At 57.5% G+C, this 228,521-nt stretch carries 213 protein-coding genes, 3 tRNA genes and 1 pseudogene (2 of these 217 running past the window's edge); 120 read left to right on the top strand and 97 right to left on the bottom strand.

Annotation, left to right across the window (positions count from 1 at the left end; all coding sequences use genetic code 11):
• A protein-coding gene (locus tag V6936_RS13465) for a 2Fe-2S iron-sulfur cluster-binding protein (protein WP_059318081.1) crosses the window boundary here: on the top strand, positions 1 to 342 show its 3' end. The gene continues 693 nt to the left of window position 1, outside the view; the window shows 342 of its 1,035 coding nt (coding positions 694–1,035); the start codon falls outside the window, past its left edge; it ends in the stop codon at positions 340 to 342.
• Here the strand turns inward: V6936_RS13465 and V6936_RS13460 are convergent.
• A complete protein-coding gene (locus tag V6936_RS13460) occupies positions 339 to 530 on the bottom strand; it encodes a hypothetical protein (RefSeq protein WP_131071081.1) in 192 nt (63 codons plus the stop codon). The genes V6936_RS13465 and V6936_RS13460 overlap by 4 nt on opposite strands.
• Positions 531 to 730: 200 nt before the next feature.
• Between V6936_RS13460 and V6936_RS13455 the strand changes: the two genes are divergently transcribed.
• From V6936_RS13455 to V6936_RS13415, 9 genes are all read left to right on the top strand, one after another.
• Positions 731 to 1,039: a 2Fe-2S iron-sulfur cluster-binding protein gene (locus V6936_RS13455; RefSeq protein WP_003805261.1), complete on the top strand. Its 309-nt coding sequence runs from the start codon at positions 731 to 733 to the stop codon at positions 1,037 to 1,039.
• Entirely contained in the window at positions 1,039 to 1,383 is a 345-nt protein-coding gene (locus tag V6936_RS13450; protein WP_059318082.1) for a hypothetical protein, read from the top strand. Before V6936_RS13455 ends, V6936_RS13450 begins: the two co-directional genes overlap by 1 nt.
• 11 nt (positions 1,384 to 1,394) lie before the next feature.
• Positions 1,395 to 1,673 carry a 2Fe-2S iron-sulfur cluster-binding protein gene (locus tag V6936_RS13445; protein WP_003805258.1) on the top strand — a complete coding sequence of 93 codons (279 nt, stop codon included), beginning with the start codon at positions 1,395 to 1,397 and terminating at the stop codon, positions 1,671 to 1,673.
• A 12-nt stretch (positions 1,674 to 1,685) separates the two neighbouring features.
• Positions 1,686 to 2,630 (top strand): ornithine cyclodeaminase family protein, encoded by a 945-nt coding sequence (locus V6936_RS13440; protein WP_336580005.1) that lies wholly within the window; start codon positions 1,686 to 1,688, stop codon positions 2,628 to 2,630.
• 42 nt (positions 2,631 to 2,672) lie between these two features.
• Positions 2,673 to 3,023, top strand: coding sequence for a DUF2294 domain-containing protein (locus tag V6936_RS13435; RefSeq protein ID WP_131071079.1), 351 nt, complete (start codon positions 2,673 to 2,675; stop codon positions 3,021 to 3,023).
• Positions 3,024 to 3,272: 249 nt separating this feature from the next.
• Positions 3,273 to 4,295, top strand: coding sequence for a Nif3-like dinuclear metal center hexameric protein (locus V6936_RS13430; RefSeq protein WP_059318325.1), 1,023 nt, complete (start codon positions 3,273 to 3,275; stop codon positions 4,293 to 4,295).
• Between the two features lie 26 nt (positions 4,296 to 4,321).
• Complete coding sequence (locus tag V6936_RS13425; protein ID WP_336580004.1) at positions 4,322 to 5,014, top strand: hypothetical protein; 693 nt, start codon at positions 4,322 to 4,324, stop codon at positions 5,012 to 5,014.
• A 5-nt stretch (positions 5,015 to 5,019) separates the two neighbouring features.
• Positions 5,020 to 5,427, top strand: a complete 408-nt coding sequence (locus V6936_RS13420; RefSeq protein ID WP_336580003.1) for a hypothetical protein — start codon at positions 5,020 to 5,022, stop codon at positions 5,425 to 5,427.
• 349 nt (positions 5,428 to 5,776) lie between these two features.
• On the top strand, positions 5,777 to 6,877 hold the full coding sequence (locus V6936_RS13415; protein WP_336580002.1) for an MBL fold metallo-hydrolase: 1,101 nt from the start codon (positions 5,777 to 5,779) through the stop codon (positions 6,875 to 6,877).
• On the opposite strand, the gene V6936_RS13410 is transcribed toward V6936_RS13415, so the two are convergent.
• Complete coding sequence (locus V6936_RS13410; protein WP_336580001.1) at positions 6,874 to 7,623, bottom strand: tyrosine-protein phosphatase; 750 nt, start codon at positions 7,621 to 7,623, stop codon at positions 6,874 to 6,876. The two genes, V6936_RS13415 and V6936_RS13410, sit on opposite strands and share 4 nt — an antisense overlap.
• Positions 7,624 to 8,085: 462 nt before the next feature.
• Here V6936_RS13410 and V6936_RS13405 point away from each other — a divergent pair, with 462 nt between their 5' ends.
• A complete protein-coding gene (locus V6936_RS13405) occupies positions 8,086 to 9,279 on the top strand; it encodes an amino acid aminotransferase (protein WP_003805245.1) in 1,194 nt (397 codons plus the stop codon).
• Between the two features lie 238 nt (positions 9,280 to 9,517).
• Here V6936_RS13405 and V6936_RS13400 read toward each other — a convergent pair whose 3' ends face one another.
• Positions 9,518 to 10,468, bottom strand: a complete 951-nt coding sequence (locus V6936_RS13400) for a LysR substrate-binding domain-containing protein (RefSeq protein WP_336580000.1) — start codon at positions 10,466 to 10,468, stop codon at positions 9,518 to 9,520.
• Positions 10,469 to 10,652: 184 nt separating this feature from the next.
• Here V6936_RS13400 and V6936_RS13395 point away from each other — a divergent pair, with 184 nt between their 5' ends.
• Complete coding sequence (locus V6936_RS13395) at positions 10,653 to 11,696, top strand: aromatic ring-hydroxylating dioxygenase subunit alpha (RefSeq protein ID WP_131071076.1); 1,044 nt, start codon at positions 10,653 to 10,655, stop codon at positions 11,694 to 11,696.
• A gap of 5 nt (positions 11,697 to 11,701) precedes the next feature.
• Positions 11,702 to 12,919: an FAD-binding oxidoreductase gene (locus V6936_RS13390; RefSeq protein WP_336579999.1), complete on the top strand. Its 1,218-nt coding sequence runs from the start codon at positions 11,702 to 11,704 to the stop codon at positions 12,917 to 12,919.
• Between the two features lie 260 nt (positions 12,920 to 13,179).
• Here V6936_RS13390 and gcvA read toward each other — a convergent pair whose 3' ends face one another.
• Positions 13,180 to 14,064, bottom strand: coding sequence for a transcriptional regulator GcvA (gene gcvA, locus V6936_RS13385; RefSeq protein WP_131071074.1), 885 nt, complete (start codon positions 14,062 to 14,064; stop codon positions 13,180 to 13,182).
• 145 nt (positions 14,065 to 14,209) lie between these two features.
• On the opposite strand from gcvA, the gene V6936_RS13380 reads away from it, so the two are divergent.
• Genes V6936_RS13380 through V6936_RS13370 form a run of 3 tightly spaced genes read left to right on the top strand, consistent with a single transcriptional unit; the run spans position 14,210 to position 16,385 of the window.
• Positions 14,210 to 14,833, top strand: coding sequence for a glutathione S-transferase family protein (locus V6936_RS13380; protein ID WP_336579998.1), 624 nt, complete (start codon positions 14,210 to 14,212; stop codon positions 14,831 to 14,833).
• Between the two features lie 12 nt (positions 14,834 to 14,845).
• Positions 14,846 to 15,877, top strand: coding sequence for an LLM class oxidoreductase (locus tag V6936_RS13375; RefSeq protein ID WP_336579997.1), 1,032 nt, complete (start codon positions 14,846 to 14,848; stop codon positions 15,875 to 15,877).
• Positions 15,878 to 15,896: 19 nt separating this feature from the next.
• Positions 15,897 to 16,385 carry a GNAT family N-acetyltransferase gene (locus tag V6936_RS13370; RefSeq protein ID WP_336579996.1) on the top strand — a complete coding sequence of 163 codons (489 nt, stop codon included), beginning with the start codon at positions 15,897 to 15,899 and terminating at the stop codon, positions 16,383 to 16,385.
• A 173-nt stretch (positions 16,386 to 16,558) separates the two neighbouring features.
• On the opposite strand, the gene cml is transcribed toward V6936_RS13370, so the two are convergent.
• Positions 16,559 to 17,758 (bottom strand): CmlA/FloR family chloramphenicol efflux MFS transporter, encoded by a 1,200-nt coding sequence (gene cml / locus V6936_RS13365; protein WP_003805225.1) that lies wholly within the window; start codon positions 17,756 to 17,758, stop codon positions 16,559 to 16,561.
• Positions 17,759 to 18,168: 410 nt separating this feature from the next.
• Here cml and V6936_RS13360 point away from each other — a divergent pair, with 410 nt between their 5' ends.
• A complete protein-coding gene (locus tag V6936_RS13360; protein ID WP_003805223.1) occupies positions 18,169 to 18,303 on the top strand; it encodes a DUF2938 family protein in 135 nt (44 codons plus the stop codon).
• Between the two features lie 256 nt (positions 18,304 to 18,559).
• Here V6936_RS13360 and V6936_RS13355 read toward each other — a convergent pair whose 3' ends face one another.
• Entirely contained in the window at positions 18,560 to 19,114 is a 555-nt protein-coding gene (locus tag V6936_RS13355; RefSeq protein WP_336579995.1) for a GNAT family N-acetyltransferase, read from the bottom strand.
• A 132-nt stretch (positions 19,115 to 19,246) separates the two neighbouring features.
• On the opposite strand from V6936_RS13355, the gene V6936_RS13350 reads away from it, so the two are divergent.
• Entirely contained in the window at positions 19,247 to 20,101 is an 855-nt protein-coding gene (locus V6936_RS13350; RefSeq protein WP_003805212.1) for an AraC family transcriptional regulator, read from the top strand.
• A 178-nt stretch (positions 20,102 to 20,279) separates the two neighbouring features.
• Here the strand turns inward: V6936_RS13350 and hutC are convergent, their stop codons facing one another.
• Positions 20,280 to 21,011, bottom strand: coding sequence for a histidine utilization repressor (hutC, locus tag V6936_RS13345; protein ID WP_003805211.1), 732 nt, complete (start codon positions 21,009 to 21,011; stop codon positions 20,280 to 20,282).
• Between the two features lie 280 nt (positions 21,012 to 21,291).
• On the opposite strand from hutC, the gene hutU reads away from it, so the two are divergent.
• Together hutU and hutH are read left to right on the top strand one after the other, a co-directional pair.
• Entirely contained in the window at positions 21,292 to 23,022 is a 1,731-nt protein-coding gene (hutU, locus tag V6936_RS13340) for a urocanate hydratase (RefSeq protein WP_336579994.1), read from the top strand.
• A gap of 18 nt (positions 23,023 to 23,040) precedes the next feature.
• The gene (gene hutH, locus V6936_RS13335) at positions 23,041 to 24,576 is read left to right on the top strand and encodes a histidine ammonia-lyase (protein ID WP_336579993.1); all 1,536 of its coding nucleotides are present in this window, start codon (positions 23,041 to 23,043) and stop codon (positions 24,574 to 24,576) included.
• A 207-nt stretch (positions 24,577 to 24,783) separates the two neighbouring features.
• On the opposite strand, the gene V6936_RS13330 is transcribed toward hutH, so the two are convergent.
• The 3 genes from V6936_RS13330 to V6936_RS13320 are packed head-to-tail and all read right to left on the bottom strand — an operon-like array spanning position 24,784 to position 28,040.
• On the bottom strand, positions 24,784 to 26,205 hold the full coding sequence (locus V6936_RS13330) for a formimidoylglutamate deiminase (protein ID WP_336579992.1): 1,422 nt from the start codon (positions 26,203 to 26,205) through the stop codon (positions 24,784 to 24,786).
• Positions 26,202 to 27,431, bottom strand: a complete 1,230-nt coding sequence (hutI, locus tag V6936_RS13325; RefSeq protein WP_003805202.1) for an imidazolonepropionase — start codon at positions 27,429 to 27,431, stop codon at positions 26,202 to 26,204. Before hutI ends, V6936_RS13330 begins: the two co-directional genes overlap by 4 nt.
• Positions 27,432 to 27,434: 3 nt before the next feature.
• Positions 27,435 to 28,040, bottom strand: coding sequence for a HutD/Ves family protein (locus tag V6936_RS13320; RefSeq protein WP_336579991.1), 606 nt, complete (start codon positions 28,038 to 28,040; stop codon positions 27,435 to 27,437).
• Between the two features lie 294 nt (positions 28,041 to 28,334).
• Here V6936_RS13320 and V6936_RS13315 point away from each other — a divergent pair, with 294 nt between their 5' ends.
• The 11 genes from V6936_RS13315 (at position 28,335) to rpoH (ending at position 40,583) form a co-directional block, all read left to right on the top strand.
• Positions 28,335 to 29,531: an aminotransferase-like domain-containing protein gene (locus V6936_RS13315; protein WP_003805199.1), complete on the top strand. Its 1,197-nt coding sequence runs from the start codon at positions 28,335 to 28,337 to the stop codon at positions 29,529 to 29,531.
• Between the two features lie 210 nt (positions 29,532 to 29,741).
• The gene (gene ubiA / locus V6936_RS13310) at positions 29,742 to 30,686 is read left to right on the top strand and encodes a 4-hydroxybenzoate octaprenyltransferase (RefSeq protein ID WP_336579990.1); all 945 of its coding nucleotides are present in this window, start codon (positions 29,742 to 29,744) and stop codon (positions 30,684 to 30,686) included.
• Between the two features lie 43 nt (positions 30,687 to 30,729).
• The gene (locus V6936_RS13305; protein WP_003805195.1) at positions 30,730 to 31,989 is read left to right on the top strand and encodes a putative Na+/H+ antiporter; all 1,260 of its coding nucleotides are present in this window, start codon (positions 30,730 to 30,732) and stop codon (positions 31,987 to 31,989) included.
• A 207-nt stretch (positions 31,990 to 32,196) separates the two neighbouring features.
• Positions 32,197 to 32,460 (top strand): FmdB family zinc ribbon protein, encoded by a 264-nt coding sequence (locus tag V6936_RS13300; RefSeq protein ID WP_003805193.1) that lies wholly within the window; start codon positions 32,197 to 32,199, stop codon positions 32,458 to 32,460.
• A gap of 11 nt (positions 32,461 to 32,471) precedes the next feature.
• Entirely contained in the window at positions 32,472 to 33,131 is a 660-nt protein-coding gene (locus tag V6936_RS13295) for a DUF502 domain-containing protein (RefSeq protein WP_003805190.1), read from the top strand.
• Positions 33,132 to 33,173: 42 nt separating this feature from the next.
• Positions 33,174 to 34,961, top strand: coding sequence for an aspartate--tRNA ligase (gene aspS / locus V6936_RS13290; protein ID WP_003805188.1), 1,788 nt, complete (start codon positions 33,174 to 33,176; stop codon positions 34,959 to 34,961).
• A gap of 18 nt (positions 34,962 to 34,979) precedes the next feature.
• Complete coding sequence (locus tag V6936_RS13285; RefSeq protein ID WP_003805186.1) at positions 34,980 to 35,831, top strand: endonuclease/exonuclease/phosphatase family protein; 852 nt, start codon at positions 34,980 to 34,982, stop codon at positions 35,829 to 35,831.
• A gap of 47 nt (positions 35,832 to 35,878) precedes the next feature.
• Entirely contained in the window at positions 35,879 to 37,120 is a 1,242-nt protein-coding gene (gene clsB / locus V6936_RS13280; protein WP_003805185.1) for a cardiolipin synthase ClsB, read from the top strand.
• Between the two features lie 154 nt (positions 37,121 to 37,274).
• Positions 37,275 to 38,381, top strand: a complete 1,107-nt coding sequence (locus V6936_RS13275) for an S-(hydroxymethyl)glutathione dehydrogenase/class III alcohol dehydrogenase (protein ID WP_003805184.1) — start codon at positions 37,275 to 37,277, stop codon at positions 38,379 to 38,381.
• Between the two features lie 125 nt (positions 38,382 to 38,506).
• On the top strand, positions 38,507 to 39,400 hold the full coding sequence (gene fghA, locus V6936_RS13270; protein ID WP_003805182.1) for an S-formylglutathione hydrolase: 894 nt from the start codon (positions 38,507 to 38,509) through the stop codon (positions 39,398 to 39,400).
• A gap of 286 nt (positions 39,401 to 39,686) precedes the next feature.
• Complete coding sequence (gene rpoH, locus V6936_RS13265; RefSeq protein ID WP_003805180.1) at positions 39,687 to 40,583, top strand: RNA polymerase sigma factor RpoH; 897 nt, start codon at positions 39,687 to 39,689, stop codon at positions 40,581 to 40,583.
• A gap of 257 nt (positions 40,584 to 40,840) precedes the next feature.
• Here rpoH and V6936_RS13260 read toward each other — a convergent pair whose 3' ends face one another.
• Together V6936_RS13260 and V6936_RS13255 are read right to left on the bottom strand one after the other, a co-directional pair.
• Positions 40,841 to 42,892: a TonB-dependent copper receptor gene (locus V6936_RS13260; protein ID WP_336579989.1), complete on the bottom strand. Its 2,052-nt coding sequence runs from the start codon at positions 42,890 to 42,892 to the stop codon at positions 40,841 to 40,843.
• 98 nt (positions 42,893 to 42,990) lie between these two features.
• The gene (locus V6936_RS13255; protein WP_003805177.1) at positions 42,991 to 43,428 is read right to left on the bottom strand and encodes a DUF2946 family protein; all 438 of its coding nucleotides are present in this window, start codon (positions 43,426 to 43,428) and stop codon (positions 42,991 to 42,993) included.
• A 271-nt stretch (positions 43,429 to 43,699) separates the two neighbouring features.
• On the opposite strand from V6936_RS13255, the gene V6936_RS13250 reads away from it, so the two are divergent.
• The gene (locus V6936_RS13250; RefSeq protein ID WP_059318099.1) at positions 43,700 to 46,309 is read left to right on the top strand and encodes a cation:proton antiporter; all 2,610 of its coding nucleotides are present in this window, start codon (positions 43,700 to 43,702) and stop codon (positions 46,307 to 46,309) included.
• 45 nt (positions 46,310 to 46,354) lie between these two features.
• On the opposite strand, the gene cyoE is transcribed toward V6936_RS13250, so the two are convergent.
• Genes cyoE through V6936_RS13230 form a run of 4 tightly spaced genes read right to left on the bottom strand, consistent with a single transcriptional unit; the run spans position 46,355 to position 49,678 of the window.
• Positions 46,355 to 47,248 carry a heme o synthase gene (gene cyoE / locus V6936_RS13245; RefSeq protein WP_059318100.1) on the bottom strand — a complete coding sequence of 298 codons (894 nt, stop codon included), beginning with the start codon at positions 47,246 to 47,248 and terminating at the stop codon, positions 46,355 to 46,357.
• Positions 47,187 to 48,260 carry a COX15/CtaA family protein gene (locus V6936_RS13240; protein ID WP_336579987.1) on the bottom strand — a complete coding sequence of 358 codons (1,074 nt, stop codon included), beginning with the start codon at positions 48,258 to 48,260 and terminating at the stop codon, positions 47,187 to 47,189. Before V6936_RS13240 ends, cyoE begins: the two co-directional genes overlap by 62 nt.
• A gap of 4 nt (positions 48,261 to 48,264) precedes the next feature.
• The gene (locus tag V6936_RS13235) at positions 48,265 to 48,894 is read right to left on the bottom strand and encodes an SCO family protein (RefSeq protein WP_336579986.1); all 630 of its coding nucleotides are present in this window, start codon (positions 48,892 to 48,894) and stop codon (positions 48,265 to 48,267) included.
• A 1-nt stretch (position 48,895) separates the two neighbouring features.
• On the bottom strand, positions 48,896 to 49,678 hold the full coding sequence (locus V6936_RS13230) for an SURF1 family protein (protein ID WP_336579985.1): 783 nt from the start codon (positions 49,676 to 49,678) through the stop codon (positions 48,896 to 48,898).
• A 28-nt stretch (positions 49,679 to 49,706) separates the two neighbouring features.
• Between V6936_RS13230 and V6936_RS13225 the strand changes: the two genes are divergently transcribed.
• Positions 49,707 to 49,913, top strand: coding sequence for a twin transmembrane helix small protein (locus tag V6936_RS13225; RefSeq protein WP_003805161.1), 207 nt, complete (start codon positions 49,707 to 49,709; stop codon positions 49,911 to 49,913).
• 44 nt (positions 49,914 to 49,957) lie between these two features.
• On the opposite strand, the gene V6936_RS13220 is transcribed toward V6936_RS13225, so the two are convergent.
• The 5 genes from V6936_RS13220 to coxB form a co-directional block, all read right to left on the bottom strand.
• On the bottom strand, positions 49,958 to 50,833 hold the full coding sequence (locus V6936_RS13220; RefSeq protein WP_003805159.1) for a cytochrome c oxidase subunit 3: 876 nt from the start codon (positions 50,831 to 50,833) through the stop codon (positions 49,958 to 49,960).
• Between the two features lie 51 nt (positions 50,834 to 50,884).
• Positions 50,885 to 51,109: a DUF2970 domain-containing protein gene (locus V6936_RS13215; protein WP_003805158.1), complete on the bottom strand. Its 225-nt coding sequence runs from the start codon at positions 51,107 to 51,109 to the stop codon at positions 50,885 to 50,887.
• 1 nt (position 51,110) lies between these two features.
• On the bottom strand, positions 51,111 to 51,224 hold the full coding sequence (locus V6936_RS13210; protein ID WP_219235321.1) for a cytochrome oxidase small assembly protein: 114 nt from the start codon (positions 51,222 to 51,224) through the stop codon (positions 51,111 to 51,113).
• 16 nt (positions 51,225 to 51,240) lie between these two features.
• Complete coding sequence (gene ctaD, locus V6936_RS13205; protein ID WP_003805154.1) at positions 51,241 to 52,848, bottom strand: cytochrome c oxidase subunit I; 1,608 nt, start codon at positions 52,846 to 52,848, stop codon at positions 51,241 to 51,243.
• A 75-nt stretch (positions 52,849 to 52,923) separates the two neighbouring features.
• On the bottom strand, positions 52,924 to 54,084 hold the full coding sequence (gene coxB / locus V6936_RS13200; RefSeq protein ID WP_301606100.1) for a cytochrome c oxidase subunit II: 1,161 nt from the start codon (positions 54,082 to 54,084) through the stop codon (positions 52,924 to 52,926).
• A gap of 275 nt (positions 54,085 to 54,359) precedes the next feature.
• On the opposite strand from coxB, the gene V6936_RS13195 reads away from it, so the two are divergent.
• The 4 genes from V6936_RS13195 to V6936_RS13180 all read left to right on the top strand — a co-directional run bounded on the left by V6936_RS13195 (position 54,360) and on the right by V6936_RS13180 (position 58,740).
• Complete coding sequence (locus V6936_RS13195) at positions 54,360 to 55,187, top strand: NUDIX hydrolase (protein WP_336579983.1); 828 nt, start codon at positions 54,360 to 54,362, stop codon at positions 55,185 to 55,187.
• 44 nt (positions 55,188 to 55,231) lie between these two features.
• Entirely contained in the window at positions 55,232 to 56,113 is an 882-nt protein-coding gene (locus V6936_RS13190) for a PhaM family polyhydroxyalkanoate granule multifunctional regulatory protein (RefSeq protein WP_336579982.1), read from the top strand.
• Between the two features lie 26 nt (positions 56,114 to 56,139).
• Positions 56,140 to 57,510 carry a bifunctional UDP-N-acetylglucosamine diphosphorylase/glucosamine-1-phosphate N-acetyltransferase GlmU gene (gene glmU, locus V6936_RS13185; protein ID WP_003805147.1) on the top strand — a complete coding sequence of 457 codons (1,371 nt, stop codon included), beginning with the start codon at positions 56,140 to 56,142 and terminating at the stop codon, positions 57,508 to 57,510.
• A 108-nt stretch (positions 57,511 to 57,618) separates the two neighbouring features.
• Positions 57,619 to 58,740 (top strand): glycosyltransferase family 4 protein, encoded by a 1,122-nt coding sequence (locus V6936_RS13180; protein WP_003805146.1) that lies wholly within the window; start codon positions 57,619 to 57,621, stop codon positions 58,738 to 58,740.
• Positions 58,741 to 58,906: 166 nt separating this feature from the next.
• Here V6936_RS13180 and V6936_RS13175 read toward each other — a convergent pair whose 3' ends face one another.
• Positions 58,907 to 59,383, bottom strand: coding sequence for an Lrp/AsnC family transcriptional regulator (locus V6936_RS13175; RefSeq protein WP_219235316.1), 477 nt, complete (start codon positions 59,381 to 59,383; stop codon positions 58,907 to 58,909).
• 201 nt (positions 59,384 to 59,584) lie between these two features.
• Between V6936_RS13175 and glmS the strand changes: the two genes are divergently transcribed.
• From glmS to V6936_RS13145, 6 genes are all read left to right on the top strand, one after another.
• A complete protein-coding gene (gene glmS, locus V6936_RS13170; RefSeq protein ID WP_131071052.1) occupies positions 59,585 to 61,411 on the top strand; it encodes a glutamine--fructose-6-phosphate transaminase (isomerizing) in 1,827 nt (608 codons plus the stop codon).
• A 526-nt stretch (positions 61,412 to 61,937) separates the two neighbouring features.
• Entirely contained in the window at positions 61,938 to 62,258 is a 321-nt protein-coding gene (locus V6936_RS13165; protein WP_039944128.1) for a DUF6616 family protein, read from the top strand.
• Positions 62,259 to 62,508: 250 nt separating this feature from the next.
• The gene (locus V6936_RS13160) at positions 62,509 to 64,461 is read left to right on the top strand and encodes a sigma-54-dependent Fis family transcriptional regulator (RefSeq protein WP_131071051.1); all 1,953 of its coding nucleotides are present in this window, start codon (positions 62,509 to 62,511) and stop codon (positions 64,459 to 64,461) included.
• Between the two features lie 158 nt (positions 64,462 to 64,619).
• The gene (locus tag V6936_RS13155) at positions 64,620 to 66,437 is read left to right on the top strand and encodes an NAD(P)/FAD-dependent oxidoreductase (protein WP_131071050.1); all 1,818 of its coding nucleotides are present in this window, start codon (positions 64,620 to 64,622) and stop codon (positions 66,435 to 66,437) included.
• A 470-nt stretch (positions 66,438 to 66,907) separates the two neighbouring features.
• Positions 66,908 to 67,252, top strand: a complete 345-nt coding sequence (locus V6936_RS13150) for a BON domain-containing protein (protein WP_003805637.1) — start codon at positions 66,908 to 66,910, stop codon at positions 67,250 to 67,252.
• A gap of 54 nt (positions 67,253 to 67,306) precedes the next feature.
• Complete coding sequence (locus V6936_RS13145; protein ID WP_003805639.1) at positions 67,307 to 67,504, top strand: CsbD family protein; 198 nt, start codon at positions 67,307 to 67,309, stop codon at positions 67,502 to 67,504.
• A 120-nt stretch (positions 67,505 to 67,624) separates the two neighbouring features.
• On the opposite strand, the gene V6936_RS13140 is transcribed toward V6936_RS13145, so the two are convergent.
• Positions 67,625 to 68,530, bottom strand: a complete 906-nt coding sequence (locus tag V6936_RS13140) for a LysR family transcriptional regulator (protein ID WP_003805641.1) — start codon at positions 68,528 to 68,530, stop codon at positions 67,625 to 67,627.
• 108 nt (positions 68,531 to 68,638) lie between these two features.
• Here V6936_RS13140 and V6936_RS13135 point away from each other — a divergent pair, with 108 nt between their 5' ends.
• From V6936_RS13135 to fabG, 3 genes are all read left to right on the top strand, one after another.
• Complete coding sequence (locus V6936_RS13135) at positions 68,639 to 69,517, top strand: pirin family protein (protein WP_059318116.1); 879 nt, start codon at positions 68,639 to 68,641, stop codon at positions 69,515 to 69,517.
• Positions 69,518 to 69,673: 156 nt separating this feature from the next.
• The gene (gene ycaC / locus V6936_RS13130; RefSeq protein WP_003805645.1) at positions 69,674 to 70,300 is read left to right on the top strand and encodes an isochorismate family cysteine hydrolase YcaC; all 627 of its coding nucleotides are present in this window, start codon (positions 69,674 to 69,676) and stop codon (positions 70,298 to 70,300) included.
• Positions 70,301 to 70,534: 234 nt separating this feature from the next.
• The gene (gene fabG, locus V6936_RS13125; protein WP_336579980.1) at positions 70,535 to 71,275 is read left to right on the top strand and encodes a 3-oxoacyl-ACP reductase FabG; all 741 of its coding nucleotides are present in this window, start codon (positions 70,535 to 70,537) and stop codon (positions 71,273 to 71,275) included.
• 186 nt (positions 71,276 to 71,461) lie between these two features.
• On the opposite strand, the gene proP is transcribed toward fabG, so the two are convergent.
• Positions 71,462 to 72,994, bottom strand: a complete 1,533-nt coding sequence (gene proP, locus V6936_RS13120; protein WP_003805648.1) for a glycine betaine/L-proline transporter ProP — start codon at positions 72,992 to 72,994, stop codon at positions 71,462 to 71,464.
• 250 nt (positions 72,995 to 73,244) lie between these two features.
• Entirely contained in the window at positions 73,245 to 74,189 is a 945-nt protein-coding gene (locus tag V6936_RS13115; RefSeq protein WP_059318119.1) for a LysR family transcriptional regulator, read from the bottom strand.
• 106 nt (positions 74,190 to 74,295) lie between these two features.
• Here V6936_RS13115 and V6936_RS13110 point away from each other — a divergent pair, with 106 nt between their 5' ends.
• The 6 genes from V6936_RS13110 (at position 74,296) to V6936_RS13085 (ending at position 80,792) form a co-directional block, all read left to right on the top strand.
• The gene (locus tag V6936_RS13110; protein WP_003805650.1) at positions 74,296 to 75,780 is read left to right on the top strand and encodes an N-acyl-D-amino-acid deacylase family protein; all 1,485 of its coding nucleotides are present in this window, start codon (positions 74,296 to 74,298) and stop codon (positions 75,778 to 75,780) included.
• 125 nt (positions 75,781 to 75,905) lie between these two features.
• Positions 75,906 to 77,318 (top strand): hypothetical protein, encoded by a 1,413-nt coding sequence (locus tag V6936_RS13105; RefSeq protein WP_003805653.1) that lies wholly within the window; start codon positions 75,906 to 75,908, stop codon positions 77,316 to 77,318.
• Positions 77,319 to 77,337: 19 nt separating this feature from the next.
• Positions 77,338 to 78,183 (top strand): serine hydrolase, encoded by an 846-nt coding sequence (locus V6936_RS13100; protein ID WP_003805654.1) that lies wholly within the window; start codon positions 77,338 to 77,340, stop codon positions 78,181 to 78,183.
• A gap of 22 nt (positions 78,184 to 78,205) precedes the next feature.
• Positions 78,206 to 79,030, top strand: coding sequence for a carbon-nitrogen hydrolase family protein (locus V6936_RS13095; protein ID WP_003805656.1), 825 nt, complete (start codon positions 78,206 to 78,208; stop codon positions 79,028 to 79,030).
• Positions 79,031 to 79,059: 29 nt separating this feature from the next.
• Positions 79,060 to 79,863: an N-formylglutamate deformylase gene (gene hutG / locus V6936_RS13090; RefSeq protein ID WP_059318122.1), complete on the top strand. Its 804-nt coding sequence runs from the start codon at positions 79,060 to 79,062 to the stop codon at positions 79,861 to 79,863.
• Positions 79,864 to 79,943: 80 nt separating this feature from the next.
• Positions 79,944 to 80,792, top strand: coding sequence for a putative RNA methyltransferase (locus tag V6936_RS13085; RefSeq protein ID WP_336579979.1), 849 nt, complete (start codon positions 79,944 to 79,946; stop codon positions 80,790 to 80,792).
• Here the strand turns inward: V6936_RS13085 and V6936_RS13080 are convergent.
• Positions 80,789 to 82,375, bottom strand: a complete 1,587-nt coding sequence (locus V6936_RS13080; protein WP_235587666.1) for a sensor domain-containing diguanylate cyclase — start codon at positions 82,373 to 82,375, stop codon at positions 80,789 to 80,791. The two genes, V6936_RS13085 and V6936_RS13080, sit on opposite strands and share 4 nt — an antisense overlap.
• Before the next feature lie 262 nt (positions 82,376 to 82,637).
• On the opposite strand from V6936_RS13080, the gene acnA reads away from it, so the two are divergent.
• Together acnA and V6936_RS13070 are read left to right on the top strand one after the other, a co-directional pair.
• Complete coding sequence (gene acnA / locus V6936_RS13075) at positions 82,638 to 85,391, top strand: aconitate hydratase AcnA (protein WP_131071047.1); 2,754 nt, start codon at positions 82,638 to 82,640, stop codon at positions 85,389 to 85,391.
• 126 nt (positions 85,392 to 85,517) lie between these two features.
• The gene (locus V6936_RS13070) at positions 85,518 to 86,933 is read left to right on the top strand and encodes an MFS transporter (protein ID WP_003805667.1); all 1,416 of its coding nucleotides are present in this window, start codon (positions 85,518 to 85,520) and stop codon (positions 86,931 to 86,933) included.
• Here V6936_RS13070 and V6936_RS13065 read toward each other — a convergent pair.
• Positions 86,930 to 87,784, bottom strand: coding sequence for an aldo/keto reductase (locus V6936_RS13065; protein WP_336579978.1), 855 nt, complete (start codon positions 87,782 to 87,784; stop codon positions 86,930 to 86,932). The two genes, V6936_RS13070 and V6936_RS13065, sit on opposite strands and share 4 nt — an antisense overlap.
• Before the next feature lie 315 nt (positions 87,785 to 88,099).
• On the opposite strand from V6936_RS13065, the gene panB reads away from it, so the two are divergent.
• On the top strand, positions 88,100 to 88,921 hold the full coding sequence (gene panB / locus V6936_RS13060; RefSeq protein WP_003805671.1) for a 3-methyl-2-oxobutanoate hydroxymethyltransferase: 822 nt from the start codon (positions 88,100 to 88,102) through the stop codon (positions 88,919 to 88,921).
• Positions 88,922 to 88,985: 64 nt separating this feature from the next.
• Complete coding sequence (locus V6936_RS13055; RefSeq protein WP_003805673.1) at positions 88,986 to 89,951, top strand: LysR family transcriptional regulator; 966 nt, start codon at positions 88,986 to 88,988, stop codon at positions 89,949 to 89,951.
• 204 nt (positions 89,952 to 90,155) lie between these two features.
• Here V6936_RS13055 and V6936_RS13050 read toward each other — a convergent pair whose 3' ends face one another.
• On the bottom strand, positions 90,156 to 91,064 hold the full coding sequence (locus V6936_RS13050) for an alpha/beta hydrolase (protein WP_336579977.1): 909 nt from the start codon (positions 91,062 to 91,064) through the stop codon (positions 90,156 to 90,158).
• Positions 91,061 to 91,933: a tryptophan 2,3-dioxygenase gene (gene kynA / locus V6936_RS13045; protein WP_003805677.1), complete on the bottom strand. Its 873-nt coding sequence runs from the start codon at positions 91,931 to 91,933 to the stop codon at positions 91,061 to 91,063. The genes V6936_RS13050 and kynA overlap by 4 nt, the downstream gene beginning before the upstream one ends.
• 313 nt (positions 91,934 to 92,246) lie before the next feature.
• On the opposite strand from kynA, the gene V6936_RS13040 reads away from it, so the two are divergent.
• Both V6936_RS13040 and V6936_RS13035 read left to right on the top strand, forming a co-directional pair.
• Positions 92,247 to 92,735, top strand: a complete 489-nt coding sequence (locus V6936_RS13040; protein WP_003805681.1) for an Lrp/AsnC family transcriptional regulator — start codon at positions 92,247 to 92,249, stop codon at positions 92,733 to 92,735.
• Between the two features lie 181 nt (positions 92,736 to 92,916).
• Positions 92,917 to 94,050 (top strand): alpha-hydroxy acid oxidase, encoded by a 1,134-nt coding sequence (locus tag V6936_RS13035; protein WP_003805383.1) that lies wholly within the window; start codon positions 92,917 to 92,919, stop codon positions 94,048 to 94,050.
• Positions 94,051 to 94,075: 25 nt separating this feature from the next.
• Here V6936_RS13035 and V6936_RS13030 read toward each other — a convergent pair whose 3' ends face one another.
• Entirely contained in the window at positions 94,076 to 95,194 is a 1,119-nt protein-coding gene (locus V6936_RS13030; RefSeq protein ID WP_003805384.1) for an LPS O-antigen chain length determinant protein WzzB, read from the bottom strand.
• Positions 95,195 to 95,761: 567 nt separating this feature from the next.
• A tRNA-Thr gene (locus tag V6936_RS13025) sits at positions 95,762 to 95,837 on the bottom strand.
• A gap of 247 nt (positions 95,838 to 96,084) precedes the next feature.
• Between V6936_RS13025 and cysP the strand changes: the two are divergent.
• The 3 genes and pseudogenes from cysP to cysW all read left to right on the top strand — a co-directional run bounded on the left by cysP (position 96,085) and on the right by cysW (position 98,828).
• Positions 96,085 to 97,089, top strand: a pseudogene (gene cysP, locus V6936_RS13020) (thiosulfate ABC transporter substrate-binding protein CysP).
• Positions 97,090 to 97,092: 3 nt separating this feature from the next.
• A complete protein-coding gene (cysT, locus tag V6936_RS13015) occupies positions 97,093 to 97,983 on the top strand; it encodes a sulfate ABC transporter permease subunit CysT (protein ID WP_336579976.1) in 891 nt (296 codons plus the stop codon).
• Complete coding sequence (cysW, locus tag V6936_RS13010; RefSeq protein ID WP_003805389.1) at positions 97,980 to 98,828, top strand: sulfate ABC transporter permease subunit CysW; 849 nt, start codon at positions 97,980 to 97,982, stop codon at positions 98,826 to 98,828. The genes cysT and cysW overlap by 4 nt, the downstream gene beginning before the upstream one ends.
• Before the next feature lie 95 nt (positions 98,829 to 98,923).
• Here the strand turns inward: cysW and V6936_RS13005 are convergent, their stop codons facing one another.
• From V6936_RS13005 to petA, 5 genes are all read right to left on the bottom strand, one after another.
• Positions 98,924 to 99,352 (bottom strand): ClpXP protease specificity-enhancing factor, encoded by a 429-nt coding sequence (locus tag V6936_RS13005; protein WP_003805390.1) that lies wholly within the window; start codon positions 99,350 to 99,352, stop codon positions 98,924 to 98,926.
• Between the two features lie 6 nt (positions 99,353 to 99,358).
• Complete coding sequence (locus tag V6936_RS13000; protein WP_003805391.1) at positions 99,359 to 99,967, bottom strand: glutathione S-transferase N-terminal domain-containing protein; 609 nt, start codon at positions 99,965 to 99,967, stop codon at positions 99,359 to 99,361.
• A 126-nt stretch (positions 99,968 to 100,093) separates the two neighbouring features.
• Positions 100,094 to 100,948 (bottom strand): cytochrome c1, encoded by an 855-nt coding sequence (locus tag V6936_RS12995; RefSeq protein ID WP_131071043.1) that lies wholly within the window; start codon positions 100,946 to 100,948, stop codon positions 100,094 to 100,096.
• A gap of 19 nt (positions 100,949 to 100,967) precedes the next feature.
• Entirely contained in the window at positions 100,968 to 102,356 is a 1,389-nt protein-coding gene (locus V6936_RS12990; RefSeq protein WP_003805393.1) for a cytochrome b, read from the bottom strand.
• A gap of 50 nt (positions 102,357 to 102,406) precedes the next feature.
• Complete coding sequence (gene petA, locus V6936_RS12985) at positions 102,407 to 103,051, bottom strand: ubiquinol-cytochrome c reductase iron-sulfur subunit (RefSeq protein ID WP_003805394.1); 645 nt, start codon at positions 103,049 to 103,051, stop codon at positions 102,407 to 102,409.
• 126 nt (positions 103,052 to 103,177) lie between these two features.
• Here petA and mscL point away from each other — a divergent pair, with 126 nt between their 5' ends.
• Positions 103,178 to 103,633: a large conductance mechanosensitive channel protein MscL gene (mscL, locus tag V6936_RS12980; RefSeq protein ID WP_003805396.1), complete on the top strand. Its 456-nt coding sequence runs from the start codon at positions 103,178 to 103,180 to the stop codon at positions 103,631 to 103,633.
• A 182-nt stretch (positions 103,634 to 103,815) separates the two neighbouring features.
• Here the strand turns inward: mscL and V6936_RS12975 are convergent, their stop codons facing one another.
• Positions 103,816 to 104,592 carry a Nif3-like dinuclear metal center hexameric protein gene (locus V6936_RS12975; RefSeq protein ID WP_059318131.1) on the bottom strand — a complete coding sequence of 259 codons (777 nt, stop codon included), beginning with the start codon at positions 104,590 to 104,592 and terminating at the stop codon, positions 103,816 to 103,818.
• Between the two features lie 25 nt (positions 104,593 to 104,617).
• Between V6936_RS12975 and V6936_RS12970 the strand changes: the two genes are divergently transcribed.
• A complete protein-coding gene (locus V6936_RS12970) occupies positions 104,618 to 105,784 on the top strand; it encodes a S1C family serine protease (RefSeq protein WP_301606061.1) in 1,167 nt (388 codons plus the stop codon).
• Positions 105,785 to 106,057: 273 nt separating this feature from the next.
• Here V6936_RS12970 and tatC read toward each other — a convergent pair whose 3' ends face one another.
• From tatC to V6936_RS12855, 23 genes are all read right to left on the bottom strand, one after another.
• Positions 106,058 to 106,825, bottom strand: coding sequence for a twin-arginine translocase subunit TatC (gene tatC, locus V6936_RS12965; RefSeq protein ID WP_003805399.1), 768 nt, complete (start codon positions 106,823 to 106,825; stop codon positions 106,058 to 106,060).
• A complete protein-coding gene (gene tatB / locus V6936_RS12960) occupies positions 106,822 to 107,313 on the bottom strand; it encodes a Sec-independent protein translocase protein TatB (RefSeq protein ID WP_336579975.1) in 492 nt (163 codons plus the stop codon). The genes tatC and tatB overlap by 4 nt, the downstream gene beginning before the upstream one ends.
• Positions 107,314 to 107,335: 22 nt before the next feature.
• Entirely contained in the window at positions 107,336 to 107,569 is a 234-nt protein-coding gene (gene tatA / locus V6936_RS12955) for a Sec-independent protein translocase subunit TatA (RefSeq protein WP_003805401.1), read from the bottom strand.
• A gap of 12 nt (positions 107,570 to 107,581) precedes the next feature.
• Entirely contained in the window at positions 107,582 to 107,950 is a 369-nt protein-coding gene (locus tag V6936_RS12950; protein ID WP_003805403.1) for a histidine triad nucleotide-binding protein, read from the bottom strand.
• A gap of 83 nt (positions 107,951 to 108,033) precedes the next feature.
• The gene (locus V6936_RS12945; RefSeq protein WP_003805405.1) at positions 108,034 to 108,387 is read right to left on the bottom strand and encodes a phosphoribosyl-ATP diphosphatase; all 354 of its coding nucleotides are present in this window, start codon (positions 108,385 to 108,387) and stop codon (positions 108,034 to 108,036) included.
• Positions 108,384 to 108,788, bottom strand: coding sequence for a phosphoribosyl-AMP cyclohydrolase (hisI, locus tag V6936_RS12940; protein ID WP_003805407.1), 405 nt, complete (start codon positions 108,786 to 108,788; stop codon positions 108,384 to 108,386). Before hisI ends, V6936_RS12945 begins: the two co-directional genes overlap by 4 nt.
• The gene (gene hisF, locus V6936_RS12935; protein WP_003805408.1) at positions 108,788 to 109,579 is read right to left on the bottom strand and encodes an imidazole glycerol phosphate synthase subunit HisF; all 792 of its coding nucleotides are present in this window, start codon (positions 109,577 to 109,579) and stop codon (positions 108,788 to 108,790) included. The genes hisI and hisF overlap by 1 nt, the downstream gene beginning before the upstream one ends.
• Positions 109,576 to 110,316, bottom strand: coding sequence for a 1-(5-phosphoribosyl)-5-[(5-phosphoribosylamino)methylideneamino]imidazole-4-carboxamide isomerase (gene hisA, locus V6936_RS12930; RefSeq protein WP_003805410.1), 741 nt, complete (start codon positions 110,314 to 110,316; stop codon positions 109,576 to 109,578). Before hisA ends, hisF begins: the two co-directional genes overlap by 4 nt.
• 77 nt (positions 110,317 to 110,393) lie before the next feature.
• Positions 110,394 to 111,041: an imidazole glycerol phosphate synthase subunit HisH gene (gene hisH / locus V6936_RS12925; protein ID WP_003805413.1), complete on the bottom strand. Its 648-nt coding sequence runs from the start codon at positions 111,039 to 111,041 to the stop codon at positions 110,394 to 110,396.
• Between the two features lie 20 nt (positions 111,042 to 111,061).
• Complete coding sequence (gene hisB, locus V6936_RS12920; RefSeq protein ID WP_003805414.1) at positions 111,062 to 111,649, bottom strand: imidazoleglycerol-phosphate dehydratase HisB; 588 nt, start codon at positions 111,647 to 111,649, stop codon at positions 111,062 to 111,064.
• Positions 111,650 to 111,674: 25 nt separating this feature from the next.
• A complete protein-coding gene (gene hisD, locus V6936_RS12915) occupies positions 111,675 to 112,979 on the bottom strand; it encodes a histidinol dehydrogenase (protein ID WP_003805416.1) in 1,305 nt (434 codons plus the stop codon).
• A 129-nt stretch (positions 112,980 to 113,108) separates the two neighbouring features.
• Positions 113,109 to 113,783, bottom strand: coding sequence for an ATP phosphoribosyltransferase (gene hisG, locus V6936_RS12910; RefSeq protein WP_003805418.1), 675 nt, complete (start codon positions 113,781 to 113,783; stop codon positions 113,109 to 113,111).
• A complete protein-coding gene (murA, locus tag V6936_RS12905; protein ID WP_131071038.1) occupies positions 113,783 to 115,042 on the bottom strand; it encodes a UDP-N-acetylglucosamine 1-carboxyvinyltransferase in 1,260 nt (419 codons plus the stop codon). Before murA ends, hisG begins: the two co-directional genes overlap by 1 nt.
• A complete protein-coding gene (locus tag V6936_RS12900) occupies positions 115,035 to 115,283 on the bottom strand; it encodes a BolA family protein (RefSeq protein WP_336579973.1) in 249 nt (82 codons plus the stop codon). Before V6936_RS12900 ends, murA begins: the two co-directional genes overlap by 8 nt.
• Before the next feature lie 4 nt (positions 115,284 to 115,287).
• Positions 115,288 to 116,046, bottom strand: a complete 759-nt coding sequence (locus V6936_RS12895; RefSeq protein ID WP_051010478.1) for an ABC transporter permease — start codon at positions 116,044 to 116,046, stop codon at positions 115,288 to 115,290.
• 95 nt (positions 116,047 to 116,141) lie between these two features.
• On the bottom strand, positions 116,142 to 116,933 hold the full coding sequence (locus tag V6936_RS12890; RefSeq protein ID WP_003805427.1) for an ABC transporter ATP-binding protein: 792 nt from the start codon (positions 116,931 to 116,933) through the stop codon (positions 116,142 to 116,144).
• A gap of 186 nt (positions 116,934 to 117,119) precedes the next feature.
• Positions 117,120 to 117,791 (bottom strand): MlaC/ttg2D family ABC transporter substrate-binding protein, encoded by a 672-nt coding sequence (locus tag V6936_RS12885; RefSeq protein ID WP_131071037.1) that lies wholly within the window; start codon positions 117,789 to 117,791, stop codon positions 117,120 to 117,122.
• Between the two features lie 38 nt (positions 117,792 to 117,829).
• A complete protein-coding gene (locus V6936_RS12880) occupies positions 117,830 to 118,609 on the bottom strand; it encodes an MlaA family lipoprotein (protein WP_003805431.1) in 780 nt (259 codons plus the stop codon).
• A gap of 38 nt (positions 118,610 to 118,647) precedes the next feature.
• A complete protein-coding gene (mlaD, locus tag V6936_RS12875) occupies positions 118,648 to 119,124 on the bottom strand; it encodes an outer membrane lipid asymmetry maintenance protein MlaD (RefSeq protein ID WP_003805432.1) in 477 nt (158 codons plus the stop codon).
• A 21-nt stretch (positions 119,125 to 119,145) separates the two neighbouring features.
• Entirely contained in the window at positions 119,146 to 119,931 is a 786-nt protein-coding gene (mlaE, locus tag V6936_RS12870) for a lipid asymmetry maintenance ABC transporter permease subunit MlaE (RefSeq protein WP_003805434.1), read from the bottom strand.
• Entirely contained in the window at positions 119,928 to 120,752 is an 825-nt protein-coding gene (locus V6936_RS12865) for an ABC transporter ATP-binding protein (RefSeq protein ID WP_003805436.1), read from the bottom strand. Before V6936_RS12865 ends, mlaE begins: the two co-directional genes overlap by 4 nt.
• A gap of 188 nt (positions 120,753 to 120,940) precedes the next feature.
• Positions 120,941 to 121,471, bottom strand: coding sequence for a chromate transporter (locus V6936_RS12860; RefSeq protein WP_003805438.1), 531 nt, complete (start codon positions 121,469 to 121,471; stop codon positions 120,941 to 120,943).
• Positions 121,468 to 122,043, bottom strand: a complete 576-nt coding sequence (locus V6936_RS12855) for a chromate transporter (RefSeq protein ID WP_003805440.1) — start codon at positions 122,041 to 122,043, stop codon at positions 121,468 to 121,470. Before V6936_RS12855 ends, V6936_RS12860 begins: the two co-directional genes overlap by 4 nt.
• Positions 122,044 to 122,684: 641 nt before the next feature.
• On the opposite strand from V6936_RS12855, the gene V6936_RS12850 reads away from it, so the two are divergent.
• The 17 genes from V6936_RS12850 (at position 122,685) to tssG (ending at position 142,814) form a co-directional block, all read left to right on the top strand.
• A complete protein-coding gene (locus V6936_RS12850; protein ID WP_442892609.1) occupies positions 122,685 to 125,117 on the top strand; it encodes a 3-hydroxyacyl-CoA dehydrogenase/enoyl-CoA hydratase family protein in 2,433 nt (810 codons plus the stop codon).
• Positions 125,118 to 125,130: 13 nt separating this feature from the next.
• The gene (locus tag V6936_RS12845; RefSeq protein ID WP_165477532.1) at positions 125,131 to 126,330 is read left to right on the top strand and encodes an acetyl-CoA C-acyltransferase; all 1,200 of its coding nucleotides are present in this window, start codon (positions 125,131 to 125,133) and stop codon (positions 126,328 to 126,330) included.
• A 222-nt stretch (positions 126,331 to 126,552) separates the two neighbouring features.
• A complete protein-coding gene (locus tag V6936_RS12840) occupies positions 126,553 to 127,149 on the top strand; it encodes a DUF3540 domain-containing protein (RefSeq protein WP_131071033.1) in 597 nt (198 codons plus the stop codon).
• A gap of 2 nt (positions 127,150 to 127,151) precedes the next feature.
• Positions 127,152 to 129,503, top strand: coding sequence for a type VI secretion system Vgr family protein (locus V6936_RS12835; protein WP_336579972.1), 2,352 nt, complete (start codon positions 127,152 to 127,154; stop codon positions 129,501 to 129,503).
• Between the two features lie 21 nt (positions 129,504 to 129,524).
• Positions 129,525 to 130,010 (top strand): hypothetical protein, encoded by a 486-nt coding sequence (locus V6936_RS12830; protein ID WP_003805449.1) that lies wholly within the window; start codon positions 129,525 to 129,527, stop codon positions 130,008 to 130,010.
• 33 nt (positions 130,011 to 130,043) lie between these two features.
• Positions 130,044 to 130,532: a hypothetical protein gene (locus V6936_RS12825; RefSeq protein WP_235587667.1), complete on the top strand. Its 489-nt coding sequence runs from the start codon at positions 130,044 to 130,046 to the stop codon at positions 130,530 to 130,532.
• A gap of 62 nt (positions 130,533 to 130,594) precedes the next feature.
• On the top strand, positions 130,595 to 133,114 hold the full coding sequence (locus tag V6936_RS12820) for a DUF2169 family type VI secretion system accessory protein (RefSeq protein WP_336579971.1): 2,520 nt from the start codon (positions 130,595 to 130,597) through the stop codon (positions 133,112 to 133,114).
• Positions 133,114 to 134,175, top strand: coding sequence for a pentapeptide repeat-containing protein (locus tag V6936_RS12815; protein WP_336579970.1), 1,062 nt, complete (start codon positions 133,114 to 133,116; stop codon positions 134,173 to 134,175). The genes V6936_RS12820 and V6936_RS12815 overlap by 1 nt, the downstream gene beginning before the upstream one ends.
• Before the next feature lie 9 nt (positions 134,176 to 134,184).
• On the top strand, positions 134,185 to 134,994 hold the full coding sequence (locus V6936_RS12810) for a DUF4150 domain-containing protein (protein ID WP_165477531.1): 810 nt from the start codon (positions 134,185 to 134,187) through the stop codon (positions 134,992 to 134,994).
• On the top strand, positions 134,991 to 135,443 hold the full coding sequence (locus tag V6936_RS12805; RefSeq protein WP_131071031.1) for a DUF7832 domain-containing protein: 453 nt from the start codon (positions 134,991 to 134,993) through the stop codon (positions 135,441 to 135,443). The genes V6936_RS12810 and V6936_RS12805 overlap by 4 nt, the downstream gene beginning before the upstream one ends.
• Before the next feature lie 184 nt (positions 135,444 to 135,627).
• Positions 135,628 to 136,695 carry a type VI secretion system protein TssA gene (locus V6936_RS12800; protein ID WP_336579969.1) on the top strand — a complete coding sequence of 356 codons (1,068 nt, stop codon included), beginning with the start codon at positions 135,628 to 135,630 and terminating at the stop codon, positions 136,693 to 136,695.
• A gap of 27 nt (positions 136,696 to 136,722) precedes the next feature.
• Positions 136,723 to 137,280 carry a type VI secretion system contractile sheath small subunit gene (gene tssB, locus V6936_RS12795; protein ID WP_201024855.1) on the top strand — a complete coding sequence of 186 codons (558 nt, stop codon included), beginning with the start codon at positions 136,723 to 136,725 and terminating at the stop codon, positions 137,278 to 137,280.
• A gap of 13 nt (positions 137,281 to 137,293) precedes the next feature.
• Entirely contained in the window at positions 137,294 to 138,787 is a 1,494-nt protein-coding gene (gene tssC, locus V6936_RS12790; protein WP_003805465.1) for a type VI secretion system contractile sheath large subunit, read from the top strand.
• Positions 138,788 to 138,836: 49 nt separating this feature from the next.
• A complete protein-coding gene (locus V6936_RS12785; protein ID WP_336579968.1) occupies positions 138,837 to 139,319 on the top strand; it encodes an Hcp family type VI secretion system effector in 483 nt (160 codons plus the stop codon).
• A gap of 29 nt (positions 139,320 to 139,348) precedes the next feature.
• The gene (gene tssE, locus V6936_RS12780) at positions 139,349 to 139,891 is read left to right on the top strand and encodes a type VI secretion system baseplate subunit TssE (RefSeq protein ID WP_131071030.1); all 543 of its coding nucleotides are present in this window, start codon (positions 139,349 to 139,351) and stop codon (positions 139,889 to 139,891) included.
• The gene (gene tssF / locus V6936_RS12775) at positions 139,888 to 141,774 is read left to right on the top strand and encodes a type VI secretion system baseplate subunit TssF (protein ID WP_336579967.1); all 1,887 of its coding nucleotides are present in this window, start codon (positions 139,888 to 139,890) and stop codon (positions 141,772 to 141,774) included. The genes tssE and tssF overlap by 4 nt, the downstream gene beginning before the upstream one ends.
• Positions 141,771 to 142,814: a type VI secretion system baseplate subunit TssG gene (gene tssG / locus V6936_RS12770; protein ID WP_003805472.1), complete on the top strand. Its 1,044-nt coding sequence runs from the start codon at positions 141,771 to 141,773 to the stop codon at positions 142,812 to 142,814. The genes tssF and tssG overlap by 4 nt, the downstream gene beginning before the upstream one ends.
• A 3-nt stretch (positions 142,815 to 142,817) precedes the next feature.
• Here the strand turns inward: tssG and V6936_RS12765 are convergent, their stop codons facing one another.
• Together V6936_RS12765 and V6936_RS12760 are read right to left on the bottom strand one after the other, a co-directional pair.
• Positions 142,818 to 143,408, bottom strand: coding sequence for a hypothetical protein (locus tag V6936_RS12765; RefSeq protein WP_003805475.1), 591 nt, complete (start codon positions 143,406 to 143,408; stop codon positions 142,818 to 142,820).
• Positions 143,405 to 143,794 carry a TssQ family T6SS-associated lipoprotein gene (locus V6936_RS12760; protein WP_003805477.1) on the bottom strand — a complete coding sequence of 130 codons (390 nt, stop codon included), beginning with the start codon at positions 143,792 to 143,794 and terminating at the stop codon, positions 143,405 to 143,407. Before V6936_RS12760 ends, V6936_RS12765 begins: the two co-directional genes overlap by 4 nt.
• Positions 143,795 to 143,980: 186 nt before the next feature.
• On the opposite strand from V6936_RS12760, the gene tssJ reads away from it, so the two are divergent.
• From tssJ to V6936_RS12730, 6 genes are read left to right on the top strand one after another with little or no spacing between them, the layout of a single operon-like run.
• Positions 143,981 to 144,484 (top strand): type VI secretion system lipoprotein TssJ, encoded by a 504-nt coding sequence (tssJ, locus tag V6936_RS12755; protein WP_336579966.1) that lies wholly within the window; start codon positions 143,981 to 143,983, stop codon positions 144,482 to 144,484.
• Between the two features lie 23 nt (positions 144,485 to 144,507).
• Positions 144,508 to 145,830 (top strand): type VI secretion system baseplate subunit TssK, encoded by a 1,323-nt coding sequence (gene tssK / locus V6936_RS12750; protein ID WP_219235291.1) that lies wholly within the window; start codon positions 144,508 to 144,510, stop codon positions 145,828 to 145,830.
• A 14-nt stretch (positions 145,831 to 145,844) separates the two neighbouring features.
• Entirely contained in the window at positions 145,845 to 147,101 is a 1,257-nt protein-coding gene (locus V6936_RS12745; RefSeq protein WP_336579965.1) for a DotU family type VI secretion system protein, read from the top strand.
• On the top strand, positions 147,098 to 150,697 hold the full coding sequence (tssM, locus tag V6936_RS12740; RefSeq protein ID WP_336579964.1) for a type VI secretion system membrane subunit TssM: 3,600 nt from the start codon (positions 147,098 to 147,100) through the stop codon (positions 150,695 to 150,697). The genes V6936_RS12745 and tssM overlap by 4 nt, the downstream gene beginning before the upstream one ends.
• Position 150,698: 1 nt before the next feature.
• Complete coding sequence (tagF, locus tag V6936_RS12735; protein WP_219235285.1) at positions 150,699 to 151,442, top strand: type VI secretion system-associated protein TagF; 744 nt, start codon at positions 150,699 to 150,701, stop codon at positions 151,440 to 151,442.
• A gap of 8 nt (positions 151,443 to 151,450) precedes the next feature.
• The gene (locus V6936_RS12730) at positions 151,451 to 152,887 is read left to right on the top strand and encodes a PEGA domain-containing protein (protein ID WP_336579963.1); all 1,437 of its coding nucleotides are present in this window, start codon (positions 151,451 to 151,453) and stop codon (positions 152,885 to 152,887) included.
• A 32-nt stretch (positions 152,888 to 152,919) separates the two neighbouring features.
• On the opposite strand, the gene V6936_RS12725 is transcribed toward V6936_RS12730, so the two are convergent.
• Positions 152,920 to 153,825, bottom strand: coding sequence for a DMT family transporter (locus tag V6936_RS12725; RefSeq protein ID WP_081050055.1), 906 nt, complete (start codon positions 153,823 to 153,825; stop codon positions 152,920 to 152,922).
• Between the two features lie 92 nt (positions 153,826 to 153,917).
• Positions 153,918 to 155,309 (bottom strand): aminotransferase-like domain-containing protein, encoded by a 1,392-nt coding sequence (locus tag V6936_RS12720; protein WP_003805491.1) that lies wholly within the window; start codon positions 155,307 to 155,309, stop codon positions 153,918 to 153,920.
• A 128-nt stretch (positions 155,310 to 155,437) separates the two neighbouring features.
• On the opposite strand from V6936_RS12720, the gene V6936_RS12715 reads away from it, so the two are divergent.
• On the top strand, positions 155,438 to 156,301 hold the full coding sequence (locus V6936_RS12715; RefSeq protein WP_301606046.1) for a DMT family transporter: 864 nt from the start codon (positions 155,438 to 155,440) through the stop codon (positions 156,299 to 156,301).
• 137 nt (positions 156,302 to 156,438) lie between these two features.
• On the opposite strand, the gene V6936_RS12710 is transcribed toward V6936_RS12715, so the two are convergent.
• The 13 genes from V6936_RS12710 to V6936_RS12650 all read right to left on the bottom strand — a co-directional run bounded on the left by V6936_RS12710 (position 156,439) and on the right by V6936_RS12650 (position 175,431).
• Positions 156,439 to 157,929, bottom strand: coding sequence for a nucleobase:cation symporter-2 family protein (locus V6936_RS12710; protein WP_003805495.1), 1,491 nt, complete (start codon positions 157,927 to 157,929; stop codon positions 156,439 to 156,441).
• A gap of 1,364 nt (positions 157,930 to 159,293) precedes the next feature.
• Positions 159,294 to 160,865 (bottom strand): glucose-6-phosphate isomerase, encoded by a 1,572-nt coding sequence (gene pgi, locus V6936_RS12705; RefSeq protein WP_240209483.1) that lies wholly within the window; start codon positions 160,863 to 160,865, stop codon positions 159,294 to 159,296.
• An 89-nt stretch (positions 160,866 to 160,954) separates the two neighbouring features.
• Positions 160,955 to 161,965, bottom strand: coding sequence for an FAD:protein FMN transferase (locus tag V6936_RS12700; RefSeq protein WP_240209482.1), 1,011 nt, complete (start codon positions 161,963 to 161,965; stop codon positions 160,955 to 160,957).
• Positions 161,966 to 161,997: 32 nt separating this feature from the next.
• The gene (locus V6936_RS12695) at positions 161,998 to 162,513 is read right to left on the bottom strand and encodes a nitrous oxide reductase accessory protein NosL (RefSeq protein WP_131071019.1); all 516 of its coding nucleotides are present in this window, start codon (positions 162,511 to 162,513) and stop codon (positions 161,998 to 162,000) included.
• On the bottom strand, positions 162,510 to 163,340 hold the full coding sequence (locus V6936_RS12690) for an ABC transporter permease (RefSeq protein WP_240209481.1): 831 nt from the start codon (positions 163,338 to 163,340) through the stop codon (positions 162,510 to 162,512). Before V6936_RS12690 ends, V6936_RS12695 begins: the two co-directional genes overlap by 4 nt.
• 3 nt (positions 163,341 to 163,343) lie before the next feature.
• A complete protein-coding gene (locus V6936_RS12685) occupies positions 163,344 to 164,255 on the bottom strand; it encodes an ABC transporter ATP-binding protein (protein WP_240209480.1) in 912 nt (303 codons plus the stop codon).
• Complete coding sequence (locus V6936_RS12680) at positions 164,239 to 165,579, bottom strand: nitrous oxide reductase family maturation protein NosD (protein ID WP_240209479.1); 1,341 nt, start codon at positions 165,577 to 165,579, stop codon at positions 164,239 to 164,241. The genes V6936_RS12685 and V6936_RS12680 overlap by 17 nt, the downstream gene beginning before the upstream one ends.
• A gap of 7 nt (positions 165,580 to 165,586) precedes the next feature.
• Positions 165,587 to 167,491, bottom strand: coding sequence for a TAT-dependent nitrous-oxide reductase (nosZ, locus tag V6936_RS12675; protein WP_045929507.1), 1,905 nt, complete (start codon positions 167,489 to 167,491; stop codon positions 165,587 to 165,589).
• Between the two features lie 62 nt (positions 167,492 to 167,553).
• The gene (locus tag V6936_RS12670) at positions 167,554 to 169,815 is read right to left on the bottom strand and encodes a 4Fe-4S binding protein (RefSeq protein WP_336579962.1); all 2,262 of its coding nucleotides are present in this window, start codon (positions 169,813 to 169,815) and stop codon (positions 167,554 to 167,556) included.
• Positions 169,816 to 169,986: 171 nt separating this feature from the next.
• On the bottom strand, positions 169,987 to 171,081 hold the full coding sequence (mnmH, locus tag V6936_RS12665; RefSeq protein WP_336579961.1) for a tRNA 2-selenouridine(34) synthase MnmH: 1,095 nt from the start codon (positions 171,079 to 171,081) through the stop codon (positions 169,987 to 169,989).
• Positions 171,081 to 172,115, bottom strand: coding sequence for a selenide, water dikinase SelD (gene selD / locus V6936_RS12660; RefSeq protein ID WP_301606043.1), 1,035 nt, complete (start codon positions 172,113 to 172,115; stop codon positions 171,081 to 171,083). Before selD ends, mnmH begins: the two co-directional genes overlap by 1 nt.
• Before the next feature lie 70 nt (positions 172,116 to 172,185).
• Positions 172,186 to 173,274, bottom strand: a complete 1,089-nt coding sequence (locus V6936_RS12655) for a hypothetical protein (protein WP_301606042.1) — start codon at positions 173,272 to 173,274, stop codon at positions 172,186 to 172,188.
• Positions 173,275 to 173,448: 174 nt separating this feature from the next.
• Positions 173,449 to 175,431 (bottom strand): ligand-gated channel protein, encoded by a 1,983-nt coding sequence (locus tag V6936_RS12650; protein ID WP_301606041.1) that lies wholly within the window; start codon positions 175,429 to 175,431, stop codon positions 173,449 to 173,451.
• 529 nt (positions 175,432 to 175,960) lie between these two features.
• Between V6936_RS12650 and V6936_RS12645 the strand changes: the two genes are divergently transcribed.
• Positions 175,961 to 176,743 carry an aldolase gene (locus V6936_RS12645; protein WP_301606040.1) on the top strand — a complete coding sequence of 261 codons (783 nt, stop codon included), beginning with the start codon at positions 175,961 to 175,963 and terminating at the stop codon, positions 176,741 to 176,743.
• A gap of 64 nt (positions 176,744 to 176,807) precedes the next feature.
• Here V6936_RS12645 and V6936_RS12640 read toward each other — a convergent pair.
• The 9 genes from V6936_RS12640 to V6936_RS12600 form a co-directional block, all read right to left on the bottom strand.
• Positions 176,808 to 176,903 (bottom strand) — tRNA-Sec (locus V6936_RS12640).
• 87 nt (positions 176,904 to 176,990) lie between these two features.
• Positions 176,991 to 178,910 carry a selenocysteine-specific translation elongation factor gene (selB, locus tag V6936_RS12635; protein ID WP_301606039.1) on the bottom strand — a complete coding sequence of 640 codons (1,920 nt, stop codon included), beginning with the start codon at positions 178,908 to 178,910 and terminating at the stop codon, positions 176,991 to 176,993.
• Entirely contained in the window at positions 178,907 to 180,325 is a 1,419-nt protein-coding gene (selA, locus tag V6936_RS12630) for an L-seryl-tRNA(Sec) selenium transferase (RefSeq protein ID WP_131071863.1), read from the bottom strand. Before selA ends, selB begins: the two co-directional genes overlap by 4 nt.
• An 84-nt stretch (positions 180,326 to 180,409) precedes the next feature.
• On the bottom strand, positions 180,410 to 181,336 hold the full coding sequence (gene fdhE / locus V6936_RS12625; protein WP_059318177.1) for a formate dehydrogenase accessory protein FdhE: 927 nt from the start codon (positions 181,334 to 181,336) through the stop codon (positions 180,410 to 180,412).
• A 77-nt stretch (positions 181,337 to 181,413) separates the two neighbouring features.
• Entirely contained in the window at positions 181,414 to 182,067 is a 654-nt protein-coding gene (locus V6936_RS12620; RefSeq protein ID WP_003805069.1) for a formate dehydrogenase subunit gamma, read from the bottom strand.
• A complete protein-coding gene (fdxH, locus tag V6936_RS12615) occupies positions 182,060 to 182,977 on the bottom strand; it encodes a formate dehydrogenase subunit beta (RefSeq protein WP_003805067.1) in 918 nt (305 codons plus the stop codon). The genes V6936_RS12620 and fdxH overlap by 8 nt, the downstream gene beginning before the upstream one ends.
• A gap of 3 nt (positions 182,978 to 182,980) precedes the next feature.
• Positions 182,981 to 186,055 carry a formate dehydrogenase-N subunit alpha gene (gene fdnG, locus V6936_RS12610; RefSeq protein WP_153008905.1) on the bottom strand — a complete coding sequence of 1,025 codons (3,075 nt, stop codon included), beginning with the start codon at positions 186,053 to 186,055 and terminating at the stop codon, positions 182,981 to 182,983.
• A gap of 469 nt (positions 186,056 to 186,524) precedes the next feature.
• Positions 186,525 to 187,475: a carbon-nitrogen hydrolase family protein gene (locus tag V6936_RS12605; RefSeq protein ID WP_003805062.1), complete on the bottom strand. Its 951-nt coding sequence runs from the start codon at positions 187,473 to 187,475 to the stop codon at positions 186,525 to 186,527.
• Positions 187,476 to 187,494: 19 nt separating this feature from the next.
• Positions 187,495 to 188,817 carry an MFS transporter gene (locus tag V6936_RS12600; RefSeq protein ID WP_336579960.1) on the bottom strand — a complete coding sequence of 441 codons (1,323 nt, stop codon included), beginning with the start codon at positions 188,815 to 188,817 and terminating at the stop codon, positions 187,495 to 187,497.
• 136 nt (positions 188,818 to 188,953) lie between these two features.
• Between V6936_RS12600 and V6936_RS12595 the strand changes: the two genes are divergently transcribed.
• The 7 genes from V6936_RS12595 (at position 188,954) to V6936_RS12565 (ending at position 196,322) form a co-directional block, all read left to right on the top strand.
• Positions 188,954 to 189,853: a LysR family transcriptional regulator gene (locus V6936_RS12595; protein WP_336579959.1), complete on the top strand. Its 900-nt coding sequence runs from the start codon at positions 188,954 to 188,956 to the stop codon at positions 189,851 to 189,853.
• A gap of 66 nt (positions 189,854 to 189,919) precedes the next feature.
• Positions 189,920 to 190,603, top strand: a complete 684-nt coding sequence (locus V6936_RS12590) for a response regulator (RefSeq protein ID WP_059318179.1) — start codon at positions 189,920 to 189,922, stop codon at positions 190,601 to 190,603.
• A gap of 24 nt (positions 190,604 to 190,627) precedes the next feature.
• Positions 190,628 to 192,034: a sensor histidine kinase gene (locus tag V6936_RS12585; RefSeq protein ID WP_240209473.1), complete on the top strand. Its 1,407-nt coding sequence runs from the start codon at positions 190,628 to 190,630 to the stop codon at positions 192,032 to 192,034.
• A gap of 124 nt (positions 192,035 to 192,158) precedes the next feature.
• Positions 192,159 to 193,151 carry a Bug family tripartite tricarboxylate transporter substrate binding protein gene (locus V6936_RS12580; RefSeq protein WP_003805049.1) on the top strand — a complete coding sequence of 331 codons (993 nt, stop codon included), beginning with the start codon at positions 192,159 to 192,161 and terminating at the stop codon, positions 193,149 to 193,151.
• An 86-nt stretch (positions 193,152 to 193,237) separates the two neighbouring features.
• Positions 193,238 to 193,681 (top strand): tripartite tricarboxylate transporter TctB family protein, encoded by a 444-nt coding sequence (locus tag V6936_RS12575; protein WP_059318181.1) that lies wholly within the window; start codon positions 193,238 to 193,240, stop codon positions 193,679 to 193,681.
• Positions 193,678 to 195,192, top strand: coding sequence for a tripartite tricarboxylate transporter permease (locus V6936_RS12570; protein ID WP_003805046.1), 1,515 nt, complete (start codon positions 193,678 to 193,680; stop codon positions 195,190 to 195,192). Before V6936_RS12575 ends, V6936_RS12570 begins: the two co-directional genes overlap by 4 nt.
• Before the next feature lie 89 nt (positions 195,193 to 195,281).
• A complete protein-coding gene (locus V6936_RS12565) occupies positions 195,282 to 196,322 on the top strand; it encodes an AbrB family transcriptional regulator (RefSeq protein WP_003805043.1) in 1,041 nt (346 codons plus the stop codon).
• Between the two features lie 267 nt (positions 196,323 to 196,589).
• Here V6936_RS12565 and V6936_RS12560 read toward each other — a convergent pair whose 3' ends face one another.
• The 3 genes from V6936_RS12560 to V6936_RS12550 form a co-directional block, all read right to left on the bottom strand.
• Positions 196,590 to 197,117, bottom strand: coding sequence for a pyridoxamine 5'-phosphate oxidase family protein (locus V6936_RS12560; RefSeq protein ID WP_003805041.1), 528 nt, complete (start codon positions 197,115 to 197,117; stop codon positions 196,590 to 196,592).
• A 36-nt stretch (positions 197,118 to 197,153) separates the two neighbouring features.
• Complete coding sequence (gene sodC / locus V6936_RS12555; protein WP_003805039.1) at positions 197,154 to 197,702, bottom strand: superoxide dismutase family protein; 549 nt, start codon at positions 197,700 to 197,702, stop codon at positions 197,154 to 197,156.
• A 139-nt stretch (positions 197,703 to 197,841) separates the two neighbouring features.
• Complete coding sequence (locus V6936_RS12550) at positions 197,842 to 198,597, bottom strand: class I SAM-dependent methyltransferase (RefSeq protein ID WP_131071011.1); 756 nt, start codon at positions 198,595 to 198,597, stop codon at positions 197,842 to 197,844.
• Between the two features lie 120 nt (positions 198,598 to 198,717).
• Between V6936_RS12550 and V6936_RS12545 the strand changes: the two genes are divergently transcribed.
• Positions 198,718 to 199,461, top strand: coding sequence for a methyltransferase domain-containing protein (locus V6936_RS12545; RefSeq protein ID WP_162129607.1), 744 nt, complete (start codon positions 198,718 to 198,720; stop codon positions 199,459 to 199,461).
• Positions 199,462 to 199,812: 351 nt separating this feature from the next.
• Here the strand turns inward: V6936_RS12545 and V6936_RS12540 are convergent.
• Positions 199,813 to 199,888 (bottom strand) — tRNA-Phe (locus V6936_RS12540).
• 296 nt (positions 199,889 to 200,184) lie between these two features.
• On the opposite strand from V6936_RS12540, the gene hemA reads away from it, so the two are divergent.
• The 5 genes from hemA (at position 200,185) to V6936_RS12515 (ending at position 204,432) form a co-directional block, all read left to right on the top strand.
• Positions 200,185 to 201,459 (top strand): glutamyl-tRNA reductase, encoded by a 1,275-nt coding sequence (gene hemA / locus V6936_RS12535; protein ID WP_003804979.1) that lies wholly within the window; start codon positions 200,185 to 200,187, stop codon positions 201,457 to 201,459.
• Positions 201,460 to 201,557: 98 nt separating this feature from the next.
• Positions 201,558 to 202,637: a peptide chain release factor 1 gene (gene prfA, locus V6936_RS12530; protein ID WP_003804980.1), complete on the top strand. Its 1,080-nt coding sequence runs from the start codon at positions 201,558 to 201,560 to the stop codon at positions 202,635 to 202,637.
• A 2-nt stretch (positions 202,638 to 202,639) separates the two neighbouring features.
• On the top strand, positions 202,640 to 203,506 hold the full coding sequence (gene prmC, locus V6936_RS12525) for a peptide chain release factor N(5)-glutamine methyltransferase (protein ID WP_003804982.1): 867 nt from the start codon (positions 202,640 to 202,642) through the stop codon (positions 203,504 to 203,506).
• Positions 203,507 to 203,527: 21 nt separating this feature from the next.
• Entirely contained in the window at positions 203,528 to 203,854 is a 327-nt protein-coding gene (gene grxD, locus V6936_RS12520; protein WP_003804985.1) for a Grx4 family monothiol glutaredoxin, read from the top strand.
• Positions 203,851 to 204,432 (top strand): UbiX family flavin prenyltransferase, encoded by a 582-nt coding sequence (locus V6936_RS12515; protein ID WP_003804987.1) that lies wholly within the window; start codon positions 203,851 to 203,853, stop codon positions 204,430 to 204,432. The genes grxD and V6936_RS12515 overlap by 4 nt, the downstream gene beginning before the upstream one ends.
• A gap of 287 nt (positions 204,433 to 204,719) precedes the next feature.
• Here V6936_RS12515 and ttcA read toward each other — a convergent pair whose 3' ends face one another.
• From ttcA to V6936_RS12500, 3 genes are read right to left on the bottom strand one after another with little or no spacing between them, the layout of a single operon-like run.
• On the bottom strand, positions 204,720 to 205,775 hold the full coding sequence (ttcA, locus tag V6936_RS12510) for a tRNA 2-thiocytidine(32) synthetase TtcA (RefSeq protein ID WP_003804989.1): 1,056 nt from the start codon (positions 205,773 to 205,775) through the stop codon (positions 204,720 to 204,722).
• Positions 205,776 to 205,835: 60 nt separating this feature from the next.
• On the bottom strand, positions 205,836 to 206,195 hold the full coding sequence (gene folB, locus V6936_RS12505) for a dihydroneopterin aldolase (RefSeq protein WP_003804991.1): 360 nt from the start codon (positions 206,193 to 206,195) through the stop codon (positions 205,836 to 205,838).
• A gap of 51 nt (positions 206,196 to 206,246) precedes the next feature.
• A complete protein-coding gene (locus tag V6936_RS12500; protein WP_003804993.1) occupies positions 206,247 to 208,022 on the bottom strand; it encodes a M61 family metallopeptidase in 1,776 nt (591 codons plus the stop codon).
• Between the two features lie 34 nt (positions 208,023 to 208,056).
• On the opposite strand from V6936_RS12500, the gene V6936_RS12495 reads away from it, so the two are divergent.
• The 10 genes from V6936_RS12495 (at position 208,057) to V6936_RS12450 (ending at position 216,547) form a co-directional block, all read left to right on the top strand.
• Positions 208,057 to 208,833 (top strand): enoyl-CoA hydratase, encoded by a 777-nt coding sequence (locus V6936_RS12495; RefSeq protein ID WP_003804995.1) that lies wholly within the window; start codon positions 208,057 to 208,059, stop codon positions 208,831 to 208,833.
• Positions 208,834 to 209,177: 344 nt separating this feature from the next.
• Positions 209,178 to 209,603, top strand: coding sequence for an ATP synthase subunit I (locus tag V6936_RS12490; protein WP_003804997.1), 426 nt, complete (start codon positions 209,178 to 209,180; stop codon positions 209,601 to 209,603).
• Between the two features lie 56 nt (positions 209,604 to 209,659).
• Positions 209,660 to 210,541: a F0F1 ATP synthase subunit A gene (gene atpB, locus V6936_RS12485; protein ID WP_003804999.1), complete on the top strand. Its 882-nt coding sequence runs from the start codon at positions 209,660 to 209,662 to the stop codon at positions 210,539 to 210,541.
• 104 nt (positions 210,542 to 210,645) lie between these two features.
• Positions 210,646 to 210,888, top strand: coding sequence for a F0F1 ATP synthase subunit C (atpE, locus tag V6936_RS12480; protein ID WP_003805001.1), 243 nt, complete (start codon positions 210,646 to 210,648; stop codon positions 210,886 to 210,888).
• A 153-nt stretch (positions 210,889 to 211,041) separates the two neighbouring features.
• Positions 211,042 to 211,512 (top strand): F0F1 ATP synthase subunit B, encoded by a 471-nt coding sequence (locus tag V6936_RS12475; protein ID WP_003805003.1) that lies wholly within the window; start codon positions 211,042 to 211,044, stop codon positions 211,510 to 211,512.
• Positions 211,513 to 211,526: 14 nt separating this feature from the next.
• The gene (locus tag V6936_RS12470) at positions 211,527 to 212,066 is read left to right on the top strand and encodes a F0F1 ATP synthase subunit delta (RefSeq protein WP_003805005.1); all 540 of its coding nucleotides are present in this window, start codon (positions 211,527 to 211,529) and stop codon (positions 212,064 to 212,066) included.
• Positions 212,067 to 212,101: 35 nt separating this feature from the next.
• On the top strand, positions 212,102 to 213,643 hold the full coding sequence (atpA, locus tag V6936_RS12465) for a F0F1 ATP synthase subunit alpha (protein ID WP_003805007.1): 1,542 nt from the start codon (positions 212,102 to 212,104) through the stop codon (positions 213,641 to 213,643).
• Positions 213,644 to 213,737: 94 nt separating this feature from the next.
• The gene (gene atpG, locus V6936_RS12460) at positions 213,738 to 214,646 is read left to right on the top strand and encodes a F0F1 ATP synthase subunit gamma (protein WP_003805009.1); all 909 of its coding nucleotides are present in this window, start codon (positions 213,738 to 213,740) and stop codon (positions 214,644 to 214,646) included.
• Positions 214,647 to 214,690: 44 nt separating this feature from the next.
• Positions 214,691 to 216,112 (top strand): F0F1 ATP synthase subunit beta, encoded by a 1,422-nt coding sequence (gene atpD / locus V6936_RS12455; RefSeq protein WP_003805012.1) that lies wholly within the window; start codon positions 214,691 to 214,693, stop codon positions 216,110 to 216,112.
• Between the two features lie 12 nt (positions 216,113 to 216,124).
• Complete coding sequence (locus V6936_RS12450; RefSeq protein WP_003805014.1) at positions 216,125 to 216,547, top strand: F0F1 ATP synthase subunit epsilon; 423 nt, start codon at positions 216,125 to 216,127, stop codon at positions 216,545 to 216,547.
• 224 nt (positions 216,548 to 216,771) lie between these two features.
• Here the strand turns inward: V6936_RS12450 and rfbD are convergent, their stop codons facing one another.
• From rfbD to rfbB, 4 genes are read right to left on the bottom strand one after another with little or no spacing between them, the layout of a single operon-like run.
• Positions 216,772 to 217,677, bottom strand: a complete 906-nt coding sequence (rfbD, locus tag V6936_RS12445; protein ID WP_336579956.1) for a dTDP-4-dehydrorhamnose reductase — start codon at positions 217,675 to 217,677, stop codon at positions 216,772 to 216,774.
• Entirely contained in the window at positions 217,674 to 218,213 is a 540-nt protein-coding gene (rfbC, locus tag V6936_RS12440) for a dTDP-4-dehydrorhamnose 3,5-epimerase (protein WP_219235219.1), read from the bottom strand. The genes rfbD and rfbC overlap by 4 nt, the downstream gene beginning before the upstream one ends.
• 1 nt (position 218,214) lies before the next feature.
• A complete protein-coding gene (gene rfbA / locus V6936_RS12435; protein WP_230406339.1) occupies positions 218,215 to 219,027 on the bottom strand; it encodes a glucose-1-phosphate thymidylyltransferase RfbA in 813 nt (270 codons plus the stop codon).
• Between the two features lie 50 nt (positions 219,028 to 219,077).
• Positions 219,078 to 220,142 carry a dTDP-glucose 4,6-dehydratase gene (gene rfbB, locus V6936_RS12430; RefSeq protein WP_219235217.1) on the bottom strand — a complete coding sequence of 355 codons (1,065 nt, stop codon included), beginning with the start codon at positions 220,140 to 220,142 and terminating at the stop codon, positions 219,078 to 219,080.
• Positions 220,143 to 220,913: 771 nt separating this feature from the next.
• Between rfbB and V6936_RS12425 the strand changes: the two genes are divergently transcribed.
• The 9 genes from V6936_RS12425 to V6936_RS12385 all read left to right on the top strand — a co-directional run.
• Complete coding sequence (locus V6936_RS12425) at positions 220,914 to 221,780, top strand: O-antigen ligase family protein (protein WP_336579955.1); 867 nt, start codon at positions 220,914 to 220,916, stop codon at positions 221,778 to 221,780.
• A 232-nt stretch (positions 221,781 to 222,012) separates the two neighbouring features.
• Positions 222,013 to 222,960 carry a Gfo/Idh/MocA family protein gene (locus V6936_RS12420; RefSeq protein WP_219235214.1) on the top strand — a complete coding sequence of 316 codons (948 nt, stop codon included), beginning with the start codon at positions 222,013 to 222,015 and terminating at the stop codon, positions 222,958 to 222,960.
• Positions 222,957 to 223,547 carry a UDP-2-acetamido-3-amino-2,3-dideoxy-D-glucuronate N-acetyltransferase gene (wbpD, locus tag V6936_RS12415; RefSeq protein ID WP_219235212.1) on the top strand — a complete coding sequence of 197 codons (591 nt, stop codon included), beginning with the start codon at positions 222,957 to 222,959 and terminating at the stop codon, positions 223,545 to 223,547. The genes V6936_RS12420 and wbpD overlap by 4 nt, the downstream gene beginning before the upstream one ends.
• Positions 223,544 to 224,638 carry a DegT/DnrJ/EryC1/StrS family aminotransferase gene (locus V6936_RS12410; protein ID WP_219235210.1) on the top strand — a complete coding sequence of 365 codons (1,095 nt, stop codon included), beginning with the start codon at positions 223,544 to 223,546 and terminating at the stop codon, positions 224,636 to 224,638. The genes wbpD and V6936_RS12410 overlap by 4 nt, the downstream gene beginning before the upstream one ends.
• Before the next feature lie 39 nt (positions 224,639 to 224,677).
• Positions 224,678 to 225,925, top strand: a complete 1,248-nt coding sequence (locus V6936_RS12405) for a lipopolysaccharide biosynthesis protein (protein WP_219235208.1) — start codon at positions 224,678 to 224,680, stop codon at positions 225,923 to 225,925.
• Positions 225,922 to 226,539: an imidazole glycerol phosphate synthase subunit HisH gene (gene hisH, locus V6936_RS12400; RefSeq protein ID WP_336579954.1), complete on the top strand. Its 618-nt coding sequence runs from the start codon at positions 225,922 to 225,924 to the stop codon at positions 226,537 to 226,539. The genes V6936_RS12405 and hisH (V6936_RS12400) overlap by 4 nt, the downstream gene beginning before the upstream one ends.
• The gene (locus tag V6936_RS12395; RefSeq protein WP_219235204.1) at positions 226,536 to 227,297 is read left to right on the top strand and encodes an AglZ/HisF2 family acetamidino modification protein; all 762 of its coding nucleotides are present in this window, start codon (positions 226,536 to 226,538) and stop codon (positions 227,295 to 227,297) included. The genes hisH (V6936_RS12400) and V6936_RS12395 overlap by 4 nt, the downstream gene beginning before the upstream one ends.
• Positions 227,294 to 228,418 carry an N-acetyl sugar amidotransferase gene (locus tag V6936_RS12390; protein WP_336579953.1) on the top strand — a complete coding sequence of 375 codons (1,125 nt, stop codon included), beginning with the start codon at positions 227,294 to 227,296 and terminating at the stop codon, positions 228,416 to 228,418. Before V6936_RS12395 ends, V6936_RS12390 begins: the two co-directional genes overlap by 4 nt.
• A 42-nt stretch (positions 228,419 to 228,460) precedes the next feature.
• Positions 228,461 to 228,521 carry the 5' end (the start) of a hypothetical protein gene (locus V6936_RS12385; RefSeq protein WP_301606031.1) on the top strand. It continues 1,043 nt past the right edge of the window, so 61 of the gene's 1,104 nt are visible here — the first part of the coding sequence; the start codon lies at positions 228,461 to 228,463; the stop codon falls past the right edge of the window.

Raw genomic sequence — 228,521 nt, 5'->3', positions numbered from 1 at the left:
TGCCCGCCCGTGAGCCTGTACTGGGGGATGAACCGACCCGAGGATTTGTATCTGGCCCAGGAAATCGAGTCTTGGGCGGACCGCTTGTGCGAGTTCCGTTTTGTCCCGGTGCTCTCCCATGCTGACGAGAGCTGGCAAGGCGCTCGGGGCTATGTGCAACAACAGGTATGCCGGGATGAACCCGACCTGTCAGAGCATGCCATCTACTTGTGCGGCTCGCCCGTGATGATTGAGCAGGCACGTGGCCTGTTCAAGGAACATGGTGCCAATGAGCAGTTCATGTATGCCGATGCCTTCAACTTTCAGTCCGATACCCGTGCGGCAGAGCCTTCTCTTGCCTAGGCGTTGTGCGGGAGCTGATCGTGGGCCGCTTTGGGGTCGCGCTTCTTTCGGCTACCAAACAGCTCAGTGAGCGAGGGCAGATTGATGAGTGGAATACGACGGCGCAGATGCTTGCGCTGAGCCAAATGAGGCAGCAACTGCTCGCCGACGGGACGCTGCAAATAGCGACGTTCGACGGGGGTTTTCATGACAGTCTCGTTTAAGGTTTTAATTGAATTAAGTATACCGCAATAGGGGTTTCTACTCAAATTGACAGAAATTTGTGTTTAAAACTAAGGAAATCTGTTGCGGAGAAAGCGCATTTTTTGACTTGGTATACCGTTCTTGGTTTTTCAGGCGGTCAGGGCTCGCAATCCGGTCGCATCATTGGCAGCAAGCAGGAGGTCTTATGCCAACCATTACTTTTCATAAAAACGGCCAGACTCATGTGGGCGAAGTGCAGGAGAACACGAATTTGGTGGTCAGGGCGGGCATCAAGCAATTCCCCTTTCCTCATTTGACCTACGGTTGCGGCATGGGCAAGTGCGCCAAATGCGCGTGTCGTGTGCTGGACGGGGCCGAGCATCTGCCTGCCGCCAACTGGAAAGAGAAAAAGCAATTGGGTGAACGCCTGGATCAGGGCTGGCGGCTGGCCTGCCAGTTGTGGATTACGCAGGACATTGTTCTGGAGCAGGCTGAAATGCAGGAGGTGCAGTGATGTATGTGGTACTGACCAGCAAGCCGGGGGAATATCGCACGGAGCCGGGTGTGGGTGTGGAGACGGTGGCAGCGTATGAATACCATTTTCAGGGACGTTTCAAAGCGGTGTTTGCCATCGCGCGCATTCAGGAAGGGTCGCGCGTGCGTATTGTGGAAGAGACGCCCAACGGCACGATCAATGACATTCCTACCCGGCAAATGGAAAAGTTTGCAACCGCCGAGCAGGCTTATGAAGAGCTGGCCGGGCTGACGCAGTTTGGCAGCATCCAGGCCGAGTTGCGTCAGTGTCAGGCCGTCGGTCACCAGGCTGGGGACCAGACCCCGGCACAGCAGCAATCCTGAGGTAGCAGAATATGGTTCAGATTACATTTGCATCGAACAATGACTTAGTGGTGTCCGCCGCAGAAAACAGCAACTTGCTGCGGGTCTCAATCCGGGAGCGGGGCGGTATACCGTTCAAGTGCGGAGGAGGCATTTGCGGGACTTGCAAATGCCGTATTACCGAAGGACTGGACAATACGGATGAGGTCAAGGCCAAAGAACACAAGCATTTGTCGGAGCAGGACCTGGCAGAGGGCTTTCGCATGGCGTGCCAGACCTTTGTTCGTGGCGATGTCACGGTGAGCTGGTAAGAGGAGTCGCCCATGCTGCATTTGACCGATCAGCAACTCCATGAACTGCTTGACGCTGCCGCCGTGCAGGGTGTGCTGGAGCAGGCCTTTCTGGAGTTTGGACAGGGGCGCGCGGCCCAGCAGCGTCGTGTGCGCACGCAGGTGGGGGAGACGCGTCTGTCCACCCTGGGGGCGGTCATACCAAGCCAACAGGTGGCAGGGGCCAAGATCTACACGACGGTGCGGGGCGCGTTCAACTTTGTCATCGTGTTGTTTGATGCTCTCAGTGGTCAGGCCTTGGCCACGCTGGAGGCCGGTGCGATTACGCAATGGCGCACAGCAGCCTGTTCGGTGTTGGCGGCGCGTCGGGGTGCCAATCCTCAAGCCCAAACCCTGGGCGTGCTGGGTCTGGGCGCTCAAGGGATCGCGCATGCCATGCAGTTTTGTCAGGCTTTTGACGTGCGTCGGCTTCTGGTCTGGAGCCCGAATGTGAACGAGGAGCGTTGTCGCAAGCTGGAGCTGGAATGCGGTGTACCGGTGCGTGCCATGCGTCCTGAGGAGATCGCCGTACAGGCGGACATTCTGGTGACGGCCAGCCGGAGTCGGGAGCCCCTGTTTGATGGACGCACACTCAAGCCCGGCTGCTTTGTGGCGGCGGTCGGCTCCAGTTTGCCGGTTGCGCGGGAGCTGGACGATGCCTGTCTGGAGCGGGCGGGCACGGTTGTGGTGGAGTGGGGGGAGCAGACACTGGCTGAGGCTGGAGACTTGATTCTGGCGGCACCGGACTGTGGTATCGACGGCAAGTTGTGCGAGCTCAGCGATTGGTTGCAATTAGACCCGGGTCAGGGCTACGACGCACAGGGTATTTGCGTGTATAAATCAGTGGGTGTGGCAATTGAGGATATTGCGGTCGCTGGCCTGGCGTATCGCCGTTATCAGCTTGGCAAGGCGGCGCAGGAGGTCGTTGCTGCACACTGAAAAACGACAATAATTCAAGCATGTTGGGGGTAGGCAATGGGAATGGCAGGCTTTTCTTCTATAGGCGAATTCAAGCAGGCGCTGACCCGGGATTACAACCGCATCAATAGCAGTATTTTTGCATCTGGTGTCGTGACACTGAAAATAGATGTAACGGAGGACAGGATCAGCATGTTGGCGGTGCACAAGCGTCAGCCCGCTTTGCAGACCCTGAGCCGGGAAAATGCGCATATTGCGGATCTGGCCGATCTGTATTTGATCAAGGCCTTCAAAAAGGAGATGAAGCAGGTTTTGGTGGAAGAGTACGGGTTGGATGTTGTGGCCATCTTCAAGGACTACGATGCCGTCGCGCAGTTGTCTTCCACCATGGTGTTGTTGCAAAAAGGAGTGTGAATGCAGTGGCGGTGGTGTGAGCGGCCGCCCTGAATTCCAAATCGATAAAAAGAAGCTGACTGGTAGACAGTCTTGTTGTCCTTCCTTCTGAAGCCGGATGTGCTGTGTGCATCGGGCTGCGGAGCCGGGTTCAGGCCGTGACAGGCCTGCTTCGGGGAAGTTGCCGACAGGAAGTGCTTGCATACCGCCGGCCTCCGGCCCTGGGAATTCCCAGGGCCGGAGGCCGGCTTTTTATTTGGAGACAAAATCATGGCCTATGTAGCCGATTTGCTAGATGCATTGAATGTAATCACAGGGGGACGCATGGTGTCCTGTATGGATGAGGTCAAGTGCGGCCATCATCCCTTCGTGATCTGGAAGTCCTCGGGGATTTACGGTAAGGAAGTCTTGGAGATACCCGGCTTGATTCATGGTGATCCCAACAAGGAAGTGCGCAAGGTGGCAGTGTGCATGACCATGTCCGAGCTAAGTATTGAGCTGGCTGGCGCTACGGGTGTGGATGCCATTGTCGCGCACCACCCGATTGCCGATGCGGCCAGTTGTGGGGGCGTGACCTTGAAGGATTATCTGGACCTGTACGGCGTGGCGGCGCTGGAATGCCACGAGGCGTTTCACGGCCTGCATCCGGGTATTGCGTATCTGCATGGTCACAAAGTCGTAAAAAGCGATATCGCCTACGGGGCCATTCATGGCAATGTCATGTTCGTGGGTGAACCCTTGGAGGAGGTCAGCACCTTGGGCGATATGCTCGATCGCCTGGACGGATTCATGGGTCTGGATCTGGAGGATCAACTATTGCAGGCGGAACGTCGCATCAAGGGCAACGAGAGCATTCTGGAGACCAGCACCCTGACCCGCGGCGCGATTCGTCTGGGGGAACGCAGCAGCCGGGTGGGTCGCATTTTGCATATTTTCCCCCATACCGGTTTCAGCCCCGAACATCTGCGCCAGGCGGTGGCCGAGAATCCGGGGGTGGATACGGTGCTGGCGTCGATCAGCCGGGTTTATGACGGTCATGCACTGATTGAGTGTGCTCGGGAGCTGGGCCTGAATTTCCTGGTGGGTAACAGTCATGTGCTGGAAATTCTGGAAAATGGGCTGCCGCTGGCTTATGCCTTGAGCGCCTTGCTCGAGGGTGTCGAGGTGGTGATGTTCCGTGACCGGGTCACCTCCACACCCGTGCATCAGGTAGGAGGCGCCCGCTTGCGCGACTACGCCCAGCACTTTTCGACCGCCCATCTGATGGGCAAGAACGTGTTGAGCTTCCAGTAGGTCCAGCTTCCTGAACGGAGAGAGACATGGATAACAAAACAATAGAAATCGACAAAGTAGTGCATGTAGCGCCTGCGGGACGTCGTCCTTTGGAGCGTATTGAGGCAGTCGGCCTGGGCTTGTTGATCCTGGCCATGCTGACGCTGTTTTTCTATCCCGCTACCTTGTCCGGTGCCTTTGATACCGTGCTCAACAAGGTCAAACCGGTCGTGGTGGATGTGTTCTTGACCGGACAGGTGGGGGTGGCGGTCATTATCAGCGTCATCATTGGACGCCTGCTGGAGCGCCTGGGTTTTACCGACGCCATGATGCGGGTCTTTATGCCCGCCATGCGCGCTATCGGGATCAATCCAGCGGTGATTATTCCCAGTGTGTACAACATTTTTGGCGACATCAACGCGGCTGGCCGTATCTCGGGACCTTTGTTGCGCCAGGCCGGGGCCACCAAGGACGAGCAGAAGATTGCAGTGGCCACGATGGTGCAGTCCCAACAGTCGTTCTCGACCTTCATGTTGGGCATGATGGCGCTGACCTTTGCGGGGGTCAATGTCTTTGCCGTGGTGCTGATTGCGATCTTCGGTCCTTTGCTGCTGTCCCCCCTGCTGTTGTCACGCCTGGTCTACCGCAATGTTCGTTCGGTGGATTTACTCGCGGCCCCCCGCTTTACGCCGAATATCGATTTTGCGCCCATGTTGTTCAAGGCGGCCCGGGAAGGGTAGAGCTCTTGCTGTTGATTCTGATCCCGGCAGTGGCTCTGGTGTTTTGCGTCATTGGCCTGCTTGAGCATATCGGCGTCTGGGCGCCGATCAGTGCGGTGCTTGAGCGTGGTTTGCTGGCCTTGAACATTCACCCTGAAACCGGTTTGCTGGCCATGCTGGTCAGCCCTACCCTGGCGATGGGCAAATTGCAGGCGATTGCCTCGACCCTGGACCCGTCGTTGGTGGTGGGCTCGTTTGTACTGGCGTCCTCCGGCTTGCCCTTGTCTGCGGTCTTTGGGCAGATCCCCGTGGTCTGGGCCGAATGCTCGGATCTGAATGAAAAGGAGGTCATGGTAGCGGCTGTTTTGGGCATCGTGATGCGCTTGCTGACTGCGGTGGTGCTGGCTGTGTTCCTGACGCCTTTGATTGTCTGAAATCCTGTTTGTTGTTCCCCCACTTTCGGAGCGCTGATGTTGGCGCTCTTTTTTTTATTTTTGCCGGTTTTGTCCGCGAGCCCACACTGCCATCGAACTGCCATAAAACTGTAACAGGGCTGAAAGAACTCTTGTTTAACCTGAGCCTGTCGTAGTCTTTTTAAGGCAGGGCACTTCGGTGACTCTGGTTCTTTAAGTTGATGCCTTTTTCTGTCCGGCAGCCTGTGCTGCGGCCTATTGCGCTAATCGATGCTTTGCCTGTGTGCCCGGTGCTTAGCCCTGCGACACAGCAGGATGCCGGGTGTGGCTTGGCGATGTGTGGATCACACGGCCTTGTGGGGGAAGGACCATGAACCAGACCCAGGTGACGGTGTTGAGCGGTTATGGAGGCAAGGCGCCCGCCGCTATCCTTGTACAGGCCTGTGGCCTGCGACTCCTGCTGGATGCAGGCGGCCCGCTGTATCCCGGGCAGGCGTGCGACTGGTATCACGGACTGGAGGTGGATGCCATCCTGGTCACCCATGATCACCAGGACCATATCGGCGCGCTGTCCCAGCTGCCCGAGCATATTCCTGTCTATGCCACCGCCTCCACCGCACGCAGTTTGCCTGCCGGGCGAACCTGGCGCGAGCTGCCCACGCGCGGCACGACCTATATCGGTGATATTGCTGTGCGTACCGGCTTGTCCGGCCACGCGCTGGGAGGTGTCTGGCTGCATCTGGATGTGGGGGGCGGGCTATTTTATAGCGGGGATTTTTCCTGCGAATCCCTGCTGTTTCCGTTTGACTTGCCACCACCTGCGCATCTGGCTTTACTGGACGCCTCTTACGGTTTGTACGACCAGTCGCATCATGTGGCCTGGAGCATTCTGGAATCCTTGTTACAGTCTCATCCCGCCTTGTTGCCGGTGCCGCCTTCGGGCCGGGCAATAGAGATTGCCCTGTGGCGTCAGCAGCAAGGATACGAGGACTGGAGCATGGATGCGTCCTGCTATGAAAACCTGACCCGCATGATCAGTCAGAGCAGTGACCTGTTATTGCCTGGGGTGCAACAGGCGTTGCGCGAGCTCATGCCGCGTGCTGCCGCCTTTGATCCGCATGCTCACCTGGTGCTGGCCGGCGAACCGGACGGGTGTCAGGGCAAAGCGGGCGAGCTGATCCGGGAGCATCGGCTGCACTCCCTGGACCCGGAGACAGCGCCCGGCAGCCGCTTGCTGATACACACTGGCTATGTCGCCCCGCACGCGCCGCGCGGCACTCACACCTTGTGCTGGAATGTGCATCCCCGTCTGTCCGATTTGCGCTGGCTGGTGGATATGGTGCAGCCGCGTTATTGCATGCCCTTGTTCACGCAAATGCATGATCTGCCAACCTGGCGCAATGTGCTGGGACCGGCCTTGAGTCTGGAAGGTCACTGGGAACTGCCCGCGACCTCCGTGAGGGTGGTTTAGGCGACGTAGCGTTCCAGCAGGGCCTCGCGTCGGGCGGGGCTGAGCTGCAAGGCATCCTGGAAAAACCGATCCAGGCTGCCGTGGGTAGCATCAATCGTCTTGAAGGCGGTTTCCAAAAACTCGGGCTGAACACCCCACAGAATATCCAGTACTTCGTCGCGGATACCCCGGTTATCAGGCAGATCGGGGCGGCGGAAGAACTGCTTGGTCAGCAGATAGTCATGCATGACATCATCTGGATGGACGCCAACGGCGCGGTGCAACAAGGCCACGGCAAAGCCAGTCCGGTCTTTCCCGGCCGTACAGTGCATCACCACGGGCGTATCGGCTTGCAGCAGTTGATCAAAGACCTGGGCAAAGGTGCGGGCATGGGTGGTTACGAACTCGGTGTAGGTCTTGTTCATCGTGGCGTGCGCAGCCTGCACATCCCCCTGGCCTTGAGCCAGCATGTCCAGAAAATCGGGTAAGACGGTGGGTTCGACTGTCAGGGCGTGACTGGTCAAAAAGCTGTACTGGTAAGGCGAACGTTTGCGCTCGTGCGCCCCGCGAAAATCCAGGGAGCGCGCAATGCCCAGCTCCTTGAGGATGTCCAGATCCTGCTGGCTTAAATCTGCCAGATGGTCCGAGCGGTAGACACGACCTTTACGAAAAGAGCCGGAGTCCGTGGCATAGCCGCCAATATCACGGAAATTGCTGGCCCCTTTTAAAGGGCAGGATACGGGACTGGGCAGCGACGATACGGGCACGGCGGACTCCTGTGTGGAAACGATGAAAGTCTCATGTTAACGGTCTTGAGCAGGATCTGCATATGACAATACGGTGACATAGGAACGGCAGGTCGGGCAAAACCCCGCCCAGCGCTGACGAGGCTTCCTGCATCGCGAAAAAGCCATGTATATTCTTTGCTGGCAAGGCCCGGGCAACGCGACCGCCATCATGCCTTCATGTCCCTTGAATCCGACTGACCCAAGGCGAGATAGGGAGGCGCGCGATGCGTTGCCTGCACCGACTAGACAAGAACAGGTGCGGTGCCTGGTCAGGGGGGACAAGTCTGATGAGGCATTCACGCATCGCTCGCATGCTCAGGTGCTGCCAAAAGATCCCCGATATAGTGGCTAAAGCAGGCCCAAGGTATAAGGTCAATGCATATTTGGACAGACCGTCGACCAACCGGACGGCCCAGAACCGTAATTTTTCAAGGAACAAGCATGTTTGAGCATTTGCAGGCCTATGGTGGCGATCCGATTTTCCGCTTGAATGAGGCATTTCACGCCGATCCGCGCGATCGCAAGGTTAACCTGACCATTGGTCTGTATTACGACGAGCAAGGCCGTCTGCCCCTGCTGGACGTGGCTCGCCGCGCTGAAGAGCAATGGGCCGCCAAGGGCCAGCCACGTGGCTATCTGCCTATTGAAGGCTTGGCTTCTTACCGCAGCGCTGTACAGAAGCTGGTGTTTGGTGCCGATAGCAAGGTGCTGCAGGAAGGACGTGTGGCGACCATTCAGACACTGGGTGGCTCCGGCGCCTTGAAAGTCGGGGGCGACTTTTTGCACGAAGCCTACCCCGAGAGTGAAATGTGGATCAGTGACCCGGCCTGGGATAACCACCACTCCATTTTCCGGGGATCGGGCATTCGTACCCATACCTATCGCTACTACGATCCAGCCACTCGCGGTCTGGACTTCACTGGGTTGATGGAGGACATTTCCGTGCTGCCCGAGTACAGCATTGTCTTGTTGCATCCTTGTTGTCATAACCCCACCGGGGCCGATCTGAGCGATGAGCAGTGGCTGCAACTGATTCCTGTGCTGCAGCAGCGCAAGCTGATTCCTTTCCTGGATATGGCCTATCAAGGGTTTGGTCGTAGTCTGGATGAAGACGCCTTTGCCGTACGTGCCATGGTGGATGCCGGGTTGAGCTTCCTGCTGGCAAACTCGTTTTCCAAGAACTTTTCCTATTACTCCGAGCGTTGCGGCGGGTTGTCGGTGGTGTGCCAGAGCGCCGATGAAGCAGATCGTGTTCTGGGGCAGTTGAAAGCGGTGGTACGTCGCATTTACTCCAATCCTCCCTCGCATGGTGGTCAGGCGATTGCCTCGGTCTTGTCGGATGAAACCTTGCTGGCGGAATGGTCGGCTGACGTGGAAACCATGCGTCAGCGTATCGCGGCCATGCGCAAGCGTGTACACGAGCGTTTGAAAGAACTGGCGCCCCAGTACGACAGCAGCTATTTCGTCAAACAACAAGGCATGTTCTGCTACACCGGGCTGAGCAAAGAGCAGATTCAGAAGCTGCGTGACGATTATGGCGTGTACGTGCTGGAATCGGGCCGCATCAGCGTGCCTGGCCTGAATCAGTCCAACGTTGATTATTTTGCGGAGTCGATGGCGGCAGTCGTGGCCTAAACCGTACCGTCGTTGCTGACGAAGCCAAGAACGTGTTGCCAGCCTTTGTGGGGCCGGCAACACGTTTTTTTTCGGTGAATTGGAGGAAAGGAAGTCTACCCAGACTGAGCGGCAACGCAGCCCGACCCGTCCATCCAGATCAGGCCGCTGGATCACCCCGCATCCTGGCCGGTAAGTCGCTTGCCTATATTGGGCCGGTTCAACCCAGCCCTCTTGAAACCGTCTGTCGGCGGCGGACTTAGGCTAACGCCCGGGACAGAATCTCCTGATTGATCTGCTCCTGTTGTCGAGCCCGGTTTAGTAAATAGCGGTGAAAGTCCTGACTATGGGGCGATTCAAAGGCGCCTGCCCGTCGAGTCAACACGTAGGGCCAGGGCAGGGGTAAGGAATGGGAGAAGGGCAGGATAAGCTGCCCGTGGCGGACTTCTTTTTCTATCATCGAGCATTGGGCTAAAACAAACCCTTGACCGGCGACAGCGCATTCCAAAGCCATATGCGAGAGCGAAAAAACGCGGAAGCGATCCAAGGGCAGCTCGCCGGGGTCGACGCTCAGCGATTCAAACCAGTCTCGCCAGGACGGTGGCGAGGTAAAGCGCGGCTGCCAGTCCGAGGACAGCAACGGATAGTTCAGCAGATCACGTGGATGCCGCAACGGAGCCTGCCCTTGCAGCAGAAGCGGGCTGCAGACGGGGACGACTCGATCGGTATACAGTTCGGTAAAGCTGCGGGGGCGGGCGGCTGCTTGCCCATAGGTAATCCGAAAATCAATCTGTTCTGCTTCCAGATCAGGCTCGGCATGGCTGCCTTTCAGATGCAGCGTCAGTTCTGGGTCATAGTGCTCTTGCCATCGAAATGCCAGCGGGGCCATCCAGGTTTTCAGCATGGATGGCAGGGCGCTGATGGATAACAGGCTGGTATTGCGCGACCGCTCCATTTCTTGCCGGCCGTCACGCAGGAGCTCAAAAGCCTGGGTGCAAATTTCGTGAAAGCGTACCCCGGCCGCCGTCAGCCGCAGGCGCTTGCCTTCCTTGTAGGTCAAGCTGCAGCCCAGCGACTGTTCCAGCAACCGTAATTGCTGGCTGATCGCACCGGGTGTAATTTTTAGACGTCGGGCGGCTTCTTGCAGGCTTTGGCTATGGCCCAGCGTTTCAAAGACTTGCAAGGCACGTAGGGGAGGCAAAGTATCCATGATCGGTAGGCCCCGTTCAGAACAGTCATTTAGGTTTAGAAATTCTAAACGAAATGGATAGTAGCCTGAATTTAATTGCGTTTATGATGATCCTGGGCCTTGGCTCGGCATTCTTCAAAGACACATAGAGCATGGGTGGATGCGTTTCGCCTTCATGCGTCGCATTCAGAGTTGGGAGTAAACCATGTTTGTACGTAATGCTTGGTATGTTGGCGCTTTAGCTGCGCAGCTTGGCCGCAGCTTGCTGCCCGTGCGTATGCTTAGCGAAAATCTGGTGCTGTACCGTCGAGAAGACGGCCAGCCGGTTGCTTTGGAAGATTCCTGTCCGCACCGTCGTCTGCCCTTGTCCAAAGGTCGCTTGATTGGTGATCAGGTGGAGTGTGGCTATCACGGCCTGACCTTTGATTGCAGCGGCTCCTGTACCAAGGCGCCCGGCGTGGCGCAAATTCCTAAAAGTGCGGTGGTACGTAGTTATCCTTGTGCGGAGCGTTATGGTCTGGTCTGGGTCTGGATGGGGGACCCTGCGCTGGCAGACCCGTCCAAATTGATTGATATCCCCGAGTGGGACAATCCCGAATGGGGCGTGAATCGTGGCGATGCCATGGAACTGGACTGCAATTACTTGTACGTCACCGACAATTTGCTGGACCCCTCGCACGTATCCTGGGTACACCAAAGCTCGTTTGGTAGCCCCGACATCATCGGCCTGCCCCTGACGGTGAAGGTTGAGGACAATGGCGTGACGGTCTCGCGCTGGTCAAAAAACGTGGAAGTTGCGCCGTTTTACAAGCAGTTTGTGAAATTTGAAGGCAATTGCGACCGCAAGCAGCAATACGAAGTACGCTTCCCGTCGCTGGCCGTTATCAAGGCCATCTTCCTGCCTGCCGGTGCCGCCACCGAGCAGCCCAGCGAGTACCACCCAGACGTTTTCCTGATGGACTCCTATAACTTCCTGACCCCCATCGACGAGGAACACACCCGCTACTTCTGGTTCCAGCTGCGCAACTTCAGCCCGGATGACGAGGCCATTTCCAAGATTTTCAACGAAGACGTGCGCCATGCGTTCCTGGAAGACAAAGTGGTTCTGGAAGAGGTGCATAAAGCCCTGAAAGAGCGTCCCGCTGCCTTGGACTTGCCGCTGGATTCCGGCCCCTTGCGCTTCCGTCGCAAGATTAGCCAGCTGATCCAGGCCGAGCAGACGGACGCCAGCGAGACCCCGGCGGCTTGAGCGTCATGAGCCCGACTGCCTCATCTGCGTCCACTGCATCCCCGGCCAGCCGCCGTTTTCGGGATTACCGTGTTCTGGAAAAACAGCGTGAAAGCGATGTGATTACCTCCTTTGTGCTGGCCCCGGTGGACGGTGTGATGCCGCCTTATCAGCCAGGCCAGTATCTGGTGTTTCGTCTGGAAATTGACGGACAAACCGTGCTGCGTAATTACAGTCTGTCGGGGGACCCCGACAGCACGGACCGCTTGCGTATTTCCGTCAAACACGAGAAGGCCCCGGTAGGGTTAAGCGTGGCCGATGGTCTGGCCTCCTCCTATCTGCATCAACAGGTGCAGCCAGGTGATGTGCTGAGCGCGGCAGGGCCACTTGGCGAGTTTGTGCTGGACGAGAGCAGCCAGCGGCCTGTGGTGCTGCTAAGTGGCGGCGTGGGCCAGACTCCCTTGCTGGCCATGCTGCATCGTTTGCTGAAACGCAGTCAGCGTAAGGTCTACGTGATTCACGCCTGCGATAACGGCTCGGTTCATGCCTTTGCGGATGAAATGCGTGAACTGGCCACACAGCGTGACGGCGTGCAACTTTACTTCTGCTATCGCAACCCGACTGAAGATGACGTACAAGCCGGTTTGCACCATGTGGCGGGACTGATTACCCGTGAGCAGTTGCAGCGTTGGCTACCGCTGGATGATTACGAGTTTTACCTGTGTGGGCCTGGTGCCTTCATGCAGAGCAATTACGGCGTTCTGCGTAGTCTGGGAGTGACGCGAGAGCGCATTCACTACGAGTTTTTTGGCCCGGCCACGGTGCTGGAAAACACCCTGGCTGGCGATACTGCCGCCAGCACGGTTCAGCCTGAGGGGCAAACGGCCGTGGTCTCCAGCGCCGCAGGGGTGAACGCAGAGCAGGCGTTGCTCCCCGCCATCACTGAAGCTGCTGCGCAAACCAGTGCGGAAACCGCCGTGGATGCGACGCAAACCGTGACGTTCCTGCCCGACGGTCGTCAGGCCCAATGGCATGAGGACTGTCCTTCCCTGCTGGATCTGGCTGAGGAAACGGGCTTGAGTCCGGACTTTAATTGCCGGGCGGGCCTGTGCAATACCTGTATGTGCACCCTGGTATCGGGCGAGGTCGATTATTTTGAAGAGCCTCTGGACCCTGTGCCAGAGGGCAAAGTCTTGCTGTGCTGTTCCCGTCCCCGTGGTCCGGTGGCCGTGGAATTGCCTTAAGAGTTTTTCAATTGCTTGTTGAGGTTGGCCCCGTCCTTTTGGGACGGGGTTTTTTCAAAAAAAATCATATGCTTCCTTGTTGGAAGTCAGGCGGATTTTCAATGTCTGGAGCCGGGGGACGTGGCCATGAGGGCTGTTGAAGTGGGGGTCCTACAGAGACTGGATTGGGAAGCGATGAGGTGCTGTCTGTATCTCCCTACCGCTGTGCGATAGCGGTCATTGTTACCACCACAGCAGCAGGAAGAAGCTTGGTTACCTTGCTATGAATGGGCTTGCTCGCTTATCCAATCACTAAAGGCACGGACCTCTGTTTTTTGCCTCGTATCGGGCAAGGTCACCAGGTAGTAGGCAAAGCGGGCTGGCCAGGGCTTGTCCAACACTTGCACCAAGCGGCCTGCGGCTATTTCATCTTGCGCATATTCTTGCGGTATCAAAGCCAGTCCCAGGCCCGCAATCGCGCCGCGTATCAGCAGGTAATCATCCTCAAAAGCTGTGCCTCTATCGGCGCGTGCATCGTCCTCCACCCCGTGGGCAGACAGCCAAAGCGCCCAGTCGGCCCGGTCGGCATCTTGTAGCAGTGGCCACTCCAGGCAATCTGCTGGCTCCTGAATGACTGGCTTGTCTTGCAGCAACGCAGGGCTGGCTACAGGCAGCAAGACAGGGGCCATCAAGGGCTCGGCCTGCAAGCCGGGGTATACGCCCAAGCCGTGGCGAATGGCGATATCCACTTTGTCGCGACGCAGGTCCACCAGCGTGGGGGACGCCTCCACACGGATTTCGATATCGGGATGGCGTTGCTTGAAATCGGCCAGCCGGGGAATCAGCCAGGAAGCGGCAAAGGAAGGCACGGTGCTGATCGTCAGTGTCTTCCTGTGCTTGGTGGCTTCCAGCGTATGCATGGCCTGTTCGATCTGGTCAAACGCCGTCAGCAGGGCAGGGTAGACCTGTTCACCTGCTTGACTCAGGCTCATTTTGTGGTGGCTGCGCACAAACAGTGTCACGCCCAAGCGGTCTTCCAGCAGCCGGATTTGCTGGCTGACTGCGCCCGAGGTTACGCCTAGTGCCTGGGCGGCCAGCTTGATGCTGCCGTAGCGTCCGACTTCGGTAAAGGCGCGCAGAGCTTGTAAAGGAAAGACAGGATTCATGATTTAGTTTATCTAAATCTATCAAGCAGATTTAATCGTTTTTCTTTGGCTATCTAAATGGGGAAAATGGGCTTCTGAATCGTTTTTAAAGTTTAGCTTATCTATATGCAAAAGAAGAGCGAACTTTCTGTTTGGGAGCCACGCCATGATTGATCTGTACACCGATAGTTCGCCTAACGGCTTTAAGGTGACCATCGCCCTGGAAGAGCTGGCACTTCCGTATCGCCTGCATCACGTGCGTATCGAAGCGAATGAGCATAAGCAGCCGGAGTTTCTGGCCCTGAATCCACATGGGCGTATCCCGGTGATGACGGATGATGAAACAGTTGTTGTTCTGTTCGAGTCCGCCGAGATCCTGCTGTATCTGGCGGGAAAAACCGGCCAATTGCTTTCAAAAGATCCTGTTCAGCGCTGGGAAACGATCAAATGGCTGCAATTTCATTCCTCCAGCGTGGGGCCGATTCTGGGCCAGCGCGTGCATTTCGAGCTGTTCGCGCAAGAGAAGATTCCGGCCGCCATCGAGCGCTACCGCCGTCTGGTGAATGATCTGTTCACCGTGCTGGATACACGCTTGGCAGACCATCCTTATCTGGCGGGACAGGACTATTCCATTGCCGATATTGCGCATTTTGGCTGGATGCATATTGCGCGGATTATCGACTTTGATTTCAGCCAGTACCCGCACATGAGTGCCTGGCATGATCGCGTGGCCCAACGCCCCGCAGTCCGTAAAGGCATCACCTTGCCTGAACCTGCTACTGGCGCCTGAGGAGAAAACAGCATGACGATTGAAACAAGCCTGACTCAAGGCGCATCTTTCCCTGCCTTTGCCAATCACCCTGGCTATAGCCGCATGTTTGCGCCGGGTCGTCTGACCATGGGGATCTTTCTGCCTCTGCGTTTTTATCAAGGCGATATGAGTGTGCTGGCCGGGCAGGCAGCGCTGCTAGAGGAGATAGACCGCAAGGATTTTGCAGCGGTGTGGGTACGTGACGTGCCCTTGTATGATCCCAGTTTCGGAGATGCGGGGCAGGTGTTCGACCCCTTTACTTACCTGGCTTTTCTGACTGCTCGCACCAAGCGGGTGGCCTTGGCTACGGGCAGCACGATTTTCTCCCTGCGTCACCCGATCGACCTGGCGAAATCCGCTTTCACCATTGATCAGTTGTCCGGTGGGCGCTTGGTGCTGGGTATTGCTTCCGGGGACAGACCCGTGGAGTTTCCCGCCTATGGCGTGGAGCGGGCCGAACGGGCAGAGCGTTTTGCGCAGGCTGTCAGCTATTTCCGTCAGCTAACGCAAGCGGGGCAACTGGATATCGACTCTCCGCTAGGTCGCTTCGATACCGCAGAGCTGTTACCCAAGCCTGTGCATGGCTCCATTCCCTTGATTGTCACCAGCTCCTCGGGGCAGTCGCCCGAATGGATCGCCGAACATGCCGATGGTTGGCTGACCTATCCGGAAGCCACACATACACCGCTAGGTCCGCAAAAGCTGGCTGCCAAAATTCGGGCTTGGCGCGCCCGGATTCCAGATGGCGGTTTCCGTCCGCACATGACCAATGAATGGCTGGATTTGGTGGATGACCCCGATTACCCACGCACACCGTTGCGCGGTGGTTTTACACTGCGTACCGGGCGCAAGGGGCTGATCACCTTGCTGGAAGAATGGCAGGCAGCCGGTGTGAATCATGCTGCTTTGGGTATTCAGTTTGCGCAGCGACCGGCGGCGGAAATTATCCAGGAGTTGGCTGAGTATGTGCTGCCACATTTTGCCTCTCACCAGGCGCAGCCTGCCCTTGCAACAGCATGGTAAGCGACAGGGGAACACAAGCATGACTAGCCGTGCAGAACAGCCGATAGCCGGTGGTATTCAGATCCGGGATTTGCAGCCGCAAGACCGGGTCGCTTGGGAGCTACTGTATCGGCAGTACGCCGAGTTTTACAAAGAGCCCATGAATGAAGAGATCCTGGCTCGTACCTGGTCCTGGCTGCTGGATGTGCAGCATCCTTTGCAGGGGAAGGTGGTAGCTACGGCGAATGGTGTGCTGCTGGGTTTGGCGCATTACCGTCCTTTCCCGGAGCCCTTGCTGGGCAAGGAGGCTGGTTTTCTGGATGACTTGTTTGTGTTGCCGGAACAGCGAGGCGGCGGGCTGGGCCGCCGTTTGATTGAGGCAGTCTCCCAGGCAGGTAAGGAGCAAGGCTGGCCGTTCCTGCGCTGGATTACGGCGCAGGACAATGCCCAGGCGCGAAGGCTATACGATGGTCTGGCTCAGGCAACCGCTTGGGTGACGTATGACTTGAGTTTGGGGACGGCTTGCTGACTTAATGCCCGTAATCCCAGTCCTTATGTGTTCTTGGAACTGGGATTACGGACATGGGGACGCTTGATTGCATTGTTGTCCGCCGTAGCTCGCTCCTGAGATTACTCATGAACAGTGGCGGCGGGTGATCCAAATGGAGGGAAGGCATACCGAAAACCTTCCCTTTTTTATCTTCAAACCTCGCGTTTGCTCTTTGCCTCCAGCAACATCAAAGCAAGCAACACCACACTGCTCATCCCTAGTCCAAACACCACCAGCGGCCACGCCGTATCCCCATCCAATAAGGTCACTGCCAACGTACCGATCACGCTAACGATCAGGCTTTCCACGCAAAAGTAGATCGCCACGGCGGAGCCGGCCACGTCGTTGAATTGAGCCAAGGCGCCATTGGCGGTGACGGATACGGTCATCACAATGCCGATGGCGGCCAGCCACATGGGCAGGATAAAGCTGGCAAAGGAAGGTTCCAGCAAGATCTGCCCGGTTGCCAGCAAGAGGGTGGCAAGAAGGATCACGCCCATGCCGCGCTTCAGGCTCCCGGCGGTTCCCCAGCGGGCCACAAAGGTTTTGGACAGGCGGGTGGTGGCAATCATCACCAGGGCAACACTGGCAAAGGCCAGGCTGAAGCTCATTTCTGAGTAACCCGCTTGTCCGATCAGGACGCGTGGGGCCGTGGAGAAGTAGACGAAAAATGTCCCCATCCCGGTGGAGAAACCCAGGGTATAGACCCAAAAGGCTGGGCTTTTGAAGACGGCCAGCGCGGACTGTTGTGAATGTAGTGGTTTGGCAGGCCGAGTTTCCTGCCAACGGAACAGCGCGTGGAGCCAGGCCAGCAGACCCATTCCGGCCAGGCTCAGGAAGATGGCCTGCCACCCGCCCGCACGGGCAATCAGAGCACCTGCAATAGGCCCCAAGGCGGGTACGAATGCCAGGATGGCGCTAAACAGGCCGTAGATCACCACCCCTTCGGCACGATCGGCGTAGACATCGCGTACGGTGGCAAACAAGGCCACCAGGGTGGCCGAGGCCCCCAGTGCTTGCAGCACTCTGAAACCTACAAAAGCCCAGGCGGTGCTGGATAAGGCGGCGGCGATTGAGGCCAGCACGAACAGCGCGGCTCCGGCCAGCAAAACTGGTCGTCGGCCTATGCGGTCCGACAGAGGGCCAAAGATCAGTTGCCCCGCACCCAATAGCAGCATGTACAGGCTAAGGGTCAGCTGGATGAGGGCTGGGGTCGTGCCCAGAAGCTCCGGCATGGCCGGTACGACGGGCAAGTAGATATCCATCCCCAGGGACGCGAGGATGTCAAAAGGCGCCATCAACAGCAAGGCGGCTGGCAGCGTATGAGCCCAGGAAGAGCGTGAGCAAGACATAACAAAATTACCACTCGAAAAAAGGAATCGGGCGGCGTCTGTTTGTTATCAATCAGCGGGATTGGAAGTACAGAGCGCCGCAACAAGACAAGAGCTTGTTGCGGCTTACTCAGTTGCTGACTTTGTGCTCGTCATTCAGACGGCTCCTCACAGAAATAGCTTGAAGATGTGTCGCGGGGGAAACGCTGCATGGCGGCATCTGCCCAGTTGAAAGGGATGTGGCGCGACAGTTGCTCATTATAGGGGGAGGCTTTTACGGTCTTGAAGCCTCAGCTTGTGATGGCTGGTGGTTTTTTGCCCGGCAAAGGTTTGGCCAGACGCGACACTGCCTCGCTGGGGCTGCCGGTCTTGTTCTTCCTGACCCGGATCGCAGCGGCTTTCAGCAAGCGCGGGAATGTCGGACATTGCGTATGGTTGGCGGCGGGGCATTGGCTGCGTCGCGTACCCCTACGCCTTGGACCCATCGTTTGCATAGTTTGCTGACACACGCGATTTTCGGTTTGGGCATGTACCTTGCGGCCTTGCTGACCCAGCAAGTGGCCTAAGGCGATGTAATTTGTTGGGACATCTGTCATGAGTAATCTGAAAACTACCGGCACCTTCCCGTCGGCCGTCTCTCTGCTTGCCCTGAGCCTGTTTGCCATGGGCAGTGTCGTGTTTCTGATGGGCGACATCCTGGGCTGAGTGCTTGCAGTCACGATTGGGTCTGACATTGAGCATCGAAGAAGTCCAGGAGCTGTTCTCGTGTGTAAGTCAGCCCCAGGATGCCGATTCCAGCTGACCGGAGGGTGGTGGCTGGGATTAGGCCTGTTGTTTGGGCAAGGCCAGCCATTCCTGGGCCGTAATGCGGCTGATGTGTTCAGTCCGGTAGTCTCGCAGGAACGGGTTGTATTTGTTTTCCTCGGTGCGGTGATGGCGAAACCCGCATTTGGCCTGCACACGGTGTGATTGGGTATTGTTGGCAAAGTAGCCGCACCACAGTGCGTTCAGTTTCAGCGTTTCAAACGCGTGTCGCATCACTTCGCGCACGGCCTCGGGGATCAAGCCCTGACCCCAGTAGGGGACGCCAATCCAATAGGCAATTTCACCTTCTTCTTCACTGAGCTTGAAGTTGCTGTTCTTGCCGATCAGTATGCCAATGCATCCAACAGCCCGGCCATTGTCTCTGTGTTCGACGGCATACACTTCGGGCATATTGAAAACTGTGCGGATAATTTCGGCACTTTCCTCAACGCTGGTATGAGCAGGCCAACCGGCAATCGGGCCGACTCGCTCGTCGTTGGCGTATAGATACAAATCCTCGGCGTCGCTGTTCTGCCAGGGGCGTAAAATGAGTCTTTCTGTTTGAAGTGTCATTTTCTTTACTCACAATGAAGCAGAAAACAGAATAGAAGCGGGCGGCGTGAGCGAACAGAGCAGGACCTTGGTAGTTTCGGTACTTTTAGCAAGTCTTGCAGGGTGCCGAGTGCTAAAGAGCAGGACAACATCATGCATCACACTCCACAATTACTCAGCACCCAAGACGGCTGGCTGACGGGCGAGACAACGCTGGCTGACAGCATGGGCATGCCGTTGTCTTTTGGTCATGCCTATATGACCTTGATGATCTGCCTGTCGGGCCACGCTCTGATCAGCCTGAACTTCAAGGATCAGCCTGTACGGCCTCATGATGTGCTGGTTTTGGCGGAGGACACGATTGCGCTGCTGAAAAAGCGTTCGCGCGGTTTCAAGGTGTTTTTCCTGTTGATGCCCAAGAGCCTGGCGTCAGAAGTGGCGTATCAATTGCCTAATGCCTTGTTTGTGTTCCTGCATGACCATCCACTGTGCGTGCCCCCGCAACAAGACCGGGCCTTGCTGGCGGCTTGGCTGGTGCAACTGCGCGAGATTGTGCGAACCCGCACGCTGTATCAGCACATCATGCTGCGCAATCAGTTGCAGAATTTCTTTCTGCGGATTGCCGATCAGATTCCGCCCGAGTATCAAGGCGGAAAGACGTTCAGCCGCAAGGAGCAAATCAGTTGGCGGTTCTGGGAGCGGGTTGGACAGCAGTGCAGGCAGCATCGTGAGGTCAAGTTTTACGCGGATGCGCTCAATATCACCCCGTTTTACCTGTCCCAGCTGACCAAAGAGTTTTTCAACGACAGCCCCAAGGCCTTGATCGACAGGCAAGTGGTGCTGGAAATCAAGGCGCTGCTTTCCTACAGCCAGTTGGCGATGGGGCAGATCGCCGATCAGCTCAACTTTGGGGACCCCTCGTATCTGTGTCGCTACTTCAAGCGCCACACCGGGCTGTCTTTGAGCCGTTATCGCCAGCATGCGCAAGGTGAACGCACGCCGGGCTGATCGAGAGTGTGAGCAGGCCCGCTCTGGCGTGGTTCGCAAGCGAACAGGCCAGTGGTGCGGGTCGTGTCAGGTCCGTGCGGCACGAACATGGCGGTGTTGTGTGGCCCGGAAGGCGAGGTGCCGCTGCGCTTGAGAGTTATGTTTGGGAAGCAAACTCGAAGCGGCGCCGGTTTGGGGCCTACATCCGTCCCGTGAATTTGTAGCGATCGCCAGGATGCCAGAGCCTAGCGTGAGTAGTGAACTGCTCACTGGAAAACGTGCGGCGGTCCATCACCAAACAGGGCTGCTGCTCTTTCATATGCAGGGCGTGTGCGATTCCGGTGGGTGGCACCAGCACTTCAATGCTGTAAAAGCCGGTTGGCAAGGGGGCGACCCGCACCAGATATTCGTTAGGCGTGATCTGACTCCAGTCCTGCTCCATATAGTCGGGTGCCATGCGCGCATCCACTAGACGATCTTCGTACTGGATAGGCAGGCCGTTCTCGGCATGCACAATAATGGAATGAAACAGCGCCGCGCCCGGAGCAATGCCGTACAGGCGTGCCTGTGCCGGGCTGGCCTGCAGCCGCTCCATGCTCAGCACTTGACAGCTATGTTGATGACCGCGCTCGCGTATGTCTTGTGCAATGCTGCGTATCTCGATCAGCGTGGACTGGAATTTGGGTTGGGCTACATACGTGCCCGAACCCTTGATGCGGATCAGCAGTCCATCGTTGGTCAGTTCGCGCAGGGCCCGGTTGACCGTCATGCGTGATACGCCAAACTGCTCACATAAGGCTAGCTCTGTGGGAATCAGATCGCCTTCCCGCCATTGTCCGGTCTGAATCTTTTCCACGACATAGTTCTTGATCTGTACATAGACGGGGAGAGCCGATTCGGAGGACGAGTTGCTCGTCAAAGGGGCAACCATGCTGATGCTTTCCTGTAGGGACGTGTTCACACTCAAGGGTTTGTGCAGGCAACCATCGGGGGTGCTGCACCGGCCATGATTCTAATACCCCGACAGTGTCCCTGGCCGTCTGTTTTCGCGGCGCTGCCAGGGCAGGCATATGTATAGACAACTATTGGAAATGACTATACATTGGCAAAAGCTTACAAGAAAACCGTTGTTTTGTCGGCGCTTGGGCCTGCCTTCCCTGGGTGGAAACAGTCTGCCAGATAGAACCAGCGCGTATCCAGAGACACCTCAGATGGAGGACAGCACCATGCCTGATCATCACACTTCGACGGCCAGCCAGGACCCCCGTTTCGATCCTGCGCGGGAGATTCATGCCCCCACGGGTACACAGCTCAGTTGCAAGAACTGGGTGGCAGAAGCCGCGTACCGCATGATTCAGAACAATCTGGACCCGGCCGTGGCCGAGAACCCCCAACATCTGGTGGTGTACGGTGGCATCGGGCGTGCGGCTCGAAACTGGGCGTGCTATGACCAGATTCTGGCCAGTCTGCGCCAACTCGAGGATGACCAGACCTTGCTGATTCAGTCCGGCAAGCCGGTGGGCGTGTTCCGTACCCACCGTGATGCGCCGCGCGTGCTGCTGGCCAACTCGAATCTGGTGCCCAAATGGGCCACGTGGGAGAAGTTTCACGAGCTGGATCAGGCCGGGTTGTTCATGTACGGACAGATGACGGCGGGCAGCTGGATCTACATCGGCAGCCAGGGCATTGTGCAAGGCACGTACGAGACTTTTGCTGAGGCAGGTCGTCAGCATTTTGGGGGTTCGCTGGCCGGGCGCTGGATTCTGACGGCTGGCCTGGGGGGGATGGGCGGCGCACAGCCTTTGGCTGCCAGCTTTGCCGGTGCGGTATCGCTGACGATTGAATGCAAGCAAAGCAGTATCGACTTCCGTTTGCAGACTCGTTATCTGGATAAGCAGGCGCGCGATCTGGACCATGCACTGGAGCTGATTGCCCAACACACGGTTGCTAAAGAAGCCGTGTCGATTGGCTTGCTGGGCAATGTCGCCGATGTGCTGCCCGAACTGGTGCGACGCGCTCAAGCCGGTGGTTTGAAGCCTGATCTGGTGACGGACCAGACCTCTGCCCACGATCTGCTCAATGGCTATTTGCCTTCAGGCTGGACGGTGGAGCAGTGGCAGGCCGCTCAGAAAGATCCGGCGCAACACGTCCGCATTCAGCAAGCTGCTGCCCAGTCTTGCGCCATCCATGTAAAAGCCATGCTGGATTTCCAGAAAATGGGCATTCCGGTTGTGGATTACGGCAATAACATTCGCCAAGTGGCGTTTGATGAGGGCGTGGCCAATGCCTTCGATTTCCCCGGTTTTGTGCCAGCCTATATTCGCCCCTTGTTTTGCGAGGGCAAAGGCCCGTTCCGTTGGGTGGCCTTGTCGGGCGACCCGGAAGATATCTATAAAACCGACCAGAAAATCAAAGAGCTGTTCCCCGACAATGAGCACGTGCATCGCTGGCTGGACATGGCACAGGAACGTATCGCTTTCCAGGGTCTGCCTGCTCGAATTTGTTGGCTGGGGCTGGGCGAGCGTCATCGTGCCGGTTTGGCCTTTAACGAAATGGTGCGCAAGGGCGAGCTGAAAGCGCCGATTGTGATTGGACGTGACCATCTGGACACCGGTTCGGTAGCCAGTCCGAACCGCGAAACCGAAAGCATGCGGGACGGCACGGATGCCGTGTCGGACTGGCCTTTGCTCAATGCGCTCTTGAACACAGCTGGGGGGGCCAGCTGGGTGTCGCTGCATCACGGCGGCGGCGTGGGCATGGGCTACAGCCAGCACGCGGGGATGGTGATCGTGGCCGATGGCAGCGAGCAGGCTGCGGCCCGTCTGGAGCGGGTCTTGATTAACGATTGCGCCAGTGGTGTGATGCGTCATGCGGATGCAGGTTACGAGCTGGCGATTCAAACGGCCAAGAATTTCGGGCTGACACTGCCCATGATCAAGTAAGAAAAACAGGACAGATAAATGAGCAAGAGTATCGAGCTTTCTCCAGGCGCACTGACTTTGGCGCAACTGCGCCAGATCTGGCAGAAACCGACTGTTCTGACTCTGCCGGCAGAGGCGGTGGGGGCGATGGACGCGTCCTCGGCCATTGTGGCCAAGATCATCCGTGCAGGTCATCCTGCCTATGGCATCAATACCGGCTTTGGCAAGCTGGCCCAGCAACGCATTCCCGACAACGATCTGGAACAGCTGCAAAAGAACCTGATTCTGTCGCATTCCGTAGGGGTGGGTGAGTCGGTTTCCGATGCGGTGGCACGGCTGATTATGGCCATGAAGATTGCCAGTCTGGCGCGTGGCTTTTCGGGCATACGCTCGCATGTGGTCACGACCTTGCTGGATATTCTGAATGCGGGCGTGGTGCCTTTCATTCCGTCCAAAGGTTCGGTGGGCGCATCGGGTGATTTGGCACCCTTGTCGCACATGACCTTGACGCTGATCGGGGAAGGGCAGGCCAAGTGGCAGGGCGAATGGATGCCTGCCCAGCAGGCTTTGGCCAAGGCTGGTATCACCCCGATTGTGCTGGCCGCCAAGGAGGGGCTAGCTCTGATCAATGGCACGCAAGTGTCTACGGCCCTGGCATTGCATGGCTTGTTCCGCACCCAGACCTTGTTCCGCAATGCGATTTTGGCCGGAGCCTTGAGTGTGGACGCCGCCAAAGGCAGTGATGCGCCTTTTGATGCGCGTATCCATGAGGTGCGTGGACAGCCAGGACAGATTTACGCGGCCCGCTTGTATAGGGAGCTGCTGGCTGGCAGCCAGATTCGCCAGTCGCATCGGGACAATGACAACAAGGTGCAGGACCCCTACAGCTTGCGTTGCCAGCCCCAGGTGATGGGCGCGATCCACGATCTCATCACGCAAAATGAGCGCAGCTTGCTGATCGAGGCCAATGCCGTCACGGACAACCCGCTGGTATTCCCCGGCAAGAACGGTGAGCCCGATCAGGTGATTTCCGGCGGCAACTTCCACGCCGAGCCGGTGGCCTTCGCCGCCGACGGCCTGGCCTTGGCGATTGCCGAAATGGGTGCCTTGGCAGAGCGTCGAGTCGCGTTGTTGATTGATGCCAGCATTTCCGGTTTGCCACCGTTTCTGGTGCCTTCTGCCGGTTTGAATTCGGGCTTCATGATTGCCCATGTGACCGCGGCGGCGCTGGCTTCGGAAAACAAGTCCTTGGCACATCCTGCCAGCGTGGATAGCCTGCCTACGTCGGCTAACCAGGAAGACCACGTCAGCATGGCGACCTTTGCAGCGCGCAGACTGGAGGATATGGCACAAAATACCGCTGCAATTGTGGCGATTGAATTGCTGTGTGCGGCGCAGGGCATTGATTTTCATGCTCCTTTGCTGACTTCCGAGCGCTTGAGAAAGGTGCAGGACGCGATTCGTCAGGCCGTGCCTTTTTACGATCAGGATCGTTATCTGGCTCCCGATATCGAGGCCCTGAAAGCCCTGGTGCTGGACGAGAGTCTGGCTGACACGGCGGCCGACCTGTTTTAGGGTCCAGGGCGTACTCCCGAGCCTTGTTGTCTCCATGCCAGTGGCCCTGGCCCGGATGGGCGGAGCCAGGTTTTTTGCATAATGACGTGGCAGACAACCCAGTGAAAAACGACTGCGCCAGGCTTTGTTGACCGCGATGGCGAGCCAAGGACTGTCGGGCCGAGCGCGGACTAGGGCCTGCCGGGTAAGGCTTTCAGGCTCGTTTTTTCAGGCGCGGTCCAACAGCTGGCTCAGTGTGTCTTGATAGGCGGCAAACGCCGTTTCCTCCTGGGGGTGCTGGCCGTCGATCACACAGGCTTTGCCACTGACGAATACGTCGCGAATCGGATTGGTGTGGGCGCGCTCTGAAAAGACCAGGGCGGAGAGCCAATGTGATTGATCCAGTCCCGCCAAACTGGGGTGAGCCAGATCAATCACCATCAGGTCGGCCTGATGCTCGGGGGCAAGCTGCCCCGTGGCCCGCCCTGACGCCTGCGCCCCACCGCGGACGCAGGTCCCAAATAAATAGTCTGCGACATAGGGCTGTCGAGGCGAAGCCAGCACGTTGCGTTGCTGACGGCTTAAACGTTGGCCATATTCGAGCAGACGCAGTTCGGCGCGCCAGTCCACGCAGATGTGGCTGTCTGATCCGATGCCCAAGTGGCCATGGTCGGCCAGAAAAGCAGCGGCCGGAAACAGGCCGTCCCCCAGATTGGCTTCGGTTGTCGGGCATAGGCCCGCCACTGCGCCACTGCGGGCAATTTGCTGACGCTCCGGCTCGCCAATGTGAGTGGCATGAACCAGGCACCAGCGCTCGTCCACATTGAAGTTATCGTACAGGTAGGCGACCGGACTGCAACCCTTGAGCTCCTGGCACGCCAGCACTTCGGCCATCTGCTCGGCAATATGGATGTGAATCGGATGGCGGGAGGGCAGGCTATGCAGGCCGTCGATCAGCGTGCTGATGGAACCCACATCGGTGGCACGCAGGGAATGGGGCGCCACGCCATAGCGCCGGTCCACGTTCAAAGGGTGGCTGCTGTGCAAGGATTCCAGCAGGTACAGCAGTTGCGTGGGGCTGTTCAGGAAGCGCTCTTGGTCCGGTCGCGGTGCTTTGCGGCTGAAGTCGCTGTACTGATACAACACCGGCAGCAGGGTGATCGCCAGTCCGCTGGCGCTGGCCGCCTCCAGAATCCCTTGGGCCAGCAGACCCGATGGGCTGTATCGGCCTCCCTCACGCGGGTGATGCAGGTAGTGAAACTCGCAGACGCTGGTATAGCCGGCCTTGAGCATTTGTATGTAAAGCCAGTGGGCAATCGCATACAGGTGTTCAGGCTCCAGACGGGCGGCGAAACGGTACATCAGGTCGCGCCAGCTCCAAAAGCTGTCCTGGTCTTGTCCCCGAAATTCCGTCAAGCCTGCCATGGCACTTTGAAAAGCGTGCGAATGCAGATTGGGCATCCCTGGCAGCACGGCGCCCTGTGCCCGATACACCTTATCGCTCGCGTCCTTGGCGGGCGGGCAGGTTCCAGGCAGAACCTGCGTCAGCGTGCCGTGCATGTCCCAGCGCATCAGCACATCGGCTTGCCAGTGGCCGTCCAAATAGGCCCAGGGCGCCCACAGGGCTTCATGCTGTTGGACAGGGTTCATGATGACTCCTTGCGCAGATCGCGGCTGATGGCGCCTTGGTACACCACCAGGGCGCAGCGGGGCAGGCCCAGCCAGTAGACCAGTTCCGACAGTGACTCGATATCCCAGGCGACAAAATCGGCGCGGGACCCAATGCTCAGTTCGCCGGTGATGTCCGGGGCTCCCAGGGCCTGGGCGGCATGATGGGTGACGGCGGCCAGGGCCTCAGGCACCGTTAGCCTGAATAAGGTGCTGCCCATGTTCAGCATCAACAGAAGGGAGGTGCAGGGAGAGGTGCCGGGGTTGCTGTCGGTGGACAAGGCCATGGGTACGCCGTGCTTGCGCAGCAGCTCGATCGGGGGCAACTGGGTTTCACGCAGGAAATAATAGGCGCCGGGCAGCAGTACGGCAACCGTTCCGGCTTCTTTCATGGCGATCACCCCTGCTTCATCCAGATACTCCAGATGATCGGTGGACAGGGCGCGGTAGCGTGTCGCCATTGCCGTGCCCCCTAGATTGGAGAGCTGCTCGGCATGCATTTTTACAGGTAGTTTTAGGGCTTGGGCCGCTTTCAGCACGCGCTCGGACTGTCTCAGATCAAAGGCGATGCGTTCACAAAATACATCCACAGCGTCAATCAACCCCTCTTGTGCCAGGGTGGGCATCATCTGGCTGCAGACCTGATCCACATAGGCGTCGGTTTGACCTGCGAACTCCGGGGGCAGGGCATGAGCACCTAAAAAGGTAGTGCGCACTGTGACCGGGCGCAACTCTCCTAAACGCCGGGCCACGCGCAGCATTTTTCGCTCGCTGTCCAGATCCAGGCCGTAGCCCGACTTGATTTCGATTGCGGTCACGCCTTCGTCCAACAAAGCATCCAGACGACGCAGGGACTGGGCCAGCAGTTGCTCCTCGCTCATGCAACGGGTGGCCTGAACCGTTGAAACAATACCGCCTCCCTGGCGGGCTATTTCCTCATAGGAGGCTCCGGCCAGCCGCAAAGCGAATTCCTGGGCTCGGGTGCCACCGTAAACCAGGTGAGTGTGACAGTCGATCAGGCCGGGGGTGACCCAGCGATTGTCCAGCTTGTGTACGTGTTTGGCCTGTTGCCATTGGGGGGGGAGTGCATGCCGGGGCCCCATCCAGACGATGCGGCCCGCTTGTTCGACCAGGCAGGCATCCTCAATGACGTGTTCGGGGTCGGCGCGGGGAGCCAGACGTAAATCAGTCCAGAGTGTGTAGTTCATCAGTCATTCCGTAGGGGCGATATACGCGTAGACCAGCGGGGCCGCGGCATGATCGGCGGTCAGTTGCAAGGAGACGGAGACAGAGGTGGAGCCGATCAGGGCCTGTTCTGCGGTCAGAGCCCAGCTTGCGGTTCCAGCCTGACATGTATAGCCGCCGCGTGGTGCGTACAGAAAGTGCGTGCCTGCCTCCAGCTGCACAGGAGTGTCGCGTCCCGCCCATGCCTGCAGACGGCCCTGGGCCCGGCCCCGGCGCACCATCAGATTCAAATCCTGGGTAGGGCCCTGCGCCAAGAAGCAGCTCACCTTGTCCTCACCCGCAAAGACATAGGGTTGGAAGGGATGCAGTGCATGGCGCTGTTCGTTGTGAATCAACTGCATGTGCTCGCCTTCGATGAGCAGGATATGGCGCTCTATACCGGGAAAACGGGAAAAATCACCGGAGGTCTGCACATGGGCCAGGCTAAGGCGCCAGTCAAAGCTTTCATATCCTGCTTGGGGGGGATGGCACAGGATCTCGCGTGTGGTGCCGCCCCCATTTTTCCAGTTTTGCACGGGCAGCTTGCTGATGGTTAGCAGGCCAAACAAAGTGCTTGGGTGGGGCTGGCTCATGGTGGCAGGGCTCCATGCGGATTTTAAATTGTATATACAATAACGAAGTATAGACAAAGCACGACGTTTGTCTGGGCCGAGAGCTTGTTTTTTCAGGGTAAATCCGGAGCGGATGCGCGTTGGCTACTTGCGCTGCAAGCCGCTTGGTGGCAAGGTATACGCTAATAAACCCGCGTCATAATTCATTCAAAGGTGCAGGATGCCTGGTTTTCCGGCATCCTGCGTTCATTGTTGCAAGCTATAAAGTTTGCATATGAAGTATTTAATCGTTCTTCTTCAGGACTTTTCCGAATCATGGATACCCTCTCGCAGCCTTTTACCTTTTCCCAACGTGCCCAGAAACTGAGTGGCTCCGCAATTCGTGAAATTCTCAAGGTCACGGCGCGACCCGAGATTATTTCCTTTGCGGGCGGTCTGCCCACTCCAGTCGGCTTTCCTGTCGAGGAAATGCAAAGCGCGTTCAACAAGGTATTGAGCGAGCAGGGGCGGACTGCGCTGCAATACACCACGACTGAAGGATATCTGCCGCTGCGCCAATGGTTGGCCGAGCAGATGAGCGCCGAAGGCGCGCCCGTTCAGGCCGATGAGATTTTGCTGGTGAACGGTTCCCAGCAGGCGCTGGACATGCTGGGCAAGCTGTTCATTGACGAGGGTAGCAAGGTATTGGTGGAGTCCCCGACCTATCTGGGCGCTTTGCAAGCCTTGTCGGTCTACGATCCTTCTTTCGTCGCCATTCCGACTGACGGTCAGGGCATGATTCCCGAATATGTCTCGGCACCGGAGGCCATGGGCGCTCGTCTGTTGTACGCCTTGCCCAATTTCCAGAATCCGACCGGCTTGCGTCTGCCGTTGGAACGCCGCCAGGATCTGGTGGAGCGCTGCGCTGCGGCCCATATTCCTATTATCGAGGACGATCCCTACGGCGAGTTGCGTTATGCCGGCGAGCGCCTGCCCAGCCTGCTGTCCCTGGGGCGCAAGGCAGGCGCGACAGTGGTGCGTTTGGGCACGTTCTCCAAAGTGCTGGCTCCCGGCCTGCGCCTGGGTTACATCGTGGCCCCTGCCAAAATCATCGACAAACTGGTGCAGATCAAGCAGGCCACGGATTTGCACACGTCCACACTGACACAGATGGCGGTTTACGAAGCCGTACATAACGGTTTCCTGGAACAGCACCTGCCCAAAGTGCGCGATATTTACCAGAAACAGTGCGCCATCATGCTGGACGCCATGGACAAGAACTTCCCGGACACGGCCCAATGGACCCGTCCTGAGGGTGGCATGTTCATTTGGGTGACCTTGCCCGAGCACGTGGATGCCACGGCCCTGTTGCAAAAAGCCATTGAAAATCTGGTGGCCTTTGTGCCTGGTGAGCCGTTCTACGCGGGCAATGGCGTCAAGCGCAACACATTGCGCCTGAGCTTTGCGACCGTACCCGAGGAAAAAATTCGCGAAGGCATTGCCATCTTGGGTAAACTCATCAAAGAAGCCTGATCGCTATCTGACGGGCATGGGGCGCAGCCAGACGGGTTTGCGCCTTTTCAAGCGCTGGCTCAGCCAGCGTTGTGGTTTTCAGCGCCGCTTATTGCACTTTCTTGGCTCCCAGAGCGTGAACGGGTTTCTGGAATCCACCGCATACCCTCTGTCGGAGGGTATGCTTGTTTTCGGTCTATGGCCCAGGGCCTGGATTTGGGTTTTACCTCTATGACATCTCCATCCGCTTCGAAAGCCCCCCCGCGTCCAGATCTGTCTGATATGCGCCCCAACAATGATTGGGTAGCCCGCTATCTGCCTGCCTCCTGGGGGCCGTATGCCCGGCTGTGCCGCTTGGATAGGCCAGTAGGCACCTGGTTGACTCTGCTGCCCGCGCTTGCCGCTCTGGTGCAGGCCGCGGACGGACTGCCCACCTTGTGGCGTCTGGTGATCTTTTCCCTGGGCGCTTTGCTGATGCGCGGTATTGGCTGCTGCTTTAACGATATGGCGGATCGCAATTTCGACCATCAGGTCGAGCGTACCCGTTTTCGTCCCTTGACCAGTGGCCAGATCACCATGCGTCAGGCCGTGCTCTTCGTGCTGGTGCAAATGGCCGTGTGTGCCTTGCTGCTGTTGGCGATCAATGAATACAGCCGGTGGCTGGCGCTGGCCTTGTTCCCGATTGTGATGATTTATCCCCTGTGCAAGCGTTTTACCTATTGGCCGCAAGTGGTCCTGGGCATCTGCTTTAACTGGGGCATGTTGATGGCCTGGTCGGACACCCAGAACATGGTGCCTTTTGGTGCCATCCTGATGTGGGTGGGCGCGATTTTGTGGCAGGTTGGCTACGACTCCATCTATGCCTATATCGACATGGCGGACGATACCAAGCTGGGTCTGCACTCCACGGCGCTGCGTTTTCGCGAGGCAGGCAAGACCTGGATCAGCGGTTTTTACATTGCCGCCATGTTGTGCTGGCTGATCGGCGGTTATCTGCTGAACGAGCGTATTCTGTATTACGCGGTCATGGCGCTGATTGCGCTGCATCTGCTGTGGCAAATGCGGCATTTTGACGTGCGCTATCCCGAACGAGGCCTGCGCCTTTTCCGTGCCAACATCTGGGTTGGTGTCTTGCTGGTGGTGGCTGCTTTGGCCGGCACTCTCCGTTTGGCTTGATACGTATTCAAGCAATTTACGTAAAGTTTTAAAGGTTTGAAAAATGGCCTCTCCTCTTGAGTATGTTGCAACGGCGCTGTTTGCCATTGCCATCGTCCACACCTTTTCGGTTCCGGTGTTTGCACGCTTGGCCAATAAAGGCGGCAGCCATGCAGGGCTGTGGCACATGTTGTCCGAGGTTGAGGCGGTGTTTGGCGTGTGGGCCTGTGTGCTGGTGGCCTATATGGCTGTTTTTGTGGATTTACAGTCGGCGATTGAGTATCTGGAAGGGCGCAACTTTACCGAACCCATGTTCGTGTTTGCGATCATGGTGGTCGCGGCCAGCCGTCCCATTTTAGAGCTGGTGAACAAGACGGTGTCCGTCCTGGCCCGTGCGCTTCCCATGTCTGACAAGATTTCCACGTATTTCATTACGATTTCCGTGGTGCCTCTGGCCGGTTCGCTGATTACCGAGCCGGCCGCCATGACCCTGGCGGCGCTCCTGCTGCATAAAGCCTATTTCCGTCATCAAGGCCATGCCGGCTTCAAGTATTTGACCGTGGGTGTTCTGTTTGTGAACGTCTCCATCGGCGGTGTCCTGACGGCCTATGCGGCCCCGCCCGTCCTGATGGTGGCCAGTACCTTTGGCTGGGATACAGCCTATATGTCCACCCACTTCGGGTGGCGTGCGGTCGTCGCGGTGCTGATCAATGCCACGTTGGTCACGCTGGTGTGCCGCAAGGCCTTGCTGGAAATGGGCCAGGGCATGCCCCAGGAAGCCAAGACGCAGCGTTCCGTGCCTGTGACCGTCATGGCCATTCATGTGGCTTTTCTGGTTGCGATTGTCTTGGGCGCGCATCATCCAATTGTGTTCATGGCCTTGTTGATGCTGTTCATCGGCTATGCCCACTCGTACAAACACTACCAAAGCCCCTTGCTGGTGCGTGAAGGCTTGATGGTCGGCTTTTTCCTGGCGGGACTGGTGGTGCTGGGCGGACTACAAAAATGGTGGCTTCAGGATCTGCTGGGTGGTCTGTCGCCCACGGTGCTGTTCTGGGGGGCTACCGCCTTGACGGCTGTCACCGACAACGCGGCCTTGACTTACCTGGGCTCCCTGGTTGAGGGGACCTCGGAAATCTGGCGTTACATGTTGGTCGCGGGTGCGGTCACAGGGGGCGGTTTGACAGTGATCGCCAATGCGCCCAATCCAGCCGGTTTTTCCATTTTGAAAGGCAGTTTCCCGGACGGCGCCATCTCGCCGTTGCGCTTGTTGCTCAGTGCGGCCGCGCCCACCCTGGTTGCTGCCTGCCTGTTTCTGATCTGAACCTGGTGCCCACCTTGCGCGGTGACTCTGGCGGGGTGCAAGTTCAGTGCGATTGAACGCCAAAAGGGCTAAAATCAAGCCAGAAGCGCTCCCGTGACGTGTTTGCGGGGGCCCGTTGAGCGGGGCGCCGGCTTGAAATGGGCAGGTGCCGCCCCCATTTACTGGTATCTCGAAATTTGTTTCGGCTTTTTTTAGTTAGGATGAGTCGTGCCAATCTATGCGTATAAATGCAGCTCGTGCCAATACGAAAAAGATGTGCTGCAAAAAATGTCGGACCCCGTTTTAGAGGTTTGTCCAGAATGCAATCAGCCCACCTTTACCAAACAGGTAACGGCGGCCGGGTTCCAGCTCAAGGGTACGGGCTGGTATGTAACGGACTTCCGTAACCAGGGTGGCAGCAAGCCTGCGGACAGCGGCTCGGCATCCACGCCAGCTGCTTCGTCGGCGCCTGCGCCTTCAACGTCCAGTTAACACTATTTCTTATGCGCCCCTTCAAGCGTTATTTCGTCACTGGTCTGCTCATTTGGGTGCCCCTGGTCATTACAGTCTGGGTGCTGACCTTGCTGATCGAGACGCTGGAGAGCGTTGTGCCGGAGTTCCTGTCTTCGCAGGCCTTGTTTGGCCTGCGGATTCCCGGCTTTAGAATTTTGCTGGTGCTGGCGGTCTTGTTCGGCACGGGTTTGCTGGCGGCCAATTACCTGGGCCGTGCGATGGTGGATCGTTGGGAATTGCTACTTGGGCGTATTCCTTTGGTTCGTTCCATTTATAATTCGGTCAAGCAAGTCAGCGATACGGTGTTGGCACCCGACGGTCAGGCTTTTCGCGAGGCTGTCCTGGTGCAGTATCCCAGGGCCGGCTCCTGGACCATTGCCTTTTTAACCGGTACACCGGGCGGACAAGTGGCGCAGATACTGGGAGACGACTTTGTCAGTGTCTACGTGCCCACGACGCCCAACCCGACCTCCGGTTTTTTCCTGATGATGCCTCGGGCGGACGTTCACAAGCTCGACATGACGGTGGATGCAGCGCTTAAATACATCGTATCCATGGGCGTGGTCAGCCCTGTCGAGCCCATAGCCCTACCCCCAGTTTCTGACCAGCCTGCGGGCCCTGAAGGGACGCCCCCTTTGGCTGGAACCTGAATTTTCCAATTTGCAGTTTTTACTATTTCGGAGTCATCCTAGATGCGTACGTGTTATACCGGCGAGGTTTCCAAAGAATACCTGGGCCAGACGGTCAATTTGTTTGGCTGGGTACATCGTCGCCGCGACCACGGGGGTGTGATTTTCATTGATCTGCGCGACCGTGAGGGTCTGGCGCAGGTTGTGGTCAATCCTGACAACGTGCAGGCCTTTGAAGTGGCTGAGCGCATCCGTAATGAGTACTGCCTGCGCATTACCGGTCGTGTTCAGGCTCGTCCCGAAGGCACGGTCAATTCGGATCTGCGCTCGGGCGAAATCGAGATCGTCTGTGACGAAATCGAGATCCTGAACGCTTCGGTCACACCCGCTTTCCAGCTTGATGATGACAATCTGTCCGAAACCACCCGTTTGACGCACCGTGTCCTGGATTTGCGTCGTCCGCAAATGCAGAACAACCTGATGCTGCGCTACAAAGTGTCCATGCAGGCCCGTCGCTACCTGGACGACCTGGGGTTCATCGATATTGAAACGCCCATGTTGACCAAGAGCACCCCCGAAGGCGCTCGCGACTATCTGGTGCCTTCGCGTGTGAACGCCGGCGAATTTTTTGCGCTGCCCCAGTCGCCCCAGCTGTTCAAGCAGATGCTGATGGTGTCGGGCTTTGACCGCTACTACCAGATCACCAAGTGCTTTCGCGATGAGGACTTGCGTGCGGACCGCCAGCCCGAATTTACCCAGATCGACTGCGAAACCTCTTTCCTGAACGAAGAGCAGATTCGCGAGATTTTCGAGGGCATGGTCACACATATTTTCCGCACGGTGCAAAATGTGGAGCTGCCCAAGTTCCCCACCATGAGCTGGACTGAAGCCATGCAGCGCTACGGCTCGGACAAGCCTGATCTGCGCGTCAAGCTGGAGTTCGTGGATGTGGCTGACCTGATGCGTGAAGTGGATTTCAAGGTCTTTTCCGCACCGGCCAACGACCCAAGCTGCCGTGTGGTTGCCTTGCGCATTCCTGGCGGTGGCGCCATGCCCCGCAGCGAAATCGACGCCTACACCAAGTTTGTCGGTATTTACGGCGCCAAGGGCCTGGCCTACATCAAGGTCAACGATGTGACCTCGATTCCTGAGGGCCTGCAGTCGCCCATCGTCAAGAACATCAATGTAGAGGTTCTGAAGCAGTTGATGGAGCGCACAGGTGCTCAGAATGGTGACCTGATCTTCTTTGGTGCCGACAAGGCCAAGATCGTCAACGACGCGATCGGCGCGCTGCGTATCAAGATCGGTCACAGCGAGTTCGGCAAGGAAAACGGCCTATTCGAAGAAGGCTGGAAACCTCTGTGGGTGGTGGACTTCCCCATGTTCGAGTACGACGAGGGCGAGAACCGCTACTTCGCCGCTCACCACCCGTTCACCAGCCCCAAAGATGGTCACGAAGATCTGTTGGAAACCGATCCCGGCAAGGCCTTTGCCAAGGCCTACGACATGGTGCTGAACGGTTGGGAAGTGGGTGGCGGCTCGGTCCGTATCCACCGCGCCGATGTTCAAAGCAAAGTATTCAATGCCTTGAAGATTGGCCCTGAAGAGGCTCAGCTCAAATTTGGCTTCCTGCTTGATGCCTTGCAATACGGTGCGCCTCCACACGGCGGTCTGGCCATGGGACTGGACCGACTGGTTACCCTGATGGCGGGCGCGGATTCGATTCGTGACGTGATCGCGTTCCCCAAGACGCAGCGTGCTCAGTGTTTGCTGACTCAGGCCCCCTCGGCGGTGGATGAGCAGCAACTGCGCGAGTTGCATATCCGTCTGCGGGCCGTGGACAACAAATAAGTCAAATCGGGGGACGGCGTGTCAGTGATTCGGGTAGTCAGCTACAACATTCACAAAGGACGCTCGGCTTCTGGCAAACGAGAGTCCTTGGCGGATTTGCGCCTGGGACTGTACGGACTGTCTCCCGACTTGCTGTTTTTGCAGGAAGTGCAGGGGCGCAACCAGCTGCAAAGCAGTCTGGACGCCCAGCATGAGTCTTTGGCTGCGGCCTTGCGCATGAATACGGCCTATGGCTGCAATGTGGTTCGTCCGTATACGGACCACGGCAATGCCTTGCTATCGCGTTTTCCTATCCTGCAGTATGAAAACCAGGATATTTCGGATCACCGCATGGAGCAGCGTGGTCTACTCCATGCGGTCATTGATATTGATGGCCGCCCGGTGCACTGCATTGTGGTCCACCTGGGACTGTTTAACAGTGGCCGGGTTCGTCAGGTGCAGGCGCTGCTCGATCGCATCAAGCGCATTGTCCCGGCCGATGAGCCGTTGCTGATTGCGGGCGACTTCAATGACTGGAATAACCGGCTGGCCCCGATTTTTGTGCAGCAATTGAACCTGTACGAAGTGTTTTCTTTCTCGCCTCGCGGACAGGTTGATAACCGTTTCCGCTTGCGCCAGCCCATCAAGTGGCTGCGTACCCGGCGTAAAAGCGGGTTGGTGGTGCCTGAGCAGGGCATACAACTGGGTGTGAACGGCGCAGCGCGCATGACGCCTCCTCCCCGCACGTTCCCAGCGGCATTCCCCTGGCTACGACTGGATCGGGTTTATCAGCGTGGTTTCGCGGTCCGTAATGCCCGTGTGCTGGTGGGGGACCCCTGGAAGCAGTTGTCTGATCATGCCCCTATCCTGACTGAGCTGGAGCTGCCCTGAAGGAGCTTTGCCGTTCAGTGGTTTCTTAACGCATAGGCCTTGCAAACATGCCGAGTCTGAAGCGCGATCCACTTTGGCACGATGGTAATCAGATCACCTTGCTGCAAAATGGGCAGGAGTTTTTTCCGGCTATTTGTCAGGCGATCGATCAGGCCACCAAGCGCCTGCATCTGGAAACCTATATCTTCAACCTGGATGATAGCGGTCACAGTGTTCTGGACGCCTTGCGTCGGGCCTGTGAGCGAGGGGTACGCGTGCGTGTGGTGATCGACGGCTTTGGCAGTGATGTCTATGCCTTGCAGATCGCTGAGCAGTTAAAGGCCATGCGAGCGCGTTATCGAATTTACCGACCCAAGCCCAAAGGATGGCGGGAGCCGCGTCTATCCCTACGACGTTTGCGCCGGTTGCACCGCAAGATGCTGGTGGTTGATGAGCGCATTGGTTTTGTGGGCGGCATCAATATCCTGGATGATTTTGATGAGGTGCCGCTAATCGATGGGAAGGGCAGGCCACGTTTTGATTTTGCCGTGCGCTGCGAGGGGCCGATCGTCGATGATATGGTGCGCGCCCAACAGGCCTTGTGGCTGCGCATGGCCTGGCGCAGACGCAAGGACTGGGACAGTTTTACGCAACGCTTCACCACTTGGCGCGAGTGGCGCAAACGGCGTCAGGCTCGCAAGAAAGCGCAGCAGGCCGGAGAGGTGTTCGAGGGGGTCCGGGCCACCTTGTTGCTGCGGGATAATGTGCGCTATCGTCAGCAGATTGAGCAGGCTTACTTGCACCTGCTGGGCAAGGCGCAGCAACAGGTGATTTTGGCCAATGCTTACTTTTTCCCGGGCCGCAGCCTGCGGCGACGCATTGAGCAGACGGCACAGCGGGGCGTGCGGGTGCGTTTGTTGCTGCAAGGTCATGCCGAGTATTTTCTGCAATATCGGGCCTGTAGATTTATGTACGGACAGTTGCTGGACCACGGCATTGAGCTGTACGAGTACAAGGCCAGTTACTTGCACGCCAAAGTGGCGGTCATTGATGATTACTCCATGGTGGGCTCATCCAATCTGGACCCGTTCAGCCTGTTGCTGGCGCGTGAGGCCAATGTCCTGATTCAGGATGCGCCGTTCACCCGGGATTTGCAGGCCAAGCTGGAATACGAAATCGAGCACAATGCCACGCGGGTTCATCAGGAACACTATCAGCGTCTGGGTTGGCTGAGCAGGCTGGTCGATTATCTGGCATATGGTATGTTGCGTCTGGGTGTGCTCTTGACGGGCAAATCGTCCTTGTACTGAGGTCGGTGCGGCTTTGCTCAGGCGGGGCTTTACCCATACAAGGAGTCGGCCGACAGGCCGCGCCTTATAAAATATTTCTTATACTTTAATAGTTTGGTCCCGAAGGACCGAGTTGACCGTAACCATAATTACTTTTACCCGGAGGGTGGACCACATGAAAACACGTGCAGCTGTTGCCTGGAAAGCGGGCGCGCCGCTAACGATTGAAGAGGTCGATCTGGCAGGCCCCAAAGCAGGCGAAGTGTTGGTCGAGATCAAGGCGACAGGCATTTGCCATACTGATTACTACACCCTGTCGGGCGCTGACCCGGAAGGTTTGTTTCCCGCCATTTTGGGCCATGAAGGTGCAGGCGTGGTGTTGGATGTCGGCGCGGGTGTCACCAGCCTGCGCCCTGGCGATCATGTAATCCCCCTGTACACGCCCGAATGTCGTCAGTGCAAATCCTGCCTGTCGCGCAAGACCAATCTGTGTACAGCCATTCGCTCTACCCAGGGCAAGGGTTTGATGCCCGATGGCACCTCGCGTTTCTCCATCGGCGGCAAACCGGTTCACCATTACATGGGCACATCGACCTTCGCCAACCATATCGTGGTGCCTGAAATTGCGCTGGCCAAGATCCGTAGTGATGCTCCGTTCGACAAGGTGTGCTACATCGGCTGTGGCGTGACCACCGGCCTGGGCGCTGTCCTGTTTACTGCCAAGGTGGAAGCGGGCGCCAACGTGGTGGTGTTTGGTTTGGGCGGGATTGGCCTGAACGTGATCCAGGGCGCCAAGATGGTGGGTGCGGACAAGATCATTGGTGTGGATATCAATCCCGAGCGCGAAGCCATGGCCCGCCAGTTCGGCATGACGGATTTTGTGAACCCCAATGACGTTGAAAACGTGGTGGACCACATTATTCAGCTGACTGATGGCGGTGCGGATTATTCGTTTGAATGTATCGGCAACACCAAGGTCATGCGCCAAGCCCTGGAATGCTGTCACCGCGGTTGGGGCCAGTCCATCATTATCGGCGTAGCCGAGGCCGGCGCTGAAATCGCTACCCGTCCGTTCCAACTGGTGACGGGCCGTGAATGGAAAGGCTCTGCATTTGGCGGCGCTCGTGGTCGTACCGATGTCCCCAAGATTGTGGACTGGTACATGGATGGCAAGATCAATATCGACGACCTGATCACCCACACCTTGCCGCTGGAGCGTATCAATGAAGGCTTTGACCTGATGAACGCAGGCAAGTCCATTCGTTCGGTGGTGATGTACTGATTGCGATCGTCATGAGGGGGCAGGCGTGCGCCCGCACCCTTTATCCCGGTCCAGGAGCGGTGGGAGGTCTTCGGGTGCTTTCACTGATCCTGGGCCGGATTTGCTATTGAGAACACGAGGGGGCTATGACTCAGACACTGGAACTGCTTAACGAACATCGCTGTTTTAATGGTTGGCAGCGCTACTACCAACACGCGTCGCAGACGATCGGTTTGCCCATGCGTTTTTCTGTGTACCTGCCGCCTCAGTTGCAGGCCCATGCCCAAAAGGGTGCGACCAATCTGGCCGAGGCCGTCGGCCAAGGCCGTGTGCCTGTCCTGTTTTTCCTGGCTGGGCTGACCTGCACAGAAGAAACCTTCATGATCAAGGCCGGTGCCCAGCGCTATGCTGCCGAGCACGGCATCATGCTCGTTGCTCCCGACACCAGCCCGCGTGGCGCTGGCGTGGAAGGAGAGAACGATGGCTGGGACCTGGGAACCGGGGCCGGTTTCTATCTGGATGCCACAGAACCTGGCTGGAGCACGCATTACCGCATGGAAAGCTATGTGAGCCAGGAGCTCTTTGATCTGGTCACGACCCTCTTGCCCGGCGATGCCAGTCGTGTGGGTATTTTTGGCCACTCCATGGGGGGCCATGGTGCCTTGACCTTGGCCCTGCGCCATCCCGGTAAATATCGCTCTGTATCGGCTTTCGCTCCTATTGCGGCCCCCAGCCGTTGTCCGTGGGGCGAAAAAGCCTTCGGTGCCTATCTCGGTCAGGACCGTCAGGCCTGGGAGCAGCACGACGCCAGTGCCTTGATGAGCAAGCGCAGCACCCCTTATCCGGCTGGTATTTTGGTGGACCAGGGCTTGAGCGATGGCTTTCTGGCCGAGCAACTGTATCCGGACGTCTTTGAGCAGGCCTGTGAACAGGCCAAGCAGCCTTTGACCTTGCGTCGCCACGAAGGCTATGACCACGGCTACTACTTCATTTCGACCTTCATTCAGGACCACCTGGACTTTCACGCCGAGCGCCTGTGATTGGCGGATAAACCAGGTCGCACTTTGTTGTTTTCATGTGGGCGTAAAGGCGTTACTCTCAGGCTGCCACGGTTTTCAGCTTGTTTGTGGCGTTCTGCCCACCGATTTATTGCAGTTTGACGCTAAAGAGTGAACTTTTTCTTGCTGCGACGCTCTTATTCCTGTATCTGAAATTTTTAGCACTCCAGAGCATCGAGTGCTAAACTCAATCATTGATGAAATGCGTTTTCCGCGGTTTGAGAGCCTTGCTCAGTGTTCTCGCCGGCTGACTTTTTAAGGATTTTCCATGACACAACAAGCGAACGCTTTGGCCCTGGCGTCTGGTAATGAACTGGTCGCCGCCGTGTCTAATCCAGGCGCACTGGGGACGATCGAAGCGTATATCTCTGCCGTTAACCGCCTGCCCATGCTCAGCGCCGAGCGCGAAACCGAGCTGGGTCAGCGCCTGCGCGACCAGGATGATCTGGATGCCGCGCGTGAATTGATTTTGTCGCACCTGCGTCTGGTGGTCTCCATTGCCCGTCAATATCTGGGTTATGGATTGCCCCATGCCGACCTGATCCAGGAGGGCAATGTGGGCCTGATGAAAGCCGTCAAGCGCTTTGATCCCGATCGCGGGGTGCGTTTGGTGTCGTTTGCCGTGCATTGGATCAAGGCCGAGATTCATGAATACGTCGTGCGCAACTGGCGCATGGTGAAAGTGGCCACGACCAAAGCCCAACGCAAACTGTTTTTCAACCTGCGTCGTATGCGTCCGGACGGACAAACCTTGGATACCGCGCAGGTCGATGCGATTGCGCGTGAGTTGGACGTGCGCCCACAGGACGTCAGCGAGATGGAAGTGCGCCTGTCGGGTCACGATATGGCTCTGGAGGCCCCGACCAACGACGATGATGACAATTTCGCGCCTATTTCCTATCTGTCCGATGAAGGACACGAGGAGCCGAGCCGCGTGCTGGAGCGCCGCGCTCAGGACATGTTGGAAGGCAGTGGCCTGGAAGAGGCGATCGACACGTTGGACGAGCGTTCGCAGCGGATTGTGCGCGCACGCTGGTTGCAGGATGATGGCGGTGCCACTTTGCACGATCTGGCTGCTGAGTTTGGCGTGTCGGCCGAGCGTATCCGTCAGATTGAAGTGGCCGCGTTCAAAAAGCTGCGCGTGGCGCTGTCTGCTGCCGTGTAAGCCGTTTTAAAGAGTTACAACTTTTCAGGGAAAAGGGCTGAACTTACGCTGATCTTCGCGGACTAAACAATACATTTGCTGATTTTTGCCACCTACGCATATCGGCATTTGCACGTCCGCTTCGGCTTCTCCTCTTCCCCTCCCTTTTGAAGCGGATGTTTACGGGACACCGACCAGGTGTCCCTTTTTTTGTCCTGATGCTGCTGCCGTTTGCCCAGCCGGGTCGGTCAGACCCGGATAGGGCTTATACGGAAGGCTCAGAAGGACAGGGCTGCGCGTAGCCAGAGGGTGCGGCCAGGGTCATTAAAGCGCGTGGCGGCGCCAAAGCCAAAACCGCTGTTACCGGCCAGATTCAAGTGTTCACCATAGGTTTTGTTGAACAGATTGTCGACACCGGCTGTCAGGGACAGATTACGGTTGATTTTGTAGCCTCCGTACAGCGACACCGTGCTAAATCCTCCGGTAGGCCCGAAGTCATAACCAACCACATTTCCCTGATCTTGAGCGTAGCGCGTCTGCTTGGCCACAATGCGCCAGATACCGCCTGCAGACCAAGGGCCGTGTACATAGTCCGCCGTTAAACGCAGATCCAGAGGGGGCATTTGTGGCAGAGCCCGACTGTCTGTGCGGTTGCTGCCCCAGGCATAGGCCAGGCTGCTGCCCAGCGTCCAACTGGGGGAGACTTTCCAGTCGGCACCCAATTCGCCACCCATAATACGAGCATTGACGTTGCGAGCCTGCGTTTTTCTGCCCATCATGCCGCCAGGCAGGTAGTCGAACAGGATGTAGTCCTGAATCTGGCCGAGGTAAGCTGAGGCCCAGGCCGAGACCGTGTCATCCTTGTACTGTGCGCCAATATCCAGTTGCGTGGTTTTTTCTGGTTGAATGCCCAGGAAGGCGCTGGGACTTCCCTGTGGGCCGCTGGCTGGAGAAATGAGCTCCCAGTAGTCTGGCATGCGCTGTACATGGCCGATACCGGCGTACAGGCTCAAGGGCAGGCTTGGCAGATCATGCTCAATACGTATAAAGGCGCTGGGCAGGGTTTCTTTGCGACGTTCGTTGGCACCGGGGTTGGGCTTGCTCATCATGCCGCTGCCCAGACTGGGACGCAGGTCCCGGGCGCTGGCCCAGTCCAGACGTGCGCCACCAATCAGACGACTGTTATCGTTCAGATCCCAACGCGCCTCGGTAAAGAGGCCGATATTGTCGAACTCCGCATCTTTTATCCAATCCTGATCACGGTAATCCTGCATACCCATACCGCTGCGCTTGCGATGGCGGCTGCGCATCACATCGGTACCGGTCGTCAGGGTCAAATCGTCGCGTAACGCCCAATCCACACTGATGCGTCCGCCCCAGGTCAGGCGATCCACATTGGAGGCCATGGGCATGGACATGCCAGCGCTGGGTTTGAAGGGGCGCAGCTCATAGTTGTCCATAACGTGATCGGCGTAGTTGTAGTAGAGCTGGGCCTCCACCTGGCGCACAGCCCCTTCCTGCATCTCTTTCTTGAAGCGTAGCCCCAGGTTTTCGCGCTTGAACTTCGTGCCGTCCATGCCACGTCCTGCGTAGCGGGCATACCCGTCGCCCGTACCGGCGCTAAGCTCCAGTAAAGTGTCGCTATCGGGTGTCAGCCCAATGGCGACATCGGTATTCCATTTTTTCCAGCGTGAGGGGACGCGCTCGCCGTCCCCATCCTTGTAGTCCTGCGCGCGGTCCTGGTTGGCGGTCAGGCGGGCATAGTAAGAGGCATTGCCGGCCGCGAAATCCACGTTTCCGGCGTGGCGTCCTGCCGACCCGCCTAGCAGGCTGGCTTCCAGCGTGGCATCGTTCTCGGTGAAACCGGGTGCTGTGCGCTCGAAACGTATCGTTCCGGCAGAAGCGCCCGGCCCCCAGCGTACGCTTTGTGGGCCTTTGATGATGGTCAGCTCATCAAAGGACTGGGGCGAAATGTAGGAGGTAGGCGCATCCATCCGGGACGGGCAGGCACCGGGCATGGCGCTGCCGTTGGTCAGTATGTTCAGACGCGAACCAAACATGCCGCGCAGTACTGGATCACCATTGCTGCCGCCATTGCGGATGGCGGCAAAACCCGGAATTGTTTTCAGGTAGTCGGTGCCGTCGCTGGCCGGCAAGGGCAGGCGGGGCAGCTTGGGGTTGGTACTAAATTGCAGGGGCGACTCGGGGGCCACACCTGTCACCACAATGGGGCTCAGTTGATCAATAACGGTGGCTTGGGCCAGGGCCATAGAGGGCAGGCAGGCCAGAACACCGGCGCGGATCAGGCCGGGGCTTACTAGGTTCTTCATGACTAAATTCCAAAGCGCAGCCATCGTCCAGCGGCATACCCGCTTGGTCGAGAGCTGCAGGGCAGAGAAAGCGTAGCGGCAGCGCCGAACGCGAGGAATCAGGCAGGAAGAAGGAAGGGAGGAGCGCGTGGCCCCACGGGTGGGCCGCGAATAAAGGTTTGGGCCAGGGCCGGGTGGAGTGCCGGAAGCAACAAGGGCCGGAAATGGCCCAGGCTCAAGGGCGTCACGAGCGCGACAGGCGCGGGTGTCAGAGCCGCTTGCAGCATGACGCAGAATGGGCAGGTGGCGCTGGTGGTGGCCTGATCGGAGTGCGCTGTGGCGTCCTCGCCTAACAGGGCGGCCCAGTGTTGCGCCATTTCAGGTGGCAGGCTCTGTCCGGAAGGCAGACAAAAGGCCAGGGCATAGCCTTGATCGCCCTGTTTAGGCATATAGCCGGTTGGCACGACTCCGCGCAACACCACAGCCAGCAGCAACAGACACAGGCCCAGTCGATGGGGCCAGGCATGGGCGGCGAGGAAGGAGCGCGGAAAACTCATGATGCGAAAGTATAACCAGTTATGTCAGGGGCGAATTTGCGCTGGCGCAGGTTTTGAGTTGCCGCTTTACGGATGAGTGTGTGCCCCGGCACAGGCCAAAAAACGTAAATTTTGCGAGAAAAAGATAATTTGGCGGCTGTGGGCCGGGGAAAAAGCGCTATTCTGATTCCTGCGGAAAGCGGGGGGATTTTCCGTGCCGATCTGGCTTGCCCATGTCTGAATGCGTAGGCACATGCCAATCGGGTCAATGCCGATGACAAAGGATGTCGCGATGCACATTGGGCAGTTTGTTTTTGGACTGGCAGGCCTGTTGGGATTGGTCGCCTTTATGCCGCCTTTGGCTGGACGCCTGCGACTACCGTATTCCGTACTACTGGCCTTGATCGGCTTTGCGCTGGGCATCCTGCTGCATTTGCATGCCTGGGCGCCCAAGATGGTGTCGGACTTTCTCAATACCCTGCAGGCCTTCGACATCTCGTCCGAGACTTTTCTATACGCCTTTTTGCCCATCTTGTTGTTCGAGACATCGCTGGCCATGAACTTGCGCCGCTTGCTCGATGATATCGGTGCCATTTTGATGATGGCAATTGTGGCCGTGGTGGTCTGTACCTTTGCCGTGGGTTACGCCTTGAACGCGGCGTCGTCTTATGGACTGGTAGTCTGTTTGATGTTGGGCGCGATTGTGGCCACGACAGACCCTGTCGCCGTGGTGGGCATCTTCCGTGAAGTGGGCGCACCCAAACGGTTGTCCACGCTGGTCGAAGGGGAGGCCCTGTTTAACGACGCCGCTTCCATTGCTCTGTATTCCGTGCTGCTGGCGGTGCTGACCGGAGGTGGTGAGTTAAGTGGTAGTACGGTGCTGGGCAGCTTCCTGTTCAGTTTTCTGGGTGGGGGGATCTCGGGCTTCTTAATGGGACGGCTGGCCAGTGGTCTGTTTGTGCTCTTGCGGGGTTGGCCCGCTGCTGAAGTAACCCTGACCATTGCCTTGGCTTACCTGGCCTTTTTTGTATCCGAACACTATCTGGGTGTGTCGGGAGTGGTCGCTACCGTCATTTCCGGTTTGGTGGTGGGTTCCACGGGTCGCACCCGCATGTCGCCCGCGACTTTCGAACTGTTAAGCAGCTCCTGGACCCAGATGGGGTTTCTGGCCAATTCCCTGATCTTTCTGTTCGCCGCCATGTTGATTCCGCGCCTGATGGCAGAAATCACCTGGATGCAGATTGGTCTGGTTGTATTGCTGTTTGGGGTGACGCTTCTGGCACGTGCTGCGATGGTGTTTGGCGTGCTGCCTCTGTTGGGCCGTACTCGCTTTGGCACTCGGGTCAGTCGACCTTACCGGGTGGTGATTTTATGGGGCGGGCTGCGCGGAGCAGTCTCCCTGGCGCTGGCCTTGGCGGTTACGGAACAACACGCCATTCCGCATGATGTGCGCCAGTTCATCGGTGTGGCCACCACGGGCTTTGTGCTGCTGACCCTGTTTGTGAACGGGATCAGCTTGCGGCCCTTGATTCGTCGTTTGGGTTTGAATCAGTTGACACCGCTGGAGCGCCATTTGCGCGATCAGGCGGTGAGTCTGGCGCTGGAAGAGCTGCGCGACAAGACCGAGGAACTGGGTCGGCAAGAGCAGATCAAGCCACAAGTGATCGAGCGCCTTTGTACGGTTTTTGAGGCCAGTCAGGCCGGTGTGGCGTCGGGCCAGATTCAAAGCCTGACCGAGGCACAGAAAATCAAAATGGGCATGGCGATTTTATCGGCCCGCGAGGTGGAGCTGTTTTACGAGCTGCTGAAATCGCAGATCGTGGATTGGAAAACAGCCGAGGCCCTATTGAGCCGGGCCGAACGCATGAACGATACAGTGAGGCTGGCCGGTTTGGCCGGTTTTGAGGCGGCGATTGCAACAGACCTGCGCTATTCGCGTGGTTTTCGTACCGCTTTGCGTCTGCATTATCTGTTTGGTTTGCAAGGCTGGCTGGTACGCGAACTGGATAAACGCTTCTCCAATCTGATCGCCAAACGCTCGGTTGCGCAGCGTCTGATTCGTTTTGCCGAGACTGAATTGGCGCCCTTATTGGGGAAACAGGCGACCGGTACGATTGTGCAGGCCCATAAGTTACGTTTGTCTCAGCTGGAAGAGGCCCTGCACTCCCTGACCCTGCAATACCCGGTGTTTGCGCAATGGTTGCAGGAATCCTATCTGGCGCGTGTGGCAGCCTCGCAAGAGCGGGCGCACTATCGCACCATGCTGTCGCATTCCCTGATTACCAGCGAGATGTATGCGGATCTGGTCAAACAGATTACGCAACGCTGGCGCTATCTGGATGAGCGTCCCACTCTGGACATGACCATGAGCGCCATGGAGCTGATTGCGCAGGTGCCCATGTTCGACGGCATCTCCGAGCAAGCCAAAAAAGAGCTGGCTCGACGCTTGCGTCCACGTCTGGCGCTGCCAGATCAAAAGATCCATTTGCGCTATGGCGGCATGCGTGCCATGTTCTTTGTGGCGTCCGGGGCGCTGGAGTTGACCTTGCCTGATGGCAGCCTGGTGGAACTGGGGACAGGGCAGACGATTGGTGAGGTCAATGTTGTGGAGCACAGCGACCACGTTGGTGAAGTGCGCTCCCTGGGCTATAGCCGCCTGCTGATGCTGACCGAGCGTGATTTCGATACCTTGCGTGGCAAAGATCCCATCTTCAGTGAAAAGATCGAGGCCGTGGTGCGACAGCGCCAACGCGCGTATCAGGTCTGGCAGGAATTCGAGTCCGGCCAGCGTCAGCACGAAGAATTGCCACCCTTGTTTGGTTTGGCGCATGCCTTGAGCGAGGCAGAAAACTTTGTGGGCCCGCCCTTGCCACCTGATTGGGAACGGACAGTAGAAGCCTAGTCGAAAAAAAACGGGTCTGCTGTGACCCGTTTTTTTGGCGGACGGTTAAATAAGCCGCACCCAATGATCTATCAGCAAGGCCCCAAACAGAACCGCCAGATAAATAATGGAGAAGCGGAACAGCTTGCGGGACAGTTCATCGCTGTAGTTGCGGTGCAGTTGATGGGCATATTGAATGAAACGTGCGCCCAGCACGATGGCAGCCACCAGATACAGCACGCCGCTCATGCGGATGACGAAGGGCAGCAGGCTGGAGGCCATCAGGATGTAGCTGTAGAGCAGCACATGCAGCGTCGTAAAAGTCTTGCCGTGGGTGACGGGCAGCATGGGCAGCCCCGAACGCTGGTAGTCGTGCTGGCGATACAAGGCCAATGCCCAGAAGTGGGGGGGCGTCCAGATGAAGATAATCAGCACCAGCAGCCAGGCTTCTGCCGGTACGGCGTTGGCAATCGCTGCCCACCCCAGAGCGGGGGGCATGGCACCGGACAAACCGCCGATCACGATGTTTTGTGGGGTCAGGGGTTTGAGGATCACGGTATAAATCACCGCGTAACCGATGAAGGTGGCCAAGGTCAGCCACATGGTCAGCGGATTCACCCAGTAATACAGCACCAGCATGCCTATGCCACCCAGCAAACCGGACATGGCTAGGACTTGAGGTGGGGTAATGGTGCCGCGGGCAGTACCGCGACGGGCAGTGCGCAGCATGCGGGCATCAATCTGGCTTTCGATCAGGCAGTTGATGGCAAAGGCGGCGGCAGCCAACATCCATATGCCCAGTGTGCCGGCTACGACTGTGCCGGGATCGGGCAGGCCGGGAGCAGCCAGAAACATGCCGATAACGGCACAGAAAACAGCCAACTGGGTGACGCGCGGTTTAGTCAGTACCAGATATTGGCGCAGGAGCGAGGCGGGAGCCAGGGTGGCGGTGTTTGTCATACTGTATTCCTTGGGGGACAGTCGACTTGCGGGAAAGCCGTACCAACAGGGTGACGCAGCATAAAACGAGACCGGCAGCTCCCCCATTATGCAGGACGGCAATCAAAAGAGGCCATTGAAAAAAGATCGTGGTTAACCCCGTGACGAGCTGGGCCAGCAAGAGCAACAGCACCCCGGTGGCGGGGCGACGCAAGACAGGATCGGCGCGCAATTTCCAGGCGACCGATCCCAGAACCAGAAAGACAAGAAAGGCCATATTGCGATGAACCCAGTGAATGGCAGTCAGTGCGGCCTGGGAAATCATTTCACCGGATGGCAGCTCGCCCAGCGCACGAAACAGTGAAAATCCGCCGTGCAGGTCCATGTCGGGAATCCATTGGCCGTGGCATTGCGGAAAGTCCATGCAGGCCAGTGCCGCGTAATTGGTGCTGACCCAGCCGCCCAGCCCAATCTGAATGGTCAGAAGGAGAAAGGCACCGATCAGCCAGGGTCGCCAACGACGGGTGGACGACAAGACAGGTGGGCCAGGATTCTCGCGGGCAGCCAGCCAGGTCATCAAGGCCAGTACGCTCATGCCGCCCAGCAAATGGGTGGTGACGATAAGGGGCATTAGCTTGTGGGTAACCGTCCAGGCGCCAAATGCTCCTTGCACGCACACCGCCAGCAAGGTGAACAGAGCCAGCCGGGCGGAGTGCCCCAGGGCGTGACGATGTCGCCAAGCCATCCAGACGATGGCAATAATCAGCATGCCCAAGGCCGCGCCCACATAACGGTGAATCATCTCGATCCACGCCTTGCCCCAGCTGACTGGGCCATAGGGCATGGCTTGATAAGCTTGTTCGATATGTGCACCTGCGCCCAGCGGCGTGAGCTTGCCATAGCAGCCAGGCCAGTCCGGGCAGCCCAGGCCGGAATCGGTCAGGCGCACAAAGGCGCCGAACATGATCAGGTCCAGGGTCAGGAACCAGGTCAGGTAGACCAGCTTGCGGTAGCGATGGCGGATATCGGTCATGCGTTTATCCGATGCGTGAATTGTTCAGCAGTTTGCGTATATCGGTACGAACCTTGAGTGGGTCGGCATCACCGGGAAAGGCCATCATCAGGTTGCCATTGGGGTCGATGATCCACATGCCGTTTTTGACGGCTTGCTCGGGGGCCTGGCCTGGGGCGCCAGGTGCCAGAAACGGGGCCAGTTGCTGTGGGTCGGCCCGCAGCATGTGGGTGCCTTTATAAGCCTCCAGAATTTGCTCGGAGGGTTGGCCGGAGTCGGTCACAAACCAGACGCGGGCCAGGCGATCCACGTTCTTGCCCTGGCTGGCGTGGGAGTTGCGCAGGATGAACAGCTTGCGCACGCAACTTTCGGGACAGGCGCTTTCATCGGCACTGACCAGCACCCAGCGGCCGCGCAGCGATTGCAGATCAAAGGCCTGACCATCCAGCGTCTGCAGCGGCAATAAGGCTTGCGCAGGCACGCTGCGTTGTGGCTCGATCAACTGACCATAGGCATTGCTTTCAGCGGGTCGCAGTCCCAAGGCCGGAATGTAATAGGCGGCCAGTGCAAACAGCACGGGTGCCAGGCTGACCGCCAGCAGCAGGTACAGCGGAATCAGGGAACGCGGGCGGGCAGGGGCTTGAGTCGTGTCCACGTCAGGTCTTCCTTGTAGAGGCGAAATGGGGCCTGGAGCGTCGCAGCCATTTCCACGCTACACCGATCCAGGCACACAGGGCAATCAGGGCAAAGCCGAACCATTGCAGGGCGTAGCCGCGGTTTTTCTCAAAATCGATATTGGGGTCGGGCCACTGGGTTTGCAGCGAGGAGGCGGGCGCGGTCTGGGCCAGTACACGCGGCAGCAACGGCACGTCAATGCGGCTGCGCAACTGCTCCAGGCTCAGGTTTTGCACGACAGGTGGTGTGCGCGACGAGGTGGGCAACTGCTCGGGCAGGGGGCTGTTGCCCAATTCGAACAGACGCGGCACTCGTTCCAGCAGTTCGCCGACAATGGTTTGGGAGCCAGTGGGGGCAGGTGGGACCTCGGGGGCTTGACCAGGTTCGCGCGGCAGCCATCCGCGTAGCACCAGCAGACTGGAGCCCGTCAGATCGCCTTCATCCAGTACAAAAGGAGTCGCCACCCAGTAGCCCGGCTTACCTTTGAAATTGCGATTATCCAGGAGTACAGTTAACTCACTGCGCCAGGAGCCGTGCACGGCGACCGACTGCCACAAAGCGCCTTTGTCCAGGCTGGCTTTGGAATCGATGTGCAAAGGGGGTTGCTGGCGGCCTTGAGCGATTTGTTGTGCCAGGTTTTGACGCTCCTGTGCGCGGCTCAATTGCCAGCGTCCCAGGTTCATGAACAGCAGCATCAGCAAACCCAGACAGAGCAGGGCAAGCAGGGGTCGAGTCGAAGAAGAACGAGAATTGTTGCTGGACATCCATTCAACCTGAAGCGGGGGAGACGTAATGCGTGTGCTAGTCCTGATCGTGTTTCTGGGGATTATTGTTTCGTTGGGGTCTGCCTTGGTGTACCTGATGCGGGACCGGGGCAATTCCAGTCGTATGGCTTATGCCCTGACCTGGCGTGTGGGTTTGTCCGTGGCCCTGTTCCTGTTTGTCTTGCTGGCCCATTATCTGGGCTGGATTGAAAGCACTGGCGTACCCTTGGCTTGAAAGAACAAACCAGGCCCGTACAGACAGGCCTGGTGCATGCATTGCTAGAACCAGTACACGTACAGATACAGACCCAGCCAGACCACGTCCACAAAGTGCCAGTACCAGGCGGCACCCTCAAAGCCAAAATGATGCTCGGCAGTAAAGTGACCGCGTATCAACCGTATCAGCATCACCGTTAGCATGGTGGCGCCGATAATCACGTGAAACCCGTGAAAGCCCGTCAACATGTAGAACAAGGCCCCGTAGGCGCCGGAGGTGAACTTCAGGTTCAGCTCAGCGTAGGCGTGCAGGTATTCGTATGCCTGGCAGGCCACAAACGCAACCCCTAGGGTAACGGTCATGAACAACCAGAAAATCGCGCTGCTGCGCTTGCTGGCACGCAAGGCATGATGAGCAATGGTCAGCGTTACGCCCGAGGTCAGCAGCAGGGTCGTGTTGATGGTGGGCAGCCACAGTGGGCCTACGGTCTGAAAGGGGGCAATGGTGCCTGCCGGGCCCTGGTTGGGCCAGGTGCCCGTGAAGTCGGGCCAGAGCAGGGCGCGGTGGTCCAGGTCACTTAACAGGGGGGTGGCAATTTCACGGGTATACCAAAGAGCCCCGAAAAAAGCCGCAAAAAACATGACTTCTGAAAAGATGAACCAAGACATGCTCCAGCGGTAGGAGACATCGACACGGGCACTGTTCAGGCCAGTTTCAGATTCGCGTATGGCATCACTGAACCAGAAATACAGGACCAGCAAGAAGCTGAGAATCCCGACCAGAAACACCCAGAAGCCACCTGGCCAGTCATTGATCCAGGTCGCCGCCCCCAGTAGTGTCAGGCACAGAGAAAGACTGGCGCGTACCGGATGTCCCGACAAGCCGGGGACGTAGTAATACGGCGCCTTGGACGGGTGAGCCGTAGTCTCGACATGCATAGTGTTCTCCTTCGGGTCAGGTGCCCGGGGGGCGCCGTCTTCGGCCAGGGTTCAGCTGGCCTGACCAATGAACCAGCGGGCCACCATAATCAGGCCCACAACGAAAACAACCGTGGCGATCAAGGCGGCAATAATCAGATAGACCGGATTGATCTTGGCAATGTCCTGTTCATGGTCGCGACCACGACGGACTCCAAAAAAACCCCAGGCAATGGCTTTCAAGGTCTGGAAAAAGCTGAGTTTGCGCCGTGTGAGGTCCCGAAAATCGTCATCCATATCACTGTCCTAAAAATTGACTGCCTTTCAGAAAGGTCCAGGCCATGATGGCAATGACGAACGCAGCCAGGAGCAGTCCCAGACGGCGGTTGCGACGGCGTTGTTCGGGAGTCATAGGGCGTTCCTCCGGCTCATTTGACGACAGGGGGGATTTCAAACGTGTGATGCGGTGCGGGCGAGGGAACGGTCCACTCCAGCCCCTCCGCGCCTTCCCAGGGCTTGGCACTGGCCGCTTCGCCTTTGCCGCGAGCTGCCTGAATCACGATGTAGATCAGCAGCAGTTGCGACAGCCCAAACCAGAAGGCGCCAATGGTGGCAATCTGGTGAAAGTCCGTGAATTGGCCAGCGTAGTCCACATAACGACGCGGCATGCCCGCCAGACCCAGAAAATGCATGGGAAAGAAGGTCACGTTGAACGAGATCATGGTGGACCAGAAATGAATCTTGCCCAGGCGTTCGTTGTACATGCGGCCCGTCCACTTGGGCAGCCAGTAGTAGGCGCCGCCAAACAAGGCAAACAGCGATCCGGCAACCAGCACATAGTGAAAATGTGCCACTACGTAATAGGTGTCGTGGACCGCAATATCAATCGGCGCCACGGCCAGGATCAGGCCTGTAAAACCGCCAATCGTGAACACGAAGATAAAGCCGATGGCAAACAGCATGGGCGTTTCAAAGGACAGCGAGCCACGCCACATGGTAGCCACCCAGTTAAAGATCTTCACTCCGGTAGGGATGGAGATCAACATAGTGGCGTACATGAAATACAGTTGCCCGGTCACGGGCATTCCGGTGGTGAACATGTGGTGAGCCCACACCAGGAACGACAAGATGGCGATGGCGGCCGTGGCATACACCATGGAGGCATAGCCGAACAAGGGTTTGCGCGAGAAGGCTGGAACAATGGCCGACACAATCCCGAAGGCCGGCAAGATCATGATGTAGACCTCGGGGTGGCCAAAGAACCAGAAGATGTGCTGGTAAAGAACCGGGTCGCCGCCGCCGGCCGCGTTAAAGAAATGGGTGCCAAAGTGGCGATCGGTCAGCAGCATGGTCACGGCTGCGGCCAGTACGGGCATGACGGCAATCAGCAGATAAGCGGTAATTAGCCAGGTCCAGCAAAACAGCGGCATTTTCATCAGGGTCATGCCGGGGGCGCGCATGTTCAGGACCGTCACCACAATATTGATGGCCCCCATGATGGACGATGCCCCCAGAATGTGGACTGCAAAAATGGTGAAGTCCATGCCTGGACCCATTTGCAAGGACAGGGGGGCATACATGGTCCAGCCGCCGGCCGGGGCGCCGCCAGGTACAAAGAATGAAGCAGTGAACAGGATCGCGCCGACTGGCAAAAGCCAGAAGCTGAAGTTGTTCATGCGGGCAAAGGCCATATCCGAAGCACCAATTTGCAGCGGAATCATCCAGTTGGCAAAGCCCACAAAGGCCGGCATGATCGCGCCGAAAATCATGATCAGGCCGTGCATGGTGGTGAACTGATTGAACAGCTCGGGCCGGAAAAACTGGAGACCGGGCTGAAATAGTTCGGTCCGCAGCAGCAGAGCCAGCACGCCGCCTTCGAGCAACATCACAAACGAGAAGATCAGGTACATGGTCCCGATGTCTTTGTGGTTGGTGGCGAATAACCAGCGACGCCAGCCGCTAGGGGTGGCATGGGCATGATGGTGATCCTCATGTCCGCTCGGGTTCGCTACATGGTCGACGGTGACGCTACTCATGCTTGACTCCTTGCTGCACTCCCCCTGGCCGTAGTCAGGGATAGATTGATGGTGTGATGGGCGACGGGCGCTAAATCAGCGCTGTGCCTTGACGTCGGCGGGCGTGACGACAGGGTCCGGTCCTTTGTCTGCGTTGCCCCAGGCGTTGCGTGTGTAGGTGATGACCGCGGCAATCTGCACATCATTGAGCTGATCGCGAAAGGCAGCCATGGCCGTGCCGGGATGGCCATTGAGCACGGTGTCTATCTGACCTTTCATGGGAGCGAGCACAAACTTCGTGTTGCCCTCCAACGCCGGGAAGGTGCCGGGTACGCCTTTGCCATTGGCCTGGTGACACGCGACGCAGTTTTGCGCAAAGACTTGTTGACCACGTTCGATCAGCTCGTCTTTGCTCCAGTCCTTGTTGGGGTCATCGGCCTGGGCGGTGAGCAGGTCGGTCTGCTCTTTGGCCCACCGGTTGTAATCATCCTGCTCCATCACTTGCACGACGATGGGCATATAGGCGTGGTCCTTGCCGCACAGCTCGGCACATTGGCCACGGTAAATACCCACCTTGTCTGCACGGAACCAGGTATCACGCAAAAAGCCGGGAATGGCGTCTTGCTTGACACCGAATTCGGGCACCATCCACGAGTGAATGACGTCTTCTGCGGTCAGCATGACACGCACTTTCTTGTTCACAGGAACGACCAGGGGCTTGTCTACTTCCATCAAATAGTTGGGCCCGATGGGCTCGCGTCCTTCGATCTGGGCACGGGGGGTGGACAGGTTGGACAGGTATTTGACGCCGCTGGCTGGGCCGTCCAGATATTCGTAGCCCCATTTCCACTGATAGCCGGTGACCTTGACGGTCAGATCCGCACTGCTGGTGTCTTTCATGGCCACCACGGTTTTGGTGGCGGGCAGGGCCATGCCGATCACAATCAAAAAGGGAATGACTGTCCAGGCAACCTCGACACCCAGATGCTCGTGAAAGCGTGCCGCAATGGCGCCCTTGGACTTGCGGTGCCGGATGATGGAGTAGAACATCACGCCGAACACGCCAATGAAGATGATGGTACAGATAATCAGCATCATCCAGTGCAGCCAGGCGATGTCCTGGGCTATGGGGGTGACCCCATTGGGCAAATTGAGCTGATTGACACGGGGTCCACCTTCCATATTGGTGGTCTGAGCCAGGCTAGGACCTGCCATCGAACAGGCGGTCAGAGCAAATAAACTTCTCCACATCTTCATTGTTGTCCCTCTTTTGGTGTTGCCATGCCAAACCGGGGTTCGGCTGCGTCAACGCTCCGAAAAATCCAACGCTGGAAGAAACTGCGGTGTTGCAGTGGCGGGCTTGTAGCAGCTAAGTGCTGGCCCGCTCGAAGTTTTTAGTCGCTTATCTGTTCACGGAAATTATATAGAACTTGCTTTAGCCTTCAAGGGCAGGGTATGTCCCTAGAAGACAAGGTTGGACTAAACGCTACAAAAGCCGTAATGGGTCAAGGCTTGAATTACAATCGCCGACTATGACTTTGTTCCAAAACCGATCGCTTACTCAGGCCCTGCGACAGCGCATGCTCAGCCTGACCAGTCAGCTGCAACAACTGCCCCCGCCGGGCAGCCGCCCAGTCACGGTTGACGGGCGTGTTGCCGGCTGGATCACGCCCAAGGCCGCCCATTGCATCGAGCCCCTGCCGGGGGTGACGATTGAAGAGGATGTCTTGCGTCTGAGCGATTGCCCGAGCCAGGACCTGAGCCTGGCTCAGGTCCTGGATCAGGTTGCCTTGCGTTTGCAGGAAGGCGGCTGCATCCGGGCCTGGCGTGATGAGCTGCTGGATGTGGTCGGTGAAGGGCAATGCCTGTCCCGTATTGAGCGTGGTGCGGTGCGGCCCTTGGGGTTTCTCACGCAGGCAGTGCATTTGAATGGCTGGTCCACGGATGGCCGTATCTGGGCCGCGCGCCGTTCCCCAACCAAATCCACAGACCCGAACATGTGGGATACGCTGGTGGGCGGACTGGCGGTCAGTGGAGAGTCGCTGCAGTCATCCCTGATTCGTGAAAGCTACGAAGAGGCTGGTTTGCCAGAGTCGGTGCTGGCCCATAGCAGCCCTTTGCGTGTGTCCTTGCGCATGCACCGTCGGCTGCCTGAAGGCTATCAGGTGGAAAATGCCCTGGTCAGTGACTGCGTGCTGGCTGACGAGGTACGGCCCTGCAATATGGACGGCGAGGTTAGTGAATTTCGCTTATTGACGCTGGATGAAGCCTGGCAAATGATAGAAGCAGACATGTTCACCCTGGAAGCGCAAGTGGTGCTGATTGACAGCATCAAGCAGCATCTGGAACAGCTGGCCTGAGCCTGGGATACGCCGGGCAGCCATCAACCCCATGGGAGCTAAGCATGAACCCGAATCCTTTTGGTATACCTGATTTCAATGCCCTGGGCGGCAGCAACAACCCCTTGCTACGTAGCATGGACATGATGGCCCAAGCCTGGAAAAACATGGCAGGCGGTGGGGCAGGTGACGTGAGCTCTGGCATGATGCCGAGTCTGTCCCCCGATGATCTGGACCGCCGCATTCGTGACTTGCGTGCCGTGGAAAGCTGGTTGCAGTTAAACCTGTCCATGTTGAGCACCACCATTCAGGGCCTGGAGATTCAGCGCTCCACCCTGGCGGCCATCAAGACCATGGCCCAGCAAGGGACGCAGGCGGCTGGCGGGAAAAATCCCTTTGAGGCCTTCATGGCTTTTAATCCTCTGGCTGCGGGAGCGGCGGGAGTAGCGAGCAGTGTGGCAGAGGCCAAGGCGCAGGCCTGCCCACCTGAGACTGGTTCGCACACGGCGGCGCAGCCTGCATCCATGCCGTCACCGTCCTCGCCGCCCCAGTCTGAAGCGGCTGCCAGCCAGAACAGCCCCGGCGAGAAACAGCCTGGCGCTCAGCAGGACGCCGACGCAGGTGCAGGCAATCCCGCTGCCCAAGCCTGGTGGAACATGTTGCAACAGCAGTTTGATGCCATGGCCACGGCTACCGCTGCCTCGATGCAGCAGGTGGAAAACTATCGTCAGCAGGCAAGCAAGGCTAAAGCGGCTGGTTCGTCAAAGCCCGCTAAACCGGCGGCTGCCAATGCCCATACTTCTGCCAAAACCAGTGCTCCGGCCGCGGCCAGGACCGTAAAACCGTCCGCGAAAGCAGCCACTAAAAGCGCGGCCAAGGTGGCCACCAAAACGGCGGCTAAAAGAACCGCCACGCGCAGCACTACACGCAGTACCAAAAAGAACTGATCGACCAACCTAGTAGGTAAATTTTTATGCTTAATATCGTGATTCTGGCAGCAGGCATGGGCAAGCGTATGCAGTCTGACCTGCCCAAAGTACTGCATCCTATCGCCGGCAAATCCATGCTGGCCCACGTGCTCGACAGCGCACGTGAACTGGAGCCGGAAAAAGTTGTGGTCGTGGTAGGTCATGGCGCCGAGCGCGTTCAGCAAACCTTCGCCCAGGCCGAGCTGGCCTTTGCCCTGCAGCAACCCCAGCACGGTACGGGCCATGCGGTGCAACAGGCTGTGCCGGAGCTGGTCGGTGGCGATAAGGACGATGATGCCACTCTGGTGCTATACGGCGACGTCCCTCTGGTTCAGGCCGACACCTTGCGCCGCTTGCTGCAGGCACGTGGCCAAGGCGTGGCCGTGTTGACTGAAACACTGGCCGATTCCACCGGCTACGGTCGCATCATTCGGGGTGCGGACGGTTCCGTGCAGCGTATTGTGGAACACAAGGATGCCAATGAAGCTGAACGTGCCGTAAAAGAAGTGAATACCGGTATTCTGGTTGCTCCTACGGCCCGTCTGAAAGACTGGTTGACCCGTATTACGAATGATAACGCTCAGGGCGAGTATTACCTGACCGACATCATCGCCTTGGCGGTGGCCGATGGCGTGTCGGTGCAGGCGGCCCAGCCGGCGGCTGGGTGGGAAACCCTGGGGGTGAACAGCCGTATTCAACAAGCCGAACTGGAACGCTTGTGGCAAGCCGAGCAGGCTCGTCGCTTGCTGGAAAAAGGCGTGACACTGGCTGACCCGGCTCGCTTCGATGTGCGCGGCACCCTGGAATGCGGTCGTGATGTGTTCATTGATGTGGGTTGCGTGTTTGAAGGCAAGGTTGTGCTGCAGGATGGCGTGCGCGTGGGCCCGCACAGCGTGCTGCGTGACGTGACTATCGGCGCCGGTACCCAGATCGAGGCCTTCAGCCATCTGCAGCAAGCCCAGGTAGGCGAAGACGCCCGTATCGGCCCTTACGCCCGCCTGCGTCCTGGTGCTGTTCTGGCCAATCGCACCCACGTGGGCAACTTCGTGGAAATCAAGAACACCCAGCTGGGCGAGGGCTCCAAGGCCAATCATCTGGCCTATATCGGTGATGCCGATGTGGGCCAGCGCGTGAACATTGGTGCAGGCACCATCACCTGCAATTACGACGGCGTGAACAAATTCCGTACCGTGATTGGTGACGATGCCTTCATCGGTTCGGATACGCAGTTGGTGGCTCCGGTGACCGTAGGCCGAGGCGCAACAATTGGCGCGGGTACGACCCTGGTGCGCAATGCACCGGATGATCAGCTGACCTTGTCGCGTTCGGAACAGCGCAGCGTGTCCGGCTGGAAGCGCCCCGTTCGTAAGTCCTGATGGGTGTCAGCCCATCTTTGACCTCCCTGGCTTTGCCTGACAAGGGCAGGGAGGCAAGGCGTACGTCGGGCATACCCGACTCCAACGGATTGACCCTGGATCAATGCCATGCGCATTTTGCAGCTTAATTTCGAGCGCGGTTGGCGCGGTGGCGAACGGCAAACCTTGCTGAGCGTCCAGCAGATGCAGCAGGCAGGCCATCAGGTCAGCCTCTTGGCCCGGCGCGGTGAAGCACTGGCTGCTCGGGCCAAGGAACAGGGGTTGAGTGTGGTGGAATGCGCCTCTGTGGGTGCCGCGCTGCGCTATCTGCTGGTGCATGGACGTGGTTTTGACATCGTCCATTCCCAAACCGCGTCCTGCATGAGCTGGTTGGCCTTATTGCATTTCTGGCTGCCCAAGCGGCTTGTTTTTACACGGCGCACGGCTTTTCCCGTTGACCGCAAACGTATCGAACAACGTAGTGGTGGGCGACAGTCAAGCAGTCCCTTGAGCGTGAAAGAGCGCCGGACGCGCTGGAAATGGCGCAAGGCGGACCGGCTGGTTGCCATCAGCCAGGCAGCGGCGGCAGAGCCGCGACGTCTGGGTTTGTCTGTCGAGGTGATTCCCAGCGCCATTGAGTATGTGGCGTCGGATGAGGCCTATGTGAACCACTTGCGTCAGCGCTGGAACCCAAATGGACTGCGTGTTCTGGGGACGATGGCTGCATTGTCGGCCGAGAAGGACCCCTTGACTCTGATTCGGGCGGTTCACGCCCTGTCTCAGCGTCGCCAGGACTTTGTGTTTCTGCATTTTGGTGCGCCCGGCTCCGAGTCCGCGGCGGCACAGGATTTGATTGCGCAATTAGGTCTGGAGTCTTGCTATAAGCTGAGCGGTTTTGAAGCCCGCCCCGAACAGGCTTACCGTCTGATGGATGGCTTTGTCCTCAGTTCCCGGCATGAAGCGCTCGGGTCCAGTGTGCTGGATGCGTTCGTGTATGGCGTGCCGGTCACTGCCACGATGGCGGGCGGCTTGACGGAGTTGCTGGGTAATGGACGTGGGAAGTTATGTGCGGTCGGGGACGCACAGGCTATTGCTCAGGCTTTGGATGACACCTTGAGCAATCCGGCAGCAGCGCGTCAACAAGCCGCGCTGGCGCAACGCTGGGTGCAGCAGGAGCATGACCCTGCCGTTATGGTGCAGCGTTATTTGCGTTTGTATCAACAACTGGTACTGCAACGTGTGCAAACCTGAGCGCGGCTGATTCACGCGGTTTTTGCGCGTTCCACACGCTGCGCTTGTGCGGGTCCTGACGCGTGTTTTAATACCTGCCATCGCCATCGCCATCGCCATCGCCATCGCCCGCCGTTCGTATCTTATTCACGGCTGGTGGCGTTTCGGCTCTAAAACTTGGTCTGGCTCAGATTTTGGGTGCAGGCAACGGTACACGTGTTTCGAATTTGGCCTGATGAATGGAAAAAAAACTGCGGATATTACGTATGTTCGCCTGGCTGGTGAACAGGGCATGAGCCAGCTTGTGATAGGCCGTCATATCGCTGACTTGCAAAATCACAATGAAATCCACCCCGGTTGAGACGCGATAGCACTGCGTCACCGCCGCTTCGGGGGCCATCAGGCGCTCGAACTGCTGCAAATATTCTTCACCCTGACGGTCCAGCGTAATCTCCACAATCGCCGTCAAACTGGAGCCCAGTTGCTCCGCGTCCAGCAAGGCGACCTGCCTGCGAATCACCCCTTGTTCACTTAAACGACGCACTCGCCGCAAACAGGTTGGGGGAGAGGCATGCACGAGCAAAGCCAGTTCCTGATTGCTGATGGAAGCATCATTTTGCAGCTGCTCCAGAATGCGTAAATCCAGCTCGTCTAGTTCAATCATGACAATGTTTATCTAATCGTATTGAAATAAAATTCCATAAAATCAGAATTTTTATTTATTTATTTTGTTTTTATTATTAAGTGAAATTTTAATTCATTTCAAAAGAAAAATAGACATAAAATTTTTTGTGTTTCAGATCAGAATAAGCAGATTGCATTGATTAGTCGGCCGACCGAAAGGGGCCATGAACAGGAGTTGGCTATGTGTGGAATTGTTGGCGCTGTGGCGCAACGCGATATTGTTCCCGTGCTGCTGGAAGGTCTGAAACGTCTGGAGTACCGGGGCTACGATTCTTGTGGCGTTGCTGTTCATGCGCAGGGCCAGTTGTTGCGGGCGCGCAGTACTCAGCGCGTGGCCGAGCTGCAAGAACAGGTTAAGGCAGACCATCTGCAAGGCTTTACCGGCATTGCTCATACCCGTTGGGCAACCCATGGCGCGCCGGCTACTCATAATGCACACCCGCATTTTTCGGGCAAAGGTAAGGCCCGCATTGCGCTGGTGCATAACGGCATCATTGAAAACCACGACGAGCTGCGCGCCGAGCTGCAAGCCATAGGCTATGTGTTCGAGAGCCAGACCGACACCGAAGTGATCGCTCACCTGATTGACCACCTGTACAACGGTGATCTGTTCGAGGCTGTGCAGCAGGTTATTCGCCGTTTGACCGGCGCTTATGCGATTGCGGTGTTCTGTCAGGATGAACCGCACCGTGTGGTGGGCGCGCGCCACGGCTCGCCCCTGGTGGTGGGTGTGGATCAGAACGAGAACTTTCTGGCCTCGGATGCGCTGGCACTGGCCGGAACGACCGATCAGATCATTTATCTGGAAGACGGTGACGTGATTGATCTGCAAATCAGTAAAGTATGGATCATGGACAAGGAGGGGCGCTCTGTAGACCGTCCCGTCCACACCGTTCATTTGCACACCGCTGCGGCTGAATTGGGCCCCTATCGTCACTTTATGCAAAAGGAGATCTTTGAGCAGCCCCGCGCGGTGGGTGACACCTTGCAAGATATCGAAAGCGTCACCCCCGAGCTGTTCGGCGATCAGGCCTACAAGGTGTTCCAGGACATTGACAATGTGCTGATTCTGGCTTGTGGCACCAGCTACTATGCTGGTCTGACTGCTCGTTACTGGATCGAATCGCTGGCCAAAATCCCCGTCAACGTGGAAATTGCCAGCGAATACCGCTACCGCGACAGCGTTCCTAATCCCCGCACGCTGGTCGTGACTATTTCCCAGTCCGGCGAAACGGCTGACACGCTGGCTGCCTTGAAGCATGCCCGCAGTCTGGGCATGGAGCAGACCTTGACCATCTGCAACGTCGCCACCAGTGCCATGGTGCGCGAGTGCAAGCTGTCCTATATCACTCGTGCTGGTGTTGAAATTGGCGTGGCTTCCACCAAAGCCTTTACGACTCAGCTGACGGCCTTGTTTCTGTTGACCATCGCACTGGCGCAGGTCAAGGGCCACCTGAATCAGGAGCAGGAAGGCGACTACCTGAAAGCCTTGCGTCACTTGCCTACCGCTATCGCGGCCGTGCTGGCTCTGGAGCCGCAAATCATGGCCTGGGCGGACCGTTTTGCCAGCAAGGAAAACGCCTTGTTCCTGGGCCGTGGCATGCATTACCCCATCGCCATGGAAGGTGCGCTGAAGCTGAAAGAAATCAGCTACATCCACGCTGAAGGCTATCCGGCCGGTGAACTGAAACATGGCCCGCTGGCCCTGGTCACCGAAGCCATGCCCGTGGTCACTATCGCTCCACGCGATGAGTTGCTGGAAAAGCTGAAATCCAATATTGAAGAAGTCCATGCTCGTGGGGGTGAGCTGTATGTGTTTGCCGACGCCGATACCCGTATCGGCAGCAGTGAACGTGTGCATGTAATCCGTATGCCAGAGCACTACGGCAAACTGTCCCCTATCCTGCACACCGTGACCCTGCAATTGCTGGCCTATCACACGGCTTGCTCGCGCGGCACGGACGTGGATAAGCCACGGAATCTAGCCAAGAGTGTGACCGTCGAATAAACCTTGATTCAAGGTGCCAAAAATGAAGAGCCGCTGCGGCGGCTCTTTTGGTATTTCGTTTCGGATGGCCGTTTGTGGTCGGTTTTTATCGAGAAACATGCCTCATGAGTGAGAGTAGGCTTTACCGCTAAGCCGCTGTAAATAATGGATCTGGCTCTGCCCCCTGACAACAGGGTCTATATCCCAGCAGAACATACCTTGCACGTGTTCCGGAAGGATGTGAGTCACGGCAAAGTCAAAAAGATCAAACAGTGTCTGGGACGTATCTCGTTTACAAGGAATGCACGGGGGAAGCTGTAAGGTGTCGTACAGGCTGACAAGGTGAGACTCAAGGCCCGGATTTGGCGTAAAGCTGAATTCGGGCTTTTTCACAGCTTTGAATTGCTTGCGGGATTTATAATCAAACTACAAGATTAGTAATCTAACTAAATGGTTGGCGCTCAGAGTTACGAGCGTGAAAAGTCTTTGCCCCGGATGCGTGTGCAGGTGCTGATGCTGGGGTGGTAATGCATCCGCGTCGTGTTGTCTGCTCAGCTTAGCGAGCAGGTCTTGGAAAGCGATGTCTGGGCAGCAGCGCCAACACTTTCTGGCCGGGCTGCAAGAGGCAATGGCTGGTTTATCCAGCCAGGGTATTGAGGTTCTGACCCTGAGCGTTACGGAGCCTCATATCGATCAAGCCAGCAGCCATCACTTTATGGGTGTGTGGCGCTTCCCGGATCAGCGGGCTTGCCAGGCTCTGCTGGCGGGTATCCAAGCCAGCGGTTGGTATGAGTACTTCGATCACATAAACGCGGCGGGCGCGCAGGGTGAGTTTGCTCAACACCTGCTTGATCTGGCGAATGTTTGATGGAGTGGTAGGGCACGAGTTGCTTGTTTTTCCGGCTCTCGGTGCCGGCTATCTATGTGGTGTAGGCATGGAGCCTGGTTACGAGCCCATGCCACTGATGGCTTGATCGGGAAAGAAAGGAAGGCAATCACTTCATTTGCTGCACCGCATCTCAAGGAAAACCTCCATGTACGGCAGCTAAGCATGGCGGCACACTGGAAGAGAGGCCGCGCCCGCCCGGGGGTGGTCTGTTTTCGGGATGAGCGCAACTATGCAGTCTTCACATGTGGCACACGTCCAAGAGATCACGGCTGTTTGGCAGGGCAGCCTGTCCCGGCGCGATCAGGCTGTGGTCCATAGCTGGCGGCGGTGTATTGAGCATCACAGGCTGGACCCGGCACAGGCTTGCGAGGCCTATATCGTGCCCGATTCCCAGCTGCGTGAGCACCGTCAACAGTCCGAAGCCCTGATCAATATTGCGCGCTCCGGGCTGGAGCGTCTTTATCAACAGGTGTCCGGGCTCAATTACGTACTGCTGTTGTCCGATAACAAGGGCGTTACGGTGGATTTTCTGGGTTCGGAAGGCCAGCGCGATGCCTTGCGGCAGGCCGGCCTGTATATGGGCTCGGAATGGTCTGAAGAGCGTGCGGGAACGTGCGCGGTGGGCACTTGCCTGCACACGGGCGAGGCCCTGACCATTCATCAAAATGATCATTTCGATCATATGCATGCGCCTTTATCCTGCACGGCGGCGCCTATCTATCACTATGACGGCAAGCTGGCCGCAGTACTGGATTTGTCCTTGTTGCAGTCGCCGGAGGCCAAGGCCAGCCAGGGCTTGGCCCTGCACCTTGCCAATGCGGCGACCCGTCGTATTGAATTGGCTAATTTGATGGCCTGCCACCGTCAGGAATGGATTCTATGTTTGTCGCAGTCGCCGGAGTTTCTGGATATTGATCCGGAAGCGGCTATTGCGATTGATGGCTCTGGCCGTATCAAGGGCATGACGCATACGGGTGCCCGAATTCTGGCGCGGGCAGCGGGGGTGGACTGGCGTAATCCTGCGGATTTGCTGGGGCAGAGTTTGATGCGCTTTCTGCATCTGGAAGTGGATCAGTTACCGACCTTGATGCGCTATCGCCCCACGCAGGAGCGAGTCGTCATGGCCCGGGATGGGAGTGTGCTGTTTGCCCATGCCATTGAGCCCAGACGTGTATTGAACAATCGGTCTGTGGGGATGGATGGGGCAGCCGTGGATGCGGCCTTGCCACAGGGATTGCGAGGCTTGGCAGGCACGGATGCGGCCATGCAGTCCATGCTGCTGAAAGCCGCCCGTTTGGCAACGCGGGAAATGCCGGTACTGTTGCAGGGCGAGACGGGTTCGGGCAAAGAATATCTGGCCCGTGCGATTCACACGGCTAGTGGTCGTCGCGGGAGTTTTGTGGCCGTCAATTGTGCGGCCTTGCCCGAGAGTCTGATTGAAAGCGAATTGTTCGGCTATTTAGCTGGCACGTATACCGGCGGTGCTGCACGAGGTCGCACGGGTTTGATCGAGGCGGCTGATGGCGGCACTCTATTCCTGGACGAGATTGGCGACATGCCGCTGGCTTTGCAAAGTCGTTTGCTGCGAGTGCTGGCCGAGTCCGAGGTCATGCCCTTGGGCGCACGCACAAGCAAGCGCGTGGACCTGCGCGTGATTTCAGCCAGCCACCATGATTTAAGCGCCCTGGTAGAGCAAGGCCGCTTCCGTGCGGATTTGCTGTATCGCTTGAATGCGGCGGTGTTGACCCTGCCTGCCTTGCGTCATCGCAGTGATCTGGAGTGGCTGGTGCAGCAGATATTGCATCGGCGTAACAAGGGCGATGTACCCGGCTTGTCTCCCGAGGCCTGGCAAGCGTTGCAAGCGTATGAGTGGCCAGGTAATTTGCGCGAACTGGACAATGCGCTGGTGCTGGCACTGGCCTTGGCGGAAGGTTCCTGCATTGAGGTACAGGATTTACCAGAGGCGTTGCGCGAGCGGCGTCTGGCCACATCTACAAGTAGCCCGACGTCAGTTATCTGCGCCGGGGAACCCTCCTGGCGGCAGGTTTTGCAGGCCTGCGACGGTAATGTCAGTGCGGCAGCGCGGCAGCTTGGAATTAGCCGGTCCACCTTGCATCGTTATATCAAACGAGCAGGTCTGACTCAGCAAGACTCGGCCCCTGACACAGGCTGCGACACCTGATGCACCACCTGTGTCACCACTGGCACAGTTTCACCGCTTTAAAACAAGCGATACCCCTTTAAAACAAGCCGTTCCCGGTTTGGCACGGTGTTTGCTATGTACTCCATAGCTGGGCAGCAAAAGCCCGGCGCACCATTAAAACGATATGGAGACAAATCATGCAAACACAGCAGCAACTGCAGCCGTCTGCGCGACAGTTGGACACGGTTCTTGACCAGTTGACCCATGCGCTTGCCAGCAATGCACCGGACGATGCGGCAGCCCTGTTTGCCGAAGAATGCTTTTGGCGTGATCTGGTCATGTTCACCTGGAATATCCGAACCATGGAGGGGCGCGATCAGATCCGCGACATGCTGACGCAGCAGCAACAAGGTGTCGTGTCAGCCAGGTTCGAGCGCGACAGTGCCGAGCCGGTCAGTGACGATGGCCAAGGTCTGGTGGAGGGCTGGTTCCATGTGGAAACCGATGTGGCGCGTGGCTATGGCCATATTCGCGTCAAGGACGGCAAGATCTGGACCTTTCTGACCACCATGTCTGAATTGAAAGGCTATGAGGAGCCGTTAGGCGTGCGTCGTCCCATGGGGGCCGAGCACGGCATCCGGCGCGGCCGTCAGACCTGGCAGGAGCGTCGTCAACAGGAGCAGGCAACATTAGGTACGTCTGAACAGCCCTATGTATTGATCATTGGGGGCGGACAGGGCGGCATTGCCCTGGGCGCACGTTTGCGGCAGTTGAATGTGCCCACGCTCATCATTGATCAACATGCTCGACCCGGCGATAGCTGGCGCAAGCGTTACAAGTCTCTGTGCCTGCATGACCCCGTCTGGTACGACCACCTGCCTTATATGCCTTTCCCCGACAACTGGCCTGTCTTTGCGCCCAAGGACAAGATTGGCGACTGGCTGGAAATGTACGTCAAGGTGATGGAGCTGAATTACTGGAGCAGCACCGTGTGCAAGAAGGTGCGCTACGACGAGCCCAGCCAGACCTGGGAAGTGGAGATCGAGCGTGATGGCAAGCCCATGACGCTACGGCCACAGCAACTGGTCTTTGCCACGGGCATGTCCGGCAAGGCGAATGTGCCCAGTATCAAGGGACAGGAGGTGTTCAAGGGTGAGCAGCAGCACTCCTCGCAGCACCCTGGGCCGCAAGCGTATGCGGGCAAGAAAGTAGTCGTGATCGGGGCCAATAACTCGGCGCACGATATTTGCGCGGCGTTGTGGGAGGCGGGGGCGGACGTCACCATGGTGCAACGTTCGTCCACCCATATTGTGCGGTCCGACTCCTTGATGGAGATCGGCTTGGGAGATCTGTATTCTGAACGGGCGCTGGCTTCGGGAGTCACCACGCGCAAGGCAGACTTGCTCTTTGCGTCCCTGCCCTATCGCATCATGGCGGACTTCCAGATTCCTGTGTACGACAAGATCCGCGAGCGTGATGCAGAGTTCTACCAGAAGCTGGAGGCGGCAGGCTTCATGCTGGATTGGGGTGACGATGGTTCGGGCTTGTTCATGAAATACCTGCGACGTGCTTCGGGCTACTACATCGACGTAGGCGCTTGCGAGCTGATCATCGACGGCAGCATCAAGCTGAAATCCCGGACCGACATCAGCCATCTGACCGAGAACGCTGTGGTACTGACAGACGGCACGCAATTGCCTGCGGATCTGGTGGTGTACGCCACGGGCTACGGTTCCATGAACGGCTGGGTAGCGGATCTGGCCGGCCAGGAAATGGCGGGCCGGGTGGGTAAATGCTGGGGCCTGGGTTCGGAAACCACGAAAGATCCGGGGCCATGGGAGGGCGAGCAGCGCAATATGTGGAAGCCCACCCAGCAGCCAAATCTGTGGTTTCACGGTGGCAACCTGCACCAGTCGCGGCATTACTCACAATATCTGGCCTTGCAGTTGAAAGCGCGTCAAGCGGGTTTGCCGGTGCAGGTCTATGGGCTGCAGCAAGTACATCATTTACGGTAATTGACCGGCTCACGGTGTCGCGTTTGTTAGTGGCACTGCTAAATTTCTTACCTTATGTATCCGCCCTGTCTTGCCTCTCCATGGGCAGGACAGGGTCTGTGGTCGTCCCGGCCCTTGGGTAAATTATTGCTCGTGCGAACAGCCTTCTGGTCAACGTTGTCCCCTACGTGAAAACCAGTCTCGATGCCGGGTAGGGCGGTTTGGGGCCAACTGGTACAGGGTCAGAAAAACAGGGTCAGGGACATCTGCTTATTCAGGTCGAAGAAGCTGCCTTGAGCAATTTGAAGGGAAATTATTATAAGGAAATTGCTTGTAGCATTTCGTAGTTGTCGCCCTGGTCGGGAATGTTACGGTGGAACCATCCATTGCAAACAACGAAATTTTTGTTGATTGAATTGGACTCCTTTTAATAGCAGGGATAAGGGAATTTTTAATTCTAAAAATACTCTTTCTGATATTGGAGAAAATCTATGAAAAAATCCGCCATCCTATCCAGTTTTCTAATGGCCTCGGCTTTGAGTTTTGGCCTGCAAGGCGGCGCACTGGCTAATGAGCCTGCCGTTAATCAGGATCATTCCGCAACAGCGGGCGAAGCCGTCAGCGATACCTGGATTACCACCAAGATCAAGGCTGATCTGGCCAGTACCAAGGATTTGAAGAGCACGGATATCTCTGTTGAGACCAATAACGGGGTTGCAACATTGACCGGTACCGTGCCTAGCGAAATCGAGCTTAAAAAAGCGGTGGCAGCCACCGAAAGCGTGAAAGGTGTTGTGAAAGTCGACTCGTCGGGATTGAAAGTGAAGCCGGAATAATTATTCCCTGATCAATCTCTGTAATGAAATTCCTTTGTAAATAGGAGAACGACTATGAATGAAGATACGATCAAAGGAAAATGGAAGCAGCTGACTGGTAAAATCCAGGCGAAATGGGGCAAGCTGACCAATGACGATATGGATGTTGCCGAGGGCAATACCGAGTATCTGGTCGGTAAGATTCAGGAGCGCTACGGTATTGCACGTGAAGAGGCTGAAAAGCAGGTTCACGATTTTAATCGCGGCATCTGATCCCCGGCTTGATGGCCCGTTCAGAGAAAACGCCCTGCATATGCAGGGCGTTTTTGTTTTCTGAAACCGATCGTGCACTCCATGACCGTGTTTCTAAACCTGCCAGGCTCAGAATGGCGTTTAGTCCTCGTCCATGGCTTGGTAGCGTTCGACCAGATAGTCCAGCAGGGCCCGCACGGCGGGCATTTGACCACGGCGCGAGGAAAACACCGCATGAATGATCTCGCGGCGCGGCGCCCAGTCCGGGATCAGTTTGACTAAAGCGCCTTGTGCCAATTGATCGCAAACCACCAGTGTAGGCAGTTGGACGATTCCCACTCCAGCCAGGGCCGCGGCGCGCAGAGCGGTCATGTCCGTCGTGATCAGACGGGGTGTGTGGTGCAGTACGGCTTGCGCTCCATTGGGTCCGAACAAGGTCCAGGTATGGGTTTGCTGAGGCACACCCAGGCCCAGGCTGGGATAGTCGGCCAGATCCGCCGGCGAACCGGGCATGCCGTAACGGGCAATCAGCGCCGGGCTGGCTGTCAGACATTGGCTACGATCGGATAAAACACGCATCACCAGATCACTGTCCTGCAGGGGCGGGGGGCGGACGCGGATTGCGATATCCAGTGCTTCTCCGATGAGATCCACCTTCCGGTTGGTGGCCTCCAGCTGAACCGTCACATGCGGATAGCGGACCATGAAATCAGCCAACATCGTGCTGACATGCGCGTTCAGCAAGGTGATGGGGCAACTGAGACGTACCACGCCACGTGGCTCGGCATGCGTCATTTCAATGGCGGCTTGTGCCGCTTCAGCCTCTACCAGCATGGCCTTGCAGTGTTCGTAATAGGTCTGGCCGATTTCGGTCACCGTAAAGCGCCGGGTAGAACGTTGTATCAGCCGAACCCCCAGGCGCTCTTCCAAAGCGGCCAGTCGGCGGCTCAGGGTGGATTTGGGCAAGCCCAGTGCGCGACCGGCCGGGGCAAAGCCGCCGTGATCCACAATCTGAACATAAAAGTACAAGTCATTTAAATCGTGCATAGCGCTTTTATCGTTCCATAAATGGAACAGAGATGACCGTTTTAGGGGGCTACTGACTTCATCGTTCCGAGTTTATTCTGTCTCCTATGTTGAAACAAGGAGATGGACATGAAGAACATTCTTGGTATTTATAGTGCGCCCCGTCCCCATTGGGTGGGCGACGGCTTTCCCGTTCGCTCCCTGTTTTCGTACCACACGCACGCAAAACAGCTGAGTCCTTTTCTGTTGCTTGACTATGCCGGCCCGGCCGAGTTCGCGCCCAGCGAGCACAAGCGCGGTGTAGGTCAGCATCCGCACCGGGGGTTTGAAACGGTCACCATCGTCTACAAGGGGGAAGTGTCGCACCACGACTCCACCGGCCAGGGGGGCACGATCGGACCGGGCGATGTGCAGTGGATGACGGCGGGTTCGGGCATCTTGCACGAGGAGTACCACTCTGATGCCTTTGCCCGTTCGGGCGGCACCTTGGAGATGGTGCAGTTGTGGGTCAACCTGCCAGCCAAAGACAAAGGCACGCCTGCCGGTTATCAGGCTATTACTGACAAGCAGATCCCTGTCGTGCCTCTGCCCGATGCTGCCGGCAAGGTGCGCATTATTGCCGGTGAAAAAGACGGCGCTACAGGCCCTGCCAGAACCTTCACCCCCATGAATGTATGGGATTTGCGCCTGAATCAGGGGGGGATTGTCGAGCTGGAAAGTCCGCAAGGCTGGACGGCCGCCTTGGTGGTTCTGCACGGCACGGTGCTGGTCAATGGGCAAAGTGTGGTGCGTGAAGGGCAATTGGTAGTGCTGGATCGCGCCGGTAGCCAGTTCATGGTGGAAGCCAATAACGATGCGGTGGTCTTGCTGATCAGTGGTCAACCGATTGATGAGTCCATCGTGGGTCATGGGCCGTTTGTCATGAATAGCCAGCAGGAAATCTTGCAGGCGATGGACGATTTTAACAATGGCCGCTTTGGCTCCATGCCTTCTGGCGCGACTTCCTAAGGCTGGTCGGTGAGGGCGGCCCGGTCCGCTCTCACTGGCTGGGTTGAAACAGCTCAACGCTTTGTTTTTGCAGCGCGATTTCCCAGAAGCGCTTTAGCCGTGCCGGGTGCCGGATTGGCACCCACCCTTTCTTACTCATTCTTAAGGAGAACTGAGATGACTACGCCTTACAAACGTCTTGATAAAGACCAGGCCGCTGTATTACTGGTCGATCACCAAACCGGGCTGCTGTCTCTGGTTCGTGATATTGATCCGGACAAGTTCAAGAACAATGTGCTGGCTTTGGCTGATCTGGCCAAGTACTTCAAGCTGCCCACGATTTTGACTACCAGCTTTGAAGAAGGCCCTAATGGCCCCTTGGTTCCCGAACTGAAAGAAATTTTTCCCGATGCGCCTTACATCGCACGTCCTGGTCAGATCAACGCCTGGGATAACGACGAGTTCGTCAAGGCTATCGAGGCAAGCGGCAAGAAGCAGCTGATTATTGCGGGAGTCGTCACGGAAGTGTGCGTGGCATTTCCGGCCCTGTCGGCCCTGGAAGCCGGGTTTGATGTGTTTGTGGTAACCGACGCCTCGGGGACATTCAATGAAATTACCCGCCACGCAGCATGGGATCGCATGTCGGCGGCTGGCGCGCAGTTGATGACCTGGTTTGGGGTGGCCTGCGAGCTACACCGCGATTGGCGTAACGATGTGGAAGGTCTGGGTGCCTTGTTCTCTGCCCATATTCCTGACTATCGCAATCTGATCCACAGTCACAGCAAGTTTACTTCTGGCAAGTAAGCGTTTGTTTGCCCTTCTGCCCAGTTTGATGGGCAGCATTTTTTTCGTTTTGGTCGCCCGCGAGGAGCAGGCAGACATGGATAAAATTTGCTCATTTTGACTGGCGGAAGGCGGACGAACGGAGTAAAAAACCAGGTGCTGGTGTGAACGGGTAAATAGACCATTGTCTGTGGGGATGCTGTGAAAACCTGGGTTTGCATGACAGCGTGGAGCGATTTTTAAAAGGTAGCTGGAATGCGATTGAAAGATAAGGTGGCGCTTGTAACCGGATCGGCAGCCGGTATAGGTTTGGCAACGGCCAGAAAGTTTGCCCAGGAAGGCGCGGTAGTGGTCTTGTGTGACCGGGATGCCCAAGCCCTTGAGTCGGCCGCACAGTCCTTGCACGCCCCGGCCGTGACGGTCGTGGCCTATACCGTGGATGTCACCGACCGTGCTCAGATTGATGCAATGGTGGCGGATGTAAAGCATCGGTTCGGCCGTATCGATGTATTGGTGAACAATGCTGGGATCACCAAAGACGCCAAGCTGCTGCGCATGACGGAACAGCAGTTTGACGATGTCATTGATGTCAATTTGAAAGCGGTATTCAATTTCACTCAGGCAGTGGCCGCGGTGATGCTGGAGCAGGAAAGCGGCGCTATCCTCAATGCGTCCAGTGTGGTGGGGCTGTATGGCAATTATGGTCAGACCAATTACGCGGCCAGCAAGTTTGGTGTGATTGGGTTTACCAAGACCTGGGCCCGTGAACTGGGCCCCAAAGGGATTCGCGTCAATGCCGTTTGCCCTGGTTTCATCGAGACGGACATTTTGAAATCCATCCCTGAAAAAGTGCTGCAAGGCTTTCGCGATCATTGCTGGCTGCGCCGTATGGGCAAGCCGGAGGAAGTGGCCAATGTATACGCGTTCCTGGCTTCGGACGAGGCCAGCTTTATCAATGGCACGACCTTAGAAGTATCAGGTGGCCTGACGATTTGATGTTGCGTCTGCAGCGGCGCCTCAATCGGGGCCGCGCCAAGGCCTGGAGCGCAAGTTACAAGCCCGATCCCGCCTTGAAACGGGATCGGGTTTTTTGATGCAGGCTTTCAGCGGGGATGCCGCGGCGTGAGAACTGTTTGCCGATTTCCCGGCCCGCGCCAACGGGCTTGGCAGCAGGGACAGGATTTAATCCAACTCGGGGTGGCGGTCCACCAGACCTTGGCGTTTCTGTTTCAGGCTTTCCAACTCGGCCTCGGCCTTGGCAATGGCTTCTTCCACCTCCTGGACGCTTTGCTCGATGTGATCGTAGGCTTGTTGGAGCAGTTCTTTGGCTTCCTTGGGGTTGGAGGCGGTCGGCGTATCGCCGCGCAAGGGGCGGTTAGCCGTTTCAGGCAGGAACACGGCCGTAATCAAACCGATGACACTGGCAAACATCAGGTAATAGGCAGGGATCAGAAGGTTATTGCTTTGCTCCACCAGCCACGCAGCGATGGTTGGCGTCAGGCCCGCCACAATAATCGCAATATTGAAAGAGGCGGCCAGGGCACTGTAGCGTAGTCGGGTCGGGAACAGGGCGGGCAGGGTAGAGGCCATGACCCCGGTCAGGCAGTTCAGTAAAACGGCCAGAATCAGCAGTCCCAGAAAGATCTGCACATTGCTGTCGCTGCCAATAAAGTGGAAGGCGGGAATGGCAAAGATCAGCAGTCCCAGACTGCCGGCCAGCAAGAAGGGCTTGCGCCCGATCTTGTCGCTGACAAAGCCCACCACCGGTTGCACAAACAGCATCCCGATCATCACCACCACAATAATGAAGACACCGTGTTCTTCGGCATAGCCCAGACTGCTGGACAGATAGGTCGGCATGTAGGTCAGCAACATGTAGTAGGTAATGTTGGTGACCAGCACCATGCCAATACAGATCAGCAGGGCTTTACGGTATTTGGAGAAGATCTCGCCAAAGGAAATCGTCGGGCGCTCTTGCAGGGCGGCACGGTCCTCTTTTTCCATCTTTTCCAGTTGCTCGGTAAAGGCTGGCGTCTCTTCGGCCGCATGGCGCAGATACAGGCCCAAAATGCCCAGTGGGCCGGCTATCAGGAAGGGAATGCGCCAGCCCCAGTCCTGAAAACTGGCTTCGCTCAGGGATGTTTGCAGCAACACCACCAGACCAGCGCCCAGCACAAAGCCTGCAATGGAGCCAAAGTCCAGCCAGCTTCCCAGAAACCCGCGTTGCCGGTCAGGTGCATATTCGGCCACAAAGACCGCGGCGCCGGTGTATTCGCCGCCCACGGAAAAACCCTGGGCCAGTTTGCACAGCAACAGCAAGATGGGGGCCCAGATACCAATCGCGAGGTAGGAGGGAATCAGGCCTATCAGGAAGGTGCTGATCGCCATGATGATGATGGTCAGGGACAGCACCTTCTGACGACCGAACTTGTCCCCCATCAGCCCGAAGAATACGCCGCCCAATGGTCGCACCAAAAAAGGCACGGAAAAGGTGCCCAGTGCCGCAATGGTTTGCACGGCGGGCGAGGCGTCGGGGAAAAAGACTTTACCCAAGGTGGCGGCCACAAAGCCGTAGACACCAAAATCAAACCATTCCATGGCGTTGCCCAGCGCAGCGGCAGTCACGGCTTTTTTGAGCTTGGTGTTGTCTACGACGGTGATGTCGTCAAGATGAAGCGGCTTGGCGTTGCTGGAGGTCGCGGAAGACTGCGTCATGGTGCTTCTCCTGGTGAGCAGGACGATGACGCGCTGGGTCGCCTTGTGGGCCATCAACACCCGGAAAGCAGCACGGGCATGATGGCAGGGTGATCAGGCGAGCCTGAACGGTGCTACGTCCGGCTTTGCTGTTCGTCTATTCATGGAAAGGGTCGAGCAGACTGGGCCAGGTCGCGTCATCCTGCGCACGCGACTAGCGGTCCTTATTGTTACCGAGGCCGGGCGCCCCTCCCATGATATTTGCATATGCTTACAGAGCGCGGCATCCAGGCGGTAATGCTGCTTTTTTCACATAGGCCCGCAGCTCATCCACCAAGGCGGCCGCTGCAGGTGTCAAATCATGTTCCTGATGGAACATCAGGCATAAGGTGCGAACCAGTGTGGGGGCTTGCAGCAGCGAAAAACTCAGGCCGGGCATGAGAACCCGTTGAGCGGCCAGGGCCGGCAGCAGGGCAATGGCCAGACCACTCTGTACCAACGCCGCTTGTGAGGTGGTGCTGGACGCTTCATAAAAAGGGGCTGAGGCTTCAATGGGTAAATCCGGTCGCGATTGCAGCACTGCCATGATGCCTGTTTCGTCCACCACACCGACCAGTTTGCGCTCCTCCAGCGCCGACCAACTGACCGTGTTGTTGGCATCGGGTTTGATCTGCGTGTCGTCGCTGCGATAGAGCACGCCGAATTGATCTTCCAGCAGGGGTTGACTGTCCAGCCCTTGGACATCTGCCCAGGGACTGGTCAGACCAAAGTCGATTTCTCCTGCCACGATCTGGCGCTGAATGCGGCCTGAGTTGTCATCACGCAGATACAGCCGTACCGCAGGGTGCTGCTGCGAGAAATGAGCGGCAGCCGGTGCAATCAGATCCGTGATGGCCGAAGGGGCGGCCGCCACACTGACCCGCCCGCTTTTCAATTCTCCGTAACGCATGACATCACTGATGGCCCCATCAAAGTCCGCCAGCAATCGCGTGATGCGCGGCAGGAACTCCAGGCCAATAGGCGTCAGGGATACGCGCCGACTGGTGCGATTGAACAGAGTGGTATTCAAGGCAACTTCCAACTGCTGAATCAGGCCCGTGACCGAGGACTGGGTTTGAAAAAGTCGCCGGGCGGCGTGGGTGAAGCTGGCCTCCTGGGCGACGGCGACAAAGGCATTCAGGTGCTTGAGCGTGATGTGCTTGGGAAGTCTGTCCATTTCATTTTCTGATTAATCAATTAACTTAAACAATTTTTCATATTAATAATACCTTTGGATAATGCGGTCAACTCCCCTTTTTGTGGGAGGGTAAGTGGAGACGTAAATGCAGACAGACGACCGCAGCTTGGACGTCAAGATCAGCAATGGCTGGATTATTGATGGCTTGGCCACCCCGCGCTGGCGCGGTGATGTGGGTATTCGGTCGGGGCGTATTGTGGCCCTGGGCGATTTGAGCGCCTGGCATGCCGATCAAGTGGTGGATGCCAGCGGCCATGTGGTGGCCCCCGGATTTATCGACACCCACGGTCATGATGACTTGATGTTCATCGAGCGGCCCGCTCTGGACTGGAAAACCAGTCAGGGCATTACGACGGTGGTGGTTGGCAATTGTGGCGTCAGCGCCTTTCCGGCTCCCTTGCCCGGCAATTCGGCGGCTGCCTTGGCCTTGCTGGGCGACTCGCCCTTGTTTAAGGACATGGCGCAGTATGCACAGGCGGTGCGCCAGTTAACGCCCATGATCAATGTGGCAGCCTTGGTCGGCCATGCGAATTTGCGCATGGCTGTCATGCAGGACCCGCTCGCTCAGCCTGACGCCGATGAGCAGCAGGCCATGCAAGCCCTGTTGGCCCAGGCTCTGCAGGATGGGGCGGTGGGCTTTAGTACTGGCTTGGCCTATGAGCCTGGCTGCATGGCCGAACCGGCCGAACTGGAAGGCCTGGCCCGTGTTGCCGCTTCCCAGGGCTCCTTGCATACCAGTCATATTCGCAATGAAGGCGATACGGTGCAGGAGTCGGTAGAGGAAGTGCTGGCGATAGGCCGCCAGACGCAGTGCGCCACCCTGGTGTCGCATCACAAGTGCATGATGCCGGCCAACTGGGGCCGCAGCAGTGAGACCTTGGCCAATATTGATCGAGCGCGCGCCGATGGCGTACAGGCCACCCTCGATATCTACCCCTATTCGGGCAGCTCCACGATCCTGATTCCTGAGCGCGCCCACACCATAGACCAGATTCGTATTACCTGGTCCGAGCCTCACCCGGAATGCAATGGCCTGTATCTGGCCGAGATTGCCGAACAGTGGGGCTGCGACCGTGAAACTGCCGCACGGCGTTTGCTGCCGGCCGGCGCGATTTATTTTGCGATGGACGAGAAAGAAGTCCAGCGTATTTTCAGCCACCCATGTTGCATGGTGGGCTCGGACGGATTGCCTGCGGATGCGCATCCCCACCCTCGGTTGTGGGGCAGTTTTACGCGCATTTTAGGGCGGTACGTACGCGAAGATGGCCTGATGTCCCTGGAGCAGGCGGTCGCCAAAATGACGGCCCTGCCTGCTTCGGTTTTCGGGCTGGAAAACCGCGGCGTGTTGCAAGTCGGCGCCTGGGCGGATCTGGTGGTGTTTAATCCCGAAACGGTGCAAGATTGCGCCACCTGGGAGCAGCCCACCTTACCGTCTCAAGGTGTGCAGACTGTGTTTGTCAATGGTGTACAGGTTCATCCTGTCGCTCCGGAGCAGCGGCCCGGACAGGTGCTTAAACGCGCCTTTGCCGCTCAGGCACAAAGCCTGGATGCGCCGATTATTTCGGTTTAAGCGGCGCATCGGACAAGAAACCAGTTGCCCGGATCTGGGGCCGTCAACCAGGGCAGGGTGATTGCATCACATGCAAAGGCCGGACTTATGAAAAGCCGGCCAGGAAGGATCGTTAAGGAGACGACATGAGTGTCATTCAGCAAGCAATGCCAACGGGCAAGCGCAATGCAGCCATGGTGGTGTTTTTAATTGGCATGGCGATTGCCTTGTACACCCATTTTTACATGCCGGGTGAAAGCTCCCTGTGGGGCTTGACGCCGGTAGTGGTGTTCGCGCTTATCGCCCTGCTGGGTGTGGACATTGTGTTGGCCACGATTGGAGCCATTGTTTTGGGCGCCATCATGACCAGCACGACGCCGATTGCGATGGGTAAACTGCTGGCCGAGTCCCTGGGCTCGTTCATTGCGGTGGTGGGTTTGATTATTGTGCTGGGCGCCGGGGTTGGCGAGGTCGCCGCCCGTACGGGTGCCGCTGAGCAATTGGTGCGAGCCATTGTGAAGCGTATCGGCTTGTCCAATCCGGTGCGTGTGCGTTTGGGCATCATGGTGGCGTCCACCCTGATCTGTGGCGCTCTGGGCACGTTGGCGGGCGGTAACGCCATTATCGCTGCGGTGGTGATCCCGATTGCCGCGGCCGTGCGTCTGTCTCCCCCCGCCGTGGCTGCCTTGTTCCAAAGCGCCGGCTCCGCAGGTCTGGTGCTGGGCCCATTCACTCCTAATGTGGTGACGGTAACGGGTCTGACCGGTTTGAGCTACACCGACTATTTGCTGGTGGCCGGCCTGCCGATGGCGGCGGCAACCTTGCTGACGGGCTGGTTCATGTCCGGCCGCATCCAGAAAATCACCAAAGACCAGTTCCAGTACGAAGAAGCCTCGCAAGGCCAGGCGGCTTTTGATGTGAATGCCAAGGCGTCGCCTAAAGCAGTACGTGCAGCCTGGGCTTTCTGCATCACGATTGTGGGTCTGGCGGCGGTGGGTATTGCCTCCAAGGCCGGCTTTGCATACGCCATTATTGTGATGGTGTCCCTGGGAGCGGCAACCGGTCTGGCCGGCGGCATGAACCCACGCGAGATTTTGCAGGCCATGTATGCCGGGGCGGGCAAGCTGATCTGGATTTTCTTCTTGTTCTGGCTGTTCAATCCCGTGCTGGTGCTGGTGGATCAGCTCAATGCCTATCACGCCTTGCTCGATTCGGTACAACCGTATCTGGTCGGCATCAGTGGCGCGGTACTGTGCATGTTGATTGTGGCCTTTAACGTGGTGGGCCATATTCCGGGAGCCGCCGTCGCACAGATGACCTTTACCGCCAAGATTTTTGGCCCCCTCCTGGCAGCAGCTGGCGTGGGTCCTGCCGCAACGGCCGCCGTCATTCTGGGTAGCTCGCAAATTGACTGGTTCGGTCCCTTTCCTTCTTCGGATATGTTCGGCCAGATGGGGCTGGCGCGTTCCACTCAGCTTAAATACATGTTGTATAACGGCTGGGCGGTGATGATCGTCAACTTGTTGATGTTCGCCGGTCTATTCCTGATTTTGGTCTGAGTGCGGAAGGAGAGTGTGTATGTTTGCCTTGGGAAGCGAGTTGTTGGATGCGCCACGGGTTCGTGAGCGTCTGCAAGAAAGACTGGAGCCTGTGCTGGCCCAGGAAGCCGCCCGCATTTCGATGGCGGTCTACGCGACCGACGGTACCTCCTTGTTTGAGTGGCATGCGCAGCGCGTCATGCCCTCGGCCAGCTTGATCAAGACGCCCATGCTGCTGTGTCTGCTGGAACAGGTTGCCCAGGGCAGATTGTCGCTGGATACGGTCTATCCCTTGCCCGAGGGAGACCGTACGCCAGGCACCGGTATTTTGAGCCAGTTGCCTGGCGTGACCAGCCTGAGCTTGCGTGAGCTGGCCCTGCTGATGATCATTTTGAGCGACAACGTCGCCACCAATGCGCTGATCGACTTGCTGGGCATGGCTAACATCAACGCCTGGTGCGCGCAGGCTGGCCTGCAGCAGACCCAGTTGCAGCGTCACATGATGGACATGAAGGCGCGGGAGGCTGGTAAAGACAACTGGACTACCGCCCAGGATGCCTGCTCGACCTTGCTCTACCTGCTTGGCTCGCCTGCCTTGCCGGAAAGCCTGCGTCAGCAGGGTCTGGACATGCTGGCTGACCAGCGTGAACGAGGACATTTTGCGGCAATTTTGCCTTCCATCGCTCAACTGGCTCACAAGACCGGCTCTTTGCCCGGCTTGCGCCACGATGCCGGAATCTTGACCATGGGTGAGCGCAGTGTGGTGCTGGCGGTGATGGCCGATGGCTTTACGGACGGGCGCACCAGCACGTCTCTTTACGGGGGGCAGGGGGCGGGGGTGTTGTCCCGTCTGGCCTTGGAAACTGCTCGCGCCTTGCAGTACTGAGCCGGGCTGAAAGGATAAAAGTATGTCTACGACACGTGTGGCCCTGGTTCAGCTAGATAGTGGCCGCGACCGCCAGACCAATCTGGATCAGCTGGAACATTGGGTGCTGGCCGCCGCCAGGGACGGGGCAAAACTCATTGTGACCCCCGAGTACAGCGATGTACGCGGCGATACGCCATGGCTGCAGCAAAACGCCACGCCTATCCCAGGCTTGGTAACCGAGCATATGGCCAGCCTGGCGCGGCGCACCGGTGCCTGGATTCATCTGGGTTCCATGCATGAGCGCCGTCCGGACGATCCTCGCCTGGGCAATACCAGTGTGACTTTCTCGCCCGATGGACAGATCGTGGCTCAGTATCGCAAAGTGCATTTATACGATGCGGTGGTCAACGGCCTGGAATACCGCGAGTCCGACGATTTTTGTCCTGGTGAGGAGGTTCAGAATGTGCAGGTCGGGGAACTGAACCTGGGTCTGAGCATTTGCTATGACATGCGCTTTGCCGAGCTCTTTCGTACCTTGCGAGCCCGGGGCGCGAATGTCCTGGTGGTGCCGGCTGCCTTTAATGTGCATACCGGCCGCGACCATTGGGAAGTGCTGTTGCGTGCCCGTGCCATTGAGAACCAATGCTATGTGCTGGCCGCCGCCCAAATTGGGGGGCCTGGTCCTGCCCTGCCCTGTCTGGGTCGCAGTATGATTATTGACCCTTGGGGGACGGTACTGGCCTGCATGCCGGATCATCCTGGCTATATCTGTGCCGATCTGGACCCCGCTCGTGTGCAGCGCATGCGCGAATCACTGCCGGCCTGGCAGCACCGCCGGGGTGATCTGTATCCTATTCCCTCTTGATTGTGTGCTGAAACCGACCGGAGCCCGTCATGACTGTTCCTGCTGCTTTTGAGTTTTACCCGGGCACTGTCCCCTTGCTGATCTCCATGCCGCATTCGGGCACCTACGTGCCCTCGGATTTGCTGACGCGTTTCACGGAATCGGCTCGTCAGGTGCCTGATACGGACTGGCATATTCCCCGCCTTTATGAATGCGCGCGCACATTGGGGGCTTCGGTTCTGGCAGCGACCTATTCACGCTTTGTCGTGGACCAGAACCGCCCGCCGGACAATAGCAGCCTGTATCCGGGTCAAAGTGTCACCGGCCTATGTCCAGTGGACATGTTTGACGATGCGCCCATTTATCAGCCCGGCCAGGAGCCGGACGAGCGAGAGGTTGCCCAGCGGCGCGAAACCATCTGGTTGCCTTATCACCAGAAACTGGAAGAAGAGCTCACCCGCCTGCTGGCGCTGCATGGTCGTGTGGTCCTATGGGATGCGCACTCGATTCGTTCGGTAGTGCCGCGTTTTTTTGAAGGCCGCCTGCCCGATCTGAATTTTGGCACCGCCAATGGTCAGAGCTGTGATCCTGCCTTGAGCGAACGTCTGATGAAAACGGCCTTGGCCAACCAGGACTACAGCAGCGTGTTGAATGGCCGTTTCAAAGGTGGCTACATTACTCGCCATTACGGACGTCCTGAACAGAACATCCATGCGGTCCAACTGGAAATGGCGCAGTGCTGTTATATGCAAGAGCAATGGCCTTTTGCCTACAACGAAGAGGCGGCCGGTCGGATCCAGCCCCTGATCGAGGCTTTGCTGCGCGACGCGCTGGCCTTTGCCACGCAAGCGTAAACGCCTTGTCGGCCCCGGCACAGACTGTCCGGGGCGCTACACTATCGCCTTGGCCACGGTGGCCGTAGAGCGATTCATCCATGTCCGACTTTTCCCCCACCCTGTTCGAGAAGCTGTGCTGTCCCTTGGATGGCTTGCCGCTCACATTTGAATCACCCAGCTGGCGTTGCGCCTCGGGTCATTGCTTTGACACCGCCAGTCAGGGCTATATCAATCTCCTGCCGGTACAGAACAAGCGTTCTCGCGATCCGGGCGATAGCAAGGAAATGGTAGCGGCACGCCGTCGCTATCTGGAATCGGGGGTGTATGAACCTATTGCCGCCGGTGTGTGGCGTGCCTTGATGGATGGTCTGGAAGGGGAGGCTCCTTATGCCTGTCTGGATGCGGGCTGTGGTGAAGGCTATTACCCGCGTTACTTGCGTCAGCAGGATCAAGATGGGCAGTTGGCCCTGATTGGTCTGGATATTTCCAAATGGGCCGTTATGGCGGCGGCACGCAGCTCCTCGGACATCCGTTGGCTGGTGGGCAGCAATGCGCAACTGCCAGTGCCCGATGGTGCCTTGGATGCGGTCTTATGCCTGTTTGGGTTTGCCGTGCCCGAGGAATTTTGGCGGGCTTTAAAGCCAGGTGGCATCTGGGTTCAGGTTGAGGCCGGGCCGGAGCATCTGCTGGAGCTGCGTCGCATTATTTATCCGACGCTGAAAGCCGATAAGGAAGAGAATCTGGTGCCCCCGACCGGCTTTAGCCTGGAAACCACCGAACGCGTCCGTGCCCAGATCCGGCTCGACTCACAGGAACAGATTGCAGATCTGCTTTTGATGACACCCCACCTGTTTCGAGCCAGTGCCCAGGGGCGGGAACAAGCGCGTCAATTGACGAGCCTGCCTGTTCAGCTGGATGTGCGTATCAAGGTGCTGCGCCGTCTTTAAGCGCTCTGCTTGTCTGTTTCGTCTACGCCAGGATCGCACAGCTCGACGCGGTTGCGACCATTGCGCTTGGCTTTATACAGGGCTTCGTCCGCCAGTTTCAGGACGGTACTGTGGTCGCGGGCGTGAATCGGCCAGTGGGCCAGCCCGATTGAAATGGTGATGGGCGAGCCCGCAGGACTGCTAGTCTCGCTGATCAGAATGCGCAAGCGCTCGGCCAGTTGCAACGCCTGATCGATATCCTGGTCGGGCAGGAAAATACAGAACTCCTCACCGCCGACCCGGCAGATCAGATCCGTGTCGCGGGTGCAGGCCCGCATGGTGTCGGCCAGAAAGCTCAATACCAGATCGCCGACATCGTGGCCGTAGGTATCGTTGACCCGTTTGAAGTGGTCAATATCCACGGTCAGTACGGAAAAGGGGGTGTCCATTTCCTTCCATTGCTGCAGCACCGTCGTCATGCCGCGCCGGTTGTTCAGACCGGTCAGGGGGTCGGTATTGCGTTCCACATTCATGACGCCCATCTTGCGGTTGACACGTTTCAAACCCAGCAGCATGGCCAGCTTGATCTGGCGGGACTCAAAGTACCAGGCGTGAACCTGGGCAATACGGGAGCTGGCATTGGCCGAATCCAGGTGTGGAGCCTGCCGGGCCAGCTGACGCAGGGGTTTGGCGATCAGCATGGCCAGCATCCAGATCAGAATCTGTACGGCCAGAAAAAAGGGAATGGAGTTGCGCACTACTTTTCCCAGCAAGACGGTCAACTCGTCCAGAACGACTTTTGTGGGGCTTTGTACCACCACCCCCCATTTCACATCGCTGCTGGGGGCGAAACCGGCCAGCATGTCCACGCCCTTGATGTTGCGCAAGGACAAGGCGTCACTTTCGCCCTGGCTGACGGCATCAATGGCCGGATTGCCGTGTATGACTTCGCCAATACGCGCGACATCCCGGTGGAAAATCAGGCGTTTGTGTTGATCAACCACATAGATGTAGGAGCCATCACGGTAAAAATGTTCACCTAGCAGGGTATTGAGGCTATTGGGCTCGTGCAGATAAATAGAGCCGCCCACCAGACCTTTGTAGTTGCCCTGTGCGTCAAAAAGAGGGTGGGACAGAAAAATCAGCAAGCGCCCCGTTGCGGACAGATAGGGCGGGCTAACGACGGGTTTACGCGTTTTCAAGGCCAGTTGAGTGCCTTCGCCGCGCAAGGTTGTGCCCAACAAGCTGAGCTTTTCAGGAGCATTGGCCAGGACCCGTCCCTCGGCATCGAGAATCAGCACCGAGTTAAAACTGTTGTTTTGTTCTTTCAGCCGTTGTACTTCGTCGATCAGTAATTGTTCGTCGATATACCTGGATCGCTCGAGCACGCCAGCGCTATAGCTCAGTTGCTGCAACAGGTTGGCGATAAATGCATCTGTACTGCTGGCCAGTTTCAGCGCGTAGGCGCGGTTTTTTTCCAGAGCTTGCTCGATCAGCAAGGAACGTTCCGCTGAGTAGGCCCCATACAAGGTGTAGCCCATGGTCAGCAGACTGCTGGCAGTAGCCAGCAAGAGAATCAGCCGGCGCAGATCAACAAAAAACATGAGGAAGGGCGAGTGCTCGAAATAAAGGGAGGAAAGGGGGCACAATACAGGCGGGAGGCACCTAAATGATTATACGTAAAGAATGTTTCCGGGTTTGTGTAGGTGTGTCGGAAGGCCACAGGGGGGACGTCACGCGGGGCAGGGGGTGGCGCCAGCGTGTAAGATGTGAAATGGTCTAGACCCATAGACAATTACCCGATGTGTTTTGCTGGCTGGGTGAATTGGGTGGTATCGGCCGGCACTTTTCCATGGAGATCCCGATATGAAAAGCGTAGATAGTTTTAAAGCTTTGCACCAGTTGGATGTCGGCGGGCAGTCCTACGACTACTATCGGTTGGATGCGGTTCGTGGAGATGGTCTGGATGTTGCCAGTCTGCCTTATGGCTTGAAGATCCTGCTGGAAAACTTGCTGCGCACCGAAGATGGTGGGGATGTGACGGCCGATGACATTCGCGCCCTGGCGGCCTGGGACCCGGCTGCCGAGCCTGACCGCGAAATTGCTTTTACCCCCGCTCGCGTCGTGTTGCAGGATTTTACGGGCGTGCCTGCCGTGGTGGATTTGGCTGCCATGCGCGAAGCGATGCAGGCGCTGGGCGGCGACCCGCAAAAAATCAATCCTCTGGCGCCAGTAGAGCTGGTGATTGACCATTCGGTGATCGTGGACGATTTTGGCAAGCCCAGCTCGTTTGAACGCAACGTGCAGATTGAGTACGAACGCAATATGGAGCGTTATCAGTTTCTGCGCTGGGGCCAAAGCGCGTTTAACAATTTCAAGGTCGTTCCCCCCGGTACGGGGATTGTGCATCAGGTCAACCTGGAGCATCTGGCCCGTGTGGTCTTTACACGCGACGAGCAAGGCCGTCAGCTGGCCTATCCCGATACCTGTGTCGGTACGGACTCGCACACGCCCATGGTGAACGGTTTGGGCGTGGTGGCCTGGGGGGTAGGCGGGATTGAGGCTGAAGCGGCCATGTTGGGTCAGCCTATTTCCATGCTGATCCCGCGTGTCGTGGGCTTTAAGCTGACCGGTCAAATGCCCGAAGGCACAACGGCCACGGATCTGGTGCTGACCATCACCGACATGCTGCGCCAGCACGGCGTAGTCGGCAAGTTTGTCGAGTTCTATGGCCCAGGCGTCAGTGCCGTGCCTTTGGCCAATCGTGCCACCATCGGCAATATGAGCCCCGAATACGGCTCCACCATCTCCATGTTCCCGATTGACGAGGAAACACTGCGTTATATGGAGCTGACCGGACGTAGCAAAGAGCAGATCGAGCTGGTGCGTGCCTATGCGCAGGCTCAGGGGCTGTGGCACGACCCCGAGCACGAGCCACGTTATTCCGAACGTCTGGAGCTGGACCTGTCCACGGTGGTGCCCTCGATCGCCGGACCTAAGCGTCCCCAGGACCGTATCGCACTGTCGTCCTCCAAACCGGCCTTCCGTACTGCGGTGCGTGATTTGCTGGGCGATGATGTCGCCACCTACGACGAGGCCGTCGAAGAGAGCTTTCCTGCATCGGACGTGCCCTCGCATAAACCGCCAGCACCCCGGAAAGCGGCGGTGGAGTTCACGCTGGCCGATGGCAGCCCATGCACGCTGGATCATGGCTCGGTCGTTATTGCTGCGATTACTTCATGTACCAACACCTCTAACCCCAGCGTCATGATGGCGGCGGGGCTGCTGGCCAAGAAGGCCGTGGAAAAGGGCCTGAGCCGCAAGCCTTGGGTGAAAACCAGTCTGGCTCCGGGGTCGCGCGTGGTCACGGATTACTACCAGCGTGCAGGTCTGACCCCTTATCTGGACAAGCTGGGCTTTGATCTGGTTGGCTACGGTTGCACCACATGTATCGGTAACTCCGGTCCCTTGATTCCGGAAGTCAGCCAGGCCATTAATCAGAACGATCTGGCGGTGGTGTCCACGCTGTCCGGCAATCGTAACTTCGAAGGGCGCATTCACCCCGAAGTGAAAATGAACTACCTGATGTCGCCCCCGCTGGTGGTGGCTTATGCCCTGGCCGGCACCATGGATATCGACCTGTACCACGAACCGTTGGGGCAGGGCAGCGATGGTCAGGACGTCTATCTGAAAGACATCTGGCCTTCCGCGGCGGAAGTACAGGAGGTGATTGGCAAAGCCATTGCCTCCGAGATGTACCGTGACGGCTACGCGGATGTATTTGCCGGTGATGAGCGCTGGCGCTCCCTGCCTACGCCCAAAGGGGATCGTTTCGAGTGGCAGGACGATTCCACCTACGTGCGAAAACCGCCTTATTTCATTGACCTGAAGCGTGAGCCCAGCCCTGTGGCGGACATACGGGGGGCCCGCGTACTGGCCAAGCTGGGCGATTCGGTGACGACAGACCATATCAGCCCTGCCGGTTCCATTGCCCGCACGTCGCCGGCTGCCACTTACCTGATGGACCACGGTGTCAAACCCCAGGATTTCAACTCCTATGGCTCTCGTCGCGGCAACCATGAGGTCATGATTCGCGGCACGTTTGCCAATGTGCGTTTGCGTAATCAACTGGCACCTGGCACAGAAGGCGGTTATACGCGCGACTTTACGCAGGACGGCGCGCCGGTAGCCACGATTTACGATGCCTCGCGTCATTACCTCAATGCCGGTGTTCCGCTGGTGATTCTGGCGGGCAAGGAATACGGCTCGGGTTCTTCTCGTGACTGGGCGGCCAAGGGCACCGTGCTTTTGGGCGTGCGTGCGGTGATTGCCGAATCCTACGAGCGCATTCACCGCAGTAACCTGTTGGGGATGGGGGTGATGCCCTTGCAGTTCCTGGCTGGTCAAAATGCTGCCACGCTGGGTCTGACCGGGGATGAGGTGTTTGATATTGAAGGCATCACGGCGCTGAACCAGGACCGCATTCCGGAAAAAGTCACTGTGCGGGCCGGTGATATCGAGTTCGAGGCGCTGGTTCGAATCGATACGCCCAGCGAAGCGCATTACTACCGTCATGGGGGTATCATGCAATACGTTTTGCGAGGCTTGCTAAAGGCATAAGCGCTGCGGCAGGCCAGAGCGTGTTGTGATACGCCAGCAGGTGCGCCAGTGACTTGAGGGGACTGGCGCACTGGTGGATGAGAGGGCCGGCATGTCTGCCGGCTTTTTTGCTTGGATAAAGAAAAAATGACACATACCCAGGAAGCTTCTTGGTCTGAGTTACTGTCGGGCCGCAATGGCTTGCGCTCCTTGGCCCTGGCCGGAGGGGTGGCTGTTCATGCCATTAACGTATACGTGGCCACCACCATTCTTCCTTCGGTCGTGGAGGATATTGGCGGGCTGGAGTACTACGCCTGGAATACCACGTTGTTTGTGGTGGCCTCGATTCTGGGCTCGGCCCTGTCACCGCAGGTTCTGGAGAAGTGGGGCCTGCGACACAGCTTTCTGATGTCGCTGTTGTTTTTTGCCATTGGCACGACCTTGTGCGCGGCAGCGCCCTCCATGCTGTTTTTGCTGTTTGCCCGCACGATTCAGGGTTTAGGGGGCGGCTTGCTGCTGGGTCTGAGCTATTCCTCCATCCGGCTGGTGTTTGAGGAGCGGCTCTGGCCGCGTGTCATGGCCCTGGTCTCCAGCATGTGGGGGGTGGCTACCCTGTCGGGCCCGGCCATTGGCGGCGTTTTTGCCCAGATGGGACAGTGGCGTCTGGCCTTCTGGAGTGTCTTGCCCTGTGCGGCCTTGCTGGCGGTGCTGGTCTGGACACAGCTGCGCGATGCGCGGGCTCCAGAATCACGACAATCAGGCTCGACCCTGGGCAAGGTATTGTTGTTGACGGCTTCGGTGCTGGTAATGTCGGCGGGCAGCTTGTCCACCTCCTGGGTGATCAATCTGGCCGGTGTGGCGGGCGGTGCTGCCTTGGTTTACGGGATGGCACGCTCAGACCGTCAATCTACCAGTCGTCTGTTTCCCCAAGGCACCTATTCGATTCGTACTGCTTTGGGCAGTCTCTATGCCGGTATTGGTCTGGTCAGCGTGGCCGTAGCGACCGAAATCTTCATTCCGTATTTCCTGCAGATCATTCACCACATGAGTCCCCTGAAGGCGGGCTATCTGACCGCCTTGATGTCAGGGGGATGGACCTTGGGGTCGATTGCCAGCTCCAGCCGTGGGCTGGAAACCGGCGACAGACTGATTATTGTCGGGCCGGTGCTCTCGGGCCTGTCCCTGGCTGCTTTGGGAGTCCTCATCCCATGGGTGGGCTTGAGTGAGGGGACAGACTATTCCTGGGCCCTGTATCTGGCTTTGCTGGGCGTGGGGGTAGGGATTGGGCTGGCCTGGCCGCACTTGTTGACGCGGGTTTTTCATTCGGCCCCCAAGGGGCAGGAGAATATCGCCTCGGCCGCCATTACCACCTTGCAGTTGTACACGATGGCATTGGGGGCGGCCTTGGCAGGGATAATTACCACGGCAACCGGGTTTGTGGACCCTGGCGGCATGCAGGGCGCGCGTCAGTCGGCACAGGCCTTGCTGTGGTTGTTTGCCCTGGCGCCCCTTTTAGCTGCCTTTCTGTCCGGACCGGCGCGCCGTGTGCGTCCTGGCGCTTAGTCCTGGACGGTGCTTTTGGGCAGGCGAAACAGTTCCGGGTCTGGGCCAAGACGGCCATCGGGCCGGTCCAGACTGGCGATATCGGCCATATCCTGTTCGCTTAGCTCGAAGCTGAAGATGTCCATATTGGCGCGCTGACGCTCGGGGGAGTTGGACTTGGTAATCACCATATTGCCCAGTTGAATCTGCCAGCGCAGCATGACTTGAGCCACGGAACGGCCATGCTGCTTGGCAATCTTGTTCAGCACCGGGTTGTCCCACAGCGTGCCCAGCCCCAGGGGGCTCCAGGCTTGAGTCTGAATGGCATGATCTTCATGATAGTGGCGCGATTCAGCCTGCTGGAAACCGGGGTGCAGTTCGATCTGGTTCAATACGGGCAGAACGCCGGTCTTGTCCAGCAGGGTTTGCAGGTGCTGCGGCAGAAAATTGCATACCCCAATCGATTTCACACGGCCCTCGTTGCGCAGATTGATCAGCGTCTCCCAGGTCTGGATGTACTGGCGGTTTTTGGGCACGGGCCAGTGAATCAGGTACAGATCTACATAATCGAGCTGCAGCTTGTCCATGCTTTCCTCAAAGCCTGCACGGGTATTGTCGTGGCCATGCATGTCATTCCACAGCTTGGTGGTCACAAACAGCTCTTCGCGGGGCACCTTGGACTGGCGAATCCCTTGGCCGACTTCGGCTTCGTTGCCGTAAATGGCGGCAGTATCGATCAGGCGGTAGCCCGCTTCGATGCCACTGCACACCACATCGGCCGTTTGCTCGGCAGGTACCTGCCAGACGCCCAGGCCCAGTTGCGGGGCGCGGTTATCATCATGGAAGATGATTGTTGGGGGGGTAGTCGACATGGGTCTCTCCTCGGTTGAGTGCACGGCAAAACAGCCTGGATACGACTGATGAAACCACCGCGCATTGGGAACAATCGGGTTCTAGAGTACAAGCGCTGACTCTGTAAAAGTCCTTAAAAGGACCGGAATCCGCATGGGGTGGACACGCGAGGCTTGTACGCAGGCAGGAAATTAGCTTATTGTTTTTTGTCCTGCGGCGATTATAGAGGCGTCGACTGGTTTTTTTCTTAAGATGTTGCAATCTGCATCATTCACAATCCTATATAAGCAATCCTATATAAGCGTTTGCGCTATGGGATTCCAGCTGGAGTAAGTATGAGCGTACATACCACGCAGGTTCGCGTTAGCGTTCCCACTTTGATCGCCTGCAAGGGCAAACAAAAAATTGCTGCCTTGACTGCGTACATCGCGCCCGTTGCACGGATGCTGGACGAGCACCTGGACATGATTCTGGTGGGTGACTCGACCGCCATGGTGGGCTATGCGATGCCTGACACCTTAAGCATTACGGTCGATATGATGGCTGCCCATGCAGCGGCAGTGGTGCGCGCGACGCAGCATGCTTGCATTGTCGTGGATATGCCGTTTGGCAGCTATCAGGAATCACCCCAGCAGGCTTTTGCCAATGCCTCGCGCATGCTGGCGGCCAGCGGTGCGCAGGCGGTCAAGCTCGAAGGTGGGCATGTCATGGCGGAAACCACCCGTTTCTTGGTGGAGCGGGGTGTTCCGGTGCTGGCGCACGTCGGCCTGATGCCTCAGTACGTCAATACCATGGGCGGCTATAAGGCGCAGGGGATGACCGATGCCGCTGCACAGCGTGTTCTGGAAGATGCGGTCGCCCACGCCCAGGCCGGAGCCTGGGGAGTCGTGCTGGAAGGTGTGGCGGAAAGTTTGGGTCGCCGCATTACGGAAAGTATTGCGATTCCCACCATCGGCATTGGCGCCTCGCCCGCCTGCGATGGACAAGTCCTGGTGACTGAGGACATTCTGGGCCTGACCAATGGCAAGATTCCCAAGTTCGCCAAACCGTATGCGGATGTGGGGGCCTTGATCTCGCAAGCGGCCGCCCAATACGCGGCCGAAGTGCGGGATGGGACTTTCCCTACGCTCGATCAATGTTTCGGTGTTAAACGCTAGTCCGGCCAACTATTCCGCACTAGAATATTCCATGTTGATAAATGCGGCATTCACATAGAACGACATGGAAATTCGCCAATTAGAAGCTTTTGCAGCTGTGATGTCCGCAGGCAGTGTGACTGCTGCCGGTCGACTGTTGGATCGCTCACAGCCTGTAGTCAGCCGTCAGATCCAGGAGCTGGAGCAGGAGTTGGGCTTCCGGCTCTTTACCCGTACCCGCCCGCAGGTCACCCTGACGGAACAGGGACGGGAGTTTTATCTGGAAGCCCGGCCTGTGCTGATGAACCTGGAAGTGCTGCAAAGCCGTGCGCTGGAAATCGCCCGCGGGGGACTGCGGCCCCTGCGTATCGTGGCCACTCATGCCATGGCGATGGGTTTGTTGCCTCAGGTCTTGGGCATCATGGAGCAGCACGATCCGGCCTTCAAGCAAAAGCTGATGATTGATACCGTCAAGCCGGAGGAAGTTGTTCAAGCCATCGACGAAGGGCGGGCCGATCTGGCCGTGACCAGCCTGCCTTTGGATATTGATGGCTGTACCCTGCATTGGTCAGGGCAAAGCCCCTGTTTGCTGGGCATGGCGGTGAACCATGCATTGGCCAGTCAAGACCTGGTCCGGCTCAGCGATATTCAGGGCACTCCCCTGATTTCCGTTCAGAATCGTCATCGCTTACGCCATACCCTGGCGACCGCTTTGTTGCGTGCCAGTCCGGAGGCTCCCGAAGATATTCGTCATATTGAGGTGGCGTCCTCGCTGGAAGGACTGGTGCTGGCCAGCCAAGGGGTGGGAGTGTCCCTGATTGATCCGTTCACTGCACATGGCCTGCCTCTGCCCAACGTCGTGCTGCGCCCGATTGATATTCACGTGCCCTACATGGTTGGTGTGGTGTCTTTGCGGTCGCGGGAGTTGCGCCCCGATGCACAGCGCCTGGTTGAAGCCATGCGGCAATATGTGCTGCAGTTCATCCCGCGTTTTGTGCTGGGGGACGATACGGGCCTGCCAAGCACGCAGGACCCCTTTGATTCGCTGTAATCAGCTGCGTAGCGCGGGCAGGCAGATCCGCCTGCTGCGCGTCCGGCTGCCATGGCATTAGCAAGCCATCGCGTACAACAACGCTTTCAGCTTCATGCCCAGACCGACCTTAGCCTTCACCCAACGCTGGCGTTGTAGTGAAGGGCATGCGGCGAAACTGGCGATGTAGCGCGTCGGCGGCGGCCGTGTCTGCCCCGTGTTCCCTCATGTGCTTGCGGTAGAGGTGACTGGCAGCGATGCAACAAGCGCGTGTGTTGCTGCGCCCAAGCGGGTGTCGGGACGAGCCTGGTCAAAAATGACATCGAAGTGATTGCGTCCTGGCATTTCGATGGGCGGCAGATATTGGGCGCCCTGTGCTTTCAGCAAGTCAGCAAACGCTTGGCTCTGGCGCTTAAACTCCGAGGTTTCGATTTCTCCCCAGCCGATGAGGGTGGGCGGAAAACCTGTCAGATCAAGCAACTGGGGGCTGACCGCCCGTGCGCTTGCCGCGTCCAGGGACAGTGCATCATTGATGCTGGTGCCTATCAAGGGTTGAAGGTCGTAAATGCCAGACACCAACACGGCCGCTGCCGGCGTTCCCAAAGGCAAATCAGCATCATCCTCCCACCCACGCAGACAGCACATGGCTGCCAGATGCGCGCCGGCAGAACTGCCGGAAACGACCATGCGTTGCGGGTCAAAGCCCAGTTTGTTGCCATGTTGATGCAGCCAGCGCAGTGCCTTGCGGCATTCCAGCACCATGTCATGGACGCAGGCTTGTGGTGCCAAGGTGTAATCAAGGGCGGCAAAGGCGATGCCAGCTGCCGTGCAGTCTGGGGCCGAGAACAAGGAGGATGCTTTGGAAAGCTCCTGCCAGTAGCCGCCATGTATAAATAGCAGCAGGGGCGGGAGCGATTCCGAGTGCGTGCCCGCAGGCAGAAAGAGGTCGAGCTTATGCGCAGCAGCGTCGCCATAAGCGAGCTCGACATGGTGGGCACTGCCGACCAGAGCGGCTTTGCTCAGTGTGGCGTACTGCTCAATGTACGGCGCATAGTTGCCACCGATACAAGAGCTGGGCGAGTATTCACGCTCGCGCTCTTGCGGCGAAAAAACGGGGTTGGGTATCTGTGTCACAGCGCAGTCCGCACAGTCCAGATTTCGGGGAACAACACGACATCCAGCATTTTGCGCAGGTAGCTGACCCCTCCCGTCCCACCTGTGCCGCGCTTGAAGCCGATAACGCGTTCAACCGTGGTGACATGACGGAAACGCCAAAGCCGGAAGGCGTCTTCAATGTCGGTCAGTTTCTCACCGAGCTGGTACAGATCCCAATGCGCATGAGGGTCACGGTAAACCTGTAACCAGGCGGCTTCCACTTCCGCATTGGCCAGGTAGGGCTGTGTCCAGTCGCGGTCTAGGTAGTTGGCGGGGATAGCAAAGCCCTGACGGGCCAATAGTCGCAATGACTCGTCATAAAGCGAGGGGGCGCGATAGGCAGCATCGACCTGGCGGAGCAGATCCGGCCGGTGTGCATGCGGTTTGAGCATGGCGGCGTTCTTGTTGCCCAGGGCAAACTCAATGCAGCGATACTGCGCGCTTTGAAAGCCGCTGGAGCTGGCCAGATAGGGCCGCATGGCGGTGTACTCCGGCGGGGTCATGGTCGAGAGCACGGTCCAGGCGCTAACCAACTGCTCCATGATGCGCGAGACACGTGCCAGCATCTTGAAGCTGTCGGCATAGCGGTCGGCAGCGACCGCTGCGGTAGCGGCGTTCAGTTCGTGCAGCATCAGTTTCATCCAGAGCTCGCTGGTCTGATGCTGAATGATGAACAGCATTTCATCGTGGGCGGGCGAGAGCGGGTGCTGGGCGCCGAGGACCTCATCCAGATGCAGGTAGTCGCCGTAGCTCATGGACTGGCTGAAATCCAACTGCGCTTTTTCTTCCGCAACAATGCGTTCTGTCTCGCCGACTCCCTTGTCAGCCGATGCGTTGGAGGCATTCATGTGTTCTGTTCCCGGTATGTTAATAATGACCCGAGCGACAGTGTGATCAAGTCGCCTGAGTCGGTAGAAAACCAAAGTCGCGTTGCGCGCCAGGGGGAGTGGGCCCCGCATCATGCCCGAAGGTCTCCATCAGCGGCAGGATGCGCTTACCCGAACAAGCGGGCTTAGGGGCAGAGACGCAAAGTGTCTGTGGTTTCATTATTTCATCCCACTTAGATTTATGCGTTGATCTTATTTATTTAAGAGGGTTGCGCCAAGCGGTTTTTTATACAAGCATAATTTTTTCAGTAAAAATTAAAAAACAGGTTTTTTTATGCATATAGAACTGGATGAGGTGGACTACCTTTTGTTGGCCGAGCTGCAGGCAAACGCCAGGCTTACCACGAGCGAGCTGGCGCAAAAGGTGGGGATATCCCAATCGCCTTGCTGGCGTCGGATTCGGCGCATGGAAGAGGCGGGACTTATTGCCGGCTATCAGGCGCGGCTGGACCGTCGTGGCCTGGGTTACGGGGTGGTGGCGTTTGTCAGTATCAGTGTCGACTTTCAGAACGAAGCGCGTTCGGTGCAGTTTGTGGAGGCGGTACGCGACATACCGGAGGTGGTGATGTGCCATGGCATTGCCGGACCGGCTGACTTTTTGCTCATGGTGGTGGCCAAAGACCTGGATAGCTACTCGGAGCTGCTGCAGCGCAAGCTGCATCGCCTGCCTGGGGTTCGGCAGGCGCAGACCAGCTTTTCCCTGCAGGAATTCAAAGGACTTAACGAGCTGCCGATTCCGTTATTGACGCGCCCCTCGGTCTGAGGCCCGCCCCCCCCCCCCCCCCCTTATCGAGACAAGCCTGTCTGCCCATTTTGCCTGTTCTGCCTGCTTGGGCGATGCGCCTCTGGCCGGATGCCGCATTTTCAGGCATATACTTGACGCTTAAATAATTAACTTGAATCGGGCGTGAAAGCTCGACCTTACGTGGGAGGCAGCCTGCATCATGCGGCTCAATGTTCAGGATTTCCAGCTAGCGGCCCGGCGCCGTCTGCCCGGTTTTGTGTATGACTATGTTGCCGGCGGGGCAGAGGATGAGCTGTGTCTGGCTCGTAATCAAGCGGATTTGCAGACGATGACCTTATCGCCGCGCAGTTTGCGGGACACATCGGCCATCTCGACCAGCATAGAGGTTTTTGGACGGCGGTGGTCGGCTCCTTTTGGGGTGGCGCCGGTGGGCCTGATTGATGTGGTGCGTCCTGGCGGGGACGTGCTGGCAGCGCGCGCCGCTGGCAAGGCAGGCTTGCCCTACATTTTGTCTACGGCCTCCAACAGCGCCCTGGAACACGTGCGAGAGGCTTGTGACGGGCCGTGCTGGATGCAGTTATATGTCATGCAAGACAGGGGGATGGCCAATTCCATTTTGGATCGTGCTCGTCAAGCTGGTTTTGAGGCGCTGGTGTTGACGGTAGACGTGCCGGTCGGTGGGTACCGGGAAAAAGATATACGTCATGGCTTTAAGCTACCTTTTCGCCCGGGGCCCCGCTTACTGCTGGATATGGCTTTGCAGCCACGTTGGTTGTGGCGGCAGGCATTAGCCGGACAGCCCCAGTTCGTCAATCTGATGCCGACGGAAGGGGCCAGCTCCGCCCAGGCGCAGGCAGCCCTGTTGGCTAGAAGCATGGACCGCAGCCTGGTGTGGAGCGACGTAGCGTGGCTGCGCTCCAAATGGGATGGCCCTGTACTGGTCAAAGGCGTGCTACATCCAGAAGACGCGCGTCAGGCGCTGCGTCATGGTGTGGATGGCTTGATTGTCTCCAATCACGGTGGCCGCCAATTGGACTGTGCGCCATCCACAATCAGTGTGCTCCCGCAGATCATGGCGATCGTCAACTCGCAGATCCCGGTGTTCATCGACAGTGGTTTCCGGCGGGGTTCGGATGTTGCCAAAGCGCTTGCCTGCGGCGCGACGGGCGCTTTTTTTGGCCGAGCCATTGCCTACGGCTTGGCCCAAAATGGTGAGCAAGGGGTTGCGACCGTGCTCAGCCTGCTGACTCAGGAGCTGGAGCGAACCATGACATTGCTGGGAGCGGGGTGTCCCGCGGATCTGGCCGAGTGTCTGGTCCCGACGGCAGAGTAAGGCAGGATAGGGCGGCATACAGGAATCACTGCCGATTCACCTCGAGAAGTTTGTTTTCCTGGCGAAAGTTGGTCACCACAGTCAGGTCTTGTTTGCGGAAGATCTCCTGCCCAAGCAGCCAGAGAATACCGAGCATGCCCCCTGATAAGCCCCCCAGAACGACAATTAACGCACGCATAGGCTTGTCACGCTTTAACGGAAGGGTGGGAGCACGTTGAGTGAAATATAAAAGGCTGTTGATTTTATAGTGTCGCAGCGGTTCTAGTTGCTCGAGCTCACGCTTGATCTCAAAGTAATTAGGCGGGTAAATAATAGGTGATCTGGCCCAGGTCTCCAGCTCCGCACTCAGGTACTTTTCACCGAGCATGAATAGACGTTTGCTATCGCTAAGCTCAATGACCGTGGCCCCTTCCGTCTGTCTGGCAACGATATAGTCCTTGATGCCGGCAAGTTTGGCTGTATGCAGGGCGGCCTCCAGATTTTCAATGCTGTGCTGGCGGTCCGTCATCAGCTTGAATTCAATGTTGTGAAGATCCGTTTGTCGAGACAGTATCTGGGCATTGAGCTGGTCGTTGAATTCTTTATCGACTTGTTCAAATGCCAGTGCGTTTACCCAGTCCAGATAGCCGTTCAGCACTTCCTGGGCCTGCTCTGCGCTGGTCGCACTAAAGGAGAACCTGTAATAGGGCGCAATGACATCATGCTCAGGGGCCTTGATCTTGAGCTGATCTACCAGTTCCAGCAGTAAGAGTCGGTCGGCTCTCTGGTCGCCTGTCAGCTGTTGTTTGTAGTAATCGGTCTCACTCAGGTAGGCCCATTGGTTTCTGGAAATGGCAGCTTGTGTGACAAATGCACTAAATAGCAAGGAGCTCAGTGCGTGCGTGTCAATGGTCTGGTTGCCTGTCACTCGCGCCATGGCGCGACGTTGGTCCAGGTAAGCGCTGATTTGTTCTACGCGTGGTGCGCTGACGTACGCCACGGATGTCCATTGTTCTTTGGCAACAAGGGCATAAATGGTGGCTAGTACGACACCGGCGAAGAAGAAACGCAGAAATAGGGCGCGCTTTTCCCAAAACCTTCGAAGAAGCTGTACCAGATCTAGCTGGCCGTTATGTTGAGTGCTGCGTGCGTGGAGTTCTGACATTAGAAAGCAATCCTGGACTGTTTAACATTAGAAGCATTCACTGCTTTAAATTTATATAAAGGCGAACCTAATGAGGACCTATGGATGAACTTGCTATCAATAGCAGTAGGTTTTATTAGGGGTACAAACAGATGAAAAGAATGTTATTCCTATAGAGCGTGCTGCATGCTGCCTGAAATAGCCGGTCCCCTTTTCCTAAGCAAAAATAGCGGGGCTGGGTGTGGGTCAAGCCTGGCATTTTTTTGCTTGTGAGTTTTGATGGGGATTCTTAAGTGGCTGATAGTAAAGGTTTAAAACGTAGCGGTTTGAATGTCGAGACAGCAGAACAAGTAGGGCTTAAGAGCAGCAAGATGAGCTCTGTGTACTGAATCGAGAAAAGCATTGCTGGGATGAGGACGTAAGAAACTTTCACTAAGATTCCCAGAGGTTATTTTGAGATCTGTGAATTAATCAATAAGGACGCTATTTTTGCGTGATTGAATAATAACTCACCGTGCAAAAAAGTTGCATAAAAAAAGGGCCACCATTTCTGGTGACCCTTTTTATGCGGTAAACCGCTGATATTCGTGGTGCCGGCTAAAGGAGTTGAACCCTCGACCTTCGCATTACAAGTGCGCTGCTCTACCAACTGAGCTAAGCCGGCGAATTGATGATTATAGCCGTATTTTTTCCAAAGAAGCAATCACCAGGCACAGATTGCTAGGAGCCGAAGTGTGAAAACGGGGTGCATAGATAGGTTCTGGTTATAAGGGCATGATGAAAATGTCGTTTTAAATGCCTTTTTCCCTACTCATAATTTGATCTATCCAAGCTGTGCTTATATAGATAGCACGCGATTGAACATGAATGCCGCGCCTGGAAGGTTGCGTCAGGGAACTGTGGGGAACACCATGAAATTGAAGTCTGTTGTTGGCTCTGCCTTGTTGTTGGCCTCGTTGTTGGGAGGTACAGCCAGTGCCCAGGTTACGTTGTTGAACGCCTCGTTTGACGTGGCGCGCGAAACCTTTGCGGCGATCAACCCCAAGTTTGTCGAGCACTGGAAAGCGACTACAGGCCAAGACATCAAGATTGACCAGTCCTTTGCCGGTACTTCCCGTCAGGCCCAGGATATTATCCAGGGTAAGAAAGTGGACACGGTTACGTTCAATCAAGTCACTGACATCGAGTTTTTGGCCGAGCGCGGCGCAGTAGCCAAGGATTGGGCCCAGCAGTTCCCCAACAACAGCTCCCCTTACTACAGCACCATCGCCTTTTTGGTGCGCAAGGGCAATCCCAAGAACATTCAGTCTTGGGATGATCTGGTGCGCGATGATGTGAAACTGGTATTCCCTAACCCCAAGACCTCGGGCAATGCACGCTATACCTATCTGGCTTCCTGGCTGTATGCCAACGAGGCGTTCGGTGGCGATGAGGCCAAGATCAAGCAGTTCGTGGCCAAGGTGTTGGGCAATGTAGAGAGTTTTCCCACTGGCGGTCGGGGTGCGACTGTGGCTTTCGCCCAGAACGGCTAGGGCGATGTGCTGCTGACTTTTGAGTCCGAAGTGCTCAACATTGCTGGCAGCGAAGAGTTCAAGGGCAGCGAGCTGGAAGTGGTGGTGCCTCCTGTCAGTGTTCTGGCCGAGTTTCCCGTGGCGGTGGTTGATCGAGTAGTGGATCAGAAAGGCACGCGCAAGGAAGCGACCGAGTACCTGAAGTTTCAGTACACCCCCGAAATTCAGCGCTTGCTGGCCGGCTTTAACTATCGGGTGACGGACCCGGCGGTTGCCAAGGAATTCGAATCCAAATATGCGCCCGTCAAGCTGATCAATCCCACCGACGTTCTGGGCCCCTGGACTGAGATTCAAAGCCGTCACTTTGCCGCTAACGGGGTATTGGATCAGTTGCTGGCGAAATAATTCATGAGCCGTACTCTTGTGGGCGAAGCGCAGGCTTCCGGGGTGAAGACTGCGCTAAAGCCCCTCTTTTTTTTGCAGCGCCCCGTTATGCCGGGTTTTGGGCTGAGCTTTGGCTTTAGCGTCCTGTACCTGTCCATTATCGTGCTTTTGCCTTTGTCGGCCCTGTTCATGTACGTCAGCGACATGAGCCTGGCCGATTATTGGCGCGCAATCACTGACAAGCGCGTTGTCAGCAGTTACCAGGTCACGGTCAGTGCCGCCTTTTATTCCACCGTGATCGCCAGTGTGGTGGGCTTTATCATCGCCTGGATCATTACGCGCTTTGAGTTTCCAGGGCGTCGGCTGATCGACGCCTTGGTGGATTTGCCCTTTGCGCTGCCGACGTCTGTGGCTGGCTTGACCCTGGCAACCCTGTTTGTGCCGGGCGGCTGGTTTGGCCAGTTCCTGCCGGAGGGCTGGAAGGTCGCTTATCAATACCCCGGTATTGTTCTGGCCATGACTTTTACCAGTTTGCCCTTTGTGGTGCGCATTGTGCAGCCTGTCATTGAGGAACTGGGTGCGGAGTACGAGGAAGTCGCCCATACACTGGGTGCGAGCGGGTGGCAGACCTTTAGCAAAGTCGTGTTTCCGCCTTTGATTCCTGCCTTGGTGACGGGAGCCTCGCAAGCTTTTATCCGTAGCCTGGGAGAGTTTGGCGCCGTCATTATGATTGCGGGTAATATTCCTTTCAAAACCGAAGTTTCATCTTTGATGATTTTTGTGCGCTTGCAAGAGTTCAATTACCCGGCGGCAGCGGCGATTGCCTCGGTGATCTTGATCGCTTCCCTGCTGCTGCTGTTTAGCCTGCAGCTGGTGCAGAATCGCCTGTTAGGCTGGCAGCGGAGGGCGTCATGAGAAAACCACCTAAGAGCCTGGCAGACCGCTTGATCCTGACGGTGGGCATCGGGCTGGTGCTCGGCCTGCTTGTTGTTCCCTTGGTGCTGATTTTCTCCAAAGCGCTGGGTGATGGCTTGCCCGCTTTGTGGAGCAATCTGCAAGAGGACTATATGCTCCACGCCATCGGGCTGACCTTGTTCGTGGCGGTGCTGACGGTACCGCTGAACATGGTGTTTGGCATCTTGCTGGCCTGGTGTCTGACGCACTACCAGTTTCGTGGCCGTCGCTTGTTAAGTACCCTGGTGGACCTGCCTTATGCGGTTTCCCCGGTGGTAGCAGGTTTGTGTTACCTCGTGGTCTATGGGGTAGAGTCGTCGCTGGGGCAGTGGTTAAGCGCACGGGATATTCAGTTGATGTTTGCCTGGCCCGGGATCTTGATGGTGACCATCTTCGTGACGACCCCGTATGTCGCCCGTATTCTGATCCCTGTCATGCAGGCTCAAGGTTCGGATGCACAGGCGGCCGCCTTAAGTCTGGGGGCCAATGGTTGGCAAATCTTCTGGCACGTCACCTTGCCGGATATCAAATGGGCGCTGCTGTACGGCGTCGTGCTGACCAATGCGCGAGCTATTGGCGAATTTGGTGCGGTATCTGTTGTGTCGGGCACCATCATGAACCAGACCTTGACCCTTTCCTTGCTGGTCGATCAGCTCAACAATGATAACAAGGCGGCTGCGGCCTTTACCGCGGCTGCACTGCTGGCGGTATTCGCTATTGTGTCAGTGATGCTCAAGAGCCTTCTGGAGTGGCGTGTGGCCGCTGGACGCCGTCGTAATCAGGCTGAGGCGGTGCAGCAAGGCTAAGGGGCGAGCGTGGCGGTCGTAGCGTCTAACCGGACGTAGTGCCAAAAATATAGAGCCCCATGCGGGGCTCTATGTTTTTCTGCGTCGACCTCGCCTTACTTGACGATCTTGAGGTGCGAAACCTTGTCAGCGTCTTTTTTGGCAGTGGGTGCTTCTGTTGTCGTTTCAGGAGCGACAGCAGTTGGTGCGTCGCCTTGTGGGTAGGGCTCGGACTCCATGACTTCAAAACCCATGCCGGCACCGGTTTCACGTGCGTAAATGGCTGAGACGGCGGCTACAGGCACGAATATGTCTTCCGTCACGCCGCCAAAGCGTGCCTGAAATTCAATGTACTCGTTGCCCAGAATCAGGCCGTTGGTGGCCAGATGGCCAATATTCAGGGTGATTTGACCATCCTGAATATGGCCTCGCGGGACGACGGTATTAGCATCCACCGTCACCACGATATGAGGAGTGTACCCGTGGTCTGAACACCATTCGTGCAGCGCGCGCAACAGGTAAGGCTTGGTCGAGGTTTCTTGCATAATCGATTAGCGACGCATGACTTTTTCGGAGGGAGTCAGTGCTTCAATGTAGGCCGGACGCGAGAACACGCGTTCGGCATACTTTTGCACCGGAGCAGCGCTCTTGGGCAGTTCAATGCCGTAGTGGTCCAGACGCCAGAGCAAAGGAGCGATCGCCACGTCCAGCATGGAGAACTCTTCACCCAGCATGTACTTGTTCTTGAGCAAGATGGGCGCCAGTTGGGACAGGTGATTGCGGATTTGCTGACGGGCCTGTTCCTGGGCCTTGGCATCGGCATTGCGACGATCCTCCAGAGCCGCCACATGCACAAACAGTTCCTTTTCAAAGTTGTACAGGAACAAGCGTGTGCGGGCACGCATGGTGGGATCTGCGGGCATCAGCTGTGGATGGGGGAAGCGCTCATCAATGTATTCATTGATGATGTTCGATTCGTACAAGATCAGGTCACGTTCTACCAGGATTGGCACCTGTCCGTAGGGGTTCATGACGGCGATATCTTCAGGCTTGTTGTACAAGTCGATGTCGCGGATCTCGAAATCCATGCCTTTTTCAAACAACACGAAACGGCAGCGCTGTGAGAATGGGCAAGTTGTTCCAGAGTAGAGCACCATCATGGTAGGAGATTCCAGTCGTAGAAATAAAAACAAGAGCCTCACGGCTCAGGATTCAAAACCCTGCAAGGGGTTTTAACAATAAAGAGCCGGGCAGACTAGTCAAGCCTGCCCGTCTAGCATAGCGTTTTACTTGATGTCTTTCCAGAAAACGCTGTTCAGTCGCCATGCAACGGCAAAGAACAAGAGCAGGAACAGCATCACGCCCACGCCGATCTTTTTGCGCTCCAGTTGCACAGGTTCGGCCATCCAGTCCATAAAGTTGGCCAGGTCAGCCACATCGCTGTCGTATTTGGCAGCGGCCTTGGCGTTAACGGGCTCAAGCTTGACGGTGTCAGTCGCGTGGCCCGTGTAGTCGGCCAACACTTCTTTCTTGACGTTGGAGAAGCCGGCAGGATCGTAGGTGGCGGTGGTCTTGACCCATTCCTTGCTGCCGTCATCCTTGGCTTCCTGAGCCACGGTAGTGCGGTTCATGGTTACCCCACCCTGGCGCTCCCACAGCGCGTGAGGCATCCCCACGCTTGGGAAAACCAGGTTGTCCCAGCCTGTTGGGCGCGAGACGTCACGGTAGAACGTGCGCAAGTAGGTGTAGATGTAGTCTGCGCCGCTGGGGCCCAGGTTGGTGGACTTGGCACGGGCAATCACGGACAGGTCTGGTGGGGCTGCGCCAAACCATTTCTTGCCCATTTCAGGGGTCATGGCGATCTTCATCAGATCACCCACCTTGTCCGAGGAGAACAGCAGGTTCTTTTTGATGTCCTCTTCAGTCAGGCCGATCTCTGTCAGCTTGTTGTAGCGCATGGAGTTGGCGCTATGACAGTTCAGACAGTAGTTCACAAACAGTTTTGCGCCATTTTGCAAGGCCGCCATGTCATTCATGCGGTCGGGCGCGCGCTCCAGGGCATAGCCACCTCCGGCGGCACCAGCCACCGTGCAGGTAAGGGACAAGGCCAGAGCGCCAAGCAGTTTTTTAATCATGGTCATTCCGTTTCGTGTTGGGGGCCTAGTGAGGGCGGAAAGTCACGCGATCAGGTTCGGGTTTGAACGTACCCATGCGGCTCCATACTGGCATCAGCAGGAAGAAAGCGAGGTAGATCACCGTACCGATCTGGCTCAGCAGGTTGAACAGGTCGTTCGGGGCCTGCGTGCCCAGGTAACCCAAGATCAGGAAGTTGATGATGAAAATCGCGTACAGCACTTTATGCCAGGTAGGACGGTAGCGAATCGACTTCACAGGCGATTTATCCAGCCAAGGCAGGAAGAACAGGATCACGACCGTACCGCCCATGGCCACCACGCCCCAGAACTTGGCGTCAATGACACGCAGCAAAACGGCAACAGCAATCAGGATGGCCGGTACGGCCAGGCGCCAGATACCGGGCAGCTTGCCCTTGACGAACAGCACCAGAGCGCCCAGCACGGAAGCACCGGCCAGAACCCAGGTAAAGTCGGCGGTCGTTGCGCGCAGCATGGAGTAGAAAGGCGTGAAATACCAGACCGGTGCAATGTGCGGAGGCGTCTTCAGTGCGTCGGCGGGGCTGAAGTTGTTGAACTCCAGGAAGTAGCCGCCCATTTCAGGGGCAAAGAACACGATCGCAGCGAACACGATCAGAAAGCCTGCCACGCCCAGAATGTCATGGACGGTGTAGTAGGGGTGGAAGGGAATGCCATCCAAAGGACGACCTTGAGCGTCTTTGGGGCCTTTCTTGATTTCCACGCCGTCGGGGTTGTTGGAGCCGACTTCGTGCAGGGCGATCAGGTGAGCGACCACCAGACCCAGCAGGACCAGAGGCACAGCAATCACGTGCAGAGCAAAGAAGCGGTTCAGGGTGGCGTCGGAGACCACGTAGTCGCCACGGATGAAAATAGCCAGGTCAGGACCAATGAATGGAATGGCCGAGAACAGGTTAACAATCACCTGGGCACCCCAGTAGGACATCTGGCCCCAGGGCAGCAGGTAGCCCATGAAGGCTTCAGCCATCAGACAGAGGAAAATGGCGACGCCAAAAATCCAGACCAGCTCACGTGGTTTGCGGTACGAGCCGTAGAACAGGCCGCGCAGCATGTGCAGGTACACCACCACGAAGAACATGGAAGCGCCGGTGGAGTGCATGTAGCGGATGATCCAGCCGCCCGGCACTTCACGCATGATGTATTCGACCGATTCAAACGCCAGCTTGGCATCGGGCTTGTAGTTCATGACCAGGAAAATACCGGTCACGATCTGAATAACCAGCACCAGCAGTGCCAGAGAGCCAAAGAAGTACCAGAAGTTGAAGTTCTTCGGCGCGTAGTATTCTGACATGTGCTCTTTGTACATGGATGTCAGGGGGAAGCGCCTGTCAATCCATCCCAAGAGTCCTGTCGTTTCGACGGTTTTCTCGCCAGCCATGAAACGGCTCCTTTATCTTTTTAAATAGTACGTATTGGGTTGCAGCCGCCTTAGGCCTTGTTGTTTTCGTCCACGCCGATGGTGACCATCATGCCGTCGGCCGAGAACTCATAAGGCGGGATCTCCAGATTGTCTGGAGCGGGCTTGTTGCTGTAGACGCGGCCGGCCAGGTCAAACGTGGAACCGTGGCAGGGGCACAGAAAACCACCTTCCCAACCACCAGGCAGACCCGGGCCAGCGCCGGCGGCCAGATGCGGAGTAGGGGAGCAGCCCAGGTGGGTGCAAATACCGATACAGATAAAGATTTCGGGGCGACGCGAACGGTATTCGTTCTTGGCGTACGCGGGGGTGTAACCGGGGCGATCCGAGTCAGGGTCGGCCAGCTGGCTGTCCAGCTTGGGCAAGGCGTCCAGCTGCTCTTGGGTACGGTGCAGAATCCAGACCGGTTTCCCGCGCCATTCCACGGTGCGCATCTCACCGGGGGCGATGCTGGAAATATCGACCTCTACGGGAGCGCCGGCCGCTTTTGCTTTCTCGGAAGGAGCAAAGGAGCTGACAAAGGGAACAGCTGTCGCCACACCAGCGACACCACCTAATGCACAGGCGGTGGCGACCCAGGTGCGGCGCGAAGGATCGGGCGGAAGGTTGAGATCAACCGCGCCTCTGGCATCGGGCTGTGTCGTATTCTGACTCATTCTAGTATCCTTATTCCTGCCCGACTCGGGCAATACCACAATTTACGGATTTGGGCCTGGGTATATTATTCAACCGCACATTATACGCTTTACCCAGCGCAGCATAACTTGATCAAAGGTGAACATATGAACAAGGCTCGAGGTTTTCTTAACGAATTCCGGGAGTTCGCCGTTAAGGGCAACATGATGGACCTGGCGGTCGGTGTCATTATCGGCGCTGCCTTCGGCAAGATTATCGACTCGCTGGTAAAAGACATCGTCATGCCCGTCATCAGTTTCATCCTTGGCGGCGAGGTGGATTTTACCAACCAGTTCACGGTCTTGCGTACACCAGAGGGCTATACCGGTCCTCAAACCCTGGAAGCTTTGAATGCGGCGGGGGCCGTTGTTTTGTCCTGGGGTAACTTCCTGACCATTTTCATCAACTTCATCTTGCTGGCCTTCGTGGTGTTTTGCATGGTCAAGATGGTTAACCGCATGCGTGCCACGGTGGCCAAGGCTGAGGCTGCTGAGGCCGTACCCGAGCCAACCCCTGAAGACGTGCTGTTGCTGCGCGAGATCAGGGATTCGCTGAAAAAATAAAAGCCCAAACTTATCAAAGCTTTAAGGTGCCTTTCGGCACCTTTTTGTTTATGTAAACCGACCGGCGGGGTCAAGTTCGCCCGCGCCGGTTGCCTGATTTTAGCCTTTCATGGGCTGGGCTTGTCTAGCCATGCGAGTCTTTAAAGCTTGTTCAAAGTCATATGTACCGGTTTTTGCTCCGGTCAGATCGGGTTGTCCAGGTCGATGAACTCTACGGCGATGCCAAACTGACGGGCAATTTCCTCTCCCAGGGCTTTAGCACCATACCGTTCGGTCGCATGATGCCCTGCGGCCATGAAGGCAATATCGTTTTCCTGAGCACTATGGAAGGTTTGTTCCGACGCCTCGCCGCTGATGTAAAGATCGGCTTGTGCTGCCACGGCGCTTTCAATAAAACCTTGCGCACCCCCAGTACACCAGGCCACGCGGCGTATTTTCCGTTGTAAATCACCAACAATCAGAGGTTTGCGTTGTAAATTATTGCAAACTGTCAGGCCGAATGTTTCCAATGAAACGGGGGTTGGCAATTCGCCCAGCCAGACCAGTCCATCTGGACCACAGGTTTGGGGCAGGCCGTTTGCGTCACGCAGGACCTCAATACCCAATTGCCGGGCTAATTGAGCGTTGTTGCCGAACTGGGGATGGGCGTCCAGGGGCAAGTGGTAGCCCAAGAGGTTAAGCTGATGCGACAGGACGCGTTCGATACGAGTTTTTCGAGTGCCCACAATGCACGGATTTTCGTTTTTCCAGAACCAGCCGTGGTGCACCAGAATAGCGTCCGCCTGGCGGGCAATAGCGGCGTCAATCAGCGCCAGCGAGGCTGTCACCCCCGTGACGAGTTTGCCAATATAGGGCTTGCCTTCGACCTGGAGTCCATTGGGACAGTAGTCCTTGAAGCGGGCGATATCCAAGGTGCTGTTGAGCCAGTCGGTCAGCTCGGCCGTTGAAACCTGAGTCATGGAATTCCTTATCTGAAAGAGTGCTATGCGTCGATTGTGGCTAGTGTTTGCTCAAGCGGTAACGATCTGTCTGGCGGGCTTTTTTATTGTGGTGACGCTGCGACCTCAATGGCTGGGAGCCCCACAGACACCGGCCCGTGATACGAGCAGGGCGGTGCTGCCTGCGCCGGCCCCCGTCGTTCAGGCGCCTGTTGCTCAGGAGGGCCGCGTGTCGTATGCCTTGGCGGTAACCCGTGCCGCGCCTGCTGTCGTTAATGTGTACACCAGCAAGCATTTGGAAGGCAATTCTCCCTTGTTGGAAGACCCTGATTTGCAGCGTCTGTTCCGTGAACTGCCTGATCTGATGGGACGACGTTCCACCATCAACCTGGGTTCGGGCGTGATCGTACACGAACAGGGCTATATCCTGACCAATTACCACGTGATCGAGGCGGCGGATGCGATAGAGGTGGCTTTGTCCGATGGCCGTCAGGCCAGGGCCCGCCTGATTGGTTCGGACCCGGAAAGTGACCTGGCCGTGCTTAAGGTCGATCTGCCCAAGCTGGCGGTGATTCGCGCCCGGTCTCAGGATCAGTTGCAGGTGGGAGATGTTGTACTGGCGATTGGCAATCCCTTTGGAGTGGGGCAAACCACTACGATGGGTATTGTGTCTGGACTGGGCCGCAATCGCCTGGGCATCAATATTTACGAGAACTTTATCCAGACAGACGCGGCGATCAATCCGGGTAATTCCGGTGGGGCCCTGGTGGATGCGGCAGGCCGCTTGGTGGGCATCAATACCGCCATTTATTCCGAAACGGGTGGGTCGCTGGGAATCGGCTTTGCCATTCCCGCATCGACAGCGCTGGCCATTATGGACGAGATTATTCGTAATGGCGAAGTGACGCGGGGTTGGCTGGGGCTGGAGCCGCAGGACATCACCCCCGATCTGGTCAAGAGCTTCAAGCTGAAAAATGATGCGGGAGTAATTATCGCTAGCGTGCAGCGTCATGGACCGGCTGCCGAGGCGCATTTGTTGGTGGGGGATATTGTGCTGCGCTTGAATGGTCAGCCTGTGGCTGATTCGATTGATCTGCTCAACCAGATCGGTCCGGTGCAGCCCGGGCAAATCGTGACCTTGAGTGTGCTGCGCGAGGGCAAGGAACTGGATGTCCCCGTCAAGGTTGGTATGCGGCCGCAAGTGCGCAAATAAGGAGGGAGGCTACGCTTCCCTTGCATGAGGGGCGCTTAGGCCAGAGGGGAGTCGCTCAGAGCGTCTGGGCGCTGCTTTCCTGGTGGGGCCTGGGTCGCCGCGGCTTTGCCATGATGCATACGGGCTGCCCATCGGCCTGACGCTCCGGTGTGGGTATGAGGTGGCTATAAAAAAATGGCTCTCTTGCCTTGCCCTGTCCGGGGCCGCACGGAGAGCCATATTTTTGGGTCGGGGTGATGCAGGGATGTCCTGTCCTGTGGGACGCCTAGGGGCTTACAGGTCCAGCTCCCGACTTTCACTGCTTTCTGTTTCCCGTTTCTTGATCAGGCTGGCGGCCAGGATGCCTAATTCGTAGAGCAGGCACAGTGGCGCTGCCAACAGAAGTTGACTGACCACATCGGGAGGCGTCACGATGGCGGCAATCACGAAGGCGCCCACGATGACGTAGCCACGGATTTCACGCAGCTTGGCCACCGTGACCACCCCGGTTTTTACCAGCAGGATAACGGCGATAGGCACTTCAAACGTAATGCCAAAGGCCAGGAACATCGTCATGACAAAGCCCAGGTAGGCTTCGATGTCAGGGGCGGGCGTGATCGATTGCGGGGCAAACGACGCGATGAAGTGAAAGACCGTGCGAAATACGACGAAATAGCAAAAGGCCATCCCGGCGATGAACAGCAGCGTGCTGGTCATGATCAGGGGCAGAGCCAATTTCTTCTCGTGGTTATAGAGGCCAGGGGCGATAAAAGCCCAGGCCTGGTACAGCACGATGGGCAAGGCCAGCACAAAAGCGGCCATCAAGGTGACCTTGACCGGCACCATAAAGGGGGTGATGACCCCGGTGGCGATCATGCGGGTCCCTTCTGGCAGGGAGCTCATCATGGGCTGGGCCAGCACATCATAAATGGCTGAGGCGCCCGGATAAGTGAACAACACAATAAATATCCCTACCACGGCGATGACTGCGCGCAACAAACGTGTGCGCAGCTCGACCAGGTGGGAGATAAACGTATCTTCTTGAGGCGTTTCGGTGCTCATGCCGTTGGTCCTTTAGAGGGTTGGGCGGGAGCATCCGTAGGACGGGGAGCGTCGTCACTGGCCGGCGTATGAGGCGCTGGCTGGGCGGCTGCATCCGGGGCCGGCGGCTTGATGGCCGGTTCTGCCAAAGGAGCGTCGGGCGTGGCAGGGGCGCTTTCGGACGTATCCGAAAAGGCCTTGCGTGCCGATTCCGACGCATTGTGCAGGGTATCGCGTGCTTCGGTCAGAGGCTGGCTGATGCTTTTGCCCGTGTCTTCGACCGAACTGCGTACCGAGCGGGCAGCTTCCTCCATCTGGTCTTTGAGTTTATTGACCTCATCCAGATTGATTTCGCGTTGGATATCGGTCTTGACCTCGTTGACGTAGCGCTGCGCGCGGCCAAGCAAATGGCCTACGGTGCGCGCTACTTTGGGCAGACGTTCGGGACCGATGACGATCAGGGCGACCACTCCAATCAGGAGCAGCTCGCTAAAGCTGACATCAAACATTCAGACTCACACAAGAAGGGGGTCAGGCGCGATCGGACTTTTCCTTGGCCTGAACGTCGATCGTTTGAGGATCTGCAGCACGCTGGCTGACGCTTTCGGGTGTTTTTTCTTCTTCACCCACGTCTTTCATGCCTTCTTTAAAACCCTTGACTGCGCCGCCCAGGTCCGAGCCAATGTTGCGCAGTTTTTTGGTGCCGAAAACCAGGGCGACGATGACCAGAACGATCAGCCAGTGCCAAATGCTAAAGCTACCCATAATGTATCTCCCTTAAGCAGCCATGGCTGCGCGTTGTTGCCATGGGCGCTCACCGCCCAAGATGTGCATGTGTAAATGGTTGATTTCCTGTCCGCCATCCAAACCGTTGTTGATGACAATACGGAAACCGCCTTCGGGGCCGGGGCGACAACCAGCCTGTGCGGCCAGGGAAGGTGCCAAAGCCATCATTTTACCCAACCATTCGCTATCCTGGTTCGAGACGTCCTGCATGGAGACGACGTGTTTTTTGGGAATGACCAGAATATGAACTGGAGCGGCGGGGTTGATGTCGTGAAATGCCAGAAAGTCTTCGTCCTCGTACACTTTTTTGGACGGAATCTGACCGGCAGCAATTTTACAAAACAGACAGTTCTCGCTCATAGCAACCTCGGTAGCGAAGCATTCGCCAGGCGAATGCTGAAAATCTAGGTATTCGGACAGTGTAGCGCGACTAGATGACAGGATTACACCTGATCCTTAGGTCGCGAAGCTTTTTCTTCCAGGCCCGATGTGCCCTCGCGGCGCAACAGCTCTGTGAGTACATCGCGAGGCTCCAGACCATAATAGGTCAGCGCCACCAGACTATGAAACCACAGATCTGCCGTTTCGTAGACAATACGCTCGCGCTCCTGATCCTTGGCGGCCATGACCAGCTCGGTTGCCTCTTCGCCAATCTTTTTCAAGAATGCATCCGGACCTTTGGCCAGCAATTTGGCGGCGTAGGATGAGGACGGGTCACCCCCTTGAGCAGGTAAACGGGATTTCAAGGTCCGGCCAAGGTGGTCGAGAATGGTCTCGACGGTAGGTTGTTCGCTCATCGGTAAATATGCTCCGGGTCTTTCAGTACAGGATCGACCGTTACCCATTGTGCCTGATCGCTCTGGCCTTGCAGCTGACGATAAAAGCAGCTTTCCCGCCCGGTATGGCAGGCAATCTGGCCAAGTTGTTCCACGCTGAGCAAAATAACGTCGCCATCGCAATCCAGGCGCAAGTCGCTGACATGTTGAACATGACCGGACTCCTCGCCCTTGCGCCACAGACGCTGGCGGGAGCGCGACCAATACACGGCACGACCCGTGCTGACGGTCTCTTGCAAGGACTCCTGGTTCATCCAGGCGACCATCAGGATTTTGCCCGTTGCCTGGTCTTGCGCAATGGCGGGGATCAAGCCGTGTTCATCAAAGCGAATTTCAGCCAGCCAAGCCGGTAAGTCAGCCATTAGCGTCGCACCTGAATACCCTGCGCAGCCATGAACGCTTTGGCTTCGGCAATAGTGTGTTGACCATAGTGGAAAATGCTGGCGGCCAGTACGGCGCTGGCGCCGCCCTTGATCACCCCATCGGCCAGATCCTGCAGTCCACCGACTCCGCCCGAGGCAATGACGGGCACAGAGACGGCATCGGCCACAGCACGAGTCAGCTCAAGGTCAAATCCGGACTTGGTGCCGTCGCGATCCATGCTGGTCAGCAGCAGTTCGCCGGCACCGTATTCGGCCATTTTCGCGGCCCATTCCACCACATCCAGTCCGGTCCCGCGACGTCCGCCGTGGGTAAAGACTTCCCAGCGGGGAGCCTCATTGCCGGTACTGACACGACGTGCATCGATGGCGACAACCATGCACTGCTTGCCATGATGGTCACTGGCTGCACGTACCAGATCAGGGTTGCTGATGGCAGCGCTGTTGATGGAAACCTTGTCTGCACCGGCATTGAGCAAGCGCTGGATATCAGCCACTTCGCGAACACCGCCACCGACCGTCAAAGGGATGAAGATCTGGCTGGCCACCTGTTCGATGATGGGCAAAATCAGATCGCGGTTATCCGAGGTGGCGGTAATGTCCAGGAAAGTCAGCTCGTCGGCACCCTGATCGTTGTATTTGCGGGCGATCTCGACCGGATCACCTGCATCGACCAGATCCACAAAGTTGATCCCCTTGACCACCCGACCGGCGGTGACATCCAGACAGGGGATAATGCGGCAGGCTAATTCGTTGGCAGCAACCTGGCTCATGCCGGGTACTCGTCAGCAAATGTCTGTGCCTCGGCAAAATCCAGGGTGCCTTCGTAGATGCTGCGTCCCAAAATGACGCCTTCAATCCCTTCGTGCTCGACCGCGCACAGCTCTTCGATGTCTTTCAGATTGGTGACACCACCCGAAGCGATGACGGGAATCTTGACATGCTGGGACAGCTTGACAGTGGCTTCGATGTTCACGCCGCTCAGCATGCCATCACGGCCAATATCGGTATAAATAATGGATTCGCAGCCGTAGTCTTCAAATTTCTTGGCCAGGTCCAGTACGTCGTGGCGGGTCAGCTTGCTCCAGCCGTCGGTGGCGATTTTGCCATCACGGGCGTCCAGACCAACAATGATGCTGCCGGGAAAGGCGCTGCAGGCATCCTGCAGGAAACCGGGGCTTTTGACCGCGGCGGTGCCGATAATGACGTAGCTCATGCCGGCGTCCAGGTAGCGCTCGATGGTGTCCAGGTCGCGGATGCCGCCACCGATCTGCACGGGAATCTCACCGTCGACGGCTGCAATAATGGACTTGATGGCCTCGCTGTTCTTGGGTTTTCCGGCAAAGGCGCCGTTCAGATCCACCAGATGCAGGCGTCGGGCCCCTTGCTCTAGCCACTGTGTTGCTATTTTGGCCGGATCATCCGAGAAAATAGTGGCATCGTCCAGGTCACCCTGGCGAAGGCGCACACAACGCCCGTCTTTAAGGTCGATGGCGGGAATCAAAAGCATGGTCTTTAGCCGTAAAAAACGTAAGAAATACTGGGTCGGAAAAAGTCAGAAAAACGCCAGGAAGCTTTCTTGAAAAATCATGGCTTCCAGTGGGCGAAATTCCGGAACAGTTGCAGGCCGTTGTCTGCGCTTTTCTCAGGATGGCATTGCAACGCAAAAATATTAGCGTTTGCGATCGCCGAGGTAAAGCATTGGCCGTAGTGCGTCGAACCACAAGTTTGATCTATATGCAGCGGATCGACAAAGTAGCTGTGTACAAAGTAAAAGAACGCACCATCCTCAATGCCCGCCCATAAGGGATGATCCCGAGTCTGGTGGACTCGGTTCCAGCCAATATGAGGCACTTTTAATGCGGAGCCGCCGGTGTGCTCGCTGCTTTTGTAATTCGGACCTTCAAAGCGGCGTACCTGTCCGGGAATCAGGCCCAGGCAGGGAACATTGCCTTCCTGGCTGGAATCGAACAGCATCTGTTCGCCTACGCAGATACCCAGCAAGGGTTTGGTGCGGGCGGCGGTCAGCAAGGCATCACGCAAGCCGGACTGGTCCAGATGGGCCATGCAGTCGGGCATGGCGCCCTGACCGGGTAATACTACCCGGTCCGCATCCAGAATGGCTTGAGGGGTTTGAGCAAGAACAACGCGCGCCTCGGGCGAGGCGGCATGCAGTGCCCGGGCAACTGAGAAGATGTTGCCCGAACCGTAATCGACAATAGCGATAGTGGTCACGATGTGTGTCCGAAGGACGTTTACAGAACCCCTTTGGTCGAAGGCACCACGCCTTCGCTACGTGGGTCCAGCTCCAGAGCCATGCGCAATGCTCGGCCAAAGGCTTTGAACACGGTTTCGCACTGATGGTGTGCGTTTTCACCGCGCAGGTTATCGATGTGCAAGGATACCAGGGCGTGATTGACAAAGCCCTGGAAAAACTCGCGTGCCAAGTCTACATCGAACTGGCCGATTCGTGCGCGGGTGAAGGGCACAAAATAAAACAGGCCGGGACGACCGGAGAAGTCCACCACCACGCGCGAGAGCGCTTCGTCCAGCGGAACATAGGAATGTCCGTAGCGGCGCAGACCGGCCTTGCTGCCCACAGCTTTGGCAAAGGCCTGGCCCAGCGCAATGCCGATATCCTCGACGGTATGATGGTCGTCGATGTGAGTATCGCCTTCACAATGCACGTCCAGATCGATCAGGCCGTGTCGGGCGATCTGGTCCAGCATGTGGTCCAGAAAAGGCACGCCACTGTTGAGCGAGTGACGGCCGGTGCCGTCCAGGTTTACAGCCACGCGGATGCGGGTTTCGTTGGTATTGCGGGTAATCTCGGCGGTACGCATGTCAGAGCCGGCGGCAAGGCCGGTATCAGGATTGGTTCAATCGGAATTGCGCGCTGGCAGCGTGGGCGTACAGCCCCTCGCCTTGTGCCAGCGTAGCGGCTATGGGTCCCAGTGTCTGGGCGCCTGATTCTGAAACCTGAATGATGCTGCTGCGTTTCTGGAAATCGTAGACGCCCAACGGTGACGAGAAACGCGCAGTGCGTGCCGTCGGCAGGACATGATTGGGCCCGGCACAGTAATCGCCCAGCGATTCGGAACTGTAGGGGCCCAGGAAAATGGCGCCAGCATGGCGGATTTTGCTCAACAGGTCCTGGGCATTCCGGGTAGAGACTTCCAGGTGTTCTGGCGCGATATGGTTGCTGATCTTACAGGCCTCGTCCAGATCGCGGACATGGATCAGGGCGCCGCGACCGGACAGGCTGCGGCGAATGATGTCCGCACGTGGCATGGTGGGCAACAGGCGTTCGATAGCTGCCTCAACCTGGTCCAGGAAGTCGGCATCGGGACACAGCAAGATGGCCTGAGCCAGCTCGTCGTGTTCAGCCTGGGAGAACAGGTCCATGGCTACCCAGTCTGCGGGCGCGCTGCCGTCGCTGATGATCAGGATCTCGGATGGGCCGGCAATCATGTCGATGCCCACGACCCCAAACACCCGGCGTTTGGCAGCGGCGACGTAGGCATTGCCGGGGCCGACAATCTTGTCGACCGCCGGGATGGTGTCTGTGCCGTAGGCCAGAGCGCCCACGGCTTGCGCGCCACCAATGGTGAACACGCGATCGACACCGCCCAGAGCGGCCGCAGCCAGCACGATGGGGTTGCGCACGCCATCGGGTGTAGGCGTGACCATGATCAACTCTGGAACGCCGGCCACTTTGGCGGGAATGGCGTTCATCAGGACTGAGGAGGGGTAAGCGGCCTTGCCACCGGGAACATACAGTCCCACGCGATCCAGGGGGGTGACTTGCTGACCCAGCACCGTGCCGTCAGGCTCTGTATAGGTCCAGGTTTCGCTGCGTTGGTGCTCGTGGTAGCGACGCACACGTTCGGCAGCCTGCTCCAGCGCCTTGCGCTGGTCGGCCGGCAAACTCTCCAAAGCGGCCAATAGTTCCGCCTTGGGGATTTCCAGCGCGCTGGCCTGTTCAACAGTCAGCCGGTCAAAGCGTTGCGTGTAGTCCAGCAAGGCCGTGTCTCCCTCATGCTGGATACGATGCAGGATCTGGGCACAGGCGTGCTCGATCGATTCGTCTTCGGACGCTTCGTAAGCCAGTAGGGTGCGCAGCTCAGCATCGAACTGGGCGGATTGGGAGGTTAGGCGATGGATCAGTGACATGTCGCAACAGGAAAAGGCTAAGGTTCAAAGGCCAGTGTATAACATTTCGCCCAGGCAAAAGGCGGTCTGCGCCTTTTGCACAAGCAGGATTGACAGACGTTTTGCCCCTTATGGGAAGAAGAGGTGGGTTTACTCGTCCAGGGAAGCACGCGAGAAGGCGTCGATCAGGGGTTGCAATTGCGCGCCACGGTTTTTCATGGCGGCCTGATTGACGATCAAACGCGAGGAAATGGGGGTGATGTCTTCCACTTCCACCAGCTTGTTAGCGCGCAGGGTGCCGCCGCTGGAGACCAGATCCACAATCGCATCGGCCAGGCCGACCAGCGGGGCCAGTTCCATGGAGCCATACAGCTTGATCAGGTCCACATACACGCCCTTGCTGGCGAAGTGTTCACGAGCCGCACGCGTGTATTTGGTGGCGATGCGCAGGCGCGAGCCCTGTTTGACGGCCGAGTGGTAGTCAAAGCCTTCGGCCACGGCCACACACAGACGGCATCGGGCGATGTTCAGATCCACCGGTTGGTACAGGCCGCCAGGGTGCTGTTCCATGTGCTCGTACAACACATCCTTGCCGGCAATCCCGATATGGGCGGCGCCGTATTGCACATAGGTGGGCACGTCGGTAGCACGCACAATAATCAGACGCAGGTCCGGATTGTTGGTGGGCAGGATGAGTTTGCGCGACGTCTCCGGGCTTTCCAGTACCTTGATGCCCGCCTCTTCCAGCAAAGGCAGGGTTTCGTCAAAAATCCGGCCTTTGGACAAGGCCAGCGTCAGAGGTTGATTTAAACCGGCGGGACTCATTAGGTTTCCTTGCTGCTGATTCGCTCGATATTGGCGCCGACGGCTTGAAGCTTGGCTTCCATACGGTCGTAGCCACGGTCCAGATGGTAGATGCGTTCGACGGTGGTGTCACCCCGGGCCGCCAGGCCCGCAATGACCAGGCTGGCTGACGCACGCAGATCGGTTGCCATGACGTTGGCGCCGGTCAGGAAGGGAGCGCCGGTAACGACGGCCATATGACCTTCGATATCGATCTGCGCGCCCAGACGGTTGAGCTCCTGCACATGCATGTAGCGATTTTCAAAGATGGTTTCCACGACCGAGGCGGTGCCCTCGGCAATGGTATTCAAGGCCATCAGTTGAGCCTGCATGTCAGTGGGAAAGCCGGGGTATTCGCTGGTGCGAAAGCTAACGGCTTTGGGACGACCCTCCATGCTGGCCTTGATCCAGTCCGGGCCGGTTTCAATATGCAGACCGGCTTCACGCAACTTATCGAGCGTGGCGCCCATGGCGTCGGCATCGGTATTGCGCAAGGTCAGTTCGCCACCGGTGGCGGCCACAGCGCACAGGAAAGTTCCTGCTTCGATACGATCTGGGCAGATGGTGTGCTTGGCACCGTGCAGGCGTTCGACCCCGTCAATCACGATGCGGTCGGTACCGTGGCCCTGGATCTTGGCGCCCATTTTGATCAGCAGTTCGGCCAGATCGATAATTTCGGGCTCGCGCGCTGCGTTCTCAAGAATGGTTTGGCCTTCAGCCAGAACGGCCGCCATCATCAGGTTTTCTGTGCCGGTGACCGTCACCATATCGGTACGCACCACTGCACCGCGCAAACGTTTGGCACGGGCATTCACAAAGCCGTGTTCGACATGGATTTCCGCACCCATGGCAGCCAGGCCTTTGATGTGCTGATCCACCGGGCGCTGGCCAATGGCGCAACCACCGGGCAGGCTGACGCGGGCCTCGCCAAAGCGGGCCAGCAGGGGACCCAGCACCAGAATGGAGGCGCGCATGGTTTTCACCAGTTCGTAGGGTGCTTCCAGTTTGGTGATGTTGGCTGCGTTCAGCTCCAAGGTGCCATTGCGTTCCTGCCTGACCCCTAACTGACCCAAAAGCTTCAGGGTAGTGTCAATGTCGCGCAGACGCGGGACATTGTCCAGATAGACCGTGTCGGCAGTCAGTAAACTGGCGCACAGAATAGGCAGGGCGGCGTTTTTGGCGCCAGAGACGGTGATCTCGCCATGCAGGCGCTGGCCACCTGTGATGCGTAATTTATCCATTCGGATTGGCCTTGTATTCGTCGGGGGTAAGCGTGCGCATGGACAAGGCGTGGATCTCGGCCTTCATCCGGTCGCCCAGCGCCTTGTAGACCAGTTGGTGACGGGCAATCAGGCGTTTGCCTTCAAAGGCGGGGCTGACGATCAGGGCTTCAAAGTGCGAACCATCGCCTTGTACTTGCAGGTATTCACAGGGCAGGTTGTCGGCAATGTATTGGTGAACTTGTTCGGGAGTCGGCAACATGAAATCAATTCCGTAATTTATAGCCTGAGGCAAGCAGGCGTAGCGAAATCAGACACAGCGCAACAAAGACGCTGGCGACAACGGTCAGGCTGAACCAGGGAGAAATATCCGAGGCGGCGAAAAAACCGTAGCGGAACCCGTCAATGGTATAGAGCAACGGATTCCAGTGTGAAACAGTTTGCCAGAAGGGCGGCAGGCTATGGATCGAATAGAACACGCCCGACAGAAAGGTGGCCGGCATGATCAGAAAGTTCTGAAACGCGGCCAGCTGGTCGAATTTTTCGGACCACAAACCAGCGATCAGACCCAAGGCGCCCATGATGCCGCAAGACATGATGGCAAAGACCAATACCCACATCGGCTTGGCAATGGGCAAGGAGACAAAGAACAGGGAAACCAGCCAGACACATAGCCCCACACAGATGCCACGTGCGATGGAGGCAAGCAGGTAGGCGGCAAAAATTTCGCGGTGCGAGAGCGGCGGCAGCAGAATAAAGACCAGATTGCCGGTGATGCGACTTTGAATCAAGGACGATGAGGGGTTGGCAAAGGCGTTTTGCAGCATGCTCATCATCATCAGGCCCGGGATCAGGAAAGCAGTGTAGGGCACGGAGTCATAGACGGTGACGCGGCCTTCCAGCACATGGGCGAAAATCAGCAGATACATCAGCGCCGTCAGTACCGGGGCGGCAATCGTCTGAAAGCCCACTTTCCAAAAGCGCATCAGCTCCTTGCGCAGCAGGGTGGGAAAGCCCGAACCCATCTTGGGTTGTGGAGGCAGACTCAGGGTACCGGTTTTGGGTCTGGGCGTATCACTGTGTTGGGGAACGCCCCAGTGTTTGGGAGAGTGGTTTGGGTTCACAGGGCGACTCCCATTTTTCCTTCGTTGTGCATGATGCGCACAAATGCATCCTCCAGATCATGGCCGCCGGCGCGCTCCATGATGGCTTGCGTGGTGTCTAGTGCCACGATTTTGCCACTTTTGAGCATGGCCAGCCGGCCACAGAGCGCCTGGGCTTCTTCCAGGTAGTGGGTGGTCAGCAAGATGGTGTGACCTTGCTGGTTCAGACGGATGATGAACTCCCACAAGGTGCGGCGCAGGTCCACGTCCACGCCGGCAGTGGGCTCGTCCAGAATGATGACCGGAGGGCGATGCACCAGCGCCTGGGCTACCAGCACGCGACGCTTCATGCCACCGGACAAGGCGCGCATATTGGTGTCGGCTTTGTCACTCAGGGCCAGATTGGCCAGAATCTCGTCAATCCAGTCGTCATTGTTTTTCAGGCCGAAGTAGCCTGATTGCAGCCGCAGGGTTTCCCGGACTGTGAAGAAAGGATCGTACACAATTTCCTGCGGCACCACGCCCAGTGACTGGCGTGCCTTCTGGTATTGGGTACGCACATCGTAACCACAGACGCTGACCTGACCGCTGGTGGGACGGGTCAGACCGGCCAGCATGGAAATCAAGGTAGTCTTGCCGGCCCCATTGGGTCCGAGCAAACCGAAAAATTCGCCATGTTCGATAGTCAGGCTGACCTGATCGACGGCCAGAAAACCGGCATCGGCACGGGGTTGTGAAAACAGGCTTTTGAGCCCCCGTCGTTGGGGGGCAAAGCGTTTGCTGACGTTATCAAGTTTGAAGGCGGACATGGCAAATTGAGTTGGCCTGACGCGGGTGGTGCGAAGCGGGACGTCGCCGTGGCGTCTTTGTTAACTAAACAGGCCTACGCGCTGGCGTAGACCTGTTGGGGGGTGGTCAGGCTCTTTATTATAGAGTACGACGCTGGTCTGCTTAACAATGCCCCAGCCCAGGCGCCGTGTTTGCCACGGCTGGGCTTAACTGTTCTGCTTGTTCAGCGCATCAATCAGACCGTCAATACCACCTTGCTCAATTTGCTGGGCGAACTGGTTGCGGTAGTTCTGGATCAGCCAGATGCCTTCCACGTTCAGGTCGTAAATCTTCCAGCCGTCGGCCGTTTTTTCCAGGCGGTAGTCCACACCCACAGGGCCGCCATTGGGCTGGGTCAGTGACGAGCGCACGACGACGTCGTCGGCACTGGCATCCCCGCGGAAGGGCAAAATAGTCAGCTGGGTGTTGTCATCCACGCGGGACAAGGCGCCGCTGTACGTGCGAACCAGGGTGCCCTTGAACGCGTCGACCAGTTTCTGACGCTGTTCGGGGCTGGCTTGACGCCAGTAGCGACCGGCGGAAAGACGGGTCGTTTTTTCCAGGTTCACGTAAGGCATGATGTTTTCATTCACAGCCGCCAGAATGGCAGTCCGGTCCCCTTTGCGGATGGACTCGCTTTGTTTGACGACCTTCAATGCTTGATTGCCGACCGTTTCAACAAATTTGTTGGGCTCGCCTTTGGGATCAGCTGCTTGTGCTTGTGCGCCTGGCGAGGACAAACACAGGGCCAGGGCCGCACAGACGGTCAGAATCCAGGAAAACAGGCGGGAGGGAGAGGACTGCAAAGCAGTCCCGCCCGGGGCGGGACGGGAAATCATAAAAAACTCCAGATGAATGGTCGGCGGGCAGGGCGTTTTTATTCGTCTGCGTCCGAGTAGTCAGGCAAATCCTGGCTGGTGTCACCGCCGGTGCGGCGGGCTTGCACCATCGCATGACGTCGCTGCAGGTAAGCGTCGCGTATGAAGCTGTAGCGGTCAAGGGCGATGTCGTTAACAAGTTTTTCTGTGTCCAGGAGCCCGGCGCGAGCATCCACAGCCCACAGGCCCATGATGCTGTTGCGTACGGGGACATCCTTGATGGCCATGATCGGGCCAGTGGACGAGAAACCTTCCAGGAAGCTGGTGCCGCGTGCCACACCGTCACGGACGGTGCTGGGCCCGAAGAAGGGCAGCATGACGTAGGGGCCGGATTTGACACCCCATACACCCAGCGTTACGCCAAAGTCGTTAGGGATGCGCTTGGAGCCGTTCATGGTGGCAACGTCGATACAGCCGCCCAGACCCATGGTGGAGTTAAACAGTACCCGACCCAGGGTATTGAAGAAGTCGACGTGCTCGCCTTGCAGGAAGCTGTTGACTGCTGACCAGGCATCACCCATGTTGTTGAAAATGTTACTGATACATGTGCGTACAGGTTGGGGCGTCAGTGCCGTATAGCCTTCCGCAATTGGTTTGATCAGCGCGCCGTCCACGTTTTCGTTAAAGGCGTAGATGCCGCGGTTCATGCTCTCCCAGGGGTCCTGGGGATTGGGGTTGGGCACACTGGCGCAACCGGCCACAAGTGCTGCGCTGGCACCGATCAGGCTCAAACGGACTGCACGGGGCAGGGAGTAGGAGCGGTGGGTGGTTGTATTCATGGTTGTGTCGTCTGTAATGAGCATGAGGCAGCGTTGTATCACTCCGATTTGGAGCCGCCGTCCTTGGAGGCTGTGTTGTAGAGGAACTTGCTGATCAGTTCTTCAAGCACAACCGCGCTTTGGGTATAGGTAATGGTGCTGCCGCTTTGCAGATCCTTGTCGTCACCGCCTGCGGTCAGGCCAATGTACTGCTCGCCCAGCAGGCCCGATGTCAGAATCGAGGCCGAGGTATCGACAGGGAACTTGTAATGTTCATCCATATCCAGGGTGACGACCGCCTTGAAGTCCTGATTGTCAAAACCGATCGAACTCACCCGGCCAACAACCACGCCGCTGGCCTTGATAGGCGCGCGGGGTTTCAAGCCCCCAAGATTATCGAACTTGGCCGAGACCTGGTAGGTCTTGGCAAAGGAAAAAGAATTGAGGTTACCCGCACGCAGGGCCAGGAATGCCAGTGCGACCAGCCCCAGCAAGACAAACAGGCCAACCCAGAAATCGGTTTTGTCGCGATTCATAACTGAGTAATTCCTAAATAGTTAACTGAACATAAGGGCGGTGAGCAGGAAGTCCGTGCCCAATACCGCCAACGCACCACTGACGACTGTGCGTGTGGTCGCGCGAGATACGCCTTCAGGTGTGGCCTTGGCATGCCAGCCCATATAGAGCGCAATCAAGGTGACGATCAGGCCAAAGACCAGGCTTTTGATCACCCCATTAAGAACGTCGTCAATTACATCGACGCCGTTTTGCATTTGTGACCAGAAAGCGCCCGCATCGATGCCGATCATTTGCACGCCGACAATATAGCCGCCCAGCACACCCACCATGGAAAAGACGGCCGCCAAGATGGGCATGGCAATGATGCCGCCCCAAAAGCGCGGTACCAGCAAGCGGCGCAAGGGGTCCACGGCCATCACTTCCATGGCGGCAATCTGTTCGCCAGCCTTCATCAGGCCAATTTCGGCGGTCAGGGAGGTGCCCGCCCGGCCAGCAAACAGCAGGGCGGTAACGACCGGTCCCAGCTCACGCACCAGGGACAAGGCCACCAGCAGGCCCAAGGCCTCTTCGGAGCCATAACGGTTCAGCGTGTAATAGCCTTGTAAACCCAGTACAAAACCCACAAACAGCCCGGAAACGGCAATGATCAGCAGCGAATAGTTGCCAATGAAGTGGATTTGCTGGGACACCAGGCGTGGGCGACGCCACAGCAGCGATGAACGCAGCAGCAAGGCAGCAAACAGGCGACTGAATGCGCCCAAGCCGTAAATGCTGTTGCGTATGGCAGCGCCAAGCGCGCTAATCGGGGCGGTAATGAAGTTCATGAGCGCGTCGTCCGATTCTGCAACCAGGCCTCAAAAGCCGGGGTGACAGGGTAATTGAAGGCGATGGGGCCATCGGGCTGACCACGCAAAAACTGTTGTACGTAGGGGTCTTGGGAAGCGCGCAGTTCAGCGGGCGTGCCCTGTGTCAGCAAACGCCCCTGGCCAACCATGTAGACCTGGTCGGCAATCGCAAAGGATTCGGCCACATCGTGCGTGATCAGTACCGAGGCACAGTTCAGGCGGTCGGTCAGGTTGCGAATCAGTTGTGCGGTAATGCCCATGGAAATGGGGTCCAGCCCGGCGAAAGGTTCGTCGTACAGAATCAGCTCGGGTTCCAGCACAATGGCGCGAGCCAGAGCAACCCGGCGAGCCATGCCTCCGGAGATTTCATTCACACCTAAATGAGCGGCGGCGCGCAGACCCACGGCGTCCAGCTTGGCCAGCACCCGTTCCTGTATGGCAGCTTCGGAGTCGTTGCTCAGTTCGCGAAGGGGGAACGCGACGTTTTCAAACACGTTCAGGTCGGTGAACAGGGCGCCTTGCTGAAACAGGACACCCATGCGCTGGCGCGTCTGGCGCAGGGCCTCGCCGTCCAGCTTGGCCAGATCCTGACCAAACACCGTAACAGTCCCCTTCTGGGCACGGATTTGCCCGGTGGCAGCCCGTAGAAGTGTTGTTTTTCCGGAACCTGACCCCCCCATCATGGCGACGACCTGGCCTTTCTGGACGGTCATGGACACATCCGCCAGGACGGTGAAAGCGCCATAGCCCAGCGAAGCGGAATCCAGATTTAGTACGGCTTGGTCAGTATTTACAGCCATGTCGTGGGTAAAAGGGGGTAAAAAGACCTGCTATTGTACCGCTTGCCGGTCTGGCGGCTCAATGTATTGCGCTTAATCAAGGTGGAAATACGGCGTTTATTGAAAGAGACAGGCGCTCTGGGATACCGTTATCGACTTTAGAACGAAGCGGGGACCAGAAAAAGACGTATTGACGGGGCCAGGTAGGTTCAGGTCACAGCGTGTGTCAACGCAAAAAGCAGACCACCAGCCGCCAATAGCCATAAGGGATTGATGCGGGTGAGCAGCAGGACGGCGGCGCAGGCCAACGCCGTCCCCCAAGCCCACACTCCGCCTTGGGCTGCTTTCAGAATCGTGCCGCTGGCCGCCAGGATCATGCCGGCGGCAATAGGCAGCAGGCCGATTTCGATGGCGCGGATCAGGCGGCTGCCTTCATAGCGCTTCCAGATGGTGGCCAGATAATAAATCAGCACCGCTGAAGGCAGAAAAATGGCGATCGATGCCACCAGGGCGCCGGCCCAGCCCGCTGCTTTCCAGCCCACCAGCGTGACCAGCAGGGATTTTGGGCCGGGTGTCAGGCGTGACAGGGCAAACAAATCCAGAAATTCCTGATCGCTGAGCCAGCCATGAATATCGACCGATTGCCGATGTATTTCGGGAATGATGCTTTGCCCACCGCCAATGGTCAGGAAGGACAGGGGGGCAAAGACACGGATAAGTTGCAAGAGGATGGGGATCATGGTTGTTTCGTCGCAGCGTCTTCCAATTGCAGCCAGGCGTACCCGACCGACAGGGGAGCACAGATCACAATGACGGCGATCAGGTTCCATTCCATGACAAATATGCCGATAAAGACCGCCATCATCAGGGCAATGGGTATGGCGCCGGTGGCCGCGCTGCGTGCCGAGCGCACCCCCATTTCAAGGGACAGGCCCAGGGCGGCAGCCGCAATGCCCGCCATGATCTGGGGAACCAGCACAGAGTCCGTCAACTGCTCCAGCCCGATCAGCATCAGAATGGCCACAAGCAGTGGGGGGAGAACCATGCCCAGCGAGGCGACCAAAGCGCCTGGGCCGGCCTGAAGGCGGTAGCCAATCCAGATAGATAAATTGACGACGTTTATGCCGGGCAGCGCTTGGGACAGAGCCAGACCGCTCAAAAAATCCGCCTGACTCATTAATCGTCGCTGCACGACAAATTCACGCATGAGCCAAGCACTTAAGCCCCCGCCGAAGCTGGTCAGGCCAATGCGAGCAAAGATCAGAAAGAGGGTGCCCAAGGATAAGGGGGGCGCGTCTTGAGGCCGGATCATAGGGTCATAAAGCGCGATAGGGTTCGCCAAGATGAAAGTGTGGTCGTTTCTGGCCTACAAAGTACGCCGTTTTTGTCTTCTTGTGGGCGCTACGCTGCCAGTCCTTCGTCGGCGTTGCTGCTTCTCAAGCCCGGATGCTGCGCAAAGTATCCGTTCAGGCGGGAGAAGGATGCGCCATTTTTTAGTCTCCGGGTCATTATTTGTTTGAAATATTTAAAATGAATAATTAATTAAATTAAATGAAAATTTAAATAGAAACCGGATTGAAAAAAATAAAAAAGAAATAATAAAAACCAGGCCGGGACAGGCGTGCTGCGCACCTGGGGCGAGTAATCCTATTCGGAATGAATGGCGTAAGAAAAGAGCATGATGCTGGTTCAATCTATTGAAATAAAAGAGATTGAAACAATCGTTTGAATTTTTACGGATGCAGGTAAGGCCACGGAAACATACGCTGACACGCCACGGTAGACCAGTTGATGAAGATGGATTTGATCTACGCCCCGCTTTGAATGAAAATAAAAAAGACTTTATGGTCTTAAAGCCGCTGGTACGTGTACGATTATCCGATCGCCTCACATCGTAGAGCCCCGTTTGGGATCTTGCGCGGCGTGGGGGTTCAGTTTCCTGGAGACAAACCTATGACATCTAGTTCAGCCAGTGCAGTGACGGGCAGTGCCCGAACCTTACGTCGGGTCGCCGTGTGCGGTGCCGGCGTTATGGGCGCGCAAATTGCCGCCCATTGCGTGAATGCAGGCATACCCGTCGTTTTGTTTGATCTGCCCGCGCGTGAAGGGCCAAAAAATGGCATTGTCACTCGTGCCATCGCCCATCTTCGAAAAATGAATCCCGCTCCCCTAGGTACGCCCGATCTGGCTGACCTGATTGAGCCGGCCAACTATGAAGACAATCTGGATCGTCTGGCCGATTGCGACTTGGTGATTGAGGCGATTGCCGAGCGCCTGGACTGGAAACAGGATCTGTACCGCAAGATCGGGCCAGCACTGAACCCTAACGCCATCATCGCCAGCAATACTTCGGGCCTGTCCATCACCTCGTTGGCAGAGGTGTTGCCGGAAGCGCTGCGCCCACGTTTTTGCGGCGTGCACTTTTTCAACCCTCCACGCTACATGAGCCTGGTGGAGCTGATCCCCACGAAATACACCCAGCCAGCCCTGCTGGATATTCTGGAAACCTTCCTGGTCTCGCAACTAGGCAAGGGCGTGGTTCGCGCCAAAGATACTCCCAACTTCATTGGCAATCGCATCGGTGTTTTCGGCATTCTGTCCGTGTTCGAGCAGGCACGCCGTTTCTCCCTGACGTATGAGCAGGTTGATGAATTGACGGGCACTCGCCTGGGACGCGCCAAATCGGGTACCTACCGGACGGCTGACGTGGTGGGTCTGGACACCCTGGCACACGTGATTCGTACCATGCAGGATCAACTGCCTGATGACAGCTTCAAAGCACACTTTGGCCTGCCGCCCGAAGTGCAGGGTCTGATTGACGCAGGCGCTTTGGGTCAAAAGACCGGCGCCGGTTTCTTCCGCAAGAAGGGGCGTGAAATCCAGCGGTTCGATGCACAGCAGCGCGATTACGTGACGGCTGACCAGAAAATCGATCCCGATGTCGCCGCCATTTTGGCCGTACGTGACCCGGCCGAACGGCTGCGTCAACTGCGCGAGTCCGACAAGCCTCAGGCTCAATTCGTGTGGGCGGTGTTGCGCGACACCTTCCATTACAGCGCCATTCACCTGCAAGACATTGCAGACAACGCCCGTCAGCTGGATCTGGCCCTGAAGTGGGGGTTTGGTCATAAGCAGGGGCCGTTCGAGATCTGGCAATCGGCGGGATGGCGTCAGGTTGCTGAGTGGATCACTCAGGATATTCAGGACGGCAAGACACTGAGTAATCAGCCGCTGCCCGATTGGGCGACACGCGGCCCGGTATGGGAAGCCCAGGGTGTCCACACTGCCGCCGGCTCCTGGAATCCATCGCAAAGTCGCTTTGAAGGTCGCAGCGAACTGCCGGTTTATCAGCGTCACATCGGCACCCCTTTGCTGGTCGGCGAAGTCGAGTCCCTGGAAACCACGACGGTGTTTGATGATGAGTCGGTACGCTGCTGGACGTTACCCGCGCCGCATCCCCAGGATGTGCTGATTGTGTCCTTCAAGACCAAGATGCACACGCTCAGCCCCGGCGTAGTCAATGGCGTGTTCAAGGCGGTTGAGCTGGCCGAAGCGTCGTATCAGGCGTTGGTCATTGCGCAGGATGGCGACCCGTTCTCCGCGGGTGCCGACCTGAAGGCCATTTTGCCGCTGTTCAAGAAAGAGGGGGTGGCGGCGGTCGAGCCGGTGGAACGCGCCATGCAGGACATGGTGCTGCGTATCCGTTACGCCCAAGTGCCAGTGGTGGCTGCGGTGGCCGGTCTGGCTCTGGGTGGCGGTTGCGAACTGGCTGTCCATTGTGCGCACCGGGTTGCCCATTTCGAGTCTTATATCGGTTTAGTGGAGGTCGGTGTGGGACTGGTGCCGGGTGCCGGTGGTCTGGCGTACTCGGCACGCCGCGCGGCCGAACTGCAGGCCATGGGGGCGCCCGACGCCCCACTGCTGGCGTATCTGAAGCGCTTTGCGCTGGCAATTGCCAGCGCCCAGGTGTCGCGTTCTGCGCTGGATGCCCGCCAGCTTGGTTTTCTGAAGGAGTCCGACACCATCGTGATGAACCGTCAGGAACTGGTGTATGTGGCCGTTCGTCAGGCTCAGGCTTTGGCCAGCGCCGGCTGGCGTGCGCCGCTGCCACGTCGCTTCCCGGTGGCCGGTCGCGATGGCATTGCCACACTGAAAGCTCAACTGGTGAATATGAAAGAAGGTGGTTTTATCTCGGAGTATGACTTCCATGTCGCCGAGAAGGTCGTAACCGTGATCTGCGGGGGCGATGTAGATCCAGGCTCGCTGGTGGATGAGGCATGGATGATGACGCAAGAGCGGCAGGCTTTCATGGCGCTGCTCAATTCCCCCAAGACCCAGGAGCGTATTGCTGGGATGTTGAGCACTGGCAAGCCCGTGCGTAACTAGAGCGGATCAAGGAGTGGACATGACTGTACAACAAGCTTATATCGTCGCTGCCAAGCGTACACCCATCGGAAAAGCGCCTCGTGGCGTGTTTTCGTCCTATCGCCCTGACGAGCTGCTGGCGCATGCCATTCGCGGCATGCTGGCTGATGTACCCAAGCTGGACCCGGCCGCCATTGAAGAAGTGGTGGCCGGCTGCGCCCTACCTGAAGGCCCACAGGGTTTTAACGTCGCGCGCATCTCCGCCTTGCTGGCAGGGTTGCCGCACACCGTGGCCGGCATGACCGTCAACCGTTTCTGCGCCTCGGGTCTGAGTGCCATCGCCATTGCGGCCGATCGTATCCGTACTGGTCAGGCAGACATTATCGTGGCCTCCGGCGTGGAATCCATGAGTCAGGTGCCGGTGATGGGCGTGAACACCAGTTTCAGTCCCGAGATCTTTACCTCGGACGAAAACTACGGGATTGCCTACGGTATGGGCCTGACGGCTGAAGAGGTCGCTCGTCAGTGGAAGGTGTCTCGCGAAGACCAGGACGCGTTTGCTCTGGCCTCGCACCAGAAAGCCGTCAAGGCCTGGGAGTCGGGCGAATTTACGGGTGAAGTCTTGCCGGTTACAGTGACCCGTCGCCAGCCTGACCTGAACACTCAGGAAATCTCCGTTAAAACCCAAGTGGTCGAACGGGACGAAGGCCCACGCCCGGATACCAGTCTGGAAGCCTTGGGTAAATTGCGCCCCGTGTTTGCGGCGCGTGGTTCGGTCACGGCCGGCAACAGCTCGCAGACCTCGGACGGGGCCGGTGCCTTGCTGCTTGTCTCCGAGCGTGCCTTGCGGGAGCACAATCTGACGCCCCTGGCACGCTTTGTGACCTTCTCGGTGCGTGGCGTACCGCCTGCCATTATGGGGATTGGGCCTAAAGAAGCCGTCCCGCATGCGCTGGCCCTGGCAGGCTTGAAGCAAGACCAGATGGACTGGATCGAGCTGAACGAAGCCTTTGCGGCTCAGTCGCTGGCAGTGATTCGGGATCTGGGTCTGGACCCTGAGCGGGTCAATCCGCTGGGTGGCGCCATTGCCATGGGCCACCCGCTGGGTGCGACCGGTGCCATGCGTGCTGCTACGGTGGTTCATGCCTTGCAGCGTCGTCAGTTGAAATACGGCATGCTCACCATGTGTATTGGTACCGGCATGGGTGCAGCCGGGATTTTCGAGCGGACATAATTTCCGATCTGCTGCTTTTATCGTTGCTGGACAAAGCCGCCTTCGGGCGGCTTTTTATTGGTCTATCCCCGGCAGGGAGGGGCAAGAGCGCGATACGTGTAAGCAAATTTGCTTAAAACCCGCTAAATGTCAAAAAAGTAAAGGTTTGTTGTTGTCATAGAGTAGACATAGGCCCGCGCCATAGTCCTTTTTATTGTGTTGAACAGCTCACACGGAGGATGTATGGGATTGCCCTCGCGCATGGTGTCCAGCCTGCATGTGCCCCCCCTGTTCTGGCAGGGGTGGGTCAAGGCCCGTCTGGAGTCGGGGCAGTTTGAAGTCGACTGCGGCGAGCGCTGCTGGATTGTGCCGCAGGCCGTCAGTTGCCTGGTGCAGCCGCAAGTGGGTGACAAGGTATGGGTAGGCGGGGCCGATGGCGAGCAGGCCTATGTGTTTGCCGTGCTGGAGCGCCCTCAGGGCGGGGCCTTGCATCTGGTGGCTGAGCAAGGGTTGCATGTGCAGGCTGCGCAGGGAGGGGTACATATTCAGTCCGAGGCCGATTTGACGTTGCAGGCCGGTGCGCATTTGCGCCAGTCGGGCCGAGAAGTGAGCCTGACGGCAGGCACGCTGCGGATCTTGTCGCGGGTCCAGGAAACGGTGTCCGATCGCTTGTCTCAAGTCTGTCATCACGTATTTCGTCTGACTGAAAAAGAAGAGCGTTGGCGTGGTGGCCGACTGGACGTACAAGCCCAGCATCAAATGCGTTTGCATGCCCGCCATACCTTGATGAGCGCACGTGAGCTGGTCAAAGTTGACGCTGACCAAATACACATGGGGTAGGCATGCTGACAGAACGTCTTGTGCAAGTGCATAGCCCCTTGGGCCCGGAGGTCTTGCTGTTTCTGGCCTTGCAAGGCCGAGAAGGGTTGTCTCAGCCCTTTGAGTTGCAGGTGGATGTGGTGTGCAACACACCCTTGCTGGATTTGCGCAGCTTGCTGGGTGAGTCCCTGAGTCTGGAGATCAGGACGCCGCTTGCTGTTCCGCGTTTCCTGGACGGGCGCATCAGCGCGTTTCGCCTGCTGGGCAAAACAGGCCGTAGCGACCGTTTCTACACCTACAGGGCTACCTTGCGTCCCTGGCTCTGGTTCTTGAGCCAGAACATGGACAGCCGGATTTTTCAGGAAAAAACAGTGCCTGAGGTCTTGCAGGACGTACTGGGCCGTTACCCCTTTGCCTGGGAGTCTCGGCTGACGCAGGATTATCCACGTCAGACTTATTGCGTTCAGTATCAGGAGAGCGATTTTCAGTTTGTCAGCCGCTTGATGGAGCGCGAAGGGATTTACTACTGGTTCGAACATCGTAACGGGGCTCATACGCTGGTGATGGCGGATGATGCCGGCCAGCATGCGGCTGCGCCCTGGTTGACTGAACTACCCTTTGTGTCCCCCGACCGGGTAGCGCATCCCGATGTCGAGCATATCCATGCCTGGCACCCGTATGAGCAAGTCACTCCGGGCCGTTACGCGACGGCCGATTACGACTATTGCAAGCCGGGGGCCAGCCTAGACGCCACGCGCAGCAACCCCGCTGAACACGCCTTGGGTGATCTGGAAGTGTACGAATGGGCGGGTGGCTACACCGAGCCTCACCACGGTGAGCATTACTCTCGCTTGCGGCTCGAAGCCTTGCAGGCGGTACGCAGTCAGGCGCAAGCCCAGACCAATGCGCGCGGGGTCGCGCCAGGGTATGTGTTGTCCGTGCGCAATCATCCGCGTCTGGAGGACAATCGCGATTACCTGGTGACCCAGGTTGATTACGATTTTCTCGATGTCAGCCATACCGGTGAGAGTGGCATGGCCAGCCACTACTTTATTGATTTTCGGGTGATGCCATCCAGCCAGCCTTACCGTCCTTTGCGGCTTACGCCGGTTCCACGCACCTACGGCCCTCAAACCGCCAAGGTGGTGGGCAAGAGCGGCGAGCAACTGTGGACCGATCAGTATGGTCGCATCAAGGTTCAGTTTTTGTGGGACCGCTATGGGCAGGCCAATGAAAACAGCTCCTGCTGGCTGCGCGTCTCCAGCCCGTGGGCAGGCGGCGGCTTTGGGGGCATTCAATTGCCCCGCGTGGGCGACGAAGTGATTGTGGACTTTCTGGGGGGCGACCCGGATCGGCCCATTGCGGTCGGACGCGTGTATAACGCCAGCAATATGCCACCCTGGAACCTGCCGGACAATGCGACGCAAAGCGGCTTTTTGAGCCGCTCCAAAGACGGTGACCCCAGCAACGCCAACGCCTTCATGTTTGAGGACAGGGCCGGTCAGGAGCGTATCTGGCTACATGCCGAGCGCAATCTGGACACGGAAGTTGAAGGGGACGAAACCCATACCGTCGATGGCAACCGGACTACCGTGATTACCGGCCACGATACCTTGAGCGTTATGGCGACCCGCACCACCACGGTGCAGGATCTGGAAACCGAGACCTTCAATAGCGGGGTTGTACGCACAGTCATCGGAGATCTGGTCGAAACCATAGAGGGCGAGCAGACGCGCACTCACACCGGTGATGTGACGCGCACGGTGACAGGCAATGTGACCGATACGCTGACCGGGGACCTGAGCAGAACGATTACCGGCGATGTCACCCATACCGTCACGGGCGGGGTCACGGACGCCATCACCGGCACCCGCAACTCCACTCAAACCGGCGACTACACCCGCACGATTACTGGCGCGGTGGACTACACCGTGACCGGCGATGTTAAAGAAACCGTTACGGGTAATGTGGACCTGACTACCACTGGCAATGTCACTGACACCCTGACCGGCAATCTGACCAAAAGCATTTCCGGGCCCGTGGACATTACCGCCTCAACAGGGGTGAACATCACCACGCCCAGCTGGAAGGTCAATGTCACGAGTCTGGAGCGCTTCTGGGTGCCTCACACCGAAAGGGTGACGGGGTTTCGCCTGAACGGGACAGGCGCTTCCCTGGATGCCTGGGGCATGCGGGCACAGGCGTATGGGCTGAACTATCAGTGGGCCTATTACAAGATCGATAAGGCGACCTTCAAGAACGATGAGGTCATGCTCGATATCAAGAAGAAAGGCTTGGCCTTGAAGAAGATAGGCATGGAAACGCACAAATCGATGATGAGTTTGCGTAAGGCCATCCTGCATTTGTTCATGTAATCAAGGAGGGGCAGATTCACGATGGCAACGGCGGTACGCACAGGCTTAATGCTCCTGTTCCTGACGGCGATGATTACCTACGTGGGCGTGATGACCCAGTGGGAAGGGCCGGGCTTTTATATCTCTATTTTCTTGTACCTGTTTTTCCTGATAGCGCTGGAGACGACGCGCCGCGATTTCATGCAGCATTACCGCGCCTGGCCGGAGCAGGCCAGATACAGAAAGCTGGTCCGGGGAAATGCAGTGCGGGTCCAGGCGGAGATTGTGGAGTGCACCCCATTGCGGGAAGGGCGCACACATGCTTATCCATTGGTACGCCTGGTTTTGGATGTGCAGGGAACACGCGTTGATCTGGATGTGCTGATGCAGCCTGAACTGGGGTACAGATTCAGGCCGGGTAATACGGTGGCGGTGCTCTGTGACGCGACTGATCCACGCCAATGCGCCATTGATCGTGAGCAGGTGGCTTTGCAGCTCAAACCTGTGCACAGCCCGTATGTGGATTAGTGTCAGGTTCCGGCTTTGGGAAAAAGGGCTGAGATGCTAGGGCTGCTTCTTTGGATGTTTCTGGCGCTGAGTCTGGCGGCGATGATGGTACGTATCGGCATGGCTTTGGAATGGAGTGGTTTTTTACCATATCTGGTCGCCATCGTGCTGGTGGTGCCGGTGGGCTTCTTGGTGGCTGGTGCTCGAGCGCTTGTGCGTTATTGGCGTGCCTGGCCCGAGCAACGCGTGTATCAGCGGCTGCGCTCCAGGAAGGCGCTGCGATGCCAGGCGCGCATCGTGGCTCAAGAGGAGTTGCTGCCGGGTGTATTCAAGCTGGTTTATCCCTTGTTGCGTCTTAGTCTGGACGTCGAGGGGCGCAGGACGTTTATAGAGGTGTTGATTCAACCCGAATTGCACAGCCGGTTTGAGCCAGGTCAGGTGGTGGCCGTGCTGGGCGACCTCCATGAACCGACACGTTGCGCGCTTGATCGTGAACAGGTCGTATTGCAATTGCGGCCTGTCTTCACTTCCTATGGTGATTGACCTTATGCGGCAGGATGAACAGAAACAATGATCGGACCAGCAAACATGGCTAAGGAGTTCATATGCGCCTAGTCAAGCCATTGCGCTTGGGTGTTTTGGCGCGTCCCTGGAGCTGGCGTGGTCAGCATGCGTTGGGTGTTTCAGTCCAGGCCTGGTGCTCGATGGATGCGCCGCATTTATTAAGCACTGATGCACGCATGTGGCAGGGGGTGTCGAGCCTGATCTTGGACGATGAGGTGGTGGATCTGGCTTTACCCAAGCCTTGCGCGGAGTTTCTGGTATCGGGACATGCCTGTGCTCCGCAGGGGCAAGAGGTCTCGCAACTGGTGGTTCAAGCCCGTGTCGGCCCCATTGAAAAGAGGCTGGCCGTGTTCGGGCGACGCCAATGGCGTCAAGGCAGGCCCGGCGAGGCAGCGCCTTTTACGCGTGTGCCCTTGGATGGTAGCCGTAGCTGGGGAGGGCCGCAGTATCCCGATAATCCGGCAGGCATGGGGATGGAGCTTGCCGCTCCTGGAGAGCCGCTGACGTTGCCTCAGGTCGAACCCTGGGAGGGGCGTTTGCATCGTTCTGGTCAGCAAGGCAGCCCGGCCGGTTTGGGGCCCGTCTCTCCGTTGCGACCACGACGTTTTCGTTTGGCCGGTCATTATGATCCCGCCTGGTTGCAACATGATCCGGGCATGATGCTCGACAGCCTGGACCCGCATTTTTTCAACACGGCGGAGCCAGATCAGTGGTGGCCCAGGCAGAGCCACTGGCCTGCAGACAGTACGTGGGAGCTACACCATCTGCATGCACAACGACCCCAGTGGTGCGGCACCTTGCCGCAGTGGCAAGCCATGTGCTGGTATCAGGATCGTCGGGTCCCCGGATTGCAAAAGCTGGATCTGCTGCACACCACAGTCTGGTTTTTTCCGGACCTGGGCCACATGTTGCTGCTGTATCAGGGAAGTGTGTCCGTGCAGGATGCGCAGGCTCAAGATGTAAGTGTGTTAATGCCCGCAGTGGAGCTGGCAGGACAAGCTCGCGGCCAGGATCATTATGAGCGCGTGCTGCACTTGCGCAGCGAAGGAGATCAGGCTGGCCTGTTTGCCTTGCGCGATCAAGACTTGCTGCCCCAGGCTTGCTGTGCCCCCCTGGGTGAGGTGCTAAGCAGCCCGGACGATCCCTTGTCATTGACGATGCGCACGCGTCTGGAGCGGTGGGCGCAGGAGGCGGCGCAAGCTCACCCCGCCTGGCAAGATGACTTTTTTTCGCTGACACAGGCAGGGCCTCCCAAGCCTATGGATATAGACCGGACAGACTGGGTGCAGGAAGTGCGTCAGTCCAATCGTCAGCTGTGGGATGCGCGTCAGAAACTGGCTGCGGGCATGGAGCAGGTGCAGGATATGCAGCGCCAATCCCCTTTTCAGGACAAGGCGGCTTATCGGGTTGCTGCCCGGGAAACCCAACACCTTTTAGATGAACTCGATAGGATGGGTAGTGATAACGCTGCGGTATCCGGGGTGCTGGCCAAGCCTGTCGAACAGGCCAGGCAGGCCATGCAAGCCTATGGCGATGCCATGCTGGTCTCCGAGCTGAGGCAACAGCGTTTGCGCAGGCGCGTGGAACTGATTTTGGCAGGAACGCGGAATCTTTCCGGTCTGGATTTGAGCGGCCTGCATTTGCAGGGTTTCGACTTTTCCGGTGTGCGCTGTGTGGGCACCTGCTTTAACGATGCCGTTCTGACAGAAGGCACATTTGCGGGGGCGGATTGCTCAGGGGCGAGTTTTGTGCGGGCTCGCCTGGAGCAGGTGCAGTTCACCCAGTCCCAGTTGGATGATGTGGATTTCAGCGCAGCGGTCTTGCAGTCGGTGCAGTTTCGTCACGTGCAGGCGATACGTTGGCAACCCCGCGAATCTAGTTGGCAGGATGTGTTGTTTCAGCAGTCCCATTTGCAGGAACAGGAATGGCTGGATGTGGATATGCTGCGCTGTACGTTCGAGTCCTCCCAGTTGCAGGAAGTGCAGTATTTGATGCGCTCGCGCTTGTCTGGGGTGAGGTATCAGGATTGCCAGCTGCAGCAATGCCTCTGGCTGGATTGTGATCTGCGTGGGCTGTCCTTGCGCGGCTCCACGCTGAAAGAGTCGTCCTGGCTGTTGGGTTTGCTCGATGGTGTGGCAGATTGCAGTGCGAGTACATGGCACCAAAGTGTGGTGTCCGGCCTGGATATGCCAGGGTCAAACTGGCAGGGGGCGCGTCTGGAAGAGAGCAATCTGCGAGGCGTGGATTTATCCCAGTCCTGCTTTGAACAAGCTCAGCTCCAGTGTTGCGATTTATCCCGTGCCAATCTGCACGGTTCGCAATGGAGTCAGGCCGTTTTGCGAGAGTGCATTTTGATTGATGCGGACTTCAGTCAAGCCGTGCTGAGCAAGGTTGATATGAGCAACAGTCTGGCCGGCGGAGCGAATGTGCGCGGAGCCTTGCTGGATACGGTGAATCTGTTTCGGGCTGATCTGCAAGGATGGCAAACCGACATGCGTACTCGTAGCCGGAATGTCTACCTGCGCACCGCACGTCGTGGACCGGCGGGAGGCCCGGTCTGATGGACGCTCATGTTTTGCGTTTGCGCATCCGCCAGGGTGAGCCATTGCAAGGTCTGGATTTAAGTGACTTGTATCTGCCGCCAGGTGATTACTCCGGGGCCGTGTTCCTGTCTTGCCGCTTGCCACGCGTGAAGGCATTAGGTGTCAATCTGGCGGGTAGCCATTTTCACCAGTGCGATCTGAGCGGGGCCGTCTTGGATGCCAGTACCCTGGACGGCTGCGTTTTTATGGACAGTGTACTCAAGGAGCTGTCTTGCAAACATGTACAGGCAAGTGAGGTGACCTGGCAGGACTGCGATTTGCAAGGTGCTCTTTGGCAAGGCGGTGCCTGGATCGAGACGCATTGGGCGCATTGTGTGCTGCGGTCAGGAAATTTCGATCAGGCTTTGTTGCAAGCCTGTACCTGGACAGGTTGCCGGGCTGGCGAGCTGTCCTTGCGGTCAACCCGGCTGGAAGAGGTGGCGGTGATGGAACTGGATTGGCGCGGCAGCCTGCTGGCAGGCAGTCGCTGGAGCCAGGTCACCGCGATTGACTGCAATTTCCAAGGCATGAACTTGTCCGGGCTGGATCTGGGTGGCAGTGTTTTGATGGGGTCCGACTTTACTCAGGCGGACCTAAGCCACGCCCGCCTTTGCAGCACCAATTTCAAGTCTGCCATCCTGAATCAGGCCGTGCTGAACCAGGTGCAGGCCGAGCAGGCGTTGTTTGTTCAGGCGCAAGCCCAAGGCTTGCAAATGCGGCAAGCCAATCTGACGCAAAGCCTGTGGGCTCAAGCCCATGCCCCCGAGGCGGATTTTCGCGGTTCGGTTTTACAGCAAGCCTACTTCGCGCAGGCGGTACTGGAGCAGGCCCGTTTCGAGCATAGCCAGCTGCGTTATGCGGATTTCTCGTATGCAGATTGCCGCCGGGCCCGTTGGGATGGCGCGCATTTTGAACGCACCCAGTTTCATCGTTGCCTGCTGGACAAGGCCGGACAGGAGCAGGTTGCAGGCTGCCTGCCCAATGATCCGGCTTTGCACGAATCCGAAAGCTGGACGGCGCGTTATATGAATCTTGAGTAAGGAGCCCGGATGTTTGCCAATTGCCAACGGGGCGGTATGGACATCGCCTTTCCCGACATCTGCAAGACGCCACCGGCTCTGTTGCCCATTCCTTACCCCAATTTTGCGACGGGGCTGATGGGCATCCCCAATGCCTGGAACATCTTGTTGCAGGGCGGCCCTGCCCATAATCTGCTCACGACGATACCCTTGAGTAATGGCGACAATCCGGGTGTAGCCTTGGGCTTGATCTCGCAAACCGTGATGTCGCGTTCGCGCTCCATTACCTGTGTGCCCAATGTGCTGTGGAAGGGAATTCCAGCCACCCGCCTGACCAGCCTGAGCATGCAAAATACCGTCAACACAGTGGGCATGCGGGTGGTGCCCAGCCAGTTCAAAGTGCTGTTGCTAGGTGGCGGTGGTGCCGGTGGCGGAGTCGGTAAAGGCGGCAAAGGCGTCTCGGGCAGCGGGCCGGAGGCGGCGCGCAAGGCGGCGGCACGGGAGGCCAAGCGGGCGCAGCTTAAACGCAACCGGCGTCGTGGCGCGCAGCGGGAACGCGAGGTTGAGGCCGAGCTGAAGCAGGAAGGCCATGAGGTGATGGGTACGCAGGTATCTGCAAAAACACCGCTGACCCGCCGTGTGATCGATATACTGATCAAGGACAAGAACACGGGCAAAATCCGGGCGGTCGAAGTCAAAAGTGGGGGAGCACGCCGGTCCGCAACCCAGAAGGCCAAGGACAAGGCGATGGAGAGCAGGGGAGCAGAATTGATTGGCAAGAATGCGCCCCGCCAGCCCCTTCCCAAGAACCTACGCATACCTACGGAGGTACGACATTGAAAACGCACACTGATCCCGTTAAATATGACGCTGTGGACTGGCATGTCGGAGGGGACTATCCTGCTGGTCTGGGCCCGCAGGGCGGGCGCACCCATATTGGCATGTACCTGGCCTGGCTGGTGGAAAAAGGTTTGCTGGCCGATACCTTTGTCGATCGCTATCCCAACGAGGTGCGCCAGTGCCGCGATCACATGCTCAAAGGCTCGCAATTGTTGCAAGACTGCTGCGACGACGTGCTGGTCAGCGAAGATATGTCCGAGTTGGGCAAGGCTTTCAGCGATTTTTATTACGACGAGCTGTATCTGGACGATTACGTGGATACGCTGGACGACGAGGTGCTGCCCTCTATCTACCATGTGCCCGACGACTGGGACAGTTACGAGACCCTGCGACCGGTTCTGGAGCAACGTTATCAGCATTGGCGACAGGAGCAGGGGCTGGATAGCTGATTTTGTCCGCTCTCTGTGTTGGTTTGAAAAGCGCTGCCTGCGGGCGGCGCTTTTGCGTTTATATGCTTCAAAAAGAGCGTAAATACATCTATTTTGCAAAATAAGTAAGGAAAAATTTTAGTCAAAAAGGTGTCACCTTCGCTTCCTAGACTGGCTGCGTAATCAGTTTTTCGAGACGACAGCTATGGTCGAAGGCATGCAGGAACCGTGGCAGCCAGCCTGGAGCGTGGCGCCTGACAAGGCTCTTTACGGGGAGAACCTGGAGTACGAGGCAGATTTTCTGGCCTTGATGCAGGCGCTGCACGTACAGGGTGAACAGCAGTTTGGCCAAACCATCATTCCGGCCCAGGTTCCCGATTGGACGCGCATCGTCCGTCTGGTGCAGGATTTGCTGGATCGCTCGGCCGATATCCGCTTGCTGGTGGTTCTGGCCCAGGCGCGTTTGCAGACCGGTGGACTGCCTGCCTTGGTGGACGTATGCCAATGGCTGTTAGGTGCGTTGCAAAAGGGCTGGGAGTACGTCCACCCACGCCTGTATGAGGATGGCGAGCTGGACCCGTTGCCCCGTGTCAATGCCCTGGCGGGTTTGTCGGCGATTGATGGGCTGGGGCGGTTGATGCGTGAAGCCCCTGTGGTCAGCCTGGGGCACCGTCAATTGAATTTGCGCGAAGTCGGATACGTACTGGATGGGGGGCAGAAAGACTCTGGCCTGCCTGGGCGAGACCGACTGGTAGAAGAATTGCGTCGTGCTTTTGCCGCCGGCCAGAGTCAGACCCAGGCCTTGCGTCGTCTACGCCAGTTCCGCCAGGAGCTGGAGGCCTTGGTGCGGCAGCATCTGGAGACGGAATGGGCGCTGCGGCTCGATGGGGCCTGGGATACCGTGGAAGCGGCCAGCGCGGTCCTGGATGCAGCGACCTCCCCGTCTGCGCCGCTGGCTCCTGAACCCATACAGGAAAGTGCGACGAGTACGGTGACATTGTCGTCTGGCCGTCCGTCAGTCCCCCCCATGGATTTGCTCAACTGGCAGAGCCTGCATGTTTCATCGCGCGAAGAAGTGGTGCTGCTGCTGGACAAGCTGGTGGCGTATTTCGAGCAGTACGAACCTAGTCATCCCGCCCCTTTGCTGTTGCGGCGCGCCCAGCAACTGGTGCCTATGGGCTTTCACGAGCTGATTCGTGATCTGGCTCCCGGTGCCTGGGAACAGATCCAGGTTTTCATGCCTCGATCCGATGCGGCCTCGGCGGCCTCTTAATTCCATCAATCAACTGGAGAAGACCTGATGTCTGTGAAATCCAATTCGGGTAGTGGACAGAAATTCCTTGGGCGCAATCGGGCTCCGCGTGTGCAAATTGAATATGACGTCGAACTGTACGGTGCCGAGCACCGTGTGCAACTGCCTTTTGTGATGGGCGTTCTGGCCGATCTGGCTGGACACAACACGGAGAGCCTGCCGGATCTGGGCGAGCGCAAGTTTATGGAAATTGACGTGGATAACTTCGATGACCGCATGAAGTCCATCGCGCCCAAGCTGAACATGCAGGTCCCCAATAGTTTGACGGGGGACGGAGTGCTGGGCGTGGAAGTCTCTTTTGATTCCATGGACAGTTTTTCTCCTGCCGAACTGGCCCGTCAGATCGAGCCTTTGGCACGCCTGCTCGAAGCCCGTACCCAACTGGCCAATTTGCTGACTTATATGGATGGCAAAAGCGGGGCGGAAGCGCTGCTGTCGCGTTTGCTTGAGCAGCCGGAGCTCTTGCGCGCCCTGGCTGGCCGCCCACCCCAGGCCCTGACAATGAACGAGTCTCAAGGCGATCAGGACAGCGATCCCCACGCATAAGGAGCCCTACCTCATGACTTCCCCCCAGACCTTGACCGCTACCCGTGACACGGCCCAGCTCGATGAGCTGTCCCGTCTGTTGCAGCAGGAATTTCGTCCCAAGACCGAGCAGGCCCAGCAAGCGGTTGAGTTTGCTGTGTCCACCTTGGCCGAGCAGGCCCTGGACCAGTCCGTGACCTTGAGTGAGGACGCCTATCAAACCATTCAAGCCGTGATTGCCCAGATCGACCAGAAGATGACCGAGCAGATCAATCACATCCTGCATCACCCCGAGTTTCAGCGCCTGGAAGGGGCATGGCGTGGCCTTCATTATCTGGTCAGCAATACGGAAACGGATGAGCTGCTGCGTATCCGCGTGCTTCCTGCGACCAAAAAAGAGCTGGCTCGCAATCTGAAGCGCTACAAAGGTGTGGCCTGGGATCAAAGCCCCTTGTTCAAAAAAGTCTATGAGCAGGAATACGGACAGTTTGGTGGTGAGCCTTTTGGTTGTCTGGTGGGGGATTATCACTTTGATCACAGCCCGCCCGATGTGGAAATGCTTGGCGAGCTGGCGCGCATTGGGGCTGCGGCGCATAGCCCCTTTATCGCCGGGGCTGCGCCGTCGGTCATGCAGATGGAGTCCTGGCAGGAGCTGGCCAATCCGCGGGATCTGACCAAGATTTTTTCCAATACCGAATACGCGGCCTGGCAAAGCTTGCGTGAGTCGGAGGATGCCCGTTATCTCGGCCTGGCCATGCCGCGTTTTCTGGCGCGGCTCCCCTATGGCGCACGCACCAACCCCGTCGATGAGTTCGATTTCGAGGAAGACACGGACGGCGCGAATCATGATCGGTATACCTGGGCCAACTCGGCCTATGCCATGGCGGTAAACATCAATCGCTCCTTCAAGCATTTTGGCTGGTGTACGGCGATCCGGGGTGTAGAGTCGGGAGGCGCTGTCGAGAATCTGCCCTGCCACACATTCCCGACGGACGATGGGGGCGTGGACATCAAGTGTCCCACCGAAATTGCGATCAGCGACCGTCGCGAGGCCGAGCTGGCCAAGAACGGCTTTATGCCGCTGGTCCATCGCAAGAACTCGGATTTTGCCGCCTTCATCGGTGCGCAGTCTTTGCAAAAACCTCAGGAATACTACGATGCCGATGCCACGGCCAACGCCCGTCTGGCAGCGCGTCTGCCTTATCTGTTTGCCTGCTGCCGGTTCGCGCATTACCTCAAATGCATCGTGCGTGACAAGATCGGCTCCTTTCGCGAACGTGATGATATGGAGCGTTGGCTGAACGGATGGATCATGAATTATGTAGATGGCGATCCCACCAACTCCTCGCAGGAAACCAAGGCGCGCAAGCCATTGGCGGCAGCTGAAGTGTCGGTGCAGGAGGTCCCCGATAACCCCGGTTACTACGCCGCCAAGTTCTTCTTGCGCCCGCATTACCAACTGGAAGGCCTGACGGTTTCGTTGCGACTGGTATCGCGCTTGCCGTCATTGAAAGGCGAGCAGAACTGATTTCCATCCTGGCCTTTGATGGCCTTATTCGACCTCCAAGGAGAAAAGCGTGTCTGTTGATATGTTCATGAAGATTGAAGGCGCCAATGGCGAGTCCAAAGATGCCAACCACAAAGACTGGACCGATATTCTGTCGTTCTCATGGGGCGCCTCCCAGCCCGGCAGCATGAGCTCGGGCGGGGGCGGCGGTCAGGGCAAAGCCAACTTCAATGATCTGCATGTGCTCGCCCGCATTGACAAGGCCGCCCCAGCGGTGATGAAGCATTGCGCCAGTGGCAAACATCTGGGCAAGGTGGAGCTGTCGGTGTGCAAGGCCGGTGGCGAGCAGGTGGAATACAGCAAAATTACGCTGGAAGAAGTCCTGGTGACTTCGGTTCAGCTCAATGCCGAGCGTGATGTGGAAACTGTGATGGTCAACTATTCCTTTCAGGCCGCGCGCGTCAAGCAGCAATATTGGGAGCAGTCCGAGCGCGGCAGCAAAGGGGCTGAAACCCTGGTGGCCTGGGATATCAAGCAGAATAAAGAGGCCTGATCGGGCCGGCTTCTAGAGGTAGGGCCGCCATGGACCGCTTTCGCCTACCGGGACGCCGCGGGGCCGCGCTGATGCGCGGTCAGGCAGATCGCTTGCAACCGTGTCTGCTGGACCGGTTGACCGACGAGCGGCCCGATCAGATTTGGGAGCCACCCCAGCCCATGAGCCAGTACCAGATGCGCCAGGCGGTGTTGCGCGATCTGGGTCATTTGCTCAATACCCCCAATCAGGGGGCGACTCCCTTGATGCAGGCCTTGGTCCATGTGCGTCGCTCCTGCCTGAATTATGGTTTGAGCCCGCTGGCCGGCAAGACCATGAGCGAGGTGGAGTGGCTGGATGTGGAACAGGCGCTGCGCACCGCGATTTTGCATTTCGAGCCCCGCATTTTGCCCGATACCTTGCAGGTGCATTGTCTGGATCACCGCTCCCAGCAGGATCTGCATAACGTGCTAAGTCTGCGTATTCAGGGCCATGTCTGGTGTGAACCGTATCCGCAGGAATTTCTACTGCGCACCAGCATTGATCTGGAAAGCGGGCAACTGGATCTTGAAGAGAGTGACGCATCGGGATGAATCCGGAGCTTTTGCATTACTACAATCGTGAACTGGCGTATCTGCGCGAGCTGGGCGCCGAGTTTGCGCAAGCCTACCCGAAGGTGGCTGCCCGTCTGGGTGTCCACGATACGGCGGTCGCTGATCCCTATGTCGAGCGCCTTCTGGAGGGGTTCAGCTTTCTGACGGCCCGCATCCAGCTGAAGATGGACGCGGAGTTTCCCCGCCTGAGCCAGCAATTGCTGGATGTGATCCAGCCTTCCTGGCTGATGCCCACTCCCAGCATGGGCTTGGTGCAGTTTTGTCCCAGCATGAGCGAAGGGGCGCTGGCCAAAGGTTTTACGGTGCCGCGTCACACCACCTTGCGCTCCCGTATTCCGGCTGGAGAGCAAACCGCCTGTGAGTTTTCCACCTGTCATACCGTCTCTTTGTGGCCCATGGCCTTGACGCATGTGCAACTGGGAGATGTCGCTGCTGATCTGCCGCTGGCGGCGCTGGGTAGTCGACAGGCGGCACAGGCTCGTTCGGCCTTGCGGTTGGACTTTTCGGTACAAGGCGGCCTGACACTGGAAGAATTGGCGGTAGAAGAGCTGAGCCTGCATCTGGCTGGCCCGGAGTCTGACAGCAGCGTGTTGCTCGATGCCTTGTTGCGTCAGGCCTTGGGGGTATTCGTGCAGATGGAGGACGAGGCGCCGCAGTTTCTAGCGATGTCCGATTGCCTGACACACGATGGCCTGGAAGATGATCAAGCCATCTTGCCCATGGTGTCCCAGGAGTTCTCCGGCCATCGCTTGTTGCGGGAGTACTTTGCCTTGCCGGGGCGATTTGCTTTCGTGCGGCTACGGGGTTTGCAAGCCGCAATTGCCAGAGCGCGGGCGCAGGCGCTGAAAAGCCGTCGCTGGAGTGTGCACATTGTGTTGAAACAGGCCTGGCCTGATCTGACCGCTCGAGTCGGGCCTGGCCATGTGCGTTTGTATTGCACGCCCGTCGTGAATTTGTTTCGTCGACGCAGTGAACGTATGGCCTTGCGTCCCCAGGCAAGCGATCATCACGTGGTCATGGACAGAACCCGTCCCATGGACTTTGAAGTTTGCCTGATGGAGCGGGTGCAAGGCCATGGCCGACGAGGAACAGACGATGTTGTGTTTCGCCCCTTGTATGCCAGTACGGCTCAGGATGGAGGGGCATATGGCCGCTATTACACGTTGCGCCGTGAACCGCGCCTCGTGTCCGATGCCCAGAAGCGTTGGGGGGGACGCAGCAGTTACGTAGGCAGTGAAGTCTATGTCTCGCTGGTCAATCAGCATGAGCAGTCCGAGTTTTTTGGCATGAATCAGATCAGTGTGACCGCCTGGTGCAGTAACCGTGATTTACCTTTGCTGCTGCCTCGTTCGCCTGAGTCGGATTTCAGTTTGCAGGTGTCGGCCCCTGTGGCCGGTATCCGCCTGTTGGGTGGACTGACCCGACCGCGAGCGGCCTCGACGGGAGGCCGCCAGGCCTGGGAGCTGATCGCGCAGATGAGCTTGGCCCAGTTGGGTGTGGCGCAGTCAGACCCGATACAGGCGGCGGATCGCTGGCGTGTCTTGCTGGCTCCGCATGTGGACAGCGCTGATGCGGGTGCTCTGCGCCAGCTGGCGTCCCTTATGGCGGTTCAGGCGCGGCCCGTGCAGCGGGCCATGCCTGGGCCAGGGCCGTTGGTGATGGCGCGTGGCGTGCATTTTGAGGTCACGCTGGATCAGAGTGGTTTTCCCGGTGGCCGTCCGTTTGTTCTGGCCGCTGTGCTCAGTCGTTACCTGGCCCGCCATGTCAGTCTGAACAGTTTTGTTTCTACCCAATTTCGTTCCGAAGCAGGAGTGGAACTGGGCGCCTGGGGGCCGCAAGCAGGTACGCGGGCGGTGCTGTGAACCGGGCCGAGCAAGAGCAGCTCAAGCCACAGGCTTCCTTGGAGGAGCTGGGTCGGATCATTCAGCAATGGCCTTTTGGGCATGATCTGTTTCGGGTCTTGCGGGCCGTTGATGCCTTGCAGGCAGCCCAGGGCCAGCCTCGCTTGGGAACCGCGCCTACGCCGCGTCAGGAAGAGGTGCGGGTAGGCCAGCCGCCGAGTCTGGCGTTTGCGGCTTCCAGCGTGCAAACCGCGCGCTGGGAAGATGAACAACTGCATCTGGATGTGCAAGGCTTTGGCTTGTGGGGGCCCAATGGCCCTTTGCCACTGCACATGACAGAGTACTTTTTCCAGCGGAGCCGCAACTTTGGTGACCATGCCGGTGTGGCCTTTCTGGACCAGTTTCATCACCGTCTGTTTTTGCTGTTTTTCAGAGCATGGGCACAAGCGCAGGCGGTCTGTGACCTGGAACATGATCAGGATGGTTTCACGCGTTGGCTGGCCAGTCTGGCTGGAGTAGGGAGTCAGGGCGAATCGGCTCCCATGAGCGATCATGCCGTGTATTTTCAGGCGCCTGCGCTGGCGTCCCAAACTCGCAGTGCGCCTGCCCTGCAAGCGCTTCTGGCCAGCTATTTTCAAGTGCCCGTCAGCATTCAGCAGAACGTGCCGGTTTGGGTCGCGCTGGATGATCAAACCCAGGTCTGTCTGGGCCGCAGCTGTTCGGGGCTGGGGAAAAATGCCGTGCTGGGGGCGCGTATTCTGGACGTGCAGCAAACCATACGCATACGGATTGGCCCCTTGAGTCGGCAGGATTATGGGCGCTTTTTGCCGGGCCGTCCGGCGTGGCGGCAATTGCGCTATTGCCTGGCTCTGTATCTGGGGCTGGAGTGGTCGGTTCAACTGCAACTGGTGCTGCATGCCAGTGAACAGCCTGATCTGGGCCTGGGGGCGGGAGTGGGGCTGGGCCAGGAAACCTGGCTGGGAAAACCCGGCACGCAGGACCGAGCGGATCTGTGCCTGTTTCTGGACAGCCGCCCCGATTGGCACGATCCGCGGCGCTAAGGCTTAGGCCTGACGCATTCCCTGCAAAAGATCGAACGCATTTTCCTTGTCCGACAAGGTGCTGACCCATTCCGGCGCGTGGCCCAATTCGGGCTGCCAGCTGACTGCCGGAATCGGGCTGTCGGTGCTGGTCGAGCGGCCCGGTTGGGCGGCGGCCTCAAAGGGATGCTTGTCCGAAGGGGCCGGCATGGGGCCGCCCACCGGGACCATGCCGGGAACATGCAGGTCTGCGAAAGGATCGGCCATGGGCGCCGCAGCCAAAGGCGTTTCAGGCTGCGTGCCAGGATGGGCACCCGACTCCACCCGGTAGTGCATGTCTCCTAAGGTCAGGCGATCCCCATTGTGCAAGGTCTGGACCTGCTCCAGTGCCAGCTCGATGCCATTGACGGCGACCTGACCGTCTGCGCTGGCTCGTTGAATCGTCAGCACATTTTGCTGACGTCGCAGGTAAGACAGGACGGGCGGTGTCTGATTGTTGTCGGGTAAGACCAGATCAGCCTGCGTCCAGGAGCCACACACCAGACCGGGTTCAGGCACTGGGCGGGGAGGGCCACCGGATTCGGCTTGTAAACGCCAGTCTAACGACGTGCTCATGGCTGGGCTCCCGCCACTTTTTCATAAACCGGCCCCCAGATGGGGTGACCGCGCTCGGCCTGGGCCAAGCTAAAACCAGGGTCCACCACCCGTGCCTGCTTGAAACGCTCTTCACACAAAAAGGTGTAGTCGCGCACACAAAAGCTGAAGGCCTGCAGTTTCAAGGCTTCGCTGTATTGATGGGACGCGGCAGCAGGCAAGGTGCTGGAGCGTCCTACTTGCCGGATCACGGCGGTGTAGTCGCCTTCGTGAAAGGCAGAGCGGATCTGCTCCAGCTCAGCTTCGGCAGCCGGGCTGAATACAGCCACCGGTTTGTTCGGGGTCTGGGCGCAGGCCGCCAGCAACAAGGCCAGAGCCGGTGAAATCAGGCGGGCAGGTAAATACATGGCAGAAAAAAGAAAAGTTGAACTTGCCACCAAGACTAGGAAAGGAAAAAGACAGCCAGATGACATGACGCGGATGCTTTTGTAAGAGTTGTTGCGCAAGGGTAAGCACCGAAACACCCCGTGTCCTTAACAAAGTTGTCGCATTCATGCTTTTAGATGGGGCGCATTGTCATTCAAGGAGACGTCGTGACCGGTTGCCGATTGCTTCGTTTGTGTTCGCTGCTGATGTTGGGCGTGTTGACCGCGTGCGCGTCCACCTCCAGTCGCATGGCCGTGCCTTATGAAATCGTTCTGACTGCGGACGATCAGCTCAACCCCGATACCACGGGTCGGCCTTCTCCGGTCCAGGTGCTGGTGTTCGAGCTGCGCTCGGGAAGTGCTTTTGAGTCGCGGGATTTCTTTGCCTTGCAGTCCGACCCGCAACAAGCCTTGCAAGCCGACCTGCTCAATGTCGCGCAGATCGTGCTGCGTCCCGGCCAGACCCATACCTTCAAAAGGCCGGGCGATCTGCAGGCCACCGCCGTCGGCGTGGTCGTGGGCTATCGCGAGTTGGATGCCAGTGTGTGGCGAGTGTTGCTGCCGCTGCCCGAGTCGCGCACCACCAATATTTACAAGTTCTGGCAATCGGCTCCCGATGCCGTCCAGGTCAGTCTGCAATTACGCAAAAACGCCATTCAAGTGCTTGATTGATAGGTGTGGAACGGATTAATTCAATGGATAAAGTGATTTGGACCGAAGGGCTTTTTTTACGGCCCCAGCATTTTCAGCAGATGGAGCGGTATCTGGAGCATTACGCCCAGGCTGGACGGCGTGCCACACAGCCCTTTTTTTGGGGCTTTGAAGCCTTGATTCTGGACGAGCAGGCCCTGAGCATGGGCAGTGTAGCGCTGCGTGAAGCGCGTGGCCTGCTGCCCGACGGGACGCCATTTGACAGCAGGCCGGGCGCCATGCAGATCGCGGCCTGGACCGCCCCTGAGCTTGTGCGTCCCGAGCGACTGATGTTGGTGTTGCCTCGGCCTCAGGCAGGTCGAGCAGAAGTTCAGTTTGACGTGAGCAGCGCACGTCGTTCGCGCTATGTGGTCAGCGAGCAGGACTTGTATGACAGCAGCGGCCTGTCCCCCGAGCCTTGTCTGTCTCAATTGGGGCGTTTGCAGCCTGTGCTCTTGCCGGAGTCCGAGGTCTATGAAGACAGCGTTGCCATGCCGGTGGCGCGCATTCTGGAACGCCGGTCTGATCGGTCCTTGGTGCTGGACCCTGATTTTATTGCTCCTGTCCTGTCCATTCAGGCGCACGCGCGGCTGAGCGTGTTGAGCGCTGATGTACAGGCCTTGTTGCAGGCCCGCGCCCAGGCGTTGGCCCAGCGTCTGGGGCCGGGAGGGCGGGGGCAGGGCGATGTGGCTGACTTCATGATGCTGGAGCTGGTCAACCGTTATCGGGCGGCCCTATGGGCCATGGAACAGCGCGCTCATGTACACCCCAGCGAGCTGTTTCAGATCTGGATGGAGCTGTATGGCGCTTTGGCCACCTACACCCAGGATGGGCGACAGCCGCTGGTCTGGCCTCCCTATCTGCATGACGATCTGGCCCAGTCCTTCTTGCCCCTGGTACTGGAGTTACGCCGGGCCTTGGCCGTAGTGCTGGAGCAGCAGGCCGTGTCGATTGCGCTGGAGGATAAAGGCCAGGGCGTGCGCCTGGCTCACATTGCCGATCGTTCGCTCTTGCAGCAGGCAGGTTTCATTCTGGCCGTACAGGCTGACTTGCCTGCTCAGACAGTACGCCAGCATTTTGCAGCGCAAGTGAAACTGGGGCCGGTGGAGCGCATTCGCGATCTGGTCCATCTGCAATTGCCCGGTATCGGTTTGCAGCCCTTGTCTGTTGCGCCGCGTGCTTTGCCCTATCACGCCGGGTTCACCTACTTCGAGCTGGAAAAAGGTGGCGAGTTATGGCGTCAGCTTGAGCACAACGGCGCCTTGGCCCTGCATCTGGCCGGAGATTTTCCTGGTCTGCAACTTGAGTTTTGGGCGATACGCCGCTGAACCGGAGCATGGCTATGAACGAGACAGTTTCCTGGGGCGCGGGCTCGGTGCCCGAACCGCGCCCATCGTGCGCGGACGCACCGCGCTTTATCGCTCAAGGCGCCAATCCCCTGTTGGAGGCCGCCAACCCCTTGTTGGTCATGGTGTCGGATATTCGTCGTAGCACCCACCATGCAGACCCGGCGGGCTTGCGTGCCAAGCTGGTGGCTGAAATCCGTCAGTTCGAGTTGCGCGCACAGGCGGTACCCGTAGCCAATGAGACCATTTTGGCGGCCCGTTATTGCTTGTGTACGACCTTGGACGAGGCAGCCGCCTTGACGCCTTGGGGGCAGGCGGGCGTCTGGTCCTCGCATACTTTGCTAGTCACTTTTCACAACGAGACCTGGGGGGGAGAGAAGTTCTTCCAGCTTCTGGACAAGCTGATGCAAAGCCCGGCTGCGCATTTGCACTTGCTGGAGCTGATGTATTTTTGCCTGGCCTTGGGGTTTCAAGGCCGCTACCGCGTCCATGAGCAGGGAGCGAGCCAACTGGAGACGGTGCGTCAGCGTCTTTACCTGAGCTTGCGTCAGTACGGTCCCACAGTGGCGGCAGCCCTGTCTCCACATTGGCGGGACAAACCGGCGCAAAAAGTGGGCAAACCCTTACCGGTGCCGATCTGGGTTGCGGTTTGCGTGGCGCTGCTGCTGTGCATGCTGATGTATCTGGGCGCAAACCTGTTGCTCAACCGGCAATCGGATCAGGTCTTTGAGGACATCGTGGCCCTGCGCTTGCCAGCCTTGCAGACACAAGGGCTGACCGAACCAGCCGGTGTGACGCCACCTGCGCCTTTGGCCTTGGCAGAGCTGCTGGCTCCTGAGATTGCCGAGGGGCTGCTGACCGTCAGGGACCAGGCCGACCGCAGTGTCATTGTCTTGCGCGGAGACGGTTTGTTTGACTCCGGAGCGGACCAGGTCCGCGCACCGCTGCTGCCTGTCATTGCACGCATTGCCGATGGCGTGGAGGCCGCGCCGGGGCTGGTGTTGGTAGAAGGTTATACCGATAACGTGCCCATACGCAGTGTGCGCTTTCCATCTAATTTTCATCTTTCGCAGGCGCGCGCCGACTCGGTAAAAGCCGTGCTGCAGGAGCGGTTGAGCCAGCCTGAACGCGTGCGTGCTCAAGGCCGGGCCGATGCCGCGCCCGTGGCCGACAATCGCAGCGCTCAGGGTCGTGCCCAGAATCGCCGGGTGGAAATCACCATCGTGCCCTTGAGCAAGGAGTCCGGGCAATGACACGTCTGTTGAATCTGGTCTTTAGCCGCGGCGTCTGGACCTTTGTGGGCGTCGTGATCCTGCTGGTGCTGATCTGGGTACTGGGGCCCTTGCTGGCGGTGGGTCAGACCCGGCCGCTGGAAACCGAGCTGTCACGCTGGATAGCAATGGCGGCAGTGTTGCTGTTCTGGCTGGTGCGTCTGCTTTGGCGCAGTTGGCGCGAAGGCCGCTTGAACGCGCAGTTGCTGGGACAGCTGAGCCGTCCCGCGCCAAAGGCGGCGGCCGCGGCTGTGAGCGTCACTTCCCATCCATTGCAAAGCCAGTTTGACGAAGCGATCGAATTGCTCAAGCGGATTCGTTTCGGCTCGCATGTGGGCGGGCGCCTGCGCTCCCTTTTGTCACGTCAGTACGTGTACCAGTTGCCCTGGTACGTCTTTATCGGGGCGCCAGGTGCCGGTAAAACAACGGCACTGGTCAATTCGGGACTGCAGTTTCCCTTGTCGGAACGCTATGGGAAAACCTCCTTGCGCGGGGTGGGCGGGACGCGTAACTGTGACTGGTGGTTTACCGACGAAGCGGTGTTGCTGGATACGGCAGGCCGCTACACCACCCATGAGAGTGATCCGGTGGGTGATGAGCAGGAGTGGCGGGGGTTTCTGGGTCTGCTCAAGCGCTACCGTCGCCGCCAACCGATCAATGGCACCTTGCTGACAATCAGTGTGCCGGACCTGTTGTCCAGTACCCCGGAGCAACGTCACGACCACGCACAGGTATTGCGCCAGCGTCTGGCTGAGCTGCGCGAGCGGCTCGGGATTCAGTTCCCTATTTATGTGCTGGTCACCAAGATGGATTTGCTCCAGGGTTTTCAGGAGTATTTCGATCATTGCAGCCGCCAGGAGCTGGAACAGGTCTGGGGCTTTACCCTGCCGTATGAGCGTGCGCGGGAGGCGGGGTTTTCCTTGTCTCACACCTATGGGCGCGAGTATGAGGCCTTGCATCAGCGCCTGGAGCGTGGCCTTGCCGCAGTAATGGCCGAGCAGCCTGATGAACGTGTACGCGCCGAGGCGTATCTGCTTCCGCAACAGTTTGCCCGCCTGGGGCCGGTGCTGGAAGAGTTTCTGGAACAGGTATTTAGCCAGTCCCGATTCGAGGCACCGCTTTTGCTGCGCGGCGTGTACTTCACCAGTGGGCGTCAAGGCGGGGTGCGCCTGGATCAGGTGCGTGATCCCCTGCGCGAATATCTGGAGGTGGATGTACAGGCGGATCACGCTCAGCCTGTGGCGAACCAGGGCCGCAGCTACTTTCTGACCCAGTTGCTCAAAGAACTGATTTTTCAGGAGGCCGGCGTGGCGGGCCGGGACGAGCGCTGGGAGCGCCGCGTGCGCCTGCGACATTTTCTGGTTTACGGTCTGGTGGCGGCCGGTGTGCTGCTGTTGGGGCTGGCCTGGGGCCGCAGCGTTCTCCTGAATCGCGCTTACGTGGAACAGGTAGAGACTCGTATCCCCCAGGCCCAGCAACAAGCGGATCAGACACAGGTGCTGGACACCACGCCGGCAGTAGGGTTGCTGCCTTTGCTTGATATGTTGTCGCTGTTGCCGCAAAGCGATCAGTTTTCTCTGGATGCACCGGGGCTGGAGCGGCGCATGGGTTTATATCAGGGCCAGAAGATGAAAGCCGCTGCGGATACGGTGTATCAGCGGGCCTTGGAAAAGCTGCTGGCTCCTTTGCTGGCACGTCGTATTGAAACTGTGCTGCGCAGCGAACAGGCCCAGGACCTGGAGTATGGTTACGAGGCCTTGCGCGCTTACCTGATGCTCTACGACACGCGACGCTATGACGCTGTCCATTTGCAGACCTGGTTGCTGGGCAGTTTGAAGCAGGACTTGCCAGCCGGTTTTACCCAGTCGCAGTACGACAGGCTGGAGAGCCACGTTCGCGCGGTAACCCAGGCCGGTCTGCTACTGAATCCCTTTCCTCGTAATGAGGCTTTGATCGCGCAAAGTCGGGAGCGGCTGGCGCGCATCAGCCTGGAGCAGCGCACGTACAGCCGCATGCGTCGCATGTTGGCGGCCACGCCCGGCTTGTTGCCGATGTCGGTCGCGGGGATGGCGGGGCCTTATGCCGCTTCCGTGTTCCAGCGTGCCAGCGGCAAGCCTTTAACCGAAGGGGTGGACGGCTTGTACACCTACGAAGGGTACTGGACGGTGGTCGAACCGCGCATTGACAGCGAGTTGCGACAGATGCGCGAGGATGATCGCTGGATTCTGGGCTTGGACACGGGCGCCGCCCAATCCGAGGCGGCGCGCCGGGCCGCCAGCCAGGAATTGCGCCGCCTGTATCTGCTCGATTATGTGCGTGTGTGGGATGACTATCTGGCGGATTTGCGTCTGCTGCAAGGCGGCAGTTTGCTGGAAAACATTCAGTTGGCCCGTACCTTGTCCATGGCCGACTCGCCCTTGAAACAGCTGGTGCAGCAAGTGGCATTGCAAACCCGTTTGTTGCGCGAGGATGCTCAGCAAGGAGCATCGCTGGGTGCGCAGGCCAAGGTGAGATTGGACGATACGCGCCAGGCCTTGGAACAGATGTTCGGTCCCGTCGGTCTGGAGGGGAGCCGTCGTAATGAGCCTCAGGCCAAACAGGTCGAGGCGATTGTGGATCAGCACTTTGAGCCTTATCACCGCCTGGCCTCCAGCACGGGGGGCGCGCCTGCACCCATTGATGGCACGTTGGAGCTGCTCGATGAGTTCTATGCCTTTCTGACCTCCTCGGATGCTGCTTTGCGCAGTGCAGGAACTCCGCCGCCGTCCAATGTGCTGACCAAGTTGCAGGCCGAGGCAGGGCGTTTGCCCGGACCTTTGCGTGATGCGCTGGATCAGTTCTCGGTAGGCGCCTCTGCCGAGATTGCCTCACGCACGCAAGCGAGTCTGGGGCAGTTGCTCGATGCCACCTTGGGCCAGTTTTGCCGTAGCGCGATCGCAGGGCGTTATCCCTTTGCGGGGCAATCCAGCCAGGATGTTGCTCCTAACGACTTTGCTCGTCTGTTCGCACCGGGTGGCTTGATGGATGCTTTCTTTCAAGAGCATTTGATGCATCAGGTGGATATGTCGGGCGGACGCTGGCGTTTCAAGCCGGGAATAGACGGGCAGGCGGCGGCCAGCTTCCGTTATCTGGATGCGTTTCAGCGTGCCGCCGTGATTCGTGACGTGTTTTTTCCAGCCGGAAGCACTCAGCCACGTATTGATCTGGCATTCACCCCGGTGCAACTGGATGCGGCACTGTCGCAAGTGCTTCTGGATGTGGATGGGCAGGTGTTGCGGTACGCGCATGGCCCCCAGGTAGCGATGGGAGTGCAGTGGCCTGGGCCGCGAGGAGGCCGTCAGGTCAGCCTGGAGGCCCAACCGCAGTCCGAGGGGGCGGGTATAAGGGCCACTGGCGCGTGGGCGCTGTTGCGCTTGCTGGACAAGGCGCAAGTCGTGCCAGGAGCACCAGCAGGTGCCCAGCGCCTGTCCTTTGCCCTGGGCGGACGTCAGTTTGTCGTGGATGTGGTGGCCAACAGTTCCAAAAATCCATGGCGTCTGGCGGAAATGCGAGGGTTTACTTGTCCGGGGAGCCAGTGAGATGCTCAACGATGAGTTGGACGCGAACCTTGCCGTGATGTGGTACGGCAAGATTCCAGCAATGGGCGATTTCGTGCGCAGACGCATGCCCGACTCGATTCTGCTGCCGTGGGAGCGCTGGTTCAGTAGTGGGGTCAGTCAGATTCGTCCATTCACTAAGCCGGCTGGTGTCAATCTAGCGGGCTCAGCCGTTCCGGTCTGGGGGTTTGTCAGGTCCTTGCCTCAGGGCGGGGTGCAGGCGGGCGCGGTCATGCCCAGTCAGGACCGGGTTGGACGGGAGTATCTGGTCTGTGCCCTGGTGGCCTTGGATCTGGAGCAATGTCAGCGCGTTCGTCTGCCGGTTCTTGCCAGTCTGGTTGAGCAACTGGGGCTGGTCTTGCAGCAAGGGGTGCGGTTTTGCTGGGCCGCGACGCAGGTAGACCAGACCTTGTGCCGTGCGCTGCCGGTTGCTGGCTTGTTGGCTGACAGTGCTGCCGCCCGGCTGGAACAACGCGAGGCAGGTCAGGACATTCTGGATGTGTTGTATGGCACGCGCGGGGGAGCTGTGCCGCAAGACCCATGGGCGGTGTTACAGCCTTGCCTGGAACCCGGCTCTCAACGCAGCTACTGGTGGTGTTTGGGGATGAACAACCCCAACTGGCGTAGCGTGACCCATCGTGGTGAGTTGAGCCTTGCCCTGTTTCGACGCTTGTTTACCTCAGTTACAGCGGCCGATCTTGATGGCCGTCTCTCTCAATCCTGGTGAGAACTTTCATGAAACGAACGACTTCTGCCCATGATGGACAGGGCCGTCCTTTGGGGCAGGTTCTGGATTCTTTGTCGCTGGACCAGCGGCTGCTTATTCTGGAGCATTTGGCCTTGCAACTGGCCCAATTGCATGAGCGGCAGGAATGGTATGGCGCGCTGGGTTTGGATACGGTGATATTGACCGACGAGGGCCTGGTTCAGTTACAAGCGCTGGCGCAGGTCCTGCACAAGCGTAACCTGACTCAGGCCCGTGCTTACGGCATGGCGTTTGATGAGCCTTGTGCGGCCCCTGAACAGTATGTGGACGACCCGACCCGGCCTGCCGGGCCGTGGACAGATGTCTACGGCTATGCCGCGTTGCGCTGGCACTTGACGACGGGCGCGCCCTTGACGGCCGCACCCTGGCGACAGCTAAGGGACCCGGTGGGGATGGATGAGGAGGCGGATGGCCCCACCCAGGCCATGTTGCAGGGCTTGGCATTGGACTGGGTACAGCGCCCGCAATCCATGCTGTCGTATCGACGACTGGAAAGGTTAGGACAGGTGTCTGCCTCTGTCTCTGAGCAGACAGCGCTGGCGCGGCCCGTGTTGCCCATACGAACCGAACGCCGCGCCTTTGGCTGGCGTTGGCTGGGCGGCTTGGCCTTGCTGCTGGTGGTAGGGCTGGCAGTAGGGTACTGGAGCACAGGCGGTGAGGAGTCAGGATCGCTTGTTGCCACCACAGAGAGCGGCCAGGCCTTGATGGCCGAAACCCTTTCCAGAGGGGCGGCTCCCAAAGGGCAGGAGGGCCAGGCGGATCTGCGGGGTTTGCCGACGGCAGAGGGGTCCGTACAGGCCGTTTCAGAGCCAGTCGCGGCGCTCCCGAACACCTCGAGCGAGGGTGAGCCGTCTTCCCCGCCAGGGTTATCCGCTGCCGTGTCCGGGCAGGGGCAGGAAGGCGGACCAGTCGCGCTTCAGGCGGTGCAACCCGTTACGACCGATGCCATTCCATCGTTGGCGCCCATGTCGGCTCAAGCCAGCGTGTCAGCCGGGCAGGCACGGGTTCAGGCTGTGGAGCCGGCTGCCGAGGCGGTACAGGTATCAGGCATGTCGGCTGGGTTGGATGCCCTGCCATCGCAGCCAGCCCAGCCAGAGCAAGCGTCCGAGGAGCCGAGCCGTGTACCGCGGGTTGAGCCGACCCCTGCGGATACTGCCAAGCCTGAAGCCGTTGCACCGACGCAAGCGGCGCCCACGGCCAAAGGTACCGTCGTGCTGGATGTGCGGCCGTGGGGCGAGATCTACGTCAATGGACGCAAGCAGGGAGTCAGTCCGCCGTTGAAGTCCTTGTCCTTGCCGGCCGGCACACACCGCATCCTGATTAAAAATGCCGGCCTGCCGCCGTTTAGCAGCACGGTACGGGTGCGATCAGGACAGACAGCCAGCGTCAAACACGCGTTCAACTAGCTGACGAGTGGGGTAAGGCGGTGGGGGCTGACTTAGACCGCCTTGCGTCTGCCAATCAGACCGGTGGCCAGCAATGTACCCAACAAGACCGTGCTCATGCCGATCAACATTTGCGCGGTCAGCGCTTCGTCCAACAGCAAGGCGCCCCAGAGCACTCCGAAAGGCGGCACCAGAAATGTGACTGTGATGGTTTTGGAGGGACCGACGTTGGCGAGCAGACGATAGAAAATCAGGTAGGCAACGGCGGTACATAACAGGGATAGGGACAGCGCCGCGCCCCAGGCGGGCAAGCCTGGCGTTTGAGCCGGCCACCAGTACATGGCGGCGGGCAGCAAAACCAGGGTGGCGCTGACCATGCTGCCAGCCGCGACCGCCTGGGGTTGGACTCCGCGCAGATAGCGCGCGGTGAAGTTGGCGGCAATGCCGTAAAACACAGTGGCCAGCAAAGACGCCAGGACAGCCCAGCCTTCGGCCCCTTTGTTAAAGCTGAGCTTGTCGTACACCAGAATCAGAATGCCTAAAAAGCCGACGCACAGGCCCAGAATGCGGCTGGGCGTCAGGCGTTCTTTGAGCCAGACCCGGGCAACCAGTGCGCCAAACAGGGGTGCCATGGCATTGAGGACCGCCAGCAGGCCCGATTCCAGCCGCAATGCCGCAAAGGCATACAGGGAAAAAGGCGCGGCGGCATTGAGGACCCCGAGCGCAAAAATGGGCTTCCAGTTCGCCAGGAACACTGGCAGGCGGCCCGTGACGGTGATATAGCTCATCAGGGCCAGGGCGCTGACACCGACGCGCACGGCGGTCAGCGGGAAAGGGCCAAAGTCGGGAACCGCCTGCAGGGTAAATAAAAATGAGCCGCCCCAGATGGCGGCCAGCAGGAATAAATCGCGTAAGTCTTTGGGGGACATGGGAATGGGATCGGTGGCGGCGGTCCGCATGGGCCGCCCAACAGAACAGATTGTAATCCCCCACCCCCGGCAGAGCATCATTGCCCGTTTCCGTGGCAAGAGAGCGAACACTGTTCAAGGGCTTAATCGGGTCGCGCTTGATCAAGCGCGTTCTTGAGCACCGTAAAAATACGCGTGTCGCTGCATTGGGCAACATTAAATCGCAAGAACTGAGCGGCATCCGCTGCTTGACTGAACACGGGGCCAGGAGCCAGGATCACGCCATGAGGCAGGCAGGCGCGAGCCAGACTCAGGGCGTCGTGGCCTTCGGGCAGACGGGCCCAGAGAAACATGCCTTCGCGCGGGCGTAGCCATGGACTGAGGCCGAGCTGCTCCAGGCGTGTCAGGGTCACGTCCATGGCCTTGGACAGCCGGTATCGAATGTGCTCAAGATGTTTACGATAGCCGCTGTCGCCCAGCGCACTGTTCAGAATATGCGAAGCCAGGCGGTTGCTGCTGAAACTGGTTGCCGTGCGCAAATCCACCAGACTTTCTATCCAGGGCGCCTGTGCGGCGATGTAGCCGCAACGCAGCGACGCCGACAGGGTTTTGGAAAAACTGCCTATTTGCACGACGCGGGACAAGCCATCCAGTGCCGCCAGACGGGTTGCCGGGCGCGTTTCCAGATCGCCGAAAATGTCGTCCTCGATAATGTAGAGGTCGGCACGCTGCGCCATGGCCAGAACACTGTGCGCTGTAGCGGCCGAAAGCCGTGCTCCGGTCGGGTTGTGGATCCCCGAATTACTGATGTAGAGGCGGGGCTTGTGCTGTTGAAGTGCCGCTTCAAAAGCGGTCAGATCCGGCCCCTGGTGGGTGTAGGGCACACTGACGACGTTGGCCCTGTGCGCCCGTAGCAAAGCGTGAAAATTGAAGTAGCAAGGGTCGTCCACCAGCACGGTATCGCCTGCTTCCAGAAGAAATCGGCAAATCAGGTCAATAGCCTGAGTGCCCGAATCGGTCAGCATGATTTGATGCGGCCCAACTTCAATATCAGATTGCACAAGACGGCGGGCCAGTCGTTGTCGCAGAGACTCCAGACCGAGGGGTGAGCCATAGTCCGTCAGGTCCTGGCTGGCACTGCGTGCTGCTTTGCGCAGCCCCCGCCGCACGCCTTGTTCATACATCCAGTCCGAGGGCAGCCAGCCACAGCCGGGCATGAGTGCATCGTCGTCGGCCTCCAGAGACTGACGAGAGATCCACAAAGGGTCTATATCCCTGTCCAGTGCAGGTTCCAGGGCCGTCAGGCTCAGGGGGGCCAAAGGGGCCGTCACATAAAAGCCGGAGCCGGGCCGGGCTTCGATCAGCCCTTCTGCCGCCAGCCGGCCGTACGCCTCCACAATCGTAGAGACCGAGACGCCGGATGAACGGGCGTGTGCCCGCACAGAAGGTAGGCGTGTGCCCGGCGGATAGGTCCGTGCGGCGATGCGTTCACGCACGGATTGCATGAGGTGGTCGATACGGGTCAAGGCAGGCATGAGGCAGGGTTAGGCACGGTGTATGGGGATAAAGGCCAATACAGTTTTTTAAAACTGTACTGGACTGTGCCTGGGTATCCTGGCATAGCTGTGTTGTACTGACAAGCTTCTTTGGGGGAGAAAAAGCGATGGATAGCAAGGCGGTCAGCTGGCTGAATGGTTTTATGGGGGTGGCGATTTTTGCTGGTTCTTTACCGGCTACACGGGTCGCTGTGCTGGGTATGGACCCATTTTTCCTGACGGGTGCGCGAGCCGTCGTGGCTGCGTTGCTGGCCAGCGTCTGGTTGCTGCTGGGGCGCGTGACACGGCCACAGCGATCGGATCTGTTGTCCCTGGCCGTGGTCGGTTTTGGTGTCGTGCTGGGATTCCCCTTGTTGACCGCGCTGGCCCTGCAGTACATCACTTCGGCGCATTCTATTGTGTATGTCGCCTTGTTGCCTTTGTGCACTGCGCTCTTTGGGGTGGTCTTGGCCGGTGAACGGCATAAACCCGTGTTCTGGTTATGCTCTGTTTTGGGCTGCCTGCTGGTGATGAGCTATGCCGCGCAGCAAGGGCTGGAAGCGGTCTGGCAAGGCGATCTGTATATGCTGGCAGCGGTGGTGGTCTGTGGCATGGGCTACGCCGAAGGTGGGCGTCTGTCGCGCCGCCTGGGAGGCTGGCAAGTAATTTGCTGGGCGTTGGTGCTGTCCTTGCCCTTGATGTTCCTCATGATGATCTGGTTCTGGCCCGCCAGCTTTGACACGGTCACCCTCTCGGCCTGGCTGGGGTTTGGCTACGTGTCGGTCTTCAGTATGTTTTTGGGCTTTGTGTTCTGGTATCGAGGACTGGCGCAGGGGGGCATCGCGGCAGTCGGACAGTTGCAGTTGCTGCAACCTTTTATGGGCTTGGCATTGGCTGCGGTCCTGCTGGGCGAGGCCGTCAATGCCAGCATGATCTGGGTCACGATGGGGGCCGCCTTGTGTGTGGCGGGTGCGCGGCGTTTTGCTTCCTGAGACAAGCGCTGTTCGCCGTATGGCCCGTTTGGCCTTGAGCGGTGGCCCCCAGACCCCAGGGCACCTGTGTCGATCAAACCGGCCTGTTTTTCATCATGACAACAAACAGGCCGGTTTTCAATCATGCCGGGCGTTAACTACGCTTCGGCGTGTTTGGCGGCTTCTACCGCTGCGTGGGTGTCTTCTTTGGCGCCATTAAAGAACAGGTTTAGTAAAACGGCGGCCATCGAGGTCAGCAAAATACCCGATTCGATCAGCGGATGGATGGCGTGGGGCATCCACTGCATGTAATTGGGCGCCACCAGCGGGATCATGCCCACGCCAATCGAGATGGCGACAATCATGGAGTTGTTGCGGTTGGTCTTGTAGTCCACGCCGGACAGAATACGGATGCCGGTGGCGGTGACCATACCGAACATCACAATGCCGGCACCGCCCAGAACCACGGTAGGCAAGGATTCCACCAGGGCGGCCATCTTGGGCAGCAGGCCCAGAATAATCAGAATCACGCCGCCTGCCACGCACACAAAGCGACTGCGCACACCCGTTACGGCGACCAGACCCACGTTCTGCGAGAAGCTGGAGTAGGGGAAGGTATTGAAGATACCGCCCAGCAAGGTGCCCAGACCATCGGTACGCAGACCACGCGCCAGATCCTTCTGATCCACCTTCTTGCCCGTCATGTCGCTCAGCGCCAGGAACATGCCGGTCGATTCAATCAGCACCACAATCATGACCAGGGTCATGGTCGCAATGTGCAAAATGTTGAACTTGGGCATGCCAAAGTGAAACGGCAGAACCAGATCAACCCAGGCCGCGTTGGCCACTTTTTCGTAAGTCATGATGCCCATGGCCGAGGCCACAACCGCGCCAATGACAATACCCAGCAAGACAGCCACGTTAGCCAGAAAGCCTTTTGCGAATTTGGCAATCAACAGAATCGATGTCAGTACGATGGCCGCAATGCCCAGACCTGTCAGGTTGGCGTAACGGGGGTTGGGAACGGTGGCTTTCAAGGCCAGTCCTTCCGGGGGCGGTGGCAGGGCGGAGCCGGGCATGGCGGCAGCGGATTGGGCGTGCTGTATCCAGGCCAGATGGTCGGGGTTGATGACGCTGGGCGCAGTCGGGCCGACAGGATTGCCGAAAATCCAGTTGATGCCCACACGCATCAGCGTAATGCCGATCATGGCAATAATCGTGCCAGTGACCACCGGCGGGAAAAAACGCAGCATCCGGCTCACGGCAGGGGCAATGATCATGGTGATGATCCCGGCCCCGATGACGGTGCCAAACAGCATTTGAGCGCCCTCATGACCGGGGTTGGACTGGGCCATGGACACCATGGGACCCACGGCAGCGAAGGTAACGCCCATCATGACAGGCAGCTTGATGCCAAAGTACTGCGTAAAACCCATCGATTGAATGATGGATACGATGCCGCAGACAAACAGGTCTGCGGCGATCAGGATAGATACTTCTTCAGACGACAGATTTAAAGCCCGGCCCACAATTAGTGGAACCGCGACGGCACCGGCGTACATTACCAAAACGTGCTGCAGGCCCAATGCAGCCAGCCTGCCATTCGGTAATCGTTCGTCGACGGGTGCGGTGGTCGCGTTCGTACCCATGAGATGTCTCCAGAGTGGATTAATTATTAGATGTAGCCATCTCAATGTAACGGCGTGCGACAGGCGCGCCATAAGACAATTCGTATAGCGCCTAGGCGAACCAGCCTATAGATGAGGGATAACCCCGAAAAAAAACGCCCTGATTCGGGCGTTTTTGTACAGGCTAAGGGAAAACACTGCTTTGGTCACATATTTTCAGGCGTAAGCCCGCAATCCTTGTTGCGCGGCCATGGTAAAGGTATTGCACCCGTCACGAGGCGGTCGAGTTTGTATCAAAAATGAGTACATTGGATACGACTGGTTGGTTTTATCTGGTCTGAGCCGTTGTTCTACAGTCACACCGAGGCCGAGTCTATAAGCCGCCTGACAGGCTTCGGCGCCGAGTAATTTGAGAAAATTATACACTCTGAAATTGACAAGCCTTGTTCCTGTTGCTAAGTTTTTTTAGCGGAATTCAAGTCCTCGTTTTCACTCGTACAGTGTTCTGGAGTATATGGCGTTCCCGTCATTGCTGTAAAATCAGTAGATTTTAAAAATCCTTCAAAGCGGTTGTGTTAACAACTAGTAAACCGGGAGCAGCCCGTTAAACCGTTTACGACTATCATTCCGGATACGTGGTCTATCTTCTTCAAGATCATATTTTTTGCTTCTGGGACCGCAACTATGTCCCTTTGCATAGGGTTGTACGTTTTCTCAGCTGACGCGAAAATCCAAACTGTCATGAGTAAGAATAATGAACGGTTTTTTTGATCTGCTTCAGTCTACAAAGCCGAACGTAGCCGGTTTATTTAGCATATGCTTCGATTGTGTGTTGGACTGACAAAGAGGCGTCAGCATTGGCTCATCGCTAGATAAATATGTCGCTTGACTGCACTCGATTCTGTGATTTCCATTGAGTGCAGATAGAGTGCTAAAAAAGTGCGTGTTCAGACATGGGGAAAATGCTGATAAGTTGTTGAAGCTAGCTTGTTGGGGATGCAGATTGCCTACCTTGAAGCCAGTTAGTTGCTGTCTAATGATCGTTACAATTGACGGGATAACACATCCCCCCGGTTGAGTTAATACCTGCAATAGTTGCATGGTCATCAAAGGCGATCCAGAGCCGGTTCCATAACTTACGATATCCCGTATAGTGAAAAATTAACGCCGCAGTGTGTATGGCACCAGTGCCGTCTGGAATGCCGTAATCATTAATTGGATGAGTTTGCAATGAGGATTCGGGGCTTAGTAAATATGGCCGACCCGCCATATGCAAATTCGCGAGTTGCTCACTTCAGGCTTGTGTTAGCTCGATGACCCTAGCATCCAGCTTTTTATACATAGTCTCAACAGGACCTAGGGCGCAGATAGGACAGTGAGCAAGGTTAACTCTTGAAAGTCTCTATCCAATGCCGGGTAGACGCATCATGGATGGCAGAGATCTCTTTTTCTCCAGACAGCTCCTGCAAAATCCCATTGGCCAATACTTTGCCGTATTCCACGCCCCACTGATCGAAGGGATTGATACCCCAGATCAGGGCCTGCACGAAAATCTTGTGTTCGTACAAGGCCAGCAAGGCGCCCAGTGAGAACGGGTTCAGACGTGGCAGCACGATCAGCGTGTTGGGGCGTCCGCCCGAGTGGACACGGTGGTGGGCAAGCTCGGCGGCCTGTTCGCCCAGGCCCTGCTGCTCGCATTCGGCCAGGGCCTGTTCGTAGGTTTTGCCGCGCATCAGCGCCTCGCGCTGGGCCAGACAATTGGCCAACAACAGATGATGGTGCTCGGCCTGATGGTGATCCGCCTGCTGGCACACAATAAAGTCAACGGGAGCGCCGTCGCTGCCCTGGTGCAGCCACTGGTAAAAGGTGTGCTGCGCGTCGGTTCCTGCCAGACCCCAGACGGCTGCGCCCGTGGCGACGCCTACGGGCTCTCCGCCGGTGGTGACGGATTTGCCCAGGGACTCCATATCCAATTGCTGGATGTAGGGGACCAGATTGCCAAGGCGAAAATCGTAGGGCGAAATATTCAGTGAGCCATAGCCCAGTACACTGCGATTGACCACCCCCGCCAGAGCCATTTGCACGGGCACGTTGGAGGCAATGGGGGCTTCCTGGAAATGTTGATCCATGGCAGCCGCGCCTGACAGCATCCCGGCCACCACATCACTGCTGACGGCCAGGGCAGTGGTCAGACTGACGGCAGACCAGAGTGAAAAGCGCCCACCGACCCAATCCCAGAACTGAAAGATTTGTTTTTGCGGCACGCCCCAGCGTGCGGCGGTGTCCGGACGGGCGGTAACGGCCACAATCTGTTCATAGGGGTTGGCGACGCCGGCAGCCTGCAGCCATTCCAGGGCGCGTTGCCCGTTTTTCAAGGTCTCTGTGGTGGTGAAGGATTTGGAAGCAATGACAATCAGGGTGTCATGCGGGTCCATGCCCGATAGGGCATGTTCTAGCGCATGGCCATCGATATTGGCCAGAAAGCGCACATTGCGCCAGCTGTGACGATAGCCAAAGGCAGCCAAGGACAGCCGCACGCCCCAGTCGCTGCCGCCAATGCCGATATGGATGATGTTGCGCCAGCGGCGCTCGGAGTCAGCGACACGCACGAATTCGTTCATGCGTTCACGTTCCTTGGCCACGTCTGCGATGGGGGCAGGGGCGCGTAGGGCGCTATGCCAGGCGGCGCGCTGCTCGGTATTGTTGACGATGCCACCGCTCAGCAATTGTGTGCGAGCCTGATCGAAATGGCGGGCGGCCAGTAGTGCGGCTCCGGCCGCCTGTAGTTCTGGCGAGTGCCGTTGCCCACTCAAGTCCACTTGCAGGCCCGCTGCCTTCAGGCAGTGCAGGTCCAGTGCGTAGCGATCGGATTGACGCGCCGCCTCACAAAACCCGGTCCATTCTGGCAGACCGGGCAAAGGGGCAGCAGAGGGAAGGCTTGGACAGTTCACGGACATGGGGATTAGGCCTGCGGTAGACGAAACCGCCATTGTACGAGGCTTTGTCGGGCTTGAGCGCCCCCTGGTAAGCGGGTTTGACGGGGTGTTTACGAATGGATCGGCATCAGATGTTTGCCATCATAGGGTAGGACCCATGCCTGCAAACCGGGGTCGCTGGCCAGAACCCGCGCAATCGCTGGGGGCGACATCCATGAGAACGCCGTGGACAAGGCATCGGCAATGGTGGCGTTGCCCGCCACGACCGAGACACTGCGATACAAGGGTCGAGCCTGTCCATTGGCCGGGTTGAACAGATGAGTGACAGAGCCATCACGGCTCAGTGCGGTTCCCGCGCCCGACGAAGTGCTGACGGCCTGATTGCGTACGTCCAGATTCAAGAGGCGGGTTGGCTCTGCCGGGTCCCCTGTCAGACCAACCCGCCAGGGACGATTGCCCGGAGCCAGGCCGACGCTGCGTATCTCTCCCATGTCGATCAGGGCGTGTTCCAGCCCTGCCTGTTTGAGCTGCTCGGTGATGCGGTCGGTAATATAGCCTTGGGCAATACCGTTCAGGGTTAAGGCCATGCCTGGCCGCTGCAGCCAGATGGAGTCCTCCTGAATAAGTATGGCCTGGTGGCCGACTTGTTGCAGTGTCTGACTGATCTGGGCTGCGTCTGGGACAGCCGCCTGATTGCCCTTGCCTTGGGCCGCTTGGCTATACAGTTCCCAGAGTACTTGCACCGTCGGGTCAAAAGCCCCGTCGGTCAGCGCGCTAAGTCGTTGTGATTCCTGTAGCAGACGCGTCAGATCACCGGGGGCTTGCTTCAGATAGCCGTCGCGGTTCAGGCGTCGCAAGGCGCTGTCTTCCTGATACAGGCTGAATATTCGCTCCAGTCGTCGCACTTCGGACAAGGCTTGATCGATCAAGGTCTGTGCAAAAACCGGGTCGGGGTGGTGGATATGCAGTTGTGCGTCCGCACCCAAAGCCACACCTTGCCAGGAGCTGAGCGGGGTAGGGACCGCTTGCATCGCTTTGACGGCCCAGGGCACGCAAGTCAGTGCGCTGGTCGCGGCCACGATACCGATAAAACGACGACGGGAAACTGGAGTAGAAGTCATGGCAAATACCTGGGATCAGGAAGATAAGCGTTTCAAGGCAGCGCGACCGCACCGAAGATGTAGTTCTCCGGCATGTCGGCAAAGCGAACCAATTGGCCGCCATGTTGTTGCTGGAAGTCCTTGGCGGCCTGCTCCTGGCTAAAGGGCAGGGCATCGATGGTGCCCATGCCGCCGGTATAGCGGCTGTAGATAAGATACCAGGCATCTTGTGCCGGTATCCAGGCTTGTTCGGGGAACTGACCGTCCTGATCGCGCTGGGCCATGTCTTGGACATAAGTAGCGGCGATGGCTTTGGATTCTTCAGGCAGCATGGTGTAGGCAAAGACCTCGCGTATGGTGGTGAACCAGAGCGGCGCTTCGCGTTCGCGCAGAAGAATTTGCCCTTTGGGGCCTTGGTGCTCGAACAGGTACATGCCGCAATAGTGGCCTACGGCGGTGTGGGGGATCTGGACGACGGGCGGCGGTGGGGCCTGTATAGGCTCAGGCTGGCCACAAGCGGCCAGTATCAGTCCCAGGCACAGCAACAGAAAAGTGCGCAGTTTTTTCATAATGCTTTTCTTTTGAATACCAGGCTTGCCAGACCAAAAGGCACAGCGATCCATAGCAGCAGAACGCCCATCAGCACGCTGGCGGGCAGACGAGCCTGTTCACTTAAACCGGCCATGCCGGCAAACATGGCGACATTCTCATAGCCGGTCAGATTTAGCAGGCGGTACACGTCGGTGGGGTTGAACAGCAGAATGATGTTCAGCCAGGACGCGGTGATCATGGCGCCTTGATCGGCAACCAGAATGCCTAGCAGAGCCATGTCATAAATCACCACGAAGAACAGCCAGATACCGATGGCCAGACCTGCTGCCGTTGCACGTTCTCTGACCAGGGTGCTGATGAAATAGCCCATGGACAGGAAACTGGCGCCGAGCAGAACGCTGGCCCCCATCATGGCCAGAAAGGGCGTCCAGACGCTGAAGTCCAGGCCTCCATGCGCCACTTGCAAGGTGATGCCTGCCAGGCCGTAGCCCACCACCGTGGACAGGCTCAGGATCAGGGCATGGCCCAGGAATTTACCGACCAGAACCTGCCAGCGATGGACGGGGTAGCTCAGCAGCAAGGACATGGTGCCGCGCTCGATCTCGCCCACAATGGCATCGTAGGACAGCAGCATGGCGATGAGCGGGATCAGGAAAATAGACAGACTGGACAGGCTGACCACCGTCACAGTCAACGGGTCGACCTTGACGCTGCCGGTGGGGGCGCTGCCCAGAAAGCCGAGCGACAAGGCCAGGGTGGCCAGCAAGAGGGTGACTGCCAGTACCCAGCGGTTGCGCAGCCCGTCGCGCACTTCCTTTTGGATGATGATCAGGACAGGGTTCATGGCTCAGTAATCCTCGCGCTTTAAAAAGTGCGCATAAAGCTCGTCCAAACCGGGGGACTCCAGCTCCAGATCCTTCAAGCCAGGCAGGGTGTGCGCCTCACGCAGGATCTGGATTTTTTCCGCTTCAGTGCAATGACGCTCCAGGCGGTTTGTGCCTATGGGTTTCCAGTGCGGTGGCACAGGGTCCGGTATGCGTTCCACGGTCAGGCGAATGCGTACCGGCAAGCCGGCATGCTGGCGCAGGTCGGACAAGGTGCCATCGGCAATCTTGCGTCCTTGTTGCATCACGATGATGCGGTCTGCCAGACGTTCCATCTCTGCCAGAGCGTGGGTGCTGAGCAGGATGGTGGCCCCGGCATCGCGCAGTTCTTGCACGATCTCGTAGAACAGCAGACGGGAGGCCGGGTCCAGTCCGGTTGTGGGTTCATCCAGCAAAAGCACACGGGGTTTGCCCAGCAGGGTTTGGGCCAGTGCCAGCCGTTGGCGCATGCCTTTGGAGTACGTGCCTACGCGTTTGTGAGCCGCTTGGGCAATGCCGACACGTGCCAGTAAAGCCTGGTTGTCACTGGTCGGCAGCCCTTTGAGGCGGGCGTAAAACGCCAGTGTTTCGGTGCCGGTCAAGGCAGGGTGCAAGGCGACGGTTTCAGGCAGGTAGCCGATATGGGCTCGCAGCCGGGCAGCCTGGGATGAACCCGCATCGTGGTCCAGCAAGGTGACCTTGCCTTCATCGGCACGGATCAGGCCCAGAATCAGTTTGATGACAGTACTTTTGCCTGCGCCATTGTGGCCAGCCAGCACCGTGCATTGGCCGGGGTAAAGCTCGAAGTTCACCGCGTTGGTAGCGCGCTGCTGGCCATACAGTTTGCTGACATTGGACAGCGAGACAGGGGCCGGGCGGTTATTGGATGGAGTCATGATGGGCCTTGTAGCGCTCCCAGACGGGATTGTCGGGCGCACGCATCAGCGGTGCGCTATCGATGATGCCGCCGGGCAAAATGGCAGGAAATTGGGTTTGCGCCCAGCGCACAATGGAAACGGCGGGGCTGTTCAAGAGCACGCGGGCCGAAGGGGCTCGCCACACCAGTTGTTCAATCAGGCCATTGGGGCGATAAGCGGTGTCACCGATGCCGTCACCGTTCAGGTCAAAGGCGCTGTGATCGCTCCAGTAATTGCCCCGGTCCTTGCTGGACCACTCCAGGTAGCGGGTGCCCACATACTTCACCTGATTCTGGTTCTGGATGAAGGCGTTTTCCGTGATCTCATTGCCTTCGGAACCGGCGGTGTAGTGCACCCCGATCTGGGTGTTCTGAATCAGGTTGCCGGAGATCTTGTTGAAGTTGGCGTTGTAGAGAAAAACGCCTTTCTCGGCCCCGTCCACGATATTGTCGGTAATGGTCGATTGCTGGGCGGCGTTGAGCATCAAGCCTTGATGTGTGCTGTTGATGCTGATGTTTTCACGTACCGTCAGGAACTGCGAAAACATCAGGGCATAAGCAATGTCATTGCCTATGGAGACATTGCTGCTGACCTCGCTGTTATTGGTGTACATGTAGTGCACCGCATAGCGTAGCTGGGTAAAGCGGTTGTGGCTGAACACATTGTCGCGGCTGGTATTGGAAAAAATCCCGTCGCGACCCCAGGAAATATCGTTGTACAAGATGCGTGAGCCGGGGGAGTTCCAGACGGTCACGCCATTGCCACGCTCATTCAGACGCAGCTCTTTATTGCCCACGATAGTGTTGTGCTGCACCAGCGCGTTGTGGGGCCCCCAGACATATACCCCCACCAGATTGTCGAGGATGTCGTTGTTTTCGATCAGGGCGTTATGGGCGGGCTTGTCCAGGAAGATGCCCGCATCCATATCCGGCAGGCTCAAGCCGGAATTGCGCACGGTGATCTGACGTATCTGCACATCTTCCGCCTGGACCCACACCGTGCGACCTTCACGTTCGCCCATCAACACGGCTTGCCGGTTGCTGGGGCCTTGAAGCGTCAAAGGTTTGTTCACGATGATATTGCCCTGATACGTGCCGGGAGCCAGCATCAGGATGTCGCCGGCTTGGGCGGCATCGATAACGGCTTGCAGCGCGGTATCGGCAGGCACCTCAATGGTGGCCGCTTGAGCAGCCAGACCACTGGCCGCAAGGGCCAGGATCGTAAGCGGCTTGAAGGCCAGCCTCAGCACCAGGGTTGGGCTGAGGCATCGTGCACGGGCGGGGAGCAGGCGGAAAGGCTTCATGTCACCGTCAGGCTTTGGGTTTCACATTCATCTGACCGGACATTTCCATGTGCAAGGCGTGGCAGAACCACTGGCAGTAGTACCAATGCACACCGGGGCGAGAGGCCGTGAAGGTGACCGAGCTGGTTTGCTGCGGTCCAATTTCCATGGCCACGCCATAGCCAGACAGGGTGAAGCCGTGGGTCAAGTCTTCGATCATTTCCATATTGGTGACTACGACGGTGACTTCATCGCCCTGATTGACCTCAAAGCTGGGCACGGAGAACACGGGTGCCACGGCAGTCATGTAGACCCGAACCTTGTTGCCATCCCGGATGACCTTGGAGGCACCTTCCAGGGTGACGCCATCTTTCTCGGCCATCTTCCGTGCGCTGTCCCACCATGGATCGTCGCGAGTCCAGACGCGCTTGGGTCGTACTTTTTCGGCGGCAACCAGCAGCATGTCGTGCGGTTCGGCAAAACTTGGGCCATCGTGGACCAGCTTCATCACATCGCCTGAAATGTCGATCAACTGATCGTTCTCGGGTTTGAGCGGGCCTACGTTCAGGAAGCGGTCTTTGGAGAACTTGTTCAGCGACACCAGCCATTTGCCATCGGCCTCTTTGGTCTCGCCCATGGTGGTGTGGTTGTGGCCGGGCTGGTAGTGCACGTCCAGTTTCTGGATGATGGGGTCTACGTCCTTGCCCTGATACGCCTCGATGGCCTTGGCAATGTTCCACTTCACGATCTGGCTGTCGATAAACAGCGTGGTGTAGGCATTACCGCGGCCGTCATAGGCCGTGTGCAGTGGGCCTAGGCCCAGTTGAGGTTCTGCCACTACGCAGTCGCGTGGTTTGATCTTGTCGGCAAACAAGTCATCCAGGCGGCGCACGTCGATCATGGTGACGGTGGGCGAGAGCTTGCCGTTAAAGACCACGTGGATGCCATCGGGGGAGGCATTGCAACCGTGGGGGGAGTTGGGTACGGGGATGTAGCGGGTGTAGCGCGAGCCTTTGCGGCCATCCAGCACTTTGACGCCCTGCATTTCTTTGAAGTCGCCTTTCTTGACGCCGTCTTCAATGGCTTTCAGGTTGAACACCACGGCCCAGTCCTGCTCGTTGGCGCTCATCTCGCCTACATCTATTCCCTTTTCGGAGTTGTAGCAGGTGGAGAACGCGTACTTGCCCTGGTAGTCGGCGTCGCAATTGTCCAGGTTGCCGTCCACGATCACCTGCCAGGCGATTTCCATGGTGTCGCCATCAATGGCGGTAAACACCGAGAAATAGTTTTCCTTGGGGTTGCCAAAGATTGTGCCGTTATTGGGCAGGGGGACGATGTGCTCGCCGTTGCAGAACACATAGCCGGTGCGTGGGTAGCGTTGCGGGCGCAGGCCGTGGATACCGTCGGCATTGGGAATCTCAATGATCTTGTCGCACTTCATGACATCGCAGCGCACGCGAGCCACGCGGTTATTGGCCTTGTCGTTGATGTAGATGAAGCGCCCGTCATAGGTCCCGTCGGTAAAGGACATATGGGGGTGGTGAGCATCGCCATTGGGCAAAATGCCGCCCAGGGAGTCTGCAAACGCCAGGGTTTCAGGCGTCAGATTGGCGCGCATGATCTGGCGGCTTTCGTTGGTAATCCCCCAGCCGGTGGCACTACAAATATTGAAGATCGGGATGCGCATCAGTTCGCGCATGGAGGGCAGACCCATGATGCGGATCTCGCCGGACTGACCACCGGAATTAAAGGCGTAGTACTGGTCCAGCTCGCCCGGCTCAATATGGGCGCTTTGCCCGTTCGGCGCCTTTTTGGTATCGGCCAAGGCATTGCCAATGTGGGTGGCGCTGACCACAGCAGCGCCGGATAAGGCGGCGGTGCCCAAAAAGGCGCGGCGGCTCAGACCCTGTTTATCCTGCTTGTTCTCGGACATGGTGTGATTTTCCTTGTGTGTGATGACGTGACCGACTTGGCGCTGGGGCGCGCCCAGGCGTCTCACGGCGTGGCGGGGGTGGAATCGGTACTGTCTACGCTGCGTGGACGCACGGTAGGGCGGGCAGCAGCATCGTCTTGCAGCGAGCTGGCAACGGCAACGGGGGCCGGTTTATCTCGCTTGCGCTTGGCGATCTTTTGAATCAGGTGCGGGCATTTTTTCTCGTGGTGATACAGCATCTGGCAATTCAGACACTGGATACATTCGTTGGGGTTGATGGGGCCTTCGGGCTCGATGGCTTGTACGGGACAGTCGGTCGCACAGCGCTGACAGGGGTTGCCACACATGGGGTAGCGACGCAGCCAGTCAAAAATGCGCAGGCGGGCGGGGATGGCCAGGGCAGCGCCCAGGGCACAGAGATAGCGGCAGTAAAAACGCTCGATGAACAGGCTGGCAATCAGCAGCAGTACGGCAAAGATCGTGAAGGGCCAGTCGCGGATGAATTTCAGGATGATGGCGGTCTTGAAGGGTTCGACTTCGGCCATCTTTTCGGCCACGGCCATGTCGTACAGGGCAAAGCCAAACAGCAGAATGAAGGTCACGTACTTGATGGCTACCAGCCGTTTATGGGCGCTGTAGGCCACCTTGATCTGGGGAATGCGCAGGAAGCAGGCCAGCTTGTTGGCCAGCTCTTGCAGTGCTCCGAAAGGACAGAGCCAGCCACAGAAGGCGCCCCGGTTCCAGAAAATCAGGGAAATGGCGGTAGCAATCCACAGAATGAAGACCAGTGGATCCATCAGGAAGTATTCCCAGCGGAAATCGGTGCGCAGGGCGTGGGAGAACGTCAGTACATTCACCACGGACAATTGGGCCGAGGCGTACCAGCCAATCCAGACCAGGGAGAACAGCAGAAAGCCAATACGAAAGCGTCGGTAGAACACCTCGTGTTTTGTCAGCGTGTCCTGGAAGAAGAAGACTCCGCCCAAGGTCAGCAAAGACACCAGCAGCACGGCAATTTGTACCTTCTTGCCAGCCCAGATTTGCTTGTACAAAGGCTCGCTGGCGGTTTCCAGGTCATCGTGCTCTGCGGCTTCGGGGGCCGCTGCAGCGGCTGCTGGAGGGGGCGCCGTCAAATAGGAGTCAGGAAGCTGGTAATTCAGGTTCAGCGTGACAAAGGCTTTGTCTTTGACGCTAAGCACACGCTGTACCAACAGTTGCAGTCGCCAGGGTAAAACAGGATCAAAGGTGGCGGTAGCAGGGATCTTGAACAGGGCGGCTTCTTTGAAATCCGGAGCACCTGCGGCTTTCACGCCGGGCAGACGTTGGTGATCCAGGTCGGTGAAGTGAAAGCTGTCCAGGTCCTGGATGATTTCGATGCGGTCAAAAATCCCGCCTCGCACATAGCCCGATCCCTTGAAGGAATACAGCCCATTGCCCACGACCAGCATGGCCTGCTGGCCGGGTTTCAGTTCTTGTTGCAGGTAGTTGTAATCGGCCTCGCCTAACAGGCTTTGTCCAATGCTGGGCACGCTGACCAGGGCGGCGTACAGGTCGATAAAGGTGTCTTGTGGATCGCCTTCCTGAGGATGGGCGGCGGCCTCTGTACGGCCATTATCAATAAAGGCCTGGTTGATGTCGGCCACGCTGACATGCAGGCGTTGGATGGCACCGCTTTGGAGCAGTTCGTCCCAGCTGGAAATGGTGTGGTTGCTGGTATCTATGCTGCGCTTGACGGCGACGGGTGCCGTGGCGGGGGCGGCAGGCTGGCCTATGCCTTCTTGCCGGGCCACCAACTGAGAAGAGCGCATGATGCTGTCGCCCACGACCATCAAGGTCACGGTGGCACCGCTGATGATATCTACGGGTGGCGGTGCGCCGGGTTTGGGGCGGTTCTTGATGTAGTTCTGGCCGATATAGCCTTGAATAAAGGCTTCGACGCGCGACTCCGGAATACCGATCAAGACAATGGGTTCATGGTGTTCCAGCAGCTTGGCGGCGACGATGCTGCCATCCATGCTCATGGCAACCAGAGTGTCGATGGGGAAACTGGAATAGCCGCGGGTGTTGACGATGTCGGTCGTCACATAGACATACCCTAGCTGCTCCTGATCTTTAAATACCTTGGCGACAGGCAGCGAGCCTGCGGGCTCGCTGGTGTGGGTGGCGGTGGGAAAGATCTCGTTGAGGGCAATGTCCGGAAGGAAGTGGGCAATGCGCGACGTGGAGTGTGCGGAAGTGCTGCTTAAACAGGCTGCCAGCAGGAAAAGCAGGAGCCAGATAGTGCGTAACTGGACATGCCGGGCCAAGCGATTGAGGGACGTCATTTCTTACCACCTGCAACAAGATTCTTGCGAGATGGTAGGGGTTATCCTTTGTTTGCTCTTTGTGTCAGAGCAAGGACAGATTCTGACAAGAGTGGGTGTGGGTCGGCGTCAGTCAGCTCTTGATCTGTGAGAAATGATGGCAGGCTTTGCTGGCCGGGCTTTAGATGGGGTTCAGCTTTGGTGACGCAAATAATTCAGGACCGCGTCGGCATCACCCTGAAAAATGACCCGATCTTTTTTTTGCTCGCGCTGATAGCTGTACATGGGGTCGTAGTATTGCGTCAGCAGGCCCCCAACCCAGTCGCGGTGGTCGTCCAGCGCGCCACTACGCTCTTGTTCCTGCAAGGCGGCGTCCATGATGGCTGATAGTTGCTGGTAGCGTTGATGACCCAGCCGTTTGGTGATGCGGGCCAGGCTTTGACGCAGTTGCTCGGCAAACAGCGCAAAGCCGGTTTGCGGGTCGTGCTGCTGTGTAAACTCCGCGTGCAGATTCTGAACGTAGTCGCGCACGATGCGCGTAATGCGGTTTTCCAGACTGTCTTCCAGCCAGATAATGGGCCACTGCTGCATGCCACGATACAGGCTCAGTGGCAGGCTGCAACGACCAATAGTCTGGCTTTCATCTTCCAGCACAAAGCCTTGATGCCCTTGTGCGGTTTTCTTGAGCATGGAAATGGACAGGCGGTGTTCAAAGTCGATCTGGCTGGGTTGGCCAGTGGCATGTTTGCCAAAGCTGGAACCGCGATGGTGGGCATAGCCCTCCAGATCCAGACTGTGATCAAGTTGCTGCAGCACATCAGTTTTGCCTGTACCTGTCATGCCCCCCAGAATCTGAAAGCGGGCACTGCTGATGGTTTGTTCCAGATTGTGCAGCAAAAAGCCACGCATGGCCTTGTAGCCGCCCACCACGCGTGGGTAGCGAATGCCCGCCTCTTCGCGTAGCCAGGTTTGTGTGATCTGGCTGCGCAGACCACCCCGAAAGCAATACAAATAACCGTCGGGGTGCGCTTGCGTGAATTGCACCCAGGCTTGCAGCCGTTCTTTCTTGATCTGACCGCTGACCAGTTTATTGCCCAGCGCAATCGCGGCGTCCTGACCATGCTGCTTGTAGCAGATACCCACTTGATGACGCTCTTCATCGTTCATCAATGGCAGGTTCAACGCGCCGGGAAAGGCACCTTTGTTGAACTCGATGGGAGCGCGAGCGTCCATCAAAGGCACATCGTTCAGGAACAGCTCGCGGTAGTCGTGGGTGTCAGGGCGCATCAAGCAATTTCAACAGCGTAGGTGTTGGCGGGGATGAATTCCCCGATGGCGTCCAGTTTCAAACCCAGTTCGGCCGCCATGGTCATGAATTCGGCCGTGGCAGAAGGCTCCACAGCGATCAGCAACCCACCGCTGGTTTGCGGATCGCACAGAATGTTGATCTGGTCCTGGCTGATGGGGGCAATGCGGTGGCCGTAGCTGTCAAAGTTACGTTGGGTTCCGCCGGGGACGCAGCCTTGTTCCAGATAGTATTCAATGCCGGGCAACAAAGGGACGCGGTCCAGATTCAAACGGGCAGTCAGGCCGCTGCCATCGGCCATTTCAATCAGGTGACCCAGCAGACCAAAGCCCGTTACGTCCGTCATGGCTTTCACGCCGGCCAGTTGGGCAAAGCGGCTACCGGGCTTGTTCAGCGTACACATCCAGTCGCGAGCCAGATTCTGGTCTTCGGGGCGCAGCTTGGCCTTTTTTTCGGCTGTGGTCAGAACACCGATGCCCAAAGGCTTGGTCAGATAAAGCTGACAGCCCTCGGTAGCGGTGTCGTTGCGCTTTAACTGTGCTTTATCCACGACGCCTGTAACGGCCAGACCAAAAATAGGTTCGGGCGCGTCAATGGAGTGGCCCCCCGCCAGGGCAATGCCGGCAGCATCGCAGGCGGCGCGTCCGCCACGCACCACTTCGCGCGCGATTTCCGGAGACAGCACGTTGATGGGCCAGCCCAGAATCGCAATCGCCATGATCGGCTTGCCACCCATGGCATAGATATCGCTGATGGCGTTGGTAGCGGCGATGCGCCCGAAGTCGTACGGGTCATCCACGATGGGCATGAAAAAATCAGCGGTCGAGACGACGCCTGTTTCCTCGTTCAGGCCGTACACGGCGGCATCATCGCGGGAGGTATTGCCCACCCACAGGTTCGGGTCCAGATTCTGGGCACCACTGCCGGCCAGGATAATGTCCAGTACCTTGGGAGAGATTTTGCAGCCGCAACCGGCTCCATGGCTGTATTGGGTCAGACGAACGGGGGTATCCATGAGCACGCACCAGGAAATAGGTTGAAGGTGAAATGATACTAAATTGCCTGTGGGTCCTGCAGGCTTTTAGCTAGGGGAAGAGGAGCGGACGGACACGCTGCGCGAGCTGGTCGGTGGCCACCCATTGAGCAAACTGCTCGCCCAGGCGCTGGCTTTGTTCCACCGAGTTTTGCCAAGCCTGACGCCGGTCTGCATCCGATAAACGCTTGTAGTCGGACCGGCTGGGAATTTTGCACTCGTTCAGCCGCTGATAAAAGCGGGGTGTGGGACAGAGCAAAACCAGCTTGTCCAGGCTATGTGGCCGACGTGCCTTTTGCCAGCGTGGCAGGTATTTGTCGAACCAGCTGGCACTGATGTTCTGGGTGAAATGGGGAAACAGGCTCAGGCCGGGGCCCTCCAGATCCAGTGCGCAAAAGTTGTAATCGACCAGACCGCCATCCCGGTAGAGCCCGGCAGGCCAGTTGTGAGCGGCATCCACCCCGTCAATCACAAGTGGTATCGCGGTGCTGGCTGCCAGGGTCTCGAACAGATTGTGTTCGTCCAGCGCGGCATAGCGAGCCTGTTTTCGATGCTTGTCCTCAATCGGCAAGGGGCTGCGGGTGTCATGCACAATGACCCGCTCAAAAAACCAGTGAGGGATGGCAGGATGGACATAGTTTCCGACCATGCAGCCCAGCAAGGCTGCGCCGAGCTGCCTGGGGTTCCGAGAGCTGGCCCAGCCTTTGCTGCGTGCAACGGTGATGGCAAAGCGATAACGTGGGTGGTTCAGGATGGCCGCCTGGGCGTCCGCGTTCCCCAGCAAGGTTCGGAGCATGCCCTGCGTCGAGCGCGTAATGTCCGCCACGGTGGATTGGGGCATAAACGGGCTGTGTATGTAAAGCTGGGCAAAGTCCGCAAAGGCTTTGTAGGGATCGTTCTGGGCGGCGCAGGCAAAGCGCCAGGAGGCAATCGAGCTGCCAAACAGCCAGAGCGGCTCGTCATGAGTGTTGAGCCAGTCTCCAAACAGATACTGATCCAGCCCGGTCAGTGCCAGGGCCTTGGGCCCTCCGGCGCTGCCAATCAGCGTGCTGATGTCTTTGGCATGCAAGCCATGGTTTTGAATGTGACGATAGGCGTGAGGGCCAGCATAGATCGCAAGATCAGGCTCGACGGACGACAAGGTCAGCTCCCGACTGTGGTGACTCAGGCGCCAGAAAACTGGCGAACAAGGCTTTAGTCTAGCGCTGTTGGGGCGCAAGGAAGCGCTTATCTGTCGGGTAAGAGGTGCGAATGCCGTGGAGAAATAAAAATGGCCGGCACCCGAGGTGCCGGCCATTGGCGGGGGGCAAGGTTTTTAGAAACGCAGGCCTACGCCCAGCCAGTAACGGCGGCCATCTTCCACGTAGCTGTAGTCTTCATAACGGACTTGTTTATCCAGTACGTTGTAGATGCCTGCGTACAGGTCTACGTTCTTGTTCAGCTTGTAGGTGCCGCCCAAGTCCACGAAGGTATAGGACGGAGCGCGTGTGCTGGAAGAGGAAGCCGAGCTGACTGGCTCGCTTTCTTTGCCACGGTAGTTCACGCGTGCCCATGTGCTGATCTTCTCGGTCGGGCGCCAGTCCAGGCTGACATTGGCCATGTGCTTGGGCATCTGATTCAGAGGCTGACCTTCGTTAGGACCGCTCTTTTGCTTGGAGTCGGTGTAGGTATAGTTGGCCTTCAAGGTCCAGTCCTTGGCCAGATCCCACGTGAAATTGGTTTCAATGCCGCGAGTGACTGCCTTGTCCACGTTTTCGTAGGTGGTTGGGTTGGAACCAAACTGGTTGGGACCGTCAGTGCATTTGGTGCTCGGGCACGACACGCGGGTGATCTTGTCCTTGAAGTCGTTGTTGAACAGGGTCACGCCGGCAGAAAAGCCTTCCAGCGTGTCATACATCACCCCAAATTCCTGGGACAGCGATTTTTCTGGCTTCAGATCAGGATTTCCGTACATATTGCCACCGCGGCTGACCTGGCCCCAACCGGGGATGGTTTGCCGCAAGTCGGGGGCACGAAAGCCTGTGGACACCCCGCCTTTGATCGTCCAGTTGTCGGTGGCCGACCACACACCATAAATACGAGGGCTGACGTGCTTGCCAAAGTTTTCGTCGTGGTCGTAGCGCAGGCCGCCAGTCAGGGCAAAGCGGTTGGTCAGGCTCCACTCATCTTCCATGAACAGCGCCCACTGGGTGCGTTTGATGCGGCTGATGCCCGTGGTGAGCTGGTTACCGGTTTCATCGTTCAGCTTCTGATGCTGGTAAGAAGCACCGATAGTCAGCAAATGATCCCCCAATGGAGCGACCCAGGCGGTACGTGCATCGGTGTTTTTGATGCGCATATCCCGTGACTTGTTGTTGAAGTCTTCCTGCTGCACGTAGGTGTCGGACGTGGCAAAGCCCCAGTTGCCGTTGTGGGTCAAGGATACTTTTTCACCGCGGTAATCCGTTTCGGAGCTGGCGGGGCAGCCAAAGCGACCGCAAGCGGTACCCGGAGCCACGGGTTCGACGGTTTTACCCAGCGTGGAGTTGTATTTTTGACGCTTGCTGCTGCCTTCCAGCACAAAGCTGTGGTTGTCCGAAGGAGTCAGGCTCAGCTTGGCCCCGACTTCAAAGGACTCACGCTTGCGATAGCCGTTGTAGATATCGTCTTCTTGACGATTGGTCTGCTGACCATAGACTTGCAAACCCAGCAGGCCGTCTTTGATCGGCCCGCCCAGCATGAAGTTGCCTTGGAAGATATCGCCGGAGCGGCTATGCGATTGCAAGGTGCTGTCCAGGCGGACGGCTCCCCCCCATTGCTTGGGCACCTTGCGGGTAATGATGTTGACTACACCGCCCATGGCGTCGGAGCCATACAGTGAGGACATAGGGCCACGCACCACTTCGATACGTTCAATTTCGGTCAGGGGAGGGGTCCAGCCGCCTTCCACACCGGAAGAGTCCGAGTTGGTCCGTGTTTCGGTAGAGCTTTGGCGTTTGCCGTCGATGAGGATCAGCGTGTACTTGGAGCTCATGCCGCGAATCGTAATGTCACGACGGTCGCCACCGCCCGTCACAATCACGCCGGGTACATCTGACAGGGCGTCGTAGGCATCGCGGTAAAACTTGTTTTCCAGGTCCTCGCGGGTAATGACGGTAATCGAAGCCGGAGCTTCTTTAATATCCTGCTCAAAGCCCGAAGCGGTTACGACAACAGGGCTAAGTTGAACGGGTGTGCTGTCTTGAGCAACTGCACCACTGGCAGCAAAAACGCTTGCCAGAACGAGCGGCAAGCGTTTTACGGTAAAGAGAGATTTCATTGACGACTTCCAATTTGTGTCTGTTTTTAGCGTGTGCTGCGGTTGCCTTGCTCTTACTGGCCGTATTCCCCGTACAGCGACATTAATGATACCCATTCTCATTTCCAAATCAAAAACAAAATGCAGCATTGGTATTGAAAATGAGAATAATTGCTAAACGCGTTGCTAGGTTGCAACATAACTGTAACGTCAACGGCGGAAGGCGGAGAGCACCACGGTCAAGCGTTCAGCGTTGGCAGCCCGAAATCAGTCTTGAAAGCCTATGGTTCGTAAGGAAATAGGGTTTCCTGATTGACAGGATTTGGCTTTAAAGGAAACATGCTTGCTTGAAGAAGTAGTCAGAACAATTCCAAACAACACGCTCTTCATCTCGTGGATACGGCCCATGCTGTATCAGCCTTCACAGCAGTTCTTGGCCTGGGCCAGGATCGCCATCACTGAAGCGACTTCTTTTCAATTGCACAGGGGCCTGGTTCAAGCACGAGGCTCTGTGTCTTTGGATGCTCCAGGCTGTTCACAAGGAATACTCATGACTACGACGATGGATTTGTCCAAATCAACGTTGATCGCTCGCGCGCAGGAACAGATGCAGGCTCAGTTTCAGGTTCCGGAACGCAGTGTTAAAGAAAAGTTGGCCCTGACCTGTCGAATTCTGTTTGACGGCGGTCATGACTCCGGCTTGGCGGGACAAATTACAGGGCGGGGCAAGCAGGAAGGTACCTATTTCACCCAGCAGTTAGGCTTGGGCTTCGATGAGATCAGTGTGTCCAATATTTTGCTGGTGGATGAGGACCTGAGGGTTCTGGAAGGGCAGGGCATGCCTAATCCGGCGAACCGCTTTCACTCCTGGGTGTATCGCGCACGACCCGACGTCAATTGCATTATCCATACCCATCCTTTGCATGTGGCGTCCTTATCCATGTTGGGCGTGCCTTTAGAAGTCTCTCATATGGATAACTGCACGTTGTACGAGGACTGTGCTTTCCTGAAAGACTGGCCTGGCGTGCCTGTCGGCAATGAAGAAGGGCAGATCATCTCCCAGGCCTTGGGTAACAAGCGTGCGATTTTGCTGGCGCATCACGGCATGTTGATTGCGGCCGGCTCCATCGAAGAAGCCTGTGTGCTGGCCTTGCAGTTCGAGCGTGCCGCGCGGATGCAGTTGCTGGCTATGTCTGCCGGGCAGATCAAGCCGATTCTTCCGGAGCTGGGGCGAGAGGCACATGACTGGATCTTGCGCCCTCGCCGGTCCGAGATTGGCTTCGAGTATTACGTGCGCAAGGCTTTAAAGCATCATGCCGATGCACTTGAGTAAAACCCAGGGGTGAATAGTCTTGGGGGCGTTCGAGATCGCAGGCAATCTCTCGCTCAAAGGCAGGTGGCGGAAAGCAGCAGGAGTCGAACCTACCTGGGAACGTCTGACGCCCCCAACCGGGTTTGAAGCCCGGCCGTGCCACCGGGCACGGATGCTTTCCTTCAAGAGGCCCTATCATACGTTAGGGCCGGTCAGGCTTCAACGATCGGGGAGCCGTCTGCTTCGGCACCCACTTCGCGCTTTTGGTTCAATCCGCTGCTGCCCAGGTCTCGCCTCGTAAAACATGGCGATCACGCACCCGTCGTGTATAGCCGATACGATCAAAAAACTCCAGAATCTGAATGGCCCGTTTGCGGCCCAATCCGGTTGCGTCCCGAAACTGGGCGGCGCTGACTCCTTGACCCGTGTGCAGTTCCTCGACGATGTGGGCCAGAGCCGCAATCTGACGACGGTGGTAGAACAGATCATGCACGACCTGAAACAGTTCGCCTTGGCGGACCAGTCGGCGCAGCACGTTGCGCGTCTGCTCCTCGGGCGCCTCGGTTTCTTTGGCCAGATCGCGTGTCCAGGGTGGATCGAAGCGGCCAGCGTCGATTAACGGCAGCAGGGCTGCGGCCAGGATTTGATCATCGGGACTGAGCGTGACGCGGTGCCCTGGGGTATGCAGCCAGGCACCCTGTCGAGCCAGGCGCTGTTCTGCCAGCAGATGCTCGCTTAAGAGTTGCCAGACCGCGTCGGGCATGGTGGGTGCCGCCATGCGGCGCAAGCGGCTGACGGACAGGCCCGGTTCGTCCGGATAGCGCTCATGAAACTGCAGCATCACGCTTTCTACGTGTTGGCAGAGCGCTTCCAGGCGTGCATCACCGAGCAAAATAGGCTGACTTTGTGGGCGGGACCCGGTGTGCCAGCGGGCGTTTGCAGGAGCGATCAAGCGGTGCTGCGTTCCACCCGACAGACGTAGGAGCGTTGCTTCGTCCAAGCCGTAAGGTGCGTGGGCCAGCAGGCCTTCCAGTGGTCCGCCGCGCGCCCATTGTGCCAGGGCGTCCAGCCAGGACAGTCGTGTCGTAGAGCGTCGTTTGCGGTCTGGTGCGTTCGGGTCCAGCACAATCCCGCCACCGACTGTTTCGCTGGCCTGTGCGTTGCGCAAGATAAAGCGTTCACCGGTCATGGAGCAGATAGGTCGGTCAAAGACCAGTTGAACCTTAGCGGTCTGACCGGCTTGCAAGGCGTCGCCCTCCAAAGGCACGGCATGGGCTGTCAGGTGCGCGGCGCCCAGGTGCACATGCCAGGGCGACCAAGTACGCAAGGCGGGCATGTCCTTGTCCAGCAGGCTCAGTTCCACGTCGATACGTGTAGAAGGGATAAAACAGCGGGCGTCGGCCAGCCAGTCGCCACGCTCGATATCCTGCACATCGATCCCACCCAGGTTCAGGGCGCAACGCTGTCCGGCGCGGGCCTGGCGTGAGGCCCGGTTCTGAGCATGAATACTGCGTACCCGTACCGGCGTGCCGCGTGGCATCAGGTGCAGGTCTACCGGGGGGCCATCCAGATCCAGCGTACCGTCATGCACGGTGCCGGTCACCACTGTCCCGTGGCCCTGCAAGGTGAACACACGATCAATGGCCAGACGGAAATAACCTTGCCCTTCCTGCCGGGTCGATTGCATGGCCTGCGTATGCAGATGCTGGCGCAGCGCTTGCAGGCCGGGATGCTCCTCACTCAAGGCATCCACCACAAAGACAGGTGCCTGTTCCAGAAAGGTGCCGTGAGCAAGCGCTCGTAGTTCCGCCTTGACCGATTCAAGGCGAGCGGTATCGGCCCGATCGGCCTTGCTCAGTACGAGGGCTCCGGCATTCAAGCCCAGCAATTGCAGCACGGCCAGATGTTCGCGGGTCTGTGGCATGACACCATCATCTGCCGCCACGATCAGCAAGCCAAAATCAATGCCCGTGGCACCTGCAACCATGGTGTGTACCAGGCGCTCGTGGCCGGGCACATCAATAAAGCCCAGGATCTGGCCGTCGGGCAGAGGCGTGTAGGCATAGCCCAACTGGATGGAGATGCCGCGCTTTTTTTCCTCCTCCAGACGATCGGTATCCACGCCCGTCAAGGCGCGGATCAAAGTGGTTTTGCCGTGATCGATATGGCCTGCAGTACCAACAATCATGCTTGCTCGGGATTCAGTTGTGCGCTGAGCAACGGTTCAGCGTGTTCTTCCAGACAGCGCAGGTCGAGCCAGAAGGCATCTTGCGCAATGCGTCCGATGACGGGCTGGGGCAAACTGCGCAGGCGTTCTTCCAGTTGGGTCAGATGGCGGCCCGGACGGCCCGGCCCTTTGTAGGCAAAGCGCAGCCCGAAGCTAGGCAGCACATCTTCGGGCAACGCCCCGCTGCCAATCTGGCTCAACATGGCAGTGGGTTCGACAGCAAATTGTGTGCCCACCCATTGCTGCAGGACTGGTGCCAAACGCAGTGCCTGGGCGCGCATTTCAGCCGCAGGTCGGGTCAGCAGACGCAGGGTAGTCAGATGCTCGGGCAAGCGCTCTGGCGAACGGTATAAGGCCAGCACGGGCTCCAGTGCTGCCAGCGTGATTTTGCCTACACGCAAGGCGCGTTTGAGCGGGTTCTTCTTGATCTTGGCGATCAGATCGGCGCGGCCTACGATCAGGCCTGCCTGTGGGCCACCCAACAGCTTGTCACCGCTGAAAGTCACGATATCGGCGCCCGCTTCGATGGTTTCGCGCACGGTAGGCTCGGGTGGCAGGCCCCATTGGCTTAAATCAACCAAGGTGCCACTGCCCAGATCGACGCTGGTGGGCAGGCCGTGCTTTTTGGCGATCTGTGCCACTTCCCTTACCGAAACGCTTTTGGTGAAACCTTTGACGGCGTAGTTGCTGCAATGCACCTTCATTAACATGGCGGTGCGCTCGTTGACGGCGTTGTCGTAATCGGCCGCATGGGTACGGTTGGTGGTGCCGACTTCATGTAAAAGCGCCCCGGCGCGTTTCATGATGTCGGGAATGCGAAAGGCTCCGCCAATTTCAACCAGCTCGCCGCGTGACACCACGGTTTCGCATTGGGGACTCAGGGTGCTGAGCATCAGCAGCACGGCAGCTGCATTATTGTTTACGACAGTAGCGGCCTCGGCGCCAGTCAGTTCGCACAGCAAGGGGCTGATCAGGTCATCACGATCGCCTCGCCCCCCGGTTGCCAGATCAAATTCCAGATTGGCGGGTGAGCGCATGGCCTGGACAACGGCCTGAATGGCGTCCTCTGGCAACATGGCACGCCCCAGATTGGTGTGTAGCACGGTGCCGGTCAGATTAAAGACCGGGCGCAGCTTTAAGCGGGACTCTGCTTGCAACTGTGCTTGCAGGGCTTTGGCGAGCTGCGCGGGCTCCAGATCCTGGGAGCTTAGCGCACCCTTTAACACCGCTTCCCGCAGTGCCTGCAAATGACCGCGAGTGTGTTGACTGAGGCGGGAGTGGCCAAACTGGCGCAGCAAAGGCTGGAACTCTGACGAGCGCAGCAGGCGGTCCAGGGAGGGGATGTGGGCGGGGGAGAGTTCGGGAGTGGGGCTCATCATTCAAAGGCAGGCAAAGTCTGTGGGCAAGGTCTCTCGGCTACGCCTTGCGTGCACGACAGCAAGGCGTAGGGGAATCTTAGCTTAAGACTGCTGCCAAAGAAGGGGATTGCCGCTGGCACGGGAATAACCTGCTTCGCCCATCAAGACATCCAGAGCCAGACTGGCCAGATCATCGGCAACCGGGTCAATGCCCAGCTGTTTTTCCTGATAGAAGATTTTGCGGTAGGTGTGGCAGTTGTCACAGGACTCGGCCTTGATTCCTTCCGGGCCATCCTCGATCGCGTGGTAAGCCACGCCTTTGGTGCTTTCGCAGTGCGAGCAGGTGACTCGCACCAGATGCCATTCCACGCTGCAGCGAGGGCAACACATATAACGGCAACCGTCTTCACGACCACCGACACGCACCACACTGGATACGGGCAGGCTGCCGCAGGACGGGCACACGCCAAAGGGGCTGGTGACCGACAGTTGGCCTTCGGTCAGCGAGCAGGCCAGGTGCGTCCAGTACACCTGCAAGGCGGCCATGACAAAAGGGGCCGCGGCGCCCTCTTGTTCCGGCAGTTGTTCGGCCAGAATCGCGTCAGCCAGGTCTTCCAGCTTTTGCGGATCGGACTGGGCTGCTTTCAGCAGGCCCTGGCAGACCTCTTGCGCGGGAGCGGGCACGTCCGGGTTCTGGATCATGTGATTGAGCAGGTTGCTCAAGATGCTGAGCCACTGCGGATCGCGCTTCCAGCCCGAGGCCAACAAGGGCGGCATGCCGTGCCGTTGGGCTGTTTCCAGCACATCAGCGGGCAGCTCAGTGGGGGAAAGGGCGCTTAGTTGCGTGTGCTGGCCGTCCACCAGGTGCGCCAGCAACTGCAGATAGGCGCCGACGGGGTTGTCGGCAGCCAGTTGACGCAGACGCGCCGCCCGGTCCGCAAAAACGCTGGCTCGCACAGGCAGGCGCAGTCGGGGGATGGAGGTGTGGTCCAGACTTTCAATTTCGCCGCGCGGAAGGATGCGTTGCAAGACAGACTCCTGAAAACAAGGCTGCCATGCCCGAAATGGCGCATGGCAGCCGGGTTACTGATAAAGCAGATTACCGCTTATTTGGCGGAACGGCGTTGACCTTTTTCCATTTCCTCACGGAACCAGGCGCGGTGGTGTTTCCAGGCCCAGGCGCGGGTCACCGTGCCGCGGGTCATGGCCTTGACCGAACCCTTGACCCAGATCCCGGCGTAGATGTGCACGATAATCGCGCAAATCATCAGCAAGGCGCAGGCCGCGTGCAGCACGGAGGCCAGACGGATGGCCCAGATGGGGAAGAAGGCGGAAAAGTATTCGCGCCACATCACCACACCGGTTGCCAGCAGGCCAATCATGAAGATTACCAATGCAAAAAACAGGATTTTTTGCCCGGCGTTGTAGCGCCCAACCTCGGGGATACGCTCGTCCTTGGCGTCCAGTACGTCCTTGAAGTGACGCAGCCAGGCTGCGTCACCCTTGGAGAACATATTGTGCCGCACCATGCGAGCCGCAAACAGGAAAAAGCACACAAACATCACCACGCCAATGAATGGGTGAAGAATGCGTGTCCAGGGCCCGCCGCCTAGCAGATGGCTCAGCCAGAACATGGACGGATGAAACAGCGCCAGACCGGACAAGGCCAGCAGCACAAAGCTGATGGCAATGATCCAGTGATTGATGCGCTGACTGGTGGTGTAGCGCTGAATCAGGTCCTTGCGGTTGTGATCAGTCATGGTGGGCCTCCTGGATCTTGCGTGCTTCCTCGTCGGCGCGGCGCTCGTCTTCCTCGTCAGTCTCGTTAGGACCGGTTCGGATGTAGTGGAAGAAACCAATCAGGGCGGTCAGTGCCATGGCCGCGACCCCCAGGGGCTTGGCCACGCCCTTCCATAACGAGACCATCGGGCTGATTTGCGGATCTTTGGGCAGATCGCTGTACAGCTCGGGCTTGTCGGCGTGGTGCAGCACGTACATGACGTGGGTGCCGCCCACGCCGGCCGGATCGTACAGGCCGGCATTGTCAAAGCCACGCGATTTCAGGTCTTCGATACGCTCGGCCGCGTGCTGCTGCATGTCTTCTTTGGTTCCGAAGACAATTGCGCCAGTCGGACAGGTCTTGGCACAGGCCGGCTCCTGACCAACAGCGACACGGTCCGAACACAAGGTGCACTTGTAGGCCTTCTTGTCCTTTTCCGAAATGCGAGGCACATCGAAGGGACAGCCGGTTACGCAATAGCCGCAGCCAATGCAGTTTTCCTCGTGGAAATCGACGATGCCGTTGGTGTACTGCACGATGGCGCCCGGCGAGGGGCAGGCCTTCAGACAGCCCGGGTCCTCGCAGTGCATGCAGCCATCTTTGCGAATCAGCCATTCCAGATCGCCAGCGGGGTTCTCATACTCCGCAAAACGCATGATGGTCCAGGACTTGTCGGTCAGGTCGGCCGGGTTGTCATACACCCCGACGTTGTGGCCGATTTCGTCACGCGTATCGTTCCATTCCATGCAGGCGACCTGACAGGCCTTACAGCCAATGCACTTACTGGTGTCGATCAGCTTGGCCACCTCTCCGCCCACGGGCTCGCGCACGCTGGGCGATGGGGTGGTGGTTGCGGAGAGCCGTTTGATATCAAGTGATTGCAAGGCCATGGCTTACTCCTTAACCTTTTCAAGTTGAACCAGGAAGGCCTTGGTCTCCGGCGTTTGCGAGTTGCCATCGCCTACTGGCGGGGTCAGCGCATTAATCAGGAAACCGGGTCGGGCCAGACCCACAAAGCCCCAGTGCAGCGGGATTCCCACCTGATGGACGATCTTGCCATCCACGTTCAGGGCCTTGATGCGTTTGGTCACCACCGCCACGGCCTTGATGTAGCCACGGTTGGAGGACACCTTGACGCGGTCGCCCTGCACAATGCCCACTTCCTTGGCCAGTTCCTCGCCAATTTCCACAAACTGTTCGGGCTGCACGATGGCGTTGAGCTTGACGTGCTTGGTCCAGTAGTGGAAGTGCTCGGTCAGGCGGTAGGTGGTACCCACATAGGGGAACTTGTCTACCGTACCCATGGCGGCCAGGTCGTCCTTGAAGATACGGGCTGCCGGGTTGGTGATGGCACGAGGCTCATCAGGGCTGAGCGGGTTGTAGCTCAAGGGGCTTTCAAAGGGCTCGTAATGCTCGGGGAATGGGCCTTCCGCCATGCCTTTACGGGCAAAGAAGCGGGCTACCCCTTCGGGGTTCATGATGAACGGTCCCATGCCGTCAGCCGGGTTCTCATCGGCCTTGTAGTCAGGGATATCCGCCCCCACCCAGCGCTTGCCGTCCCAGTGAATCAGCTTGCGGCGCGGGTCAAACGGTTTGCCGTTCAGGTCACAGGAAGCCCGGTTGTAGAGCACCCGGCGGTTCGCTGGCCAGGCCCAGGCCCAGTTCAGCGTCTGGCCGATGCCGGTTGGGTCGCTATTGTCGCGGCGAGCCATCAGGTTGCCTTGCTGCGTCCAGGCGCCGGCATAGATCCAGCAACCGCTCAGCGTGCTGCCGTCGTCGCGCAGTTCGCCAAAACCATCGAGCTGCTCGCCGGCCTTGCGTGTGATCTTGGTCGGGTCTTTAGGATCGACCAGATCGACCAGGGCACGTCCGGAATACTCCTTGGCCAGTTCAGCGGCGGTCGGATCGTCCGGATTGGAGTAGGGCCAGGACAGGTTCAGGATCGGATCAGGGAAGGCGCCGCCTTCTTTCTCGTACAGCGAGCGGATACGCGTGAACAGCGTACTCATGATTTCAATATCGCTCTTGGCCTCGCCCGGAGGGTTGGCGGCCTTCCAGTGCCATTGCAGCCAACGACCCGAGTTCACCAGTGCGCCTTCTTCCTCGGCAAAACAGGTGGTGGGCAGTCGGAAGACTTCGGTCTGGATGGAGGCGGTATCGACATCATTGTGCTCGCCGTAGTTACGCCAGAACTCCGACGTTTCCGTGACCAGCGGGTCCATGATGACCATGTACTTGAGCTTGGAGAACGCACGCAGCAGCTTGGCCTTGTAGGGCGCTGCCGCCAGGGGGTTGAAGCCCTGACAGATATAGCCTGTCATCTTGCCTTCGTCCATCAGCTCGAACACCTGCAGCATGTCGTAGAGCTTGTCCAGCTTGGGCAGGTAATCGTAGGCCCAGTTGTTGTCGGCCTGGGCGGCATCACCGAACCAGGCTTTCATCAGGCTGACATGGAACTTCTTGTAGTTGCGCCAGTAGCTGAGCTGATTGGGACGTAGTGGCTGTTGGGCGCGCGCGCCAATATAGCCGTCAAAATCCTTCTCGGCCTGGTTGGGCAAGGTCAGATAGCCGGGCAGCAGGTTGGACATCAAACCCAGGTCCGTCAGGCCCTGAATGTTGGAGTGCCCGCGCAGCGCGTTCATGCCACCGCCGGCAATACCAATATTGCCCAGCAGCAACTGCACCATGGCGCCGGTACGGATGATCTGCGAACCAATACTGTGTTGCGTCCAGCCCAGTGCATACAGAATGGTGCCTGCACGACCGGGCTCTGCGGTCGAGGCCAGCATCTCACAGACTTTCAGGAATTTGTCCTTGGGCGTGCCGCAGACGCGTTCCACCATCTCGGGCGTGTAGCGCTCGTAGTGTTTGCGCAGCAACTGGTAGACCGAGCGGGGGTGCTGCAAGGTGGGGTCGGTCTTGACGTAGCCGTCCTCGCCCAGCTCGTAGTCCCAGGAGGACTTGTCGTAGCTGCGTTTCTCTTCGTTGTAGCCCGAATACAGCCCCTGCTCGAAGTCAAAGTCCTCGCGCACGATAAAGGGCATATCGGTGTAGTTGCGCACGTACTCATGCTGGATCTTGTCGTTATCCAACAGGTACTTGATGACGCCACCCAGGAAGGTGATGTCGCTGCCAGTACGTATAGGCGCGTAAAAATCCGCCACGGATGCCGAACGCGTAAAGCGTGGATCCACGACGATCAGTTTTGCATTGTTGTGTGCTTTGGCCTCGGTTACCCATTTGAAACCACAGGGGTGCGCCTCGGCTGCGTTGCCGCCCATAATCAGCACAATATCCGCGTTCTTGATGTCGACCCAATGGTTCGTCATCGCTCCACGGCCAAACGTCGGGGCAAGACCTGCCACCGTCGGGCCGTGTCAGACACGTGCTTGGTTATCGAACGCCAGAACACCCATGCTGCGGATGACTTTATGGGTGACGTAACCCACTTCGTTACTGCTTGCCGAGGCAGCCAGCATGCCCGTGGTCAGCCAGCGGTTCACCACGGTGCCATCGTCGGCAGTGGTCTGGAAGTTGGCGTCGCGGTCTTCCTTCATCAGCTTGGCAATACGCGAGAAAGCGTCTTCCCAGGAGATGCGTTCCCACTTGTCCGAGCCGGGGGCACGGTATTCCGGATATTTGAGTCGGTTGGGGCTCTTGATGAAATCCACCAGGCCAGCGCCTTTGGGACAGAGTGTGCCGCGATTGACGGGGTGATCGGCATCGCCTTCGATGTGAACCACGCTGGGCTCGGCATTCATGGCGCCGTCACCGCGAGAGTACAGCAGTACCCCACAGGCAACAGAACAATAAGGACAGGTATTTCGCGTCTCTGTCATGCGGGTCAGTTTGTACTGCCTGACTTCCGCCATGGCGGGGGTGGGCGCAGCGCCCAGCAAGACCATGCTGGAGCTGGCCAGCGAGGCCCCCGTCACTTTGAAGAACTGACGCCGATTCATGTTAACCATGCGGCTCTCCAATAGGATGTGTTTTCGTGTTTGAAATCTGCAGGGGGTGGCCTTATGAGCGTTGCCCCTGTTTTATAGTTGAACAGTATAAGCGTTGAGCGTATGCCTTACTGTCCAAAGCGCGTACCAAATTGATCAAGGACGATCTTGATTCTATTGAGGTTTTCACGCCGAAGCCGCAAGTGTAGTCGGTGATGCGGGTATTCACCTACTATTTGCATGGGATTTTTTAAATTCGGCCTTGTGTTTGAAGGACTCGGTCTGAACACCGTTAGATAGTCAACGCGCACGAGGAGCAGAAGCGGGGGCTCAGTGACCTCACCGGAGCTTGCGGTCGGCAAAGCGCCGTTAAAGAACCCCTGGCCCAGCGTACAGCGCAGACGATTTGTGTTGTGTCCCGCAGGCCCGACCCCATCACCTGACAGGCGCGATGGGGCCGCTTTCTCTTACGACGCAGGGCGTCGCGGCTTTACTCGTCTGAGTTTTCGGTTTGCAGCCTTACTACCTGTTTGGCACGGGTGTCCACATGCAGGGAGAAGATATCGGGGCGCGAGTAGTGGCCGTAGACATCAAAGTCCAGATTGGCCTGCTTGAGCAAATCCATGTCCAGCTCGGCGTACAGCTCGGTTTCTTCGTCGAATACCGGGCCGGCCAGCACTTGGCCGGTAGGGCTGACGATCATGCTGCCGCCATGCATGACGTAGCTGTCCGGTGCAAATTCGCCGGGCAGAGCAAATTCCTTCTGAAAGGCGTCGGGATAGGCGTTCAGGCGGATGGCCTGGCAGGCGGACAGCACAAACACGCGGCCTTCGACGGCAATGTGGATCATGGACGAGGCCCAGGTGGGGCGATCGTCAGCAGTAGGCGCGCAGTAGATTTCAGTACCCTGGGCGTACATGGTCTGACGCAGGGCCGGCATATAGTTTTCCCAGCAGATCACACTGCCAAGACGGCCCAGTGGCGTGTCGACTGCCCCCATGGTGGAGCCATCGCCAAACCCCCATACCAGACGTTCCTGTCCGGTAGGCATCAGCTTGCGGTGAATGCCCACCACGCCTTTGCCGGGAGCCAGCGTCAAGGCGGTGCAGTACAGGGTGCGACCCATTTTTTCGATTACGCCCATCACGGTGTAGACACCGGTCTGGGTGACCGCCTCGGCCAGGGCTTCCAGTTCAGGGCCGCCCAAGGTGACGGCACCCTCAACGTACCGTTGATACAGGGCGCGGCCTTCGGGACGACGATTGCCGATCACGCTGCCAAAGCTGATGCCTTTGGGGTAGCCCCCCAGAAAGGCCTCGGGAAAGACCGCCAGTGTGGCGCCGTTGGCCGCAACGCGCTGCAAGATAGTGGCGGCTTTGTCGACACTGCTGGCAGAGTCAAAGGGAATGGATGCCGCTTGTATAACAGCAACTTTGCTCATAACTACTCTCCTTTAGGGGTTAGCCCGCGGACAGGTCCACATGTTGAGTTTCGGGCAGGCGGGTATACAGAATCAGCAAGCTCGCCAGGGATACCGCGGCCAGATACCAGGCCGGTACGTTGGGGTTGCCGGTGTACTGGATCAGAGCCGCGGCAATGAAGGGGCCCGGTCCGGCCAACAGAGCCGATGAAACGTTGTGGCCCAAGGCGGCGCCGGTGGAGCGGATTGACGCCGGGAATACTTCCACCAGCAGCACCACGTTCATGACGGCGGAGATGGCTACCAGAAAGGCCAGAATGGTCAGGCCAAGCAGGATCAGGGCCGGTTTGCCAGTGTTCATCAAGAGGAAAATCGGGTAGGCCATGACGGTCAGGCCAGCGGCGGCAAACAAGGCCAGCTTGCGTCGTCCGTAGCGGTCCGAGAAACGGCCAACCAGCGGGTGCAGGATGCAATACACCACCAGGGACGCACTGCACAGCCACAGGGCATTTGTCTTGCTCAGCCCCAAAACGGAGACCAGGTGGTTATTGGCGTAGGTGATGAAGAAATACAGCGACACCAGGAACAGGGCCGAAAATGCGAAGGACAGGACAAAGGCATTGAACTTGTCTTTGGACGAAACCCGCTCCAGGGTGTGGTTGGCCTTCTTTTCCTGCAGCTCGTGATAGACCGGCGTGTCATTGAGCTTGCGACGGATAAAGACGGCAATGAACGTCATCACAATGGACAGCACAAAAGGTACACGCCAGCCCCAGCTGTAGACTTGCTCATCGCTCAGGTTGGCATTGATGGCGGCTGCTGTGGCGGTCCCCACCAGAAAAGCGATACCGGCGGTAAAGGTGACCACGCTGGCGGCACTGGCGCGACGATGGGCGGGGGCACTTTCCACCAGGAAAATACCGGCTGCCGACCATTCTCCGCCCACCATCATGCCTTGCAAAAAACGCAGGATGACCAGCAGGATAGGCGCTGTGATACCCAGGGTGGCGTAACCGGGCAGCAGGCCAATCAAGGTGGTAAAGACGCCCATGCCAAAGACGGTAATCATCAGCACGGTCTTGCGCCCGAAGCGGTCACCAATGGGACCCAGAATCAGTGCACCAAAGGGACGTGAGACAAAGCCCACCGCAAATACGGCCAGGGACGACAACAGGGAAACCCCGGCGGCGTCGGATGGAAAATAGATGCTGCCAATGACGGCTGCAAAGTAGCCGTAAATCGCGAAATCAAACCATTCCATAAAGTTGCCGATACCTACGGCAAGCACTTGTTTTCGGCTCAGACCCGGCTGGCCTGGGGGGGCCGGTTTGGCGTGGGAAGGGGCGATGGTAGCAGTGCCCATAACAATCTCCTCGAGTGGGGCAGGTATGTACCTGGCCCTTATTGTGGTTGTGGCTGATTTTTAGTCTAATCAAGCCAAATAATTATTCAAACTAATTAGAAAAATGGCTTCGATTAATATCGCTAATATCAGGCGCATGGATTTGAACCTGTTGCTGGTGTTTCAGTGTTTGATGAATGAGCGCAGCGTCACCAAGGCCGCCAATGCCTTGTTTCTGACCCAGGGAGCGGTCAGCGCGTCCTTGCGCAAGTTGCGGGTGGTCTTTAATGACGAGTTGTTTACCCGTGGTTCGCACGGAATGACGCCTACGCATCGGGCCTTGGAGATTGCCCCGCAGATATCCGAGGCCCTGAAAAGCATCTCGGCGCTGGTCACATCCGAGCAGGAGTTCGATCCAGCTCGCTCCAGCCGGGTTTTTCGCATCGCTTTGTCCGACGATCTGGAAAATATGCTGGCCAAACGCATGATTCGCATGGCTGACGAGCAGGGCTGGACGATCAGTTTTTCCTTCTACCAAACCAATAGCTATTTGTGGCCGCAAAGCATGGTGGAGCATGGGGCGGATCTGGCGATTTGCTCCAGCCCTAAATTTCTGAGTACCATGCACAAGTCGCAAGTGCTGTTTTCCGCTTCCTATATCTGCATTTACGATAAGCAGTCCATTGCGTTTTCAACCCCCATCAGCAAGCAGGAGTATCTGCATGCTCATCATGGGCGGGTGTCCTTTGACGGCTTGCGCGGCTTTGTCGATGAACTCTTTGATGCCGAGCGACTGCAGCGCAAGGTCAAGGCCTCATTCACGCATTTTTCCGGGGCAATCAACGCCATTATTGGCAGCCCTTTGGTGCTGACCATGCCCGATTACGCCGCCCGCTCCTTTGTGGAATGCAATAGTCGATTAGCCGTCTCGCCGGTGCCATTGCGGGTGCCGTCTTTTGTGGTGTCCATGATTTGGGACATCAACAAGGAACATGATGAAGAAAGCCGCTGGTTGCGGCGTTTTGTGCTGGAGCTGACCGAGCCGGCGGATCATTGAAACGCGGGCCGTGCCCTTTGGCGGCTTATTATTGTTGCTGTCCTGTTTTGTTTTTTACTTTCCGCCATGCGTATTTTACTGATCGAAGACGAGCCTGATTTGGCCTTGTGGCTGACGCGCAGCTTGCAAAAGAAAGGATTTACGGTTGAATGGTCCAACGACGGAATGGTGGCCTATCACCGCTTGCGGATCGAGGAATTTGATGCCCTGGTACTGGACCTGGGGTTGCCGGGCATGGATGGTCGTGCTTTGCTGGCGCGCCTGCGCTCCGAGGACAACCGCACGCCCGTCCTGATTTTGACCGCGCGCGACTCGCTTCAGGAACGCGTGGGGGCGCTCGAGTGTGGGGCAGATGATTTTTTGCCCAAGCCTTTCCGGATTGAAGAACTGGTGGCACGCGTCAATGCGCTCATACGCCGCAGCCGCGGCAAGGAAAAGCCCCGTATGGCCTGTGCGAGCCTGGCCTACGACCTGTCCACACAGCGCTTCACGCTGGATGGCGCTCTTTTGTCCGTGTCGCCGCGTGAGGCGGAGGTGTTGCGCATTCTGGTGCAGCGCAGCGGAGAGCCAGTCAATAAGCAGTTCATTTTGGACCGGCTCAACGACAAGGATGAGGATGAAATCAATATCGAGGCTATCGAAGTGTTGGTGCACCGTCTGCGCAAGAAACTGCAGGACTCGGATGTGCATATCGTGACCTTGCGCGGGGTCGGTTATTGCCTGGAGCCTGTCATGGATGAGGAGCCCTAACGTGGCTTTCTGTCGAGAGCGACCATGGCCCTGAGCAGCTTGCGTCGTACTTTGCTTTGCATGTTGATCCCCGTGGCATTGCTGACATCGGGCGTGTCCTTGTTCGTGTCCAGCATGATGCTCAAGGATCAGGTGAACGCGGCCTTTGATCGGGCTCTGGCCGGGGCGCTCAAGTCCATGGCGGCCAATGTGACCACCATCAGTGGCGGCTTGGCGATGGAGCAGTCCTACTACATGATGGAGTACATGGAGTACACCATCAGCAGCCAGGTGTATTTTCGGATCGCCACCGAAGATGGGCTGTCGGAGATTGGGTTTACGGGCATGCCGTTGCCCGCCAAGCGATTACAGAGTAATCAGCCGGTTTTTTATGATGCCCAGTATTTGGGCGAACCCTTGCGAATCGCGGCGGTCGCACTGGAGTCGGACGGGCGACTGCAGACCTACCAGCACAGTCGGGTTTTGATACAGGCCGGTGAGAATCTCAGTGAGCGCGATGCCTTCATTCGCAAGGTGATTTTTCAGAATCTGATTCAGGATCTGGCCGTGTTGAGCCTGTTTATTGTGCTCATTCTGGTCGGCACCTTGCTGGCCTTGCGTCCTTTGCGCAAGCTCAGCGCCGAGGTCAGGAACCGCTCTCCCGACAATCTGGAGCCGATCAGTGACGTCAGTCTGCCGCGCGAGGTACGGCCCTTGGTGCAGACCATCAACCTGCATATGGAGCGTTATGCCCGCAAGTCGCGAGAGCAGCAGCAGTTTCTGGATGATGCCTCTCATCAGTTGAAAACGCCTTTGGCGGTCTTGTTGACCCAGGTGGATTTTGCCTTGTCGCTGGCCAAGACCGCAGAGATGAAAGAGGTGCTCGATGCCATCCAGCAGCGTTTGAACAATACGGCGCAGATGACGCATCAGATGGTGGCCTTATCACGAGTGCGGGATGCGGCGGATCAACTACGGGTTCGAGCTGCATTGGGAACCGTGGATCTGTGTCAGCAGGCGGCACAGGTGGTCGATGAGTTATGGAGTCTGGCGCGGTCGCGCCGTCAGGACCTGGGGCTGGAAGCGCCTTCCCGACCGGTGCGGGTAGCAGGCGAGGCGTGGCTGGTGCAGCAGGCCCTCAGCAATATGGTCAGCAACGCGATCAAGTATTGTCCAAAAGGTGCTCGCATCACCGTGTCGGTACAGCAAGAGGGAAACGTGTGCCGTATACAGGTCGAGGATGATGGGCCGGGCATGAGTGCCGATGATATGGCCAAGGCGGGGCATCGCTTTCGTCGTGGCGAGGCGGGCAAGGCTTTGCAAGGGTCGGGGTTGGGGCTGGCCATCGTGCAGGCGATTGCCCAGATTCACGATGCCCGGATGAGCCTTCAGCCAGGGCCGGGCCAGCGTGGTCTGATCGTGCGCCTGGAGTTCAATGCCCTGGACTCTTGAACCTCTGATTCAGGGTATACCCTTGAAAATATCGTTTTTTGGCAGAACTGAAAGGTAGGCGAAAGCTTCGCTCCGGTAAGGTCGCAACCATTACAACGACGACGATCCTCTTGGAGGCGATTCAATGACTATCCACATGAAACTACGGGTGCTGCTGGCAGGCAGCCTTTTGGGCCTGAGCAGCTTGAGCGGTGTGAGCGCCCAGCAACCACCTAAACCCGAGTGCATCGCGCCTGCTCAGCCGGGCGGCGGGTTTGATTTGACCTGTCGTGTAGCTGTGAATGGTTTTCTGGAAACCAAGCTGCTGGACAACCCCATGCGTACCGTTTACATGCCTGGTGGCGTAGGGGCGGTGGCCTATAACCACATCGTTGCGCAGCGCCCGGGTGACGGCAATGCAATCGCGGCGTTTTCGGGAGGCTCCTTGCTGAATCTGGCGCAGGGCAAATTTGGCAAGTATTCCGTAGACGATGTGCGCTGGCTGGCATCGATTGGCAGTGATTACGGGGTGGCCATTGTGCGTGACGACTCGCCCTACCAGGATCTGAAGGCGCTGATGGAGGCGTTCAAGGCTGACCCCAGCAAGATTGTGCTGGGTGCAGGTGGCTCGGTCGGTGGGCAGGACTGGATGAAAGCCGCGCTGACGGCGCGAGCCGCCAATGTGGATTTCCGCAAAATGCGCTTTGTCGCTTTTGAGGGCGGCGGTGAGGCCATGACAGCGTTGCGTGGCGGCCATATTCAGGCTTACATGGGCGATGCGGCCGAGGCTCACACCATGCTGGAGGGCGGCGCGCCCATCCGGGTCCTGGCGGTGTTCAATGACAAGCGGCTTGACGGCGCGATGGCCAGCATCCCTACCGCCAAAGAGCAGGGCTTTGATATCGAATGGCCGATTATCCGTGGCTTTTACGTCGGCCCCAAGGTTTCTGACGAGCAATATCAATGGTGGGTTCAAGCGTTTGACAAGCTCATGAAAACCCCGGAGTTTGCGCGTCTGCAGACTCAACAAGGCCTGTTTCCGTTCAATATGAGTGGCCAGGAACTGGATACCTACGTCAAGCAACAGGTGGTTCAGTACCGCGAATTGGCGGACTCGTTTGGTTTGATCAAGAAGTAAGTCTTTACGGCGCTCCCGGCCGCTGCGCGTCGGGAGCCCACTGTCTGCCCCGCCGCTTCCGGCGGGAAAATCCGGAGAATTCCATCATGACGCTAAATGATCGCGTGCTTGGCGTGGGCGCGCTGGTGTTTGCCGCCCTCATCACCGCTTTTGGCTATGACCTAGAGCCCCCCTTTTCGTACGAACCCGTTGGGCCCAAGGCCTTTCCGTTGTTGCTGGCCCTGATCATCGCCCTGTGCGGATTGCGCCTGATTCTCAAGGGCGGTGGGCAAGTTGCCGCCAATCCGCCCGGCGCGAACGGGCGCATTTTGATGATGGTGGCCTATCTGGCTGCCTATGCCTGGCTGTTTCAGTGGTTGGGCTTTATTGTCGCCACCACGATGATGGCCACCTTGGTGGGGCGTTTGTTTGGCGGCTCGTGGAAGCAGGCCCTGATCGGGGGGCTGGCGATGGGAGTGGGGCTGTTCGTCTTGTTTGACCTGGGCCTGGACGTGGTCCTGCCACATGGCATTCTGGGAGCGTGGTTATGAGCTCGATATTGGAATATTTGAGTGTCGGTTTTGGCGTCGCCTTTTCCGCGCAGAATCTGCTGGTGGCGGCGATCGGCGCCTTTATCGGTACCATTGTCGGCGTCTTGCCAGGCCTGGGGCCTATCAATGGCGTGGCCATGTTGGTGCCCATTGCTTTTGCGATGAAATTGCCGCCCGAATCGGCCCTGATTCTGCTGGCGGCCGTCTATGTGGGGGCCGAGTATGGTGGGCGGATTACCTCTATTCTGATCAACGTGCCCGGTGAGGCGGCTGCGGTCATGACCACCCTGGATGGTTATCCTTTGGCTCGCAAAGGGATGGCCAGTGTGGCCTTGTCCTTGTCGGCATTTGCCTCCTTTATTGGCTCCACAATTGCTATTTGCGGCATCGTGCTGCTGGCCCCGATGCTGGCTGGCTGGGCCGTGGCCTTTGGCCCCGCTGAGTACTTTGTGCTGATGGTGTTCGCTTTTTGCGCCCTGACCAGTCTGTTGGGTGATGAGCCGGTCAAGGGTATTCTGGCGGCCATGCTGGGGCTGTTTATCTCCACGGTGGGCGTGGATGCCAACTCAGGGGTGTATCGCTACAGTTTCGATATCCCGAATCTGGCCGATGGCATAGATTTTGTGGTTGTCGTGATCGGTTTGTTTGCGGTGGCCGAGATGCTGCAGATGCTGGAAAACCTGCTGGGTGGCGTGTCGATTGAAGTGCCTAAAAGCAAGCGCAAGCTCTTTAATCTGAAAGAGCTGGGCCTGACCTGGTGGAGCACGGTGCGCGGTGGCCTGATGGGCTTTTTCATTGGCATTTTGCCCGGAGCCGGGGCAAGCGTGGCCTCTGCGGTGGCTTACGCCAATGAGAAGAAATATATCGAAGGCAGGGACCCTAACGCCATGTTTGGTCAGGGTGATATGCGAGGTCTGGCTGCGCCGGAAGCGGCCAACAACAGTGCCGCCACGGGTTCTTTTATTCCCATGCTGACTTTGGGAGTGCCCGGCTCGGGGACGACGGCGGTCATGATGGGGGCCTTGACCTTGTATAACATCACGCCCGGGCCGGTACTGTTTGAGTCGCAGCCACAGATAGTCTGGGGCCTGATCGCTTCCTTGATGGTCGCCAACGTCATGCTGTTTCTGATGAACGTGCCCATGGTTCGGGTCTTTGCGTCCATGCTGGCCATTCCACCGCGCTTGCTGGTGCCTGGCATTTTGGCCATCAGTTATATCGGCGTGTATGCCATCAATGGCACGACTTTTGATCTACTGCTGGTGGTTGGCATTGGGGTGCTGGGTTATTTCCTGCGCAAAATGAATGTGCCTATGGCGCCGATGGTGCTGGGTGTGGTCTTGGGCAATATGATGGAACAGAATTTGCGTCGGGCCTTGTCCATCACCGACGGCCAGCTTGGCATTCTGTTCGAGAGCCCGGTATCGATCGCCTTGTGGATCGCAGCACTTTTGGTTAGTGTGGGTCCGATCCTGCTGCGTCGCATCGCTGCACGCAGAGCAGGGGCATAAGAAAACACCATGAGGAAGTCCCCACCCCTGCGGTGGGGCGTTTATGAGGAGAAAGTGCCAGGCTGCGGCCTGGCCTTGTTGTTTCGGTTATGGCGATCTGGATACGAATTGTCCTGGGCTTTGGGGTGGCGTTGGTCGGTGCGATGGGGGCGACATATCTGAGCATGCCCTTGCCCTGGATGTTGGGTGCCCTGATTCTGACCGCGGCCACCAAGATGGCCGGCAGCCCGGCAGTGTGTCTGCCATTGGCGCGCAATGCCGGACAGTGGGTGATTGGGGCCTCGTTGGGCTTGTATTTCACGCCATCCATGGTGCAGCTGATTGGCAGCAATGCCCTGTTTATTGTGATGGGCATGGTATTTGCCTTGCTTTTGTGCTGCATAGGGACCTTCATGCTGACCCGTTTTGCGGGTACGGATTTGCGCACTGCCTGGTTTGCCAGCGCGGTAGGCGGAGCCAGTGAGATGACCGGGCTGGCCGAGCGTTATGGTGCACGCCCAGATCTGGTCGCTTCGGCGCATGGGTTGCGGGTGTTGATGGTGGTGCTCATCATCCCCTTTGCTTTCGAAGCCCTGGGGTTTTCGGGTGAGCAGGCCGGAGCCGTACTGCGACCGGATTTTTTGAATCTGCCCGGACTGGCTCTGTTAGTGGTGTTAAGCAGTGCGGCAGGCTTGATCTTTCAGATCCTGCGTCTTCCCAACCCCTGGGTGCTGGGCCCCCTGCTGGTGGTGGCCGTTCTGACCTATCAGGACATTGTTCTGTCGGGCTTGCCGGTGCAGATTTCCAATCTGGGGCAACTGTGCATTGGCTGGGCCTTGGGCGATAAGTTCGGCCCCGATTTTTTCCGACGTGCTCCTCGCTACCTGGGGGTAGCGGCTGTCAGCAACCTCATTAATCTGGCGTTGGCATTCGGTTTTGCTTACGGCTTGTATCGTTTGTCTGACATTGCCTATCCCACGCTGGTGCTGGGTGTCAGCCCGGGGGGCATAGCCGAGATGGCGATTACGGCCAAAGTGCTTCAGCTGGGGGCGCCGATGGTAACGTCCTTTCAGGTGGCGCGGATGGTGTGCGTACTGGTACTGACCGGGCCTTTATATACTCGTCTTGCCCGTTGGCTCAAACAGGCCTGATAGTGGGCAAATCGACACTACTGCCAACGAGTCCATGTAAACCAATGTGCGACCCTGTGCATCTGCTCAGCAGCCCAACAGGCTGCGGCCCAGCCACTCCTGCAAGCAGCTCGCTCCCCTTTGATCCACCCAATCAGCCTTTTGGCTGGTACTTCATCCCCTCAAACAGTCAAGGAACCAGCGTCCTTAAGACGTCTGTCAAACAAAGCCCGGTGCATGACCGGGCTTTGTGCTTTGGCCTTAAGGCTGGCCGGGTGGGACGTCTCTTTAGCGGTGGGGGGTGACTTTACCGTGTTCACCCATCTCGGTTAAGCGCTCACCCATCAGGGTGGCTTTGAGCATTTTGCCAGCCTGGGCCAGCTTGCCCTCCCGCACGCTCCAGTACTCTGCGCTGTCAATGTGTACGCAGATCAGGGCCAGGTCTGGGTCGGTAATTCCTTCTTTGAACCAGGCTTCCGTCATGGTGTTCCAGAAACGTTCTTTCTGGTTCATGGAGTCAACCAGACGAGCCATACCGGACACCGATACATAGGTATCACTTTTGGGATCGGCATAGCTCACATTCACATGTGGGTTGGCCAGAAGGTTGGCCACTGGATCGCTGCTGCGCGACATGAAGAACCAGAGCTTGTCATGCTCGTAGTCTTCTTGATTCGACCCCATTTTTGCCTTTTGGGTTGTCATGGGCCAGGCGTGCAACTGGCCGTTTTCAGCATGTGTGACGAACATCGCAAAGCGAATGTCCTTGATCATCTCTTGCAGTTGTTCAAAGGAAGACTCAATCGTGGTGTTCATGGTATCTCCTTGAAAAAGTGACAGGGATGAAGGCCGTTACTTGATCACTCCGCAAGCAAAGCGTCCGGCGCCACCACCGAGGGGAGCAGGATGGTCGGAGTGGTTGTCACCGCCTTCGTGGATCATCAGCGATCGACCTTTGATCTGATCCAGAGACTTCAGGCGCGGTGCCAGAACCGGTGTGCTGGCGGTGCCGTCTGCCTGCACATACAGGGCGGGCAGGTCACCCAGGTGGCCATTGCCCCAAGGGAAACCATGCTTGCCGGTCTTGTCCGGGTCCAGATGGCCGCCAGCCGCCCCAGCAGGCGTGACTTTGCCATCTTTGTTGCTCGGAGCGCAGCTGGGGTTCTCATGCACGTGGAAACCGTGCACGCCCGGCTTAAGATTCTTTAACTCTGGCGTAAAAACCAGCCCATGTTCGGTCTGTCGTACGCTTACCTGACCAATCTGCTCGCCAGCACCACTCTCGGTCGCCAGATTCATGGGAATGATGACATCGGCAAGTGAGGGGGCAGATAAAGCAAGGGTAGCGCTCACGGTGGCCAGAGCCATTGCGCATCGGGATTTAAGAGAAGAAAAACGCATAAGGCTGACTCCTTTGCTGGGTAAACAGGGGTTAGATCAGCCTAGCATTGCAGAGACAATTGGGCGTTAAGAGACGTTTCCTTTTGTCAACAAGATGTGAGCGCTGCCAGGACGTGGCCAGGGTAGGGAGGCGGGTAGGTCAGCCTTCTTCTTCGACCGATAGCAGTTCCTGATGGCCAAAGTACAGCGTAGAGATGATGATAGGCGAGGCGCCGTCTGCCTGGACGCTCAGATTCAGGCAATCACCGCACAGATGAAGGTCGATCAATCGGGCTGGCTTGCCATTCATCCAGATTTTTCCGCTGACATCTTGATAGCGCTGTTTGAGCTTCAGACGGTAATCGGTTCCGTCCAACCCCTCCCATTCCCATTCTCCGCTCACCTGTGCGGGCACAATCCATTTGTAGATTTTGATGCCGCCGACATGCAAGGTTTCGTCTGCTTTCCAGTCCCCCATGTCAAAAGCATGAGAGACAATGCGGGCGCCTGGGCGTAGTTCTTGCAACAGGCGCGGGCGCAGGATGGCATTGATGGTGTCCATCAGGTAAAGCGTCACGATGGTGGCCTGGCTGAAGTCAACGGTAAACAGGTCCTCTTCAATAAAATCCACCAGGTATTCCACGCCTGCATGACCGGCTTGCTCCATCGCGTCTGCAATCCGCAAAGGGTCCAGCTCCACGCCGACGCCAGAACAGCGGTATTTTTTGGCAGCGGCAATGACAATGCGCCCATCCCCGCATCCCAGGTCATACAGCAGGTCTTTGTGTCCTGCCTGGGCCAGTTGCAACATGGTGTCGATGACCCGATCGTCGCTGGGAACGAAGGGCACGTCCAAAAAGATGTCGGGCTCTACAATTGATTGGTCGTTGAGGTCTTTAATCAAGTCTTTGAACAAGAGTGATCCTTGGTGGCGGCGTGATGCAAAATTGTGTGTAAATTCGGTTATTTATAGTTTAAGCCACGGTAAATTCTGGCAAAATTCGCTTTTTTGTCGGATATGGACGATCATCGGTCTATGTCAGACTTATATGGCTCTACCTCATCTTCATCCGCTACCTTAAAAACCCGTCTCCAGCATATACGAATCTCGGCCGCAGAATCCTTGCGTATTCGTTCCTTGGCTGATCATATGCAGTATGCCGACCCGCAGGGCCATGCCCAGGCCCTGGGTATAGGGCCTGCGGTCTGGCCCTTGTTCGGCCTCGTCTGGCCTTCCAGCATCCAGTTGGCACGCAAGCTCAAGAACCGACCCATCCGGGCAGGGGAAACGATATTGGAGTTGGGCTGTGGCCTGGGCTTGACCAGCTTGCTCATGCACAAACGGGGGGCGCACATTCACGCCAGCGATTGTCACCCCATGGTGCCGCATTTTCTAAAGCTGAATCAGGCGCTTAATGGTTTGTCCGACCTGCCGTATGTCCATGCGCAGTGGGGGGAGCAAACCTGCCCTGATTTGCTGGCCTCCCTGGGCCTGACTCCCGCCAGGCAGCGTTACGACCTGATTGTGGGCAGTGATCTGCTGTATGAAGGCAATACGCCCGCTCAATTGGCCACGTTGGTCAATCAGCATGCAAAATCACAGGCCGAAGTCTGGGTGGTAGACCCGGATCGGGGGCATCGCAATAAATTTACCCAGGAAATGCGGCGCCACGGTTTTGATCTGGTGCGGCAAGTGTGTTTGCGGGATCGGCCTATCGTGATGCCCGAGGGTAAGGAAGTATCGTATAAGGGCCGTTGTTTGCAGTATCAGCGCGGCTAAGTACGAATTGGCATCGGACGGCACAAAAATCGAGCCCGAGTCGGGCCAGCCTCAGCACGTTGCGCACGGACGTCTCTGGTTTTTTAGACGTCTTGCCGGCTGCGGGTACCAGACTGAGCCAAAGAGATGGAAATTCGTCGGCTGAGGCGATAGGAGCAGAACGGGCCTCCTACCGTTGATCGGATATCCAGCGCAGGCAATGCAACCGTTACCCCAGCAGCAACTGTAAGAGTGGGCGGTATCGGGCCAAGAAATGAGGAGCAAGCCGCGCAGACAGGGCATTTAGCCAGGCGCAACTGGAATGGAAAAACAAAAAGCCCAGTCGTTTGACTGGGCTTTTGCTTGAATTCTTGGTGGCCTGGGGCGGAATCGAACCACCGACACAAGGATTTTCAATCCTCTGCTCTACCGACTGAGCTACCAGGCCAACGTGTACTGCTCGGTAAAAATAGAACTATACCACGTTTTTTTATTTGTGCGCATAGTACAACAAAAATTTTATGCATCTTTTGAACTTCAAATGTGCCGTACCCCTAGGGGAGGGCCCTTTTCAAGCAAAAGCAGGCTGCATAAAGGAGTGCAATTGTAATCACAAAACGGCAATTCAAGTAACATTTTTGGCAAAAATCCGGCTTGCGGCGTAAAATCACTTATCTTTCATGCGTTTTGCGTCTGCGAAACTGCTTGTCTCGGTCTTTTTCGGGGCTATAGCCTGTACTGCTCATGTCTGTAGATGTTCTAACCTTCGGTCTGAATCATGTGTCCGCGCCGGTTGCCGTGCGCGAACGCGTTGCGTTTCCGATCGATGTGTTAAAGCCTGCGCTTGATACCTTGCGTGCCACTTTTGGCACCGGGGTCCGTGAAGCAGCTATTCTGTCTACCTGTAATCGTACCGAAATTTACTGTGCGGCCGAACCCCATGTGGCCGAGCGTCTTCCTGAGTGGATGGCGGACTTCAACAGCCTGCGTTCTGCCGAACTCACCCCGCACCTGTATCGCTACAACCAGAACGAGGCTGTGCGTCATGCGTTTCGCGTAGCCAGTGGCCTGGATTCCATGGTGCTGGGCGAGCCCCAGATTCTGGGGCAGATGAAAGATGCCGTGCGAGCCGCCAACGAGGCTGGTTCGCTGGGTACCTTGCTGCATCAATTGTTCCAGCGCACCTTCTCGGTGGCTAAGGAAGTCCGTACACAAACGGCGATTGGTGCTCATTCGGTATCGATGGCTGCGGCAGCCGTGCGTTTGGCGGAGCGTGTGTTTGGCGATCTGAGCCAGGCCAAGGTGCTGTTTATTGGTGCAGGCGAAATGATTGAGCTGTGCGCCACGCACTTTGCGGCGGTGAACCCCTGTAGCATCGTGGTGGCCAACCGCACTCAGGAACGTGCGGAAAGCCTGGCTTCGCGCTTTATGGGCAACACCATGAAGCTGGCAGATGTGCCCGACCGCTTGGCCGATTTTGATGTCGTCGTATCCTGTACGGCCAGTACCTTGCCCATTTTGGGCTTGGGCATGGTGGAGCGGGCCGTGCGCTCGCGTCGTCACCGTCCGGTGGTCATGGTCGACCTGGCTGTGCCCCGCGATATTGAAACTGAAGTGGGTCGCCTGGACGACGTGTACCTGTACACCGTGGATGATCTGGGCCGCTTTGTGCAGCGGGGGGCCGATGCCCGACAGGCCGCGGTGGTTCAGGCTGAGGCGATTATCGACACCCAGGTGCAGCACTATATGCACTGGCTCAGCACTCGTGCGATTGTGCCTGCCATTTTGAATGTGCAGGAATCGGTCGAAAAAGTGCGTCAGCACGAGCTGGAGCGTGCGCGCCGCATGCTGGCCCGTGGCGACGATCCGGCCGACGTCATTGAAGTGCTGGCTCATGGGCTGACGCAGAAGTATATGCATGGTCCCATGGCTGAATTGACGCGCAGCGAAGGTGCTGAGCGCGAACAACTGCTGAATCTGTTGCCTCGCCTGCTGCCATCGACAACGCGCCGGCGTTAGCGTCCAGGCAGCTTTCTGTCCACCGACTTTTCTGCGGTGCAGCCTGATTGCTTTGAACTGCGCCCAGACCTTCTGATTTTCCCTTTAGGCTATTCCCTATGAAAGACTCTATGCGCAGTCGGCTTGAGCAATTGGCTCGTCGTCTGCATGAAGTGGATGCCATGCTTGCCGAGCCTGAAATTGCCGGCAATATGGACGAATTTCGCAAACTGTCGCGTGAGCGTGCCGAGCTGGACCCGGTTGTGACGGCGTTCAAAAGCTACGAAGCGGCCGAGGGTGATTTGCAGGCAGCCCAGGACATGATGACCGACCCCGAGCTGAAAGAAATGGGCGAGGAAGAATACAAGCTGGGTAAAGAGCGCATCGCTCAACTGGAAGACGAATTGCAGATTCTGCTTTTGCCTCGTGATCCGGACGATACCCGCAACGTGTTCATTGAAATTCGTGCCGGTGCCGGTGGTGATGAAAGCGCCCTGTTTGCGGGTGATTTGTTGCGCATGTACATGCGTTACGCCGAAAACTGCGGCTGGCGCACGGAAATCATGTCCGCCAGCGACTCGGAAGTGGGTGGCTACAAAGAAGTCATCGTGCGTATTGAAGGCCAGGATGTCTATGGTCGTCTGAAGTTCGAATCTGGTGCGCACCGTGTGCAGCGCGTGCCTGAAACCGAAGCCCAGGGCCGCATTCATACCTCGACGTGTACGGTGGCCGTGCTGCCCGAAGCCGAAGGCTTGGCTGAAATCACCATCAACCCCGCGGATTTGCGCGTGGATACCTTCCGCGCCAGCGGTGCCGGTGGTCAGCACGTGAACAAGACGGACTCGGCCGTGCGTCTGACCCACTTGCCGACGGGTCTGGTGGTGGAGTGTCAGGATGACCGTTCCCAACACCGCAATCGCGAGAAAGCCTTGCAGGTGCTGGCTGCGCGTCTGAAAGACAAGCAGCAGCGCGAGCAATCCGACAAAGAAGCCGCCGAGCGTAAAAGCCTGGTCGGTACGGGTGATCGCTCCGAGCGCATCCGCACCTACAACTTCCCGCAAGGCCGCATGACCGATCACCGTATCAACCTGACCTTGTACAAGTTGGGCTACATCATGGACGGCGACCTGGATGAGCTGATCAAGGCCTTGCTATCCGAACATCAGGCTGGCCAGCTGGCTGCCCTGGCGCAGGCGTGAGCATGAGCCTGCCCGGTGAGCCGGTCATGTCGCCTTTGGTCTTGCCTGCCTATATTCCCCGTACGCTGCGTGCCTTGCAGCGGCTCAGTCCTTTGCCGCGCCTTGAGCGCGACATGTTGTGGACGCAAGTGCTGGGGGTGAGCCGCTCTTGGTTGATCGCGCATGATACGGATGAGTTGCCGCTGGAAAAAATACAGGCTTATCAGGCGCTGGAGGCTCGCCGCCTGGCGGGTGAACCCATGGCGTATATCGTCGGGGTCCGTGAGTTTATGGGGCATGAGTTTTTGGTGTCGCCTTCGGTGCTGATCCCGCGCCCTGACACGGAAATACTGGTTGAACGTGCGCTTGAGCGGGTGCGTGATATTCCATCTCCTCGCATTTTGGATATGGGTTGCGGCAGTGGCGCCATTGCCGTATCGCTGGCTCTGGCCCGTCCCGATGCCCATGTGGTGGCCAGTGATATCAGCACGCTGGTGTTGGCGCAGGCGGGCTTAAATGCGCAGCGTTTGTGTGGGAAAGTCGAGTTTTGTCTGGGGAGTTGGTACGATGCCGTGACAGGCCAGGAACCTTTTGACCTGATCGTGTCCAACCCTCCATACATTGCAGTGGATGACGAACATCTGGCGCAGGGCGATGTGCGGTTCGAGCCGCGTCAGGCACTGACCGATGGCTCAGACGGCTTGACGGATTTGCGTACAATAGTTCAGGGGGCCGGGCCGTATCTACGTCCGGGTGCTAGTCTTCTCATGGAACACGGCTGGGATCAGGCCGACCATGTGCAAAATATGCTGCGGCAGGCGGGGTTCAAACAGGTCATCAGCTATGAGGATCTGGCAGGAATCCGGCGCGTCACAGGTGGACAGTGTTAATTCTTTTCTTAAGAGAACATCATGAGTGAAGTTCAAGATTTCATCCGCGAAACCGTAACGGAAAACCCTGTTGTGCTGTTTATGAAGGGCACGGCTCAAGCGCCTCAGTGCGGTTTTTCCGCCCGTACCGTGCAGATTTTGCGTGCGGTCGGCTTGAGCCAGGTGGTTGTGGTTAACGTGCTGGACGACGCCGAAGTGCGTCAGGGCATCAAGGATTTCTCCAACTGGCCCACTATCCCTCAGCTGTATATCAAGGGCGAGTTCGTTGGTGGCTCGGACATTGTTTCTGAAATGTACGAGAACGGCGAACTGGAAACCATGTTGCGTGAGGCCGGGGCTCTGGAGTGAGAGCCAAGCGACGCCTGGTCATTGGCATGACCGGGGCCACGGGGGCCGTCTATACCGTGCGCCTGCTGCAAGTGTTGCAGTCCTGTCCGGATGTGGAAACCCATTTGGTGATCTCTCCCTCTGGGGTGCTGAACATTCAATACGAGCTGGATATCGACAAAAACGAGATCCAGTCTCTGGCCGATCAGGTGCATAACTTTCGCGATGTGGGCGCAACCTTGGCCAGCGGCAGTTTTCCGACTGCAGGCATGGTGGTTGTGCCCTGTTCGATGCGGACTTTGGCAGCGGTGGCGCATGGTTTGTCCGATAACCTGATTACCCGGGCGGCCGACGTCACCTTGAAAGAGCGTCGCCGTCTGGTGATGCTGGTTCGGGAAACGCCGTTTAATCTGGCGCATCTGCGTAATATGACGGCTGTGACAGAAATGGGCGGGATCATTTTTCCGCCTATGCCTGCGTTTTATCTGCGTCCCAAAAGTATTGACGATATTGTCGATCACACGGTGATGCGGGTGCTGGAATTGTTTGATATTCAGGTACCCGGTGAGCGCTGGGATGGCACGCAAAAGCCGAACTAAAGCCAGATAGCTGGACAGTAGGTACGAAAAGCCCCGATCGAAACCGCCGGCATCTGGAATGACGTCCAGGTCCTGGCGGTTTCGATCGGGGCTTTTTATTGTCCGTCGCTTGTGTATTTGCGGACGGCAAGCAGATCAACAAGATGGGATGTCGGCTCTGCCGGCGCCGAGGGCCGCGCTGGCCCTGGGTTTCGAGAGATAAAACGATGGTTTGCTGTGCTACGTGGGTGCGGACTTCAGCCTGATCGCCCAGAAGGCGGCCGGTTTGGGAGCGCCGACCAGTCGCGTTACTGTCCGGAGCGCCTTTTGCTCATGAACACAATCTGTTGCTCACCGGATGCTGCGGGCTTGGCAGGGGTGAAAGCATCCTGACGTACGGTAGGTGCGGCGTCGTCGGCATCCTCTTCAAATCCAGCGGCCAGCAGACTCTCTGGCAGATGATCGTCAAAATAATCCTGATCAAAGCCTTTATCGCCCTCCGGGTCAGCCTGGCCAGTCACCTTCAAGTCCGCAAAGTTATGCAGCTTGGGGTCCATCAGGTGGGATGGCACTACACGGGTCAAGGCGCCAAACACGTTCCAGGATCGGTGTGGGAATTTCTTGTCCCAGTCCGCAATCATGCGGTTGATTTCCTGTCGTTTCAGGTTCTCTTGTGAGCCGCACAGATTACAGGGGATGATGGGAAACTCTTTGAGCTTGGCGTAGGCGATCAAATCCTTTTCGGGCACATAGGCCAGTGGTCGGATCACGATGTGCTCGCCGTTATCCGACATCAGCTTGGGCGGCATGCCTTTCATGCGACCGCCATAAAACAGATTCAGAAAGAAGGTGGCCAGGATGTCATCGCGGTGGTGTCCCAGGGCAATCTTGGTGGCGCCCAGCTCCTTGGCAACGCGGTACAAAATGCCGCGACGCAGGCGTGAGCACAGCGAACACATGGTTTTGCCTTCGGCAATCACGCGCGTCACTACCGAGTACGTGTCCTGGGTTTCGATGTGATAGGGCACGCCCAGTTTTTCCAGGTACTCGGGCAGGATGTGGTCAGGAAAGCCAGGTTGCTTCTGGTCCAGGTTCACGGCCACGATGTCGAACTTGATGGGCGCGCGTTTTTGCAGGGTCATCAGTACGTCCAGCAGGCCGTAGGAATCCTTGCCGCCGGACAGGCAGACCATGACCTTGTCGCCTTCTTCGATCATGTTGAAATCACCGATGGCGCGGCCCACTTCACGCATGATGCGTTTGCTCAACTTGTTGTCATTGACGCGCTGTTTGCGTTCAGCCTTGCTGGCAAACACGGGGATGTCGGTTTCGGAAGAAGGCAGGGGGCTGGTGTCTTGGGACATAAGGGAAAGCGAAAGAGAGGTCATCGTGGCCCCGGCAAGAGGCGGGGCAAGGGCAGGGGCTTAGCGGCTACGCTCGATTTCAATGCCCACGGCATCGCAGTCGGCAAAGGCCTCGGGCTTGCTGGCGCGGATTTTAACGCGTTCCACGCTTGGGAATTCATTTTGGATGCGCTCGGCCAGCCGTTCGATCAGCGTTTCCAGCAGGTTCGTGTGCTCCAGGGTGCTGACCTCGATCAGCGCCTGGCGCAACTGCCGGTAATCCAGCACCGTGCCAATATCGTGGTCCTGGACGTCTTGGGTGATGGTGGTGTCGAACTCGGCGTCAATATGCAGCGGCTGGCGGTGAACCAGCTCGTGCTCGAGCATGCCAATCGAGGCTTGCACCACCAGATTGTTGATGAAAATACGGCGTGTGGTCATGGCAAAGGCAAAGTATCAGGCCCGCCGTGAGCGGCAGGCCCAGAAAAGAGGTCAGGAGGGGCGGCTCAGGACGCACTCGTCCAAAGCAGGGCGCGCCAGTTGCAGTGTGAAGCAGTGTAGTTCATCGCGGCGGAAGGCGTGGATCTGAACGGTCTGACCGGGCTCATACGCTGCAAGCAGACGCTCCAGACTGGCAGTGTCGCTGACACGCAAGCCGTCAATGGCCACCAGAGTATCCCCCGCGGATAGTCCGGCTTGATGTGCTGCACCCTCTGTAAAGACGGTAGCGAGCTGGCACTGCCCTGCGCTTTGACGCACACGGGCGCCCAGGTTGGGCAACTTGGAAGCGGCCTGCCATTCCAGCTTCAAGCCTTGCTCGGCCAGCCATGGCTTGAGGGGCAGGTCCTCGCAGCCTTCCACGTAGCGGGCGATAAAGTCTGTGGCGTCGTAACCGGTGGCTTCCAGAATCAGGGCGGGCATGGCGTCTTCGGGGATGCCGTGTGGCTTGCCCTGATAGAAGTCACGGCCATAACGTGCCCACATCAACAGCATGACATCGTCCAGGCTCTTGGTGTGCTGGGTATGGCTGCGAATGCGCAAATCCAGGCCCAGTGCGATCAGGGCGCCCTTGCTGTAATAGCTGACCAGCGCATTAGGGGAGTTTTCATCCTGTTTGTAATAGCGCGTCCAGGCATCAAACGAGCTTTGCGCGGCGGACTGCTTGAAGCGTCCAGGGGCGCGCACAACGGCATTGATGTTTTTGGCCAGCAGTTTCAGGTAGTCTGCCTCGCTCAACACGCCCGAGCGCAACAGCATCAGATCATCGTAGTACGAGGTGAAACCTTCAAAGACCCACAGCAGACGGGTGTGGTTCTCGCGGCTCAGGTCATAGGGCGCAAAGGCTGCAGGTTTGATGCGTTTGACATTCCAGGTATGAAAATACTCATGGCTGACCAGTCCCAGAAAAGTCTGGTAGCCGGGGCTTTTTACCGACTTGTCCTGGCCTTGGGTGGGCAGATCGCTGCGCGAGGCGACTAGAGCAGTCGAGGCGCGGTGTTCCAGGCCACCGTACCCGTCCTCGGTCACCATGGTCATGAATACATAGCGCGAGCTGCAATCCAGAAAGGGGGCGCGTCGGGTGTCTGGTTCGAAGAAGGCGATCTGTTCGGCACAGATTTTTTCGACATCACGGGCGATACGCGGCAAATCCAGATTGGGGATGCGGCCGGTAAAGACCAGTTCATGCTCTGCGCCGTGTGCAAAGAAACTGATGACCTGGGGGGTGCCCATTTCAATGGGGTGATCGATCAGCTCGTCATAATTGCTGGCACGGTACACGCCAAATCCATAGCGTTGCGCGGCTCCCGGCACGCCAATGGCTTCGGGCAGGCTGGTGTAGACCTGCCAATCTTCCATGTCCTCATTGGCTACCAGTTCCAGCAGACAAGGCTGTTCAGTCTGACCCTCAACGGCCAGCAGGGCGCTGGTGCCATTAAAGAAGGCATGGGTCTGATCAATATGCGCGCCGCGTACGGACAGGTCCCAGGCGTAGACCTGGTACTGCACACTCAAGGGGCCTTGGCAGGGTTCGCATTGCCAGCGGTGATTGTCCAGCTTGCGGATGGAAACCGGTTCGTCGCCAGAGAAGGCGGCTATGCTTTCGATCTGACGCGAGAAGTCGCGGATCAGGTAGCTGCCGGGAATCCAGGCCGGAAGGCTCAGGATCTGGCCATCTGTTTGGGGGGAAGTGATCTGTATTTGGACAGTCAGGCGGTGGCCGGCGAGATCGGTCGGCTCGGCACGGTAAAGTACGGGTGTAGGTTCCATTCCCCTATTCTATTTAATTTTTCTGGGAGTCAGCATGAACGAACCCTTAGTCAAAGCAGAGGTGCATGGTCGTGTTGCTTTATTGACATTAAATCGGCCCAAGGCTTTGAATGCGCTCAATAACGAGCTTATCGCCGAGTTGTATGCCCTGTTGAAAAAATACGATGCCGACAACGAAATAGGTTGTATCGTGCTGACCGGTAACGAAAAAGCGTTTGCGGCGGGTGCTGACATTGGCGCCATGAAAGACTGGAATTACCACGATGTCAGCTCTCAGGATTATCTGGGAGGCCATTGGGAAGAGCTGCGCCGTTTCCGCAAACCTATCATTGCGGCCGTAGCCGGTTATGCCTTGGGCGGCGGCTGCGAGCTGGCCATGTTGTGTGATTTCATTATTGCGGCCGACTCGGCCCGGTTTGGCCAGCCCGAGATCAAGCTGGGGGTCATCCCCGGCTTTGGTGGGACACAGCGTTTGCCTCGCGCCGTAGGCAAGGCCAAGGCCATGGATCTGATTCTGACCGCTCGCATGATGAATGCCGAAGAGGCCGAGCGCTCGGGTCTGGTATCCCGTGTGGTGCCGGCCGACAAATTGCTGGAAGAGGCACTGGACGCCGCAACCGTTATTGCCAGCATGTCTTTGCCTTCGGTTCTGATGGCCAAGGAATGCGTGAATCGTGCTTTCGAGTCCTCGCTGGAAGAGGGTTTGCTGTTCGAGCGTCGCAATTTCCACGGCCTGTTTGCCACTGACGATCAGAAAGAGGGCATGCGTGCGTTTGTCGAGAAGCGCAAGCCTGAGTTCAAGCACCGCTAAATTTCTCAAAAACCGGTAAAACGGAGGGGTGTGTTGTAAAATTGCTGCACTGCAATGTTACAAAATAAGCGTACCCCTTGATGTCATTGAGATTGCGAATATCAGCCTTGCATTAAGTATCAAACAAGCAAGGCTGAATTTGCTTACAACAAAAAAAAGACGCTATACTTTATGGGTTTGACGACAGCGGCTTTTAAAAGGGGCCGATAATATTGCGCGGATGGATTGGCTAGAAGCCTTTGCAGTGCATCCACCCACACAACGTTATCTGATTGTTTCCTACTATGAGCGAGCCGATTGATCAGCAAACAGGCACCCCAGCCAAGGTGCACCCAGCAGGAGATATGTCGCCCATTCCTGAACCCGTTGTACTGACGCCTGAGCAACGTAGCCGTATGGCTCGCCGGGCAGGGCAAGGAATTGTGCGTACACTTGCTGCCCAGGCTTTTATGGGCCTGTTGGCTATTGTTCTGTCGGCATGGATTTCCGGCGCATCTGCAGCAGCCTCAGCACTGATTGGTGCGGCTGCTTATTTTGTGCCTAACGCATTGTTCGCATTGCGTCTTTTGCTGGGTTTGATGGGCGGCGGCAACGCCGGAGCGCTCTCCTTTTTCTGGGGAGAGGCCTTCAAGCTTGGTTTTGCGGTATTGACACTGGCAACTGCTGCCATGGCAAATACAGGCTGGCTGGTCTGGCCTGCCTTGCTGTTTGGCCTGCTGTGTGTCTTGAAGGGATATGTGCTGCTGCTGTTTTTTCGCAAGCTGCCATAAGGGATTTTTGTTTCACGGGCTTGTCCCATAACGTATACATCACAGGGTAAATACAGATGGCTGCTGCTAGTGATATTTCGCCTCAGTCAGGGTACATCCAGCATCACTTGGTTCACTTGAACAACTTGGGTGAAAAACAGGATGTTCTGGCCAACTTCGGTGTCATCAACTACGACTCCATGTTCTGGTCCCTGCTGATGGGTCTGGTTGTGGTTTTCTTTATGTGGCGTGCTGCTTCGGCCGCTACAGCTGGTGTGCCAGGCCGCTTGCAGTCTTTTGTTGAAATGCTGGTTGACTGGGTTGAAGACCAGGCCAAATCCATTGTTCCCAATGCCGAGTCCCGCAAGTTCGTCTCGCCTCTGGCGCTGACGGTATTCCTGTGGATCGTCATGATGAACGTGCTGGACTTGTTGCCCGTTGACGGTCTGGGCTGGATTTTCATTCAGACTGGTCTGGCTTCCGAGCATGGCGACCCGCTGTACTACCACCGTATTTTGCCAACCGCCGACTTGAACGTGCCTATGGGTATGTCTCTGGGCGTGCTGCTGCTGATGTTCTACTACGGCATCAAGATCAAGCACCCCGGCGGTTTTGTCAAAGAGCTGTTTACTGCACCGTTCACCGCAAGCGGCCTGATGGCTGTCGTGCTTGCACCTTTCAACTTCTTGCTGAACTGCATCGAATACGCGGCCAAGTCTGTGTCTTTGGGGATGCGGTTGTTCGGCAATATGTTTGCCGGTGAACTGGTTTTCATGTTGATCGCTCTGCTGGGTGGCGCATGGACAGGGTTTAATGGCGCCAGCCTGGGACTGGGTATCGGTCACATTCTGGCCGGTTCTGTGTGGGCAATTTTCCACATTCTGATTGTGTTGCTCCAGGCGTTCATCTTCATGATGCTCACCCTTGTCTATATCGGACAAGCACACGAAGGCCATTAATCCGATTCCGACCGGGCAATGGTGTCTGGTTGGGGGGAGCAGGCCTGGCCTGCTAACGCTTTGATTTTTTTGAATTACACCTGATTTTTAACCAAGGAGTTGTCATGACCAACGTAGCTTTCGTTGCTCTTGCTTGCGGTATCATCATCGGTCTGGGCGCTTTTGGCGCTTGCATTGGTATCGCCCTGATGGGTGGTAAATATCTGGAAGCATCGGCTCGTCAGCCTGAACTGATGAACGCTCTGCAAACCAAGATGTTCCTGTTGGCCGGTCTGATCGATGCTGCTTTCCTGATCGGTGTCGGTATCGCCATGTTGTTTGCATTCGCCAACCCATTTGTTGGGTAATAAGGCGAGTCCGTTGCCATTCCTGGCAGACGGGCAGGCAGTCGTCGTTAGCGGTGTGTTGCTCGGTTTGATCATGCACCGCTTGTCGACTTGAACATACATGTGTCAGGATGCTAGCGCCTCCTACACACGTGGTATTGAAGGGATACGACCGTGAATTTAAACGCGACTCTCTTTTTTCAGATGATCGTGTTTTTCGTTTTGGCCTGGTTTACGATGAAATTCGTATGGCCGCCACTGACGAAAGCAATCGATGATCGTCGTCAGAAAATCGCTGATGGTTTGGCTGCTGCTGACAAAGGCAAGGCCGATCTGGCACAGGCCCAAGCGCGTATCAGCCTGATGGAAGCCTCGGCCAAGTCCGACAACCATCAACGTATTGTCGACGCTGAAAAACAAGCGACTGCTCTTTTGGAGCAAGCTCGTCGTGAAGCTGAAGCCGAAAAAGCCCGCATTATTGCGCAGGCCCAGCAAGACGCTAACCAGGAAGTGCAACGCGTACGTGAAGGTCTGCGTAGCGAAGTGGCTGCCTTGGCTGTCAAGGGTGCCGAGCAAATCTTGCGACGCGAAGTTGACGCGAATGCGCACGCCCAGCTGCTCGAGCAGCTCAAGGCAGAACTTTAACATCAAGGCAGGCCATGGCTGAACTATCGACTATTGCCAGACCTTACGCCGAAGCCCTGTTCGCCGCGGTACGCGACGACAGCCAGGGCCTCGAATCGTGGTCGGCCCTGTTGTCCGAAATGGCTCAGGTGGCCGGTCTCCACGATGTGCGCGAGGCACTGAACGATCCGCGCCTGAATAACGGGCAGCGACTCGAACTCTTTACGGGCCTGGTTAAGTCACAGGTCACCGAAAAGGCTCGCAACTTTCTTCAATTGTTGGTGGATAACCAGCGCATCTTGCTGCTGCCACAGATTGCAGAACAGTTTGATCTATTGAAACACCAACTCGAAGGCACGGCGCAGGCACAAATTATCAGTGCTTTCCCGATGGCTGAGGCTCAGGTTGCTGAGCTGACCGCTGGGCTGGAGAAAAAGTTTGGCCTGAAGCTAAAACCGACTGTGACCGTCGACGCTGACCTTATCGGCGGTATTCGGGTAATTGTTGGTGACCAGGTGCTCGACACTTCCGTGCAGGCCCGGCTGGCCAGCATGCGCGATACGCTGACCGCATAGCGCGAGTCAGTAAACAGGATTTCAGGAGTCTGAACATGCAACTTAATCCGTCCGAGATCAGCGAACTGCTCAAGAGCCGCATCGAAGGCCTGGGTGCGTCGACTGACGTTCGTACACAAGGCACGGTCGTATCCGTGACCGACGGTATTACGCGCATCCACGGTTTGTCCGATGTGATGCAGGGCGAAATGCTCGAATTTCCGAACAACACGTTCGGTCTGGCCCTTAACCTCGAGCGCGACTCTGTCGGCGCCGTGATTCTGGGTGAATACACCGGTGTTTCCGAAGGCGACGCAGTTAAAACAACTGGCCGCATTCTGGAAGTACCTGTTGGCCCCGAACTGCTGGGTCGTGTGGTTGATACCCTGGGTATGCCTATCGACGGCAAGGGCCCGATCAACGCCAAGATGACTGACGTCATCGAGAAAGTGGCTCCTGGCGTTATTGCCCGTGAGTCCGTCTCCCAGCCCATGCAGACCGGCACCAAAGCCGTGGACTCCATGGTGCCAATCGGCCGTGGTCAGCGCGAACTGATCATTGGTGACCGTCAGACCGGTAAAACTGCCGTGGCTGTGGACACCATCATTGCTCAAAAGGGCAATGGCGTTAAATGTATCTACGTTGCCGTGGGCCAAAAAGCCTCCACGATCAACAACGTGGTGCGCAAGCTCGAAGAGCACGGTGCTCTGGAGTACACGATTGTTGTGGCCGCCTCGGCTTCCGAGTCCGCCGCCATGCAATACCTGGCTCCTTACTCCGGTTGCACCATGGGCGAATACTTCCGTGATCGTGGCGAAGACGCCCTGATCATTTATGACGACTTGACCAAGCAAGCTTGGGCCTACCGTCAAGTATCCCTGTTGCTGCGTCGCCCACCAGGCCGTGAAGCCTACCCTGGCGACGTGTTCTACCTGCACTCCCGTCTGCTCGAGCGTGCTGCTCGTGTGAACGCCGAGTACGTGGAAAAATTCACCAACGGTGAAGTGAAAGGCAAGACCGGTTCTCTGACCGCACTGCCCATCATTGAAACGCAAGCCGGTGACGTTTCCGCTTTCGTTCCAACCAACGTGATTTCGATTACTGACGGTCAGATCTTCCTGGAGTCCGACCTGTTCAACGCTGGTGTACGTCCCGCTATTAACGCCGGTATTTCGGTGTCCCGTGTGGGTGGCGCTGCTCAAACCAAGGTCATCAAGAAACTGTCCGGCGGTATTCGTACCGACTTGGCTCAGTACCGTGAATTGGCTGCGTTTGCTCAGTTTGCTTCCGACCTGGACGACGCAACCCGTCGCCAGCTGGAGCGTGGTAAGCGCGTGGTCGAACTGCTCAAGCAGCCCCAGTACCAGCCTCTGGCGGTGTGGGAACTGGCCGTGAGCCTGTACGCTGTGAACAACGGTTACTTCGACGATCTGGAAGTCGCTCAGGTTCTGCCTTTCGAAAAAGGCCTGAAAGATCACCTGCGCAGCAAGTTCGCTGCTCTGGTTGAGCGTATCGAAAGCAAGAAGGAACTGGTTAAAGAAGACGAGGCTGAGTTGGTTACAGCCATCCAGGACTTCAAAAAGCACGGCGCTTTCTAATCATTGTTGGCAGGCGCCGGAAACCCCGGCGTCATGATTAGCGGGAGTCGACAACCTAGTCGGGCTCCCGATAATGCCCTTACAGGAAAGTGTGATGGCCGGAATCAAGGAAATTCGTACTAAGATCAAGAGCGTGCAAAACACGTCCAAGATCACCAAAGCCATGGAGATGGTGGCGGCATCCAAGATGCGCAAGGCGCAAGAGCGGATGCGTGCTGGCCGTCCCTATGCAGATAAGGTGCGCGAGATTGCTTCGCATCTGATGCAGGCGCACCCCGACTACACTCACCCCTACATGGTTGAGCCCGCCGAAGTCAAATCGGTAGGTATCGTGGTTGTCAGCACGGACAAAGGTCTGTGTGGCGGCCTGAACACCAATATTCTGCGTCTGGTACTTGCGCGTGTTCGCGAGTTTGAAGACAAAGGTATTAAAGTTCAGACGACGGCTCTGGGTGGTAAAGCCGCGGGAACATTGGCGCGTGTGGGTGCCAATCTGGTTTCTCAGGAAGTGGGTTTGGGCGATGCGCCTAACCTGGAACGTCTGATTGGCGCTATCAAGGTGCAGATCGACGACTTCGTGGAAGGCCGCATTGATGCTGTTTATCTGGCGACCAGCCGCTTTGTCAATACGATGAAGCAGGACCCAACATTTATTCGCTTGTTGCCTCTGCCTTCCGGTCTGAAAGATCCTTTCCAGGCTGGTGATCAGGTAGTCGCTCAAGAAAGCGTCAACTCTTCCGAATACGGTTGGGATTACATCTACGAACCCGATGCCAAGTCGGTTATTGATGACTTGTTGCTGCGTTACGTAGAGGGTCTGGTGTATCAGGCCGTTGCCGAGAACATGGCCTCCGAGCAGTCTGCTCGTATGGTGGCGATGAAAGCCGCTTCGGACAACGCCAAGACCGTTATTGCCGATCTTCAGCTGGTCTATAACAAGACTCGCCAGGCAGCGATTACGAAAGAAATCTCTGAAATCGTGGGGGGTGCCGCCGCTGTGTAATCACGGCAAGGCACACCATCAAAGTTATATTGCAAGGACTCAACATGAGCAACGGTACCATCGTTCAGTGCATCGGCGCCGTGGTGGATATTCAGTTCCCCCGCGACAGCATCCCTAAAGTCTACGAAGCATTGACGCTCGTTGACGAAAGTTCGGCTTTCGCAGAAAAAGGCCTGACTTTTGAAGTACAGCAACAATTGGGTGACGGTGTAGTTCGCACCATCGCCATGGGTTCCAGCGACGGCCTGCGCCGCGGTATGGAAGTGGCCGGTTCGGGCGCTCCCATCTCCGTTCCCGTGGGTGTTGGCACCCTGGGTCGCATTATGGACGTTCTGGGTCGCCCCATTGACGAAGTCGGTCCTATCCAGTCCGACGAGCGCCGCGCCATTCACCAGCCTGCACCTACTTTCGACGAACTGTCGCCTTCCGTAGAGCTGCTGGAAACCGGTATTAAGGTGATTGACCTGGTTTGCCCGTTTGCCAAGGGTGGTAAGGTTGGTCTGTTCGGTGGTGCCGGTGTGGGCAAGACCGTGAACATGCTGGAGCTGATCAACAACATCGCCAAGGCACACAGCGGTCTGTCCGTGTTTGCCGGTGTGGGTGAGCGTACCCGTGAAGGTAACGACTTCTACCACGAAATGGCCGATGCTGGCGTTATCCAGATGGACAACCTGAGCGAGTCCAAAGTGGCCATGGTGTTCGGTCAGATGAACGAACCTCCAGGCAACCGTCTGCGTGTGGCACTGTCCGGCCTGACCATGGCCGAGAAGTTCCGTGACGAAGGCCGTGACATCCTGTTCTTTGTGGACAACATCTACCGCTACACGCTGGCCGGTACCGAAGTGTCCGCTCTGCTGGGTCGTATGCCTTCCGCAGTGGGTTACCAGCCTACGCTGGCCGAGGAAATGGGTAAGCTGCAAGAGCGCATTACCTCCACCAAGACCGGTTCGATTACGTCCATTCAGGCCGTTTACGTTCCAGCCGATGACTTGACTGACCCATCGCCTGCTACGACCTTCTTGCACTTGGACTCCACCGTTGTGTTGTCGCGTGACATTGCTGCTCTGGGTATTTACCCCGCTGTGGACCCTCTGGACTCCACCAGCCGTCAGCTTGATCCACAAATCGTGGGTGAAGAGCACTACGCAGTGGCTCGCGGTGTTCAGCAAACGCTGCAGCGCTACAAGGAACTGCGCGATATTATCGCCATTCTGGGTATGGACGAATTGTCTCCTGAAGACAAACAGGCCGTTGCCCGCGCCCGTAAGATCCAGCGCTTCCTGTCTCAGCCTTTCCACGTGGCTGAAGTGTTTACCGGTTCGCCTGGTAAGTACGTTCCACTGGCTGAAACCCTGCGTGGCTTCAAGATGATCGTCGACGGCGAGTGTGATGCTCTGCCAGAACAGGCGTTCTACATGGTCGGTTCCATCGACGAGGCTTTCGAAAAAGCCAAGACTATTCAGTAATAAGGATTGCTCATGGCTAAGCTTCATGTTGACGTGGTCAGTGCCGAAGAATCGATCTTTGCTGGTGAGGCAAAGTTCGTGGCGCTGCCCGGCGAGGCTGGAGAATTGGGTATTTTGCCCGGTCACACTCCCCTGATCTCGCGGATTCGTCCCGGCACGCTGAAGATCGTTATGGACGATGGCAGCGAAGAGCACATCTTTGTCGCTGGCGGCATACTCGAGGTTCAGCCTGGGAAAGTCACTGTATTGTCGGATACCGCGATTCGCGCACACGACTTGGATGAAGCAAAGGCGCTGGAAGCCCGCAAACATGCGGAAGAGGCCCTGCGCAACACCAAGGACAAGGCCGATATCGCTGTTGTGGAAGCCGAGCTGGCCATGCTGGCCGCTCAGGCAGCCGCAGCACGTCGTTTGCGTGACGTGCGCAAGCACTGATCCAGACATCGGCAGTGTCCGAGAAAAAGCCACCCCCAGGGGTGGCTTTTTTGCGTCTGGAGGGGGCTCAGAGGGGCAGCAGCGATCACACTGACAATGATGCTGATTGCCCCGCTGGGTGAGAAGAGATGGGGGCTTCAAATTCGAATCTGGCGTACAAGCCTAGGCTTGGTCTTGTTGTCTGCCGGGTTTGAGTTGCTCAGACAGGGTGTTTCATGCCCGGGTTAGCGGGTTTTTTGCAGAAACAAAAGGCTGTGTTCAATTCCCTTGCGCCAGTCTCTTTCTATAGTGTCCTTGCCTAGCAGGGCGTCTACACGGTCTTGCTGCAGTCCTGATTGGGCAGGTCGTCGGGCAGGTGTCGGGTAGTGGCTGGCCGGGATGGGGGTGAGTGTCGGCGCGGTGCCCAGCAAGCCCAGCTTGATCGCTTGTCCAATGATTTCCTGGGCGAAACCGTACCAGCTGATGCAGGGAAGGCCAGAGAAATGGACAATGCCTGTAAGCGGTAACGAGCCTGTGTCTGAACTTGATGCAAGCAGCCTTTCTGCCAGCTGCAAGACGATCCGCGCCAGATGGGGGGCATAGGTCGGACCGCTTGTTTGATCATCTACGAGGCTCAATTCCGAGCGTTCCTGAGCAAGCGTCAACAGACGAGTCAGAAAGTTGTTCCCAAATGGGCTGAACACCCGGCTGGTACGCAAAATGAGGGCCGAGGGCAGGGCGCGCAGAACGGCTTGTTCCCCTTCTCGTTTGCTATGTCCATAGACACTGATAGGGTTGGTCGGCGCGTCTTCCGCATATGGCTGAGCGGCCAGACCATCAAAAACATAATCGGTGGAAAGGTGCAGCATCTGAATACCGCGCTCGGCACAGACCGACGCCATCAAGCCCGGAGCGATCGCGTTGACTCGGTATGCCTGTTCGACATCGGTTTCAGCGTTGTCTACCGCGGTGTAGGCGGCAGCGTTGATCACGATATCTGCCTGGTGGCGATCCAGGGCGCGTTCAAGACAGGCGCGTTGCGTGACGTCGAGTTTCTGATGCCCCAAAGATATGAGGTGCAAGTGGGTGGCTTGCTGGGTGAGTGCTTGACCGAGTTGGCCGTGCCCACCGCTGATCAAAATCCTGGTCATGGCCGCAGAAACTGCTCCAATCCCGGGTGCATTTTGTCTTTTGCAGACAGGATGGGGTTCGGAATGGGCCAGTCGATGCCTAACCGTGGGCAGTCCCAGGCCAGCCCACCTTCATCGTCGGGTCGATAGTAGTCCGTACATTTATAGCTGACATCCGCCTCGGCACTGAGCACACAATAACCGTGCGCATAGCCAGGCGGGACCCACAGCTGTTTGTGATTGTCCTGGCTGAGTTCTACGCCAAGATGGTGTCCGAATGTGCTGGAGTGGGGGTCTATATCAACGACGACATCAAATATGGCACCGCGCGTAACGCCAATCAGCTTGCCTTGAGGCCTGGTCCTTTGAAAATGCAGTCCTCGTAGAACGCAGGCCCTGGAGCAGGACTGATTGTCCTGTACAAAGACACTGTCTATGCCGGCCAGCGTTTGATAGCGAGCCGCATTAAAGCTTTCCTTGAAATAGCCTCGTTCGTCGTGAAAGACGCGCGGCTCAATAATCAGAACGCCGGGTAAAGAGGTGGTATGAATGTGCATATCATGGGTGCAGCAAGCGGGCCAGATATTGCCCGTAGCCTGTTTTTTCCAAGGCCTGGGCCTGGGCCTGCAGAGCGGATCTGGGTAACCAGCCCTGATTGAAAGCAATTTCTTCCAGACAAGCCACTTTCAGGCCTTGACGGTGTTCAATGGTACGAATAAACGAACCCGCCTCCATCAAACTTTCGTGAGTGCCTGAGTCCAGCCACGCAAAGCCACGCCCGAGTATGGAGACATGTAGCGCATTCAAACGGAGATAGGCGTTGTTGATGTCGGTAATTTCCAGCTCGCCGCGAGCCGATGGGGTGACTTGGCGGGCTAGGTCCACGACCCGATTATCGTAAAAATACAGGCCGGTAACGGCAAGGTGAGATTTGGGCACCATCGGCTTTTCTTCAATCGACAGGGCTTTGCCTTCTGCATCTATTTCTACAACGCCAAAGCTTTCCGGATTGTTGACAGGATAGCCGAAAATGGTGGCGCCTTCAGCGCGGCTGCGGGCGGTGCGCAGCATTTGGCTAAAGCCATAGCCGTAGAAAATATTGTCGCCCAGAATCAGGCAGACGGACTCCTTGCCGATAAAGTCCGCTCCGATCAGAAAGGCCTGAGCCAGACCGTCTGGTGAGGCCTGCTCGGCGTAGGAAAGTGTTATGCCAAAGCGGGAGCCATCACCTAGCAGGCTCTGGAAATTAGGCCGATCTTCTGGGGTGCAGATAATCAGAATCTCCCGTATTTCCGCAAGCATGAGTACGGATAAGGGATAGTAGATCATCGGCTTGTCGTAGACAGGCAGTAAGTGCTTGGACACACCCATCGTAATCGGATGCAGGCGTGTACCTGAGCCCCCCGCCAAAACAATTCCTTTCACACCTGTTTTCCCAGACGGTCCAGACGGTAGGCGCCGCTTAGGATGCGTTCCCACCAGGACGTGTTTTCAAGATACCAGCGTACGGTTTTGCGCAGGCCCGTCTCTATGCTTTCTTGAGCCTGCCAACCAAGCTCCCGCCTTATTTTACTGGCATCAATGGCATAGCGCTGATCGTGACCGGGCCGATCTTCGACAAACGTAATCAGGTCTGAATAAAGGGCCAGGCCTGCCGGTTTGCGAGGGCAAAGCTCCTCAAGAATGGAGCAGATCGCCTGTACTACCTCCAGATTTCTCCGTTCCTGGTTTCCCCCGATGTTATAAGTCTGACCTATCTTTCCCCGTGTGGCCACGGCGATCAGGGCACGTACATGGTCCTCGACGTACAGCCAGTCGCGTACTTGGTCTCCTTGCCCATACACCGGTAAGGCTTGGCCTTTAAGGGCACTGAGCACCATATGGGGAATCAGTTTTTCCGGAAATTGATAGGGGCCATAGTTGTTGGAACAGTTGCTGATGACGACCGGCAGACCATAGCTGCGATGCCAGGCCCGCACCAGATGGTCGGAGCTGGCTTTGCTGGCCGAATAAGGGGAACTGGGGTTATAGGCGGTCGTCTCGGTAAAGAGCGCATCCGTTTTGCCCAGATCACCATAGACCTCGTCCGTGGAAACGTGATGAAAGCGAAAATGCGGCTTGTCTCGCGTGCTCAGTCCTTCCCAATACTGGCGACTTTGCTCAAGCAAGGTGTAGGTGCCCACGATATTGGTTTGAATGAACTGGGCAGGTCCGTCGATAGAGCGGTCAACATGTGACTCTGCAGCTAGGTGTATGATGATATCCGGCTTGAATTGCTGTAGATGCGTGGCTATCTGCGCAGCGTCGCAAATATTGGTTTGATGAAACGTGTAGTTTGGATGCCCCTGCACTTGTGCAAGTGATTCCAGATTGCCGGCATAGCTCAACACATCGAGATTCAGGATGTGGTGGTCGCTGCTTTGAAGCAAATGCCGGATAAGCGCGGAGCCAATAAAGCCGGCGCCGCCTGTCACAAGAATACGCATAGTTGGAGTGGGCGCGTGGGGGTGAGCTGGGAACTGCGCAACGGTCATGATACGGTAAACCCTCAAAGGGCGTAGGCGGCCAGGTGTTTGCCTTCACCCAGTTTGCAAGATAGCAGACATTCAAGCCTGGGGTGTCAGTCCGATTTCTTGAGTTTTCGGCCAGGGGTTGTTGTACGGGCGTATATAAATCAAGGACCGCTACGCAGTTACACGGTTAGTTGCTCTCTTTGAACGGCACGCCGGGTGTTACGGCGATTATAATTTGTTACGTCGCTTTTATTTGCTTGGCAGGACAGACCCGCCCGAAAGTGTCCTGGTCCCAGTCAGTACGAGTATCGTTTACCGTCGCTTTAGGTTTTTTTCGTCTCGTCGCATATGACTCTTCCCTCTCTTTTGACTGGTCCAGGCAACCGTTTGACATCGGGGCTTGTGTTCTTGTTCTATGCAAGCCTGTTGTCCACCAAGGATCTGTATTCGTACGCGATGGGGGCGCTGGCCCTTTTTGCACTGTGGAAAATTCCTGCGTTGCCAGCTCTTTCCCTTGAAAAACAGGAAAAGCTTATTGGGGTCTGCATGCTGTTTTTTGCGGGCATCAGTATAGGAGCGACAGTCTGGCACGGTAGCTATGCGCGCAGCTTTGAGGTCCCGGTCAAATTTGCTCTCGGCGCATTATTGATTCTATGTTTGTGTCGTTTTCCACCTAAGCCGGGGGCTTTATGGGCTGGCTTGCTCTTGGGAGCGGTCAGCGGTTTGGCTGTGGCCTATTGGAAAATGTGGCAAGTCGGTGAGTTCAAGGCCTTTGGCTTTACCGGGGCCATTCAGTTTGGAAATCTGTCGTTGACTATGGCGGTATTGCTGGGTGTGGCCTTGTGCTGGGTAATCAGTAACCCCCATCCCCATCGCCGTCTGTGGCTGGTGCTCCTGGCCGTCGGCATGCTCTGTGGCCTGCTGGGCTCTTACTACTCGGGTACGCGTGGTGGTTGGGTAGCCATCCCTTTATTTGTTTTTCTGTTTTTGCTGGCATATTTGCGACGCAGCAATGCGATGGCCTGTGTCATTGTCCTGGCCGTGCTCGGTACGGCTGCCGGCGTCTTGGCGTATCAATCTCCCCTTGTCAAAACCCGTGTGGCACAGGTTTATACAGACTTGTCCGAATACCAGGCCAACGGCGCCAGTAGCTATAGCTCTCTGGGGGCCAGGTTTGCGATCTGGGAAGCGGCATGGGACGCGATTGACGACAGTCCCTTGCTGGGTATCGGTGAAGTTCAGTTTCGCCAGACGCTGAAAGAAAAGCGGGAAGCAGGCTTGATTGGAGCAGTACCTGCGGGCTTGGCCAATACCCATAATACTTTTCTGGAAGTCTGGATGCTGTATGGGGGGCTGGCCTTGTTGTCCCTGCTGCTGATGATGTTCAGCGCGGCATGGTATTTTCTGTCATATATCCGCCATGTGGATTCAGTATTGCGCAGTTATGCCCTGGGCGGTTTATGCTTGATAGGCGGCTATATTATTTACGGGCAAACGCAAATAATGTTGATTCGCAATAATACTTTATTGTTCTTTTTGATGTCTCTGGCGGTTCTGATGGCTTTGATGCATCAGCGTCGTCGTGCTGTACTGCTTGTTGGAAATGCTTGAACGTTTTATGGTAGGTTTTGCCTGCGGGTTGATGGTGCTGTATAAGCGGTTTTTTGCGGAAAGTGCATCCTTTTAAAACTGACAGTAATTAAGTGGTTCTATTTTTTTGCAGTTATATTTTTAAGCACAATTTAAAAAAATATTAAAAATATTTCGGTAAAGTGTAGAGTTGCCTATCGTTAGCCAGAGTCAAGACATCGGCTTTTAAATTTTTTAAGAAACACTAGGAAACATGAAGAAATTTGCTCTCATTGGTGCAAGTGGATACATCGCACCTCGTCATATGCAGGCGATCAAGGCAACCGGTAACGTGCTGGTTGCTGCTATGGATCCGAATGACTCGGTAGGCATTATCGACAGCCACTTTCCCGACGCTCATTTTTTTACAGAGTTCGAACGCTTTGATCGTCATATCGACAAGCTCAGTCGTGCACAAACGGGTGAAGCAGTCGATTATATGTCCATCTGTTCGCCCAATTACCTGCATGACTCTCACATGAGATTTGCTCTGCGCTCCGGTGCGGATGCCATTTGTGAGAAACCTCTGGTGCTCAATTCCTGGAATATCGATGGCCTGCTGGATATTGAGCGCGATACGGGACGTAAAGTAAACACGATTTTGCAATTGCGTGTTCATCCCGCGATTATCGAACTGCGGGAAAAAGTATTAAACAACAAAAACAAAAAAGATAAATACGATGTGGATTTGACCTACATCACCTCTCGTGGCAACTGGTATCACCAGTCGTGGAAAGGCGATGTGAAAAAATCGGGCGGTATTGCCACTAATATTGGCGTGCATTTCTTTGATATGCTGCATTTTATTTTTGGCGATCTGCAACGTAATGTGGTGCATACCCGTACGGATAGCAAGGCAGCGGGTTTTCTGGAATATGAAAACGCACGGGTGCGCTGGTTCCTGTCTATTGACGTGGAAGACGTGCCTCAATCGGCCCAGGAAAAAGGCATGCGCACGTTCCGCTCGATCACGGTAGATGGCGAGGAAATCGAGTTTTCGGGTGGCTTTACCGACCTGCACACGCGCAGCTACGAAGAGATTCTGGCTGGCCGTGGCTTTGGTCTGGAAGAAAATCGCACTGCAATCTCGACTGTGCAGTTTATTCGCACCGCAGACATCATGCCTTTGCAGGGTGATTACCACCCCTTCCTGAAAAAATGAGCTATTACAAACACGAAACAGCCATTGTGGATGAAGGCGCACAGATCGGACCGGGTTCACGCGTCTGGCATTTTGTGCATGTCTGTGCAGGTGCCAGGATCGGGGCGGGGGTATCGTTAGGCCAGAATGTTTTTGTTGGCAACAAGGTGCTGATAGGGGACAACTGCAAGATTCAGAACAATGTTTCCGTCTACGACAACGTCACCTTGGAAGAAGGCGTATTCTGCGGCCCCAGCATGGTCTTTACCAACGTCTATAATCCACGCTCTCTTATTGAGCGCAAGGATCAGTATCGTGACACACTGGTGCGCACCGGGGCGACATTGGGGGCGAACTGCACGATTGTCTGTGGGGTCACCATAGGCAAGTTTGCCTTTGTGGGGGCAGGTGCAGTGATCAATAGGGATGTGCCCGATTACGCCCTGATGCTGGGTGTGCCTGCCCGTCAGAAAGGCTGGATGAGTGAATTTGGAGAGCAGCTGGATTTGCCTGTGAAGGGGACTGGACAGTGCGTCTGCCCGCATTCAGGAGCTATCTATGAGCTGCACAATGATCGTTTGATTAAACGGGAAGTCCAACAGCAATGATTGAATTTACGGATCTACATGCCCAGCAAATGCGCATCAAGTCTGAGATTGATGCAGGTATTGCGCGGGTTTTGCAGCATGGTCGCTATATTCTTGGCCCAGAGGTGGCAGAGCTGGAAGAAAAGCTGGCCGATTACGTACAGGCCAAGTATTGCATCAGTTGTGCCAATGGCACGGATGCCTTGCAAATTGCGTTGATGGCTTTGGGTGTAGGGCCCGGTGACGAGGTGATCACTCCCGGCTTTACGTATGTGGCGACCGCGGAGACGGTGGCCGTGTTGGGCGCCAAGCCAGTTTATGTGGATGTGGCACCGCTGACGTACAACCTGGACCCCGCTTTGCTGGAGGCGGCGATCACGCCGCGTACGAAAGCGATTATTCCGGTGTCCATGTATGGTCAGTGCGCGGATTTTGACACTATCAATGCGATTGCCTCCAAGCACGGCCTGGCTGTCATTGAGGATGCTGCCCAGAGTTTTGGCGCAACCTACAAAGGACGCTACTCCTGTAACCTGACGACGATTGCTTGTACCAGCTTTTTCCCGAGCAAGCCCTTGGGAGGGTACGGGGACGGCGGGGCGATTTTCACCAATGATGAAGGTCTGGCAACAGTAATGCGCCAGATTGCCCGTCATGGACAGGATCGACGCTACCATCACATCCGCATCGGCATCAACAGTCGTCTTGATACGTTGCAGGCGGCGATCTTGCTGCCCAAACTGGCGATTTTGTCTGAAGAGCTGGAGATGCGTCAGCGCGTGGCCCAGCGTTATCAAACCAGCCTGCAGGCCATTGGCATCGAGAGCACGCCTTTTGTGGAGCCCCACAACCGTCACGTGTATGCCCAGTACACGATCCGGGTCAAACAGCGCGACCAGGTACAGGAAAGCTTGCTCAAAGCGGGTGTGCCCACTGCTGTGCATTACCCTATCCCCTTGAACAGACAGCCCGCCGTGCAGGATCTGGATGCGGTGCTGCCGGTGGGCGACCTGATCGCCACCGAGGTCCTGAGTCTGCCCATGGGGCCTTACCTGAAAGACGACGATATGGATCACATCGTCCAAGCGCTACAGGCATGCGTACCGCTTTAATCTCGTTTAAGGCTGCGGCTTAATTCCGCAGCCATTTTTATGCTAAATAGTTACTGGAAAACCGTACTCTCCGTCTTTACTGGATCGGCGATCGCTCAGGTAATTCCTGTGCTGGGCGCTTTGCTGATTGCTCGCCAATTCGGGCCAGGCCAGTTTGGTCTGTTCTCCGCCTGGTTGGGGATTGTCATTATTTTATCGACAGCGTTGACGGGACGCTTGGAGGTGTCGCTGGCCTTGGAGCGGGATGGGCGGTTTCGTAATGCCGCTGCGTTTGCCGTTCTGGCCACGACTCTGCTGGCAGCCATACTGGTAGTGCTTGTGTTGGGCTTGGTGCATGTGCTGACCGGCTACAACTACTTTGACAGCTTGATGCTGTTACTTGTCTTGGTGCCTTGTGCCACCCTGTTCGCATTGAATCAGGCCTGGCAATCCTGGGCAGCAGCAGAAGGGCGCTTTCGTCAATTGAACATGATGCGAGTGGCCCAGTCGATTTTTGTGGTGGTGTTGCAGATTGCCGCCGGGTTCATTTGGCCTACCGCGACGGCGCTGGCGGTGTCGTATGTGCTGGGTTTGCTGCTGGCGCAGGCCTATGGCATGTGGCTATTGCCGGTGTCGATGGCTTGGATACGGCGCTGGCGACCATTGATGCAGGCCTATGCCAGACGCCATCGGAAGTTTCTGGCATATTCCTTACCCGCCGACTTTATCAATGCCTTGGCAATCCAGTTGCCCGTCATGATTGTGGCCTATCGTTTTGGGGCAGAGAGCGCTGGTTATCTGGCGTTGGTGATCCGTGTGCTGGGGTTGCCCTTGTCGTTTCTTGGCAAGGCGGTTCTGGATGTCTTCAAACGCCAGGCATCGATGGCGTTTCGTGAGCGCGGCGAGTGCCGCCACGAGTACGTACGTACGTTTTGGGTACTGGGCGCCGGGTCCGTCATTTTTGCCATTGGCGCCTACTTCTTGTCGGAGCCCGTTTTTGCCATTGCCTTTGGTGAAGAGTGGCGCCCCGCAGGCTTGATGAGCGTATTGCTGGTCCCGATGTTTACCTTGCGTTTCATCGCCAGCCCGTTAAGTTACGTAATATATATTTTTAACAAACAACAAGTCGATCTGATATGGCAGATCTGTCTGCTGGCCATGACCTACGGAGTGCTGAGTTACGTGGGTACCGAGTCTGCGGCGATCCTCATTTACTCGGTGTCCTACGCCTTGCTGTACGTGGTGTATCTGGCCATTTCGTATCGATATAGTTGTGGTGAATCGCACAAACAGCGAGCAAGTTTATGATCGGCATCCTGGACTACGGTTGTGGCAATATTAATTCGGTCATCCGAATGATTCAAAAGCTGGGAGGAGAGGCCTGCAAGGTGTCTGCCCCGCAGGAGGTCATGGCCGTTGAGCGCTTGATTATTCCGGGCGTGGGGGCCTTTGACCACGGTATGCAGCAATTGCACGATCGGGGGCTTTTGCCTGTTCTGGAGCACTATGCCCTGCAGGATAAAAAGCCCGTATTGGGCATCTGCCTGGGCATGCAGTTGATGTGTCGTGCCAGCGAAGAAGGCACCTTGCCCGGTCTTGGCTGGATTGATGCCCAGGTACGGCGCTTTCAAAGCACGCCCGAACGGCCCTTGAAGATCCCCCACATGGGATGGTCGGAAGTGGATATTGCCAAGCCCAACCCCTTGCTGCAGGAAGGCGAGCGCCGTCATCGCTTTTATTTTGTCCATGCCTACAAGGTCGAGGCCGCTTGTGCTCAGGATGTCTTGGCGACAGCCGACTATGGCGGCACGTTCGTGGCCGCCTTCCAGCGCGAGAACGTCATGGGCGTGCAGTTCCACCCCGAGAAAAGTCACCAGTTTGGATTTGGTTTGATGAAGAACTTTATGGCTGAGACCGCATGAAGCCACGTGTTATTCCTGTCCTGTCTTTGAAAAATGGGGGCCTGGTTAAAACCCGCCGCTATCAAGATCCCAAATACGTGGGCGACCCGACCAACGCAATTCGTATCTTCAACGAGAAGGAGGTCGATGAGCTGGTCGTGTTGGATATCGGCGCCTCCAGCGCAGGTACCACGCCTGATCTGGATGTGGTGCGCCTGTTTGCCGAAGAGTGCTTTATGCCCTTGACGTACGGGGGCGGTATCCAGAACATGCAGCAGGTCGAGCGGATTTTTGATCTGGGCATTGAGAAGGTCAGTTTGCAATCGGCTGTGCTGAACGATACGCGCTTGATACAGGATATTGCCCGGGTGTATGGCCAGCAAAGTGTGGTGTTGGGTGTTGATATTAAAAAAAACTGGCTCAAGCAGCCCAAGCTGTATAGTTCGCAGTCGGGTAAATTGCTGAACCGCCCTATTTACGATTATTTGGCTGAACGGGTTGATGCGGGAGTAGGGGAAGTCCTCTTGAGCGCAGTAGACCATGACGGCATGATGGACGGCTACGATCTGGATTTGATCCATTCGGTCGCCAGCCGCTTGCCGGTGCCCGTGGTGGCCCTGGGCGGAGCTCGTTCGATGGACGATTTCAACCTGGCATTGAAGGCCGGTGCTTCGGCCGTCGCGGCCGGCGCCATGTTTGTATTCAAAGGCCCACACCGTGCGGTATTGATCAATTACCCGAAACGGGCCGAGTTTGACTCTTTGGATGATATTGAATGAATCAACATTACCAGGTGTGTACGCGCTGTGTGATGGACACCAGCGCACGCGACATTGTTTTCAACAGTGATGGCGTCTGCAACTACTGCACGGACCTGGAGGCAGGCACCAAGAACACGTTGGGGCTGGCACCGGAAGAAAAAGAGCGACGCTTGCAGGCCTTGGTGGCCGAGGTCAAGGCGCAGGGCAAAGGTAAGCCTTATGACTGCATTGTCGGGGTTTCAGGCGGGGTAGACAGCTCCTGGGTGCTGGTCAAGGCCGTTGAGCTTGGATTGCGTCCTCTGGCTGTGCATATGGATAATGGCTGGAACTCCGAACTCGCGCAGAACAATATTGAGAACCTGATCAATGGTCTGGGCGTGGATCTGTATACCCATGTGATTGACTGGCATGAGTACCGCAAGCTGATGCAGGCATTTTTTGATGCCAATGTTGTCGATATCGAGCTTTTATACGACAACGCGATGACGGCGGTGAATTACCAGCAGGCGGCTAAATATGGCCTGAAGCATTTGCTGGCCGGGACCAATGAGGCCACAGAGGGAATGCAGATTCCCGAGAGCTGGAACTGGTTCAAGTTCGACAAGAAAAATATTCGCAGCATCGCCAAGCGTTTTAGCGATGTCAAAATCGAAACCTTTCCCTTGTTTGGCATTGGCGAGTACATACGCTATGCCGTCCTACAGAAAATCCGCTGGGTTTCCATTCTGGACTTGATGGAGTTCAACAAGTTCTCCGCCATGCAGCAATTGCAGGAGCGTTATTCCTACAAGCCCTACCCGTACAAGCATTATGAGTCGATTTTCACCCGCTTTTACCAGGGCTACATCTTGCCCGAGAAGTTTGGGGTGGATAAACGACGCGTGCACATGAGCACTCTGATCGTAACCGGGCAAATGAGCCGGGATGAGGCCTTGGCCGACCTGGAAAAAATTCCTTATCACAGTCAACGGGAGCTGGAAGAGGACAAGCAGTATTTCCTGAAGAAAATGGGTTGGACTCCCGCACAGCTGGAGGCTTACATCAAGGCTCCGGCAGTGGCTCATGACTACTACCCCAGTGATCTGGCGCGTTGGAAATGGATGGCCAAGTTGTATAAACGCGTGCTCGGTCGCTCCTGATCCAGTGGTGTATAGGCGCAAGGTTTCAGATAAAGGTTGAATATGCGGTTTTTACACTCTGCGATGCTGTTGCGTCCGGTCAATGGCATTGTGGCTCAGATGA

This window comes from Alcaligenes sp. CHO6 (assembly GCF_037120595.1).
Lineage (GTDB): Bacteria > Pseudomonadota > Gammaproteobacteria > Burkholderiales > Burkholderiaceae_B > Alcaligenes > Alcaligenes ammonioxydans.
The sequence above is the reverse complement of the archived record's forward strand: the minus strand, read 5'-3'. Positions and strand labels throughout refer to the sequence as shown.

Coding starts and splice junctions, on each gene's coding strand:
- V6936_RS12420 (WP_219235214.1), top strand. CDS start 222,013: ATGAAGAAATTTGCTCTCATTGGTGCAAGTGGATACATCGCACCTCGT.
- V6936_RS13415 (WP_336580002.1), top strand. CDS start 5,777: ATGAACCAGACCCAGGTGACGGTGTTGAGCGGTTATGGAGGCAAGGCG.
- V6936_RS12745 (WP_336579965.1), top strand. CDS start 145,845: ATGAACGAGACAGTTTCCTGGGGCGCGGGCTCGGTGCCCGAACCGCGC.
- acnA (WP_131071047.1), top strand. CDS start 82,638: ATGAAAAGCGTAGATAGTTTTAAAGCTTTGCACCAGTTGGATGTCGGC.
- V6936_RS13155 (WP_131071050.1), top strand. CDS start 64,620: ATGCAAACACAGCAGCAACTGCAGCCGTCTGCGCGACAGTTGGACACG.
- V6936_RS13055 (WP_003805673.1), top strand. CDS start 88,986: ATGGAAATTCGCCAATTAGAAGCTTTTGCAGCTGTGATGTCCGCAGGC.
- mlaD (WP_003805432.1), bottom strand. CDS start 119,124: ATGAATCGCGACAAAACCGATTTCTGGGTTGGCCTGTTTGTCTTGCTG.
- tssK (WP_219235291.1), top strand. CDS start 144,508: ATGGATAAAGTGATTTGGACCGAAGGGCTTTTTTTACGGCCCCAGCAT.
- V6936_RS12650 (WP_301606041.1), bottom strand. CDS start 175,431: ATGAAATCTCTCTTTACCGTAAAACGCTTGCCGCTCGTTCTGGCAAGC.
- V6936_RS12490 (WP_003804997.1), top strand. CDS start 209,178: ATGTCGCCCATTCCTGAACCCGTTGTACTGACGCCTGAGCAACGTAGC.
- V6936_RS13455 (WP_003805261.1), top strand. CDS start 731: ATGCCAACCATTACTTTTCATAAAAACGGCCAGACTCATGTGGGCGAA.
- V6936_RS12895 (WP_051010478.1), bottom strand. CDS start 116,046: ATGGGTTCGGGCTTTCCCACCCTGCTGCGCAAGGAGCTGATGCGCTTT.
- V6936_RS13145 (WP_003805639.1), top strand. CDS start 67,307: ATGAATGAAGATACGATCAAAGGAAAATGGAAGCAGCTGACTGGTAAA.
- fabG (WP_336579980.1), top strand. CDS start 70,535: ATGCGATTGAAAGATAAGGTGGCGCTTGTAACCGGATCGGCAGCCGGT.
- V6936_RS13095 (WP_003805656.1), top strand. CDS start 78,206: ATGTCTACGACACGTGTGGCCCTGGTTCAGCTAGATAGTGGCCGCGAC.
- rfbC (WP_219235219.1), bottom strand. CDS start 218,213: ATGCACATTCATACCACCTCTTTACCCGGCGTTCTGATTATTGAGCCG.
- tssM (WP_336579964.1), top strand. CDS start 147,098: ATGACACGTCTGTTGAATCTGGTCTTTAGCCGCGGCGTCTGGACCTTT.
- V6936_RS13355 (WP_336579995.1), bottom strand. CDS start 19,114: ATGACACTTCAAACAGAAAGACTCATTTTACGCCCCTGGCAGAACAGC.
- V6936_RS13390 (WP_336579999.1), top strand. CDS start 11,702: ATGAGCCCGACTGCCTCATCTGCGTCCACTGCATCCCCGGCCAGCCGC.
- V6936_RS13380 (WP_336579998.1), top strand. CDS start 14,210: ATGATTGATCTGTACACCGATAGTTCGCCTAACGGCTTTAAGGTGACC.
- petA (WP_003805394.1), bottom strand. CDS start 103,051: ATGAGTCAGAATACGACACAGCCCGATGCCAGAGGCGCGGTTGATCTC.
- V6936_RS13295 (WP_003805190.1), top strand. CDS start 32,472: ATGCGCCCCTTCAAGCGTTATTTCGTCACTGGTCTGCTCATTTGGGTG.
- V6936_RS13250 (WP_059318099.1), top strand. CDS start 43,700: ATGCACATTGGGCAGTTTGTTTTTGGACTGGCAGGCCTGTTGGGATTG.
- sodC (WP_003805039.1), bottom strand. CDS start 197,702: ATGCGTTTTTCTTCTCTTAAATCCCGATGCGCAATGGCTCTGGCCACC.
- rfbB (WP_219235217.1), bottom strand. CDS start 220,142: ATGCGTATTCTTGTGACAGGCGGCGCCGGCTTTATTGGCTCCGCGCTT.
- V6936_RS12970 (WP_301606061.1), top strand. CDS start 104,618: ATGCGTCGATTGTGGCTAGTGTTTGCTCAAGCGGTAACGATCTGTCTG.
- V6936_RS13100 (WP_003805654.1), top strand. CDS start 77,338: ATGTTTGCCTTGGGAAGCGAGTTGTTGGATGCGCCACGGGTTCGTGAG.
- V6936_RS12495 (WP_003804995.1), top strand. CDS start 208,057: ATGAACGAACCCTTAGTCAAAGCAGAGGTGCATGGTCGTGTTGCTTTA.
- V6936_RS12855 (WP_003805440.1), bottom strand. CDS start 122,043: ATGATCCGGCCTCAAGACGCGCCCCCCTTATCCTTGGGCACCCTCTTT.
- V6936_RS13440 (WP_336580005.1), top strand. CDS start 1,686: ATGCTGCATTTGACCGATCAGCAACTCCATGAACTGCTTGACGCTGCC.
- V6936_RS12700 (WP_240209482.1), bottom strand. CDS start 161,965: ATGACTTCTACTCCAGTTTCCCGTCGTCGTTTTATCGGTATCGTGGCC.
- V6936_RS13230 (WP_336579985.1), bottom strand. CDS start 49,678: ATGTCCAGCAACAATTCTCGTTCTTCTTCGACTCGACCCCTGCTTGCC.
- hisG (WP_003805418.1), bottom strand. CDS start 113,783: ATGAGTCCCGCCGGTTTAAATCAACCTCTGACGCTGGCCTTGTCCAAA.
- V6936_RS12800 (WP_336579969.1), top strand. CDS start 135,628: ATGGTCGAAGGCATGCAGGAACCGTGGCAGCCAGCCTGGAGCGTGGCG.
- V6936_RS13370 (WP_336579996.1), top strand. CDS start 15,897: ATGACTAGCCGTGCAGAACAGCCGATAGCCGGTGGTATTCAGATCCGG.
- V6936_RS13225 (WP_003805161.1), top strand. CDS start 49,707: ATGCGTGTGCTAGTCCTGATCGTGTTTCTGGGGATTATTGTTTCGTTG.
- V6936_RS12680 (WP_240209479.1), bottom strand. CDS start 165,579: ATGAAGCCTTTCCGCCTGCTCCCCGCCCGTGCACGATGCCTCAGCCCA.
- V6936_RS13405 (WP_003805245.1), top strand. CDS start 8,086: ATGTTTGAGCATTTGCAGGCCTATGGTGGCGATCCGATTTTCCGCTTG.
- V6936_RS12730 (WP_336579963.1), top strand. CDS start 151,451: ATGAAACGAACGACTTCTGCCCATGATGGACAGGGCCGTCCTTTGGGG.
- tssF (WP_336579967.1), top strand. CDS start 139,888: ATGAATCCGGAGCTTTTGCATTACTACAATCGTGAACTGGCGTATCTG.
- V6936_RS13085 (WP_336579979.1), top strand. CDS start 79,944: ATGTCCGACTTTTCCCCCACCCTGTTCGAGAAGCTGTGCTGTCCCTTG.
- V6936_RS13150 (WP_003805637.1), top strand. CDS start 66,908: ATGAAAAAATCCGCCATCCTATCCAGTTTTCTAATGGCCTCGGCTTTG.
- V6936_RS13435 (WP_131071079.1), top strand. CDS start 2,673: ATGGCAGGCTTTTCTTCTATAGGCGAATTCAAGCAGGCGCTGACCCGG.
- tatB (WP_336579975.1), bottom strand. CDS start 107,313: ATGTTTGATGTCAGCTTTAGCGAGCTGCTCCTGATTGGAGTGGTCGCC.
- V6936_RS12405 (WP_219235208.1), top strand. CDS start 224,678: ATGCTAAATAGTTACTGGAAAACCGTACTCTCCGTCTTTACTGGATCG.
- V6936_RS12835 (WP_336579972.1), top strand. CDS start 127,152: ATGCTGACAGAACGTCTTGTGCAAGTGCATAGCCCCTTGGGCCCGGAG.
- V6936_RS12450 (WP_003805014.1), top strand. CDS start 216,125: ATGGCTAAGCTTCATGTTGACGTGGTCAGTGCCGAAGAATCGATCTTT.
- hutI (WP_003805202.1), bottom strand. CDS start 27,431: ATGAACTACACACTCTGGACTGATTTACGTCTGGCTCCCCGCGCCGAC.
- V6936_RS13035 (WP_003805383.1), top strand. CDS start 92,917: ATGCGGCTCAATGTTCAGGATTTCCAGCTAGCGGCCCGGCGCCGTCTG.
- V6936_RS13425 (WP_336580004.1), top strand. CDS start 4,322: ATGGATAACAAAACAATAGAAATCGACAAAGTAGTGCATGTAGCGCCT.
- fdxH (WP_003805067.1), bottom strand. CDS start 182,977: ATGGCCTTGCAATCACTTGATATCAAACGGCTCTCCGCAACCACCACC.
- coxB (WP_301606100.1), bottom strand. CDS start 54,084: ATGAAGATGTGGAGAAGTTTATTTGCTCTGACCGCCTGTTCGATGGCA.
- selA (WP_131071863.1), bottom strand. CDS start 180,325: ATGAGCCCCACTCCCGAACTCTCCCCCGCCCACATCCCCTCCCTGGAC.
- panB (WP_003805671.1), top strand. CDS start 88,100: ATGAGCGTACATACCACGCAGGTTCGCGTTAGCGTTCCCACTTTGATC.
- murA (WP_131071038.1), bottom strand. CDS start 115,042: ATGGATAAATTACGCATCACAGGTGGCCAGCGCCTGCATGGCGAGATC.
- V6936_RS13460 (WP_131071081.1), bottom strand. CDS start 530: ATGAAAACCCCCGTCGAACGTCGCTATTTGCAGCGTCCCGTCGGCGAG.
- V6936_RS13160 (WP_131071051.1), top strand. CDS start 62,509: ATGCAGTCTTCACATGTGGCACACGTCCAAGAGATCACGGCTGTTTGG.
- atpA (WP_003805007.1), top strand. CDS start 212,102: ATGCAACTTAATCCGTCCGAGATCAGCGAACTGCTCAAGAGCCGCATC.
- V6936_RS12685 (WP_240209480.1), bottom strand. CDS start 164,255: ATGACTCCATCCAATAACCGCCCGGCCCCTGTCTCGCTGTCCAATGTC.
- V6936_RS12595 (WP_336579959.1), top strand. CDS start 188,954: ATGGATTTGAACCTGTTGCTGGTGTTTCAGTGTTTGATGAATGAGCGC.
- hutC (WP_003805211.1), bottom strand. CDS start 21,011: ATGGTTGCCCCTTTGACGAGCAACTCGTCCTCCGAATCGGCTCTCCCC.
- selD (WP_301606043.1), bottom strand. CDS start 172,115: ATGGATACCCCCGTTCGTCTGACCCAATACAGCCATGGAGCCGGTTGC.
- hutU (WP_336579994.1), top strand. CDS start 21,292: ATGGAGGACAGCACCATGCCTGATCATCACACTTCGACGGCCAGCCAG.
- tagF (WP_219235285.1), top strand. CDS start 150,699: ATGCTCAACGATGAGTTGGACGCGAACCTTGCCGTGATGTGGTACGGC.
- V6936_RS13315 (WP_003805199.1), top strand. CDS start 28,335: ATGGATACCCTCTCGCAGCCTTTTACCTTTTCCCAACGTGCCCAGAAA.
- glmU (WP_003805147.1), top strand. CDS start 56,140: ATGCTTAATATCGTGATTCTGGCAGCAGGCATGGGCAAGCGTATGCAG.
- V6936_RS13255 (WP_003805177.1), bottom strand. CDS start 43,428: ATGAGTTTTCCGCGCTCCTTCCTCGCCGCCCATGCCTGGCCCCATCGA.
- hisI (WP_003805407.1), bottom strand. CDS start 108,788: ATGGCTGACTTACCGGCTTGGCTGGCTGAAATTCGCTTTGATGAACAC.
- tssE (WP_131071030.1), top strand. CDS start 139,349: ATGGACCGCTTTCGCCTACCGGGACGCCGCGGGGCCGCGCTGATGCGC.
- V6936_RS12990 (WP_003805393.1), bottom strand. CDS start 102,356: ATGGCTGGCGAGAAAACCGTCGAAACGACAGGACTCTTGGGATGGATT.
- rfbA (WP_230406339.1), bottom strand. CDS start 219,027: ATGGGTGTGTCCAAGCACTTACTGCCTGTCTACGACAAGCCGATGATC.
- hisB (WP_003805414.1), bottom strand. CDS start 111,649: ATGCGTACCGCCGAGATTACCCGCAATACCAACGAAACCCGCATCCGC.
- hutH (WP_336579993.1), top strand. CDS start 23,041: ATGAGCAAGAGTATCGAGCTTTCTCCAGGCGCACTGACTTTGGCGCAA.
- V6936_RS13135 (WP_059318116.1), top strand. CDS start 68,639: ATGAAGAACATTCTTGGTATTTATAGTGCGCCCCGTCCCCATTGGGTG.
- V6936_RS13220 (WP_003805159.1), bottom strand. CDS start 50,833: ATGCATGTCGAGACTACGGCTCACCCGTCCAAGGCGCCGTATTACTAC.
- V6936_RS13360 (WP_003805223.1), top strand. CDS start 18,169: ATGGTTGGCGGCGGGGCATTGGCTGCGTCGCGTACCCCTACGCCTTGG.
- V6936_RS12890 (WP_003805427.1), bottom strand. CDS start 116,933: ATGTCCGCCTTCAAACTTGATAACGTCAGCAAACGCTTTGCCCCCCAA.
- V6936_RS12585 (WP_240209473.1), top strand. CDS start 190,628: ATGGCCCTGAGCAGCTTGCGTCGTACTTTGCTTTGCATGTTGATCCCC.
- V6936_RS12425 (WP_336579955.1), top strand. CDS start 220,914: ATGTGGCAAGTCGGTGAGTTCAAGGCCTTTGGCTTTACCGGGGCCATT.
- folB (WP_003804991.1), bottom strand. CDS start 206,195: ATGACCACACGCCGTATTTTCATCAACAATCTGGTGGTGCAAGCCTCG.
- V6936_RS12600 (WP_336579960.1), bottom strand. CDS start 188,817: ATGGGCACTGCTACCATCGCCCCTTCCCACGCCAAACCGGCCCCCCCA.
- V6936_RS12545 (WP_162129607.1), top strand. CDS start 198,718: ATGTCAGACTTATATGGCTCTACCTCATCTTCATCCGCTACCTTAAAA.
- prmC (WP_003804982.1), top strand. CDS start 202,640: ATGAGCCTGCCCGGTGAGCCGGTCATGTCGCCTTTGGTCTTGCCTGCC.
- V6936_RS12810 (WP_165477531.1), top strand. CDS start 134,185: ATGTTTGCCAATTGCCAACGGGGCGGTATGGACATCGCCTTTCCCGAC.
- wbpD (WP_219235212.1), top strand. CDS start 222,957: ATGAGCTATTACAAACACGAAACAGCCATTGTGGATGAAGGCGCACAG.
- hisA (WP_003805410.1), bottom strand. CDS start 110,316: ATGCTTTTGATTCCCGCCATCGACCTTAAAGACGGGCGTTGTGTGCGC.
- V6936_RS12470 (WP_003805005.1), top strand. CDS start 211,527: ATGGCTGAACTATCGACTATTGCCAGACCTTACGCCGAAGCCCTGTTC.
- grxD (WP_003804985.1), top strand. CDS start 203,528: ATGAGTGAAGTTCAAGATTTCATCCGCGAAACCGTAACGGAAAACCCT.
- V6936_RS12695 (WP_131071019.1), bottom strand. CDS start 162,513: ATGAAAAAACTGCGCACTTTTCTGTTGCTGTGCCTGGGACTGATACTG.
- V6936_RS13115 (WP_059318119.1), bottom strand. CDS start 74,189: ATGGACAGACTTCCCAAGCACATCACGCTCAAGCACCTGAATGCCTTT.
- V6936_RS13350 (WP_003805212.1), top strand. CDS start 19,247: ATGCATCACACTCCACAATTACTCAGCACCCAAGACGGCTGGCTGACG.
- V6936_RS12575 (WP_059318181.1), top strand. CDS start 193,238: ATGACGCTAAATGATCGCGTGCTTGGCGTGGGCGCGCTGGTGTTTGCC.
- V6936_RS12995 (WP_131071043.1), bottom strand. CDS start 100,948: ATGACCATGATTAAAAAACTGCTTGGCGCTCTGGCCTTGTCCCTTACC.
- V6936_RS12570 (WP_003805046.1), top strand. CDS start 193,678: ATGAGCTCGATATTGGAATATTTGAGTGTCGGTTTTGGCGTCGCCTTT.
- V6936_RS12860 (WP_003805438.1), bottom strand. CDS start 121,471: ATGATCCCCATCCTCTTGCAACTTATCCGTGTCTTTGCCCCCCTGTCC.
- V6936_RS13140 (WP_003805641.1), bottom strand. CDS start 68,530: ATGCACGATTTAAATGACTTGTACTTTTATGTTCAGATTGTGGATCAC.
- V6936_RS13260 (WP_336579989.1), bottom strand. CDS start 42,892: ATGAAGAACCTAGTAAGCCCCGGCCTGATCCGCGCCGGTGTTCTGGCC.
- atpE (WP_003805001.1), top strand. CDS start 210,646: ATGACCAACGTAGCTTTCGTTGCTCTTGCTTGCGGTATCATCATCGGT.
- V6936_RS13275 (WP_003805184.1), top strand. CDS start 37,275: ATGAAAACACGTGCAGCTGTTGCCTGGAAAGCGGGCGCGCCGCTAACG.
- V6936_RS12880 (WP_003805431.1), bottom strand. CDS start 118,609: ATGAATACAACCACCCACCGCTCCTACTCCCTGCCCCGTGCAGTCCGT.
- V6936_RS12390 (WP_336579953.1), top strand. CDS start 227,294: ATGAATCAACATTACCAGGTGTGTACGCGCTGTGTGATGGACACCAGC.
- hutG (WP_059318122.1), top strand. CDS start 79,060: ATGACTGTTCCTGCTGCTTTTGAGTTTTACCCGGGCACTGTCCCCTTG.
- tatC (WP_003805399.1), bottom strand. CDS start 106,825: ATGAGCACCGAAACGCCTCAAGAAGATACGTTTATCTCCCACCTGGTC.
- prfA (WP_003804980.1), top strand. CDS start 201,558: ATGAAAGACTCTATGCGCAGTCGGCTTGAGCAATTGGCTCGTCGTCTG.
- proP (WP_003805648.1), bottom strand. CDS start 72,994: ATGACGCAGTCTTCCGCGACCTCCAGCAACGCCAAGCCGCTTCATCTT.
- V6936_RS13215 (WP_003805158.1), bottom strand. CDS start 51,109: ATGGATGACGATTTTCGGGACCTCACACGGCGCAAACTCAGCTTTTTC.
- rpoH (WP_003805180.1), top strand. CDS start 39,687: ATGACACAACAAGCGAACGCTTTGGCCCTGGCGTCTGGTAATGAACTG.
- cyoE (WP_059318100.1), bottom strand. CDS start 47,248: ATGACAAACACCGCCACCCTGGCTCCCGCCTCGCTCCTGCGCCAATAT.
- V6936_RS13030 (WP_003805384.1), bottom strand. CDS start 95,194: ATGTCAGAACTCCACGCACGCAGCACTCAACATAACGGCCAGCTAGAT.
- V6936_RS12825 (WP_235587667.1), top strand. CDS start 130,044: ATGCTAGGGCTGCTTCTTTGGATGTTTCTGGCGCTGAGTCTGGCGGCG.
- V6936_RS12725 (WP_081050055.1), bottom strand. CDS start 153,825: ATGCGGACCGCCGCCACCGATCCCATTCCCATGTCCCCCAAAGACTTA.
- V6936_RS12645 (WP_301606040.1), top strand. CDS start 175,961: ATGACTACGACGATGGATTTGTCCAAATCAACGTTGATCGCTCGCGCG.
- V6936_RS12975 (WP_059318131.1), bottom strand. CDS start 104,592: ATGACTCAGGTTTCAACGGCCGAGCTGACCGACTGGCTCAACAGCACC.
- nosZ (WP_045929507.1), bottom strand. CDS start 167,491: ATGTCCGAGAACAAGCAGGATAAACAGGGTCTGAGCCGCCGCGCCTTT.
- V6936_RS12840 (WP_131071033.1), top strand. CDS start 126,553: ATGGGATTGCCCTCGCGCATGGTGTCCAGCCTGCATGTGCCCCCCCTG.
- ttcA (WP_003804989.1), bottom strand. CDS start 205,775: ATGTCCCAAGACACCAGCCCCCTGCCTTCTTCCGAAACCGACATCCCC.
- V6936_RS13180 (WP_003805146.1), top strand. CDS start 57,619: ATGCGCATTTTGCAGCTTAATTTCGAGCGCGGTTGGCGCGGTGGCGAA.
- mnmH (WP_336579961.1), bottom strand. CDS start 171,081: ATGCGCCCTGACACCCACGACTACCGCGAGCTGTTCCTGAACGATGTG.
- V6936_RS13450 (WP_059318082.1), top strand. CDS start 1,039: ATGTATGTGGTACTGACCAGCAAGCCGGGGGAATATCGCACGGAGCCG.
- V6936_RS13070 (WP_003805667.1), top strand. CDS start 85,518: ATGACACATACCCAGGAAGCTTCTTGGTCTGAGTTACTGTCGGGCCGC.
- hemA (WP_003804979.1), top strand. CDS start 200,185: ATGTCTGTAGATGTTCTAACCTTCGGTCTGAATCATGTGTCCGCGCCG.
- V6936_RS12885 (WP_131071037.1), bottom strand. CDS start 117,791: ATGATTTCCCGTCCCGCCCCGGGCGGGACTGCTTTGCAGTCCTCTCCC.
- V6936_RS12560 (WP_003805041.1), bottom strand. CDS start 197,117: ATGAACACCACGATTGAGTCTTCCTTTGAACAACTGCAAGAGATGATC.
- V6936_RS12950 (WP_003805403.1), bottom strand. CDS start 107,950: ATGAGCGAGAACTGTCTGTTTTGTAAAATTGCTGCCGGTCAGATTCCG.
- V6936_RS13400 (WP_336580000.1), bottom strand. CDS start 10,468: ATGGATACTTTGCCTCCCCTACGTGCCTTGCAAGTCTTTGAAACGCTG.
- V6936_RS13240 (WP_336579987.1), bottom strand. CDS start 48,260: ATGACCGATATCCGCCATCGCTACCGCAAGCTGGTCTACCTGACCTGG.
- V6936_RS13080 (WP_235587666.1), bottom strand. CDS start 82,375: ATGTTTTTTGTTGATCTGCGCCGGCTGATTCTCTTGCTGGCTACTGCC.
- glmS (WP_131071052.1), top strand. CDS start 59,585: ATGTGTGGAATTGTTGGCGCTGTGGCGCAACGCGATATTGTTCCCGTG.
- V6936_RS13430 (WP_059318325.1), top strand. CDS start 3,273: ATGGCCTATGTAGCCGATTTGCTAGATGCATTGAATGTAATCACAGGG.
- V6936_RS12500 (WP_003804993.1), bottom strand. CDS start 208,022: ATGGAACCTACACCCGTACTTTACCGTGCCGAGCCGACCGATCTCGCC.
- V6936_RS13320 (WP_336579991.1), bottom strand. CDS start 28,040: ATGAGCCAGCCCCACCCAAGCACTTTGTTTGGCCTGCTAACCATCAGC.
- V6936_RS13000 (WP_003805391.1), bottom strand. CDS start 99,967: ATGATGGTGCTCTACTCTGGAACAACTTGCCCATTCTCACAGCGCTGC.
- V6936_RS12760 (WP_003805477.1), bottom strand. CDS start 143,794: ATGTATTTACCTGCCCGCCTGATTTCACCGGCTCTGGCCTTGTTGCTG.
- V6936_RS12830 (WP_003805449.1), top strand. CDS start 129,525: ATGGCAACGGCGGTACGCACAGGCTTAATGCTCCTGTTCCTGACGGCG.
- V6936_RS12710 (WP_003805495.1), bottom strand. CDS start 157,929: ATGGGTACGAACGCGACCACCGCACCCGTCGACGAACGATTACCGAAT.
- V6936_RS12900 (WP_336579973.1), bottom strand. CDS start 115,283: ATGTTGCCGACTCCCGAACAAGTTCACCAATACATTGCCGACAACCTG.
- ubiA (WP_336579990.1), top strand. CDS start 29,742: ATGACATCTCCATCCGCTTCGAAAGCCCCCCCGCGTCCAGATCTGTCT.
- cysW (WP_003805389.1), top strand. CDS start 97,980: ATGAGAAAACCACCTAAGAGCCTGGCAGACCGCTTGATCCTGACGGTG.
- V6936_RS12410 (WP_219235210.1), top strand. CDS start 223,544: ATGATTGAATTTACGGATCTACATGCCCAGCAAATGCGCATCAAGTCT.
- V6936_RS13105 (WP_003805653.1), top strand. CDS start 75,906: ATGAGTGTCATTCAGCAAGCAATGCCAACGGGCAAGCGCAATGCAGCC.
- V6936_RS12395 (WP_219235204.1), top strand. CDS start 226,536: ATGAAGCCACGTGTTATTCCTGTCCTGTCTTTGAAAAATGGGGGCCTG.
- V6936_RS13305 (WP_003805195.1), top strand. CDS start 30,730: ATGGCCTCTCCTCTTGAGTATGTTGCAACGGCGCTGTTTGCCATTGCC.
- mscL (WP_003805396.1), top strand. CDS start 103,178: ATGAACAAGGCTCGAGGTTTTCTTAACGAATTCCGGGAGTTCGCCGTT.
- selB (WP_301606039.1), bottom strand. CDS start 178,910: ATGATTGTTGGTACTGCAGGCCATATCGATCACGGCAAAACCACTTTG.
- V6936_RS12865 (WP_003805436.1), bottom strand. CDS start 120,752: ATGGCTGTAAATACTGACCAAGCCGTACTAAATCTGGATTCCGCTTCG.
- V6936_RS12605 (WP_003805062.1), bottom strand. CDS start 187,475: ATGAGCAAAGTTGCTGTTATACAAGCGGCATCCATTCCCTTTGACTCT.
- V6936_RS13330 (WP_336579992.1), bottom strand. CDS start 26,205: ATGAACCCTGTCCAACAGCATGAAGCCCTGTGGGCGCCCTGGGCCTAT.
- mlaE (WP_003805434.1), bottom strand. CDS start 119,931: ATGAACTTCATTACCGCCCCGATTAGCGCGCTTGGCGCTGCCATACGC.
- V6936_RS13395 (WP_131071076.1), top strand. CDS start 10,653: ATGTTTGTACGTAATGCTTGGTATGTTGGCGCTTTAGCTGCGCAGCTT.
- V6936_RS12690 (WP_240209481.1), bottom strand. CDS start 163,340: ATGAACCCTGTCCTGATCATCATCCAAAAGGAAGTGCGCGACGGGCTG.
- V6936_RS13005 (WP_003805390.1), bottom strand. CDS start 99,352: ATGCAAGAAACCTCGACCAAGCCTTACCTGTTGCGCGCGCTGCACGAA.
- cysT (WP_336579976.1), top strand. CDS start 97,093: ATGAGCCGTACTCTTGTGGGCGAAGCGCAGGCTTCCGGGGTGAAGACT.
- V6936_RS13040 (WP_003805681.1), top strand. CDS start 92,247: ATGCATATAGAACTGGATGAGGTGGACTACCTTTTGTTGGCCGAGCTG.
- V6936_RS12815 (WP_336579970.1), top strand. CDS start 133,114: ATGGACGCTCATGTTTTGCGTTTGCGCATCCGCCAGGGTGAGCCATTG.
- atpG (WP_003805009.1), top strand. CDS start 213,738: ATGGCCGGAATCAAGGAAATTCGTACTAAGATCAAGAGCGTGCAAAAC.
- V6936_RS12670 (WP_336579962.1), bottom strand. CDS start 169,815: ATGACGTCCCTCAATCGCTTGGCCCGGCATGTCCAGTTACGCACTATC.
- V6936_RS13110 (WP_003805650.1), top strand. CDS start 74,296: ATGCAGACAGACGACCGCAGCTTGGACGTCAAGATCAGCAATGGCTGG.
- V6936_RS12945 (WP_003805405.1), bottom strand. CDS start 108,387: ATGAGCGAACAACCTACCGTCGAGACCATTCTCGACCACCTTGGCCGG.
- V6936_RS12590 (WP_059318179.1), top strand. CDS start 189,920: ATGCGTATTTTACTGATCGAAGACGAGCCTGATTTGGCCTTGTGGCTG.
- V6936_RS13375 (WP_336579997.1), top strand. CDS start 14,846: ATGACGATTGAAACAAGCCTGACTCAAGGCGCATCTTTCCCTGCCTTT.
- atpB (WP_003804999.1), top strand. CDS start 209,660: ATGGCTGCTGCTAGTGATATTTCGCCTCAGTCAGGGTACATCCAGCAT.
- V6936_RS13210 (WP_219235321.1), bottom strand. CDS start 51,224: ATGACTCCCGAACAACGCCGTCGCAACCGCCGTCTGGGACTGCTCCTG.
- hisD (WP_003805416.1), bottom strand. CDS start 112,979: ATGTCACTGATCCATCGCCTAACCTCCCAATCCGCCCAGTTCGATGCT.
- cml (WP_003805225.1), bottom strand. CDS start 17,758: ATGTCTTGCTCACGCTCTTCCTGGGCTCATACGCTGCCAGCCGCCTTG.
- rfbD (WP_336579956.1), bottom strand. CDS start 217,677: ATGACCAGGATTTTGATCAGCGGTGGGCACGGCCAACTCGGTCAAGCA.
- tatA (WP_003805401.1), bottom strand. CDS start 107,569: ATGGGTAGCTTTAGCATTTGGCACTGGCTGATCGTTCTGGTCATCGTC.
- hisH (WP_336579954.1), top strand. CDS start 225,922: ATGATCGGCATCCTGGACTACGGTTGTGGCAATATTAATTCGGTCATC.
- V6936_RS12715 (WP_301606046.1), top strand. CDS start 155,438: ATGGATAGCAAGGCGGTCAGCTGGCTGAATGGTTTTATGGGGGTGGCG.
- V6936_RS12580 (WP_003805049.1), top strand. CDS start 192,159: ATGACTATCCACATGAAACTACGGGTGCTGCTGGCAGGCAGCCTTTTG.
- V6936_RS12820 (WP_336579971.1), top strand. CDS start 130,595: ATGCGCCTAGTCAAGCCATTGCGCTTGGGTGTTTTGGCGCGTCCCTGG.
- V6936_RS12620 (WP_003805069.1), bottom strand. CDS start 182,067: ATGACTGATCACAACCGCAAGGACCTGATTCAGCGCTACACCACCAGT.
- tssB (WP_201024855.1), top strand. CDS start 136,723: ATGTCTGTGAAATCCAATTCGGGTAGTGGACAGAAATTCCTTGGGCGC.
- V6936_RS13190 (WP_336579982.1), top strand. CDS start 55,232: ATGAACCCGAATCCTTTTGGTATACCTGATTTCAATGCCCTGGGCGGC.
- V6936_RS12850 (WP_442892609.1), top strand. CDS start 122,685: ATGACATCTAGTTCAGCCAGTGCAGTGACGGGCAGTGCCCGAACCTTA.
- V6936_RS12565 (WP_003805043.1), top strand. CDS start 195,282: ATGGCGATCTGGATACGAATTGTCCTGGGCTTTGGGGTGGCGTTGGTC.
- V6936_RS12765 (WP_003805475.1), bottom strand. CDS start 143,408: ATGAGCACGTCGTTAGACTGGCGTTTACAAGCCGAATCCGGTGGCCCT.
- ycaC (WP_003805645.1), top strand. CDS start 69,674: ATGACTACGCCTTACAAACGTCTTGATAAAGACCAGGCCGCTGTATTA.
- tssC (WP_003805465.1), top strand. CDS start 137,294: ATGACTTCCCCCCAGACCTTGACCGCTACCCGTGACACGGCCCAGCTC.
- V6936_RS13445 (WP_003805258.1), top strand. CDS start 1,395: ATGGTTCAGATTACATTTGCATCGAACAATGACTTAGTGGTGTCCGCC.
- ctaD (WP_003805154.1), bottom strand. CDS start 52,848: ATGAGTAGCGTCACCGTCGACCATGTAGCGAACCCGAGCGGACATGAG.
- aspS (WP_003805188.1), top strand. CDS start 33,174: ATGCGTACGTGTTATACCGGCGAGGTTTCCAAAGAATACCTGGGCCAG.
- gcvA (WP_131071074.1), bottom strand. CDS start 14,064: ATGAATCCTGTCTTTCCTTTACAAGCTCTGCGCGCCTTTACCGAAGTC.
- fghA (WP_003805182.1), top strand. CDS start 38,507: ATGACTCAGACACTGGAACTGCTTAACGAACATCGCTGTTTTAATGGT.
- V6936_RS13175 (WP_219235316.1), bottom strand. CDS start 59,383: ATGATTGAACTAGACGAGCTGGATTTACGCATTCTGGAGCAGCTGCAA.
- kynA (WP_003805677.1), bottom strand. CDS start 91,933: ATGAATGCCTCCAACGCATCGGCTGACAAGGGAGTCGGCGAGACAGAA.
- V6936_RS13065 (WP_336579978.1), bottom strand. CDS start 87,784: ATGTCGACTACCCCCCCAACAATCATCTTCCATGATGATAACCGCGCC.
- pgi (WP_240209483.1), bottom strand. CDS start 160,865: ATGTCCGTGAACTGTCCAAGCCTTCCCTCTGCTGCCCCTTTGCCCGGT.
- V6936_RS12720 (WP_003805491.1), bottom strand. CDS start 155,309: ATGCCTGCCTTGACCCGTATCGACCACCTCATGCAATCCGTGCGTGAA.
- V6936_RS13195 (WP_336579983.1), top strand. CDS start 54,360: ATGACTTTGTTCCAAAACCGATCGCTTACTCAGGCCCTGCGACAGCGC.
- clsB (WP_003805185.1), top strand. CDS start 35,879: ATGCCGAGTCTGAAGCGCGATCCACTTTGGCACGATGGTAATCAGATC.
- atpD (WP_003805012.1), top strand. CDS start 214,691: ATGAGCAACGGTACCATCGTTCAGTGCATCGGCGCCGTGGTGGATATT.
- hisF (WP_003805408.1), bottom strand. CDS start 109,579: ATGAGCCAGGTTGCTGCCAACGAATTAGCCTGCCGCATTATCCCCTGT.